This window comes from Cystobacter fuscus DSM 2262 (assembly GCF_000335475.2).
Lineage (GTDB): Bacteria > Myxococcota > Myxococcia > Myxococcales > Myxococcaceae > Cystobacter > Cystobacter fuscus.
Genome location: NZ_ANAH02000010.1, coordinates 285,829 through 495,452, shown reverse-complemented (window position 1 = coordinate 495,452; position 209,624 = coordinate 285,829). Strand labels below are relative to the sequence as shown.

General features: G+C 68.8%; 170 protein-coding genes, 1 pseudogene and 1 riboswitch (1 of these 172 running past the window's edge). Of the genes and pseudogenes, 85 read left to right on the top strand and 86 right to left on the bottom strand.

The features are described 5' to 3' along the window. Nucleotides 1–609 precede the first annotated feature (609 nt). Together D187_RS20395 and D187_RS20390 are read right to left on the bottom strand one after the other, a co-directional pair. The gene (locus D187_RS20395) at nt 610–1,569 is read right to left on the bottom strand and encodes a hypothetical protein (protein WP_155893459.1); all 960 of its coding nucleotides are present in this window, start codon (nt 1,567–1,569) and stop codon (nt 610–612) included. An 82-nt stretch (nt 1,570–1,651) separates the two neighbouring features. Next, complete coding sequence (locus tag D187_RS20390; protein WP_155893458.1) at nt 1,652–2,455, bottom strand: hypothetical protein; 804 nt, start codon at nt 2,453–2,455, stop codon at nt 1,652–1,654. Between the two features lie 182 nt (nt 2,456–2,637). Between D187_RS20390 and D187_RS50130 the strand changes: the two genes are divergently transcribed. Next, the gene (locus tag D187_RS50130; protein ID WP_002622426.1) at nt 2,638–4,515 is read left to right on the top strand and encodes a hypothetical protein; all 1,878 of its coding nucleotides are present in this window, start codon (nt 2,638–2,640) and stop codon (nt 4,513–4,515) included. Between the two features lie 31 nt (nt 4,516–4,546). On the opposite strand, the gene D187_RS20380 is transcribed toward D187_RS50130, so the two are convergent. Continuing rightward, complete coding sequence (locus D187_RS20380) at nt 4,547–6,184, bottom strand: hypothetical protein (protein WP_051256435.1); 1,638 nt, start codon at nt 6,182–6,184, stop codon at nt 4,547–4,549. 96 nt (nt 6,185–6,280) lie between these two features. Continuing rightward, complete coding sequence (locus D187_RS20375; RefSeq protein WP_002622428.1) at nt 6,281–7,708, bottom strand: MFS transporter; 1,428 nt, start codon at nt 7,706–7,708, stop codon at nt 6,281–6,283. A gap of 431 nt (nt 7,709–8,139) precedes the next feature. Here D187_RS20375 and D187_RS20370 point away from each other — a divergent pair, with 431 nt between their 5' ends. From D187_RS20370 to D187_RS20360, 3 genes are all read left to right on the top strand, one after another. Continuing rightward, entirely contained in the window at nt 8,140–10,551 is a 2,412-nt protein-coding gene (locus D187_RS20370; protein ID WP_002622429.1) for a glycoside hydrolase family 6 protein, read from the top strand. A gap of 259 nt (nt 10,552–10,810) precedes the next feature. Continuing rightward, entirely contained in the window at nt 10,811–12,235 is a 1,425-nt protein-coding gene (locus D187_RS20365; RefSeq protein WP_002622431.1) for a pectate lyase family protein, read from the top strand. 142 nt (nt 12,236–12,377) lie between these two features. Then, entirely contained in the window at nt 12,378–13,604 is a 1,227-nt protein-coding gene (locus tag D187_RS20360; RefSeq protein ID WP_002622432.1) for a cytochrome P450, read from the top strand. A 79-nt stretch (nt 13,605–13,683) separates the two neighbouring features. On the opposite strand, the gene D187_RS20355 is transcribed toward D187_RS20360, so the two are convergent. Continuing rightward, on the bottom strand, nt 13,684–14,400 hold the full coding sequence (locus D187_RS20355; RefSeq protein ID WP_051256434.1) for a hypothetical protein: 717 nt from the start codon (nt 14,398–14,400) through the stop codon (nt 13,684–13,686). Between the two features lie 499 nt (nt 14,401–14,899). On the opposite strand from D187_RS20355, the gene D187_RS20350 reads away from it, so the two are divergent. Next, complete coding sequence (locus D187_RS20350) at nt 14,900–16,132, top strand: family 8 glycosyl hydrolase (RefSeq protein WP_245591769.1); 1,233 nt, start codon at nt 14,900–14,902, stop codon at nt 16,130–16,132. A gap of 13 nt (nt 16,133–16,145) precedes the next feature. On the opposite strand, the gene D187_RS20345 is transcribed toward D187_RS20350, so the two are convergent. The 3 genes from D187_RS20345 to D187_RS20335 are packed head-to-tail and all read right to left on the bottom strand — an operon-like array spanning nt 16,146 to nt 20,114. Next, a complete protein-coding gene (locus D187_RS20345; protein WP_002622435.1) occupies nt 16,146–17,747 on the bottom strand; it encodes a serine/threonine protein kinase in 1,602 nt (533 codons plus the stop codon). Nucleotides 17,748–17,760: 13 nt separating this feature from the next. Beyond that, nucleotides 17,761–19,239 (bottom strand): spherulation-specific family 4 protein, encoded by a 1,479-nt coding sequence (locus tag D187_RS50125; RefSeq protein ID WP_002622436.1) that lies wholly within the window; start codon nt 19,237–19,239, stop codon nt 17,761–17,763. Between the two features lie 23 nt (nt 19,240–19,262). After that, on the bottom strand, nt 19,263–20,114 hold the full coding sequence (locus D187_RS20335; protein WP_002622437.1) for a tetratricopeptide repeat protein: 852 nt from the start codon (nt 20,112–20,114) through the stop codon (nt 19,263–19,265). Nucleotides 20,115–20,378: 264 nt separating this feature from the next. Between D187_RS20335 and D187_RS20330 the strand changes: the two genes are divergently transcribed. The 5 genes from D187_RS20330 to D187_RS20310 all read left to right on the top strand — a co-directional run bounded on the left by D187_RS20330 (nt 20,379) and on the right by D187_RS20310 (nt 25,799). Beyond that, nucleotides 20,379–20,645 (top strand): hypothetical protein, encoded by a 267-nt coding sequence (locus tag D187_RS20330; protein ID WP_043430653.1) that lies wholly within the window; start codon nt 20,379–20,381, stop codon nt 20,643–20,645. 419 nt (nt 20,646–21,064) lie between these two features. After that, on the top strand, nt 21,065–21,943 hold the full coding sequence (locus tag D187_RS20325; protein ID WP_002622439.1) for a class I fructose-bisphosphate aldolase: 879 nt from the start codon (nt 21,065–21,067) through the stop codon (nt 21,941–21,943). A 97-nt stretch (nt 21,944–22,040) separates the two neighbouring features. After that, nucleotides 22,041–23,291, top strand: a complete 1,251-nt coding sequence (locus tag D187_RS20320) for a 3-dehydroquinate synthase II domain-containing protein (protein ID WP_002622440.1) — start codon at nt 22,041–22,043, stop codon at nt 23,289–23,291. A gap of 10 nt (nt 23,292–23,301) precedes the next feature. Further along, complete coding sequence (locus D187_RS20315; protein WP_002622441.1) at nt 23,302–24,594, top strand: aspartate kinase; 1,293 nt, start codon at nt 23,302–23,304, stop codon at nt 24,592–24,594. Further along, nucleotides 24,588–25,799, top strand: coding sequence for an FAD-dependent monooxygenase (locus tag D187_RS20310; RefSeq protein ID WP_002622442.1), 1,212 nt, complete (start codon nt 24,588–24,590; stop codon nt 25,797–25,799). Before D187_RS20315 ends, D187_RS20310 begins: the two co-directional genes overlap by 7 nt. 6 nt (nt 25,800–25,805) lie before the next feature. Here D187_RS20310 and D187_RS20305 read toward each other — a convergent pair whose 3' ends face one another. After that, nucleotides 25,806–27,482 (bottom strand): multicopper oxidase family protein, encoded by a 1,677-nt coding sequence (locus D187_RS20305; protein ID WP_002622443.1) that lies wholly within the window; start codon nt 27,480–27,482, stop codon nt 25,806–25,808. Nucleotides 27,483–27,766: 284 nt separating this feature from the next. Here D187_RS20305 and D187_RS20300 point away from each other — a divergent pair, with 284 nt between their 5' ends. From D187_RS20300 to D187_RS20290, 3 genes are read left to right on the top strand one after another with little or no spacing between them, the layout of a single operon-like run. Beyond that, nucleotides 27,767–28,522 carry an amidohydrolase family protein gene (locus D187_RS20300; protein ID WP_002622444.1) on the top strand — a complete coding sequence of 252 codons (756 nt, stop codon included), beginning with the start codon at nt 27,767–27,769 and terminating at the stop codon, nt 28,520–28,522. Nucleotides 28,523–28,545: 23 nt separating this feature from the next. Then, entirely contained in the window at nt 28,546–29,823 is a 1,278-nt protein-coding gene (locus D187_RS20295; protein WP_002622445.1) for a phenylacetate--CoA ligase family protein, read from the top strand. A 44-nt stretch (nt 29,824–29,867) separates the two neighbouring features. Then, the gene (locus D187_RS20290; RefSeq protein ID WP_002622446.1) at nt 29,868–30,722 is read left to right on the top strand and encodes a fatty acid desaturase family protein; all 855 of its coding nucleotides are present in this window, start codon (nt 29,868–29,870) and stop codon (nt 30,720–30,722) included. A 91-nt stretch (nt 30,723–30,813) separates the two neighbouring features. On the opposite strand, the gene D187_RS20285 is transcribed toward D187_RS20290, so the two are convergent. After that, a complete protein-coding gene (locus D187_RS20285) occupies nt 30,814–31,599 on the bottom strand; it encodes an AraC family transcriptional regulator (RefSeq protein WP_002622447.1) in 786 nt (261 codons plus the stop codon). A 70-nt stretch (nt 31,600–31,669) separates the two neighbouring features. On the opposite strand from D187_RS20285, the gene D187_RS20280 reads away from it, so the two are divergent. The 10 genes from D187_RS20280 to D187_RS56390 all read left to right on the top strand — a co-directional run bounded on the left by D187_RS20280 (nt 31,670) and on the right by D187_RS56390 (nt 42,508). Continuing rightward, nucleotides 31,670–32,617, top strand: a complete 948-nt coding sequence (locus D187_RS20280; RefSeq protein ID WP_051256431.1) for a DMT family transporter — start codon at nt 31,670–31,672, stop codon at nt 32,615–32,617. Nucleotides 32,618–33,059: 442 nt separating this feature from the next. Continuing rightward, nucleotides 33,060–34,562 carry a methyltransferase gene (locus D187_RS20275; RefSeq protein WP_002622449.1) on the top strand — a complete coding sequence of 501 codons (1,503 nt, stop codon included), beginning with the start codon at nt 33,060–33,062 and terminating at the stop codon, nt 34,560–34,562. A gap of 95 nt (nt 34,563–34,657) precedes the next feature. Next, nucleotides 34,658–34,972 carry a hypothetical protein gene (locus D187_RS20270; RefSeq protein WP_002622450.1) on the top strand — a complete coding sequence of 105 codons (315 nt, stop codon included), beginning with the start codon at nt 34,658–34,660 and terminating at the stop codon, nt 34,970–34,972. A 31-nt stretch (nt 34,973–35,003) separates the two neighbouring features. Beyond that, the gene (locus D187_RS20265; protein ID WP_002622451.1) at nt 35,004–37,073 is read left to right on the top strand and encodes a B12-binding domain-containing radical SAM protein; all 2,070 of its coding nucleotides are present in this window, start codon (nt 35,004–35,006) and stop codon (nt 37,071–37,073) included. Beyond that, a complete protein-coding gene (locus D187_RS20260; RefSeq protein WP_002622452.1) occupies nt 37,070–38,830 on the top strand; it encodes a B12-binding domain-containing radical SAM protein in 1,761 nt (586 codons plus the stop codon). The genes D187_RS20265 and D187_RS20260 overlap by 4 nt, the downstream gene beginning before the upstream one ends. Before the next feature lie 10 nt (nt 38,831–38,840). Further along, nucleotides 38,841–39,701, top strand: a complete 861-nt coding sequence (locus tag D187_RS20255; RefSeq protein ID WP_002622453.1) for an arginase family protein — start codon at nt 38,841–38,843, stop codon at nt 39,699–39,701. After that, complete coding sequence (locus D187_RS20250; RefSeq protein ID WP_002622454.1) at nt 39,698–40,243, top strand: GNAT family N-acetyltransferase; 546 nt, start codon at nt 39,698–39,700, stop codon at nt 40,241–40,243. The genes D187_RS20255 and D187_RS20250 overlap by 4 nt, the downstream gene beginning before the upstream one ends. Further along, entirely contained in the window at nt 40,240–41,046 is an 807-nt protein-coding gene (locus D187_RS20245; protein WP_002622455.1) for a multinuclear nonheme iron-dependent oxidase, read from the top strand. The genes D187_RS20250 and D187_RS20245 overlap by 4 nt, the downstream gene beginning before the upstream one ends. Beyond that, nucleotides 41,043–41,687: a hypothetical protein gene (locus D187_RS56395; protein ID WP_002622456.1), complete on the top strand. Its 645-nt coding sequence runs from the start codon at nt 41,043–41,045 to the stop codon at nt 41,685–41,687. Before D187_RS20245 ends, D187_RS56395 begins: the two co-directional genes overlap by 4 nt. Continuing rightward, a complete protein-coding gene (locus tag D187_RS56390) occupies nt 41,684–42,508 on the top strand; it encodes a multinuclear nonheme iron-dependent oxidase (protein WP_020918149.1) in 825 nt (274 codons plus the stop codon). Before D187_RS56395 ends, D187_RS56390 begins: the two co-directional genes overlap by 4 nt. Before the next feature lie 5 nt (nt 42,509–42,513). Here the strand turns inward: D187_RS56390 and D187_RS20230 are convergent, their stop codons facing one another. The 3 genes from D187_RS20230 to D187_RS57945 form a co-directional block, all read right to left on the bottom strand. Then, a complete protein-coding gene (locus tag D187_RS20230; protein ID WP_155893455.1) occupies nt 42,514–45,090 on the bottom strand; it encodes a DUF5916 domain-containing protein in 2,577 nt (858 codons plus the stop codon). A 367-nt stretch (nt 45,091–45,457) separates the two neighbouring features. Continuing rightward, the gene (locus D187_RS20225; RefSeq protein WP_043430650.1) at nt 45,458–45,916 is read right to left on the bottom strand and encodes an Imm26 family immunity protein; all 459 of its coding nucleotides are present in this window, start codon (nt 45,914–45,916) and stop codon (nt 45,458–45,460) included. A 347-nt stretch (nt 45,917–46,263) separates the two neighbouring features. Next, nucleotides 46,264–46,590 (bottom strand): hypothetical protein, encoded by a 327-nt coding sequence (locus D187_RS57945; RefSeq protein WP_076606190.1) that lies wholly within the window; start codon nt 46,588–46,590, stop codon nt 46,264–46,266. A gap of 167 nt (nt 46,591–46,757) precedes the next feature. Between D187_RS57945 and D187_RS20220 the strand changes: the two genes are divergently transcribed. The 6 genes from D187_RS20220 to D187_RS20195 all read left to right on the top strand — a co-directional run bounded on the left by D187_RS20220 (nt 46,758) and on the right by D187_RS20195 (nt 52,942). Continuing rightward, the gene (locus tag D187_RS20220; RefSeq protein WP_002622460.1) at nt 46,758–48,344 is read left to right on the top strand and encodes a xylulokinase; all 1,587 of its coding nucleotides are present in this window, start codon (nt 46,758–46,760) and stop codon (nt 48,342–48,344) included. Nucleotides 48,345–48,360: 16 nt separating this feature from the next. Next, a complete protein-coding gene (locus D187_RS20215) occupies nt 48,361–49,887 on the top strand; it encodes a pyridoxal phosphate-dependent decarboxylase family protein (protein WP_002622461.1) in 1,527 nt (508 codons plus the stop codon). Nucleotides 49,888–50,050: 163 nt separating this feature from the next. Continuing rightward, nucleotides 50,051–50,677, top strand: a complete 627-nt coding sequence (locus D187_RS20210) for a DUF47 domain-containing protein (RefSeq protein WP_002622462.1) — start codon at nt 50,051–50,053, stop codon at nt 50,675–50,677. A gap of 1 nt (nt 50,678) precedes the next feature. Continuing rightward, nucleotides 50,679–51,704, top strand: a complete 1,026-nt coding sequence (locus D187_RS20205; protein ID WP_002622463.1) for an inorganic phosphate transporter — start codon at nt 50,679–50,681, stop codon at nt 51,702–51,704. Between the two features lie 138 nt (nt 51,705–51,842). After that, the gene (locus D187_RS20200) at nt 51,843–52,439 is read left to right on the top strand and encodes an MXAN_6521/LA_1396 family lipoprotein (protein ID WP_043430647.1); all 597 of its coding nucleotides are present in this window, start codon (nt 51,843–51,845) and stop codon (nt 52,437–52,439) included. 2 nt (nt 52,440–52,441) lie between these two features. Then, nucleotides 52,442–52,942 (top strand): MgtC/SapB family protein, encoded by a 501-nt coding sequence (locus D187_RS20195; protein WP_002622465.1) that lies wholly within the window; start codon nt 52,442–52,444, stop codon nt 52,940–52,942. Between the two features lie 12 nt (nt 52,943–52,954). On the opposite strand, the gene D187_RS20190 is transcribed toward D187_RS20195, so the two are convergent. The 9 genes from D187_RS20190 to hprK form a co-directional block, all read right to left on the bottom strand. Next, a complete protein-coding gene (locus D187_RS20190) occupies nt 52,955–53,635 on the bottom strand; it encodes a hypothetical protein (protein WP_002622466.1) in 681 nt (226 codons plus the stop codon). 6 nt (nt 53,636–53,641) lie between these two features. Next, entirely contained in the window at nt 53,642–55,405 is a 1,764-nt protein-coding gene (ptsP, locus tag D187_RS20185) for a phosphoenolpyruvate--protein phosphotransferase (protein ID WP_043430816.1), read from the bottom strand. 45 nt (nt 55,406–55,450) lie between these two features. Next, a complete protein-coding gene (locus D187_RS20180) occupies nt 55,451–55,729 on the bottom strand; it encodes an HPr family phosphocarrier protein (RefSeq protein ID WP_002622468.1) in 279 nt (92 codons plus the stop codon). A gap of 37 nt (nt 55,730–55,766) precedes the next feature. Beyond that, entirely contained in the window at nt 55,767–56,534 is a 768-nt protein-coding gene (locus tag D187_RS20175; RefSeq protein WP_002622469.1) for a PTS system mannose/fructose/sorbose family transporter subunit IID, read from the bottom strand. Continuing rightward, on the bottom strand, nt 56,531–57,247 hold the full coding sequence (locus D187_RS20170; RefSeq protein ID WP_002622470.1) for a PTS sugar transporter subunit IIC: 717 nt from the start codon (nt 57,245–57,247) through the stop codon (nt 56,531–56,533). The genes D187_RS20175 and D187_RS20170 overlap by 4 nt, the downstream gene beginning before the upstream one ends. 4 nt (nt 57,248–57,251) lie before the next feature. Continuing rightward, on the bottom strand, nt 57,252–57,737 hold the full coding sequence (locus tag D187_RS20165; RefSeq protein ID WP_002622471.1) for a PTS sugar transporter subunit IIB: 486 nt from the start codon (nt 57,735–57,737) through the stop codon (nt 57,252–57,254). Between the two features lie 33 nt (nt 57,738–57,770). Next, nucleotides 57,771–58,217 carry a PTS sugar transporter subunit IIA gene (locus D187_RS20160; protein WP_002622472.1) on the bottom strand — a complete coding sequence of 149 codons (447 nt, stop codon included), beginning with the start codon at nt 58,215–58,217 and terminating at the stop codon, nt 57,771–57,773. 258 nt (nt 58,218–58,475) lie between these two features. After that, on the bottom strand, nt 58,476–59,339 hold the full coding sequence (gene rapZ / locus D187_RS20155; RefSeq protein WP_002622473.1) for an RNase adapter RapZ: 864 nt from the start codon (nt 59,337–59,339) through the stop codon (nt 58,476–58,478). Continuing rightward, the gene (gene hprK, locus D187_RS20150; protein WP_043430645.1) at nt 59,336–60,301 is read right to left on the bottom strand and encodes an HPr(Ser) kinase/phosphatase; all 966 of its coding nucleotides are present in this window, start codon (nt 60,299–60,301) and stop codon (nt 59,336–59,338) included. The genes rapZ and hprK overlap by 4 nt, the downstream gene beginning before the upstream one ends. Before the next feature lie 51 nt (nt 60,302–60,352). Between hprK and D187_RS20145 the strand changes: the two genes are divergently transcribed. Beyond that, complete coding sequence (locus D187_RS20145; RefSeq protein WP_002622475.1) at nt 60,353–61,819, top strand: glycosyltransferase family protein; 1,467 nt, start codon at nt 60,353–60,355, stop codon at nt 61,817–61,819. Between the two features lie 19 nt (nt 61,820–61,838). Beyond that, complete coding sequence (locus tag D187_RS20140; RefSeq protein ID WP_002622476.1) at nt 61,839–62,183, top strand: histidine triad nucleotide-binding protein; 345 nt, start codon at nt 61,839–61,841, stop codon at nt 62,181–62,183. 6 nt (nt 62,184–62,189) lie between these two features. Here D187_RS20140 and D187_RS20135 read toward each other — a convergent pair whose 3' ends face one another. Continuing rightward, on the bottom strand, nt 62,190–64,241 hold the full coding sequence (locus D187_RS20135; protein WP_002622477.1) for a chloride channel protein: 2,052 nt from the start codon (nt 64,239–64,241) through the stop codon (nt 62,190–62,192). Between the two features lie 228 nt (nt 64,242–64,469). Here D187_RS20135 and D187_RS20130 point away from each other — a divergent pair, with 228 nt between their 5' ends. Next, nucleotides 64,470–64,841, top strand: a complete 372-nt coding sequence (locus tag D187_RS20130) for a hypothetical protein (protein ID WP_002622479.1) — start codon at nt 64,470–64,472, stop codon at nt 64,839–64,841. A gap of 63 nt (nt 64,842–64,904) precedes the next feature. Here D187_RS20130 and D187_RS20125 read toward each other — a convergent pair whose 3' ends face one another. The 12 genes from D187_RS20125 to D187_RS20070 all read right to left on the bottom strand — a co-directional run bounded on the left by D187_RS20125 (nt 64,905) and on the right by D187_RS20070 (nt 80,696). Further along, nucleotides 64,905–67,442 (bottom strand): serine/threonine protein kinase, encoded by a 2,538-nt coding sequence (locus D187_RS20125; protein WP_438356959.1) that lies wholly within the window; start codon nt 67,440–67,442, stop codon nt 64,905–64,907. A gap of 194 nt (nt 67,443–67,636) precedes the next feature. After that, nucleotides 67,637–69,346 (bottom strand): adenylate/guanylate cyclase domain-containing protein, encoded by a 1,710-nt coding sequence (locus D187_RS20120; RefSeq protein ID WP_002622481.1) that lies wholly within the window; start codon nt 69,344–69,346, stop codon nt 67,637–67,639. 21 nt (nt 69,347–69,367) lie between these two features. Continuing rightward, entirely contained in the window at nt 69,368–69,859 is a 492-nt protein-coding gene (locus D187_RS20115) for a QcrA and Rieske domain-containing protein (RefSeq protein ID WP_043430640.1), read from the bottom strand. Further along, entirely contained in the window at nt 69,856–70,554 is a 699-nt protein-coding gene (locus D187_RS20110) for a hypothetical protein (protein WP_002622483.1), read from the bottom strand. The genes D187_RS20115 and D187_RS20110 overlap by 4 nt, the downstream gene beginning before the upstream one ends. Then, nucleotides 70,551–71,855, bottom strand: a complete 1,305-nt coding sequence (locus D187_RS20105; protein WP_043430638.1) for a hypothetical protein — start codon at nt 71,853–71,855, stop codon at nt 70,551–70,553. Before D187_RS20105 ends, D187_RS20110 begins: the two co-directional genes overlap by 4 nt. A gap of 144 nt (nt 71,856–71,999) precedes the next feature. Beyond that, nucleotides 72,000–72,221: riboswitch (cobalamin riboswitch) on the bottom strand. Nucleotides 72,222–72,305: 84 nt separating this feature from the next. Further along, entirely contained in the window at nt 72,306–73,874 is a 1,569-nt protein-coding gene (locus D187_RS20100) for an MXAN_6577-like cysteine-rich protein (RefSeq protein WP_002622485.1), read from the bottom strand. Then, the gene (locus D187_RS20095) at nt 73,871–75,820 is read right to left on the bottom strand and encodes a TonB-dependent receptor plug domain-containing protein (protein WP_002622486.1); all 1,950 of its coding nucleotides are present in this window, start codon (nt 75,818–75,820) and stop codon (nt 73,871–73,873) included. The genes D187_RS20100 and D187_RS20095 overlap by 4 nt, the downstream gene beginning before the upstream one ends. Before the next feature lie 53 nt (nt 75,821–75,873). Further along, nucleotides 75,874–76,440 (bottom strand): FHA domain-containing protein, encoded by a 567-nt coding sequence (locus D187_RS20090; RefSeq protein ID WP_002622487.1) that lies wholly within the window; start codon nt 76,438–76,440, stop codon nt 75,874–75,876. A gap of 577 nt (nt 76,441–77,017) precedes the next feature. Then, on the bottom strand, nt 77,018–77,419 hold the full coding sequence (locus tag D187_RS20085) for an arsenate-mycothiol transferase ArsC (protein ID WP_002622488.1): 402 nt from the start codon (nt 77,417–77,419) through the stop codon (nt 77,018–77,020). A 24-nt stretch (nt 77,420–77,443) separates the two neighbouring features. Beyond that, complete coding sequence (gene arsB / locus D187_RS20080; protein ID WP_002622489.1) at nt 77,444–78,538, bottom strand: ACR3 family arsenite efflux transporter; 1,095 nt, start codon at nt 78,536–78,538, stop codon at nt 77,444–77,446. 50 nt (nt 78,539–78,588) lie between these two features. Beyond that, a complete protein-coding gene (locus D187_RS20075) occupies nt 78,589–78,951 on the bottom strand; it encodes an ArsR/SmtB family transcription factor (RefSeq protein ID WP_002622490.1) in 363 nt (120 codons plus the stop codon). A gap of 116 nt (nt 78,952–79,067) precedes the next feature. Then, a complete protein-coding gene (locus D187_RS20070; RefSeq protein ID WP_002622493.1) occupies nt 79,068–80,696 on the bottom strand; it encodes a serine/threonine-protein kinase in 1,629 nt (542 codons plus the stop codon). Between the two features lie 341 nt (nt 80,697–81,037). Between D187_RS20070 and D187_RS20065 the strand changes: the two genes are divergently transcribed. The 4 genes from D187_RS20065 to D187_RS20050 are packed head-to-tail and all read left to right on the top strand — an operon-like array spanning nt 81,038 to nt 84,855. Continuing rightward, nucleotides 81,038–82,084, top strand: coding sequence for a sulfate ABC transporter substrate-binding protein (locus D187_RS20065; protein ID WP_002622495.1), 1,047 nt, complete (start codon nt 81,038–81,040; stop codon nt 82,082–82,084). 8 nt (nt 82,085–82,092) lie between these two features. Next, nucleotides 82,093–82,932 (top strand): sulfate ABC transporter permease subunit CysT, encoded by an 840-nt coding sequence (gene cysT / locus D187_RS20060; RefSeq protein WP_002622497.1) that lies wholly within the window; start codon nt 82,093–82,095, stop codon nt 82,930–82,932. A 16-nt stretch (nt 82,933–82,948) separates the two neighbouring features. Beyond that, nucleotides 82,949–83,797: a sulfate ABC transporter permease subunit CysW gene (gene cysW, locus D187_RS20055; RefSeq protein WP_002622499.1), complete on the top strand. Its 849-nt coding sequence runs from the start codon at nt 82,949–82,951 to the stop codon at nt 83,795–83,797. Further along, a complete protein-coding gene (locus D187_RS20050; protein WP_002622500.1) occupies nt 83,794–84,855 on the top strand; it encodes a sulfate/molybdate ABC transporter ATP-binding protein in 1,062 nt (353 codons plus the stop codon). The genes cysW and D187_RS20050 overlap by 4 nt, the downstream gene beginning before the upstream one ends. Before the next feature lie 22 nt (nt 84,856–84,877). Here D187_RS20050 and D187_RS20045 read toward each other — a convergent pair whose 3' ends face one another. Together D187_RS20045 and D187_RS20040 are read right to left on the bottom strand one after the other, a co-directional pair. Next, entirely contained in the window at nt 84,878–85,075 is a 198-nt protein-coding gene (locus D187_RS20045; protein ID WP_002622501.1) for a type VI immunity family protein, read from the bottom strand. A 168-nt stretch (nt 85,076–85,243) separates the two neighbouring features. Then, a complete protein-coding gene (locus D187_RS20040; RefSeq protein WP_002622502.1) occupies nt 85,244–85,981 on the bottom strand; it encodes a class I SAM-dependent methyltransferase in 738 nt (245 codons plus the stop codon). A 258-nt stretch (nt 85,982–86,239) separates the two neighbouring features. Here D187_RS20040 and D187_RS20035 point away from each other — a divergent pair, with 258 nt between their 5' ends. The 8 genes from D187_RS20035 (at nt 86,240) to D187_RS56385 (ending at nt 97,375) form a co-directional block, all read left to right on the top strand. Continuing rightward, entirely contained in the window at nt 86,240–86,812 is a 573-nt protein-coding gene (locus D187_RS20035) for a MarR family winged helix-turn-helix transcriptional regulator (RefSeq protein ID WP_051256429.1), read from the top strand. A gap of 151 nt (nt 86,813–86,963) precedes the next feature. Further along, entirely contained in the window at nt 86,964–90,122 is a 3,159-nt protein-coding gene (locus D187_RS20030) for a DUF4175 family protein (RefSeq protein ID WP_002622504.1), read from the top strand. Continuing rightward, complete coding sequence (locus D187_RS20025; RefSeq protein ID WP_002622505.1) at nt 90,122–91,855, top strand: peptidase MA family metallohydrolase; 1,734 nt, start codon at nt 90,122–90,124, stop codon at nt 91,853–91,855. The genes D187_RS20030 and D187_RS20025 overlap by 1 nt, the downstream gene beginning before the upstream one ends. Nucleotides 91,856–92,038: 183 nt before the next feature. Further along, nucleotides 92,039–93,085 carry an NAD(P)-dependent alcohol dehydrogenase gene (locus D187_RS20020; RefSeq protein WP_002622506.1) on the top strand — a complete coding sequence of 349 codons (1,047 nt, stop codon included), beginning with the start codon at nt 92,039–92,041 and terminating at the stop codon, nt 93,083–93,085. A gap of 60 nt (nt 93,086–93,145) precedes the next feature. After that, nucleotides 93,146–94,168 carry a zinc ribbon domain-containing protein gene (locus D187_RS20015; protein WP_002622507.1) on the top strand — a complete coding sequence of 341 codons (1,023 nt, stop codon included), beginning with the start codon at nt 93,146–93,148 and terminating at the stop codon, nt 94,166–94,168. Nucleotides 94,169–94,205: 37 nt separating this feature from the next. Then, the gene (locus tag D187_RS20010; protein WP_002622508.1) at nt 94,206–95,177 is read left to right on the top strand and encodes a hypothetical protein; all 972 of its coding nucleotides are present in this window, start codon (nt 94,206–94,208) and stop codon (nt 95,175–95,177) included. Next, the gene (locus D187_RS20005) at nt 95,174–96,541 is read left to right on the top strand and encodes an adenylosuccinate synthetase (RefSeq protein ID WP_002622509.1); all 1,368 of its coding nucleotides are present in this window, start codon (nt 95,174–95,176) and stop codon (nt 96,539–96,541) included. Before D187_RS20010 ends, D187_RS20005 begins: the two co-directional genes overlap by 4 nt. A gap of 363 nt (nt 96,542–96,904) precedes the next feature. After that, nucleotides 96,905–97,375 (top strand): DUF4328 domain-containing protein, encoded by a 471-nt coding sequence (locus tag D187_RS56385; protein ID WP_162159658.1) that lies wholly within the window; start codon nt 96,905–96,907, stop codon nt 97,373–97,375. Between the two features lie 22 nt (nt 97,376–97,397). Here the strand turns inward: D187_RS56385 and D187_RS19995 are convergent, their stop codons facing one another. The 10 genes from D187_RS19995 to D187_RS19950 all read right to left on the bottom strand — a co-directional run bounded on the left by D187_RS19995 (nt 97,398) and on the right by D187_RS19950 (nt 108,608). Then, entirely contained in the window at nt 97,398–98,702 is a 1,305-nt protein-coding gene (locus D187_RS19995) for a UDP-glucose dehydrogenase family protein (RefSeq protein ID WP_043430795.1), read from the bottom strand. 21 nt (nt 98,703–98,723) lie between these two features. Next, nucleotides 98,724–99,797 carry a CgeB family protein gene (locus D187_RS19990; protein WP_002622512.1) on the bottom strand — a complete coding sequence of 358 codons (1,074 nt, stop codon included), beginning with the start codon at nt 99,795–99,797 and terminating at the stop codon, nt 98,724–98,726. Nucleotides 99,798–99,815: 18 nt separating this feature from the next. Then, the gene (locus D187_RS19985) at nt 99,816–100,922 is read right to left on the bottom strand and encodes a CgeB family protein (protein WP_002622513.1); all 1,107 of its coding nucleotides are present in this window, start codon (nt 100,920–100,922) and stop codon (nt 99,816–99,818) included. Beyond that, the gene (locus tag D187_RS19980; protein WP_002622514.1) at nt 100,919–102,058 is read right to left on the bottom strand and encodes a CgeB family protein; all 1,140 of its coding nucleotides are present in this window, start codon (nt 102,056–102,058) and stop codon (nt 100,919–100,921) included. The genes D187_RS19985 and D187_RS19980 overlap by 4 nt, the downstream gene beginning before the upstream one ends. Nucleotides 102,059–102,077: 19 nt before the next feature. Then, nucleotides 102,078–103,199: a glycosyltransferase family 4 protein gene (locus D187_RS19975; protein ID WP_002622515.1), complete on the bottom strand. Its 1,122-nt coding sequence runs from the start codon at nt 103,197–103,199 to the stop codon at nt 102,078–102,080. A 16-nt stretch (nt 103,200–103,215) separates the two neighbouring features. Further along, nucleotides 103,216–104,301 carry an NAD-dependent epimerase/dehydratase family protein gene (locus D187_RS19970; RefSeq protein WP_002622516.1) on the bottom strand — a complete coding sequence of 362 codons (1,086 nt, stop codon included), beginning with the start codon at nt 104,299–104,301 and terminating at the stop codon, nt 103,216–103,218. Continuing rightward, a complete protein-coding gene (locus D187_RS19965; RefSeq protein ID WP_002622517.1) occupies nt 104,298–105,419 on the bottom strand; it encodes an NAD-dependent epimerase/dehydratase family protein in 1,122 nt (373 codons plus the stop codon). The genes D187_RS19970 and D187_RS19965 overlap by 4 nt, the downstream gene beginning before the upstream one ends. Before the next feature lie 230 nt (nt 105,420–105,649). After that, the gene (locus tag D187_RS19960) at nt 105,650–106,729 is read right to left on the bottom strand and encodes a Gfo/Idh/MocA family protein (protein WP_051256427.1); all 1,080 of its coding nucleotides are present in this window, start codon (nt 106,727–106,729) and stop codon (nt 105,650–105,652) included. Continuing rightward, entirely contained in the window at nt 106,726–107,694 is a 969-nt protein-coding gene (locus D187_RS19955) for an MDR/zinc-dependent alcohol dehydrogenase-like family protein (RefSeq protein WP_155893453.1), read from the bottom strand. The genes D187_RS19960 and D187_RS19955 overlap by 4 nt, the downstream gene beginning before the upstream one ends. Before the next feature lie 26 nt (nt 107,695–107,720). Then, on the bottom strand, nt 107,721–108,608 hold the full coding sequence (locus D187_RS19950; RefSeq protein ID WP_043430629.1) for a glycoside hydrolase 5 family protein: 888 nt from the start codon (nt 108,606–108,608) through the stop codon (nt 107,721–107,723). A 178-nt stretch (nt 108,609–108,786) separates the two neighbouring features. Here D187_RS19950 and D187_RS19945 point away from each other — a divergent pair, with 178 nt between their 5' ends. Then, the gene (locus D187_RS19945) at nt 108,787–110,088 is read left to right on the top strand and encodes an inositol-3-phosphate synthase (RefSeq protein WP_043430627.1); all 1,302 of its coding nucleotides are present in this window, start codon (nt 108,787–108,789) and stop codon (nt 110,086–110,088) included. 15 nt (nt 110,089–110,103) lie between these two features. Here D187_RS19945 and D187_RS19940 read toward each other — a convergent pair whose 3' ends face one another. Further along, nucleotides 110,104–111,171, bottom strand: a complete 1,068-nt coding sequence (locus D187_RS19940) for a glycosyltransferase family 4 protein (protein WP_002622522.1) — start codon at nt 111,169–111,171, stop codon at nt 110,104–110,106. 322 nt (nt 111,172–111,493) lie between these two features. Beyond that, entirely contained in the window at nt 111,494–112,435 is a 942-nt protein-coding gene (locus D187_RS19935; RefSeq protein WP_043430625.1) for a glutathione S-transferase family protein, read from the bottom strand. Nucleotides 112,436–112,538: 103 nt separating this feature from the next. Here D187_RS19935 and D187_RS19930 point away from each other — a divergent pair, with 103 nt between their 5' ends. After that, a complete protein-coding gene (locus tag D187_RS19930; protein WP_002622524.1) occupies nt 112,539–113,975 on the top strand; it encodes an MFS transporter in 1,437 nt (478 codons plus the stop codon). An 18-nt stretch (nt 113,976–113,993) separates the two neighbouring features. Here D187_RS19930 and D187_RS19925 read toward each other — a convergent pair whose 3' ends face one another. Beyond that, nucleotides 113,994–116,798, bottom strand: coding sequence for a TIGR02266 family protein (locus D187_RS19925; RefSeq protein WP_020918146.1), 2,805 nt, complete (start codon nt 116,796–116,798; stop codon nt 113,994–113,996). Between the two features lie 121 nt (nt 116,799–116,919). After that, entirely contained in the window at nt 116,920–118,281 is a 1,362-nt protein-coding gene (locus tag D187_RS53985) for a hypothetical protein (RefSeq protein ID WP_002622526.1), read from the bottom strand. Between the two features lie 277 nt (nt 118,282–118,558). Here D187_RS53985 and D187_RS19915 point away from each other — a divergent pair, with 277 nt between their 5' ends. From D187_RS19915 to D187_RS19895, 5 genes are all read left to right on the top strand, one after another. Continuing rightward, nucleotides 118,559–119,590 carry an AAA family ATPase gene (locus D187_RS19915; protein WP_002622528.1) on the top strand — a complete coding sequence of 344 codons (1,032 nt, stop codon included), beginning with the start codon at nt 118,559–118,561 and terminating at the stop codon, nt 119,588–119,590. A 9-nt stretch (nt 119,591–119,599) separates the two neighbouring features. Beyond that, nucleotides 119,600–120,478: a DUF58 domain-containing protein gene (locus D187_RS19910; protein WP_002622529.1), complete on the top strand. Its 879-nt coding sequence runs from the start codon at nt 119,600–119,602 to the stop codon at nt 120,476–120,478. Continuing rightward, complete coding sequence (locus D187_RS19905; RefSeq protein ID WP_002622530.1) at nt 120,475–122,571, top strand: BatA domain-containing protein; 2,097 nt, start codon at nt 120,475–120,477, stop codon at nt 122,569–122,571. The genes D187_RS19910 and D187_RS19905 overlap by 4 nt, the downstream gene beginning before the upstream one ends. Before the next feature lie 143 nt (nt 122,572–122,714). After that, nucleotides 122,715–124,100, top strand: a complete 1,386-nt coding sequence (locus tag D187_RS50120; RefSeq protein WP_002622531.1) for a chitosanase — start codon at nt 122,715–122,717, stop codon at nt 124,098–124,100. Nucleotides 124,101–124,382: 282 nt separating this feature from the next. After that, complete coding sequence (locus D187_RS19895) at nt 124,383–125,453, top strand: glycoside hydrolase family 5 protein (RefSeq protein ID WP_002622532.1); 1,071 nt, start codon at nt 124,383–124,385, stop codon at nt 125,451–125,453. A gap of 141 nt (nt 125,454–125,594) precedes the next feature. Here the strand turns inward: D187_RS19895 and D187_RS19890 are convergent, their stop codons facing one another. From D187_RS19890 to D187_RS19880, 3 genes are all read right to left on the bottom strand, one after another. Then, complete coding sequence (locus D187_RS19890) at nt 125,595–126,488, bottom strand: DUF4751 family protein (RefSeq protein ID WP_043430619.1); 894 nt, start codon at nt 126,486–126,488, stop codon at nt 125,595–125,597. A 294-nt stretch (nt 126,489–126,782) separates the two neighbouring features. Then, on the bottom strand, nt 126,783–126,989 hold the full coding sequence (locus D187_RS19885; protein ID WP_155893452.1) for a hypothetical protein: 207 nt from the start codon (nt 126,987–126,989) through the stop codon (nt 126,783–126,785). Nucleotides 126,990–127,159: 170 nt separating this feature from the next. Further along, complete coding sequence (locus tag D187_RS19880) at nt 127,160–128,278, bottom strand: acetyltransferase domain-containing protein (RefSeq protein WP_043430784.1); 1,119 nt, start codon at nt 128,276–128,278, stop codon at nt 127,160–127,162. 76 nt (nt 128,279–128,354) lie between these two features. On the opposite strand from D187_RS19880, the gene D187_RS19875 reads away from it, so the two are divergent. From D187_RS19875 to D187_RS19865, 3 genes are all read left to right on the top strand, one after another. Beyond that, complete coding sequence (locus D187_RS19875) at nt 128,355–129,338, top strand: hypothetical protein (protein WP_155893451.1); 984 nt, start codon at nt 128,355–128,357, stop codon at nt 129,336–129,338. A 72-nt stretch (nt 129,339–129,410) separates the two neighbouring features. Further along, nucleotides 129,411–130,256, top strand: coding sequence for a DNA/RNA non-specific endonuclease (locus tag D187_RS19870; protein ID WP_002622537.1), 846 nt, complete (start codon nt 129,411–129,413; stop codon nt 130,254–130,256). A gap of 170 nt (nt 130,257–130,426) precedes the next feature. After that, complete coding sequence (locus tag D187_RS19865) at nt 130,427–130,834, top strand: hypothetical protein (RefSeq protein ID WP_020918142.1); 408 nt, start codon at nt 130,427–130,429, stop codon at nt 130,832–130,834. Between the two features lie 29 nt (nt 130,835–130,863). On the opposite strand, the gene D187_RS19860 is transcribed toward D187_RS19865, so the two are convergent. From D187_RS19860 to D187_RS19855, 4 genes and pseudogenes are all read right to left on the bottom strand, one after another. After that, a complete protein-coding gene (locus tag D187_RS19860) occupies nt 130,864–133,062 on the bottom strand; it encodes a PAS domain-containing sensor histidine kinase (RefSeq protein ID WP_051256425.1) in 2,199 nt (732 codons plus the stop codon). Nucleotides 133,063–133,344: 282 nt separating this feature from the next. Further along, entirely contained in the window at nt 133,345–133,485 is a 141-nt protein-coding gene (locus tag D187_RS57940; protein WP_245591767.1) for a hypothetical protein, read from the bottom strand. 59 nt (nt 133,486–133,544) lie between these two features. Then, nucleotides 133,545–133,739, bottom strand: a pseudogene (locus D187_RS59250) (PAS domain-containing protein); the annotation flags it as partial. Between the two features lie 82 nt (nt 133,740–133,821). After that, complete coding sequence (locus D187_RS19855; RefSeq protein ID WP_043430780.1) at nt 133,822–134,217, bottom strand: YkgJ family cysteine cluster protein; 396 nt, start codon at nt 134,215–134,217, stop codon at nt 133,822–133,824. Nucleotides 134,218–134,431: 214 nt separating this feature from the next. Between D187_RS19855 and D187_RS57935 the strand changes: the two genes are divergently transcribed. After that, entirely contained in the window at nt 134,432–135,298 is an 867-nt protein-coding gene (locus D187_RS57935) for a septal ring lytic transglycosylase RlpA family protein (RefSeq protein WP_002622542.1), read from the top strand. Between the two features lie 209 nt (nt 135,299–135,507). Here the strand turns inward: D187_RS57935 and D187_RS19840 are convergent, their stop codons facing one another. Beyond that, nucleotides 135,508–136,287: an alpha/beta fold hydrolase gene (locus tag D187_RS19840; RefSeq protein ID WP_002622543.1), complete on the bottom strand. Its 780-nt coding sequence runs from the start codon at nt 136,285–136,287 to the stop codon at nt 135,508–135,510. Between the two features lie 160 nt (nt 136,288–136,447). On the opposite strand from D187_RS19840, the gene D187_RS19835 reads away from it, so the two are divergent. Next, entirely contained in the window at nt 136,448–136,915 is a 468-nt protein-coding gene (locus D187_RS19835; protein WP_002622544.1) for a MarR family winged helix-turn-helix transcriptional regulator, read from the top strand. Here D187_RS19835 and D187_RS19830 read toward each other — a convergent pair whose 3' ends face one another. Next, on the bottom strand, nt 136,916–138,043 hold the full coding sequence (locus D187_RS19830) for a Kelch repeat-containing protein (RefSeq protein WP_051256423.1): 1,128 nt from the start codon (nt 138,041–138,043) through the stop codon (nt 136,916–136,918). A 371-nt stretch (nt 138,044–138,414) separates the two neighbouring features. Between D187_RS19830 and D187_RS58780 the strand changes: the two genes are divergently transcribed. Both D187_RS58780 and D187_RS19820 read left to right on the top strand, forming a co-directional pair. Next, the gene (locus D187_RS58780) at nt 138,415–139,503 is read left to right on the top strand and encodes an Rpn family recombination-promoting nuclease/putative transposase (RefSeq protein ID WP_002622546.1); all 1,089 of its coding nucleotides are present in this window, start codon (nt 138,415–138,417) and stop codon (nt 139,501–139,503) included. A 182-nt stretch (nt 139,504–139,685) separates the two neighbouring features. Beyond that, nucleotides 139,686–140,351 (top strand): DUF4386 domain-containing protein, encoded by a 666-nt coding sequence (locus tag D187_RS19820; protein WP_002622547.1) that lies wholly within the window; start codon nt 139,686–139,688, stop codon nt 140,349–140,351. Here D187_RS19820 and D187_RS19815 read toward each other — a convergent pair. Next, a complete protein-coding gene (locus tag D187_RS19815) occupies nt 140,329–140,934 on the bottom strand; it encodes a Crp/Fnr family transcriptional regulator (protein ID WP_002622548.1) in 606 nt (201 codons plus the stop codon). The two genes, D187_RS19820 and D187_RS19815, sit on opposite strands and share 23 nt — an antisense overlap. A gap of 235 nt (nt 140,935–141,169) precedes the next feature. On the opposite strand from D187_RS19815, the gene nagZ reads away from it, so the two are divergent. Further along, a complete protein-coding gene (gene nagZ / locus D187_RS19810; protein ID WP_002622549.1) occupies nt 141,170–142,279 on the top strand; it encodes a beta-N-acetylhexosaminidase in 1,110 nt (369 codons plus the stop codon). Nucleotides 142,280–142,320: 41 nt separating this feature from the next. Here the strand turns inward: nagZ and D187_RS19805 are convergent, their stop codons facing one another. From D187_RS19805 to D187_RS19795, 3 genes are all read right to left on the bottom strand, one after another. Then, nucleotides 142,321–142,776: a hypothetical protein gene (locus D187_RS19805; protein ID WP_002622550.1), complete on the bottom strand. Its 456-nt coding sequence runs from the start codon at nt 142,774–142,776 to the stop codon at nt 142,321–142,323. 188 nt (nt 142,777–142,964) lie between these two features. After that, complete coding sequence (locus tag D187_RS19800) at nt 142,965–143,513, bottom strand: hypothetical protein (RefSeq protein ID WP_020918141.1); 549 nt, start codon at nt 143,511–143,513, stop codon at nt 142,965–142,967. A 119-nt stretch (nt 143,514–143,632) separates the two neighbouring features. Beyond that, nucleotides 143,633–147,619: a serine/threonine-protein kinase gene (locus tag D187_RS19795; protein WP_002622552.1), complete on the bottom strand. Its 3,987-nt coding sequence runs from the start codon at nt 147,617–147,619 to the stop codon at nt 143,633–143,635. A gap of 185 nt (nt 147,620–147,804) precedes the next feature. Here D187_RS19795 and D187_RS19790 point away from each other — a divergent pair, with 185 nt between their 5' ends. Continuing rightward, on the top strand, nt 147,805–148,521 hold the full coding sequence (locus D187_RS19790; protein ID WP_002622554.1) for a hypothetical protein: 717 nt from the start codon (nt 147,805–147,807) through the stop codon (nt 148,519–148,521). A gap of 47 nt (nt 148,522–148,568) precedes the next feature. Then, on the top strand, nt 148,569–152,213 hold the full coding sequence (locus D187_RS19785; protein ID WP_002622555.1) for a serine/threonine-protein kinase: 3,645 nt from the start codon (nt 148,569–148,571) through the stop codon (nt 152,211–152,213). A 26-nt stretch (nt 152,214–152,239) separates the two neighbouring features. Here D187_RS19785 and D187_RS19780 read toward each other — a convergent pair whose 3' ends face one another. The 3 genes from D187_RS19780 to bcp form a co-directional block, all read right to left on the bottom strand. Continuing rightward, nucleotides 152,240–152,665 carry a hypothetical protein gene (locus tag D187_RS19780; protein WP_002622556.1) on the bottom strand — a complete coding sequence of 142 codons (426 nt, stop codon included), beginning with the start codon at nt 152,663–152,665 and terminating at the stop codon, nt 152,240–152,242. Nucleotides 152,666–152,862: 197 nt separating this feature from the next. Next, nucleotides 152,863–154,482, bottom strand: a complete 1,620-nt coding sequence (locus D187_RS19775; RefSeq protein WP_002622557.1) for a sigma 54-interacting transcriptional regulator — start codon at nt 154,480–154,482, stop codon at nt 152,863–152,865. Between the two features lie 76 nt (nt 154,483–154,558). Beyond that, entirely contained in the window at nt 154,559–155,098 is a 540-nt protein-coding gene (gene bcp, locus D187_RS19770; protein ID WP_002622558.1) for a thioredoxin-dependent thiol peroxidase, read from the bottom strand. Nucleotides 155,099–155,170: 72 nt separating this feature from the next. Here bcp and D187_RS19765 point away from each other — a divergent pair, with 72 nt between their 5' ends. Next, nucleotides 155,171–155,812, top strand: coding sequence for a hypothetical protein (locus D187_RS19765; protein WP_002622559.1), 642 nt, complete (start codon nt 155,171–155,173; stop codon nt 155,810–155,812). Between the two features lie 88 nt (nt 155,813–155,900). On the opposite strand, the gene D187_RS19760 is transcribed toward D187_RS19765, so the two are convergent. Then, nucleotides 155,901–158,402 carry a pectate lyase-like domain-containing protein gene (locus D187_RS19760; RefSeq protein WP_155893449.1) on the bottom strand — a complete coding sequence of 834 codons (2,502 nt, stop codon included), beginning with the start codon at nt 158,400–158,402 and terminating at the stop codon, nt 155,901–155,903. Between the two features lie 494 nt (nt 158,403–158,896). Between D187_RS19760 and D187_RS19755 the strand changes: the two genes are divergently transcribed. Then, nucleotides 158,897–160,264, top strand: a complete 1,368-nt coding sequence (locus D187_RS19755) for an MFS transporter (RefSeq protein ID WP_002622561.1) — start codon at nt 158,897–158,899, stop codon at nt 160,262–160,264. Nucleotides 160,265–160,267: 3 nt separating this feature from the next. Here D187_RS19755 and D187_RS19750 read toward each other — a convergent pair whose 3' ends face one another. Continuing rightward, entirely contained in the window at nt 160,268–161,737 is a 1,470-nt protein-coding gene (locus tag D187_RS19750) for a hypothetical protein (RefSeq protein ID WP_043430616.1), read from the bottom strand. Between the two features lie 126 nt (nt 161,738–161,863). On the opposite strand from D187_RS19750, the gene D187_RS19745 reads away from it, so the two are divergent. From D187_RS19745 to D187_RS19730, 4 genes are all read left to right on the top strand, one after another. Further along, a complete protein-coding gene (locus D187_RS19745; protein WP_002622563.1) occupies nt 161,864–162,241 on the top strand; it encodes a zf-TFIIB domain-containing protein in 378 nt (125 codons plus the stop codon). 113 nt (nt 162,242–162,354) lie between these two features. Continuing rightward, complete coding sequence (locus D187_RS19740; protein WP_002622564.1) at nt 162,355–163,338, top strand: D-alanine--D-alanine ligase family protein; 984 nt, start codon at nt 162,355–162,357, stop codon at nt 163,336–163,338. A gap of 542 nt (nt 163,339–163,880) precedes the next feature. Next, nucleotides 163,881–165,560: a SitA5 family polymorphic toxin gene (gene sitA5 / locus D187_RS19735; protein ID WP_155893448.1), complete on the top strand. Its 1,680-nt coding sequence runs from the start codon at nt 163,881–163,883 to the stop codon at nt 165,558–165,560. A 10-nt stretch (nt 165,561–165,570) separates the two neighbouring features. Then, nucleotides 165,571–166,203, top strand: a complete 633-nt coding sequence (locus tag D187_RS19730) for a hypothetical protein (protein WP_002622567.1) — start codon at nt 165,571–165,573, stop codon at nt 166,201–166,203. 38 nt (nt 166,204–166,241) lie between these two features. Here D187_RS19730 and D187_RS19725 read toward each other — a convergent pair whose 3' ends face one another. Beyond that, on the bottom strand, nt 166,242–167,591 hold the full coding sequence (locus tag D187_RS19725; protein ID WP_002622568.1) for a response regulator: 1,350 nt from the start codon (nt 167,589–167,591) through the stop codon (nt 166,242–166,244). A gap of 211 nt (nt 167,592–167,802) precedes the next feature. Here D187_RS19725 and D187_RS19720 point away from each other — a divergent pair, with 211 nt between their 5' ends. The 9 genes from D187_RS19720 to D187_RS19680 all read left to right on the top strand — a co-directional run bounded on the left by D187_RS19720 (nt 167,803) and on the right by D187_RS19680 (nt 178,809). Then, entirely contained in the window at nt 167,803–168,843 is a 1,041-nt protein-coding gene (locus D187_RS19720; RefSeq protein WP_002622569.1) for a class I SAM-dependent methyltransferase, read from the top strand. Between the two features lie 115 nt (nt 168,844–168,958). After that, nucleotides 168,959–170,299, top strand: coding sequence for a UbiA family prenyltransferase (locus D187_RS19715; RefSeq protein WP_002622570.1), 1,341 nt, complete (start codon nt 168,959–168,961; stop codon nt 170,297–170,299). A gap of 10 nt (nt 170,300–170,309) precedes the next feature. Further along, nucleotides 170,310–171,626 carry an FAD-binding oxidoreductase gene (locus tag D187_RS19710; RefSeq protein ID WP_002622571.1) on the top strand — a complete coding sequence of 439 codons (1,317 nt, stop codon included), beginning with the start codon at nt 170,310–170,312 and terminating at the stop codon, nt 171,624–171,626. A gap of 14 nt (nt 171,627–171,640) precedes the next feature. Then, on the top strand, nt 171,641–172,378 hold the full coding sequence (locus D187_RS19705) for an SDR family oxidoreductase (protein ID WP_043430766.1): 738 nt from the start codon (nt 171,641–171,643) through the stop codon (nt 172,376–172,378). A gap of 195 nt (nt 172,379–172,573) precedes the next feature. Then, on the top strand, nt 172,574–174,373 hold the full coding sequence (locus tag D187_RS19700; protein WP_002622573.1) for a methyl-accepting chemotaxis protein: 1,800 nt from the start codon (nt 172,574–172,576) through the stop codon (nt 174,371–174,373). Between the two features lie 144 nt (nt 174,374–174,517). Further along, nucleotides 174,518–174,856 (top strand): acyl carrier protein, encoded by a 339-nt coding sequence (locus D187_RS19695; RefSeq protein WP_002622574.1) that lies wholly within the window; start codon nt 174,518–174,520, stop codon nt 174,854–174,856. After that, nucleotides 174,853–175,914, top strand: coding sequence for a type III polyketide synthase (locus D187_RS19690; protein WP_002622575.1), 1,062 nt, complete (start codon nt 174,853–174,855; stop codon nt 175,912–175,914). Before D187_RS19695 ends, D187_RS19690 begins: the two co-directional genes overlap by 4 nt. A gap of 50 nt (nt 175,915–175,964) precedes the next feature. After that, nucleotides 175,965–177,809 (top strand): fatty acyl-AMP ligase, encoded by a 1,845-nt coding sequence (locus D187_RS19685; RefSeq protein ID WP_002622576.1) that lies wholly within the window; start codon nt 175,965–175,967, stop codon nt 177,807–177,809. A gap of 118 nt (nt 177,810–177,927) precedes the next feature. Further along, nucleotides 177,928–178,809: a zinc metalloprotease gene (locus tag D187_RS19680; RefSeq protein WP_002622577.1), complete on the top strand. Its 882-nt coding sequence runs from the start codon at nt 177,928–177,930 to the stop codon at nt 178,807–178,809. A gap of 93 nt (nt 178,810–178,902) precedes the next feature. Here D187_RS19680 and D187_RS19675 read toward each other — a convergent pair whose 3' ends face one another. The 4 genes from D187_RS19675 to D187_RS19660 all read right to left on the bottom strand — a co-directional run bounded on the left by D187_RS19675 (nt 178,903) and on the right by D187_RS19660 (nt 183,152). Then, on the bottom strand, nt 178,903–180,657 hold the full coding sequence (locus D187_RS19675; RefSeq protein WP_002622578.1) for a fatty acyl-AMP ligase: 1,755 nt from the start codon (nt 180,655–180,657) through the stop codon (nt 178,903–178,905). Further along, nucleotides 180,654–180,935 (bottom strand): acyl carrier protein, encoded by a 282-nt coding sequence (locus D187_RS19670; protein WP_002622579.1) that lies wholly within the window; start codon nt 180,933–180,935, stop codon nt 180,654–180,656. The genes D187_RS19675 and D187_RS19670 overlap by 4 nt, the downstream gene beginning before the upstream one ends. A 70-nt stretch (nt 180,936–181,005) precedes the next feature. After that, nucleotides 181,006–182,091, bottom strand: a complete 1,086-nt coding sequence (locus D187_RS19665; RefSeq protein ID WP_020918140.1) for a type III polyketide synthase — start codon at nt 182,089–182,091, stop codon at nt 181,006–181,008. A gap of 227 nt (nt 182,092–182,318) precedes the next feature. Continuing rightward, a complete protein-coding gene (locus tag D187_RS19660; protein WP_245591765.1) occupies nt 182,319–183,152 on the bottom strand; it encodes an endonuclease/exonuclease/phosphatase family protein in 834 nt (277 codons plus the stop codon). 304 nt (nt 183,153–183,456) lie between these two features. On the opposite strand from D187_RS19660, the gene D187_RS19655 reads away from it, so the two are divergent. From D187_RS19655 to D187_RS19630, 6 genes are all read left to right on the top strand, one after another. Continuing rightward, entirely contained in the window at nt 183,457–184,728 is a 1,272-nt protein-coding gene (locus D187_RS19655) for a saccharopine dehydrogenase family protein (protein ID WP_043430615.1), read from the top strand. A gap of 74 nt (nt 184,729–184,802) precedes the next feature. Further along, nucleotides 184,803–186,161 carry a family 16 glycosylhydrolase gene (locus tag D187_RS50115; protein WP_002622583.1) on the top strand — a complete coding sequence of 453 codons (1,359 nt, stop codon included), beginning with the start codon at nt 184,803–184,805 and terminating at the stop codon, nt 186,159–186,161. A gap of 92 nt (nt 186,162–186,253) precedes the next feature. Next, nucleotides 186,254–187,687, top strand: a complete 1,434-nt coding sequence (proS, locus tag D187_RS19645; protein WP_002622584.1) for a proline--tRNA ligase — start codon at nt 186,254–186,256, stop codon at nt 187,685–187,687. 92 nt (nt 187,688–187,779) lie between these two features. Further along, nucleotides 187,780–189,507 (top strand): bifunctional metallophosphatase/5'-nucleotidase, encoded by a 1,728-nt coding sequence (locus tag D187_RS19640; RefSeq protein WP_002622585.1) that lies wholly within the window; start codon nt 187,780–187,782, stop codon nt 189,505–189,507. 68 nt (nt 189,508–189,575) lie between these two features. Then, entirely contained in the window at nt 189,576–190,133 is a 558-nt protein-coding gene (gene thpR / locus D187_RS19635; protein ID WP_043430613.1) for an RNA 2',3'-cyclic phosphodiesterase, read from the top strand. Nucleotides 190,134–190,234: 101 nt separating this feature from the next. Further along, nucleotides 190,235–192,538 (top strand): putative metal-binding motif-containing protein, encoded by a 2,304-nt coding sequence (locus tag D187_RS19630; protein WP_020918139.1) that lies wholly within the window; start codon nt 190,235–190,237, stop codon nt 192,536–192,538. 48 nt (nt 192,539–192,586) lie between these two features. Here D187_RS19630 and D187_RS19625 read toward each other — a convergent pair whose 3' ends face one another. Together D187_RS19625 and D187_RS55285 are read right to left on the bottom strand one after the other, a co-directional pair. Then, nucleotides 192,587–193,345, bottom strand: coding sequence for a hypothetical protein (locus tag D187_RS19625; RefSeq protein ID WP_043430611.1), 759 nt, complete (start codon nt 193,343–193,345; stop codon nt 192,587–192,589). A 122-nt stretch (nt 193,346–193,467) separates the two neighbouring features. Then, nucleotides 193,468–195,690: a PQQ-binding-like beta-propeller repeat protein gene (locus tag D187_RS55285; protein WP_002632177.1), complete on the bottom strand. Its 2,223-nt coding sequence runs from the start codon at nt 195,688–195,690 to the stop codon at nt 193,468–193,470. Here D187_RS55285 and D187_RS19615 point away from each other — a divergent pair, their 5' ends adjacent. Beyond that, the gene (locus D187_RS19615) at nt 195,691–196,743 is read left to right on the top strand and encodes a hypothetical protein (protein ID WP_002632176.1); all 1,053 of its coding nucleotides are present in this window, start codon (nt 195,691–195,693) and stop codon (nt 196,741–196,743) included. A gap of 22 nt (nt 196,744–196,765) precedes the next feature. On the opposite strand, the gene D187_RS19610 is transcribed toward D187_RS19615, so the two are convergent. From D187_RS19610 to D187_RS19590, 5 genes are read right to left on the bottom strand one after another with little or no spacing between them, the layout of a single operon-like run. After that, the gene (locus D187_RS19610) at nt 196,766–197,521 is read right to left on the bottom strand and encodes an ABC transporter ATP-binding protein (protein WP_002632175.1); all 756 of its coding nucleotides are present in this window, start codon (nt 197,519–197,521) and stop codon (nt 196,766–196,768) included. Further along, nucleotides 197,518–198,384, bottom strand: a complete 867-nt coding sequence (locus tag D187_RS19605) for an ABC transporter ATP-binding protein (RefSeq protein ID WP_002632174.1) — start codon at nt 198,382–198,384, stop codon at nt 197,518–197,520. The genes D187_RS19610 and D187_RS19605 overlap by 4 nt, the downstream gene beginning before the upstream one ends. Further along, nucleotides 198,384–199,439 carry a branched-chain amino acid ABC transporter permease gene (locus tag D187_RS19600; protein WP_043430606.1) on the bottom strand — a complete coding sequence of 352 codons (1,056 nt, stop codon included), beginning with the start codon at nt 199,437–199,439 and terminating at the stop codon, nt 198,384–198,386. The genes D187_RS19605 and D187_RS19600 overlap by 1 nt, the downstream gene beginning before the upstream one ends. A gap of 8 nt (nt 199,440–199,447) precedes the next feature. Beyond that, nucleotides 199,448–200,377 carry a branched-chain amino acid ABC transporter permease gene (locus tag D187_RS19595; RefSeq protein WP_002632172.1) on the bottom strand — a complete coding sequence of 310 codons (930 nt, stop codon included), beginning with the start codon at nt 200,375–200,377 and terminating at the stop codon, nt 199,448–199,450. Further along, the gene (locus D187_RS19590) at nt 200,377–201,579 is read right to left on the bottom strand and encodes an ABC transporter substrate-binding protein (RefSeq protein WP_002632171.1); all 1,203 of its coding nucleotides are present in this window, start codon (nt 201,577–201,579) and stop codon (nt 200,377–200,379) included. Before D187_RS19590 ends, D187_RS19595 begins: the two co-directional genes overlap by 1 nt. A 250-nt stretch (nt 201,580–201,829) precedes the next feature. On the opposite strand from D187_RS19590, the gene D187_RS50110 reads away from it, so the two are divergent. Further along, nucleotides 201,830–202,534 carry a hypothetical protein gene (locus tag D187_RS50110; protein WP_002632170.1) on the top strand — a complete coding sequence of 235 codons (705 nt, stop codon included), beginning with the start codon at nt 201,830–201,832 and terminating at the stop codon, nt 202,532–202,534. A gap of 3 nt (nt 202,535–202,537) precedes the next feature. On the opposite strand, the gene D187_RS19580 is transcribed toward D187_RS50110, so the two are convergent. The 4 genes from D187_RS19580 to D187_RS19565 form a co-directional block, all read right to left on the bottom strand. Then, nucleotides 202,538–204,034: a serine/threonine-protein kinase gene (locus D187_RS19580; protein ID WP_002632169.1), complete on the bottom strand. Its 1,497-nt coding sequence runs from the start codon at nt 204,032–204,034 to the stop codon at nt 202,538–202,540. A gap of 52 nt (nt 204,035–204,086) precedes the next feature. Further along, nucleotides 204,087–205,919 (bottom strand): molecular chaperone DnaK, encoded by a 1,833-nt coding sequence (gene dnaK / locus D187_RS19575; protein ID WP_002632168.1) that lies wholly within the window; start codon nt 205,917–205,919, stop codon nt 204,087–204,089. 6 nt (nt 205,920–205,925) lie between these two features. After that, nucleotides 205,926–206,801 carry a nucleotide exchange factor GrpE gene (gene grpE, locus D187_RS19570; protein WP_002632167.1) on the bottom strand — a complete coding sequence of 292 codons (876 nt, stop codon included), beginning with the start codon at nt 206,799–206,801 and terminating at the stop codon, nt 205,926–205,928. Between the two features lie 78 nt (nt 206,802–206,879). Next, nucleotides 206,880–207,407 (bottom strand): hypothetical protein, encoded by a 528-nt coding sequence (locus tag D187_RS19565; RefSeq protein ID WP_002632166.1) that lies wholly within the window; start codon nt 207,405–207,407, stop codon nt 206,880–206,882. 127 nt (nt 207,408–207,534) lie between these two features. On the opposite strand from D187_RS19565, the gene D187_RS19560 reads away from it, so the two are divergent. Further along, on the top strand, nt 207,535–208,380 hold the full coding sequence (locus D187_RS19560; RefSeq protein ID WP_002632165.1) for a DMT family transporter: 846 nt from the start codon (nt 207,535–207,537) through the stop codon (nt 208,378–208,380). Between the two features lies 1 nt (nt 208,381). Here D187_RS19560 and D187_RS19555 read toward each other — a convergent pair whose 3' ends face one another. Further along, a protein-coding gene (locus D187_RS19555; protein WP_002632164.1) for an FAD-dependent monooxygenase crosses the window boundary here: on the bottom strand, nt 208,382–209,624 show its 3' portion. The gene runs 407 nt beyond the window's last position; 1,243 of the gene's 1,650 nt are visible here — the last part of the coding sequence; its start codon lies beyond the right edge, outside the window; it ends in the stop codon at nt 208,382–208,384.

Below are 209,624 nucleotides of genomic sequence, written 5' to 3'. Positions count from 1 at the left end.
TTCCCTCCCTCGGTTCCATGTTCCGGTGCCCCCTTCCCTCCACAGGGTCCGCCCGGGTGCGTTCCCCTGCTTCAGCGGTACTACGAGGCACTCCGACTTCCTGACGACCTTCACGCCCGGCTTCGTTTCCTTCGCCAGCGCGCTACCACCGCCACCCGTCCTTCGCTCCCGCGGGAGTCGGGCGCCCATCTCCCTCGGGCCTGGGCTTTCTTCCGGTTGCCCTCCGGCCACTTCGACGTGGAGTCGTCAGCACCTCCCAGGTTCCTGGAGGACCCTCTTGTCTGCGTGCCCCGCTCTCAGACCCCGGCGAGACCCCAGGACCTGGCCTGTTTCGGCCCTGGGCTGCGGCCTTCCGCTACTCGTACGGCGTCGGCTCTCGCGACGATTCAGATCTTTCGAGGCTCAATCACGCGGCCCACATACTCGCTGTCTACGCTTCGCAGCCCGGGTTGCCCCGGCACCACGCAAGACTCGCTTCCGGCTGGTGGCCTCCTTTGCCGGGCGGGGTTTGAACCCGCAGGGTCCCTTCGTGAAGTTTCCGCTCCTACATCGCTTCCTCCTCACCCAAGCTTTGCCTGGCGCACACGAATCGTCTGACACCTTCAGCGCCTACGCCGCTGGCCGCTCCCCGGGACTGTCCAACCGGGACAGGCTGCGCAGCAGTCGGAAGGCGAGGAGGGGCAGCAGCCCGATCCACGCCGCGGCGAGCAGCGCGGCCCCCAGCACCTCGCGTCCGTCTGGGCACAGGGCCCATTCGTTGCTGAGTTGGAGTCCCTTGACGCCGCACACGTGCAGCGACACCACATCCTTCAATGGGTCGAACAAGTGGGGGGCGAACGCCGAGAACATCATCACGCCGCCGAACGCGAAGAAGAACCAGATCTGCTCCTCCGGCTCGAGACCCGCGACGGGCACCACGGGCATGGACGGCGCGGCGGCCGGGGGAGTCGACGCCGCGCGGCCCTGCTGCCCGCGGCGCAGCGCCTGGGCGAAGGCGAGCAGCGGCACCGCATCCGCGGGGGTCCGCGGCGCGAAGGCCACCTCGAGCAGGTCGTCATTCCACCGCAGCCAGCGCATCCGGTGGGCCTGAAGGAAGGCAAGGTCCTCGGGCGAGAGAAAGGGGGCGCCGCTCGGCCAGCGCGGCGGCTCTCCGCCCTGGGCGAAGGACGAGAACGCCGCGTCGAACCGGGCCTCGCCCGTGCGCACGCGCGGCACGGGCGGCAGCGGGCCCAAGAGCGGCTCGACGAGATCCGGAGGAATCATCAACAGCCCCCCTCCGGGCAACGGCACCTTCAACCGGGAACTGCTCGCCCCGCTCACCCTTTCGGAGTCCGCCCCAGGCGGAAGCAGGCCCTCGACGAAGCCCTCCAGCTCGACCTCCGACGCCTCGACGGGCTTCGCGACCCACCGGAACTTGTCGTGGTCCGCGAGCGTGACGCCATGCTGGGCGAACACGTCCTCCATGTCGCGCAGCCACGCTTCCCACCGCCTGCGCCGGATCACCGCCACGACCATGAGCGCGGCGATGAGGATGAGGCACGCGGCCCGTGCGAGTTCGACCGTAGTCATGTCCAGTTCCATGTCCGGGTCCGCATCCTAGCGGCGAAGGAGTCAGACGACTCGTGGCGCGCGAGCCCGGTGGTCTCCCCCCTCAGTCGGGGAGGGGCGGCGCCAGGCCCAGGACCCGCGCCGTGGCCAGCACGTCGCCCCGGCACTGCTTGAAGGCTCGGAGGAAGGTGTTCACGGTGCTCCGAGGACTGTCGAGGGGAGTGCGGCGGCGCTTCCGGGACTCGCCCTCGGGGCCCCAGATGGCGGCGAGGAACGGCAGCACGTCATGCGCGCCCAGGAGCAAACGGGCTGGGGGAAGGGCGGCGTCCAGCCGGCTCGGGATGCGGCACCTGGGGACGCACGTGCAATGCCAGCCCTTCAACTCCTGACGGGAGTGGAGGAGATGACGTGCCTTGAGCCATTGGTTGAAGACGCGGTGTCCGCCCGGAGCATGCAACAGGGCATGAAGCAGTGTGGCCTGTTCTCCCCGATCGAGCAGGAAGGAGCGTTGATGGCTCGAACGCCGCGCCCTCCTCCGCTCGACTTCTTCCGGGGATTGGAACTCCTCGCGCTCCCGGATGTGCGCCAACGCATGGTCTCCAATGAGACCCCGAGGCACGAGGGCGCGGATGTGACTCAGCCGGCTCTCCCGGGGAATGGACCGGGCGCGGGCGGTGGCCCAGCGGATGAAAGGGGCGACCTTGTCCCCCGAGCGCCGGTGCCCCATCAATTGACGGATGTCCACGACGGGTTGCGCGTCGAAACCAGCGCGCTCATCGAACGACTCGGGATCGCGCACGAGCCGATTCATCTCCACGCGGAACTGACGGCGATGGGCGCGGTGGATGGCGACCCTCCCAGCACGTGCAGCTTCCCGATTGACCGACGGCAGCAGGGAGCGAGCCATCTCCCGCGCCTTTTCCTCTCCATGCACCATGACACCCTCCGGGCGGGCAGGGACGGTGCGGCGCTCGGGTCGCTGACAACACGACCCGGTCCCGTGGGCCTTGCGTACGCGGATGAATTCTCGCCGGCCCGACAGAGAGCGGGAATGCTCTGGCACTCACGGTCACCTTCCCGGAGAAGCCCATGCGCGTCGATTCGAGAATGTGGAGAGTCGGACTCGTCCTGGCCGGTCTGCTCGCCGCCTGTACCCCGCGTCCCTCCCCGGCGGACGCCGGGACGGGAGTCGTTCCCCTCCCGGATGTCTATGAGGACAACGACACCGTGCCCTCCACGCTGTCCCTGGTGCCCGAGGGGGAGGGGCTGTCCGTCCACGTGGAGGCGAACCTGACCACGGACCAGGACACGGACCGCTTCGTGTTCCAGGTGCCCGCATCCGCCAACGGCGGACCGAAGATCCTCTCCGTGCGCCTGACCCTGGACAATCAGCCCCCACTGCCCGGGCTCGTCCAGCCGTCGCTCACCGTACTGACGGGAGAGGAGGGCCAGGAGGCGTCCGCGGCCGTGGTCGTCGCACCGAACCCGACGCGGACGGACCCGGTGGACCTCGGCCGGGTGCTCCAGGTCTCGCCGGGCCGCGTTCAGCTCGTGGTGCGAGCCCACCCTCCCCTCACGCCCCCCGAGTCCCAACCCGTCACCCTGAATGCCCCCTACACGCTCGAGGTGCGCCTCTACGAGCAGTTGGACGAGAACGAGCCGAACGACACCACCACCGAGCGGGGCCTGGTGCGCATCGACAGCCCCTCGGGCACGCCGTACCTCATCAAGGGACGGCTCGAGCACTCCACGGACCAGGACTACCTGCCGCTGCGCCTGGCCTCCTTCTCCAGTGGCCAGGGGAGGGAACCCCCCACGCGGCTGCACTACAAGGTTTCCTGGAGCCAGACACCGGGACGCTTCCCGCCCCTGCCCGGGCGCTCGGCTCGCAGGGTCCAGGTGCTGAGCGAGGTGGAGGGCTCAACCCCTGTCTCCGAGCGAGCCGTGCAGTGCAGGACGAAGCCCACCACCTGCCCCAAGGACGGAGAAGGGGAGCCGGACATCCTCGAGCGCGTCAACGCGCTGTGCGAGTCGGCGCTGTGCCTGCGCTCCGAGCGCAACGAGTCCGCGTCCCACCCGAACCTGGAGAACTTCGAGGGCGTCATCCCCATCCCCTCGCACTCGACGGAACTCGAGCTGTACGTCCACGTGAGCAACGAGGGGACGGACCAGGCGGATGACCGCGAGTACACCGTCGAGCTGCGCTGGAGCCGGGACCCGGACGAGGAGTCGCGCGAGGAGCCCAGGACCGTCCCCATGGCGATGGACCTTCCGACGAGCAGTGGCTTTCCCGTGCCTCCCGCGAACGCCACGGTGCTCAGCGGGACGCTGGGCCATGGTCACGGCCGGCTCAACGCGCTCCAGAGTCCGAGCGCGGGAGGCATCCGAGGCGCACACGACTACGACGCGGTGCCCGGCGACGTGGACACCTATGTCATCGACATACCGCCACAGGATCCCTCCGCCGGGCCCCTGGACAGGACGTGGGAGTTGCAGTGGCAGGTCGGCCTGCTACCCGATGGAGCGTCGGTGCATGGCCTGGCGCTGGACGTCCTCTTCTGTGACGGCAACCAGCCAGGGAAGAATGAGGCGTGCACGCAGGTGGGCACGAGCGCGGGGAAGCCCTTCACGCTGATGTACGAGCCGGCCCCGCGTCCCGCGTGGCATGGCGCGGGCCCGCCCGAGTTGCTCTACACCCGCGCCGTGGAGGGCAACACCGAGACGGTGACCGCGCGGGCCCAAGGCTGCTTCTGCCTCGAGCCGCGCTTCATCCGGGGCGGCAAGCTCTACGTGAACGTCACCGCGGCGGACCGCCGGCGCTACGAGGACGTGAGCTACTCCGTGCGCATGGCCCTCACGAGCTACCCACAGTCCTATCTCGCGGCCGACGGGATCCTCAGGAGCTGCCCGGCTCCGGCCCCCGCGCCGGAGGGGGGATACCAGCCGGGCTGCCAGTTCGCGCGTTAGCCCTGGGCGGCGGGCACGGCGCGCGCCCAGATCAGGGCACGGTGTAGAGGCCAACCACGTTCGGATCGAGCGTGGAGCTGGTGAGTCGAATGCCGGTGGCGGAGCTGATGCTCGTGGGGTTGGTGACACCCAGATCCGCCAGCGAGAACGTGACCGCTCCCAGCTTCGACTGCACCGAGCCCGGGGGACTGCCGGTGACGCTCGCGACGCCGCCCGTGTAGTTGATCGTCGCCAGCGCGTTCGACGTGTTGCCCCCAGCCGAGGCGGTGAACTGACTCGCGACCAGGGAGAGCGAGAACGCGCCGACCCGATTGTTCGACGCATCGATCAGCGTGACGACGGTGTCATCACCCACCGTGCCGGAGGCGAGGGCGCTCTCGACGATGAAGAAGCGGGTCTTCGCGGTGAAGGCCGTGCCGAACTGGAAGTTGCCCGCGCCCAGGTTGTTCGCGCCGTCATTCACGGAGAGGCCCGAGGCGGCCGCGGGGGCGCTCGCGGGCGTCGAGCCCCGCGAGTTGGGCGTGTTGGTCCCCGTGATGCCACTGGCCGTCGCGCCGAGGAGATTCGTGAAGGTGCCCTCCGACGTGGTGAGGGAGCTCAACTGCGCATTGCCGGTGAGGTTGGCCGGGGTACCGGTCGTCACCGAGCCCGTGAAGCTCGCACGGGTGGCGGGCAGGGGCTGGGACACGGGAGCGCCGATTGGATCCGGCAACGTGGCGCTCTCGTAGGCGATGCGGTTGAGGTTGGAGGCATCGGTCGCGCCAATGCCCAGCTCGGCCGCCGCGCTGCCCGCGCCGACGGACAGGGTGCGCGGGTCGGCCCCGGTGATCTTCGCGTACAGCACCGCCGCCGCGAGGTAGCTGCCGTACTTGCTCGCATGGCGGTTGTCCGAGGTGCTCCACAGCTTGAAGGTCCCCGCGGAGGTTCCATTGGAGGGATCCGCCAGACCCTGCTCGACCGCGCGCAGGAACCCGTCGCCTACCCGGGCCACGCCCGTGAAGTCGAAATCGTCATACGCCTTGAAGTACGCGGTGCGCAGGTCGCTCTGCATCGCTTGCAGGCCCGCGATGCCACTCGTGTAGCCCTGGGCCGAGACCGACGCGGGTGACGCCCAGGTCTCGTACAGGAACAGGCGGGCCGCTGGGTTGGCCGTCAACACGAGATTGCGCAGATCATTGGAGGCGGTGAAGAAGGCCGTGGGATTGCCTCCCCGAGCCGTGGGCAGGGGACGCGTGCTGTTTTCCTGCAGGACGACGGTGTTCCAGGCGCGGCCGATGATCGCCGCCTTCGTGGAGTAGTGCCCGCTGAGGGTCTCTCCGCTGACCGTCTCGAGGGTGACGTCGTACGCCAGGCCGGCCTGGACGGTCAGCTTCTTGAAGATGCCCGGCACACCGCCCTGCCCCGAGTTGTTGGCATCGGTGATCGCGCCCTTGTTGTACGAGTAGACCGGCTCCTCGTGGCCGTGGGTGAAGCTGTTGCCGACGAAGAGGATGCTGCCCTGGGCTCCGGCTGCCGCCTCCTGGACACCCGTGCTCTCCTCTTGCTCCAGCTCCGGGGCGCCAGCGCAACCGACACTGGCCGCGAGGAGCGTCATGGCCGCGAGCCCCAGGACTCGTGTACGGCGGGGGTGAATCACCAGCAACGACTCATCCGGTCGGGTGCGGCGCATGACGTTCTCCTCCTCGAGGCCACGAGTTCGTGACCATCGCTTCCTGGACGAGAACATTCATTTTTTCAAGGAAAACGAGATAAACAGAAGTGCTCCTCATCCCTCACGGCGATGGCGGTCCTGGGCATTCTGGCCGGTCAACCGGAACGCTGCCCAGCCGCCGATCAGCGCCAGCGGGATGACGCTGGCGAACACCCAGATGGACGCCGCTTGCGCGGTGTGTACCGTCAGGCCCGACGAGAAGCCCACCACGTTCGCCGCCGCGCCCGAGATCGCCGCGCCGGCCGAGGCACCGGTCTGGCGGATGGCGATGGTGGCCGACGTGCCCATTGCGCGCTCCTCGTCCGACAGCGCCGCCATGATCCGGCGGGTCATGAAGCTCCAGGAGAAGCCGAAGGCCGCCCCCAGCAGCGCGCCCCCCACCAGCACCCAGGCGAGGGACCCGCCACCCATGAACCCGGTGAGGATCACCAGGCTGAGCACCAGACAGACCGCGCCCAGGCGCACCCAGAAGGCCTCCCAGCGCTCGCTCACGGACGCCACCGCGAAAGCGGCCAGGGTCCAGGCGATCGACTCCACGCCAATCACATAGCCCGCCCACAGCGGCGACATTCCTCGCAGCGTCTGCAGGATGGCCGGCCCATAGACGGCGAAGCCCATCGACGCCGCCGTCATCCAGAACATGGCCGAATAGCCCGCGCCCACGATGGTACGGAGGTCACCCGCCTGGCGCGGCAACAGCCGGACCCTCGCGCGGGCGTCAATGCGCAACACCAGGCCGAGGAGCGCGACGCCCGCCGCCACCAGGCCCAGCGCCGTCCAGGGATGCCGGATGACATCGGCCACGGCGATGGCGCCGACCCCGAGGGTGAGCACCGCGAGCTGCGTCCACGGAATGCCCGCGCCGCCAGCGGGCCGGGCCGAGCCGCGCAGCAGCCAGAGCGCCGCCGCGCTGAAGGCCAGGGCCTGCACGGCGAACAGCCAGAACACGCCGCGCCAGGCGCCCGCTTCCGCGAAGAGCCCGCCCACCAGCGGCCCCAGCACCGTGGCGACCCCCCACACCCCGGAAATGGACGCGAACACCCGGGCGAGGTGCCGCTCCGGAAACAGCAGGGCCACGGCCACCATGGAGAAGCCCGACACCCAACCACAGCTCATCCCTTGCACCACACGTCCCGCCAGGAAGAGCCCCACATCGGGCGCGACCGCACTCATGACGCAACCAGCCATACAGACCAGCCCCGCCAACGCGCTGGCCCGGCGCAGGCCAAACAACTCCGCGAGCCGCCCGGCGCTCGCGCCCGCCAGGATCGCGCCCACCAGGAACCCGGCCACCGACCAGCTGAAATAGGCATAGCCGCCCAGGTCCGCGCCCACGCTCGGCATGATGGTGGCGGTGACCAGCGCGTCGGCGGCGTTCAACCAGACGCCCAGGCAGATCAGCGCGAAACGGGGCAGCCGCCCCTCGGCCAGCAGATCTCCCCAACCCTTCGAACCCAGCCCCGCCTCGCGCATCGCGGCCATCTAGCCGACGCCGTCCGCCAGCGCGAGCCCGGTGTCGCTGACACGTTTCGGCACGCTCGGCTCGCAATCCTTGACGCCTTGCGTTGAAATGAAGATGACAACGTTACGACACGCTCGGCCATCCGGCGGCCAGGGAAGAGACCTCCGGCAATCCTTGACGCCTCGCGTTGAGAACGCAGGCGTTCTCAAGGCCTGTGAATACAAGAAAAAAGGCCTGTTGCCACGATTCAGCGGGATTCCCGAGATAGACGGATGAAAGCGCTCTGATTCGCTCCCGCCTCAAACACGAGCATCCGCTCTGTTCAGCCACGGACAGGTTGCAATCAAAACGTTTTCATCGTATGAGCTTTTCGGCTTTTAATTGTTTTCCACGACGGAATCGTATTCCTCGTTTTCTGACTTTACTGCAACATTTCATCAGGAGGGAACGCATGCAACAAAAGCATTCCAACATCCGCGGCCTGGCGCTGAAGTCCCTGGCATTCCTGCAAATGGCACTCTGTGGAGGAGTCGCCTCCGCGCAGACGCATGTGGACAATCCGTTCGAGAGCGCGAGCGCCTACATCAATCCCGACTACGCGGCGCAGGTCGACAGCTCGATCGCCAAGACGACCGACAGCACGCTGGCCGCGAAGATGCGCACGGTCAAAACGTATCCGACCTATGTCTGGCTGGACCGCATCGCGGCGATTCACGGCGGCACCGCGAACGGCGGCCGCAAGAGCCTGCGTGACCACCTCGACCTGGCGCTGGCCCAGAAGAAGGCCGGCCAGCCCATCACCGCGAGCTTCGTCATCTACGACATGCCAGGGCGCGACTGCCATGCGCTGGCGTCCAACGGCGAGCTGCCGCTGACGGCGGAGGGCCTGCAGCGCTACAAGACAGAGTATATCGACCCCATCACGGCCATCTTCGCCGATCCGAAGTACCAGGACATCCGGATCGTCACGGCGCTCGAGCCGGACGGCCTGCCCAACCTGGTGACCAACCTGCAGGACCCGGCGTGCGCCCAGGCCAACTCCAGCGGCATCTACGTGGCGGCCGCGCAGTACGCCATGAACAAGCTGCACGCCATCCCCAACGTCTACATCTACATGGACCTCGGCCACTCGGGCTGGCTGGGCTGGGATGACAACCGTCAGAAGACCATCGCGCTCTACACCTCCGTGGTGGGTGCGACGACGGCGGGGCTGTCCAGCGTGGATGGCTTCGTGACCAACACGGCCAACTACACGCCGCTCGCGGAGCCGAACCTGGTGAACCCGAACGTGACCGTGGGCGGGCAGCCGCTGCGGTCGGCGAAGTACTACGAGTGGAACCCCAACTTCGACGAGACCGACTTCGCGGCCTCCCTCTACACCGGCTTCACGTCCGCGGGCTGGCCGGCCAGCATCGGCTTCCTCATCGACACCTCGCGCAACGGCTGGGGTGGACCCAACCGGCCGACGGGCGCCTCCGGCACCACGGTCGACACGTACGCCGACTCCGGCCGCATCGACCGGCGCGCCCACCGCGGCCTCTGGTGCAACCAGGCCGGGACTGGCATGGGGCAGCCGCCCCAGCCGACTCCGGCTGGCTATAGCGCTTCTCACCTGGATGCCTTCGTCTGGGTCAAGCCGCCGGGCGATTCGGACGGCGCGAGCAAGTACATCCCGAACAACGAGGGCAAGGGCGCCGACCCGATGTGCGACCCGGAATTCACCACGCAGTACAACACGAAGACCGGCTCCCTGCCGAACGCGCCGCTGTCCGGCCACTGGTTCCACGAGCAGTTCACGATGCTGGTGCAGAACGCCTATCCCTCCATCCCGCAGACCGCCGGAGACAATGACCCGGCCCTTCCGCCCACGAGCCTGACGGCCACCCCGGGCAACAAGCAGGTGACGATCGGCTGGAGCGCTTCGTTCGGCGCGACGAGCTACACCGTCAAGCGGGGCACCGCCAGCACCGGACCGTTCGCGACGGTGGCCTCCGTCACGGGGACGAGCTACACCAACACCGGCCTGACCAATGGCACCACCTATTACTTCGTGGTCAGCGCGTCCAACGCCAAGGGTGAGAGCCCCAACAGCAGCGCGGTCTCCGCGACTCCGGCCGAGCAGGTCCTCTCCGCGCCCTCCAGCCTGACCGCGGCGGCGGCCGGCTCCAGCCTGATCTCCCTGGGCTGGACGGGCTCCGCCAACGCCACCGGCTACAACATCTATCACTCCACCTCGCCGAGCGTGGCCCTCACCGCGGCGAACCGGGTGGGCACCAGCTCCACCACCAGCTTCACCCACACGGGCCTGCTGCCTGGCACGACCCACTACTACAAGGTGACGGCCTCCAACGCCGCCCTCGAGTCCGCCGGGTCGAACGAGTCCTCCGCCACGACGCAGGCCGCCAGCGTGGGCGCCCTCTCCGTCCTCTACCGCGACGGGAACAACAACTCCCCGACCACCAACCAGTTCCGCCCCCACCTCCGGGTGAAGAACGGCGGCACCACGTCGGTCAGCCTGGCCGACATCAAGGTCCGCTACTACATCTCGCTGGACGGCGCGGCCGGCCTGCAGATCAACTGCGATTGGGCCCTCCCGGGCTGCTCGAGCCTGAGCTTCCAGTCCGGGCAGCTCTCCGCTCCGCGGCCTGGCGCCACCCACTACATCGAGATCAGCTTCCTCAGCGGCACCCTGGCGGCGGGCCAGGACACGGGTGACATCCAGCTGCGCGTGAACAACACGTCCTGGTCGAACTTCAACGAGGCGGATGACTACTCGTTCAAGGCCGGGCAGACGGCCTATGGCGACAACAGCAACATCACCGTCTACCGCAACGGCACGCTGGCGGGTGGTATCGAGCCGTAGCCAGTTGGTTGTTTGAACTCGAAGCCCTCGGCCGACATCCGGCCGGGGGCTTTTTCTTTTCTCGTGGCTCGAGGACCCTTCACAACTCGTCTCATCCGACTGACACGATTCGTCTTGTGGCATGACATCCCTCATTTCATGATTAATCAGGTTAATCTTGGGAAAACGTTTGACCTGGAGATTGAACTCTTGTTAGTAGAGAAGACACTCCAGGGAGCAAATCCAGGGATTGAGTCATCTCGGACTGGGAAGGGTTTCCATGAACATTCATGTCAAGGGGATGTGCAGCCTGTCGATGGCCTTGGGCCTGGCGTTCTCCGCCATTCCCGCCACGGATGCTCGGGCCGCCGGAATCACTGATTACAACCTCACGGGGTTCTCCGCTGGCAACACCGGTGGTGGAGTGATCAGCGAGTCGGACACCGCCCGCTACAAGAAGGTCTACACCGCGACGGAGCTCGCCCAGGCCTTGAAGAAGGGCTCGGGCGTCAAGGTCGTGGAGATCATGAATGATCTCAACCTGGGCTGGAACGAGCTCCCCTCCGCGGCCAAGGTCTCGCCCATCTCCTCCCACAACGCGGCGTTGACCCATCCCGTGCTCCTGCAGTCGGGGGTCAGCAAGATCAACGTGGACGGCTTCAACGGGCTGACCATCTTCTCGGCCAACGGCGCCCGGCTCAAGCACGTGGCCATCACGATCAAGCGCAGCTCGAACGTCATCATCCGCAACCTGGAGTTCGACGAGCTGTGGGAGTGGGACGAGAAGACCAAGGGCGACTATGACTCCAACGACTGGGATTACCTGACGCTGGAGGAGAGCAGCAAGGTCTGGATCGACCACTGCACCTTCAACAAGGCCTACGATGGCCTCGTCGACTCGAAGAAGGGCACCTCGGGCGTGACCATCTCCTGGTCCACGTTCAAGGGGGATGACGGCAGCGCGACCAGCTTCGTGGCCAGGCAGTTCGATGCGCTCGAGGCCAACAAGTCCGCCTACCCGATGTACAACCACCTGCGCGGCAGCGCGGTGGGCCTGAGCAAGCAGGACATCATCGCGATCGCGGGCGCGCAGAAGAAGGGCCACCTGGTCGGCTCGACGGAGTTTGCCTCGGACAACCCGAACCTCTCCATCACGCTGCACCACAACTACTACAAGGACATCCAGGACCGCATGCCCCGCCTGCGCGGCGGCAACGCGCACGCCTACAACATCGTCATGGACAGCGCGGGAGCCTGGGCCGCCAAGTCGAAGATCACCTCGGCCATGGCCACCGCCATCTCCTCCAAGGGCTACCACTTCACCGTGACGAGCAACGGCGCGATCTCCACCGAGAGCGGCGCCGTCCTGGTCGAGAAGTCGCACATCATCGACGTCCAGTACCCGGTGCGCAACAACCAGACGGATCCCGAGGATGCAAGCTATACGGGGAAGATCCGCGCCATCGACACGATCGACTCCCTCAATGGGGTGGCCTTCCGGGGAAGCAGCGACGCCTCCGGCAGCCCGCTCAGCCCGGTACCCGCTGACGTGAAGGACTTCTCCTGGAATGGCTTCTCCACCCTGCCCTACAGCTATACGCCGGAGGATCCGTCGACCCTCAAGAGCCGGCTGACGGCCGCCGATGGAGCGGGCGCTGGGAAGCTCACCTGGACGAAGAGCCAGTGGCTGAAGACCAGCTACTAGCGCGAAGCGCGCACTCGAGCGGGCAGCTCTGAAATACCCAGGGGGCGAGGAGGCCAGGAGAGCCCTCCTCGCCCCCTGTCGCGTTCCGGGCCTTCGAGGGCTAGCGTCCCAGGCTGTCTCGCCAGACAGTCCTGGAGGAAAGATGAGTACAGGCGCCGATATCGATTTGATGAGCGAGGGCTTCTTCGCCAACCCCTTCCCTACTTTCGAGCGGTTGCGCGCCCAGCGGCCCGTCTACTTCTTCGAACCCTTCCAGTGCTTCATCCTCACGCGTGGCGCCGACATCGAGGCGTTCACCAGGAGCCCGTGCTTCTCCTCGCGGCGCGCGGACGCGCTGTTCGGGAGCATGGGGATGCTGGGGGAGGATGAGGCGACGAAGAAGATGGTCTCGGTCTGGTCGCGGCTCGTCTTCTTCCAGGATCCCCCCCGCCACACGCTGCTGCGCCAGCTCGTCATGAAGGGCTTCACGCCCGCGGCGATCGAGCACTTCCGGCCCCAACTCGTGTCGCTCGTGGAGCGAGCCCTGGAGAAGGGGCGGCGACAGGGGGAAATGGACGTCGTCGCGGACTTCGCCGAGCCCATCGCCCTCAACACCATCGCCGAGCTGTTCGCGCTCCCCGAAGCGGATCGGCCGCGGTTCATGGACTGGTCGAGGGATCTGCTCAAGCCCGCGGGCGCGGGGGTCGGCTCGGACGAGGCGAGGAACGCCGTGCGGCGCACCACCAACGACATGGCGGACTACCTGGCGGACCTCGTCGAGAAGCGCCGGGCAGCGCCCGGAGAGGATCTCATCAGCCAGCTCATCGCGGGAGAGCAGGGCCATCCCCAGCTCGCGGGCGAGGCCGTCATCCAGTCCTTCCAGATGATTGGCGCCGGCTTCGTCACGTCGACGAACCAGCTCACCAACACGCTCCTCGCGCTGCTGCGTCACCCCGAGCAGTTGCATGTCTTGCGGCGGGACCCGGGCCTCATCCGGGGCGCCATCGAGGAAGGCTTGCGCCATGAACCAGCCGTCATGTCCATCAACCGGGTGTGCGTGGAGGACACGGAGATCAGCGGCACGAGGATTCCCAAGGGGCGGATCGTCTACGCGATGGTCGCCGCGGCCAACCGCGATCCCTCCATCTTCCCCGACCCGGAGCGCTTCGACATCACCCGCGCGCCCAACCGGCACATGACCTTCGGGGTCGGCGCCCACTACTGTCCGGGGGCCTCCCTCGTTCGGCTCGAGGTCGAGGAAGCCCTGCGCGCCCTGCTCACGCTGCCGCGCTGGGAGCTCACCGGCAGGCCCTACGACTACCAGGGCTCCAACTTCAATGATCGCGGGCCCAGCTCGCTGCACCTGCGCTTTCCGGCCACCACACGCTGAGTCTCGGTAGCCAGCCCACGACGGGGGGAGGTCCACTGGGCATGGACGCCCGATGGACCTCCCCTGGCTCAGCTCCCGCCTAGATGAAGTCCGCCTGGATGTTCGTGTAGTAGATCCGGGTCAGGCCCTCGAAGCCGGAATCCGTGCCGATGATCAGGTAGGCCGCCCCCTGGGCGGTGGTCGTCACGGTGAAGGAGTGCTCGAAGTGCTTGAGCTGGTAGCCCTCCTGGTCCGGGTTGGGCTTGCCGAGGTGGCCAATCGCTTGCAGGTCGGTGCCACCATTGGTCTGCTGGCCCTTGTCGACGTTGAGGATGTAGTACGGGGTCCCGCCGACGTCCTCCACCTGGAGGGCCGGCGCGTGGTTCACCGCCCCGGCCTTGACCGTGACGCCCTCGGCCGGCGCGCCGCCGATGCCAATCATCCCCTCGCTGACGTTGGTCCCGAGGTCGAAGCTCAGGTAGACGGTGTACTGCTTGTTGGGAAGAAGGCCCGCCGAGGCGTCGATCTTCTTCGTGATGTACATGAAGACGTCGTCGCTGCGGTTATGGCTCTGGATCATCAGGCCATTCACCCCGGACTGATCCGGAATGGCAGTCCAAGCGAAGTCGGTATCGTAGATGCCCAGGCTGACGTAGTCCGTCGGAAGATCGGCGAACCCATGCGTCCAGCCCTCCGCGCCCTGCGCGAAGGTGTAGCTCACGGACACCGGCGCGGTGGCCTGGGAACTCGCCTGCCCGCCCACCAGGGATGCCGCCACGGCAATGGCACACACGGCGCTGCTCATCAGCTTCTTCATGGAACTCATTCCCCTTGGTGATTGATGTGCTGCGTCATGAAACAACAACACCTTCTTGGTCATCGCACGCATGGCTCATGAGACACCCATACGGGTGGTCTCACTCATCACAGGGCTACTCGTGCATTCTCAGAGACTGCGAACGATGGCCGCGGAAGGCTCGCGCTGGCTGAAACCGCATCTTGAATATAGCGATGCCAACAAGATGAGCGAGAGACAAGAATGCATGGGAAGGATAAGTGTGTTTGCCCTGCTCGCACGGGCCGTATCACCTTGCTCGCGTGTGAAGATTTCGTGAAAGCTTTCTGTTTCCTGGAGCACTCCCCCGAGGCGTCATGAGGTGCGATGACGCGCCGCGACGCATGGCTCCCACGGACATCTTCTCATTTCTCGATATTCATTCATTCCCGCCTTTCCACCTTATTACCTTGCATTTGAAGCACTCGTGCGGCATCTGAGCCATCCATCCCCTCACTGACTGGAGAGCGCTTCCATGCCCATGCCTTCGTTGAAACACCTTCTGCCAGGACTGGCACTGACCGTGTTTGGCATCGCCGATGCCGCGCAGGCCCAGAACCATCCATTCGGCAGCCACCATCAGGCCTATAACGCGTCGACCTTGAGCGTTTCGGCCGGCACGGCCGCGGCTGACAGCGCGACGGCGGACTTCTATTGGAAGTGGAAGAGCCGCTACGTCGTCGCCGGGTGCCAGGCGGGGGACTACCGCATCAAGGCCAGCACGGGTGATGGCGCCTATGTCGTGTCCGAGGGCCAGGGCTACGGAATGTTGATCACCGTGATGATGGCCGGGCAGGATCCGCAGGCCCAGGCCATCTTCGACGGCTTGCACCGCTACAACCTCCGGCATCCCAGCCAGAACAATCCCGACCTGTTGGCCTGGGCGCAGGATGTCAACTGCAACGACATCCTCGATCACGACTCGGCCACCGATGGAGATCTCGACATCGCCTACTCGTTGCTGCTCGCGCACAAGCAGTGGGGCTCCACCGGCTCCATCAACTACGCGGCCGCGGCCACGCGCGTGCTCAACGCGATCGCCCAGAGCAACATCAACCCGACCACGCGACTGGTCAACCTCGGCGACTGGGCCAGCCTGCTGCAGCAGGATGCTCCGGACTATTACTACGCCACGCGCAGCTCCGACTGGATGCTCGGCCACTTCCGCGGCTTCATCGGCCACGCCAGCACCGACTGGTCGAAGGTGCTGAGCGCGCACCAGACGCTGCTCGAGAAGATGCAGACCACCTACGCCAGCTCGACCGGCCTGGTGCCCGACTTCATCATCAAGACGAACACCACGACGCCTCGCCCCGCCCCCGCCGAATTCCTCGAGGCGCCGTACGACGGCAGCTACTCCTGGAACGCGTGCCGCGTGCCGTGGCGCATCGGCATCGACGCGGCCATCAGCGGCGACACCCGCTCGCGCAACGCGGCCAGCCTGCTCAGCCGTTGGATTCGCGGCAAGACGGGAGGCAGGCCGAACAACATCCGTGCTGGCTACCAACTCAACGGCACCGCGATCGAGTCCTACAACGACATGGTCTTCATGGCGCCGTTCGCCGTCGCGGCCACCGTGGACTCCGGCGGCCAGGCGTGGCTGGACAGCTTGTGGAACCAGATCGTCTCCACCCCCCCCACCGAGGACTACTACGGCGACACGGTCAAGCTGCTGGCCATGCTGAGCGTCTCGCGCAACTGGATGACGCCGTAGCGCGGAGCAAGCCCTACTCCAAGAGGTCCGCCTTCAGCGTGACCTCGCCGTTGGCGGGGACGGAGACGCGGTAGTCGCGTGACACCCCGAGCTCCTTGTTCTTCAAGGTGAGGGTCCGTCTTCCCGCGGGGAGCCGGATGGCGGGCATGGGAGTGATGCCCAGTCTGCGGCCCTCGTAGAAGACCTCCGCCCAGGGATTGACCCGGACCTGCACCCGCCCCATGGAGGCCACCCGCGAGAGCTCCTGGGGCGACGGCGCCGGGGAGGGGGTGGGCTCGGGCGTGGGCGCTCGCGAGGGTGCCGCCTGCTCCGGTGCTGGCACCGCCGCCTCCGGTGGGGGCACCACCGCCGCCGGTAACACCGTGGCCTCCGGTGGCGCCGGGATGACAGGCTTCTGGGCCTGGACGCTCCCGGGGGCAGGAGCCGGCGCGAGGGAGGGAGCCACGGGAGCGGGAGGCGTCCCCCGCTCCCACGGTCGCAGGGCGACCACCCCCACGGCCGCGGTCATCAAGGCGCCTCCCAACACCCAGGCGATCGCGCGATGGCGCGGGCGGGCAGGCGCCACCGTCACCGTCCCCGGGTTCGCGAGCAGGGGGGCCGTCGCCTCGTCCTCCACGACCACGGGGGGTGAGGAGAGCCGCGTACCGCGTGGAGTGGGCTGCGCGAAGAAGCGCCGCGGCGAGCCTTCCTGCTCGAAGAGCTGCTTGAGGAACGCGCCGAGGTCCTCCGGGAAGAGCCTCCGCTGACAGGACTCCAGGGCCTCGAGGAGCGCCCGGGACATCTCCTGTGCGGTGGCGAAGCGCTCGCGGGGATCCTTCCGCAGCGCCTTCATGACGATGTCGCTGAGCACGGGAGGCACGTCCAGCTCGCGCCGATCCGGCGCTTCGGGCTCCGCCGTGGCGATCTGCTGGAGCAGCGCCGCGTTCGAGGGCGCGCGAAAGGGCAGCGTGTTGGTGAACAGCTGGTAGAGCACCACCCCGGTGGCGTAGATGTCCGAGTGCACCGAGGCGGGCCAGCCATTCACCTGCTCGGGCGAGATGTACGAGAGCTTGCCCTTCAGTGTGCCCGACTGGGTCTTGGACGCGGAATCCGCCGCCTTGGCGATGCCGAAGTCCACGACCTTCACCACGCCGTCCATCGTCACCAGGATGTTGTCGGGGCTGATGTCGCGGTGGACGACTCCCAGGGGTTTGCCAGCCTCATCCCGCAGCTCGTGCGCGTAGTGCAGTCCTTGGAGCGCCTGCGCGACGACGTACGCGGCGATGTCGACGGGAAAGGGGTGCCCCAGTTCCCGCAGGCGCTTGCGCACGCGGTGGAGCGAGGGCCCCTGGATGTACTCCATGGCGATGAAGTACTCGCCCCGGTCCTCTCCCAGCTCGAAGATCTGCACCACGTTGGGATGGGACAGCCGCGCCGCCAGGCGGGCCTCCTCGAGGAACATCTCGATGAAGTTCTCCGCGTCCGCCAGGTGCGGAAGGACGCGCTTGACCACCACGGTCTTCGAGAACCCCGCCGGCCCCTCCTGCTGGGCCTTGTACACCTCGCCCATCCCGCCCTTGGCGATGACTTCGAGCAACCGGTACTTCCCGAGCTGAGGCAGCTGAACCTGGGTCATGGCGCGCGGGGGCTCAACGCAACGAGTCGAGCAGGCTGTTCAGGTACGGAGGCAAGGAGGTCCAGGGGTTCTTCGGATCATGCGTGAGGTAGAGGTAGCGCACGTCGCGGCGGACCTGATGGACGTAGGCCGGGTTGGCGGTGGGCAGGCCGTAGCGGAGCACGCCCAGCGAGCCCCGGTCGAAGCCAGCCGCCGCCTCCTGGATGATGCCGACATCCGTCAGTCCAGGCCCCTCGGAAATGGTGAGCACATCCACCGTTCCGCGGAAGCTCACGGGCGTGCGGGCGCCTGGATTGCCGACGGTGAGTTCGAAGCCCGCGTCTCGCGCATGGTCGCTGAGCGCGCGGTAGTAGCCCTCCTGCCCCTCCGCGTTCGCCATCTCGTCGATGAAGATGCCCCGCGTCTCCGGGTAGAAGGCGCGATAGCGGTTGATCTCCTCGCGCACCAGGCCCGCGTCGCGCCGGCTGTACAAGGCATGCACGTAGCCGACCACCGTGATGCCGGCGTCCGCCAGCGCGCTGATGGAGGTGGCGTACTCCGGTTTGATGGCCTCTCCCGGACCGGTGTCTGGATTGACGATGGCCAGCACCGGCACCGTCGGGTGCGTGCGCTTGCCCTCGATGAGCGGCGCCCATGCGCCGGGGGAGGGATAGATGTAGAGCGGAACGATGGCGCCCGCCTCGGGCCGCCGCAGCAGCGCGAGCTCATCCACCACCACGGACCCGTGGGCGCCAGACGAGTACCCGGGGGAGATGCTCAGGCCCTTGACCGCGTCGAGCGCCGGTGGGCCGCTGCCCGCATCCGGAACGGGCTGGAAGGCCGAGCGGGTGAAGGCGCTGAACGGGGCATACACGTGCTTCCAGCCCGTCCAGTCCACCGGGACGATGAACTCGAAGCGCACCCAATGGGTGTCATAGAACTCCAACCGGAAGGGATGACCGGTGGAGGCGCCATACACCCAGATGCCAAGGCCGGTGGCCTGCCGCCAGTCCTGACCCTCGCCCAAGAGCCGCTCGATTCCACCGAAGCCGCCCGCCGGGTTGATGTCGTAGTCCAGCCGCAGCGCCTGCCCGCTCAGGGCCGGGCTGGAGACGTCCGTCATCTGGAAGGTGGTCGGCGCATCCTTGAAGATGACCCAGCCCGTGCTCCCCGGGTCGAAGCCGTCCAACAGGCTTCCCTCGACGCACCCGTTCTCGGGCTGGCAGACGGCGCCACAAGCGTTGGAGGTGCCACAGAGCCAGTCCACGCACGCGTCCAGGCAGCTCGCACCGCCGTCCGCGACACCACCATCCCCCTGCTCCGAGGGACCGCCATCCGCGGCGGGCGTGACGTGGGCCAGGCAGACGCCACCGACGCAGGAGCGTCCCGCGCTGCACGGGTGCTCCACATCGCAGGCGCGGCCCTCCTCATCGATGCTCTGCACCAGGCAGCCGGGCGCGAAGAGCAGGCCGAGCAGAAGAAACGAAAGAGCGACTCTCGTGTCGCGATTCATGGGGGATCCTTGGGGGCGACGAACTACTGGAGGAGCGCGCTCACCACGGTGGCCGCGGCGACGACTCCTGAACCGATGTAGAGGATGTTGGCCGTGCGGGCGCGCGAGGCGGCCTGCCGGTTGAAGGAAGCCATGTCCGAGTCGAAGTGCGCACCGCGCGCCTGAGCCTCGGAGGAGCGGGCCTGAACGCCAAAGACGACGCCCGTGGCGAGCACCGCGAGCGAGGCGCCGCCCAGCACGTAGGGCACGGCGCGGACCACCCCGCTCTTCGGCGGCTGGGCTTGAGGAAGGAAGGCCGGACGCTCGGTGACGGCAGGGGGGGCCGAGGGCTTCAGCTCGGGCGTGACCGTGGGAGGCTCCGCCGACGGTGCCGACGGCACATCCGGAGCGGGGGCGGCGGCCACGGCCGGTGCGTCCGGCGGGCGGCTCCGGCGCTTTCCACCCACCTCCTCGAAGAGCTCGACGAGGCGGGGGCTCGTTCCCAGGGGGAGTTGGAGCTCCGGATCCAGCTCCAACGCACGCTGGAAGGACTTCCGGGCCGCCTTGGACTGGCCCAGGCCGGCGCCGCACAATCCCTGGTAGAGCGCCACCTCGGCCCGCTCCGGCTCCGACAGCTTCAGCGTACCGGCACGCTTCAGCCGCTTGAGGCACCGTTCGTAGTCGAGCGCCTGGTAGAAGGCCTTCGCCTGGGACAACGCGAGCGTGGCCAGCTCGTCCGCCCTGGCACTTCCGGCCCACAAGAGCTGCACGATCGCAATCCAACCCAGCACGGCGCGCATGGTGTTTCTCCAACCGAAGCACAAGGGGGGCTCGGACGCCGCCGAGCCCACTTCCTGGGGGCGGCTCGTCGTGTCCTTGCCTACCGGAGGATACATCAGCGCTCGTCTGACGCCTAAGTGGAATACGCGGAAGAAGAGAGAGCCCCGTGCCGTGGAGGGTTGGTGCGCGCCGGCGGAGGAGAGCCGCGGAGCTGACGGGTGCTGACGGGGGCGGGCGGGCGGGCGGCCCGCCCCATCCATGCCTGCCCGGAAACGCGGCATCGCCCTCCGAGAGAAGGGCCAGAGGCACACTCCATTCTCTACTGCCATGACCCCCGCAAGAGCCCATTCTGAAGTAAGAGCGCTTCAGGAATGCAAATCATGACAGACACGTCTCGAGCCTTCTTACGCGCCTTGTACTCGATTGAGTCTTCCAAGGGTGGAGCCCTGTTGAGCCAGGACGAGGTCAACGAGTTGGGGGAGGCGCTGCGTATTCCCCGGACCGAGCTCCTCGGCGTGATCGACGAGATGCAGCTCGAGCGTCTGGTCTCCGTCACCTTCGGAGGTCTGTCGCTGACGCCCGAGGGGAAGGCGCTCGCCGAGAAGATGGATGAAACCGGGGCGCAGGGCTCCGTGGAAGTACAGTGACAGGTGGGGTTCGCGCTGGGGCCCGCCTGGCGGGCCGCGTGGGCAATCCCAGGTGATCCAGAATCGCGCGCATCCCGCTGGGTGCTGTCACGTACGCCAACACCCGCCGCCTGCATCCACGCCTCATGCAGGCGAACTCCGGCACCAGCGAGTGGAAGTGAGGCGTCACCTGCAAGGCCGAGCCGAAGAGAGTGCGACGAAGCGGCGGGGCTGAACGCGGAGCACCCTGAAAGGGTTCGCACGCGCTGAACAGCCAGGTGGCCAGGCCGGTTCGGCTGCTGCACGGGACGGCAAGAGCCTGCCCCTGGCGGCCTGGAGCCCGGCCCGCTCACATCCCGCCCTCACGCCCTCCATCTCCGATAGCCGGGGAACGTTGCCGATCCGTGCGGCTCCGGCCTCCATTTGAAAGGCAGCACTCCATGGATGGCGTTGCGAAGAAGATCCGCTGGTCACGTTTCCTGCACGAGCAGTCCAACCTGGGAGTGATCGTCCCCATCGACCATGGTCTCACCATGGGCCCCATCCAGGGATTGGAGCGGATGGAGCAGATCGGACGATGGATCCGTCATCCGGTCATCACCGGGGTCCTCGCCCACAAGGGACTGGTGGAGCGACTCGGCGGCCAGGGGCTGCTCCGAGGCCAGGGGGTGATGGTCCACCTCAATGGAATGACCTCGCTGTCCGCATCGCCGAACCGCAAGGAGATGCTGACCTCGGTGGAGAGAGCAATCCGCCTCGGCGCGGACGCGGTCTCCGTGCAGCTCAACTTCGACGGGACGAACGACGCCTCCAACCTGGTGATGCTGGGCCGGGTGGTGGACGAGGCCCATGACTACGGGCTGCCGGTGTTGACCATGGTCTACGACAAGGTCGAGTCCGCCCGGGAAGAGCCGCGCCTGCTGCGGATGCGGCACCTCATGCGCGCCTGCGTCGAATTGGGCTCGGATGCACTCAAGATCGCCGCGCCCGCCAGGCTCGCGCTGCTGCCGGTGCTGCTGGATGGCATCCAGGAGCACACCTCCGTCTTCTTCGCGGGTGGATCGAAGTGCTCGGACGAGGAGTTTCTCGCGCTCGCCCGGGAGGCGGTGGGCCACGGCGCCACCGGGCTGTGCGTCGGACGCAATGTCTTTCAACGCGAGTCCCCCGCCACCCTCCTCGACCAGTTGTGGGAACTCATGCGGGAGGACTCCGGAGAGGAGCTGGAAGCACCGGTTCCCTTTGCCCGGCGCGCGGGCGGTACAAGCAGCCAGGGGGCCGCCCACTTCCTGACCCAGGGTTTCGATGAGGCCGTGAAGTGAGGAGCGCGTCACGTTCGCGCTCTCCCCTCTCTTTCTGAAGAGCAGCCGCGCGACGAGCAGTCCGGACCGCGCGGCATCCTCACACACAGGAATCATCATGAGCAGCCCAGAGAGCATCATCAACATGAGCGAAGTCGTCACCATGCAGAAGCGCGAGCGCATCCGACTCGAGCGGCTCGAGGGCGACCGCAACCGCGCGGAAGAGACCAGCTCCCTCATCGTCTGGTTCGACTCGGCCGGACTGTCCACCCCCCAAGACAATGAAGGCCTGCTCGAGCGGGTGCTCAACCTGTCGTATACCGGCCTCATCCTCTACCCGGACAACCTCTCCGCGCTCGCGCCCGTCCTCCCGGCGCGCATCCGCAAGGTCTTCCACGCCGAGTGCGCCGAGGATCTGGAGCGACTCGCCTCCCTGCCCCAGGGCGGCCAGGACTTCGTGGTGACCAGCCCGGACGTGCAGGTGCTGGCCAGGGCGGCGGAGCTGGGACTGAAGACGTGCTACCGGGCGTACGTGGACGATGGAGAGAGTCTGCACCAGTCCATCCGGGAGGGCAGCCACCATGACTACCTGATGATCCGCTTCCGGGATCCCACCAACATCCCGCTGGAGCTGGTGATCGCCTCGCTGCAGGCCACGAACACCGTGCTCATCAAGGAGATCAGCGCCCCCACGGACGTGGACGACGCCATCGTCACGCTGGGGGTGATGGAGGTGGGGGCGGACGGGGTCATGTTCTCGCCGCGCTCGCACGGCGCGCTGAGCGAGTTCGTCTCGCGTCTGGGCCGGCTGGAGCGCACGTCGGTGAAGCTGGAAGTGGCCACCCTGGTGCGCACCGTCCCCATCGGGATGGGCTACCGCAGCTGCATCGACACCACCACGCTCTTCTCTCCGACGGAAGGCATCCTGGTGGGCTCCACCTCCCAGGGTGGGCTGCTGTGCTGCCCCGAGGTCTTCTTCCTGCCGTACATGGAGCTGCGGCCCTTCCGGGTGAACGCCGGGGCCGTGCACAGCTACGTCTACAACTTCGGCAACCGCACGGACTACATGAGCGAGCTGCGCGCGGGCTCACCGGTGATGATCGTCGACCGCACCGGGACCACGCGCCGCTCCAGCGTCGGCCGGATGAAGACGGAGATGCGTCCCTTGCGCCTCATCGAGGCCGAGTTCCAGAGCGGCGAGCGCATCAACGTCATCATGCAGGACGACTGGCACGTCCGGATCTTCTCGGACGAAGCCAGGCCCCTGAACATCACCGAGCTGCGGCCCGGGGACAAGCTGCTCGGCCAGATGGCCCTGCCTGGACGGCACGTGGGCATCAAGGTCGACGAGCACATCATCGAGACCTGAGAGACAGTCCATGAGTGCACCTGAGAAGAACCCCGGGAGCCGGCGTCCCCTGCTCGTGAAGAAGTTCGGTGGCACGTCCGTGGCGGACATCGAGCGCATCCGCGAGGTCGCGCGGCTGGCGCTCGCGAGTCAGCAGGCGGGCAACGACGTGGTGGTGGTGGTCAGTGCCATGAGCGGGGAAACGAACCGTCTGCTGGGTCTGGCCCACCAGGTGCTCCCGCTCCCGGATGCCCGGGAGCTGGATGTGATTGCCGCCACGGGGGAGCAGGTCTCCACCGCGCTGACCGCCCTGGCCATCCAAGCCGAGGGCGGGCAAGCCTGCTCCTTCCTGGGCCATCAACTCCCGCTGCGCACCAACAGCGCATTCACCCGGGCTCGCATCCTCCAGGTGGAGCAGGAGCGCATCCGCGAGGTCCTGGCGTGCGGCCAGATCGCCGTGATCGCCGGGTTCCAGGGCGTGGACTCCAACGACAACATCACCACCCTGGGGCGTGGAGGCTCGGACACCACGGCGGTGGCCCTGGCGGCCGCGCTGGGCGCGGACGTCTGTGAAATCTACACGGACGTGGAGGGCATCTACACGGCCGACCCCCGCGTCTGTCCTTCCAGCCGCAAGCTGAAGTCCATCTCTTACGAGAACATGCTCGAGCTGGCATCCCTGGGAGCCAAGGTCCTGCAGGTGCGCAGCGTGGAGATCGCCATGAAATACGAGGTTCCGGTTCACGTGCGCAGCTCGTTCACGGAGGAAGAAGGGACGTGGCTGGTTTCCCGGGAGAAGGCATTCGAGGCCCGGGTGCTGGCGGGGCTGGCCTGTGAGCGCAATCAGGCTCGGGTGGAGCTGTCGGGGCTGGAGCACCACCCCGAGCGGATGGCGGAGCTGCTGGAATTGCTGGCCGAGCTGAACACGAGCGTGGACCTGCTGCGCCACCGCCAGGAGGGAACCCGGGCGAGCATCTCCTTCACCCTCCCCGAGGGGGAGCTGCTCCGTGCGAAACCCTCGCTGGAACGGCTCGTGGACTACCTGGGTGCATCCGCCATCCAGGTCTCGACGGGTCTGAGCAAGGTGTCACTGGTGGGCATCGGCGTCCGCTCGGATCCATGGGTCGCCGCCCGCGTGTGCCGCAGCCTCGCCCGGCATGGCATCCCCATGGCGGACCTGGCCGTGAACGAGCTGCGCATCAGCGGGTTGGTGGAAGAGAGTCGGGCGGACGAGGCCCTGCGCATCCTGCATGAGGCCTTCGAGCTCGAACGCTCCGAAGCCCCGGAAACGCGCCCCACGAGCGCGGAGGGGGCCCCATGGTGAGCCGTCCACGCATCCTCATCGCCGGCGGCGGCATTGGCGGACTGGCGGCGGCTCTGGCACTGCAACGGGCCGGGTTCGAGCCACGAGTGTTCGAGCAGGCCCCCCACCTCCAGCCCGTCGGGGCCGGCATCCAGATGAGCCCGAATGCGACGCGGACCCTCGTCCAGCTCGGGTGCGGGGAGGAGCTGCGCGACGTCGCCGTGGCCCCGGGGTCGCTCCAGGTGAAAAGTTGGCGTACCGGCAGGAGCATCTTCTCCACACCTCTGGGTAAGCGCTGCCTCCAGGATTACGGGGCGCCCTACTACCACGTCCATCGGGCCGACCTGCACGCGGTGCTCATGAAGGCGCTCGGGCCGGAGCCGCTCCACCTGGGCGCCCGATGTACCGGCTTCGTCGAGGAGGAGGACGGCGTGCGCGTGGAACTCGAGGACGGCTCCCGCGTGTGGGGGGACGTGCTCATCGGAGCAGATGGCATCCACTCGAGCATCCGCACCGCCGCCTTCGGGCCGGAGCAACCTCGCTTCTCGGGTTATATGGCCTTCCGCGCCGTGCTCCCGGCCGAGCGCATCCAAGGCCTCCGGCTCCAGCGCGACATGACGTCCTGGTGGGGCCCGGGACGGCACTTCGTGCACTACTTCATTTCCGGAGGGCGCCAGCTCAACTATGTCGCGGTCGTTCCCACCCGGACGTGGCACCTGGAGTCATGGTCGGTCGAGGGGAGCCGGGAAGAACTCCTCTCGGAGTTCCAGGGCTGGCACCCGGTCCTCCAGGAGTTGATCCGCGCCACGGACCAGGTGTTCAAGTGGGCCCTGTATGACCGCGACCCGCTGCCCCGGTGGAGCCGCGGGCGCGTCACGCTCCTGGGGGATGCCGCCCACCCCATGCTCCCCTTCCAGGCGCAAGGGGGGGCCCAGGCCATCGAGGACGCGGTGGTGTTGGCGAGTTGCCTGACACGGCGTGCCGGAAGGCCCCAGGAGGCGCTGGAGGAATACGAGCGGCTGCGCAAGCCCCGGACCCACCAGGTCCAGATGACCTCCCGGGGCAGTGCGCAACTGTTCCACCTGGACCGACCGCTCCAGGTGCTCAAGCGCAACACCCGGCTCCGGCTCACCCAGCGGTTCCGGCCCGACGTGCTCGCACACCGGATGGACTGGTTGTACGAGCACGACGCGCTCGCCGAAGCGGAGCGCTTCAGAGGGCGCTAGAGGGCTCTAATGATGCGAGCCTGAACCACCACCGGGCGCCCCCCCCGCGTCCTGCCTGGGCGGGACGATCTCCAGCAACTGCATCATGCCCTCATCCTCGTGCGTCACGATGTGGCAGTGCAGCATGAACTGGCCAACGTAGCGCCGGTAACGGGTGCGCAACCGGACCTGCTGGCCGACGGGCACGAAGATCGTGTCCTTCCAGATGACTCTTCCCTGTGCATCCTCGAGCTGGAACGGATTGGTATGGATGTGGAAGGGGTGGCCCGGGAAGAACTCGGCGGCGCCCACGCTGGAGACGACCCACTCCTCCACCGCACCCAGCGTGAGCTGGCGCGGGGGATCATGGGGGCTGAACTCCTTGCCATTGAGCAGGAACCTGAACTCCGGAGCTGGAGGCGGTTTGACGATCTGGACCTCGAAACGAGCCTCCTGGGGCGTCGTGCTGGTGAGTTCCTCGTCCCGGATGGGTTCGAACGGAGCCAACGCGGCCAACGCCTCCGGCCTGGGCAGCCTCATCATCTTCGGCGGGCCCTCCACGACGACACGGGCCAGGACCCGGGCCCCGGGATTCTGCTCCACCTCGTCCACGAGCAGGTAGGTTCCCCGCGCCAGAGGCTTGCCATCCCTGCCCACCGCATGAACCAGCACGTCCTCGCGGTAGCCGGGATGCATCTCGGTCACATCCACCTGGTCGAGGCGACCCGTCGTGATGCCATCCATGGCGATCAGGTAGTAGGGAATGCTCTCGGTGGCCGGGTTGCCGCCCTCGCGGACCAGCCGGAGCCGGAACGGGAAGTGGACGCCCGCGTGGATGAACCGCCAGCGCTCCACTTCTCCGGGCCGCAGCCGGAAGGTCGGTAGGATCTCTCCATTGAGGGTGACACGCCGCCCCTGGGGGACCAGCTCGCGCTGCCAGGTGTTCTCGAAGAGCTGCGAGAACTCCTCCACCATGTTCGCCTGCCGGGTGTTGTCGTAGGGATCCGTGACCAGCCTGTAGGGAATCTGCTGGAGGACGATGATGCGCTCCCTGGCTTGGCGGATGCCCTCGACCTGGTCGATGTCGCCACGGACGATCAACGGGCCCGCCATGCCGCTGCCGAGCTGGATGCTCACCGCGCCATGCTTGTGGGCGTGGTACCAGTGGGTGCCGGCGGGGTGATCTTCCGGTATCTTGACCTCGTACTCGAGTTCCTGGTTGGGTCCGATCGCGAGCAGGACGTTGTCTGAATTTCCCGCGGGAGAGACGTGCATCCCGTGGAAGTGGAGGTTGGTGACGTTGGCACCATGCGGGCCGACGTGCGGATGATCGCCCACCAGCTCTTCCTTGAAGGGGAGTTGGTTCCTCAAGAGGATTCTCAACGTGTCCCCTGGACGCACCTCGAGGGTGGGTCCCACCAGCTTCCCATTGTAGGAACGCAACCGGACCTCATCCACCTGCTCGTGACCATCATCGAGCACACGGCGGATCTTGTGGGTGGCATAGGCGACCGTCAGCTCGTGGTACAGCTCCAACGAGGGTTGCTTTTCCCAGGCGCCCCCGTGCTCGTGTCCGTGCTCGTGTCCGTGCCCACGCTCCAACCCACGCAGGAGCATGTCCTTCAAGGAACGGAAGGAGCGCAGCCCTCTCCCTCCTCGCACGCCAACTCCCGCCTGCGGAACGCCCGTCTCGTTTTGTCTCATGTGTGATCTCCCCTGATTTACAAAACGCCAGCCTGCCCTCATGACAGCGCTGGCCGCGCGCACACATGCTGGATTCATGCCCGTGTGAGCGAGGCACGCGATCCCTGTACCTGAGTCGCCAGGAGGTCGATGTGATGGGACGGCCGCAGACGGGTAGGCAAGGGGTTGGCGTGGCTGCTGGAGCGAGTGGCTCGTGCCCGTCACATCCCTTCCGGCGCGCATCCAACCCGAATGACAGAAGGGATCAGCCACTCCCGGCCCTCCATCTTCTCTTGAGCACTTCCATGGTGATTGATGCACATGCCCACGTCTCTCCCACCCTCTTTGGAGAGACAAAGGAGTATCTAGAACAGCTCGAACAGAGCGACATCCAGCAGGGCGTCATCGGCCCAGGAGGCATGCTGGATATCAGACGGATGAGCGACTACCTGACTGGCAAGGCCGAGCCGTTCAACCAGCCTCCGCCCAACGACTATGTGGAGCAGTCCTTCCAGACCCATTCCCAGCTCCATGGGCTCGCCTGCGTGGATCCACTCGAGCCGCGGGCAGTGCAGAAGCTGGAGCAGTATCTGAAGAGCGGGTTTCGCGGCTTGAAGCTGGCGCCCCTGATTCACGCGCTGTCGTTCGACAGCGAAGCGGTCGCCGAGCTGGTGCTGCTCTGCGGCGAGCGCGGGGTACCTGTCTACTCGCATGTCGTGCCGCGCCCGGGGGTGGATACAGCCCGGTTCGCCGGGCTGGCCAGGCGATTCCCTCACACGAACTTCGTCCTGGAGCACATGGGACATGGACCGGCCGACCAGGAGGCGACGGCCGCCGCCTCCGAGCTGGACAACTTCTTCCTGGAGACCTCGCTCGGCACCTATCTGCACATCCACGAATCGGTGAAGAAGGCCGGAGCCCACAAGGTGCTCTTCGGGTCCGAGTACCCCCTGTCCCACCCAGCCGTGGAGCTCAAGAAGATCCTCCTGCTTCCCATCTCCGAACCGGAGCGCGAGAGGATCCTCGGCAAGAACATCCGCGAGTTGCTTCGCCTCGAATGAACATCCACACAGGAAGCGGGAACATGGCATCACTCTACCCACTGGAAGCCATCAATCTGGTCTTGCGGCATGCACGCAACTCGCCCTTCTACAGGAACCATCTGCCGAGCACGCGGCTCCAGTCCTGGAAAGACTTCAAACGGCTCCCCTTCTTGAGGAAGGAAGACCTGCGCCAGCAATCGCCGGAGGGACTGGTATGCGTTCCTCGCCAGAAAGTCCTGCAGTACCACGAGACCTCCGCGACGACGGGAGATCCGGTGTCCGTCTGGTACAGCGGCGAGAGCATGGCGCGGATCCACACGCAGCTGGCGGAATGGGGAGTCGGCTTCCATGAAGAGGATCGGGTGCTCATCAGGTTTCCGTATGCGCTCTCCTCCATCGCGCACTTCGTCCAGGCGGCGGTCCATCGCAAGCAGGCGTGTGTGATTGCCGCGGACACCGGGACCCCGATCACCCCCCTGCCGCGCGTGGTCCAGTTGATGCGCAAGCTGCAGGTGAGCGTCCTGGCCACCTTGTCGCTGCAGGCAGTGGTGATCGCCGAAGCGGCGGAGATGGCGGGCCTCGACACTCGCCGCGACTTCCCCCACCTGCGTGCCATCTGCTGTGGCGGAGAGCCCCTGACCCCCTACCGTCGTCAGCTCCTCCACGAAATCTGGGGAGTCCCCGTGTATGACAACTATGGAATGACCGAGACGGGACCTCAGGCCATGGACTGCGCGCAGCACGGGCTGCACCCATGGGGCGACTTCTGGATGGAGGTTCTGGATGATCGCCTGGAGCAGGAGGTGGCGCAGGGGGAGACGGGAAACCTGGTCGTCACGTCCCTGACCCCCGAGGCCACCCCCATGATCCGGTACGTGACCGGCGACAGGGTGAGGCTGCTGACGCGACCCTGTGCGTGTGGCCAGAACACCACGCTGCAGGTCCGCGGCCGGGCGGACGACATCCTGTGGGTCCAGGACAAGCCGTTCGACCTCTGGGAACTGCAAGCGATCGTGTCCAAGCTCCCGAGCCGCCGGTTCTGGAAGGCAGCCGCTGAACCGCGAAGGCTGCGCTTCATCGTGGAGAAGGAGCGGGACGGGGATCAAATCCAGCCAGGACTCCTGGAACAGCTACGGCAAGACCATGGCGTCCAGGTATGGGTAGACCTGGTCCCCAAGGGAACCCTCTATGACCGGAATGAGCCGGTCGCGTTCGGGAGACCCGGCAAGCCCAGCTACACCTGTACGCCCGCGGAACTGGCGGCACTCGTCGACGCCAGTCGGCCACCCCGCCTGGAACAGATGGAGGCGGCTCGCTGACGCTGTCCTGGAGCACCTATCCGTCTTCACGCAGAGGTCCGTTCGTGTCCAGCACACCACAGCAGTTCGTCCAGCGCAGCAACCTCCGTGGCTTCCTGGCCATTGGCCGGGACTGGGCCGCGATCGCCGCTGTCATCACGGTCTCCCTCTGGTTGGATCGGTGGTACCTCTACCCGGTGGCGGCCTGGTTGATCGGGGCCTTCCAATTCGCCCTCAGCGAGGCGCTGCTCCACGAGGCGTCGCACTACAACCTTTTCCGGAAGCGCAGTTGGAACGACCGGCTGGAGTTCCTCTACGGCCTCCCGTTCTTCTGTACCGTCGCGCAAATGCGCACCGAGCACCTGGTGCACCACCGCCGCCTCGGGATGCCGGAAGACCATCTGGTGGCGGACTACCGGGCGCTCGGCCTCGACAGGCCCGGCATCAACATGTTTTGGATCTGGTTCGTCCGTCCCGTGCTCGGCTTCGCTGGGGCGTACTACTGCCGCGTGCTGACCCCGCGGCCCTGGAAGGAGGGGCGCAAGATCGTCGCCTTCTGGGCCGTGGTCTCGCTGCTCTGCGCCGCGACCGGGGTTCTCCACCTGCTGGTGCTTTACTGGCTCATCCCCTTCTTCTGGTCATGTCAAAGCCATCTCTATTGGTCGGAGATCACCGACCACTACCGGACCCGCACCGGGATCCGTTCCAACCTCAGCCCAATCACCAACTTCCTGCACCACAATAACGGCTTCCACTATACCCACCACCACTACCCAACGATTCCCTGGTACCTGCTTCCGAAAGCGACCAAGGCCCTGTTCTCGGGACAGGGTGATATCTGTCACGGCTTCCTGGATACCTACCGCGCCCTCTCTCACTCATCCGGGTCCCTGCCCCTGTCCGCCGGAGAAGGCGACTGAGCCGTTCAGAGCCAGGCGGCGGCTTCGAATCCCGCCGCATCCAGGGGCTGACCCGGCCCGCTCCAGGCGACCCCGCGGCGCGGACGACGCGTCAGGAAGCCGCGAGGCCCTGGCCGCGCACCTTGTCCGGCGTGGTGCCCGTCATTCTCCGGAACATCGCGATGAAGGCGGAAGCGCTGCTGTAGCCCAGGTCCAGCGCGATGGCCTCCACCGAGCGGCCCGTCTCCAGCATCGCCAGCGCCTTGACGACTCGCAGCCGCTGGCGCCAGTCCGTGAAGGACAGGCCCAGGTGCTGCTGGCAGCGGCGCTCGAGCGTGCGCTCCGTGGTGTGCACCTGCCGCGCCCACTGCGCCAGCGAGCGCCCATCCGCCGGATTCTCCTCCAGGGCCGTCAGCACCTGGCGCAACAACGGATCGTCGGAGATGGGCAGGTAGCTGCCCTGGGTCGGGGCCAGGGCGAGCTGGTCGATGAGCACCTGCAGGAGCCGGCGATCACTGCTCGTGCGGGGATGGTCCACCCCGTGCTCGCGCAGGTGCTCGAGGAGCGACTTGATCAGCGGGCTGACCGCGAGCGCGCACGTCGTCTTCGGCAGGGCACGGCAGCGCTCCCGGGAGAGGTAGAGCGAGCAGTGGCTCGCCTCGTGGCGATTCATGCCGATGTGCTCCACGTCGGGGGGCAGCCAGATGCCGTACTGCGGCGGCGCCAGGTAGTGGCTGTCGGCGAGCTTGAGCTCCATCACCCCGCTGAAGGCGTAGACGAACTCCCCCCAGGGATGACGGTGCCGGGGGTACGAGGCTTCCTCCGTCAGGTTGGCCGTGCGGAAATAGACGGGGTACGGAAGCTTCGTGGTGAAAGGAACCTGGAGTTGCTTCGCCATGGCGGCTTCTCGGCATGGGTTGTCGGATTCTCGCTATATGAATCGGGCCCGCCACACGCAATATGGGGGCATGAGTTCCTCCCGGAAACCCGCCGATGGCTTCGCGCTCGCGACGATGCTCCTGCTGTGCTCCATCTGGGGCATGCAGCAGGTGGCCGTCAAACTGGCCGCGCCCCACGTTCCCCCCTTGATGCAGATGACCCTGCGCTCGGGCATCAGCGCGCTGCTCGTGGGCCTGCTGTGCTGGGTGCGTGGCGAGCGCTTGTCCTTCCGGGATGGAACCTTGCGTCCCGGCCTGCTGGCGGGCGCGTTCTTCGCCGCGGAGTTCCTCTTCGTGGGTGAGGGCCTGCGCCACACCCACGCCTCGCACATGGCCGTGTTCCTCTACACCTCGCCCGTGTTCGCCGCGCTGGGCCTGCACTGGCTCGTGCCCTCCGAGCGGCTGAGGCCCGCTCAGTGGGCCGGCATGGGGGTGGCGTTCGCCGGCATCCTGCTGGCCTTCGGCGGCGGATTTCTCCAGGGAGGGGTCAGCCTGGAAATGATTGGGGGCGACGCGCTGGGTCTGCTCGCGGGGCTCGCGTGGGGCGCGACCACCGTGGTGGTGCGCGTCTCGGCGCTTTCCGACGCGCGTCCCACCCAGACGCTGCTCTACCAATTGCTGGGCGGCTTCGTGTTCCTGCTGCCCGTGGCCCTCCTCACGGGTCAGGCGGGCCCGGTGTCACTCACCGGCGTGGCGTGGGCGAGTCTGCTCTTCCAGGGCATCGTGGTGTGCTTCGCCAGCTATCTCGTCTGGTTCTGGCTCCTGCGGCGCTACCTCGCCTCCACTCTGTCGGTGTTCTCGTTCATGACGCCCCTGTTCGGCGTCAGCGCGGGAGTGCTGGTGCTGCACGAGCGGGCGGACGCCTCCTTCGCCGTGGGCGCCGTGCTGGTCCTGGCGGGGATTCTCGTCGTCAGCGCGCCGGGCCTCCTGCGCCCGCGCCCGCCTCCTCCCGAGGTCCCCCAGTCGTCCCATGCGTGACCCGGACTCCCATTAAACTTCACTGACTTGGCGCGCGGGCTCGAAGGTGAATTGAACTGCGGAGCCTCAACCCACGCGTGAACAGGTACAGGACGCCTCCCACGGCCTTCCGTTCGAACAACCCGAGCGCCTGGGAGAGGTGGTCGCGTCGTTCTCGCGTGAGCTGGCTTAGCCGCTGCAACTCGCAAGAGACCTGGGCGGCCGAGCGTCTCGAGGAGAGAAGGCCGCTATACGCACGGTGTGTTGTTTTCATGATGGCATATGGCATCGTTCGAGGGACGCGTTGTGTGCCCCGGGGGGAACCCAGGTGACATTTCACATCCACGCTGCATCGTACGACCCATCGCATTGAATTCGAAATGTTGGACTCGGATGAGATGCTACCATCCAACGACGGGCTGACGAGTCCCCGCTCCACCGCAGTCGGAGGCAGCGCGCGCACATGACACTGGACCAACTGAGCGCAGGTCGTTTCGGACACCGCATCTTCGAGGCCTTCGCGTCCGAGACCTCCGGGCCCCTCGAGCGGCTCCAGGCGCTGCGGCGCGAGTTGGACCGCGCCGGCTACCGTGAGGACCAGGTCACCGCCCTGCTGGGGCTTCCCCACCTGCTGGCCCTGCAGCCCGAGCACTTCCACTACTACGACCGCTGGGTGCTCCCCACCACGCCACTGGCGGACCTCGTCCGTCTCTTCCTGCTCGATCTCCCGCTGGGGCGGTCCGCGCTGGAGGCGGCACTGTCTCCGGACTCCGTGAACCTGCTGCTGGAGCTCGGCGTCATCGTCCCCTCGGGGGAGCAGTGGCACTCGCAGGTGCATCTGTACTGCTTCGGGGAGCTGCTGCTCGCGACGGACACCGGCAGGTACTCACCCCTCTGGCCCGAGGGCGAAGACCTGCCGGATCGCGTCATGTACATCGGATACGACAGCGTCGGGCTGGGCTGCGCCGCGCCCCGTTCCCCGAGCCGACGGACGCTCGACCTCTGCTGCGGCAGCGGCATCCAGGGACTCGTCGCCGCACACTACAGTGAGGAAGTGATCGGGGTGGACATCAACCCCCGGGCCGTCCGCTTCTCGCGCTTCAACGCCGCGCTCAATGGCATCCGCAACGCCCGCTTCGTCCAGGGCGACCTCTTCGAGCCTGTCCGCGGCACCTGCTTCGATCGAATCCTCGCGAACCCTCCGTTCGTCCCCCAGCCTCCCTCCGTGGCGCGCCTGCTCTACCGCGATGGAGGACCCACGGGAGAGGACCTCCTCCGCCGGCTCTTCCAGGAGGGGCCGCGGCACCTCAACGAAGGGGGCGTCCTGTCCATCACCACGGACATCATCAACCTGGGTGGGCTGGAAGAGCGCATCCTCTCCTGGAGCGAGGGGACGCCGCCCCTCGACGTGCTCGTCCTCGTGGAGAAGGCCCTGCCCATCGCGGGCTACGTGGAGGGACACTCGAGACACCTGGGGACCGCGAGCGGGCGCCGGGCCCATGTCCGAGCACTCCTGGACCACTTCCAGACAGTGGGCATCACCACGCTTCACGGGGGATACCTCATCGCCAGGCACCTGCCGCAAGGCACCCCGGGCGCCTACCAGATCCTCGACTCCGCGGAGGCCATCACCCACCCCGTGGCGCACCACGTCGAGACGCACTTCCGCTCCCGCGAGGCCCTCCGCGGCGGAGCGTGCGCCCGCGCCCGGGTAGGGCTGGCCGAAGGCATCCGCTTCCAGCTCGAGGTCATCAGTGGCCCCGAGTCCGAGGTGCAGCGCGTCCAAATCGTCGTCCCCGGCGACGATTTCTTCCCGCCCCTGGAAATCAGCGAGGGCATACATCAGTTGCTGCGCTACGTCCGGAAAAACCGGCCCCCCTGGAGCGCCCTTGCCACCGAGAACAGCCGGCCCGTGCTGGAGGAGCTCCTGTTGCGAGGCGTGCTTGAGTTGCACCCGCCGGGCTGATGCCCTGGGGTTGAGAAACGAGAGGATGAAGAGTGTCTGTCAATGACCTCGAGAGCCGTGGCGGTACCCCACCCACCCCGAAGGTAGCGTTCAACATGAAGAAGGACAACGAGCAGAACGAGCAGGAGAAGCAGAACCAGGAGCCGGAGGCCCCGGCTCGTCAGGTCTCTCGTGCTTCCGCGGCGATCGCGGCGGTGGCCGTGGCCGGTCTGGCGATGCCCGCGGCGGCCAGCGAGCTGCCGCAGGCCGAGCCCGCCCCGGTCGAGCAGTCCCAGCCGGCCGAGCTGTCCGGTGATGCGCTGGACAACCTGCTCAAGAGCGCCGACCTCAAGGCCGGCAAGAGCGTCCGCGTCATCAAGACCCTCGAGATCCGCCCTGGCGCCGTGCTCGCCAGGCAGTACGACCGCTAACAAAAGGTAATGCCCTGTGAGTGTCCGCACGGTGAGAGAGATCCTCGAGGCATCGACGAGTCTTTGGTCCAACCGGTGGGGTGACGCCGCACGTCGCAAGGCCCCTGTCTATCTCACACTGTGCGGCACCACGGACATCACCCAGCCGTATCACAGTCATTCGTACCTGGCCGGAGCGCTCAACCGCTCCGGCCACTCCTACGCCGTCAGGGATCTCGCCATCGAGTTCTGGCATTACGTCATGTCGCCGGAGGTGATGGCCGAGCTGCGCCGCGAGTGTCTGCGGCAGATGGACACGGAGCGCGGTGAGCAGGTCCGGCTGCTGCGGCTGTTCGCCGACCTGCTCGAGAACAGCGAACGGTTCCGCTCCGCCTTCCAGGCCCTGCGCGACCCGCAGTCCTTCCACCACCTGCCCTCGTACCTGGCCGCCATCCGGGAGCTCAGCATGCTGCCGAGGCTGCTCACGCTCCTGTCGCGCAAGGCCATCTACCGCACCTTCAGCAGCGCCAGTCCACCGGGCAGCGAGGAGGACCGCATCAACCTCGTCACCCTGCGCTCCGAGGTCGAGGCGGGCTTTGGCGTCGAGGTGCTCGATTACTACTACGACTACCACGCGGACCAGATCGCCGCGCTGCAGCCCGGGTTCGTGGGGATGAGCATTCCGTTCATCTCCCAGCTCGAGCACAGCCTGATGCTGGGCCACCGGCTACGCAAGCGGGGCGTCAAGGTCGCCATCGGTGGACCCATCGCCGCCAAGTTCTACAAGTACATCGACGACGTCGAGAAGCTGGACATCCTCTCGTTCGGCGTCGACTCCCTCATCACGGGCGAGGGGGAGACCCTCGTGTGTCAGCTCGCGGACCAGGCGCAGAACGGGGCGAACATCGGGCGGCCCGACAACTTCGTCGACCTGCACGACCCCAAGCCGCTGGAGCGCTACTTCTTCGAGAACGTCGAGGAGCTGCCCTCGCCGGACTACAGCCTCTGGGACTACTCGCTCTATGGCTCGCCCGAGCCCGGGGGCCTCTACTCGCCCACGCGGGGTTGCTATTGGAACAAGTGCTCCTTCTGTGACTACGGCCTGGCGATGAACGCCCCAACCTCGCCCTGGCGCACGCGCTCGCCGGCCAAGGTGGTCGAGGATCTCACCGCGGCCGCTCCGTACGTGAAGTACTTCTTCTTCGCCGTGGACGTCCTGTCACCCAGCTACGCGCTCAAGGTGTCGCGCGAGCTCATCGAGCGCAACGTGAAGGTGAAGTGGATGGCGGACTTCCGCCTGGAGTCCACCTTCAAGCTGGAGAACGTGAAGGTGTTCGCCGAGGCCGGCTGCCTCGGGGCCGCGTTCGGCATGGAGAGCACGGACCAGGAGGTCATCGACCTCATCAACAAGGGCACCCGCGTCAACCGGCTGGAGTACCTCGTCAACTCCTTCGCGGACGCGGGCATCCCGGTGCAGCTCATGGGCTTCACCGGCCACCCGGGCGAGACCCGCCGCCAGGCGCAGACGACGTTCGACACGGCCCGGACGCTGTTGAAGTCGGCGGCCACGGTGGCCCTGGGCAAGTTCGGACTGACCCCCGGCGCGGACATCGCCAAACGACCCGAGCGCTACGGCATCGACGTGCACTATGATCCCTCGGGGGACACGGCCATTCCCTGGGAGATACGCTGGACGCACCGCCGTCCGGTGGACGTCTACCCGGAGGATGACTACCGCGAGTCGCTGCGGCTGGTGCGCGGCTTCCCGTATCCCTTCCTCGGCGCCACGTCGACACTGCACAGCCTGCTGTACTTCGAGCGCCGGCCGAAGGCCCCCTTCCCCATTCCCCAGTGGGGCTACGAGCTGTCCTGGGGCCGCTTCCATGTCATCCCCTTCTTCATCCAGAAGCCGGAGGGGGACGAGGTGACCGTGCAGAGCGGGCTCACCGGCCGCGTGCTCCTCCTGCCGCCCGCCGAGGCCCAGACCCTCGAGCGCCTCTTTCCGAAGATGGCCTGGCTGCGCATCGATGCCACGAAAGGCGTCTCGCAGGGGGTACGAGATCTGCTCGATTTCCTCGTCGAGCACTCCCTGGCGATGTTCATCCCCGAGGAGAGCGTATGAACACCACGCGGCTGTTGGTCATCGTGCCTCCCCATGCGGTGAGCATGATAAATGGCTCGCCCCTGGCGCCCCTGTTGCTGAAGAACGCGCTGGGCCCCTGCGGCGTCGATGTCCGGCTCTTCGATGCCAACGTGCGCTTCTTCCGCTGGCTGCTGCGGCCGGAGATCCGCCAGGAGATCACCGGCGAGCTCAAGCGCCTGGTGCAGGCGCAGTTCGCCAAGGAGGTCCTCTCCCAGGATGACCTGACGCAGGTGGGGCGCCTGCTGACGTTCCTCAGCAGCGACTATTGTCAGGGCAACGACGTCGCCCTGCTGCGCTCGGGCATGGACTGGGGGGGCGCCCACGAGGTGTTCATCAACCCGCCCGACACCGTCCCCGACCCGGCGTTCCGCGCACGCCTGATGGCCCGGGCCATGGACGTGCTGGCCGAGGAGATCGCCGCCCAGTCGCCCGAGCACCTCGCCTTCTCGGCCCTGTTCCACACCCAGTGCGAGACCATCGTCGAGCTGTGCAAGCGCCTGCGTGCGCGTGGCTTCCAGGGGAAGATCATCCTGGGCGGCGCGGCCATCAAGCTGAGCGACGACCCGTACCTGCGCTTCCTGTTGCAGGAGGCCAGCGCCAACCTCGCGTACAAGTTCAACCTGTACGAGCAGTTCCCCTCGCTGGCGGAGTACCTGGCGGGCCAGATCGGCGTGGAGGGCGTGGCCCATGGCACCTACCTGGATGCCGCGGGGAAGCTCCAGCACACGGTGACACGCACGAGCCGCGTGAAGAAGCTCGCCGGGCCCCTGTCCTACGACATCGTCGAGTCGGAGAGCTACCTCGGCGACCGCATCTACCCGGTATTGCTGTCCGAGGGGTGCTACTGGGGCAAGTGCGACTTCTGCGACTACCCCTTCCTGGCCTCGCAGAACCCCTTCACCATCTCGGCCACCTTCCGGGATCCGGAGCACGTGGTGCAGGACGTGCGCGACGTGGTGGAGCGGTTCGGGGTGAAGCGGATCGATCTCATCTCCGACGCGGTCCCCATGGGCTACTTCCCTCGGCTGGCGCGCGCCGGAGGCGAGACGCTGCGCGCGCTCGGTGTGAAGATGGAGTGCTCCGTACGGGCCGAGCCCCGGGCCCAGCCGCAGCACTTCGAGGCCATGGCCGCCTGCGGCATGGACCTGGTGACCATTGGCGTGGAGTCCGTCTGCGACGAGGTCCTGGAGGGGATGAAGAAGGGCAACACGTACGCGGACATCCTGCGGTGCATGCAGCTGGCCCGGCAGCACGGCATCAAGGTGAAGGCCAACCTCATCCACGACCATCCCCGGATGAAGCAGCACCACATCACCGAGACGCTCACGCGCCTCCAGGAGATCCTCCCCTACATCGAATCGCTCGGTGTGCACTCGTTCGGACTGACGCCGCACGCGCCCATCGCCTATGCGCCGCAGGAGGCCAACCTCGCCATCCTGCCCGACCGCAAGACGACCAATGACCATGGTCAACACCACCTGCAGTTCGTCCGCACCGATCTCACCCCGGAGCTCACCCGGGGCTTCGAGTCACTGAAGGCGGAGGTGGAGTCGCTCGCGTTCGAGCTGGAGATGCGCCGGGGCGGCATGAGCGCCGAGCAGCGGGTGATCCGGCTCCCGTACCGCTGGGCAGGCGACCATGCCCGGCGCGACAGCACGAGCCCGGACCTGATGGTGGAGATCCCCGGCAAGCGCACCCCGTTCTCCTTCTTCGTGGGCGAGTATGCGGAAGCATGAGCAGGGGCCGATGGACGAGCCCGACGGGACACTGATTGGCTTCGGCGGGGCGGTGGTCCGCTCCGTGGAGGAGCTGCCCGAACCCGCCGGGGAAGGCGCCGCGTGTTTCTTCGGAGTGGACAGCGAGCTGTGCCGGCGCTTCGGCTCCTCCAACGAGGGAGCCGCCGTCTTCATCCGCTCGGCGTCAGCGCGAATGCGCCCGTGGACACGGCGCGAGCGCCCCGGGGCCATCGACGTGGGCGTGCTGCGGGGCTCCGCCTCCGAGATGATGGAGGAGACGCTGCTCCTGGGCGCGGGCCTGGTGGCCCGGGGCTTCGTCCCCGTGGCGGTGGGCTGCGACCACACCGTCAGCTACGCTCACGCGCTCGGGGTGTGCCGGGAGCGCCGCGCCACCTACGTCTATCTCGACGCGCACCTCGACCTCGGCCTGCACGACGATCGGCAGCAGCCCGCCCTGCACAACGGCAACTTCATTGGCGCGCTGGTGCGCAGCGGACGTTTCGAGCAGGTGGTGAACGTGGGGGCACGCGCCTGGACCACCCATGACGAGGTGTACGAGGCCCAGACACACGTCACCATCCTCCGCTCGGCCAGCCTGGACGCATTGGCCTTCCTGCGGGGCCGTGACGTGTACGTGAGCCTCGACGTGGACGTGCTCGACCCCACCTTCGTTCCCAACCTGTGCTGCCGCGAGCCCTTCGGCTTCACGCCCCGGGAGCTGCTGAGCGTCATGGAGTGGCTGCGCCGCCACTGCCATGTGCTGGGCGCCGACGTGTCGGAGCTGGCTCCGGACGCGCAACACGGACATACCGCGGAGATCGCGATGCGCTGCATCCACGAGTTGATCGGCCCACGAGGAGGACCGTCATGACGATCCTGACATCGCAGCGCGTGGTGCTGCGGCCCCATACCCCCCAGAGCCTCGAGCGCCTCCACCGGTGGAAGAACGACCGGGAGATCCTGGAGCTCAGCGCCGACAGCATGGAGCCCTCGTCCGAGGACAAGACACGGCGCACGCTGGAGCGGTGGATGAAGCAGAGCGAGGACATCATCCACTTCGCCATCCACCGCAGGGACGACGAAGAGCTCATCGGGTTCTTGCACCTGGCGCTCATCGAGCGGGAGCACCAGCGCTGCAAGCTCGGGCTCGTCATCGGCGAGAAGCAGTACTGGGGCCAGGGGTACGGCACCGAGGCGGTGCGGTGCGCGGTGGACTACGGCTTCTCGGAGCTGGGGCTGAACCGCATCTCCGCCGAGGTGTATGCCACCAACCCGCGCTCGGTGCGGATGCTGGAGCGCGCGGGCTTCCGGCGCGAGGGGGTGCTGCACGAGAGCATCCTCAAGGACGGCGCCTTCGTCGACGAGTACCCCTACGCCCTGCTGCGCCGCGAGTGGGAGGCGGCCCGCCAATGATCTCCCTGGGCATCAGCGTCTCGGACTACGTGCCGGAGCGGGGACACATCGACCCGGAGGTGTACGCGCGCGTCGACTACATCGAGTACGGAGGCCACTTCCCCCCCATGAAGGACCCGGGGGTGGAGCGGATCCGGGCCCTGGGGCACGCCCCGAGGATGACGCGGCACCTCGTCTCGGTGGAGCTGCCGGCGGAGCTGGACGTCACCGCGGAGGTGGAGACCATCCGTCGCGACCTCACCGGGGCACGGCCCGAGTACCTCGTGACGGACTTCGGCTTCTGGCGCCTGGGCGGGCGCGAGGTGGAGAGCCTCTGGTTCCGGCCGTGTACGCTCTCCGCGGCCACCGCGAGCCACATCGCCCGGAACGCCGAGGCACTGGGGACGCGGCTCGGCATGCTCGTCCACCCGGAGAACCCGTTCTCCCTCAGCTTCGTGGGGGAGTTGAGCCTCTGCGGCTTCATGCGGGAGCTCGCCGGACGCGGGGCGAAGCTGTGCTTCGATGTCGGTCATTTCTATGCCGTGTGCCTCAACACCGGCACGCCGGTGCGCGAGGCCTTCGAGCAGCTGCCCTTCGAGGCCTTCCGGGTGGCGCACATCGCGGGTCTCTCCAGCGTCGAGTATGGGGGGAGGCGCTTCCTGCTGGACAACCACAACGTCCCGCCGCTCGCGGAGTGCGTGGACCTGCTGGCCGAAGCGACACGCAGGGCTCCGGACCTGCAGTGGGTGACCTATGAGGCGGAGCTGGCATCCACGGACGTGCAGCACGCGGGACTCGATGCGATTGAAAGGGTGCTGAGATGAGCACGAAGAACGGTGCCGAGGAGGTTCTGGAGGCGGACTGCTTCCGGCAACTCGTGCGGACCCCGCCTCCGGCGTCGGATGTGCCGGCGCACCTGGCATGGGTCCGCCTCATGGCCCAGGTGCTGGCGAGCCTGGAGTCGTGGGCTCCACACTTCACCACGGCGCTCCTGTCCCACTACCGCTCGCTGGAGGGACTGCGGCCCTTCTGCGAGACGGGAGAGTACGAGCGCGCGTACCTGGACCGCGTCCCCCACGCGCTCAACTTCCTGCGCTACTTCATGGGGAGCGCCGAGCCCCAGTGGCTCAAGGATCTGGCGCGCTGCGAGACGTGGTCCACCGCGCTGCGCGGCGGCGTGCCCCAGGAGCAGCGAGGGCAGCTCAAGGAGGTGCTCCGCATCGAGTCGCGAGGCGACAAGGAGTTCGCGCGCGTCTCCCACGACGTGCTGGAGACGCTGCAGCACCTGACGGGCTTCGCGGACACCACGATGAGCCGGGTGGGAAGGCTGCTCTGGCTGCTCGGCGTGCCCCCCCTCTACCCCGTCCAGCGCACGGTGGCGCGGCCGGGGCTCGTCGTCTTCCGGAGCTCGGAAGGAGACGTGGAGATGTCCTACCTGCCCGCCGAGGAGCCGTCCTCGCGATGAGTGCCGTGAGAATTGGCGTCGGAGTGGAAGCGGCGTGCGACCAGTACGCGGAGCGGGCCCTGAGCGAGGCGGGTCTCACCGACTTCGTCGAGTATGGCATCCACGTGGCCAGGGGGGTCCCCGAGTGGGTGAAGGCCGTCCGGGAGCGGCTCGGCGCGGGGTTCAACCTGCACCCGCTCGACCTCAACCTCGGCGGCGGTGACAGCAGCACCGACGGGTGGTGCGAGGCGCTGGCCGGACTGGCCCGCGAGCTGCGCGCGACGGCCCTCGTGAGCGACATGGGCTTCTGGTACCTGGGCCACCGTGGCTCGACATGGCCCCGGCCGCCGAGCATGCCCATGGCGGCGCTGGCCTGCCGGGACACCGCGGCACACATTGCCCGGGTGTGTGGCATTCCGTTCCGCGTGGAGAACCCCCCCCTGGAGTGGGTGCCCGGCCAACCCTCGCTGTGGCATTTCCTGGAGCGGGCTTCGGATGACGAGCACGTGGAGCTCTGCCTCGACCTGTCGCACCTGCTCCAGTTCGAGATGAACGTCCACGGACGGGAGCCCACCCTGCCGCGGTCGTTCCCCTGGCAGAAGGTCACGGAACTCCACCTCGCCGGGTTCATCCGGCTCGAGTACCAGGGGCGTCTGCACTACATCGATGAGCACCTCGCGGACATTCCCGACGAGGAGTACCGCCTGCTGTCCCAGGTGCTGGAGCTGCGCGGAAGCGGAACACCGCTGGAGATCTGCCTGGAGATGGAGCCGCGTGGTGCCGCGGCCTTCGAGGCCGAGGCCCGCCGACTCAAGGAGACGCTCGGCGGGAGCGCCCGATAGGGCCTTCACACGCCCCAGTACCAGGCCCACTTCACCATCAACGAGTCCTGGGCCGCTCCTGCCCACAGTCCCCGAGGCAGCAGGGTGTGGGGCGGCCGCGCGCTACCGGTCACCGGGAAGCGCTGCTGCCCGCGCGAGTACACCATGTACAGCGTGGAGCCCAGGCGGTATTCCCAGCGCAGCATCAGGTTCAGGTTCAGTCCCACGTCGTGGAAGTCATTCGTGTTCTCCCGCTCCACGGGGACCAGACTGGCGAAGTGGATGGCCCGCCGAGACGCGTCGGAGACACCGGCGTAATAGGGTCCGTAGGCACCATAGGCGGTGAAGAGCTGCGCGTAGGCCTGCAACGTCAGCTTCGGCGTCACCACCCATTGTTGCCGCAGTGTCAACGACAAGGACTCCGACAACAGCGGGCTGAGGATGAAGTGGTCGTCGTCCAGGTGCGCGATGAAGCGCGCGGCATAGGCGGTCCGGTCCAGGACCAGCTCCAGCCGTGTCTCCAGCGCCGGGTGGAGCCGCACTGTCCCATACACGTCCACCAACCCTTCCCACGCGGGTGCCACCGGGCCCGCCCGCAAGCGGCGTGACACCAGAACGACCCCTCCCACCGACACCTCGCGGTTCGCGTTGGACTCAAGGCTGAGCGCCAGAAAGCCCGAGCTGCTCTGCTCCAATGGCACCCCCGTGCCGCCCAGCTCGCGCACGTCCCAGCCGCCGATGTCCGCGCCCAGCTCCATCCCGATGAGATCGAAGCTCGGCAGTTGCACGGAGGTGTCGAGGTTGAACCAGTGCCCCCTGTTGATCCCCCGGCCATCCGTGGTCCACCCGGTGCCCGCGTTCAGATTGGCGAACAAGGCCTTCAGCGGCCCCATACCATTGGGGCGCTGGTAGCGCAGCGCGAGGCGCGGCGCATGCTCGTTCTGCGTGCGCTGGAAGCCGCTGGCGTTGAGGTCCAGCGTGGGTGAGGAGAAGTCGTCACCCAGCTCCCAGCGGAAGCCCTCGCCGCCGAAGCGGCCCAAGCGCACGTAGCCGCCCAGGCCCGTGCTTTCCCGGCGCAGCACGGTGCCATCGCGCAGCGTGCGCTCGGGCAGCCCTCCCACCTCTTGCGAGCCCGTGAGCTGCCCCAGCACCCCGTACTCCCCGTCCGCCGTCTTCAGGTCGAAGTCCACCGCCGCGGCGTTGCCGCCCCTCGCGAGGCAGGGCAGGGGACGCAGCGCCTCGTCAAGCGCCGCGTCCTCCGGACGGCAGGTCCCGGTGAGCGGCGTGGCCAGCGTCACCATGCCGCCCACCCGCGAGTTCGTCCCCACCTGCGCACGCACCACCGCCGCCAGGTAGTTCATGGGCACCGCTGGCTCGGTGGACAGTGCGTCGTTGGGGCCCAGGTGCAGGGGGCGTGTCAGGTACAGGCCCAGGCGCCGATCCGGGCGCTCCTCGTCCACCTCCCGCAGCCACGGCCCGGTGACGAGCGCGTCCAGCAGACCCACCTGCACGCCCGGCATCACCGTGCCCGTCAGCTTCGCCGCCCCGAGGATGGGTGTCCGCAGGCCGATACGCCGCGAGTAGAAGAGCGTCTGCGGCATGGTCTGTCCCCCCACCGGCTGGAACAGCTCCATGCCCTGCGTGAAGAAAGAGCGCTTTTCCGGGAAGAAGAGCTCGAACGTGGACAGGTTGAGGAGGAGCTGGTCGGCCTCCACCTGTCCAAAGTCCGGATTGAGCGTGCCCGTGAGCGCCAGGTCGCTGGTGAGGGCCGCCTTGAGGTCCAGCCCCACATCCAGCGAGGGATCCACCAGCCGCGGCCAGGGCCTCGCCGCGTCCGAGAACTGCGGCCGAGCCACCGTGCGCACCGCCAGGTAGGGCACCAGTTCCACGGCGCGCCGTGGCTTCAGGTCCTCCAACCCCGTGAGGTGTCCCAGACGAGACACCACCGCGTTACTGGTGCGTGGGTTGAGCACCGACTCCAGCTCTTCGTTCTTGCGGGCGATCTCGCGGCGCACCGAGAATCCCCACGTCTGCACCGGCGCCGCGGGGAAGCGCAGCATCGACAGGGGCAGGGAGAACTCGGCCACCCAGCCGCTCTCGATGCTGCCCGCCGCGGCGTCCCACACCCCGTCCCAATCCGCGCTGTACAGCCGATCATCGTAGTGGAGACCGTCCGCCTGCACCCCGCCCGCGCTCACCGAGAAGACATAGGCCGTGCGGTGATCGTGCGTCGTGTCCAGCAGCACCAGCACCCGGTCCGCGTACAGCTCACTGTCCCGCCGCCCCAGGCTGCGGTTGATGAGCGCCGGCTCCGAGTCGTGGCAGGTGACGGCGATGTAGACATTCCGGTCGTCATGGAGGATGCGCAGCTCGGTGCGCTCGCTGGGGGCCTTGCCCGCGTCCGGGAAGCGCTGCACGAAACCGTCGAAGACGGGGGCTCGCGCCCACGCGTCCTCGTCCAGCCTGCCGTCCACCACCACCGGGCCGCTCGATCGCACCGCGCGAATGAACTGATTGCGCCCGGGACCCTCCGCGGCCGCCCACGCGATCGCTCCCCAAAACAGTCCCGCCAGCAGCACCCACCTGTCGTTGGCACGCATCATGATCTCAGGGCGCTCACCCAGATCGCGCGGGGTGATGCTCCGCGCTCCCGTCTACCGAGGAGCACGGCTCGGGGGCAAGGACCCCATTGGGAGGGGATGTGCGCGGAGGGGGGGCCTGGGGGTAGGTGCCCTGCTGAGGGAGGCCCTCCCGCTCACTCACTCCTGGGGAGGCTGGGGGAGCGAGACGAACCGGTGGAGATGCGCCGCACGGTGTGGCCGGCCCGTCCTGAACTCCCAGTGCTTTGCGACTCCAGAAAAGCATGGACCTGCTGGTCGTTGAGACAGGGCTTCCGCGGCCCGCCCCCTCGTGGACGTGCTCTGGGCCACCGAACGTTGGACCATCAGCCCGACGAAGAGGAGAGCCCCCCTATTGCAGTCGTACCTTCAGGCGCTCCTCAGCGGCACTGGGCCGCTTCAGGAGGGCATCGAGCAAGCGCTCCTCAATACCCTCCTTTTCCCAGACCGCCGCCCGCTCGAGCCCCACACAGTCCTGGGGCTCCGCATCCCGCTCATTGCCAGCGGTGTCGAAGATGGTGCAGCGGCGGAAATCTCCCAGGTCCTGCATGAACTGAACGACAGGCCGGGTCAAATGCTCATCGAGCGACCTCTTCCCAATGAATTCCCACGCATCGAGAGCCAGATGGCGGATGGCAATCCTGAAGAGAATGGGTTTTGACGCAATCCTATCCAAATCAGAATCCGGGCCAGTGGTTCTATAATCGTAGAAGGCCGCATATGGCGACTCAAGTAGCCTGCCATAGCCGATGGAGCCATCGGAGAGGGTCATCCTGACGAATGCTCCTGGGATATGCTTCCGCTTACTCATCTCTCAATCTCCGGTATAGGGGTGGAGTTGACCCCATTGCTTCGCGGCTGCGTCGTGGAACAACCTGCCCAATGGATTATCTTTCGCCACGCCGCGCTGGAGGTTCTCGGTTCGATACGGTTCTCGAGTACCGGATTGGGCTCCTCCAAAAGAGTCCATCAACTGCTGCTCTCTTCCTCGGATCCGCGTATCTATCCGCGTAGTCAACCGCTGCCCCGACATCGAACTTGTCAAGCAGGGCTTCCTGGAACGCGGGACCGATGGGTTCATCGTTCTCATCAATGTGATGGTTCAAATCTCGCGCGTTGACAGCTGCCACGGCTTGAGGGCGAAGGGGTTTGCGCAGATCAATCACCATGCGGGTGCGCCCTGCTCATGGTGGAAGTCCAGGGCAAGCAGGATATGCGCTCCCGGTCCTGCGGCGGTCGATTCCCTCCACAAAGTCGTCGAGCAGGCACAGCTCCCCGTCCGGCTCGCCCATCGTATCCAGCAGGTAGAAGTTCATTGCCATCCGCGCCCAGCCGGGCCGCGTTCTCAGTCAGAGCGCGAGCAGACCGCCCTCCCCCACCCGAGCGTCCAGTTCGTTGCGGCCCCCCGCGCGGCGAGTGGTAGACGCGGGTGAAGCCCTGGCTCGACAGGAGCGCCGAGGCCCCGGGGGCGACCTCGAGGTCCACGTGGAGGTGGTCGCCGCTCCCCTCTCACCGGGAATGGATGGGGGTGGGTGCCATGTGCTCGGGCCGCATCACGGGCCCGTCCCAGCGGGCCATCGCTTTCCGATAAGCAACGCTCGCGTGAAGATCTCCCTGGCCTCGGACGGGTCCCCTCTCGTTACACTGCCCGTGTGAGCTCCTCCGGTAACGCCTCCATCCTGGCCATCGATCTCGGGACCTCGGCCGTGAAGCTGGCCGCCGTCACCCTGCGCGGGAAGATCCTCGGGGGTACCGAGGAATCCCTCGACCTCCAACTCCTCCCCGACGGCGGCGCCGAACAGGACCCGGAATCCTGGTGGGCCGCCATCGTCCGCGGCACGCGGCGCCTGCTGGAGTCGGGCGCCATCCCGGCCGCCGACATCGTCGCCGTCAACGTCAGCTCCCAGTGGTCCGGCACCGTCGCCGTCGACGCCCACGGCAAGCCCCTGCGGCCCGCCCTGCTCTGGATGGACTCGCGCGGACGCGAGCACGTGCGGCGCGCCGCCCATGGGTTGGTGTCCGTCGAGGGTTATAGCCTGCGCAAGGCCCTCACCTGGCTGCACATCTGTGGCGGCGCGCCCACCCTCTCCGGCAAGGATCCGGTCGGCCACATCCTGTACCTCCAGAACGAGCACCCCGAGATCTACCGCGACACCTACAAGTTCCTCGAGCCCAAGGACTGGCTCAACCAGCGCCTGAGCGGCCGCATGGTGTCCTCCCATGACTCCATCACCCTGCACTGGGTGACGGACAACCGCGACCTGGCGCACATCGACTACGACAACGGCCTGCTGCGCATGACGGGCCTGTCGCGCGAGAAGCTGCCCGACCTCGTCCCCGCCGCCACGGTGCTCGGGCCGCTCCAACCCGAGGCCGCCCGGGCCCTGGGACTGAGCGACTCGGTGCAGGTCATCTCCGGCGCCCCGGACATCCTCGCGGCCGCGGTGGGCTCGGGCGCCGTGCGCAACCACGAGGCCCACCTGTGCATCGGCACGTCCTCCTGGGTGAGCTGCCACGTGCCCACCAAGAAGACCGACATCTTCCACCAGTTGGGCAGCATCCCCTCGGCGCTCCCGGGCCGCTACCTGCTCACCAACGAGCAGGAGTCCGCCGGCATCTGCCTGTCCTACCTCAAGGATCACATCCTCTTCGGCCCCGAGAGCGCCCCCCAGGACTCCGCCGAGCGCTACGCGATGCTCGTCCGGGAGGCCGAGCGCATCCCCGCCGGGAGTGATCAGCTCATCTTCCTGCCCTGGCTCAACGGCGAGCGCAGCCCGGTGGATGACTCCACGCTGCGTGGCGGTTTCCTCAACCAGTCCCTCAAGACGACCCGGGGACACTTCGTGCGCGCCGTGATGGAAGGCGTGGCCTACAACTCGCGCTGGCTCTTCTCCTACGTGGAGAAGGCCGCCGGCCACACCCTGAATCCCGTGCGCATCATCGGAGGCGGCGCCCGCTCACCGCTGTGGTGTCAGATCCACGCGGACGTGCTCGGCCGGACCATTCAACAGGTGGACGAGCCCGTGCTCGCCAACACCCGGGGAGCGGCCTTCCAGGCGGCGGTGGCGCTCGGGCGGCTGAGCGTGGACGAAATCCCCTCGCTGGTGCCCATCGCGCATACCTTCGAGCCGGACCCGCGCAACCGGGCCCTCTACGACGAGCTGTTCGACGAATTCCTCAACATCTACAAGAACAACAAGGCCATCTTCGCGCGCCTCAACCGCAAGCGCAGCGCGTGACCCGAGGACTCCACCCATGGAAATTCCCGAGCTTGGAAACCGCATCCTGAAGCACGTCCCGCCCCGATGGATCTCCGTGGCGGAGCGCTACCTGCAACGCGTCCCCATGGTGCGCGAGCGGCTCGCGAAGGAGACCGACGCGATGCTGGCCGAGATGGAAGGGAGCCTGAAGCCCTACCGCGGGCAGGTGTCCACCCACACCCGGCTTCCCGAGCAGGGCCGCCCCCGCGAGGAGGTGCTGCGCGAGATGGAGCAGATGAACGCCCGGGAGCAGGACCGCTGGAAGGAGGGCTACGTGTCGGGGGCCGTCTACCACGGCGACTCCGAGCACATCGACTTCCTCAACCGCGTGTATGCCCTCAACTCGCAGAGCAACCCGCTGCACACGGACCTGTGGCCCAGCGCCACCAAGTTCGAGGCCGAGGTGGTGGCCATGACGGCCCACCTGCTCGGCGCCGCCGAGGCCAACGCGGGCCGGGCCCCGGACGAGCACATCTGCGGCTCGCTCTCCTCCGGTGGCACGGAGAGCATCATGCTCGCCACGAAGACGTACCGGGATTACGCGCGTGCCGAGCGGGGCATCGAGCACCCGGAGATGGTGGCGCCCGCGAGCGCGCACCCCGCCTTCGACAAGGCGGCGCACTACTTCGGCGTGCGGATGATCCGCGTGCCCGTGGCCGCGGACTACCGTGCCGACGTGCAGGCCACGCGCAAGGCGCTCTCCCGCAACACCGTCATGGTCATCGGCTCGGCGCCCTCGTTCCCGCACGGGGTCATCGATCCCATCGAGGAGCTGTCGGAGCTGGCGCGCGAGCGGGGCATCGGCTTCCACACCGACGCGTGCCTGGGTGGCTTCGTGCTGCCGTGGGCGCGCGAGCTGGGCTACCCCGTGCCCGCCTTCGACTTCCGCCTGCCGGGGGTGACGTCCATCTCCGCCGACACGCACAAGTTCGGCTACGCGGCCAAGGGCACGTCCGTGGTGCTCTACCGGGGCACCGCGCTGCGCTCGCACCAGTACTTCACCTCCACCGAGTGGTCCGGCGGCATCTACTTCTCGCCCACCTTCTCCGGCAGCCGTCCGGGAGCCCTCATCGCGGCGGCCTGGGCCTCGCTCGTGTCCACGGGCGACGCGGGCTACCGCGAGGCCACCCGGCGCATCCTGGAGACGGCGGACGTCATCAAGCGTGGCATCCGCGCCATCCCCGGCCTGCACGTGCTCGGCGAGCCGCTCTTCGTCATCGCCTTCGGCTCGGACAGCCTGAACATCTATCAAGTGATGGATCGGCTGAGCGAGAAGGGCTGGAACCTCAACGGCCTGCACAAGCCACCCGCGGTGCACCTGTGTGTGACCCAGCGCCACACCCAGCCCGGCGTGGCCGAGCGCTTCCTCGCGGACCTGCGCGCCGCCGTGGAGGAGGTCCGCGCGAATCCGAACGAGAAGGGAAACATGGCGCCCGTGTACGGCATGGCCGGCACCGTGCCCTTCCGGGGGCTCGTGAGCGACCTGCTCAAGAAATACATGGATCTCATCTACAAGGTCTGATCCCCCTCCTGGAAACAAGGAAACAAAGCGACACGAGCCGTACACGAGGGGTGCATACACCCCTCGCATCTTCGTGTTGGCGCTCGCCTCCAGGTGAGGTAGTGACGCCCCCGTGACGGACGGGGTCCCCCGGTTGGGACGAGGTCCGCCCAGGAGAAGCACGATGCTCGAGAAGCTGATGCCCAAGTCGGACGAGTTCTTCGACGACTTCGACGCGCAGTGCGCCGTCACCGTGGAGGGCGCGCGCATGCTGCACGCCCTGCTGAGCGACTACCGGGACGTGGATGCCCGGGTGAAGGCCCTCAAGGACGTGGAGCATCGGGGTGACGAGGTCACCCATGCCGCCTTCAACCGGCTGCACCAGCAGTTCATCACCCCGTTCGATCGCGGGCAGATCCACTCGCTGCTCTCGCGCATCGACGACGTGTTGGACCTGACGAACGCGGCGGCGGCCCGGCTGCAGTACTACGAGATCCAGTCGAGCCTGCCGGACGCCACCGAGTTGGCGCGGCTGCTCGTGCTGTGCACGGAGAAGGTGCGCGAGGTGGTGGCGGCGCTGCGGCTCATCAAGCAGCCGGATCAGATCCTCGCGGGCGTCAAGGACATCAAGAAGCTGGAGTCCCAGGCGGACGAGGCCCTGCGCGCGGGCCTGGGTCGGCTGTTCAAGAGCGGCGTGGATCCCCTCACGGTCATCAAGTGGAAGGAGATCTACGATCTCATCGAGATGGCCACGGACAAGTGCCAGGACGTGGGCAACGTCATCGAAGGCGTGGTCCTGGAGCACTCCTGAGATGTTGCTCACCGCCGTCGTCCTCATTGTCGCGGTCGCGCTCGTCTTCGACTTCATCAACGGCTTTCACGACGCGGCCAACTCCATCGCCACCGTGGTGAGCACGCGGGTGCTCTCGCCCAACCTGGCCGTGGCCTGGGCGGCCTTCTTCAACTTCATCGCCGCGTTCGGCGGAGGGGTGAAGGTGGCCAACACCATGGGCAAGGGCATCATCAATTTCGAGATGCTGCGCGACCAGGGCTCCGAGGCCGTGCTCATCGTCATCTTCTCCTCGCTCATGGGCGCCATCGCGTGGAACCTGCTGACGTGGTGGTGGGGACTGCCGTCGTCCTCGTCCCATGCGCTGGCGGGCGGGATGATTGGCGCCACGCTGCCGGTGCTCGGCTACCAGGGGCTGGTGGGCTCGGGCATCGCGAAGATCGCCGCCTTCATCGTGCTCTCCCCGCTCATCGGCATGATGCTCGGCACGGTGATGATGCTGGTGAGCACGTGGACGGTGCACAAGCAGACGCCGCTCAAGGTGGACACGTGGTTCCGGCGGCTGCAGCTCGTGTCGTCGGCCATCTTCTCCTTCAGCCACGGCACCAACGACGCGCAGAAGGTGATGGGCATCATCGCCGTGGTGCTCTTCGGCACCATCTGGAAGGACCGGCCCTTCCACATCGACTGGTGGATGATCATCTCGTGCCACGCGGCGATCGCCCTGGGCACGTTCTTCGGCGGCTGGCGCATCGTGAAGACGATGGGCCACAGCCTCACCAAGCTCGCGCCCATTGGAGGCTTCGCGGCGGAGACGGGCGGCGGCGTCACCATCATCGCCCTGGCCAAGCTGGGCATCCCGGTGTCCACCACCCACACCATCACCGGCGCCATCGTGGGCGTGGGCTCCACCCGGGGCTGGCGCGCGGTGAAGTGGGGCGTGGCCGGCCGCATCATCTGGGCGTGGGTGTTCACCATTCCCGCCTCGGCGCTCATGGCCGTCATCGTCTACGCGGTGTCCAAGGGCATCCTGCTCGTGGTGCGCTGAGGCGCCTTCTGTCTTCCACTCGGCCTCCGGGTGGAAACCCCTCCCATTCCCTCCGCCCCGTCAGGGGGCGTGAGGTAGAACCCGGGCGCTTTTGCGTTCCCACTGGCGGGAACGGAACCTGGGAGAGGGAAACCGACGATGAATCGACTCGTGCTGGTGCTGGGACTCGCGCTGCTCGCTGGCTGCGCCACCGTGAAGAGCAGCCGTGTCCGCCCGGACTACGAGACCACGGACAAGACGCGCGTGAAGCGGCTCGCCGTGGTCGTCCAGCCCATGCCGGACAACCGGCAGCAGCTCGGCGATTTGTGGAGCCTCATCGCCCGCCGCCACGTCAACCAGAACCGGCTCTTCCTCGTGAAGGCCAACTTCGCCCGCTCGGGTGCCCCCGAGGACACCACCTTCAAGGATCTGTGCGTCGAGGGCATCGAGGGCGTGCTCTGGCTCGTGCCCGAGAGCGTGAAGCTGGTGGGCAAGGGCGTGGAGGCCGGAGTGAAGGCCCAGTTGGTGCGCTGCTCGGATGGGGGTGAGATCTGGGCCGCCGAGGCCGCCGGGAGCTGGAACTCCGAGGACAAGCGCTACGCGGCCCTCACCGAGCAGTACACGGGCGAGCTGGGCGCCGAGGCCGGCCCCTATGTCGCGCCCTCCTTCCGCCTGCTCAGCGCCACGCTCGACACCCTGCCCAACCCCGTCCTGAACGACGAGGACACGAACGAGAAGATCGAACTCGGGGAGTAGGCGTGGGACTCGACGAGGCCACGATCGTCCTGCGGCTGCTGCTCGCCTTCGGACTGGGCGCCACGCTCGGTCTGGAGCGCGAGCTGCGCGGGCACCAGGCCGGGCTGCGCACCCACATCCTGGTGTGCCTGGGCGCGTGTCTGTTCACCCTGTGCAGCCTCTTCGTGGCCCTGCCGCTCGTGAGTGACACCTCCCACGAGGCGCGCGCCGACATCAGCCGCATCGCCAGTCAGATCGTCGTGGGCATCGGCTTCCTCGGTGGCGGGGCCATCATCCGCCACGAGACGCGGATCAAGGGCCTCACCACCGCGGCCAACCTGTGGCTGACCGCCTCCGTGGGGCTCGCTTGTGGGCTGGGCTTCACCCTGGCCGCCAGCACCACCGTGGCGCTCGCGCTCATCGCGCTCGTGGGCCTGCGCTTCGTCGAGGGCTACATCGTCCGCCTGCGCGCGAGGTACCGCATGCCATCCGAGGACGATCCCCCCAGCAACAACCCCCCCTGAACCTGGCGCCCGTCAGGGCCGGGCCGCGGGCGTGGGAAGGGCGCGGAAGGGCAACTGGTACGTGTCGACGAGGTGCCGCCGCATCCGCGTCCACGCCCCGGGAGCGCCGTCGAAGACGTCCTTCCACAACGCCCGCTCGCCCTCGGTGAACAACTCCGAGCCGAGGATCGCCTCCGGCCCTCCGTCGAGGCACTCGCGCACCTGGGCCGCGGAGAACAAGTCCAGGGCATCCTCCTTCATCGACAGGAAGACCTCGTCGAACTCCATTCCCAGCTCGGTCCACTGGGCGAGGCAGTAGGCGAAGTAGCGCTTCTGGAGCACGCGCGCGGCCTCGAGTTCCTCGGGCGGGGGCGCGGTGCCCTCCCGGTGGGCGATGAGCGCGAAGTGGTCGAGGAAGTCCGTCAGGCCCGTGGCCACCACCCCGAGCACGAACATGCGCACCGGCGGGGCGTACTGCGACGCGAGGACGAGCCCATCCCTCACGAAGGAGGGCCGGAAGGCGAGGCCGCGCAAGTCCGTGGCCGCGCGGGGCTCCTTCTCCAGCAGGCGCAGACGCGCCCCATAGGCCACCGCGTCCGGGTCCTCGGTGAAGGGGACCTCGAGCGCGTCGAGCTCCGCCTGGGTGGACGCGCGCGCCGCGAGGCGGAAGACCTCCGCGACGTCCAGGATGCCGCGCCGTCCCCCGCCATCCATACCGGCTCACCCCTCCGAGGCGAAACGTTTGTCCATCTCCATGCGGATGAAGCGCTCGATTTCCTCCGCGGTGGTCAGCTCCATGGCCTCGTCCAGCAGCTTCTGGGCCTCGGCGCGGTTGGACTGGCGCAGGATGCTCTTCACGGTGGGAATCTGCCCCGCCGTCATGGACAGCTCGTCGAAGCCCAGCGCCAGCAGCACCAGCGCGTAGACGGAGTCGCCCGCCATCTCTCCGCACATGGCCACCGGAATCCGCGCGTCCCGGGCGGCCGCCACGATGTTGCGCAGCGAGCGCAGCACCGACAGGTGCAGGGGCTTGTACAGGTAGGCCACGTCCCGGTTCTGCCGGTCGATGGCCATGGAGTACTGGATGAGATCGTTGGTGCCCACGGAGAAGAAGTCCGCCTCCTGGGCGAGCCGGTCGGCGATGAGCGCCGCGCTGGGCGTCTCCACCATGATGCCGATGGGGATGCGCTTGCCGAGCGGAACGCCCGCGCGCCCCAGCTCCGTGCGACACGCCTCCAGCTCGCTCCGGGCCTCGCGCAGCTCGCTCATGCCGCTGATGAGCGGGAACATGAGGCGCATGTGGCCGTGAACGCTCGCGCGCAACAGGGCGCGCAGCTGCACCCGGAACAGCTCCCGGTTGGCCAGGCAGTAGCGGATGGCGCGCAGCCCCATGGCCGGGTTGGGCTCCTTCTCGTGCTTGCCCTTGCCCGGCACCTTGTCCCCACCCAGGTCCAGCGTGCGGATGGTGACGGGCCGGCCCTCCATCGCCTCCAGCACCTGCCGGTACGCCCGGTACTGCTCCTCCTCGCTCGGGGCCTCCTTGCGATCGAGGAACATGAACTCGGTGCGGTACAGGCCAATGCCCTCCGCGCCGTGGGACAGGAGCGCGGGCAGCTCCTCGGGGAACTCGATGTTGCCCACCAGCCGGATGCGGAAGCCGTCCGTGCTCTGGGCCGGCAGATCCTTGGCCTCCAGGGCCCTCGCCTCACTCTCCTGGTAGCGGCGCATCGTCTCGTGGAATTGCGCGAGCTGGGCCTCGGAGGGATTGACCAGGAGGATGCCACGCTGACCGTCGAGTGCCACCAGGTCCCCCGGAGAGATCTGCTCGCTGGCGCGCCCCGCGCCGAGCACCGCCGGGATGGAGCGGGCGCGCGCGACGATGGCCGTGTGGCTCGTCTGTCCGCCCAGGTCCGTGACGAAGCCGGCCACCTGCCCCGAGCGCGCGAGCAGCGCCGCGTCCGCGGGCGACAGGTCATGCGCCACCACCACCGCGTTCTCCGGCACCGCGACTTCCTCGTCCACCACCTGGCCGAGCAGGTTGCGCACCACACGATCCGCCACGTACTCCACGTCCGAGCGCCGCTCGCGGAAGTACTCGTCCGGGATGTTGTCGAAGAGGTGCTTGAGCTTGCGCGCCACCCGCCGCACCGCCCACTCGGCGTTGATGCGGTCCTCCACGATGAGCCGGTTCACCTCGTCGATGAACATGGGATCGTGGAGCATGAGCCGGTGCGCCTCGAGGATGAGGGCGTGTTCGGGCCCTTCCGAGTGGGAGATCTGCTCCTTGAGGTCGGAGAGTTGCTGGTCGGACAGCTCCAGCGCCGTCTTCATCCGCATCCGCTCGGGGTCCACCTCGGCCTCGGCCAGGCGCAGCTTGGGGGTGCGCACGCGCTTGCGGTCGAGGATGTAGGCGTGGCCCACCGCCACGCCCGGCGAGGCGCCGATGCCCTTGAGACTCAACGTGGGAGAAGCCTGGCTGCTCACGGTTCCTTCTTCATCCGCGGCCACCGTCCGCGGCACGGGAGGCGTTCACTGCGACTCGCCAAACCGGTTGGCGATGAGTTTCTGGATGTCCTGGAGGCACGCCGGAGCGTCCTCACCCTTGCACGTCACCGTCACCTGCATGCCCTGCGCCGCCGCCAACATCAGCACGCCCATGATGGATTTGGCATTGGCCCGCTGCCCCTCGCACTCGAGCGTCACGTCGCTCTTGTAACGGTTGGCCACCTGGACCAGCTGCGCCGCGGCGCGCGCGTGCAACCCCAGGGCGTTGATGATCTCGAATGTCCCTTCGACCACGCTCGCCATTGCCGTCCCTGTTCGCTCGATGTCTTGCCCGACGTTTCTACAAGAAAGCACCCGCCACGCACGCCAGTCCCGCGGCGAGGTACAACACCACGTAGCCGGGGACCCGCCGGGCCACCAGGACGTAGGATACCGCCCCCAGGGCCAGACAGCCCATGGATAGCAACGGGGCGAAGCGCCCCCCGGCGTCGACACCGAAGTCCACCGCCAGCCAGGCCGCCAGGCCCCCGGCGCACGCCGCCCCCACCGACCGCAGCTTCGCCCCCCGGCCAGGCAGGTTTGCCCGGGCCACCGCCTCCACCAGCCGGTCCCCCATGGACAGGCCCAGCACGTACAGCCGGGCCCGGAGCCAGAAGTGCACCAGGTTGTAGAGCACCAGGAAGAGCACCGCCGCCCACGCCGCCAGCACCGGCACCAGCGCCGCGCACACCGCCCCGGTGGCGGGTTTGAGCGACAACCAGAAGAAGCCGTCCCCCAGGGCCGCCAGCGGGCCCATGAGCGCCGCCTTGAAGGCCACCACCTTGTCCGGCGTCTCCTCGCCCCGGGCGATGCGCTGCTCGTGGTGGAGCACCCCCCCCACGATGGCCGCCGCCACGTAGGGGTGGGTGTTGAAGAAGACGAGGTGCCGGCGCACCGCGGCCTCCAGGTCGCGCTGCTCCGGGTAGAGCCGCTGGAGCGCCGGGTAGACGGCGTAGGCCAGCCCCAGGTTCTGCATGCCCTGGGGATTCCAGGAGGCCTGCAGGAAGAGCGAGCGCACGAAGACGCGCAGCAACACCCACCACGGCAGGGAGGGGGCCGGCGTGCTCACAGCCACTCCCGGAGCGCCAGCAGGGACGCGGTCAGGATGACGACGCCCGCGCCCAGGCCCGCGTAGAAGGAGGCGCGCTTGGCATGGCTGCCCCGCGCGGCGATCGCCGCGGACACCGAGGCCATGGCGGGGTAGGCCCACGCGAGCCCCCGGAGCACACCCAGCGGCAGTTGCTCGAGCAATGGCCCGAGCAGGAAGCCCACCAGGGCGCACACGCTGGTCATCGCGCCGAAGAAGACGAAGTGCGGCCACATGCCCCAGAGGTTCTGCCGCATGGCCCGCGTGAGCTGGCCCGTCTCGGCCGAGGCGAGCGCCTTCTTGGCGAGCCGCGCCGAATAGCGCTCGAGGAAGCGATCCACCTCGCGGCCCAAGCGGCCCAGGCCGAGGAAGAGCAGCACGGAGAGCGACCAGATGGCCGGGGTGGAGCCGGCTCCCGTGGCGGCCGCCATGCACGCCGCCGACGCCGAGGCGCCCGTGGCCGACACGGTGTCATGGTCCGGCAGCGAGGCGCCGAGGTTGGCCGAGCCCAGGTGGAAGAGCTCCAGCACCAGGCCCACGAAGAGCCCCGAGGGCACGTCATCGAGCAGCACGCCCATGGCGGTGGCCGCCACGAGGGGCCGGGAGAACATGGCCTGGAGGAAGGCCTTGCGCTCCACCGCGACGAGGCCGCCCCAGACGCCGGCGAGCGCCACCTGGGTCCAGCCCACGTTCACGGACTCACCCCGCCTTTCCCCAGCGCTCCACCAGCTCCGGCAGCTCCACGGGCTTCTCCGTGGGCACCGCGCGCGCCTCCACCCGCACGCCGTCGTGGCCCAGCCGCTGCAGCGTCTGCAGCTCCGACTCGGACAGGAAGACGGAGGGGGACACCTGGCGCCGTCCCGTGCCGAAGTGCACGTTGCCCAGGTTGAGGTGCTCCAGCTTCAGCCCATGGGTCTGGACGAAGGGCACCGCCGCCACGTCACGCAAGAGCAGCAGCGTCTTGAGGCTGTCTCGGGAGGCCCCCGCGAAGTCCACCTGCTGCAGGGGGAGGATCTGCACCTCGATGGCGCTCTGCACCGCCAGGGCCATCGCCGCGCGCACCAGCGGACTGGCGGCGGCCTCGTCATCCGCGACGATGACGCGCGAGACCTTCAAGTGCGGCAGCCAGGCCTCGACGACCTGTCCATGGATGAGGCGGTTGTCGACACGGACCAGGGAGATCACGGCAGTCTCGAATCGCCTACCCGGCGGGGGCCGTCAAGTTCGCGGTACACTCTGCTGCTGACGTTGCTGCGCCTCACGCAACAAAGCCGACGCACAGGTGATGTTGCGCTGCCCATAGGATGCGAGCTGGGAGGCCATCTCCGCCAGCGGCATCTCCTCGGACCGGAGCGAGTTGGCCTTGAGGAGCATGGGCAGGTTCACCCCCGCCAGCACCTCCAGCCGCCCCTGACACCGCTCCGAGCACATCATGAGCGATTCCTTACAGGGCGTACCGCCGAACAGATCGGCCATGACGATGACGCCATCGCCCTGGTCCAGATCCGTCACGGCCTGCCGCATCTTCGCCCGGAGATCCTCCAAAGAGGTTCCCGGCTCGATGTTGCAGGTCGCCACCGCGGGCAGCTTGCCCACGATCTGCTCCGCGGTCGTCACCAGTTCGTCCGCCAGACGTCCGTGCGATGCCACTACGAGGCCGACCATGTTCACCTCCACCAGCCCCCCGGGGCTGCCTGACTACGCCTGAACGGAACGACGCGCAACCCCCACCGAAAGTTTCGTTGCCGCCCAATCCCGACTCCACACCTGCTACCACCTTGTCACCCTTCCTTCAAACTAAGGTCGAACGACACGGCCCGCCCGAAATTTCACTGTCGACGACACCTTGCGTTGTCGTCTGGCAGACGAGGGGGCGAGCACCCGTCACGGGTGCCCCGTCCCGGGGGAGCGAGGGCCTCCCGGCTACTCCTTCTCGATGTCACGGTGCCACACCTGCACGCGCGGGTGGTCCCCGGAGAGGCGCTGGCGCAGCTCCTCGGCGATGGCCACCGAGCGGTGCTTCCCGCCGGTGCAGCCGAGCGCCACGGTGAGGTACGCCTTGCCCTCCTTCTGGTAGCGCGGGAAGAGAAAGCGGCACAGGTCCACCACCTTGTCCACGAACTGCTGCGTTTCCTCACGGTCGAGCACATACGCGGACACGCGCGAGTCGCGACCGGTGAGCCCCTTGAGCTCGGGGACGAAGTAGGGGTTGGGCAGGAAGCGCACGTCGAGCACCAGGTCCGCCTGGGGCGGCACGCCGTGGCGGAAGCCGAAGCTCATCACCGACAGCGAGGGGCTGGCGGGCTCGGGGGAGAAGCGCCCCTGCACCATGCGCTTCAAGTCATGGACGTTGAGCACCGACGAGTCGATGACCTGATCGGCCAGCTCGCGCAGGTCCTTGAGCCGCTGGCGCTCGATGGCGATGCCCTCGGCCACGGTGCCCTGGGGCGCGAGCGGGTGGCGGCGGCGCGTCTCGCTGAAGCGGCGGATGAGGCTGTCGTCGCTGGCGTCCAGGAAGAGCACCTCCACGTGGTGCCCCACCCGGCGCACCTCGTCGAGCACCCGCGGGGCCTCGTGCAGGAAGATGCCCTCGCGCGCGTCCACCACGAGCGCCAGGTGCTCGAACTGTCCCGCGCCGGCGAGCTCGGTGAGCTTGGGCAGCAGCAGCACCGGCAGGTTGTCGATGCAGAAGAAGCCCACGTCCTCCAGGGCCCGGATGGCGGTGGACTTGCCCGAGCCGGACATGCCCGAGATGACGACGATGTGCTTGGCCAGCGCGTTACTCACTCGACTTCCTCCCGACGGGCGCGGCGCGTCGCACCCTCGGCGATGGCACGGTTGAGACGCTCGGCGAACTCGCGCGCCGAGTGATGGCCCCGCTGCTTGAGAAGCTGATTGCGCGCCGCCACCTCGATGATGGTGGTCATGTTGCGGCCCGGGCGCACGGGCACTACCGAGAGCGGCACGTCCACGCCCACGATGCTCATGAACCTGTCCTCCACGCCCAGCCGGTCATATTCCTGGTGGGGATCCCACTCCTGCAGCTCGATGACCAGCTCGATCATCTTGCGCTCGCGCACCGAGGCCACGCCGAACAGGTCCTTGATGTTGATGATGCCCAGACCGCGGATCTCCATGTGGTGGCGGATGACGGCGTTGCCCGTGCCATACACCACGCCCTGGCGCCGCCGCGTCACGTCCACGATGTCGTCGGCCACCAGCCGGTGGCCGCGCATCACCAGGTCCAGCGCGATCTCGCTCTTGCCGATGCCGCTCTTGCCCAGCAGCAGCACGCCCACGCCGAACACGTCGATGAGCACCCCGTGCAGGCTGCTCGACTCGGTGAGCGACTCCTCCAGGAAGGCCTGCACCTGCTGGATGAAGGCACTGGAGAGCAGGGGCGTGCGCATGAGCGCCAGGCCCGCCTTCTCACACGCCTCCGCCAGGGCCTGCGGCGGATCGATGCCCTTGGTCACCACCACGCACGCCAGCTCCTCCTGGAAGAGCGAGTCGAGCACCTCCCGCTGCCGCTCGAGGGGAAGTGTGCGCAGGTAGGAGACTTCCGTGTTGCCGAACACCTGGACCCGGTGGGGGTGCAGGTGCTCGGTGAAACCGGTGAGGGCCAGCCCCGGCTTCTGGATGCGCGAGGAGTTGATGCGGTGCTGCAGGCCCCGCTCCCCCGCCACCAGGGTCAGCTGGAGGTCGTACTCGCGGTCTTCCAGCAATTGGGATACGCGGATGGAGTTCATCGGACCCAGGTGGAATATCACCCGGCGGCCCTTTTCGCGTGGTCAACCCACATGTCGACCCCTCCCCCCCGCCCCGAAGCCTCGTCCGAACGGCTCCTCGCCCGGGCCGTCCTCCTGGTGGCCGTGGGGGTGGGAGCCGCACTCCGGGTGTGGCTGGCCCTCTCCGATGACGGGGTGTACTGGCCGGACGAAATCTACCAGAGCCTGGAGCCGGCCCACCGGCTCGTCTTCGGCTATGGGATGCGCGCCTGGGAGTTCATCGAGGGGGCGCGCAACTGGGCCCTGCCGGCGGCGGTGGCCGTCCTCTTCAAGCTGTCCACCTGGCTGGGGCTGGGCGAGCCCCGGGGGTACCTGGGCCTGACGCGCGGAGTCTTCGCGCTCATTGGGGCGGCCACCGCCTGGGGCAGCGCGCGGCTGGCGCGGGCGTATGGGGCGTCGGCGCTGGCGGCCGCGGCGGGGGCCTCGCTGTTCGCCCTCACCGCCGTGCCCCTCTACTTCGCCCCCCGCGCCCTGAGCGAGAACGCCTCCGCGCTGCCCGTGGTGCTGGGACTGGCGTTCGCGCTCGCCCCGGACGCCTCCCGGCGCCAGCGCCTGGTGGGGGCCTCGCTGCTGGGGCTCGCGGTGTTGCTGCGGCTGCAGACGGGCATCTTCTGCGTGGGCCTGCTCGCGGTGCTCGTGGCGCGGCGCCAGTGGCGCCAGGCGGGCGAGGCGCTGGCGGTGCTCGCCGGGTGGGCCCTGCTCTTCGGCCTCCTGGACTGGCTCACGTGGGGCCGGTGGTTCCACTCGGCGCGCGTGTACCTGGACTTCAACCTCCTGCAAGGCAAGGCCGCCACCTTCGGCACCGCCCCCTTCTCCTACTACGGCCACGTCCTCTGGCTGTCCATGGGCGCGCCCACCGCCGTGGCGCTCGGGCTGTCCCTGTTCGCCGCGCGGCGGGCCCCGGGCCTGCTCGCCGTGGCCGCCATCTTCGTCGCGCTCCACGCATGGCAGCCCCACAAGGAGCTGCGCTTCATCCTGCCCGTGCTGCCCCTGTTCGCCGCGCTCGCGGGCGTGGGCCTGGACACGCTGCTGCGCCACCTGCCTCCCTCGCCCGCGCGGCTCGCCCTGCCCCTGGTGGTGGTGGCGGTGGCGGGCGTCTCGGCCCTGCGCATGGGACGGCTCACCTTCCAGGACCTGGGGCAGTACGCCGGGGCCAAGGCCCTCTCGAGCGCCTGGGACGACTTCGGGCCCCTCAACCGCCTGCTCATCCACGCCGGCAAGCTCGAGGACCTGTGCGGCCTCAAGGTGGAGGCGGTGCACCTGGCCTGGTCCGGCGGCTACAGCTACCTGCACCGCGACGTCCCCCTCTTCTCGCACCTCGCGGCGGGGCGCAACTCGGGCTTCTACAACTACGTGCTCACCATGGCGGGCGCCGAGGGCGCGGGGCAGCGCGTGGCCGGGGAAGGCCCCTTCATCCTCGTGCGGCTGCCCCAGACGCACTGCGTGCCGGATCCGAACTGGACCTCGCGGCTGCCGTGAGGGTTAGACTGCGAGGCCCATGTCCGACTGCCTCTTCTGCAAGATTCGCGACGGCCAGATTCCCGCCAAGGTCGTCTACCGTGACGAGCAGTGCCTCGCCTTCGAGGACATCAATCCCCAGGCGCCCACGCATGTGCTCTTCATCCCCCACAAGCACATCGCCACGGTGAACGACATCACCCCGGAGGACCGCGAGGTGGTGGGCCAGCTCTTCGTCGCCGCCGCCAAGCTGGCGCGCGAGCGCGGCCACGCCGACAACGGCTACCGCGTGGTGATGAACACCCAGCGCGACGCCGGGCAGACGGTGTTCCACATCCACCTGCACCTGCTCGCCGGGCGCCCCCTGCACTGGCCTCCGGGGTAGGCGGTCCTACCTTGGTAGTTCCGTGGGGGAGAAGGGCGGCTCCTTCTGGCGGATGCGCCGCTCGCGCTGGAGAAAGCGCAACAGGCCCGCGCGCGTCACCACCCCCACCCGACCCTCGCCCCGCACCGGCAGCGCATCCACCTCGTGCGCGTCCATGGCGCGCAGGGCCTCGCCCACCGGCGTCTCCACGGACACGGCGGGCACCCGTCGCACCCACCCCTCCACCGTGCCCCGGTTGGCCCGAAGCTCCTGGGCCTCCAGCACGCTCGCGCTCACCACGCCCAGCAACGTGCCCGCTCCATCCCTCACGGGCAGCGCCCTCTCGTGCGACGCGAGCAGCCGCTCGCGCACCTCCGGCGCCCACGCCCCGGGCTCCACCGGCTCCACCCACGCCACCAGCTCGTCCACGGGGATGCGCCCGAGCGTGTTCGCGTCCACGCCCGCCCGCCGCTCCACCAGCGCGTGGCACAGCGCCGAGGCGATGGTGCACGTCACCATCAGCGGCAGGATGATGGCGTAGTTGCCGCTCAGCTCGTACACCATCATCAGCCCCGTCAGCGGCCCGCGCGTGAGCGCCGCCACCGCCCCGCCCATGCCCACCATCGCGTAGGCCCCGCTCGGCGCGGTGATGCCGGGCAGGGCCGCGTGTATCACCTCGCCGAAGGCCCCACCCGCCAGCGCCCCCATCACCGTCATGGGGAAGAACGTCCCGCCCGAGCCCCCCGAGCCCAGCGTGATCGCCGTCCCCACCAGCTTCAGCAAGCAGCCCGACGCCAGGAGCGACACGGACAGCGCCCGCACCGCCGCGTCGTTGATGGACTCGTGGCCCGTGCCCCACACCACCGGGTGCACCAGCGCCAGCCCTCCCACCACCAGGCCCCCCAGCCCCGCCTTCACGAACAGCGGCAGCCGCCCCACCCGCGCGCTCCACCGGCCCCTGCCCTCGCCATGGAAGAACGTCTCCACCCCATGCAGCGAGCGGATGAAGGCGTACGCCAACAGCCCCGTCACCAGCCCCAGCAGCGCGTAGAAGACAATCTCCCAGCCACTCACCATGCTGTACGCCACGCGCCGCACCATGGGCGCGCTGCCCATGACGCCCCGGCCCACCAGCGTGGCGGTGACGCTCGCGAGGATGATGGGCGAGAAGACGCGCAGTTGGAACTCGCGCAGGATGATCTCCATCGCGAACAGGGCGCCGGCGATGGGCGCGTTGAAGGACGCGGCGATGCCCGCGCCCGCTCCACTGGCCAGGAGGATCGCCAGCTCGCGCCGCGTGAAGCCCAGCGTGCGGCCCACCTCCGAGCCGAACGCCGCGCCGCCAAAGACGATGGGCCCCTCGCGCCCCGCCGAGCCCCCCGTGCCGATGGTGATCGCGCTCGCCACCAGCTTGAGCACCCCGTCGCGCCCGGGCAGCCGGCCCTCGCGCTCCACCGCCTTCACCACCTCGGGCACGCCGTGGCCATGCGTCTCGGGACGGTCGCGCAGCACGCGGCCCACCAGCACGCCCCCCAACATGGGCAGCAGCATCACCCACCAGGGCGGCAGGTGCCGCACCTCGCGCCCCACGTCATGCAGGTGCCCGAGCACCGAGTTGGTCGCCGCCAGCGCCACCAGCGGGTAGTAGAGCGACAGCGCCCCCAGCATCAGCAACCCCAGCACCTCCAGGCGGTGCTTCACCTGGCTTCTCGGGCCCCCTGGCTGGATGAGGCGCGAGAGCATCAACGCGCTCAGCCCGAGCGGAATCCCCACGAGGAGGAACTCGAACTCCCAGCGCGCCTCGGCGAACGCCTGGCGCAGGGCGGCGCGGGTGGGCGAGTCGGCATCGAGCGCGTCGAGCAGCTTGGGAAAGCCCAGGGCTATTCCGCTCACCAGCCCGATGAGGTTGGCGAAGAGCCCCGCGGCCAGACCGCTGTAGAGGCCCACCAACGCCCCCGCCACCGGCAACACCGAGGGCCCCGGCAGCCGCAGCCGGTTGGTGAGTGCCAGCAGCCGCAACACCCACCGCTCCACGCGCGCCCACGGCCCCGACCGCCCACCCTCCTCGATCGATTCCATGGGCTCTCGAGCACGCCGGGGTTGAGAGCCCACAACCTCGGCACCACGCCAGGGCGGGCACAGCCCCACCCCGGGACGACCTCCCACCGTCCGACACTCGCAATGCCTTCCACCAACGCCTCTCACCAAACGGCCAGGCAACCCCCCGCTCCTGGCCTGCTCGCCTCGGGAGGAGGGCCTACCTTGTGAGCCAGGAAGACAAGACGGATTTCCACCAGGAGGCAGACAATGTCGCGTTGGATGGGGTGGATGCTGGCGGTGGGCATGGGCGGCGCCCTCATGGCGGGCTGCAATGGGCCGGAGGCCTCGAAGCAGTCCGGCCGGTTCAACGAGCCCGTCCACCAGAAGTACCAGAGCCCGGCGGCCTCGGAGGCCGAGAGCGGACAGGGAGGCTCGGGCGGCGCGGGCTCGGGCGTGGCCCTGGACAAGGGCTGGAAGGATCACCCGGCGAACGCGGACAGCAACCAGGGGTACGAGCGGGGTCCCTACGTCATCGATCGGCCCCAGGCGGTTCCCCGGGAGCGCCAGCCCGGTCCCCTCGGCGTGGGCTCGGGCACGGACTCGGCCCGGCAGATGGCCCAGGAACAACTCAAGGAGTGAGTCCCGGGCGAGTGAGTCCCGGGCTCCATGCCCCCATCCATCCATGGGATGGGGGCGCGAGGCTCAAGAGCCGTTCCTTCTCTTGTTGAGGTCGCGCTGGAGCTGCCTCACCTTGCCGAGCAACTGCGGGTCCTCGGCGTCCCCGGCCTGCTCCACCTGATGCTCAAGGCTTTCATAGCGGCTGCACAGGAAGCTGAGGTTGTCACACGCGATGACCCGGGTGAGCCGTTCGTACGCGAGGCGCGTGCGGGCCCACTCCTTCTGCAGCTCCGTCGCCCCCCGTGTGGCGCGCGGCTTGCGCCCCGTCGGGGCCTTGCTGGGAGCCGCCTCGGGTTCCGGTGACGGGGCCGCGAGGGGAAAGAGCAAATCCGACTCCATGGCGGACTCGGACGACTCCGCGCCCGTGTCCAGTGCCGTACCCGCGTCCAGCGCCGTCCCCGCGTCCAAGGTGGACTCGGAGGGGACGACCCCGGGGGAGGACGGAGGCGCGGGCGGTGGAACCTCCTCGCCAAGAGGCGCGGAAGGCGGTGGAACGGCCACGGGAGGCGCCACCTTGGGCGTGGGGCGCGCCAGGGCACGCGCGGGCGGCGGGCGCGACGCGGGCTGCTGGGAGATGACGGCGGCCCAGAGACCCACGACCAGGACCATGCCCAACAGCACGATGACCAGGGGCATCCACCGCCGCCGGGGTCGCGCCGCACGCCCCCGTGCCACGGGCATGGAGGCAGTGGGCTCCCGCGCGACTGGCAGAGACGGGGTCTCCTCCGTCCGCTCCTCGTCCCCATCCTCCGGCTCGAGGTCGTCCGGAATCGCCCTGCGCACGGACGAGGGGCGGGAGACACCCGTCGTCACCACGCGCCGTCGGGGGATGCGCGTCCCGCCAGACTTCGGCCGGTGCGATGGCGGCACGTCGTCCTGCTCCGTGTCGCGCAACAGCGACTCGTCGAGCACCACGCGCGGCTGGGTGTCCTCGTGGTAGACGTCACGGAGCACCACGCGCGGCTGGGTGTCATCCGTCCGCGCGAGCGGCATCTGGATGCGCGGCTGCGTGTCCTCCACCCCCAACCGCCCCTCCTCCGAGTCCTCGTGCAGGTCGGTCCCGACGTAGGCCGGTTCCTCCTCCGGCTCCGCGTCGGGCGCGGACAGCTCGCGCTCCTCCGTCTCGAACAGCATCGGAGGAGACATCGGCTGCTCCCGCCACCGCTCGGGGCTCCGCGCCGCCTCGGGAGGAAGCGCCGCCTCGGGAGGAAGCGCCGCCTCGGGAGGAAGTGACTCGGACCAGCCCGGCGTGTCCTCGATGGGCGGCGGCACATCCTCCAGGGTGCGCGGCATCAGCCCCTCGAGGAGGGCTGGAGGCGGCTCTGGCACGGCCCGCATCTCGTCCAACGTCGGCACGTGGGAGCCCGAGGGCCGCTCGCTCCGGGACTCCTCGATGGCCTCCCGGGCAACGGCGGGCCGCGTGGGCCCCTCCAGCACGGCGTCGGGAGCCGTGGGCTCCTCCATCGCCACGGCCGGCCGCGTCTCGCCATCGTCACGCCCGGCGACCCCCTCGCGCGTGCGCGGCGTGGGCTTGAAGGACAGCGGCTCGACGGGCCCATCCAGGCGGATCGTCTTCGGCGGCAACATGGGCACGGGCCGCGGCGGCGCGCCCTCCGGCCCGCCCGCGGCCTCGGGCTCCGGCTCGGGCACCCGTCCCACCTCGCGCAACATCACCAGCATCCGCCGCTCGGTCAGGTACTCCGAGGCGAACAGCTCGTGCATGTACCGGCTGATGGACTCCGGACCCGAGGCGGCGTCCAGCTCCAGCAGGCACGCGTTGAGCCGGCCGCGCAGCTCCTCCGCCGCCTGGAAGCGCTGCACCGGCTCCACCGCCAGCGCCTTCATCACCAGCTGCGACACCGAGTCCGGCACCCCGGGCGCCACCTGGGACAACGGCGGGATGTTCGGGTGGGCCACCGCGGACATCAGCTCGCCGGGCGGCAGCGAGTCGAAGGGGTTCTTCCCGGACAGCAGCTCGTACAGACACAGGCCCACCGCGTACAGGTCGCTTCTCCGGTCCACCGGCAGGTGCCGGGCCTGCTCGGGCGACATGTAGAGGAACTTGCCGAGGATGATGCTCGGGTTCGTCTTGGCCGCGCTCAGCCGGCTCTTGGCCAGTCCGAAGTCGATGACCTTCACCTCCCCCTCGTAGGAGATGAGGATGTTCTGCGGCGAGATGTCCCGGTGCACCAGGTTCAGCTCGCTCTCGTCATCCCCCTTCTTGCGGTGCGCGTAGGCGAGCGCGTCCAGCACCCGCCCCATCACGAACAGCACGAAGGTGAGCGGCAGCGGCATCTGCCGGTCCCTCGCCCGCGCCGCCACCTTGCGCAAGTCCTTGCCGTCCACGTACTCGAGGGCCATGTACGCATCGCCCTCGTGCAACCCCATGTCCAGCACCTGCGCGATGGAGCCGTGCGTGAGCTTCACCAGCGTGCGCGCCTCGCCCACGAAGCGCTCGACGAACTCCGGATCCTCCGCCAGCTGCGGCAAGATCTTCTTGATGACGCACAGCTTCTCGAAGCCCTGCATCCCCTCCAGCCGCGCGAGGAAGATCTCCCCCATGCCGCCCGTGGCGAGCTGAGTCAGCAACGTGTAGCGGCCAAACGGCACCGGCCGGAACGGGCGCAGTCGCGCATTCGAGGACGACGGATTCATGCCGGGGGCGGGGCACTCATGCTCAACAAGGGGGCCCCATGCTCGCACTGATTCGGGGCGGAGCGCGAGTCTCCACCTCCATTTTTCCACCCATGCCTACCTCAGCGCACACCGGGGTTGGTGAGCTGACCGACGTCCTCGTCGAGGACCTCGAAGGCGGCCACCTTGTCGCGCGGGGGACGGAGCAGGCGCTCGCCCAGGGGGACGACGTCGAAGCGGGCGCCGGTGACGGCGAGCGTCTTGCCGGTGACGAGCAGCTGGCCGGGCTCGGCGGAGCCGGCGAGCCAGGTGGCCACGTTGACGCCCTCGCCCACGGCGCACAGCGAGGGGCGCGAGTCGGGGCCCACCATGCCCACCAGCACCTTGGCGGTGTTGACGCCGATGCGCAGCGCGCACCGCTCGTCCGCGGGGCGGCGCGCCATGTGGCGATCCCAATCCGAGCGCAGGGCGAGCGCGGCGCGCACCGCGTGCACGGCGTCATCCGGCCGGTTCTGCAGGGCCCCGAAGATGGCGCGCATCGATTCACCGAGCAGGCCCTCCAGGGCGCCCTCGAAGCTGAAGACGAGGCCCCCCAGCCGCGCGTGGAAGTCGTTGAGCAGCGCCGAGGCGCGCGCGGGCCCCAGCCGGGCGCTCAGCGCGCCGAAGCTCGCGAGCTCCACGTGGACGATGCTCACGGTGCGCTCCTCCAGGCCCTGGGGCCGGGAGCCCGAGCGCAGGGCCTCGGTGGCGCGCCGCTCGGCCACGTCGGGGGCGTGGAAGCGCTCCAGGTGGTAGCGCAACGGAGGGCCGGAGCTGGACGACGCGGGCGCGGAGAACTTCTGGATGCCGGTGGACACCAGGTGCGCCACGGCGGTGCAGGCGTCGAGCATCACCTCCAGCTCCGTGTCGCTGCGCGCCGAGGTGTTGATGTAGAGCACGCCCGCGAACGTGGGCTCACTGCCCAGGGGGATGCAGAGCACCCGATCCACGCCATAGAGGATGACGCTCTCGCGGCTGGCGAAGCGGCGGTCGTCGCGCACGTCCCCCACCAACAGGGCGCGGCCCTGACGCAGCGCCTCGTCGATGATGGCGTCCGAGACGGGCACCTCGCCCTGGGACAGCTTGCCCCGGTGGCGCACGGAGGCGGGCACCAGCACCCCCGTGGAGTGGCGCAGGAGCACCACGGCGGTGGTGGCGTCGATGCGCTGGAGCATCCGGTCCATCGTGGACTCGAGGAAGGACGTCAGGTTCGTGGCGGTGGCGAGCGTCTCCGCGGTGCGGAAGAGCAGGAAGAGCGTCTCGGCGAGTCCCCGCTGGGGCTGGGGCGCCGCGGTGGGCGGCGCCGGCGCGAGGGGCGCCGCGGCCATGGGAGGGGACGAGTCGCCCCAGGGCGTGGAGATGTTGTCGAGCGCCCGCAGCAAGTCCACGTCCTTGATGTTCTTGGCGAGCAGGACGGAGGGGCCCACGTCGTCGCCGTGGCCGAAGCGGCGCACGCCTCCGGCGCCCAGGTCCACCATCTCCGTGGCGACGTTCTCCGACTGCTGCGCCTGGCGCACCGACACGGAGTTCTCCCCCAGGGAGATGGTGTCGCCGGGGCGCAGGTCGGCGCTGCCCTGGAAGAGGGTGCCGTTGAGGCGGCTGCCGTTGCGGCTGCCCAGGTCCTCCACGCGCAGCTGGTCGCCCTCCAGCACGAGCCGGGCGTGCCGCCGCGACACGAGATCGCCGCCCAGGACGATGTCGTTCTCATCCGCTCGGCCGAGGTAGGTGACACCCTCGGGCAATTCGTAGGAGGTATCGAAGTAACCCGGGCCGTTGATGATGATCTGCCACATCGCGCCCGGCAGCCTACACGATCAGCGCGCCCGGGAGATCCACACCGACTCGCCCACCTGGGCCGTCGCGAAGGTCTTCAGGGGACGGGTGGCGGGGCCGCGCAGCACCCGGCCGTCCTCCCCGAAGCGCGAGCCATGGCACGGACACTCGAGGAGCGACTCGCCGGGCTTGTAGGCCACCAGACAGTCCCCATGGGAGCAGATGTGCCAGACGGTGAAGAAGCAGCCCGACGCGGTGTGAATCACCACCACGTCGAGCAGCGCCTCGGGCACCCGCACCACCGCCGAGCCCCCCGGCTCGCGCAATTCCGGGTGGTCGGTGAGCCGCACCTCCACCCAGCCCTCGGCGGCGGAGCCGGGCGTGACGCCACACGCCGCGGCATCGGAGTCCTCCCCCTCCTCCCGAGGGCCACATCCGGCGCACAGGGCCGCCAGGGCACAAGTGCCCTGGACAAGCGAGCCCAGCACGCGCCGGCGGGGAAGCGCCGGGGGAGGAGGGAGCGGTCGCGTCATGGCGTCTGGCAGAGGGCGTAGCCGTTCACCACGGCGACCGCGTCCAGGTCGAACCCCGAGGAGGGGGAGCCATTGGGGTTGTTCCCCGCGTCGCGCACACGGACGAAGCGGGCCCGGGGAACGCCCAGGGTGGCGAGGTCGAAGCCGTTCCCCCCCGCCACCGTGGGATCCGTGGCGCTCACCCCATTGGCCGGCGAGGAGTACACGGGCGTGGTGCCCGCGCAACCAGGATAGCCCCCCGCCGCGTCCGTGGAGGCGCAGGGGAACTCGTGCCAGGTCTGGCCATCCTCGCTCACCGAGACGATGCCCCGCTCCGTGTAGGGGCCGATGGGGCTGATGAAGACGTTCTCGAAGACGAGCAGGTCCACGCCCGGGCCGTCCACCACGCCGACGTCGGTGAACTCGAGGACGATGTCTCCCCCACGACCCAGCGAGAGGACATCCACCGAACCCGAGCCCGCTCCTGCTCCCTGGGGAGGTCCGAGCACGATGCCGGGGAAGTCTTGCTGGCCAAAGCCCGCGTTCAGGCCGGGCGAATAGGACGCCACGCGATCGGCGAACGGCTGGGGCTGCGCCGGGCATGCCGCGAGGGCCTGGGCCTCGTCCTGGAGAGAAGGCCCCCCACAGCCCGTGGCGAGCACGGGAAGGAGGAGCCAGGCGCCCCCGGACAGCCGGGCAACGAGCGAGCGCATCACGGCGTCTCCGCGTGGAGGCGCACGAGCCGGCGGCCGTTCTTGTCCTCCACGCCGACGAGCAGGTCCTCGGCCAGGGGGGCCATGGCCACCACGCTGGTGCAGGTGTTGTTGCTCTGGGTGAGCACCGCCTTGAGGTCCCCCGCGGTGACGCCCTTCCCGTCGCTGCCCGCCGGGCTCAGCGCGATGCGCGAGACGTCATGGGTGAGCTGCTCGTAGGACTCCGAATAGGAGCCACGATGCAGCGCCACCCCCGCTCCGAAGCCGGCGGCATAGAACAGGTCGGACCCCGCGTAGATCCGAGGCGTGTTGGTGTCCGCCAGGTCCAGGCTCGTCCCCGCCGCCAGGGCGGGCGCGTACGTCTCGGGAGACACCGCGTGCAGGACGTTGTTGCCGCCGTAATAGCCGAGGACGACGATCTTGTTGGTCGTCAGCGCGTTGAAACCGCTGGCGCTCTGGGCGACCGGGAACGTGGCCAGCCTCGACACCGAGAAGGGGGTGCTCTGCGTCTTGAGGGCATAGACGGCGCTGCCCGTCTCGCTCACGCCCTCCAGAGCGAGCCCGTTGAGGAGGAAGGCCCCGTCCAGTCCCACGGCGGAGAAGTTGCCCTTGGCGGAGAGGTACGTGGACGCGTTGGTCACCGTATCGTGGACGGCCACCTTGCCGGAGAGATCAGCCCGGGTGTAGCCCGCCACCAGGCGAACGCCATCACTGGCGAGGTAGTTGCTGACAAAGGCGTCCTGCGGCCCATTGGGCTCGACGACGGGGAACAGGGGCGTGGTGCTGGCCGCGACATTCGGCCAGGTGCCAAGCGCATAGACGCTCTTGTCCGAGTTCACGCCGTACACCGTGTACGAACCCGAGGCACCCGCCACCGAGGTGATGGCGCCGATGCTCGCGGGCAGGGGGGCGGACTCGACGACGGTGAAGCCCGGCTGGAGTTGCAGGGTGCCGAGCCGCGCGTCATGCGGCAGATCCGCGCACGCCGTGGGCTCCGTCCCCGCGTCCGGCTCGGGCTCCGTCCCCGCGTCCGTCCCCGCGTCCGGCTCGGGCTCCGTCCCCGCATCCGTCCCCGCGTCCGAACCGTTCCCGGGATTCGGGGAAGCGACGTCCTTCACCACGCAGGTATCGGCCTCACACACGTACTGCTTGCCCGCCGGCGGGGCTCCCTTGCTGTTCTGGCAGTCGAAGCGATCCACGCACTCCGGACCACTGCAACCCGTCACCATCCATCCGAACGCCACGGCCCCCACCGCCATCACGACCTGGCTCAGCGAGCGCGACTTCTTCATCTCCGTCATCATCCGCGTCCTGCTCCTTGCCCCCTCGGGCACAACGACTTCACGAAGGGAGTGGATGCGGAATGAGCGCTCGGGCGCGGCCCGTGAGAGGACGCACACGATGACCCATCCGCGCCCCCCCTCGGAAGCATCGGTATGATCCGTGCCCACTGGCACGGGTCCCTGGCAGGTCTTCGGACTCACGGGCATGGGCGGCTCTCGACAGAGTCCCCCCGTCCTACCGGCCGTCGCTTCCCAGCCCTCGCCGGAGGGCCAGTGCCTTCTGACAGCTTTCGTTCCCGTTCACCGCTGCGGGGCAGTCCCGGAGTCGCACCGGATTCCCTCAAGCCTCCACCACCCGGTGGAAGAACCAAGGACGGCAGTGGGGATAGGGTCGCGGAGGCACCTTTGTCAAATCGGTTATCCGTGACGCGTGGCGCCGCGAGTGCAACACAACACCCCCATCAGGACCGCTCACGGGAGAGCGATGACATCACTGACGAGCGAGGGGCCCGAGCTTCGAGGACAGATGGCCAATTCCTTGCGTTCCACGAGTGTGTCTCCCACGACCTCGATGATGAAGACGCGGCCCGCGTTGTTGTCGGCCACGTAGGCCCGCGGGCCTACCAGGGCGAAGCGTCCCGCCGAGGGCAGCGGACACGACGTCGCTTCCGGACAGCCCAGCGCGAGCGAGTCCAGCACGCGGCCATCCGCGCCGAGCAGCACCAGGCCCGTGCCCCGAACGTCCGTGAGGTTGAAGTCGACGTCATAGGTGGCGGCGCCGCCACAACTCACGAGCAGCCGCTCGCCCATGGGGAGCACCCAGAAGGGGTTGAGACACGCCTCGCCCAGCGCGAGCAGTTCCACCGCGCGGGTGCCCGGATCGATCCGGGCGAGGAACCCGGGACCTCCGGCGGAGTAGCTGCGCGCATCCAGGTTGCCCAGCGCGGCGTACACCCGGCCCTGGAGCGAGGTGATGCCCGCGGGCGCGGGGAGCGTGGTGCGGCCGGGGAAGGGGCGCAGGGCCTCGCCCGAGGGCAGCACGAAGGTGTCCGTGATGACGGGCGCGGTGGGCTCCGCCACCGAGACGCGCACCACCCGGCCTCCCGCGGACGCGTCCCCCTGGAGGTTGCCCAGGAGCGTGACATACGCGTCCGGCCCCTCCAGGGTGAAGGCATACGGGTTGGTGTTGGCGCCGAAGTTCACACTGCCCACGTTGGTGAGGGAAACGCCCGTGGGGAAGCGGGGGCCCGGACCCGGAGCGGACTCGCTGTCGCGCCGCAGCACCTGCAACGTGTTGCTCGTGGAGTTGAGGACGAAGACGAAGGGGTCGCGCACGAGCACCTGATTGGGAACCTGTCCGGTCTGGGTGCGCGCGGGCAGCTCGCCATAGTCGGAGAGCCGGGCCTGGAGCAGCCGCGAGGACACATCCACCACGAGCAGCACGTCCTGCATGGGCGCGAGGGACACGGGACTCGTGCCCACCCTCACCGCGGGCCCCCGCACGTCCGCTCCCGCCTGGATGCCCACCACCTGTCCGGTGTTGAAACACGCGGCGACGACGTCATCCGTGCACAGGCCCCCGTGACAACTCCGCGCGTCCGCGCACACGCTCCCGCAGGCGCCGCAATGGAAGGCATCCGTCCGCACGTCCACGCACGAGCGCCCGCAGAGCGCCGAGGACGCCAGGGTACACGCGGCCTTGCACTCACCCTGCTCGCACACCTGCTCGGGGCCACATGCCACGCCGCCCGCGCCCGCGCACCCGCCACAGTGCGCCGGGTCCGACGCCGTCACGACACACTCCCCGCCGCACAGCACCGCCCCCACCCGGCACTGACAGGCCCCCTCGACACACTGCTGCGTGGCGGAACAGGCCACCCCGCACGCGCCACACTGGGACGAGGAGCTGGAGAGATCCACGCACTCCGCTCCGCAAGCGCTCAGGCCCTCGGCGCACAGTGGCCCCTCGTCCGGACACCCCGCCAGCACGAGGCACAGGAGCACCGCGAAAACCACCCCTCCGCATCGCCTCGGCGTCATGGCGTCTTCCTTCCCGGCTCGAACGCGCCCGACACGGACACGTACACGGCGCGGCCCGGCAGGGGATAGCCCACGAAGTCCTCGACGCGCGCGTCGAACAGGTTGCGCACCTCGAGGGACACGGTGAGCTCCGGGCGCGAGCCGAAAGTGCTGGACACCCCCGTGTGGACGAAGGCCCGGCCGGGCAGGGTCAGCACGCCGTCCCGCGACAGCGCGTGGGCCGACTGGGCCAGCACCTCCACGCGTCCCGTGAGCCACCGGGGTCCTCCCAGCACCCGCGCGAACAGCTTGTGCCGGGGCCGGTAGGGCAGCTCGCGCAGGTAGAAGCGCCCGTCGCGTTGCAGGTCATTCGACACGGTGAGCGTGTAGCTCAACGCGCCCGAGAGGAACGGATGGGGCCGCCACTCGCCCTCGGCCTCGAGCCCCACCACGCGCGCCCGGACGAAGTTGTAGGGCCGGGCCGCTCCGGGCGGATAGGCCTCGTAGGAGATGAGATCCTCGTAGAGGCTCGCATAGCCCCCCACCGAGGCGGAGGACACCTCCGAGCGGTGCACCACCGCCGCGTCCGCGTACAGCGCGCTCTCGGGGCGCAACGCCGGGTTGGGCAGGAGCGTGCCCTGGCGCACGTACAACTCCAGGAAGGACGGCGCGCGGTGGGCCCGTCCCGCGTTGGCCCGCAGCTCGAAGCCCGCGGGCAGGAGCAGCGTGGCGCCCAGCTTCGGCGACCACAACGTATAGGGTCCCGCCCGCTCCACGCGCACCGAGGGCGCGATCGTCAGACGCTCGTCCCACGCCCGCACCTCGTCCATCGCCATGACACTCGCGCGCAACCACGCGGGCGCTCCTCCGGAGGCCGCGGCCGTCTCCGCGGCGGACACGGCCTCGCCCCCCACGCCCACCAGCGCGGACAGGGCGTGCCGCCCCCACCGCTTCCGCCCCTCCGCCTCCACGCTCCCCACCCGCTGCACCTGCGCCGGTGTCCCGCCCCACGCGCCTCCGTCGAGCGCCAGCCCGTCCCGCCGGTAGTACGCGCGCGCCTCCACGCTCCCGCCTCCCGGCAACGCGCCCGCGAGCCGCACCGTCGCCGAGCCCCGGCGCGCGGACTGCCGTGCGTCCACGCTCGGATTCTGCGCGGTGCCCGCGAGCCCACGCCCGTCGAGGGACAGCTCGCCCAGCGCGTCCACGGAGAAGCCCCCGCCCAGTTCGCGCCGCAGCCGCAGCAGTCCCCCGGCCCCGTGGGCATCGTTGTTCGCGCGCCGCGACTCCACGAGCGCGTCCCCGGGCAGCGTGGGGCTCGGATCGAAGAGGTAGCGGAAGTTCCCGCGCGACAGGCCGCCGTGGAGCAACAGCAGCACCTCGTTGCCCGCGATCGGCCCCGTGGCCGACAGCCAGCCCACCGCCGTGTCCCAGATCCCATACGACAGCTCACCCGCCACGCGGGCGGTCTCACCCGGACGGCGGGTGATGATGTTGATGACGCCGCCGAGTCCTCCCGAGCCGTAGCGCGCCCCGGCGCCGCCGCGCAGCACCTCGATGCGCTCGGCCAGCGCCACGGGCACGCGTGACACGTCCGCGATGCCTCCGGCCCCGTTGAGGGGAATGCCATCGAGCAGCACCAGCGTCCCATTCGAGGACGCCCCGCGCACCACCACGGCCTTGCTCTGTCCGTAGCCGCCCGAGTCCTGCACCACGACGCCGGGCGCGGTGGACAGCAGCGCCGCGGTGTCGCGCGCCGCGCCCGCGCCCTCCTCCCCGTCGATCACCGTCAGGGCACCGCTGGGATCACGCCGCGAGGCGGACTGCGCGGGCTCGGAGACGGGACGTGCCTCCTCCACCTCCACGGTGGGAACGCGGAAGGGCTCGCCTCCTGGAGCCTCGGGAGGCTGGGCGAGGACGGACGCGCTCGTGCCGAGTGCCAGGCACCCGGCGAGGGAAGACCACCGCATGGGCCCGCCTTCCCGCTCGAGGGCCCGGCATGGGCCCCAGGGGCGTGCCTTTCCTAGGGGGCTTCCCCGTGGCGAGTCAAGAAGCTCTCGGACACAGGCGTGGGCGTGGCGCGCGAGTGACGCGCCAACCAGTCGAGAATGAACTGATTGAAGGCGGAGAACTGGAGGAAGGTGGCCATCACGTCCCCGAAGCGCAGCGAGGCCCGCTCGAAGAGGGGCGACGGCCGGCCGGGGATGAGCAGGGTGCCATTCTGCCAGGTGCCGTTGTGGCTGCCGCTGTCGGAGACGTACCACATGCCCGTCTGCGCCTCCTCGTTGAAGGAGGCGTGCACGCGCGACACGGTGGGGTCCTCCACCATGATGTCGCTGTCGAGCGTGCGGCCCAGGACGATGCCCGTGGCGGGCGTCATCGCGTGCGAGCGCTTGCGCACCTCGAGTACCAGCGGCTCGGCGACCGTGGGGCGGCGCAGCGACAGTCCCGTCATGGTCCTGCGGGAAAAGGCAGGACCCACGCCCACGGGAGTGGCCTCCCACACCAGCACCGGCCAGCACACCGCGCGCCGCACGGACTGGGGATCATCCAGGAACTGTGACGCGAGGGTGGAGAACTTCAGATGCACGGTTCCTGCCTCCAGCTCATGTGGCGAGGGCACCAAGGTGTGCACGGTTTTCAACCGCGCTAGTCCCCATGACGCGGTGGGACGCGGGAGCACAACGGCGCTCCGGGTGGTGGGAGCGCGCCCCGGCTCCGTCCTCGCGCCGGGATGGAAGAAGCCGGCGTGTACGCCCCGCGCGGGTGTCCTCCGAGGTGGGCCGCGTTGGCATGACCGCTGCTGTGGGGCGAGGGACCGTGCCACTCCAGGCGCGGGCAGGACAAAGGATCAAACGATGCTGACGGCGGGAAAGCGGTTGGCGGTGTTCTCCATCCGCGAGGGCAAGGGCGGGAGCATCTGGGTGCGCGCGGGCAGCGCGTTCGTGAACAAGGACGGCTCGCTCAATGTATTGCTGGACGTGCTGCCGCTGGACGGCAAGCTGCACGTGCGCGAGGCGGCGGACAAGAAGGACGCGGCGGGAGCGGGCGGAGGCGGACGCTACGGCGTGGAGGGTGGACTGGACGCGCTGCCGAGCGTGGGCGCCAAGGCCGCCCAGCGCATCATCGCCTTCCGGGAGAAGCGGCCCTTCAAGCGCGTGGAGGAGCTACCGGGCCCAACCCTGCCGGGCCAGCAGCTCCGACACGCGGGAGCGGACTTCGTCGCGAATCCGCCGGACCTGCTCCACGGGCTTGCCCTTGGGGTCCTCCAGCGGCCAGTCATCACGCTGGAGGCCCGGCACATGGGGGCACGCCTCACCGCACCCCATGGTGATGAGCCAGTGGGCGCCCCGGGCCAGCTCGTCCGTGAGGCGCTGGGGCTTCGCACCCGACAGGTCGATGCCCACCTCGGCCATGGCGGTCTGCACCTCCGGGTGGACACGCTCCCCCGGCTGCGTGCCGGCGGACACACCGCGGGCCTTCGTCGGATCCGCCAGTGCGTTGAAGAAGGCGGCGGCCATTTGCGAGCGGCCCGCGTTGTGGACGCAGGCGAAGATGACGGTCTTCATGGAAGCTCCAGGGAGTGGGGTGGGCTACTCCGGACGCGCGCCCTCGAGGCGGCGGGGCAGGACGACGGACTCCGACTCCGGGAAGAGCCTGCGCCTCAGCCACAAGGAGAGGTAGACGAGGGCGATGAGGGCGGGCACCTCGATGAGCGGGCCCACCACGCCCGCCAGCGCCTCACCCGAGGCCATGCCGAACACGCCCACCGCCACCGCGATGGCCAGCTCGAAGTTGTTGCCCGCCGCCGTGAAGGACAGCGAAGCCGTCTCCTCGTAGCTGAAGCCCAGCTTGCGCGAGAGGAAGAAGGCGGAGGCGAACATGATGACGAAGTAGAGCATCAGCGGAATGGAGATTCGCACCACGTCCAATGGCAGGCGGGTGATCTTCTCCCCCTGCATCGCGAACATCAGGACGATGGTGTAGAGCAGCCCGAGCAGCGCGGTGGGCCCCAGGCGCGGCAGGAACGTCTTCTCGTACCACTCCTCGCCCTTGAGCCGGGTCAGCCCGATGCGGGTGAGCGCCCCCGCCACCAGCGGTACGCCGAGGAAGATGAGCACGCTCCTGGCGATGCTCCACATGGACACGTCGAACGCGGCGCCTTCCGCGCCGAGCCAGCCGGGGACGACGGTGATGAAGAACCAGCCAAGCACCGAGTAGAAGAGGATTTGGAAGACGGAGTTGAGCGCCACCAGCACCGCGGCCAGCTCGTTGCTGCCACAGGCGAGCATGTTCCACACCAGCACCATGGCGATGCAGCGGGCGAGGCCAATGAGGATGAGGCCCGTGCGGTAGTGGGGCAGGTCCGGCAGCAGCACCCACGCCAGGACGAACATCAACACCGGCCCCACCACCCAGTTGAGCAGGAGCGAGACGCCGAAGAGCTTGCCGCGCGAGCGCAGCCGGCCCAGCTCTCCGTAACGCACCTTCGCCAGCACCGGGTACATCATCCACAGCAGGCCGAGGGCGATGGGCAGGGAGACGGTGTCGAGCTTCACCGTGTCCAGCCGTGCCCCGATGTCGGGGAAGGCCCGCCCCAGGCCGATGCCGAGGGCCATGGCGGCGAAGATCCAGACCGGCAGGAAGCGGTCGATGAAGGAGAGTCGTCTGACGAGGGCATCGGGCACGGGGTGTGTCCTCATGGGAGAAGAAGGGGGAGAGGCGCGAGGGCCAAGGCTCACCGGCAGGAGTCGGGCCCGCGAACCTTGAGGAGTTGCTCCACGTCCTGGCGGAGCGTCTCGCGCTTGCCGAAGGTGCCCACGAGCGCCTCGAGCTGTTGCTTGCACACCTCGTCGAGCTGAGGGGCGAGCCGGTAGTAGACCCAGCTGCCTTCGCGGCGGGGCTCCACCACACCGGCCGCGCGCAGCACGCCGAGCTGGCGGGAGGTGTTGGATTGCGTCAGCCCGAGGGCGGACTCCAGGTGGCAGACGCACAGCTCCCCGTGGGACAGCAGCGCCACGATGCGCAGGCGCGTTTCATCCCCCAGCGCCTTGAAGAGCCGACAGGCTCGTTGGACTTCCAGGTGGGCGGCGGACGACATGAGGACATTCCAATATACGAATATCCGCATGTCCGCAATCCATGAGTGAAGGGACGCGGCGGAAGCGAGCGGCGGCGGGCGTTACGCCCAGGAGGACGGCATGGACCGGGCGCGCCTCAGCGCCGGCCCGCGTGGGGAGCGGGCAGCGCCTCGGCCGCCTCGGTCAGGGCCATGTCGGGAGTGAGTTGCAGGGGCTGCACGGGCGTGGCGGGCTGAGTGGTGGCCTCGCGCAGGGCCTCGAGCAACTGCCGCTGACCATGGACATACGGGGCCTCGGCGCCCGGGAGCGCCAGGAATTGCCGCCCCAGCACCTCCGCCGAGCGCGTGCGCTGCTCCAGGTCCCTGCGCAGCAAGCCGGCGATGATGGCGTCCAGGGCGGGTGAGAGGCCCGGCACGAGGTGCGAGGGCGGGGGCACGTCCTGCTGGGTGGAGGCGATCATCAGCTCGGCGTCGGTCTCTCCGTGGAGGGCGGGCTGGCCGGTGAGGGCCTCGTACAGGGTGAGGCCCAGGGAGAAGAGGTCCGCGCGGCCATCCAGTTCCAGGCCGTGGGCCTGCTCGGGCGCCATGTAGCCCGCCTTGCCGCGCACCGTCTGGGCACGGGTGAGGGCGAGCTGCTTGGCCGCGCGTGCGACGCCGAAGTCCGACAGCTTCACCTCGCCGATGCGCGACAGGAGGATGTTGGGGGGGTTGAGGTCGCGATGCACGAGGCCGAGCGGCTCGCCACGGCGGCCCGTGCGCCCGTGCATGTACGCGAGCGCCAGGGCCATCTCCGCGCCGATGTAGGCCACCGCCGCCGGCGGCAGCCGCCGCACGCGCTGCAGGAGCGTGCTCAACGGCAGGCCATCCACATACTCCAGGGCGAGGAAGACCGTGCCCTGGTGCCGGCCCAGGTCGAGCACCTGGACGATGTTGGGGTGGTTGAGCAGCGAGCCCAGCTCCGCCTCGCGCCGGAACAGGGCGAGGAACTCCTCGTTGTCCGCGTACGCGGGCAGCACGCGCTTGATGGCCACCTGCTTCTCGAAGCCGCCCTCGGGGCTGTAGGTGGCGCGGAACACCTCGGCCATGCCGCCCACGCCCAGCCGCTCGTGGAGGAAGTACTTGCCCATCACGTCCTTCTCCCGGATGGCGCGCAGCGCGTCCCCGGCCTTGTTCATGATGAGCGTGCCGAGCGTCGCCGTGAGCGGGCCATAGGAGAAGAGGAACATGCAGCGCAGGAACACCATGGGCAGCTCCAGGGTGTCCGGGGAGCCGGGGGGCAGCCGGGGCAGGGCCACCAGCAGGTAGAGCAGCAGGTACTCCAGCGCCGCGAGCCCCGCGGCGAAGTAGGCCAGATAGCGGTTGGTGCGCAGCGCGCACACGACGATGAGCGTGCCCCAGGCATACGCGGGCGGCGTGGTGAGCGCGTACACGGCGCCGTTGAAGTACACGTCGGCGAGGAACACCACGGCCGGAATGGACACCGTGAGGGCGCTGTCCACCCACTGCATCGCCGGGTGGAAGCCGCCCTCCCGCAGGGCGCGCAGCATGAGCGTGTAATAGATGCTCAACGCGCCCGTGAGCGCCGCGAGGCACAACGACAGCTTCCAGCCGATCGGCCCGACGAGCAGCAGCGCCGCCACGCAGCTGAACGACACCATGCCGCGCATGAACCGGGCGATGGACACCTCCCGGGGGACGACGTCCTGGGCCAGGTACTCCTGCAGCAACTGGGATGAGCGCGCGGCGCGCGGTACGGCGGCTTGCATGGTGCCCACTCTAGCCGACCCGCCCGGAAGGCCTCGGAGCCGTCCGGCCGCGCCGCCTGCCCTCCGACGAGGCCCCCTTCCGCTATAACGGAGAGTCGTCTTGACAAACGGACATGTGGCGGGCACGTTAGGCCCATCAATGTCCACTCCGAGCCGCCAGGAAGTCTGCTGTTGCTGTCGGTCCCGGCGGTGGGCGCTCGTCCGCCGTCAGCGTGGAGGCTGACGGAGGCGAGCAAGGAAGAGCCCACGCCCGCGAGGGACGGTGGGCCTTCGACTTTCATGGCTCTTGTCGGGCCTCGAATGCACCCGGGAACTCGCGGTCACCCGACCAAGGCCACCACATGAAGACCCATCACCCGCCCCTCACCGCGTCCCTGCTGACCGTGCTCCTGGCCGCCCTGTCCGTCTGGACGGGCTGCTCGAAGCCCGGCGCCGCGTCCACCGACGCCCCCACCCTGCTCAACGTCTCGTACGATCCCACGCGCGAGCTCTACACGGACATCAACGCCGCCTTCGCCAAACAGTGGGAGGCGAAGACGGGGACGAAGCCCACCATCAAGCAGTCCCATGGCGGCTCGGGCAAGCAGGCGCGCGCCGTCATCGACGGGCTGGACGCGGACGTCGTGACGCTGGCGCTCGCGTACGACATCGACATGTTGCACGACAAGGCGCAGCTGTTGCCGGCCGACTGGCAGTCGCGCCTGCCCGAGCACAGCGCGCCGTACACGTCCACCATCGTCTTCGTGGTGCGCAAGGGCAACCCCCAGGGCATCCATGACTGGGAGGACCTGGTGCGCCCGGGCGTGTCCGTCATCACCCCCAATCCCAAGACGTCCGGGGGCGCGCGCTGGAACTACCTCGCCGCCTGGGGCCATGCGCTGCGCAAGTCCGGTGGGGACGAGGCCCAGGCGCGTCAGTACATCACCGCCCTGTTCAAGAACGTGCCCGTGTTGGACTCGGGCGCGCGCGGCGCCACCACCACCTTCGCCGAGCGCGGACTCGGGGACGTGCTGATCGCCTGGGAGAACGAGGCCTACCTGCTCACCCAGGAGGTGGGCCCCGAGCGCTTCGAGATCATCACCCCCACGGACAGCATCCTCGCCGAGCCGCCCGTGGCCCTCGTGGACAAGAACGTGGACCGCAAGGGCACGCGCGTCCTGGCCGAGGCCTACCTGCGCTTCCTCTACACCGAGGAGGGACAGGAGCTCGCCGCGAAGCACCACTACCGGCCGCGCTCGGCCCAGGCCGCCCAGAAGGCCGGCAAGAGCCTCGCCCCGGTGAAGCTCTTCACGCTCGAGGAAGTGGCGGGCGGCTGGAAGCAGGCGCAGAAGCAACACTTCGAGGACGGCGGCACGTTCGATCAACTCTACGTGCTCCAGGCGAAGTGAGCGCGCCCATGCAAGCCTCCGCGCGCCGCCGCGTCCTGCCGGGCTTCGGGCTGACGTTGGGCCTGAGCTGGTTCTACCTGGGCCTCATCGTCCTCATTCCGCTGTCGGCCCTCTTCCTCAAGACGTTCAGCCTGACGTGGGAGCAGTTCTGGGCCACCGTGGCCTCGCCCCGCGTGCTCGCCGCCTACCGGCTGAGCTTCGGCGCGGCCTTCTTCGCCGCGCTCGTCAACACCGTCTTCGGACTGCTCGTGGCGTGGGTGCTCGTGCGCTACCGCTTCCCGGGCCGCGCGCTCGTGGACGCGCTGGTGGACCTGCCCTTCGCCCTGCCCACCGCCGTGGCCGGGCTCACGCTCACCACGCTCTACTCGCACAACGGCTGGTACGGGCGCTACCTGGAGGCCTGGGGCATCAAGGTGGCCTTCACCCCGCTGGGCGTGGGCGTGGCGCTCACCTTCATCGGCCTGCCCTTCGTGGTGCGCACCGTACAGCCCGTGCTCGAGGAGCTCGACGCGGACGTGGAGGAGGCCGCCGCCACGCTCGGCGCCTCGCCGTGGAGGACGTTCACGCACGTACTGCTGCCGGCCATCTTCCCCGCGCTGCTCAGCGGCTTCACGCTCGCCTTCGCCCGGGCCATCGGAGAGTACGGCTCGGTCGTCTTCATCTCCGGCAACATGCCCTTGAAGACGGAGATCGCGCCGCTGCTCATCATCACCCGGCTGGAGCAGTACGACTACGCGGGCGCCACGGCCATCGCCGGGGTCATGCTCCTCGTGTCGTTCGCGCTGCTGCTGGTCGTCAACCTGCTCCAGCGCTGGAGCCACCGCCGGCTCGAGGCCCGGACCGAGTAGGAGGAGAGCCGCGCCCATGCACCCGGCCACCGTCATCCCACAGCGCGCCCGGCGCACCATCGCGGCGCCCGCGCTGACGCGCTGGCTGCTCATCGGCGGGGCGCTCGCCTTCCTGGGCGTCTTCCTCGTCGTGCCCCTGGTGGCCGTGTTCACCTACGCCCTGCAGAAGGGCGTGGGCGCGTACCTGGCGGCCCTGAGCGATCCCGAGACGGTGTCCGCCATCCGCCTCACGCTCGTGGCCGCCGCCATCTCCGTGCCGCTCAACCTGGTGTTCGGGCTGGCCGCCGCGTGGCTCATCGCCCACTTCCGCTTCCGGGGACGGGACGTGCTGCTCACGCTCATCGACCTGCCCTTCAGCGTGTCGCCCGTCATCGCGGGGCTCATCTTCGTGCTGCTCTTCGGCCGGCAGGGCTGGTTCGGCCCGTGGCTGGCCGAGCGGGGCCTCCAGGTCATCTTCGCGGTGCCCGGCATCGTGCTGGCCACTGTGTTCGTCACCTTCCCCTTCGTGGTGCGCGAGGTGCTGCCCGTCATGCAGGCGCAGGGGCAGGACGAGGAGGAGGCGGCGCTGTCCTTGGGGGCCAGTGGCTGGCGCACCTTCTGGCACGTCACGCTGCCCAAGGTGAAGTGGGGCGTGCTCTACGGCGTACTGCTGTGCAACGCGCGCGCGATGGGCGAGTTCGGCGCGGTGTCGGTCGTCTCCGGACACGTGCGCGGGGTGACCAACACCCTGCCGCTGCACGCGGAGATCCTCTACAACGAATACAACCTCGCGGGAGCGTTCTCCGTGGCCTCTCTGCTCACGCTGCTCGCGCTGATCACCCTGGCCATCAAGAAGTACGTCGAGTGGAGGGCCGAGTCCCCATGAGTGTCATCGTCGAGCACCTGACCCGGCAGTTCACGCAAGGAGGGACGCCCGCCGTGTCGGACGTGTCCTTCCAAGCGCCCTCGGGGGCCATCACCACGCTGCTGGGCCCCTCGGGCGCGGGCAAGAGCACGCTGCTGCGGATCATCGCGGGGCTGGAGCTGCCGGACGCGGGGCGCGTGCTCATCGAGGGCGTGGATTGCACGAACATGCCCGTGCAGCAGCGCGGCATCGGGGTCGTCTTCCAGAGCTACGCGCTCTTCAAGCACATGACGGTGCGCGAGAACCTGGCCTTCGGGCTGGAGACGCGCCGGCTGCCGCGCGCCGAGGTGGAGGCGCGCGTGGACGAGATGCTCAAGCTCGTGCAGTTGGAGGAGCTGGGCGCGCGCTATCCCGGGCAGCTCTCGGGAGGACAGCGCCAGCGCGTGGCGTTCGCGCGGGCGCTCGCCATCCGGCCCAAGCTGCTGCTCTTGGACGAGCCCTTCGGCGCGCTGGACAGCCGCGTGCGCGTGGAGCTGCGCGAGTGGCTCCAGTCCCTGCACGAGCGCACGGGTGTCACCACGCTGCTCGTCACGCACGACCAGGAGGAGGCGCTGGAGATCTCCCAGCACGTGGTGGTGCTGAGCGAGGGGCGGGTGGCGCAGGAGGGGCCACCTGAGGAAATCTATGATCGGCCGGCCACGCCCTTCGTGGCGTCCTTCGTGGGAGGCACGAGCGTGCTGCGCGGCCAGGTGCGGTCGGGCCGGGCGCGGGTGGGCTCGCTGGAGGTGGAGGCGCCCCAGAGCGCGCGCGAGGGAGAGACGGTGCAGGCCTTCGTCCGTCCGCATGACATCACGCTCGTCAAACCGGCGCAGGGCGTGGGAGAGCCCGCGACGAGCCTGGTGAAGCGGCTCAAGCCCGTGGGCGGTTACGTGAAAGTGCTGCTCAAGCTGCCCACCGGGGAGAGCATGGCCGTCGAGGTGCCGCGCGCCGAGTTCGACAAGCTGGGCGTCGTCGAGGGAGACCTCGTGCACGCCGACGTGCGCATGGCCAAGGTGTTCGTCGGCGACTACGTCATCTGACGTGAGCCTGCCCCGGTTTAGTTCAGGTTTCGCCAACAATCCGGGACAGATGGCGAACCCAATGGCGCATGATGTCCCTGTCCACGGAGAACCTGTTGGTGTGCTGCTCGTAGAGGAACGGCTCCAGCAGGTGCGCCAGCGCCAGGTATTGGGGCAGGTGGTGCTCCTTCGAGGTATCGATGGCATCAGGCCACTCGCCGAGGGTGAGCAGCAGGCCCAAGGGCGTTCGAGTATTTGCTCGCGGATGACTTCCCAGCCCTTGTCAGGGAGGGATGGCGCGACAGAGGATGACGCCGTCGCGGGCAACCACAGAGCTGCCGCCCTTCGTCCGCAAGCGGATGACGGGAATGTTCTCCCTCATTGAATCACCCCATCCCCAGCGCCACGCTCACCCGGGCCGGTACTCGTGAATCCACACGAACTCGAAGCCCCAGGTGAAGAGCATCCGGTGACGTGAGCGGAGCACGAAGTCCTCGGCCTCGATGGGATGCGCCACCGTGATGAAGCGCGTGCCCGGCGCGCAGGTGCGGAAGCGCTCGACGAGCTTCGCCTTCGTCTCCGGAGTGAGCGCCAGCCAGTTGGTGAAGACGTGCGTGGCGCCGCTCAGCTCCGCCCGGGCCGCGTCTCCCTGCTCGAGCGTGATGCCCGCGGGCACGAGCCACTTCGCCACGCTCTCCACGTGGCTGGCGAGGAGCTCCACGCCCACCGCCTCCGCCCCCAGCCAGCGCGCCGCGATGAGCACCCGCCCCCGCCCCGCCCCCAGGTCCACCAGCCGGCTGTCCGCACCCAGCCCCGCCCGCCGGAACGCCCACAGCGCCGTCATCAGCGGCGTCTCGCCGTAGATGAGCTCCCGGAAACGCTGACCCGTGCTCCGCAGCGCCCTCACCACCTCGAACGTGCGCCGGGCCCGGTAGGGGGAGCGCAGGCGCTCGGCGAGCCAGATGCCCAGGTAGGGCCGCAGCAGCCGGGGACGCCCGAGCACCAGCACCAGGTCCGTGAGCCGCGCGAGGATGCTGACGAGCAGGGCCCAGAGCAGGACGACGAGCTTCTGGAAGAAGGGCAGCTCGAACCCCTCCAGGTCCTCCTGGTCGCGCTTCCGGGCTTCCGAGTCGAGCGATGGCGTCATACCTGAGGAGCCCTTCTCCCACATGGGCGACCCCGAGGAGGGGTGCCGGGTGACGGGCAGAATCCTCCAAAAGTGAAGTCGTGGGGAACTCAACGAACTCTCGTTCCGTCACTCGGAGGGCACCCCGCCCACGGACGGCCCCGGAAGATCCTGGGAACGCCAAGGTATTGATTTTTCAAAACAGGTAGGACTTGGATGCGTGACTCCGTGCAGCGCCGGAACAGGCGATCACCGGTAGAATTCAGGGACACTGTAGAAATGAAGCCACTCGACGAAATGCCTGAGTCGCCCACTGCGGGCAGGGACAACAAGGCCCCTCTAGGCGAGGTCCTGGAGTTCATGCGGCTGCTGTGGGCGGTCGACCACGGGTTGCAGTCCACCTCCAAGCGCATGGAGTCCACGCTGGGCCTGACGGGTCCGCAGCGGCTGGTGCTCCGGCTGGTGGGGCGCTTTCCCGGCATCACCGCGGGTCGGCTCGCGCAGATCATGCACGTGCACCCCAGCACGCTCACCGGCGTGCTCAAGCGCATGGAGAAGCGGGGCCTGCTCGAGCGCAAGTCGGATCCGCTCGACGGACGCAAGGCCCTCTTCGCCCTCACCGAGGCGGGCCGTACCTTGGATGTGCCCGCCACGGGGACCGTGGAGGCCGCCGTGGAGCGCGTCCTCTCGCGCCTGTCGCGCGCCCGGCTTCAGAGTGCCCAGGAAGCCCTGATGGCGCTCGCCGAGGAGCTGGGAGGAGCGGAGGCACCGGGCGAGTATGCCCAGGGCACCTCCCTGTCCAGGGAAGAAGCAGCCGCGGCGCCGGCCGCCGACGAACCGGCCAACCGCTGAACGGCCGCCCCAAGCTTCCAACGCCGGACACGGGCGGCGAAAGCCCGCCCGCCCGGGGTGCATGACAGCGCGCTACTCGCTCGAGCCTGCTACAGATCGGAAATAGGCGACCCTGTCGGGGGTTGCCACACGACCGAGCGGACGAGACAGCGTGAACATCGAACCCCCGCAGCCCCCAGGTCCCGAACTTCCTCCCCCACCGCCTCCGCCCCCGGCGCCGCCCGCGGTGCGCTCGCTCGGGCCGCGCCCCTCGGGCGTCGTGGAGCTGCTGGCAGCGGTGCGCGCGCGCCAACGCCGTCAGCTCTGGCTCCAGGGCGCGCTGCTCGGAGTCGCGCTGTGCCTCGGACTGTGGGTGGCCGGAGGCTTCCTCGCCCTGCTCACGCCCACGGGAGGCCGTTGGGTGATGATGCTCGCGCCCGTGGCGGGTGCGCTGCTCGCCGTGGGCTTCGGCGTCGGGCTCGCCCTGCGCACCGTGGGCGATGACTTCCGGACCGCGCGCCTCATCGGCGAGCGCCAGCCGGCCCTGTCACTGGACGTGCTCGCCGCGGTGGAGCTGGCCCGGGAGCAGGACCACCAGCCGGGCCACTCCCCCATCCTCGCCGATGCCTTCCTGCGCCAGATGGACGCGCGCGTGCGGCAGGTGGACGTGGGCCAGGTGGTGGATGGCACGCGCGTGAAGCAGGCCGGGCTCGCGCTCGGCGGGACGGTGCTCGTGCTCGCGTGCGTGCTCCTGCTCGCCGGTACGCACTGGCGGCTGGGGTGGAACAAGGCGCTCGAGTCGCTCAACCCCATCGCCCAGGCCGAAACGCGCGAGCCCATCACCGGCGACATCGAGATCACCTACCGCTACCCGGCGTACACGGGGCTCACCCCACGCACCGTGCCGGGCACCAACGGCGAGGTGAGCGCTCCGGCGGGCACCGAGGTGCAGCTCAAGACGCGCTCGGACCGGGAGGTGCAGCGCGCGGAGCTGGTCGTCAACGGCGAGACGCTCCCGCTCACCGTCACGGACAAGCGCGAGCTGGTGGGCTCCTTCGTGGCGAAGAAGGCGGGCAGCTACCGCTTCGTCTTCTACGACACCGGCCGCTCTCCCCTGGCCACCGGGCCGGACATCCCGCTCAACGTGGAGGCGGACGCCCCGCCCCAGGTGCAGCTGCTCACGCCCGCGGCGGAGCTCGAGATCGATCCCGGCCAGCAGGTGGTGCTCAAGTACGAGGCCAGCGACGACTATGGCCTCAACGGCCTCGCGCTCGTCTTCCGCGTGCCGGGCTCCAAGGAGGAGTCGCGCATCCCCCTGCCCCGCCAGGATGGCCGCCGCGACAAGGGCACCTACAACTGGAACCTCGGCACGCTGAAGGTGCAACCGGGAGACCGCATCTCCTACTTCATCGAGGCGAAGGACAACGACGCGGTGGAGGGCCCCAAGCGGGGCGTGAGCCGCACCCAGGTGCTGCGCGTCTACAGCGCCGCCGAGCACCTGCGCGCCGCGCTGCAGAAGGTCGAGGCGCTCTGGGACCGGATGGTGGACCACCTGGCCGACCGGCTCGAGGGCCCCGAGCGGGAGAAGCCGCGGGACGTGAAGAAGGTGCTCGCCGCGCAGGCGGTGGACACCAGCGGCCAGACGCTGGTGGCGGACCTGGGCACGCTCGCCCAGGAGCTGCGCCGCGAGCGCGACACCCCGGCCGAGCTCGTCACCGCGCTCACCAACATCGCCAGCACGCTGGGCCAGCGCGTGCGCGCCACCTCGGACTTCCGCCGCGTCTACCAACGCACCCAGCAGCGCCAGGCTGGAGGTGGAGGAGACTTCGGCATCGGCGAGCGCCTGGGCGCGCTCGTCAACGAGGAGATCGTCGAGCTGGAAAAGGACGTGCTCTACCTGGAGTCGCTCCTGGACCGGCAGAAGCTCGAGGCGCTGCAGGAGCTGGCCAAGCAGCTCGCCAACGAGCGCCGGGAGCTGGCCAACCTCATCGAGGAGTACAAGTCCAAGCCCGACGAGCAGACGCGCGAGCAGGTGATGCAGCAGATCCAGCAGATGCGCGCGCGCATCGAGGAGCTGATGCAGCGCATGGCCGAGCTGCGCCGGGGCATCCGCGACGAGCACCTCAACGCCGAGGCCCTTCAGGACATGATGGAGGACCAGGACATGCAGAGCGCGCTGGATGACGTGGAGCGCCTCATGCGCGAGGGCAAGACGGACGAGGCGCTCGCCAAGCTCCAGGAGCTGTCCATGCAGATGGACGAGATGCTCAACGGCCTCAACGACGCGCAGGAGGAGTTCGGCGGCGAGCAGTTCCCCGAGCTCACGCAGAAGTTCGGCCAGTTCATGAGCGACCTGGAGAAGACGGCCAAGGAGCAGCAGCGCGTGGCCGACGCCACCCAGGCCATCCGCGACCAGGCCAAGAAGCAGAACCAGGACCGGCTCGCCGAGCGCGGCAAGGCGATGAAGGAAGAGATGCAGCGGCAGCTCGAGCAGGTGCAGAAGGACTACCAGGAGCTGCGGCCGGATCAGCTCAGCAGCCGCGCCTCCTTCCCGCTGGAGCAGGCCCAGTCGGAGCTGGAGAACGCGAAGAACGCGCTCAAGGTGGACGACTACGACCTGGCGGCGGAATCCGTCCAGCGCGCCTCCGAGGCCGCCCAGCAGCTCGCCCACTACGGCGAGCAGCAGCGCTCGCTGGACGAGATGTACGGCAACCCGCCCGCGGTGCGCCGCCAGTCGGAGGAACTCGCCGAGAAGCTGGAGGACGACGCGCGCACCATGGAGGAGATCAATCGCAAGCTCCAGTCGCTCTTCCCACCTCCCGGCTCGCAGCTCAGCCCCCAGGAGAAGCAGCAGTTGCAGCAGCTCGCCCAGGAGCAGCAGTCGCTGGAGCAGCAGTCCAAGGGCCTGCGCCAGCAGATGGAGGAGATGGAGCAGATGGCGCCCCTGTTCGGTCAGGAGGCCGGCGAGCAGATGGAGGAGATTGGCCGGCGCATGGGCGAGGCCGCGCAGCGCATGCAGGGCAAGGACGCCAACCGGGGCCACGGCGAGCAGCAGGCGGCGCTCGAGGGGCTGCGCCAGTTCCAGAAGCAGATGAAGGAGAGCCAGCAGCGCAAGGGCAAGGGACGCGGGCTGCCGCTGCCCATGGGCATGGGCTCGGGCCGCGGACAGGGCAACGGCCAGGATCCGCGCGACAAGGTGGAGATCCCCGACGAGGAGGCCTACCAGGCGCCGCGCGAGTTCCGCAAGGATCTGCTCGACGCCATGAAGGAAGGCACGCCGGAGAAGTACCGGGATCAAGTGAAGCGCTACTACGAGGAGCTGGTGAAGTGATGACGCGTGCCGCGAGCACATCCCTGTTGCTGCTGGCGCTGGTGCTGAGCACTCCCCTGGGCGCGCGCGCCCAGGAGTCGTCGAAGAACGAGGCCAAGGAGCGGCTGGGCCGGGTGGAGTCGGCGCTGGACAACTGGGACGTGCCCACCGCGCGCCGCGAGCTGACGGCGCTCGAGGGCCTCGTCCCGGACGACATCGAGCCGCTCAAATACTTCCAGGGCCGCGTTGCCTTCGAGGAAGGCAACTACCCGGAGGCCGTGGAGCTCCTGCAGAAGGCCCGCATCGAGGACAAGCCGGGCAGCTACCTGCGGCTGGCCAAGGACACGCGCGACATCATCAAGAGCCACCGCTCCGTGGAAAGCGAGCACTTCGTCTTCTACTACCCTCCGGGCAAGGACGAGGTGCTGGCGCCCTACGCGCTGGAGACGCTGGAGTCCATCCACCGCGCGCTCGCCGAGGACCTGGGCCACCGGCCTCCGGGCAAGGTGCGCGTGGAGGTGGTGAACAACGCGCGCGAGCTGTCCAAGGTGAGCACCCTCACCTACCAGCAGATTCAAACGACGGGCACCATCGCCATCTGCAAGTTCAACAAGCTCATGGTGACGAGCCCCAAGGCCGTGGCGCGCGGCTACGACTGGCAGGACACGCTCGCGCACGAGTACATCCACCTGGTCGTCAGCCAGATGAGCCACAACACCGTGCCCATCTGGCTGCACGAGGGCCTGGCCAAGTTCCTCGAGTCGCGCTGGCGCGGCAAGCCGGGACTCGCCATGACGCCCTCCACGCTGGCGCTGCTCGGGCGGCGGGTGAAGGAGGACAAGCTCATCCCCTTCGAGAAGATGCACCCGTCCATCGCCATGCTGCCCACCGCCGAGGACGCCGCCACCGCCTTCGCCGAGGTCTATTTCGCCATGGACTACGTCTACAAGACCCAGGGCAACCGGGGCCTGCGCGACATCATCCTCGGCCTGCGCGATGGCAAGCAGGACCGCAAGGCGGTGGAGGGCGCCACGGCCATGTCCTTCGCCCAGTTCGAGAAGAACTGGCTCGCGCACATCAAGCAGCAGCCCTTCCCCCAGGAGCTGCTGCCGCCCGAGGAAGTCGTCCTCAAGGAGAACGCCAAGGAGCCGGACGACAAGAAGAAGGGACGGGAGATCTCCTTCGGCGACTTCGCGGAGGTGACGGAGATACCGGCGCGCAAGTTCGCGCACCTGGGCGAGCTCATGCGCGAGCGCAACCGCATCAAAGCCGCCGCCGAGGAGTACTCGCGCGCGCACAAGCTCGTGGGCGACAAGTACGAGTCCGTGTCCAACAAGTACGCGCTCGCGCTCCTGGAGCTGCGCCGGCTGGACGAGGCGGAGCAGGTGCTGCGCGGCTCGCTGCGCGTGCACCCGGGCTCCCCCTCCACCAACGTGCACCTGGGCCGCATCTTCCTGCACCGCGAGGACTACCAGAAGGCCCGCCAGTCCTACCTGGATGCCCTCTCCGCGGACCCGTTCGATCCGGAGATCCACATCGCGCTCACCCGCATCCACGGAGCGCTCGGCGAGACGGCGCTCACCAGCCGCGCCCGCACCGCGAGCGCGCTCCTCACCGGGATGACCCCGGACGAGGTCAGCGCCAGCGCCCGGGTCTTCCTGCGCGACGACTCGGAGCTCGTGAACGCCGGGAACGTCGGCGTGGAAGAACCGGAGGGCAAGGCACCCGCCGCTGCCCCGGACGCTGGCCGCTGACATTCCGGTGTCAGCCGTACCCCCGGTGCTGAGCGCTCGCACGTATAAGCACGCGAGCACTCACGCCCCCACATTCTTTCAGGGCAGCGTCCAGGAGCGCCCATTACTCTCCCGCTTCGCCCTCGGGTTCGAGTCGACCCGGCGCGCGTCGCGTTGTCCTTCACCTTTCGGAGAGTCTTCCTCATGCCGACCGTTCAAGCCTACGCCGCCCCCAGCGCCAAGGCCCCCCTGGCACCCTTCTCGTTCGAGCGCCGCGAGCCCGGCCCTCACGACGTGCTCATCGACATCCTCTTCTGTGGCGTGTGCCACTCGGACATCCACACGGTGCGCGACGAGTGGGGCAAGGCGAAGTACCCGCTCGTGCCCGGCCATGAAATCGTCGGCAAGGTCGCCCAGGTGGGCAAGTCCGTCACCCGCTACAAGGTCGGCGACTCCGTGGGCGTGGGCTGTTTCGTGGACTCCTGCCGCGAGTGCGACAACTGCAAGGCGGGCGAGGAGCAGTACTGCGACCGGGGCATGGTGGGCACGTACAACGCCAAGGATCGCCACGGCGCCGCCACCCAGGGGGGCTACTCCACCCGCATCACGGTGGACGAGCAGTACGTGCTGCGCATCCCCGACTCCATCCCGCTGGACCGCGCCGCGCCGCTGTTGTGCGCGGGCATCACCACCTACTCGCCCCTGCGCCACTTCGGCGTGAAGGCCGGGGACAAGGTGGCCGTGGTGGGCCTCGGCGGGCTCGGCCACATGGGCGTGAAGCTCGCCAAGGAGATGGGCGCCGAGGTCACCGTGCTGAGCACCTCGGAGAAGAAGCGCGAGGACGCGCTCGCCCTGGGTGCCAGGCACTTCGCCGCCACGTCGGACAAGGACACGTTCAAGAAGCTCGCGGGCTCCTTCAACTTCATCCTCGACACCGTCTCCGCCCCGCACGACTACAACGCCTACCTCGGCCTGCTGAAGGTGGATGGCACCATGGTGCTCGTGGGCCTGCCCGAGGCCCCCGTGCCCCTGGCCGCCGGCCCCCTCGTCTTCCGCCGGCGCCGGCTCGCCGGCTCGCTCATCGGCGGCATCCGCGAGACCCAGGAGATGCTCGACTTCTGCGGCAAGCACAACGTGGCCGCGGACATCGAGGTCATCCCCGTGCAGAAGATCAACGAGGCCTACGAGCGCATGATCAAGAGCGACGTGCGCTACCGCTTCGTGATCGACATCGCCAGCCTGGGCAAGTGAGCCGGCTCGCGCGTTGAGCGACTATCCTCGCGGGCAGCAGCCCCCAGGAGAGAACGCCCCATGGCCGAGCGCGTCGTGAAGTGCCCCCAGTGCAACGCCCCCCTCGCTCCGGGGCGCTTCGCCCGCTCGACCGTCTGTGGCTACTGCGGCACCACCGTCCAGATCGACCCGAGCGCCGTCTCCGTCGCGCGCTACCGGCAGGCCCTCCAGGAGTGGGAAGACCCCGCCCGCCACGGCTACTCGCACTGGTGGACCGTCGGCACGGGCCACTGGGCTCCCGGCCCCCTCCTCGCACGGGGGGAGATCTCGGACGTCTACGCCGCCGAGCGGGCCCGACGGCCCACCGAGCGCGTCCTGATGAAGGTGCTGCGTGACCCCGAGCACGCGCCGCTCCTGGAGCACGAGTGGAGGATGCTCGTGGAACTCCAAGCGGCCATCGGGAACGAGGCCCCGGCCTTCCTCACCCGCCTGCCCCAGCCCGTGGCCCACGGCCCCCTGCGCGGGGGACCGTACGAGGGCCGCCAGGCCCTGCTCGTGCGCCAGACTCCCGGCTACCTCCACACCTTCGAGGCCGTGCGCCGGGTGCATGCCTCGGGCGTCGATCCACGCGTGTCCGTGTGGATGTGGCGGCGCATCCTGGAGACGCTCGCGGTGCTGCACCGCGCGGGCTACGTGCACGGCGCGGTGCTCCCCCCGCACCTGCTCGTGCAGCACGGCGAGCATGGCGTGCGGCTCGTGGGCTTCAGTTGCGCGGACCGCGTGAAGGGAGCCCGCCTGCGTGCCGTCTGCACGCGCTACGAGGACTTCTATCCCACGAGCCTCCTGGACTCCCAGCGGCCCACGCCCGTGGACGACGTGCGGATGAGCGCCCGGTGCATCATCTCGGTGCTCGGCGGAGATCCCATCCGGGGCACCCTCCCCCGCTCCGTCCCTGGTGCCCTGGCGGACCTCCTCGAGCGCGCCGCGGTGGGAGAGGAGGGCGAGGGAGAGCGGGACCTGGCCTGGACACTTCGCGAGCGCGTTGGTGAAGTGAGCGCCGCGGTCCACGGACACCCGGGCTTCCATCCACTCGTGATGCCTTGAGCCCGTCCACGGCCGCCCAGACGCGAGGAGCACGCACATGGGGTACGGCAACTACAGCAACCAGGCCCACGAAGCCCTCCTGAAGGACCGCGCCCAGGTACCGGTGCAGGAGGTCTTCCAGCAGCGCAAGTGCCACCCGCTGATGAACCCCAAGGGCATCCGCGTGCGCGAGGCCCGCGACAGCGCCGAGCACCCCAACTCCCTGGGCATCGTCTTCGCGCTGGACGTCACGGGCTCCATGGGGACCATTCCCAAGCTCATGGCCACGGAGTTGCTGCCCAAGTTCATGAAGGTCCTCACCGACTGCAAGGTCGCGGACCCCCAGTTGCTCTTCATGGCCGTGGGCGATGCCTACAGCGACGAGGCGCCGCTGCAGGTGGGCCAGTTCGAGTCCACCGCGGAGTTGATGGATCAATGGCTCACCTGGAGCTACCTCGAGGGGCGTGGCGGCGGCACCGGACAGGAGAGCTACGAGCTGGGCCTGTACCTGCTCGCCGAGCACACGGCGATGGACTGCGTCGAGAAGCGCGAGAAGAAGGGCTACCTCTTCATGACGGGCGACGAGCTGCCCTACCCCCTCCTCTCCAAGCACATCGTCGAGGGCATCATCGGAGACCGGCTCGACGAGGACCTGAAGATCGAGGAGATCGTCGCCGAGTTGCAGAAGACCTTCGTGCCCTTCTTCGTCATCCCCGACGTGAACCGCCGCGCGAAGTGCGAGTCACGCTGGCGTGAGCTGCTCGGCGACCATGTGCTGTGCATGGAGTCCGCCGAGGACATCTGCTTCGTGTCCGCGGGGGCCATCTGCCTCTACGAGGGGCTCGTCCCGGACATCGACGGCCTGGGCCGCGTCCTCCAGGAGGCGAACGTGCCCCGTCCGTCCGTGCACGCGACGCTGCGCGCCCTGACGCCGCTGGCCGAGGCGCTCGGCCGCTCGGGAGGGCCCGCGCTGGTGGGGGCGCCGGCGTCAGAGGGGGTCCTGCAGCGGCTCGTCCGCATCCTCAAGTGAAGGCTCCGAGCGGCCCGCGGCGCGCCTCCATCGTCATCGACCTGGGGTTCGGCGACGCGGGCAAGGGGCTGATGACGGACTACCTCGTGCGGCGCGACCGGGCGTCGCTCGTGGTGCGCTACAACGGCGGCGCGCAGGCGGGCCACAACGTCGTCACCTCGGAGGGCCGGCACCACACCTTCGCGCAGTTCGGCGCGGGGACGTTCGTCCCCGGGGTGCGCACCTTCCTCGCCCACCCCTTCCTCCTCCACCCCACCGCGCTGCTGCTCGAGGGAGAGGCGCTGCGCGCCCAGGGCGTGGGAGACGTGTTCTCGCGCCTGCGGATCAGCGAACGCGCGCGGGTCATCACGCCCTTCCACCAGGCCGCCAACCGGCTGCGGGAGCTGGCCCGTGGCGGCTCCCGGCACGGCAGCTGCGGCGTTGGCGTGGGCGAGACCGTGCGGGACGCGCTCGCCTGGCCGGAGGACACCGTGCTCGCGGGAGACCTGCGCGACGTGCCCCGGCTGCGGCGAAAGCTCCAGCGTGTCCGGGAGCGCGAGCACGAGGAGCTGCGAGCCCTCGGAGACTCCCTTCCCGACAGTCCCCAGGTCCGGCGCGAGCGCTCCATCTTCGCGGCCGAGGGCATCATCGACGCGTGGATGGAGCGGGCAACGCGGCTGGAGACACTCGGACTCGTGGCCGCGGACACCCTGCTCGCGCGCTGGATGGCTGAGGCCCCCGCCACGGTGTTCGAGGGAGCGCAGGGCGTGCTACTCGACGAGTGGCGGGGTTTTCACCCGTACACCACCTGGTCCCGCTGCACCGCGGACAACGCGATCGGCCTCATCACCGAGAGTGGCGTGGACCTGGATGTCCAGCGGGTGGGGGTGCTGCGCGGCCACATGGTGCGGCACGGCGCGGGACCGCTGCCCACGGAGACGGAGGAATTGCGGCCGCTGCTCTCCGAGCACAACACGCTCAATGACTGGCAGGGCCATGTCCGCTATGGCTGGTTCGACGCGGTGCTCGCCCGGTACGCGCTCGATGTCCTGGGCGGAGTGGACGTGTTGGCGATCACCCACCTGGATCTGCTCCGTCGGCTGCGCACCTGGAAGGCCGCGACGCATTATCAGGACGGCCCCGTCACCCGGTTGGCCGTGGAACCGAATCCATCGCTCGAGGGGCAGGCCGCACTCACGCGATGGCTCCTCCACGTGACGCCCTCGCTCGAGGAGCGCGAGCCCCGGGAGAACCTCGTCCTGGAGCACCTCGAGCAGTTGCTTGGCCGGCGAGTGGACCTCGTCTCAAGGGGGCCTCGGGCGGAGGATGTCACCCCCTCGCCCCTCAGTTACCGATCCAAGGAGCGAGTGGCGGTGGAGGTGTAGCTCGCGAACCCGGGCACGACGCCCGGGCCGGTTGACCCAACTCTCGGACTGCTCTACTCAACCGTCATGGTAAGTATTTCCGATGCTTCATCCTCGCTTCGGCCCTTGTGTCCTGTTCACTCAGAGTTGGAGGCAGTAAACGCGTGCGAGCGCTGTGGGCGATACGTCTGTTCTCATTGCATGAACAGTGGCGATCGCTGCCAAGAGTGTCTCCGCCGGTACGTGGCGGCGAGCCCTTCGTCGGAGGCTCGCGCCCGGCGGGCCACGCTCTCCCTGCGCATGGTGGCAGTTCTGGCGGTAGGCCAGATGCTCCTCAACCTCTGGGCTGTTCTAGTGCCCGGTGCGCGTGAGTCCTTCAGGAGCATGGAAACGCTCGCTACCATTGCGATGTTTTTGACTGGCGTGGGTTTGGTTCTCTTTCCTCTAACGACTGTCGTCTACTTGATGTGGATGCAACGGGCCGTCCGGCAGATGAATGCGTGGGGCACCCATGTTGGAGCATCGCCAGCATGGGCAGTGGGTTGTTGGTTCGTACCATTCGTGAATCTCGTCAAGCCGCTCCGCATCATGCGGAGTATTGTTGAGGGACTGGGGGGCAAAGAGCTGGCTGCCTCACTGCATCTGGGCGTGCTGTGGAGTGCATTCCTTCTATCCCGAATTCTGACCGGGATCGCCCGGCGCCTGTCGATGCCCCTCTTGCCCCCGTCACTCGCGCTCAGGGTGTACCTGATCGAAATCGGCTCGTGGGTGTGCACCCTCGTCGCGGCAATCCTCTGCATCCGGATGATCCGTGCGGTACAGGTGCGGCTCGAATCTCGCCGGAGTTGGGCCTGATCCGTCAGGAGCACCCCGCCGCTCAGGAGGAGGGCCGGCCAATGCCGAAGTAGGTGAAGCCCTCCTCGCGCGCGAGCTGGGGATCGATGACGTTGCGGCCATCGAAGATCGTGGGGCTCTTCATCGTCGCCTTGAGCCGCTTCAGGTCTGGGTGGCGGAACTCGTTCCACTCCGTCACCAGGAAGAGCGCATCGGCGCCTTCCGCCGCCGCGTAGTTGGTGGGCGCGTACAGCACCCGGTCGCCGAAGTAGCGGCGTGCGCTCTCGACCGCCACCGGATCATGGCATTGCACCCGCGCCCCCTTGCCGAGCAGGCCCTCGATGAGTTCCACCGACGGCGCCTCCCTCATGTCATCCGTCTTCGGCTTGAACGCCAGGCCCCACACCGCGAAGGTGCGGCCGGACAGGTCGCCAAAGTGTTTCAACGCCTTGGTCAGCAGGCACCGCTTCTGCCGCGCATTGGTGTTCTCCACCGCGCGCAGCAGATCGAACTCCAGCCCCATGTCGCGCGCCGTGGCCGTCAGCGCCTTCACGTCCTTGGGAAAACAACTCCCGCCATAGCCAATGCCCGGGTGCAGGAAGGAATAGCCGATGCGCTTGTCCGCGCCCATTCCCTTGCGCACCTGCTCCACGTCCGCGCCCACCTTCTCGCAGAGCGCGGCCATGTCGTTCATGAAGGAGATGCGCGTGGCGAGCATGGCGTTGGCCGCGTACTTGGTCAGCTCCGCCGAGCACGGATCCATGAAGAGGATGGGGTTCTCCGTGCGCACGAAGGGCGCGTACAGCTCGGCCATGAGCTTGCGCGCCCGCTCCGAGCGCGTGCCAATCACCACCCGGTCCGGCTTGAGGAAGTCCTCCAGCGCCGCGCCTTCCTTGAGGAACTCGGGGTTGGACACCACGTCGAACTCACACCGGGTGTGACGGGCGACGACCTCGTGCACCTTGTCCGCCGTGCCCACCGGCACCGTGCTCTTGTCCACGATGACCGTGTACTGCTTCAGCGCCCGGCCCACCTGCTCGGCGGCGGCGAGCACGTATTGAAGATCCGCGCGCCCGGACTCCCCCTCGGGCGTCCCCACGGCGATGAACACCACCTGCGCGGGCCCCACGGAGCCCGCCAGTTCCTCGGTGAAGTGCAACCGCCCCGCGGCCATGTTGCGGCGAACCAGTTCCTCCAGGCCCGGCTCGTAGATGGGCACCTCGCCCCGCTTCAGCGCCTGGATCTTCCTCGGGTTGACGTCGATGCAGGTGACTTCGTGCCCCGACTCCGCGAAGCAGGTCCCCGCCACCAGACCCACGTACCCCGTACCAATGACCGCGATCTTCATCATATGTCCCGCCTCTCTTGCCTAAGGCTTGCGTCCTGAATTCACCGACCGGGTGTAGTCATCCAACGTCTCCGCGCGATGCGCCGCCGTATGCGCGGCCAGCACCCGGGCCCGCGCCTTCCGGCCCATCTCCTGACGCTCCGCCTCCGGCACCTCCTGGAGGTAGCGCCGCGTCTCCTCCCCGGAGCGCGAGATGAGGATCTCCTCGCCCGGCCGGAAGAAGGTGTCGAGCCCCTCCCACGCATCACTGATGATGGGCACCGCGCACGCGGCGGCCTCGAACAGCCGCACACTCGGGGAGTAGCCCGCACGCACCATGTCCGCCCGGGTGACGTTCAGCGTGAAGCGCTGGGAGTTGTAGAACGCGGGGTGCTCGGGCGGAGCCAGGTGCTCCACTCGCGCCACGTTCGCGGGCCACGTGATGCCGGCGGGATACCGCGGTCCGGCGACCACGAAGCGGCGCGAGGGCAGCGCCCGCGCCGCGTCGAGCATCAAGCGCTCCAGCACCGGCTGCCGGTCATCACTGTACGTGCCCAGATAGCCCAGGTCCCAGAGCGGCTCGCGCGCCTGGGGCGCATACAGCTCGGGATCGCAGCTACAGTAGAGCGGCCGGGCCGCGGGCGAACCCAGCTCGCGCTCGATGCGCTGGAGCAGCGGCCCTCCCGAGAAGGACAGATAGAGCGCATAGCCAGGAATCAGCTCGGGCGAGAGGTATTCGAAGTCCCTCCGCGCGAGCTTCGCCAGCGTCACCGGCGTGTCGATGTCATAGAAGGCCGAGACCCCCCGGGCCGTGCGCTGCACCCAGGCGCCCACCTCCACGCCCTGGGGAACGTAGGAGCCCACCACGACCAGGTCCGCCCCGCGCACCGCGTCCGTGAAGCGGTCCTTCAGGTCCGCGAGGTCCGCGTACAGCTCGGTGCGCCCATGGGGCGGCCGGGGCATGTCGCGATGGGAGGCGTACCAGGGCACGTCTCGCTCGAGGAACAGCACGTCGTGCCCGCGCCGCACCAGCTCGCGCACCAACCCCCGGTAGGTCGTGGCGTGTCCGTTGCCCCAGCTCGAGGTGATGGACAGGCCGAGAATGACAATCAGCATCCGCTGCGTCTCCATGGCTCAGGCCACCCGCTCGTGAACACCGGTGGAGGGAAGGCCCAGCACCTCCTCCACCTTCGAGGCGCGATGGGCATACGTGTGCTCGGACAGCACGCGCTGGAGCGCCGCCTGACCGATGCGCCGCGCCTCGGGCCCGCTCAGCGCGCGCACGTGCTCGGCGACCTCCTCACCCGAGTGCGCCACGAGGATCTCCTTGCCGGGCTCCAGGAACAGCTCCACGCCCTGGAAGGCATCCGTGATGATGCAGGCCCCCGCGCCCGCGGCCTCGAACACCCGCGTGGCCGGCGAGAAGCCGAAGCGGGCCATGCTGTCCCGGTTGATGTTGAGCACCGCGCGCGCCGAGCAGTTCAGCGCGTTGTGGTCCTGCGTGTAGACGTGGCCCAGGTACTTCACGTTCTCCGGCAGGGCGCGGTCTCCCCAGCCGCTGCCTCCCAACAGGAAGCGCGAGCCGGGCAAGAGGCCCGCGGCCTTCAGGAAGAAGGCCTCCACGCGCGCCTCGCGGTCCGGCAGCCGGTTGCCCAGGAAGGCCAGGTCTCCCTCCAAGCGCGCCTCCGCCGCCACCGGGTGGTGGGTGCGTGGATCCAACGCGTTGTAGATGGGCACGCACTCGCGCGCCCCGAGCGCCCGGTAGGCCGACACCACCGGCTCGCCCCCCCCGTAGGTGAGGATGTGATCGTAGCGCGGCACCAACGCCCGGAAGGGCTCTCCCGGATCCTTCTCCATGCGCTCGAGCGTGGCCGGCGCGTCGACGTCCCAGAACACCACCTGGTTGCCCGGACGCCGCAGCTCCAGCACGCGCGCCTCGAGCAGGGCGTCGAACACGCCCACGCCGCTCGCCTTCACCACCACGTCCGCGTCCCGGGCCTCCTCCAGGCAGCGCTCGAGCGCCTCGGTGCCTCGCGCGGAATAGACAACCACGCGCGCCCAGTGCGGATCCGCCATGTCGCGGTGCTGCTGGCGCTCGTAAGCATCCGGCTCGTAGAAGGTGACGTGGTGCCCGCGCTCGTGCAGCGCGCGGATGATGCCACGGTAATAGGTGGCCGCTCCGTTCCAGTAGGCCGAGACGAGGCTCGAGCCGAAGAAGGCGATCCGCGAACCCTTGCTCATGGGCTGAGCCTTTCCCGTGCCAGCGGATGACACTGAGAGGCGCTCATGCCCAACGACTGGCAGATGCGCAGAAGCTCCTCCACGCGGTGCCCACAGGTGTGGCGCGCGAGCACCGTGCGCCGGCCGTGCTCCGCCAGTTCGCGGCGCAGCCCCTCGTCGGCGAGCAGCGCGCGCAGGTGGCGCCGCATCTCCTCTCCATTGGCGGCGACGAGGAAGTCCCGGCCCGGGGTGAACAGGCCCTCCGCGTCGGACCAGGGAGCCGACACCAGGGGAATGCCGCAGGCGAGCGCCTCGAAGGGGCGGATGGTGGGAATGCCGGGCAACGCCTGGGTATAAGGCCGGCGCGGCACGTGGACCGTCACGCGTGCCTGGGCGAAGGCCTGGGGGACACGGTGATTGGGCAACCATCCCGCGTACTCGATGCCCGAGGCGGCGAGCGCCTCACGCGCGGCGTCCGGGTAGCGCACGCCATGCACCCGCGCCTTCAGGCCGAGCGCCTCCACCGGCTCCAGCAGGAACTCGTGCAGCTCCGCGGTGCGCTCGTCGTCGCCCCAGTTGCCCACCCAGACGAGATCCCTCTCCACCTCCGTGTGCGGCAGCGGGTGGAACACGCGCGTGTCCGCGGCCTCGTGCCACGTCCAGGCCCGCGCGGCCTGGCCCTGCTCCAGGTAGATGCGCCGGATGACGTCCCCGAAGGCGAGCACGCCGTCGTAGTGGGTCAGCTCGTAGCGCGCCATCTCCTCCCGGGCGCTCACGCCGCGGTGGTGGGTGTCATGGAAGAGCAGGCGGAAGGAGCCGCCCGCCCGGCGCCGCTCGCCCAAACGCCGCACCAGTTCCGGCGGGCTCCACTCATGGACGATGACGAGGTGGGCCCCGTCGAGCACGCGATCCAGGTCCAGCGCGTCGGGCGCGTAGCGCTCGGGACGCACGGCCGGGTAGACGCCCCGTACCTCCTCCAGTACCGCCGCCCCGCCAGGCTCGGCGAGGAGGTTGCGCAGGCTCCAGGCGTCCTCGGGCTCGAGGACCCGCACCTCGTGGCCGCGCAGGGTGAGCTCCGTCACCACGCCGCGAAGGAAGTGCGCGTTGCCATGGTTCCAGTCGGACAACAGGGAATGACAGAAGAGAACGATGCGCATGAGGAATCGAGGGGGGCCGTCAGGAGACATGAGACGTGGGACCGACCCACGCCGCGGAAGGCCGCGCGCGCAGCGCGGCGTAGAGTTCGAGATACGCCTCCACCATGCGGCGGGGCGTGAAGGTGAGCGCCCGGGCTCGGGCCTCGCCAGCCAGACGCTCGCGCTCGGCGGGATGGGCCATCAACTCCCGGAGAGCGCGCGCGAGCCCCTCCTCGTCGTCCGGGTGGACGAAGCGCGCGGCCTCGCCCCACACCTCGCGCAGGCTGGGGATGTCGCCGAGCACCAGTGCACACCCGGCGAGCGCGGCCTCCAGGATGGACAGCCCGAAGGGCTCATAGCGCGCGGGCAGCGCGTAGATGGCCGCCCTCGCCATCCACCCGGCGAGTTCCCCGGGCGGCAGTGCGCCGAGCGATTGCACATGCGGAGCCCGGGCCCTGCCGCCGCCTCCCGGGTGCTGAGCCCCGCCCGCCACGCGCACGGGAAAGGGCAGCCCCGGCGCGACCGCGTCCAACGCCGCCAGGTTCTTGGCCTCGTCCCACAGCCGTCCCGCCGCGAGCACGAACTCTTCCTTCGGGCCGGGGGGGTAGGCCTCCGCCCGCCGCGCGTTGGGAATGACACGCGTGAAGCGCAAGGAGCCATGGAGCCGCTCGGTGGCGGCGAGCATGGCGGCGCTGGGAGCCACCACGCACGCCGCCGCGCGCAGCCCCCGCGACACCTCGCGCCCGTAACGCGCGTATTGCTCGGGGACGGGCTCCCCCTTCACCGCCTCCCACCAGGAGAGGACGCACGAGTGCGCCACCACCAGCGCCGGCGTCCGCCAGGGAAGCGAGCCATGACAGAAGCCATTGAGGTGGACGATGTCGGGAGCCAGCGCCGCCTCCAGCTCGAGCAGCCACTGCCCGGAGGCGCGCACGTCCTCCCAGGGCTCGTCCATCCACTCCAGGCGGTAATGACTCTCATGGAGGGTGAGGTTCGGCAGTTGCCGCGCCTCGCGCCACTGCGCGGCGGACACCGGTGCCCCCAGCGTCGCCAGGTCCACCTGGATGCCCTCGTGCCCGAGCGCGCGGCACAACTCCAGGGCATACGCCCACACGCCGCCCACCGTGTCGGCGGTCATCAACACCCGTCGGACCGACGGCATCAGGAAACCTCCCGGCTCATCCCGCGTGGACCGCGACCGCGGCGCTCGTCGTCGCCAGCCCTTCCAACCACTGGAGGAGCCGGGCCACCCCTTGCTCGACTCCCACCCGCGGTGCCCAGCCCGTGGCGGCCTGGAACCCGCGGGTGTCGGAGACGTAGTAGCGCTGATCCCCGGTGCGCCAGTCCTCGAAGCGGATCTCCGGAGGCCGTCCGGTGTGCTGGGAGATCAGCTCGAGCAACTCCAGCAGGCTCACGGTGCGCTCCGGGCCACCGCCGATGTTGAAGGCCCGTCCCCGGAGCCGCTCGATGTTCGTCTGCGCCAGACGCATGGCGCGCACCAGGTCCTCCACGAAGAGGATGTCGCGCACCTGCATGCCGTCCCCGTAGAGGGTGATGGGCTGGCCCGCCAGCGCCCGGAGGAGGAAGTGCGCCACCCAGCCCTGGTCCTCGGTGCCGAACTGCCGCGGGCCGTAGATGCAGCTCATCCGAAACACCACGGTCCGCAGGCCGAAGGAGCGCCCGTAGTCGAGCACGTACTGGTCCGCCGTGCCCTTGGAGCAGCCATAGGGGCTCTCGAAGTCGAGCGGACAGCGCTCGCTCAGGCCCCGCGCGCGGAGGTCCTCGTCCCGGGGCACGTAGCGGCGACCTTCCTGGACGAACTCCATCCCCGGCAGCCCGCCGTAGACCTTGTTCGTCGAGGTGAAGAGCAGCGAGGCCGGCTCCCGCATGCTCCGCAGGGCCTCCAGGACGTTGAGCGTCCCGCGCGCGTTCACCTCGAAGTCGTGCACCGGGTCCTCGAGGCTGGTGGTCACCGCCACCTGCGCCGCGAAGTGGAACACCTCCGCCGCGCCCTGCACCGCCCGCCGCACCGCCTGCTCGTCGCGGATGTCGCCCACCGTCACGTCGAGCAGCGCACCATGGCGATCCGTGAGCCAGCGCAGGTTGCGCTCCACGCCGGCACGCGAGACGTTGTCGAAGATGTGCACCTGACGGCCCTCTCCCAGGTACTGGTCCGCCACGTTGGAGCCAATGAACCCGGCGCCTCCGAAGATGACCACCTTCCCGCCATGACCACTCTGTTGTCCCACCCGCGCCTTGCTCATACGGTCAATCCCCGCGCCTCGAGTTCCGCCTTCGCCTCGGCCACGCGATCCGTGGCCACCTGCCCCTCGAGCCATCGCGCCAGCTCGGCCAGACCCGTCTGGAATTCCACCTGGGGCTCGTAGCCCAGCACCTGGCGGGCCCGGGTGATGTCGGCGAAGCAGTGGCGGATGTCGCCCATGCGGTACTGGCCCGTCACCGCGGGCCGCAGGTGCGGCAGGCCCATCACCTCGCCGAGCGCCCAGGCCACCTCGCGCACGGTGACGCAGCGCCCGCTGCCGATGTTGATGACGTTGCCGGGAGCCTCCCCGGACTCCATGGCCAGACGGCAGGCGCGCGCCACGTCGTGCACGTTCACGAAGTCGCGCTGCTGCATCCCATCCTCGAAGATGAGCGGTGCGTTTCCATTGAGCATCCGCGCCGCGAAGATGGCGAGCACCCCGGTGTAGGGATTGGACAGCGCCTGGCGCGGGCCGTACACGTTGAAGAAGCGCAGCGCCACCGTGGGGATGTCGTAGGCGCGGCCGGTGATGAGGCACAGCCGCTCCTGGTCATACTTGGACAGGGCATACACGGACGAGAGCCCCGGGGCCTTCGTCTCGGGCGTGGGCAGCGGGGAGAGCAGCTCCCCACTGGCACCACGCAACTCCCAATCGCCCGACTGGAGTTGATCCAAGGTTCGCTCCGTGCCGGGCACGAGACGCCCATCCGGCGTGCGGAAGAGCCCTTCGCCATAGATACTCATGCTGGAGGCGACCACCAGCCGTTCCACGGGACGAGCGATGAGTGCTTCCATCAACACCGCGGTGCCCAGATTGTTCACCGAGGTGTAGTGCGCCACCTCGTACATGCTCTGGCCCACGCCCACGGCCGCGGCGAAGTGATAGACCACGTCCACGTCCTCGAGCGCGCTCCGCACCACATCGCGGTCCCGCACGTCTCCGATGACCAGTTCCACGTCTGGGTTCAGATAGGACGGACGCTCCCGTCTCTCTCCGTGGACCTGGGGGAACAGCGCATCCAACGCCCGGACGTGATAGCCGTGCGCCAGGAGCTCATCCGCCAGATGAGATCCAATGAAACCCGCGCCCCCCGTGATGAGTATTTGCTTGCGCCTCATGCTCCCTCCCAGACAGACAGATGCCGCGTGAGCCATTGCGGCTCAATGACTCACGTCAGTCCTGGCGTGATGGTTTTGTCCTAGGACAAAGACGATCTACATCGGACTCGCTGACCCTGGGACAAGGGATTGAGGACACCTCGCGACATCCGTCGGAGAAGCGACAGTTCACTACGTCCAAAGTCGTTCAGCCGACCCTACTTCAAATGTCGTACCCGGGGACCAGGCCTTCAGTCCACCGCGGAGACGGAGGGCGGGGAGTCCGAGAACGAAGACACCTCGGGCGGCAGCCCGCGCGTCTCTCCGTAGATGCGCTCGAGCGCGCCCGCCACCTGGACGAACTCCTCGGACTCCGGCTCGAAGCGGGCGCCCTGGGCCAGACGGGCCACCCAATCCGCCGCGGCCCGGCCACCCCACTCCTCCGGCGGCTCGGTGAGACGCTCGCGCGAGGTCCCTCGGAACAGGTCCGCCGTGAAGTCATAGAAGGAGCCATTCACGTTGCGGAACGACGCGCCCCCTTGGGTGCCATAAAAGGAGGCCTCGATGACCGCGTCGCACCCGGCGGACAGCTTCCAGGAGCACGCGAGCTGGACGGCGGTGCCCGGCGCGAGTTCCAACTGCGCGGCGGCGAAGTCCTCGACGGCCTCCGTGCGTCCGGAGATGGGGCGGCCCTGGGCGAAGAGCTGGCTCGTCACGCGCCGCACCTCGGGAAAACCCAACACCCAGAGCGCCAGGTCCACCAGGTGGATGCCCAGATCCATCACGCACCCGCCGCCCGAGAGCCTCGGATCGTAGAACCACGCCTTGTCCGGACCATGGGCGTTGTGGAAGACGAGGTTCACCGCGTGGATGTCACCCAGCGCGCCCGACTGGATGCGCTCGCGCAGCCGCCGCATCCCGGTGGTGAAGCGATAGCTGAGGTCCACGCCCAGCAGCCGGTCCGCCGCGCGCGCGGCGTCCACCACGCGCCGGACCTCCTCCTGGGTGCGGCCGAGCGGCTTCTGGCAGAACACGGCCACGCCCCGCTCCAGGGCTCGCACGGACTGCTCGGCGTGGAACGCGCTGGGCGTGGCGATGACCACCCCATCGAGCCCCAGGTCCAGCAGCGCCTCGAGCGAGTCCACCCGCACGCTGCCCGGCGCGAGACGCGAGGCCTCCCGGGCGGCGGCCTCACTGGGCTCCGCCACGCCCACCACCTCGGCCCGCTCGCCGCGGAGGATGGCCTCCATGCGGTGGCGTCCAATCCAACCCACGCCGAGAAAGCCCAGCCTCGGACGGGGCACGGTTCGCTGGAGGGGATGTCCATTCATACGGTGATGAGCGCCTTCAGGAAGCCCTCGGGACGGGTACGCATCGTCTCGAAGGCGAGGTTGAGTTCATCCAGCCCGAAGCGGTGGGTGAAGAGCGGAAAGGGATCCATCCGGCCCGAGGCGACCTCGTCCACGGCGAGCCGGATGCCCTCCACGTAGACCTTGGGATCGCGCTCGTGCGCGTTGACGACGTCCAGGCCCCGCCAATTCCATAGCTGCATGTTCACCTGGCGCGGCCCATCCTGGTGGTAGCCCGCGATGACGAGCTTGCCGCGCTCGCGCGTGAGCTCGCCGGCGAGGTCCAGCGGCCACTGCTCGCCCACCACCTCGATGACCCGGTCGCAGAAGGTGCCCTGGGTGAGCGACTTCACTCGCTCGATGATCTTGCAGTGGTCATCCATGGGAATGCACTCGGCGGCGCCGTACAGGCGCGCCAGCTCGAGCGCGTAGGGCCGCCGGGTGATGGCGAGCACGCGCGCCCCGGCGTTCGTCGCCAGCCGTGTCACCAGCGCTCCGAGAAAGCCAATGCCGATGATGGCCACCGTCTGTCCGGCCTGGAGGTCCGCGCGGCGGAAGATGTTCATGGCACAGCCCAGCGGCTCGCCCGGGAAGGGCTTGCCCGCGAGCGCCGGAGGCAGCAGCACCGCCGCGTCCGTGCCCACCACGTCGTATTCGGCATACGCGGCCGAGGACAGGGCCGCCACGCGCTGGCCCACCCGGAAGCCCGTCACGCCACGGCCCACCGCGTCCACCACGCCCCAGCCCTCATGACCCGGGGCGCCCGGCCGCATGGGATAGCGGAACCACTCGCGCCCTTCCCAGACGGGGAGGTTGGAACCACACACCCCACAGCCCTCGAGCTTCACCCGCAGGGTGCCCGGCCCCGGCTCGGGCCGCGCCACGCGCTGAACCCGGGCGCCCCTGGGCCCCGCGAGCACCGCCGCCTCCATTGTCGCGCTCGACATTCCCACCTCCATACCGTCGTGGTCTCCTACTTCGCGTAACGGCGCGTCATGCGCGCGCAGAACTCGGCGAACTCCTCGATCTGTTGGGGTGGACTCGTGTGGTGATCGTTGATGCCGCGCGAGCCCGGGGTGAAGCAATACGTCAGCGTCACGTCGAAGTCGTCGAGCACGCTCATCTGCCGGTCGAACCAGGCCTCCGCGTTGGGCCGGTGGCTGTCCGCCCAGCTCAGGCCCGTGCGCAGCTTCTTGACGCCCAGCTTCTTGAGCCACGCCACCGCGTCCTCCAACCGGGGGTCCTCGAAGTGGAACCACTGGCAGATGCCCAGTTGGGGCGTGTAGTCCGCCAGGTGGCGCAGCGCGCGCTTGGGTGTGCCGTCCTCCGTGAGGAGCCCCATGTAGAAGTGCCGGTAGTACGACGAGCCCTCGGCCTCGCGGTGGCGCGTGGTCGCCGGCCAGGCCTTCGGCAAGTCATAGAGGCTGTACCAGAACACCCGGTCCACCTGGCCAAGCAGCAGCTCCGCGGTGCGCCGCAGACCGAACTCCTGCACCTCCTCGGCGCCAAAGGTGGAGACGCCCACCTCGGTCACCCAGACGGGGTGGCGCGAGGCGGCGCGCACCTCGGCGATGCGCTCGGGCCACTCGTGGATCTGCCAGTGATTCCAATCGAGTGGAAAGCCATGCACCGCCACGACATCCACCTCGTCCAGCGCGCCCAGGTCGGACATCCGGCGGAGGAAGGCCACGTCGATGGGAGACATGCCCCCGAGGACCCGGGTGAGCAATGGATTCTCCGCCCGCACCGCCACTCCGGCGAGGCGCACCATGCGCGAGAAGATGCTCCAATCCTTGTCGATGCCGAAGTCCCAGTGGGACATGTTGTTGGGCTCGTTCCACAGCTTGATGGCTTCGATCATTGGAAGCGCCAGGATTCGCATGAAGCACGAGAAGTGACGCGAAACATTCCGCGAACAGACCACTATAGGACACCTCGGAAGTCACCCGGTCGACATGACCTCGCAGGACACCCTCTCCATGCCATGGTGGTGTGGACATGGGTCCGCCAGCCGCCGCGGACCACACCTCGAGGAACAGATGAAACGATCGACCTCCCTGCCTCCCCCTGGAGGAAAACTCGCCGTCCTGCTGCCAGGAATGGGCGCCGTGGCCAGCACGTTCATCGCGGGCGTCCTGCTGGCCCGCCGGGGCCTGGGCCTACCGGTGGGCTCGCTCACGCAGATGGGAGGCCTGCGCGTGGGCGGAGAACGGGTCCGCCTGAGCCAATATCTGCCATTGGCCCGCATGGATCAGCTCGTCTTCGGCGGCTGGGACATCTTCCCCGAGAATGTCCATGAAGCGGCCCTCCATTCCAAGGTGCTGGAGCCCGCTCAGCTCGAGCCCATCCGCGAAGAGCTGGAAGCCATCCGGCCCATGAAGGGTGTCTTCCATCCGCAATACGTGAAGCGGCTGCACGGCACGCACGTGAAGACGGGCGCGACCAAGGCGGATCTGGTGGAGCAGGTGCGCCAGGACATCCGCGCCTTCCTGCGTGACAAGGATTGCACCCGCGCGGTGGCCGTCTGGTGCGGCTCCACCGAGACCTACGTCGCGGCCGATCAGGTGCACGCCTCCCGCCGCGCCTTCGAGGCCGGGCTGCTCGAGAACGCTCCCTCCATCACCAATTCGCAGCTCTACGCCTGGGCCTGCATCCAGGAAGGGGTGGCCTTCGCCAATGGCTCACCCAACCTCGCGGTGGACTTCCCCGCCGCCGCCGAGCTCGCGCGCCACCACGAGGTGGTGCTCGCCGGCAAGGACTTCAAGACGGGTCAGACGCTGATGAAGACCGTCATCGCCCCCGCCCTCAAGGCGCGCATGCTCGGGGTGCGCGGGTGGTTCTCCACCAACATCCTCGGCAACCGCGACGGCGAGGTGCTCGACGATCCCGAGTCCTTCCGCTCCAAGGAAATCACCAAGCGCGGCGTGCTCGAGGAGATCCTCCAGACGGGGGACCACCCGGAGCTCTACGGGGACCTCTTCCACAAGGTGCGCATCGAGTACTACCCGCCGCGGGGCGACGCCAAGGAGGGCTGGGACAACATCGATCTCTTCGGCTGGCTGGGCTACCCCATGCAGATGAAGATCGACTTCCTGTGCCGCGACTCCATCCTCGCGGCGCCCATCGTGCTCGATCTGGCGCTGCTGATGGACCTGGCGCAACGCGCGGGCCGCATCGGCACACAGGACTGGCTCGGCTTCTACTTCAAGAGCCCCATGACCGATGCGGGCCACTCGGCCGAGCATGACCTGTTCCCGCAGGAGCGGCGGCTCAAGAACACCCTGCGCGCGATGATGGGGGATGAGGCCCGGGGCCCCTCCAGCACCGAGCGCGACGACTGAAGCCCGCCCCTCGCGTCAGCCCGCGCGCAACAGCCGCGCCCAGGGGTCCACGGGCCGCATGCGCAGCGCCGCGTAGAGTTCCAGGTACGCCTCCGCCATGCGGCGGGGCGAGAAGGTGAGCGCCCGGGTGCGGGCCCGGTGCGCCTGGCACTCGCGCTCGGTGGGGTGGGTCATCAACCAGCGCAGGGCCTGCGCGAGCCCCTCCACGTCATCCGGATGGACGAAGAGCGCGGCGTCTCCCCACACCTCGCGCAGGCTCGGAAGGTCTCCGAGCACCAGCGCGCACCCGGCGAGCGCGGCCTCCAGCACGGACAGCCCGAAGGGCTCGTGGCGCGCGGGCAGCGCGAACACGGCCGCCCGGGACATCCACCCGGCGAGCTCCTCCTCCGACAGCAGCCCCAGCGACTCCGCCTGCACGGTGCGAGGCGCCTGCCCCGCGATGCGCACCGGCACGGAGAGCCTCGGAGCGATGGCCTCCAGCGCCGCCAGGTTCTTGGTGTCGTCCCACACCCGGCACGACGAGAACACGAAGGGCTCCTTCGCATCCGGAAGGAAGGCCTCCGCGCGCCGCGCGGGAGGAATGACGCGCGTGGAGAGGAAGGGGCCATGGTGCCGCTCGACCGAGGCGAGCATGGCCGAGGTGGGCGCCACCACGCACCCCGCCGCGCGCAGGCCCCGCGTCGTCTCCCACCAGGGGTGCGCATAGCGCTCGGGCGAGTGCCCTCCCGGGAGGGTCTCGCCCCACGACAGGGGACACGCGCGCGCCACCACCAACGTCGGTGCCTTCCAGGCCAGTTCCCCATGGCTGGCGACATGCAGGTGGACGATGTCGGGGGCCAGTTGCTCCTCCCGCTCCAGCAGCCACGCCTCCCACGCCTCCGCCTGACAGGGGCTCTCGTGGAGGACGAGGCCGGGTACGCCCCGCGCCTCCATCTCCCGGGCGGTGGACAGGGGTCCTCCCAACAGCGCCAGGTCCACCCGCACGTCCCGGGCCGCCAGCGCCCGGCACAGCTCCAGCGAGTCCGTCCACACACCGCTCACCGCGTCCGTGGTCATCAACACCCGCTGGACCGGCGAGTTCATGGAGCCCCGCGACTGCCCCCTCATGGGACTCGAGGGTCCGCCAGGTTCCGGGATCCGACGCGGCATGGTGCCTCCCATCGGACACGCGCCTCCCACCCCCCCGCGCGGCCCGGGTTCAAGCTTCAGGAGCCGATCACGGGGTGAGGGCTCCAGTACCTCGAGAAAACTGTAACCACAGCGATTCCCGATGTGGCGCGGAATCGGCACCTTTCCTTCGTTCCGAGGAGCATCTGGCGATGGGAGTCACTGCCATCGCCCTCGGGGGCAGGAAGAGCCGGCGATGTCGGCGGGAGGACAGACGGGCGCCTCTCGCGATGGGTGGCTACTGCGCCGCGCGCACCTGGAAGCCGAGGCGCGGGAAGTGGACGACCAGCTCGCCGGCGCGCGCGTCGGTGCGCCGGATGGCGAGCTCGTTCGGACGGGACAGCACGAACTCGCCCTCCACCGGATCCTTGCCGTAGTCCGTGGCCGACACCTTCACGCGCGAGCCCTTGGCCAGCCCCTGCTGCGCATCCAGGAAGGGCTCGTCGGCGAGGGGCTCGGGCTGGCCGCGCGCGGCGATCGCGATGGCCTCCGTGCTCGACAGTTGCTCGGGCGCGCCCTCGCTGAACGTCTGGCAGCGGTCGAGGAAGCGCTTCACGTGCGGGGCCTCGTCGAGGATGCCCGAGACCGCCTTCACCTGCTGGACGAACCAGAGGCAGTGGTAGACGGAGAAGTCGGCGAGGCTCGGGGCCTGGCCGAACAACCACGGTCGGCCATCCGCCAGCCGCGCGTCGAACTGCTGGAGGTACAGGCGCAGCGCCCCCGTGGCCTCCTGGGGATTCATGCCCGGCGAGCTGGCGCCAGCGCTCAGGGCGGCGCGATCGGCCAGGAAGGCCTTGATGTGCTCCGGAGGCAGATTGCCGAAGAGGCTCTGCACGCCCGCGGGCTGGAAGATGTGGCCCACGGCGGCCCCGAACAGCGAGGAGTCCGCCCACTGCGCCACGATGCGCGCCAGCCCCGCGGACTCGGGCGGGTGGAGCGTGGGCGTGGGCGCGAGCCGCTCCAGCACGTCCGCGATCAGCGCCGAGTCACAGTAGATGTCCGAGCCGATCTGCAGGAAGGGCGTCTTGCGGTAGCCGCCCGTGAGCGCCACCACGTTGGGCTTGGGCATGATGACGGGGATGACGACCGAGGACCAGCGCAGCCCCTTGAAGCCGAGGATGGCGCGGATCTTCTCGGAGAAGGGCGAGCTCGGGTAGTGGTGGAGGAGGAGCTGGGGCACGTGGACTCCTGGTGAAGAGGGAGCGGCCATCTGAGCGAGCGCCTCCAGGCCCGTCAACACGGTGGGCGTGACAGGTCTGGGGGCAGGGAGCATAAGGACAATCGTGACTTCGCCCCCGCCGTCCCCCGAGGCTCCGCCCCGCCCATCCACGACTGGCTCCCGGCTCGCCTCCATCGCGGTGGCCAGCGCGCTGTTCATGGAGTTCATCGACTCCACGGCGTTGTCCACCGCGCTGCCCGCCCTGTCCACGGCGTTCGGAAGCGATCCGGTGCACCTGAAGCTGGCCCTGACGTCCTACATCCTCGCGCTGGCGGTGGTGGCGCCGGCGAGCGGGTGGATCGCCGACCGGTACGGGCCCCGGCGCGTGTTCATGACGGCCATGGGGGTGTTCCTCGTGGGCTCGGTGCTCTGTGGATTCTCGCGCTCGCTGGCCGAGCTCGTCGTCTTCCGCATGCTCCAGGGTGTCGGGGGCGCGCTGATGGTGCCGGTGGGCCGGCTCATCGTCGTGAGCTCGGCGCCGCGCGAGCGGCTCGTGTCGGCGATGAGCTGGTTCACCATGCCCGCGTTGGTGGGTCCGCTCGTGGGGCCGCCCCTGGCCGGCTTCCTCCTGAAGATCGCGGACTGGCCGTGGATCTTCTTCATCAACGTGCCGGTGGGAATCCTCGGCATGCTCGCGGTGCTGCGCTTCGTGCCGCCCCTGCACCAGCCGTATCCGGGCCGGTTCGACATGAAGGGCTTCCTGCTGGCGGCCACCGCCATCACCTCGCTGGTGGGCGCGTCCGAGGTGGTGGGCATGGGGCTGGTGCCGGCGGCCGTGCAGCTCGGCATGTGGGGGCTCGCGCTCGGGTTCATCGCGGCCTACATCCGCCATGCCCTGCGGGTGGAGCGGCCGGTGCTCAACGTGCGGCTGGTGCGCTACGACACCTTCCGGGCGAGCCTCATCGGCGGCACCGTGGTGCGGGTGGGCCTGGGCGCCACGCCCTTCCTGCTGCCGCTGCTGTTCCAGGTGGGGCTCGGGTGGGGGCCGCTGGAGACGGGACTGGTGACGGTGGGCACGGCGGTGGGGGCCATGGCGTGCAAGCCCGTGGCGCCCGGCATCATCCGCCGGTTCGGCTTCCGCTCCACGCTGATCTTCTCCAACCTCGTCACCGCCACGATCACGGCCCTGCCCGCCTTCTTCCGGGGGTGGACGCCGGTGCCGCTCATGGTGCTGGTGCTGGTGGTGGGCGGATTCATGCGCTCCATGCAGTTCACCGCCCTCAACACCGTGGCCTACGCGGACATCCCCCACAACACGGTGAGCAACGCCTCCACACTGTCGGTGGTGACGCAGCAGATGGGGCTCAGCCTGGGCATCAGCTTCGGCGGGTTGATGCTGCACCTGGCGCGCGGAGACTCCGAGGGGGTCATCACCCCGGGGCAGTTCATCCTCCCCTTCGTCGCCGTGGGCGTGGTGACGGCGCTCGCCGGGCCGCTCTTCCGGCGCATGTCCCCCGAGGCGGGCGCCAGCATCCAGGGACGCAGCCGCATGGCCGCGTGAGGGCCGCGCGGTGCCCTCTCAGCTCTTGCCCACCACCTTCTTGAGGAAGCCCCAGAAGCGACCCGAGCGCTCCTTGAGTTCCTGGCCCCGCCGCTCCTCGGCCGCCCGCGCCGCGTCCTTGGCCACGCCCAGCCGCTGCCGCAACTCCTCGGGCGTGTAGCGCGTGGCCAGCGTGGCCTTCATCTCCTTGCGCGTCGAGTACTCCTGCGCGTTGACGTGCAGCACGCATTCGGAGTCCAGGCGCAGCGTCACCGCCACGCGCACCGAGCCCTTGGGCCCCTTGGGCAGGCCCTCCAGCCGCGCCGTGCCCAGGTACTCGTTGGCGGAGATGTGCGCGTCCTCGCCCTGGAAGATGGACAGCTCCATGACTTCCTCGTCATCGCGCGTGGTGGAGATGGCGAAGGAGCGCTGCGCGGGCAGGGGCGTGTTGCGCTCGATGACGCGCGTGAAGACGCCGCCGGGCATCGCCACGCCAATCGTCATGGGCAGCACGTCGATGAGCACCACGCTGCTCACCCGGTCCACCGCGCCGGAGTAGAGCGCCGCGCCCAGGGCCACCGCCTCGTCCGTGTTGACGCCCGCGTGCGGCGCCCGGCCGAGCACCTCCTTGAGCTTCTCGCGCACCAGCGGCATGCGGCTCTGCCCGCCCACCAGGAGGATGTCGTCGATGTCCGAGGGGCGCAGCTTCGCGTCCAGCAGCACGTCCCCCACCACGTCCAGCGTGCGCATCACCAGCGGCATGCACACCTTCTCCATCTCCGCGCGCGTGAGCGTGATGTGCATGTCCCGGGGCCGCCCGGCGTCGTCCACCATGAGCATGGGGATGTGGACGTCGTAGGCGTTGGACTCGGAGAGCGCTACCTTGGCGCGCTCGGCCGCGTCCGCCACCCGCGACAGCGCCACCCGGTCTCCCTGGAAGGTCACCCGCTCCTGCTGCTGGAAGCGCTCGAGCAAGAGGTCCACCAGCACGTTGTCGAAGTCCATGCCACCCAGGAAGATGTTGCCGCCGGTGGCCAGCACCTCGAACACGTTCTTGTCGATGCGCAGCACCGTGGCGTCGAAGGTGCCGCCGCCCAGGTCATACACGAGCACCCGCTTGGCCATGTCCCGGTTGAGCCCGTACGCCAGCGCCGCCGCGGTGGGCTCGTTGAGGATGCGCTCCACCTTGATGCCCGCGAGCCACCCCGAGCGGCGCACCGCCTCGCGCTGCGGCTCCGAGTAGTACGCGGGCACCGTCACCACCGCGCGCTCCACCTTCGTGCCCAGGTGCTGCTCGGCCAACTCCTTGCACTCGCGCAGGATGATGCCCTGCACCTCCTCGAGCGACAGCACGTGCTCGCCCATGCGCACCGCCGCCCGGCCGCGCGCGTCGGGGAGGATCTCGTAATGGAAGCGCTCGCGCACCTGGTTCACCACGGCGCTGTCGTAGGGACGCCCCACCATGCGCTTGGCGCCGTAGATGGTGTGCTCCGGACGCAGCAGCACCTGGCTCTTGGCGCGGTGGCTCACCAGCAGCTTGCTCTGCGTGGACAGCGACACCACCGAGGGGATGGTGTTGTAGCCCTCGCGCGAGCGCAGCACCGTGGGCTTGTTGTTCTGCATCACCGCCACGCACGTGTTGGTGGTGCCCAGGTCGATGCCGATGACGGGACCCTTGCCCTCGATGCTCGTGGGCGGCGTGAGGAAGACGGTGAGCACCTGCCCCGGCGTGGTCTTCGGCTCGAGCGGCAGGGCCTGGGGCTTGAAGGGCGAGGGCGCGGGCCCGACCACCGGCACCACCGTGGAGGGGCGCACGGGTGTAGGAGCCGCGGCGGGAGGCGGCGCGGGCGCTCTCGCGGGAGCAGGCGCGGGCGCTCGCGTGGGAGGCGGCGGCGCTGGAGCACGCGCGGGAGGAGGCGGCGCGGGCGCTCTCGCCGCGGGCCGCTGGGATGATTGCCCCGCCACCGGCCGCGCCAGCTCGAGCGGCTCGTCTTCGTCGGAGGACTCCAGCTCCAGTTCCACCGCGCTGCCCCGCTGGGCGGGCGCGGGAGTGGCCGGAGCCGTCGCCGGAGGAGCACCGCGAGGCTTGAGCGGAGGCCCGGAGCTGGCCGCCGCCGAGAGATCCTCCAGGTCGAATTCCCGCGGGCCCCTGGACCCGAGTCCTCCGGCGCTCGACTCGGGCTCGTCCGACTGGGAACTCGGGGGCGTGAAGGCGAGGAGCTCGTCGAGCGACATGTCGACGGCGTTGACGGGGGCCGTGACGGGCGGAGGCGGCGGGGGAGTCGCGGGCGGCGGCGCGACGGGCGCGGGCGTCCGGGTGGGAGCCACCGCGGGACGCGTCCCCGAGGGAGTCTTCGCGGACGCCACGGCGGGAATGCCCTGCCGGGAGGGCATCCGGGGCACGGGAGCCACCACCGGGATGAGCGGGGCCACGGAAGGGGCCGCGACGGGAGGCGGCGTGAGGCTGGGAGCAGCCTTCCCCGGCGCGGGCGCGCCCGCCTGCGCCGAGGCGTTCTTCATCTGCAACATCCGGTCGACGAGGGCCTGGGAGGCCTCATCCAGCTCCGTGAACTGGATGCCCATGCCGGCCGGCCCCGTCACGTCCTCGACGGGCCGCGACCAGCGCACCACCGCCGAGCCCTTGAGCATCCGCTGCCCATCCGCGATGCGCACCTCGAAGCGCACCGGAGTGCCCACGGGCTGCGGCTCGCGCGAGCGGATGAACATGCCCCCGGGGCTGATGTTGACGGCGTACTCCTGCACGAAGCTGACGACGCTCGTGTGCTTGAGTTTCACCAGCAGGCCCACGGCCTTGCGTTCCGAGGTGCGCCGACCCTGATCCATCCCATGGACTGTCGCGGGTCCGACTGCCTCGCTCAAGTGTTTCCGTCGCCCTCGCCTGCTCGAATGCCAGCCACCTCCCAAAGGGGACGCGCGGGGTGTACCCCCTGCTCCCACGCCCTTCTCACGGAGCGAGAAGCCGAAGGAAGGCCTCCTGGTCCCCGTTCACCGCGTCGCCATGGCGCTGCAGGCCCGTGAGGGCGAGGCCCTGGCCGGGGACGAAGTCCAGCGCGGTGGCCACCACCGGGCAGTTTCCCTCGGAGCACTCACCGGGCGTCAGCACCTGCTCGTTCCGCTGCTCGCCCTCGGGCGAGTACTGGCTCAGGGTGTCGCCACACACGGCCGCCACCGAGCCCTCCCCGTCGAGCGTCACCGCCGGAGCCGCCGGCGCCTGGCCACAGGGAAGCGCGCGGGCCCAGCGCTCCACGCCCTCGGCCCCCGAGGAGAGGACGAAGGCGCCGGGACCGGACAGCCGGGAGTCTCCCCACGTCAGGTCGCCGGAGAACTCGCCCACGAGCACCCCACCCCCCGCCGGATCCACCTCCAGCCCGGAGACGTGCGCGTCCACCCCCTGCCATGCCTTGCCCCAGGCGAGGCGCCCCTCCCCGCCGAAGGCGAGCAGGAGCAGGGACGACGCCCCCGGAGCGCCGAAGCGTTGTCCGTCCACCGTGAGGACGCCCTCCAGGCGGCCAGCCAGCAGCCACTGCCCCGAGGGCATCCGCGCCGCCGCGCGCAGCTCGGTCCCCCGCTCGACCACGTCGAGCTGCCGCGTCCAGACGAAGGCGCCCTGGGCGTCATGGTGGGCGAGCACCGGGAGGAGGCCGTCCGGCGTCCACTCCTCGGCCGCGACGAAGACGCCTCCCGAGGCATCCGCCACCGTCGCGTACACCTTCTGCCCCACGCGCCGCTGCCAGAGGGGCTCGCCCTCCGGGGAGAACTTCACCAGGAAGCCGTCCGAGGCCGCGCCCAGGCCGAAGTCGATGTCGTACAGGAAGGCGTTGCCCGACAGGAAGAGCTCCCCACCCGGCGAGGCCACCACCCGGGGAGCGTCCACGCGGTTGCGGGGAAACTCGCGCGTCCAGAGCCGCTGTCCTTCCGGATCATGGCGGGCCAGGGAGAGGGCGAGCTGCTCTCCCTCGACGGGGGCCCGGTCCGCGTCCTGGCGCGGGGTGGACAACCACACCAGGGAGACATGACCGGAGCCATCCACGGCGAGCCCCGTGCCGAGGTCGTCCTGGGGCCCGCCCACCCGGTGGAACCAGGGCCGGGCCTGGGGAGCGGGGGCGGCCTCGGCGGGAGGAAGCGCGCCGGGAGCGGACGGGGTGATGGGACCCGCCTCCTGGGGAACCCGCTCCTGCGTCGAGGGGGCCTCGGACGCCTCCGCTCCAGCCTCCAGGCCACCACACCCGGCGGCGAAGGCGAGCCACGCGGCGGGCAGCAGCCGGTACCACGCACGGTGGGTGATTCCCTCGGACAGACGATGCATGAGCTTGTCTCCACCCGTTTCCCGGTCCGCGAGGACCCCAGGAGAAACGAACCGGTGGAAGGTAATGGGGTCATTCCCTTTGGCATCCCCCCCATCCCGGCGCCGTCCCAACCCCCCCGGAGGGCAGGGAGACAACCTGGGGGGGAGGGGGTCCCGAACGCGCCGGTGGGAAAGGAATAGACCGCCCCCGGAAAGGTTGGCAGCCCACGTTCGAGCCGCGGCCCCACGCGAAACCCTTGGTCCGCGTGCCTTCCCGCGATTAAGACGATCCTCCTCTATGGAAAGCGCCTCCCCGACCACCCCCGCCACCGCCCCGGCACCCACCAGCGAGGATCTCCAGGCCGTCGAGGAGCTCGCCCGGGCCAAGGCCCAGATCCAGGCCCAGATCGAGAAGCGCGTCGTGGGGCAGCGCGACGTGGTGGATCACCTGCTCATCGCGCTCTTCGCCCGCGGCCACTGCCTCTTCGTGGGCGTGCCGGGCCTGGCCAAGACGCTGCTCATCTCCACGCTGGCCGACGTGCTCAACCTGTCCTTCAACCGCATCCAGTTCACCCCGGACCTGATGCCGTCGGACATCACCGGCACGGACATCCTCGAGGAGGACAAGGCCACGGGGCACCGCGCCTTCCGCTTCCTCCAGGGGCCGCTGTTCGCCAACATCATCCTCGCGGACGAGGTGAACCGCACCCCGCCCAAGACGCAGGCCGCCCTGCTGCAGGCCATGCAGGAGTACCGCATCACCGCCGGCGGCCGCACCTACCCGCTGGAGCTGCCCTTCCTCGTCTTCGCCACGCAGAACCCCATCGAGCAGGAGGGCACCTACCCGCTGCCCGAGGCCCAGCTCGACCGCTTCATGTTCCTGGTGGACGTGGGCTACCCCACGGCCGAGGAAGAGGTGGAGATCGTCAAGTCCACCACGGGCGGCACGCCCCCGCCGCTGGAGAAGATCCTCTCGCCCGAGCGCATCCTCGCGCTGCAGGCCCTGGTGCGGCGGGTGCCGGTGCCCGACCACGTGGTGCGCTACGCGGTGGAGTTGGTGCGCCACACCCGCCCCAAGGAGCCGGGCGTGCCGGACTTCATCCAGAAGAACGTGTCCTGGGGCGCGGGCCCTCGCGCCAGCCAGTACCTGGTGCTCGCGGCCAAGGCGCGCGCCATCCTCGGCGGGCGCTTCGTCGCCTCGGTGGAGGACGTGAAGGCGGTAGCCCGGCCGGTGCTGCGCCACCGCGTGCTGCCCAACTTCACCGCCGAGAGCGAGGGCATGACGTCGGTGAAGCTGGTGGATCAGCTCGTCTCGCTGGTGAAGGGATAGCGGCCCCAAATGCTGCTGGACGCCCAGACACTCTCGCGGCTGCAGGGCGTGAAGCTGCGCGCCCGCGCGGTGATGGAGGGGGTGCTGTCCGGCCTCCACAAGAGCCCGCACCAGGGTCAGAGCGTGGAGTTCGCCGAGCACAAGGAGTACGCCCCCGGCGATGAGCTGCGCCACCTGGACTGGAAGGCCTACGGCAAGTTCGACAAGTACTACGTCAAGCGCTTCGAGCACGAGACGAACCTGCGCTCGGTGATGGTGGTGGATGCCTCCGCCTCCATGGGCTACCAGAGCACCGCCCTGTCCAAGCTGGAGGTGGCCAAGACGCTCGCGGGCGCGCTGTGCTACCTGCTCGTGCGCCAACAGGACGCCGCGGGCCTGGCCGTCATGACCGAGGGGCGCTTCCGCGACGTGCCCCCGCGCGCCTCCGCCGGCCACCTCAACGTGCTCCTGGATGCCCTGGAGGAGGCCACCGCCAAGGGCGGCACCCAGCTCGTATCCGCCGCGGACCACCTGGCCGAGGTGCTCCCGCGCCGCTCCTCCGTCGTCATCCTCTCGGACTTCCTCGACGAGGACCCCACGGCGCTCAAGCGGATACTGGCGCTGCGCCAGCGCAAGAACGACGTGGCGGTGTTCCACCTGGTGGACCCCGCCGAGCTGACGTTCCCCTTCGATGACCCCACGCTCTTCCTCGACATGGAGGGCGAGGGCCGCGTCGAGGTGAACCCCCGCGAAATCAAGGAGAGCTACCTGGAGGAGTTCGGCGCGTTCCTCGACGGGGTGAAGGTGGCCTGCGCGGAGGCGGACGTGGACTACGAGCTGGTGCGCACCGACGAGCGGCTGGACGAAGTGTTGCTGCGCTTCCTGGGCAAGCGCGGGAGGCGGCGTTGACCTTCGCTCACCCCTGGATGCTGCTCGGCGCGCTGGCGGCGCTCATCCCGCTGCTCGTGCACCTCTTCGATCGGCGCCGGCCCCGGCCCCACCCCTTCGGGCCCATGGCCTTCGTGCTGCGCAGCCAGAAGCGCACCGCGAGCCGGCTCAAGCTCAAGCGGCTGCTGCTCTACACCCTGCGCACCCTCATCCTGCTCGCCCTGCCCATCGCGCTCGCCATGCCGGAGTTCCGGCGGGACGCGGACGCGGCCGTGACGGTGAAGGGCCCGGCGGCCACGGCCATCGTGCTGGACGCGTCGCTCTCCATGCGCTGGTCGGATGGCACCTCGCTCTTCGAGCGCGCCCGGGACGAGGCGCGCGACGCGCTGGCGGACCTGCGCCCCGAGGAGCCCGCGACGGTGCTGGTGTGCACGCACGCGCCCGAGGCGCCCGGGGCCCCGGCCTTCGATAGAGGCCGGCTGCGGCAGCTCATCGACGAGGCCCGGCCCACGTACGCCGCGGCGGACCTGTCGCGCTGCCTGGACCTGGCGGCGCGCTCGCTGGAGGAGAGCCCGCTGGCGGGCAAGCGCCTCGTAGTGGTGTCGGACCTGACGGCGGGCTCGCTGCGGCTCGAGTCCCCGGCGCCCACGGTGAAGGGGCCCACGGGTGAGTCGGTACGGCCCGAGGTCGTGCTGCGCGACGCGGGCCGGGACGCCCTGCCCAACCACGCGCTGGTGGACCTGAAGGTGGAGCCCGCGCTGCAGGCCGGCCCCCGCGCCTTCCAGTTCACCTTCACGGTGAAGAACCACGGGGACGCGCCCCTCAAGGACCTGGAGGCGGCGGTGCGCGTGGGGGACACCACGCTGGGCAAGGGCTTCGTGGACGTGCCCGCCCATGGCACGGCGCAGAAGTCGCTCACGGTGCGCTTCACCCAGGGCGGCACACTCTCCGGCGAGGGCACGCTCACGCCCGACGCGCTGGCCGAGGATGACCGGCGGGCCTTCGTGCTCGCGGTGCCCCGGCCCTTGAAGGCCCTGGTGGTGAACGGGGCACCCAACGCCACGCGCTACCGGGACGAGGCCTTCTTCGTGGAAGCGGCGCTGTCGGCGCCGGGCTCGCCCGTGCAGGCGGTGGTGCGCGACGCCGAGGCCGGCTGGCGCGAGGACCTCACCCCGTATGACCTGGTGCTGCTGTTGAACGTGACGGCGCCGGACCAGGCGGAGGCGGCGAAGCTGCGCACCTTCGTGGAGAACGGCGGCGGGCTGTTCGTGAGCATGGGCGACCACGTGGACCCGGAGGCGTACAACACGCGCCTGGGCGCGCTCCTGCCCCGCCCGCTGCGGCTGGTGCGCACGAGCGTGGAGCGCGACGACCCCTCCGCCGAGGACAAGGCGGAGAAGCTCGCGCAGGTGACCACCGAGCACCCGCTCTTCGCGCCCTTCACCGGCCGCGCGGAGGAAGGACTCACCGGGGCGCACTTCTACCGGTACATGCTGCTGGAGGCCGAGGGCAGCGGGGCGACGGACGGCACCAACCAGGTGCTGGCGGCGTACCAGGATGGAGCCCCCTCGGTGGCGGTGGCGCGGCGGGGCAAGGGCCGCGTGGCGCTCTTCACCAGCACCGTGGACCGGGACTGGACCGACTTCCCCATCCGCACGAGCTTCCTGCCCCTCATGCAGCGCTTCGCCGCGTACCTCACCGGCTCGCTGGAGGAGCGCGAGGAGCAGCGCGTGCGCGTGGGCGAGACGCTCGCCCTGCGTCCCGAGGGCACCCAGACGGTGTCCGCGGTGAAGGCGCCCGAGGGCCAGGACGTGCCCTTCAAGCCGCAGCCCGATGGCACCGTGGTGGTGGGCCCCATCGAGCAACCCGGAACCTTCTCCGTGCTGGGCGCGGACGGCAAGCCCGTGCCCGCGCTCGCCTTCGCCTCCACGCTCGACCCCGCCGAGAGCGACCTGTCCCGGCTGCCCCAGGACACGCTCGCCGCCCACTTCGGCGAGGAGACCGTGAAGGCCTCGAGCTCGGACGCCGAGCGTCCTCCCGTGCCCCTGTGGACATGGCTCATCGTCGCCGCCGCGATCGCCTTCTTCCTCGAGGGCACCCTGCTGCGGAAGTAGCTCCGGACTTCACGCCAGGTAGAACTCTCTTCGCTCAAACCAAGTAAACCATGTTTACATGGCGTTCCCCGCGTCCGGGCTCCCCGCCCGGAACGTGCCTTCCACCCCAAGGAGGCCACCGCGGCAGGAAAGGAACGCCAAGCATGAACGCTCATCGACATGGAACACCGCGTACGGGAGGCCGTCACCTGGCCCTCATGGGACTGGCCGCCTCGCTCGCCGCCTGCGGCGGGACGGGCGAGGACTTCGCGGAGGCGGCAGGAGAACTGGGCCAGGAGCTCGCGGCCTGTTCGTACTCCATCACCACGAACACCTACGACGGCCCGGACTACTGGGGGACGATCATCTTCAAGAACACGGGCACGAGCGCCATGACGAGCCCGCGGATCGCCTTCACGGTCCCCAGCGGCGTGACGTGTGACCACGACGAGGCCGGCTGGACGCACACCCAGAGCGGCACGACGTGCACCTACTCCCGCACGTCGGGGCTGACGGTGGGGGTGAACGCGTCCTACACGTTCTACTACTCCACCACCTCCTCCACCTCGTTCACCGCGGGCAACGTGCAGATCAGCGACCCGAGCTGCGGTGGCACCGGCACCGACGGCGGCACGGGCACCGACGGCGGCACCGGCAGCGATGGCGGCACGGGGACGGATGGTGGCACCGGCAGCGACGGCGGCACGGGAGTGACGGCCAACCAGAAGAAGGTGGCCGAGGCCATCACCAGCATCTGGGAGAACGACACCCCGGCGCTCGACTACGCGTACTCCGAGAACATCGGCGACGGCCGGGGCTACACGAGCGGGCGCGCGGGCTTCTGCACGGGCACGGGCGACGCGATCCAGGTCGTCCAGTGCTACCAGGCCCTGCGCAGCGCGAGCAATGGCAACCTCCTGGCCAAGTACATGCCGGGGCTGACCACCATCAACAATCGCTTCCTGTCGACCGGCGAGAGTCAGGCATCGACGTCCGAGCTGGATGTCATCGGCAACTGGCGGAGTGATTGGGGCGCGAGCTACAACAACACCACCACCCGGGCGGACTTCAAGAGCTGCCAGGATCAGGTGAGCGAGCGGCTGTACTTCACGCCCGCGATGAACGAGGCCAAGAAGTGGGGCCTCACCACGGCGCTGTCCAAGGCCGCCTTCTACGACGCGTACATCAACCACGGCACGCTCGGGGAGTTCATCCGGGCGGCCAACAACGCCCTGGGCAATACCAGCCAGACCGCGCCCGCGATTGGCCGCAATGGCATCACCGAGAGCGCCTTCCTTCAGAAGTTCCTCGAGAAGCGCCGGGACGTGCTCTACAACGACTCCACGTGGCGCGAGGCCGTGGACCGCGTCGCCCTCTACGAGAAGCTGCGCCGCCAGGGCAATTGGGATCTGTCCAGCGCCGTCCGCAACGACGTACGCGCCCGGGACTGCTGGGGCACGACCTACCCGGCCAGCGGCTACACCGTGCGGCAGATCAACCCGGATGGAACCTGGAGCACGCCAGGTAGCTATACGTACTCCTGCAACTAGTCTTCAAGACAGACGAACACGGTGAGCACTCCCCGGGCGCATTCACGAGGTGCCCGGGGAGAAGCCCGCCTGCTCGACGGGATCGGTCACTTCGCCGCTCGGGAAACCCCAGGACAGGTCGCGGACGCGGTGCTCGCGCATCTCGGGGGCCCAGGACGGCTCCCCCCTCCTCAGGCATCCAAGCAGCCATGAGCCGTTTAGTACTGATTTACCTAATTTGCTTGACCTCATTTGAGATTGAGCACACATTGCCCATCCCACAAGTTGGAGGCAAAACCACATATGAAGAACACCCGAATGCTGGGCTGGCTCACCCTGGGGGCGTTTCTCTGGGGTTGTGGTGGACCGCTCGAGGAGCAGTCCGTGACCCAGGAGCCGGAGGCCCGCGCGAATGAGGCCACGCTGGCCGGACCCCTGCCCTACCGCGGGATCAACCTCGCGGGTGCCGAGTTCGGCTCGGCGATTCCGGGCACGCACGGCAAGGACTATGTCTACCCGGATCCCTCCTACGCGAACTACACCACAGCGGATTACTACCTCACCAAGGGCATGACGACGTTCCGCCTGCCTTTCATGTGGGAGCGACTGCAGCGGACGCGGAATGCCGCGTTCGACGCCACGGAGTTGAGCCGGCTGAAGACGACGGTGAACCGGCTCACCGGCAAGGGCGCGACCGTCATCCTGGATCCGCACAACTACGCTCGCTACAACGGTGCCCTCATCGGCTCGGCTGTCCCCAACGCGGATTTCGCCGACTTCTGGACGCGCCTGGCCAACGAGTTCAAGGGCAACACGAAGGTCATCTTCGGCCTCATGAACGAGCCCCACAGCATGCCCACGGAGCAGTGGCTGGGGGCGGCCAACGCCGCCATCCAGGCCATCCGCAACACCGGGGCCACCCAGCTCATCCTCGTGCCGGGCAACGCGTGGACCGGTGCTCATTCGTGGGCGAGCAACTGGTACGGCACGCCCAACGCCACGGTGATGCTGCAGGTCAAGGATCCCCGCAACAACTACGCCTTCGAGGTCCACCAGTACCTGGACAGCGACTCCTCGGGCACCCAGGCCTCCTGTGTGAGCGCGACCATCGGCGCGCAGCGGATGCAGACCTTCACGAACTGGCTGCGCGCGAATGGCAAGAAGGGCTTCCTGGGAGAAGTGGCCAGTGGAACGGACTCGGTCTGCCTGAGCGCCCTCGACAACATCATGGACCACCTCGAGGCGAACTCGGATGTCTACCTCGGGTGGACGTACTGGGCCGGTGGACCCTGGTGGGGCAGCTACTTCTTCTCGCTCGAGCCGACGAGCGGTGTGGACAAGCCCCAGATGAGCGCGCTGAGCAGCCACCTCTGACGGAGTCTCCCCCGCCGGACATCGTCCTGGCCTCTTCGTGAGCTGGAAGGTTCCGAGGAGGCCAGGGCGGTACGTCACACCGTTGATGCTGGGCCAGGACGCACGCCAGCGCTCCTCTGGACTGCGCAGCGGGACGCAGCGTCACCAGACCAGGCGAGCGGTCCAGTTCGAGCCACCCCAGGCCTTGTAGGTGATGATGTCGCTCGAATGGGCACGCGCGAAGTCTCCCTGGGGCGCGTGAAGGAAATTACGCTGCTCCAGCCGCACAGTCCATTTGCCGCCGTCCACGCTGACGTAATTCATGATGGTGTCGGCCTTCGACTTTGACCAGTCGCCGTTCGGCGCATGAACGAAACGAGTGCCGTCGAACCTGGCGGTCCAGTTCGAGCCATCCCAGGTGGTGTAGTTGATGATCGTGTCCGGGTGCGCCTTCGAGAAGTCGCCATTCGGCGCGTGCAGGAAGCTCGGCGATCCTGGAGCAGCGGCAAGACTTGCCAACAAACCCGCATTCCCGAGTTCTCTTACCTTCTCCATCCCAGCGTTGGATATTTTCTGCCCATTGTCGAACAGCACGACATAGGCATGCTTATGGAGATAAGGTGTCAGTGTGCCTGGCTGGATGGAAAAGCGCCTCGATTCCGCGACTTTTTCGAACAAATGCACGTTCCTGAAAAGGACATCGGACGCATCTTCCAGCAGTTCGAACCAGTTCGAAAAGTCTTGCAGCGTAATCGTGTCCTTACTCAAGATACTCTGCAGCCAATTCACTTGTTTCGAATTCTGTTGGGTCGGCAGGTAGAAGTAGATATCCCGAAAGATGAATTTTTTCGAATCCTTCTCCAGATTCTCAGGGATCCAGTACCACTCGGAGTATTCGGGAGAGAGCCCACCCCTCGTGTCTGTCCCCTGGAAGGTCAGTACGGAATCTTTGTATATCTTTTTATACAGTGGGCTGCCGTTTTTGCTGTGCTCCACGATGAAACCCACCGCCTTGACAACCGCCTCGAGACCACTGATCAAACTCGTCGGTTCCATGACATCATCTCCACGGTCATTTGAAGCATTGATGCTCTGGGCTGTCCTGCATGTAAGCCTGCCCGGCCTGAGAGCACGTATCTCGGAGCATGCACGCGCCATGCCTGAGGTGCTGGCCGCTGCCGCGTTCTGGGGAGAGGCGAGGCCCTCTGCCATCCATGCTCGGTTGTCATATCAATGACGTGTCAGTGACATGTTAGCATGCCGCGCACCACGAGGCCGGGCCTCCGGCCTTGCGAAACACCCCTGAGAGGTGTCAGCCCCCTCCCCTCCTCGAGTTCGACAATTCCAGCATCAGAAGGGGCGATCCGGCATGCCGCGCTCCAGCCAGGACTCATATTCCACCAGGATGTCGAGTTGATCGAGCAGCACGACACCCAGGAACGAGAGCAGGCCCAACACCAGCAGGGCCCATCCCGCGCGTCGCAGTTGGGTTGACAGCCACAGCCCTCCCGCGAGCACGGCCACCAGCGGCAGGGGAAGGACCCACAAAACACTCACCCCGGGTGGAGGGACTACCTCCCCGACGCGGGTGCAGGGCATCACCGACACGCAACCCACTGCATTCACTGTCACCCCGTAACACCCCGGGCCCGGCGCTCCTCCCTGGAGAGCCGGGCCCTCGTTGTCAGCTCACCGTGCCCAGCCTCCTGACATCTTTTGCCGGCGCCTCACACGTACCGTGTCCACCCCTGGGGATGGGCCGCCTTGTAGCGCCGGTATCCCGCGCAGGCCACGGACAACACCCCCAGGGCCGCCATTGCCGCCCCGTAGGTCGCGCCCAGTCCGAGTTGCTTCTTGACCCCCAGCAAAATCGCCGCGCCGTACAACAGATGGACATGGAGCAGGTAGAAGAACAACGCCGTCTGCCCCAGCAGCCGCAGTGGCGCGAGCACCTTCACCTCGCCCCAGCGCTCCTGCACCCACCAGAATCCCGCCAACAGCAGCGCCATCAAACCCAGTTCCAGCGCGGCGTAGGCCAGGCTCGGGGGGTATTTGCTCACGTGCAGCCACTGCAACAAGGCATCCCCCTCGCGGTAGAGCCTTTCATTGCCATAACCATTCAGCCCTCGCACCAGCAGGAACAGCCCGAGCGATGCCACGCCGGACGCCCCCAACAGTCTCGCGACTCCCGCGCGAGAGGCGAGCAGACGGCGCCCGAAGGCATACCCCAGGCACATCATGCCCAGCCAGGGCACCAGGGGATAGCCGATGATGAAATGGTTCTGCTCGAAGTACCCCACGTTGAACAACAGGGCCACCGGCACCGAGGGCGAGCCCCCGTGGGTCAGCACTCCCGAAATCCATTCGTTGCCCGCGATCAGGAGCAGACCCAGCCCCACCAGGGTCCGCGCGCTCAGTCGGCGCAACGCGACCATGCACATCGTCCCCACGCCCAACACGTACATCACCTGGAGAAGCCATCGCCCCCACGCCAGGAGGATCCAGGACATCCACAGCGGATCCAACAAGGCGATGAACAGGCCTCGCCGGAGGTGAAAGCCGTCCAGGCCACGAGGAGACTCCCCTTCCGCCAGACGCCGGTGGAGGGACAGCGCCAGCGCGGTCCCCGCCAGGAAGACGAAGGTGGGCGCGCACAGGTGCGTCACCCAGCGCGTCAGGAACTGCTCGGCCGGGAGCGCCGAACCCACCTTCCAGCGTGACACGCCATCCGCGGCGACCCGCCCCGCGTTGAAGGCACCCGAGGCGTGGTCGAGCGTCATCAACACCATCACCAGTCCCCTCATCCAATCGAGCGAGGCCAACCGACGTGAGGAAGGAGGACTCATCTCGAAGCTCGAGGGAGGGAGGTTCCGCACCTTCTATCCCGGACACATGTCCAGCTCCAGGGCATACACTCCCGCCATGATTTCGTTCCCGGCTGACCCTGCTTCATGGCAGTCCACCCTGGTGTTGCTGCTGCCCCTGGCGCTCGCCGCCCGGTCCAAGTCGCGCACTGGAGGCAGGAAGCCGCCCCCTCCAGCCCCGGAGCAGCGCTCCTCCTGGTGGCTCTGGCTGCTCCTGGTAGGCGGAACCGTGGTGCTGATCGGGCTCGGCGTGTGGGCCTCCCGACCTCCCTCGCGCCAACCCTTCCAGCAGCCCTCCGATGACGCCCAGGGCCAGGCCCCCTTGGAGACCCCAGGCGTGTCGAAGGAGCAGTTCCGGGCCCAGTTGGAGCAGCTCTGCCCGCGCTTCGCCGCCATCAGCTGGGGCCAGGCCGAGCGGCCCTCCCAGCTGGCCGCGCAACTCATCAGCATGGAGTGCATGAGCCGGATGTGCGAGCCCCCGGCCGGCGTCGACGCGGGCGAAGCCTCCTCGCTCGTCAAGTCCTCGCCGCTGTGCCAGGAGGTCCTGCCGCTCATCAGGGGCGAGCCCGGAATGGCGACGGTCACCCGCTCCTACCGGCTGGCCTGTCCCGAGGTCGCCGTGCCCTGGTCCGAGCGCCCCTGGAGTCCCAGCACCGAGCTGGGCTTCTACACCGCCGTCCGGCCCTGTCTGGAGCGCATCTGCGAGCAGATGCTGTCGCCCCAGGGCATCCCCCCCAAGTACTGCACCCTCGCCGCGGACATCGCCGAGGGGCTCGGGGACGTGGGGGCCGTAGCCCGGCTCCGGCAGCGGGCCAAGGCGCTCCAGGCGCTCAACGCGGCTCAATGGCAGGAACTCTCACCCGAGCAGCGTGAGGTCGCGGAGACGGACCAGGACATGAGGGTCCTCGCCCGGCGCTGGGGCGAAGCCTGTGCCCAGGGGATGAGCAAGTACTGTGAGACCCTGGCCAAGTACTGCCGCCTCGAGGGCTCTCCAAAGGACGTGTGCCCTACCGGGGCCGACGCAGGCGAGGCCCTCCCATGAGAGACACGGCGGAGATGCGGCTCGACGTGCTGCCAACGTAGACTCGTGGCCCCCTCATCAGGAGCACATGCGATGGCGAGTCAGAGATACACGGATCTGAAGAAGCTGTTCGAGGACGCCATGCCCGAGAGTGGCCTGCTGAAAGACCGCTACACACGGCTCGGAAAGGCCATGGTCGACGAGCTCAGCATCCCCACCCACTGGGGGAACTACGCGGCGTGCGATGAGCTGGTGGGCGGGACGAAACGCACGGCGCTGGGGATTCCTCCGGTGATCATCCTGCTTGAGAGCAAGGAGATCGACAGCGCGAACCGGCTGGACATGGGAAAGCGGCAGCTCAAGCGGCTCCATCAGGGCGAAGAGCAGACCATGGTGCGCCCCGTACGAGTGGTGGGTGTGTCGGTTCCGATGACGACAGGGGACCGGGGACGTGCGCCCAAGCCGGTGTCCACGCTGGATCTGCTGAACAAGCCATTGGATCGTGGGCACGTCATGGCGCTGGAAATTGGTGGACCGGACGACGCGGAGAACATCGTCCCCCAGTGGAGCCAGTGGCAGCAGAGCGGCCTCTGGCGGTACCACGAAACGCAGGTGCGCGAGTTCGGGGAGATCATCCTGAGCGCGGAGAGTGGGCTGCCCGCGATGAAGAAGGTGGCGTCGTCCGTCAGCACACCACTGGTAGTGGTGAATCTCTCGCTCGAGTACACGGGGTCCATCTCCAACACGCGGTGGACCACGCCGAGCGCAGTGGACTGGGAGACCTATGTCTTCCGTCCCGTGACGGGCAGCGGCAAATTCGAGGCGATCCAGATCCACACCTTGAGCCTGAGGCTGGACGCGGAGTTCGGCGATGCCCTGGCCCAGAAGGCCTACAAGGAGTACTGCGCCGAGATCGATACGGGAATGAAGACCGAGTAGTACCGAAGAGGTACCTCAGCGGGGCATTCTCCGGACAGGAAAGGCCGGCTCACGGCACCGGCGGAGCGTTTCACGGAAGGGTCGAGAGGCACGCACGTGCCCCGCTGTACCGTCCCGCGCACCACGAGGCCGGGCCCCTGGCCTTGCGAAACACCCACCCGGAGAACCTGATGAGCAAGACATTCTTCAGTGCGGTTCTGGCCTTGACCCTGTCGGCGACCACCGCGAGCGCCGACCCCTACTGGTACACCATTGCGCCCTCGGAGGACTGCAAGTGCGACGGGTTTCGCACCCACACCGGCTGGCTGACCGGTGTCCCCGAGGGCCAGTCCTCGACGGAGGCCTGCTACAACACTCCGGCGATCATCAACGGCCACTTCTTCAGCGGCGCGGACCGCTGCAGCAAGTTCGTCATCACGTTTGGCTACTTCGACGTCGGTGATGCGTCCTGTTCCTCTACCGGAACCGACCCGTCGCTCTGGAGCTGTTACCAGGATCCGGCGAGCACCGACCCGGCCTGTCAGATCTGCCACCGCAAGCTGAACTGCGACACCGGTCAGATCAAGCACACCTGCTGAGCAGCGCCTCAACCTTCTGAGCGGCGGAGTCAGGGTTCGAGCGGCAGTTCCGCCGTGAACGTCGTCCGGACCCCGGGCGTGCTCTCCACCCGGATGCGGCCTCCGTGGGCCCGGACGATCTGCTGGCTGATGAAGAGCCCGAGCCCCAGCCCTCCGTAGTGCCGCTCCGATACGGCACGCTCGAAGCGCTCGAAGATGCGGGACTGGTGTTCGGGCGGAATGCCCATCCCCTCGTCCGTCACGTGCAGTACGGCCTTGTCCTCGAGGCGGTCGACGCGGATGCACACGGGCCTGCCAGGGCCGTACTTGAGCGCGTTGTCCACCAGGTTCACCACCACCTGCTCCAACCTCAGCCGATCCCACCAGCCCACCACCGGCCCCGGCGCGTGTAGCAGCAACTGGCAGCCCGCCGTCGTGGCCTGGAGCTCGAACCGGGACACCACCTCCTGGGCGAGCGCCACCAGGTCCATCTCCTCGCGCCTCGGTTGGAGCCGGCCCTCGGAGATCCGGGACACGTCCAGCAGATCGCCCACCAGCCGAACCAGCCGTTGGATCTGCCGGCGTCCGGCCTCGGCGCCGCGGGTGACGAGCTGGGTGAAGGGCGTGTCCGGCTGGGTACTGGCCGCGCGCAGGAACCCCTGGAGCAGGAGGCTGAGCGGAGTGAGGGGAGTGCGCAGCTCGTGGCTGGCCACGGACAGGAACTCATCCCTCATCTGGATGGACTGTCGGAGCTGGAGCTCGCCCTGCTTGCGCTGGTGGATGTCGGTGATGGCACCGAACCACTCCCGGGGGGCACCATCGGGCTGACGGAGGAGGACGGCGCGCGACTGGACATGGCGGTAGTCGCCGCCGGCGCGGTGCAGCCGGAACTCGATGTTGTATTCGGACCCATGGGTGAAGGCGTCGCTCCAGGCCCTGAACGCCCTGTCGCGATCCTCGGGGTGGACGACCTCCAGCCACCCCCACGGACTCAGCCATTGCTCGAGCGTCTGGCCCGTGTAGGCCCGCCACGAGGCGGAGTCCTCCACGCACCTTCCCCCCGCATCGGTCGACCAGAGGATGACGGAGCTGGCCTCCACCAGGGTGCGGAGCCGTTCCTCACCGTGGTGCAGCTGCTCGGCCAGCACCTCCAGCCTCTGAAGGGCCAGCACCTGCTCCGTCACCTTGAAGATGAACACCGCGGTGCCATCGATCTGGCCGGAAGCGTCGCGCGTCGGTTGAACGATGATGTCGAGATACTCCGGCTTCATGGTGCCGTCCGGCTGTCGGAAGTGCCCCAATCCCCCCTTGTTGATGAAGGTCTCGCCCGTCGAATAGACGCGATCCAGGACGGCGATGAAGCCCTGCTCCTCGGCCTCGAGCAGGACCTCCCGGACGGACTTGCCCAGCACCTGCTCGTCGTGGATCAGCTCGGTGTTGATCGGATTGGACAGGGCGTAGATGTGATCGGGACCCCGGAGCAGGGCGATGCCGGCGGGAGCATCGTTGAAGAGCTGGTACAAGCGACGACGCTCGGACTCCGTCTCGGCCCGCGCGGCTTCCACCTCCCTGGCGAGTTGCCGCCGCCGGGCCTCGTCGCGCTTGCGCTCCGTGATGTCTTCCTGAACACAGATGTAATGGCTCCGGCCCCTGAGCTCCATGGCCGTCATCCGGGCGTAGGTCGTGAGGGGGGCGCCATCCTTCCGGACGTACTGGAGCTCTCCCGCCCATCTGCCCTGGTCCCTCAAGTGGCCGAGGAGTGCCTGGGAGAGGCGCGTCTCCGTGAGTTCGCCGCGCTCGTACCCGAGCATCCGCTCCCATGCCGGGTTGGTGTAGAGGAAGACTCCCGCGTCATCCACGAGGCCGACCCCCTCGGCCATGCTCTCGAGGATGCGAGTGTTCAGCTCGAGTGTCTCGTGCGCCTTGCACTTGTCGGTGATATCGACCGCGATGACGTAGATGACGTCGCCACTCGCGTAGATGCGGTGGGAGAACCAGTGGCTTCCGTCGGCGTCGTCATACCCGGCGTCGAACTGCTGGCGCTGGCCCGTCAGCGCCACCTGGTGGAAGGCGCGTTGGAGGGGGGTATCCACCGACTTCGGGAACAGCTCCCAGAAGATCTGTCCGAGCACTTCGTCTCGCGGCCTGCCGATCATCCGCTCCGCCGCCGGGTTGAGGTACAGCACCCTGGCCTCCCGGCTGTAGATGCCGAGGGCCTCCTCCATCTGCTCGTACAAGCAGACGTCCAACCCGGCGAGTCGTCGCTCACTTTCAGTGGAGATCACCCTCTAAGAGTGGACCCCGGCTGCATCGATTGGCGCCCCCCTCCAGTCGGAGGCCAGCCTTCCCCTCAGCAACCCCACCGGATGACTGAACGAGCACGGGAGGACCGGGCTGTTCAGCCCCACGTCGTCCACTTGATCCACCATCCAGAGCACAAGGGCAAGCGCAAGGCTTCGCCTACCTTCATCCTGGAAGCGGGGCCCGTCTACAAACAGACGTGTACTTCACCGCGGACCAGGCCCGCTGCACTACCGCTCCTTCCAGAGCACGCCGCCCAGCTTCAGCCCGGCGAGGAAGCCCAAGGCGGCGTAGCAGCACCAGTTGAAGAGCAGCAGGGCCACGTTCCAACCGTAGCTGAGGGGTTCCCTGGCGCCGGAGGCAATAGGCACTCCCAGGCTTTCGCGCAGGAAGACCAGGCTCCATGGCCGTCATCCGGGCGTAGGTCGGTGAGGGGGTGGCCATCCTTCCGGACGTACTGGAGCTCTCCGGCCCATCTGCCCTGGTCCCTCAAGTGGCCGAGGAGTGCCTGGGAGAGGCGCGTCTCCGTGAGTTCGCCGCGCTCGTACCCGAACATCCGCTCCCATGCCGGGTTGGTGTAGAGGAAGACTCCCGCGTCATCCACGAGGCCGACCCCCTCGGCCATGCTCTCGAGGATGAAGGCCTCGGTGCCGCCCGGAATGGGGTGGATGCGGGCACCGACGTAGCGTTACGAGCGTCGGCGGCGATCAATCGAGGCCCTTGCGTCCGCGGAAGCGCTGTCGAAGGAAGCGTCGGGCGTGGCCGTCGGCGATCAGCCGCTGCGCTTTGCGCACCACCGCCTGAGCATCCTCCAGTGAGACCCGGTCCTCGACGAGGGACTCCGCGAGCAAGCACTGGTACGCGGCGCAGCCCGACGGTCGATCTTTGTAGATCTGGCAGTCACGACCCTTGAGCGCTGGGCACCGCTGCGCAAGCACCTCCCTCCCACTCCGCCGCTGCTGCGTGGGAATACCGAGGGCGCGCAGACGCGCCAGCTCGTCCGCCTCAAGCCCCACGTGGCTGAAGAGGCTGCCATCGCAGCACAGACCGCAGCCGCGGCAGAGGAGCGAGAGCGGAGATTCGGGTGTGCCAGGAGTCGTCACGGAACTCATATATCCACGACCCCCCACCCGTGCGCGCGAGGAAGCAGGCAAAGGCCAGGCCGCCGAGAAGGTCTCGTCCCGCATTTCAAGTGCGTTGACACCGACTCGGGGGATTCAGGGCGCACCCTGTCGATTCGAGTGACCCGAATATCGCTGCAAGAGCCTCTAGAGCCGGGTGGCAAGACGCCACCTTATTTCAATCAAGGCAGGCTCCATGCTCCATCGCAAAAACTCAAGGCTTCTCCTTCATGCCGCGAGCGCAATCCTGCTCTTCATGAGCGCGTGCGACCCGGCGAGCGGTTCGTCTGAGGGCCAAGACGACGCAACAGAGACCTCCTCGAGTGCGTTGCTCACCTCCGGCGTGAGTTTCAAAACGGTGCTCGGCGGCCAATATATTGGAGCTCAAGACAATGGCGGCGGCGCGGTCATCGCGACGGCGACGGCCGCGTTGGAGTGGGAGAAGTTCACGATCGAGGACATCAACGGCGGGGCGCTCGAGAGTGGGGACACGATCTTCATTCGCGCGGGAAACGGCCAGTATTTCCAAGCCGTGAACGGGGGCGGCTCCACGCTGAACGCCGCCACCTGGAATCGCCTCACCTGGGAGACGTTCCGCATCGTCAAGCAGAACGGGAGCGGCGTGATCTCCAACGGCGACATCGTCGGCCTGCAGACGGAGACCGGCCATTGGGTGCTCGCGGAGAACGGCGGCGGCGGCACGGTGGCCGCGTATGGCCCCGCGCAGGGCCCGTGGGAGCAGTTGACGATCTCTGGCCTGCCGCAGGGCGGCCCCATCGCCACTTGCAATGCGACCTGGTACGGGGCGGAGGGCGAGATTCCCGAGGGATGGCCGACCGCCAGTGGTGAGCCCTTCCACCGCATGGCGCTCAAGGCCGCCCACAACTCCCTGCCATTTGGTACCCAGGTGAAGGTGACCTACCAGGGCAAGTCGGTCACGGTGACCATCAATGACCGCGGGGGCTTTCGCTCCCCGGTTTGTCTGGACCTCACCTACGGCGCCTTCTCGACGATTGCCAATACCGATCTCGGCAACATTGTCGTGCAGTACCAGATCCTCTGACTCGGCTTTCGCCATGGCTGGCCAGCCGAGAGCCGTGGTTCATGCGGCTCTCGGCCGAAGCCGAGAAGTGAGCCTGCCCCGGTTCCGCGGGCCAGGCTCACCCCTCGCCCCTTGCACGAGAAGGCAACGAGAAGCTCGTCCTTGCAACTCTCACAACGCACCCGCGCGAAGCCCGAGAAGGAGAGACACCGCGGAGATCCCGCGAGTGCTCAGCGTGTCTCGGACGACGCCCCGCGCGCCGCGGAGTCGATCACGTTGGCGACTGCCTTGGGCTGGGTCAGGAACACCACGTGACTGCCCTTCACCTCGGTCGTCCGGGCTCCGATCCGCCTGGCGGTCCGCCGCAGCAGCTCCGGCGCGATGGCTCCGTCCTCGGTCGCCACGATGAACCAGCTGGGTTTGGTCTTCCACGCCGCGGTCGTGACCTTGGCCTTGAGTGCGGCCATGGCGATCGGAACCTGGGCGTCACGCAGGAAGGCGGCGTCCTTCTTGCTCACGTCGCCCGCGAAGCCGGCCCGGAACGTCTCGCCCTTCAGGAAGGCGAAGCCGTCGGGTTGCTCCTCGGGCACGAAGTTCGGCGGCGGGGGGACCTCGGCGTATTGATCCAGCGCGGACTGGCCGACCTCGGGCGCGAAGGCGGCGACATAGACGAGGCCCGCGACCTTGGGGTTTTCACCCACCTGGGTGATGACACTGCCTCCGTAGGAGTGTCCCACCAGGATGGTGGGCCCGTCCTGACGGTTCAGGACCCGCTGGGTGGCGGCCACGTCGTCCTCGAACGACGTCAGCGGGTTCTGGACGATGCTGACCCGGTAGCCCCGAGCGGTGAGCTCATCGTACACGCCACGCCAGCCGGAGCCGTCCGCGAAGGCGCCGTGGACGAGGACCACGTTCTTGATGGGGGCCGGGTTGCCGGCTGGGGCGGCCGCGGCGAGGCCGGACACGAGCAAGGCGGCGGCCGAGACGAGGGTACGAAGCGTGCGGTTCATGGTTCTGTCTCCTGTTCGCGAGGGGCAAATTCGTTATCGCGATAAGCAAATAGGTACAGCCACCGAGAGCCGCCGTCCACCAGAAAGTTATCGCGATATTATTTCGTGCGAGAACGGAACAATGGAGTGATGATGTAGGGGTGGAAGGGAAGGAGCCGAGATGGACGAAGTCGAGAGCCCGGCGAGCCTGGACGAGCAGGTCTGCTACGCGATCTATTCCGCGAGCCTGGCGATTCAGCGCGCCTACAAACCGGTGCTGGACGCGTTGGAGATCACCTACCCGCAGTACCTGGTGCTGAACGTGCTCTGGAGCGCGGACGAGCAGAGCGTCGGCCGCATCGCGGAACACCTCGCCTTGGAGTCCAGCACGCTCACGCCCCTGCTCAAGCGTCTGGAGACGGCGGGCCTGGTGCGCCGGATACGCAATCCCGAGGACGAACGGCAGGTGCTGATCGCCCTCACCGAGAAGAGCCGTGCCTTGCGGTCGCGAGCCGGCTGCCTGGGGGAAAGACTGCTCTCGGCCTCCGGCATGTCGATGGACCGGCTGGCCCGGCTGAATGCCGAGGTGCGCGAGCTGCGCGACGGCATCTACCGCAGCATCGGCGGCTGGAGCCCGGGCGGAGACTGATCAGGCCGAGAAGGTGTCCCGAGAAGGTGTCAGACACTTCGTGCCGAACCCACGCCCTCGACCAATCCCTCCAAGGGAGTAGGGAAAGCCCGGACAAACGCCGAGAGCGTTCCCCACGGAAGAAGGACGTGGCGCGACCAACAGGCCCAGGCTCCTGCCGCGCATCTCATGGGAGGGAGGCCTGGGCAGGCGTGTCCCTCGCTCCCTCCTATACTCAGACTCCGCGAGATAGGGGGTGGCTGAGTTCTCGCCTCCCACCACGAGCACCCGGCCATCCAGCAACCGCGTCATCGTGTGACTCCGGCGGGCCTCCACGAGCGGGTTCGTGAGGGCCCACGTTCCAGAGGGCGGGTCGTACATCTCGGTGGTGGCGAGAAACGCGCTCGCGTTCCTCCCTCCCACGAGGAGGACCCGTCCATCTGGCAGCAACTCCGCCGTGTGCTGGTGACGAACCTGAGAGAGCGCGCCAGTGGTGGACCAGGTGCCCGTGGCCGGGTCATAGACCTGGGCAGTGGCGAGGACACCGCTCGTGCCAGTCCCGCCCGCCACGAGCACGCGGCCATCCGGCAACAACGTCGCCGTGTGCAGGTAGCGCGCCTGCGAGAGCGAGCCGGTGGCCGCCCAGGTGCCCGTGGCCGGGTCATGGAGCTGTGCCGTGGCGAGCGGTGCCGTGCTGTAGCCTCCCACCACCAGCACCTTGCCATTGGGGAGCAGCGTCGCCGTGTGGGAGTAGCGGGCCTGCGCGAGCGACGCGGTGGCGACCCAGGTGCCCGTGGCCGGGTTGTACAGCTGCGCGCCAGCGAGCGGAGCCGTGCCATAGCCGCCCACCACGAGCACCCTGCCATCCTGGAGCACCGTGGCCGTGTGCAACGCTCGAGCCTGCGCGAGTGAGCCTGTCAGGCTCCAGGTGCGCGTGGAAGGCTCATAGAGTTCGGCGCTGTCGAGGAGCCCCCCGGTGTGCTGGCCGCCCACGGTGAGCACCCTGCCATCGAACAACAACGCCGACGCATGGCTCGTCCTGCCCGTGGACAGGTGCGCCGTCAGGCCCGACGCCCGGACGCCCACGGTGGCGTCGAGGTCCGCGGGGGCAGAACCACAGGCCACGACCACGAGGGCGAGGACCGCCATCAGCGGTACGCGGCGTCTCCAACTGTTTCGGGATGACGGCGATCCAGGGCGGAAGTGAAACATGACACGCACGCTCGCTCGCGATTGAGAATGAAACATCACGAGCCAAGCACCCAGAACGTCCGTCTGTCGAGTCACGGGCCGTGACAGCGGACCCTGCTTACGGCCTGAAAAGGTGTCCCTGAAAAGGTGTCAGACGATTTGTAAAGACGATTCGTCTGACTCAGGCGGACCGGCGGACCAACTGGAGGCCCCTCCCTGGAGAATGGCGTCTCGCCGACGGGACGAAGGGGGGCGAACGCGGACGTCCATGGCCTGTTGACTCCCCGCGGGGTGCGACTGGCCCGCTCCATGCTGGGGCACCGTGCGCCATGCCCGGACCTCATGACCTCTTCGCCCGCTATACCTTTGGCCGCCCCGAGCGGGCCGAGGCCGAGCTACGTGCCGTCCTGCCCGCCCAGGTCGTCTCCGCGGTGGACTGGTCCAGTCTGCGCCTGGAGCCCAGCAGCGTGGTGGACCCGGAACTGCGCGAGACGGAGAGCGACCTGCTCTTCACCGCCCGCCTGCGCACGGGCCGCTCGCTGCTGCTGTACGTGCTGCTGGAGCACCAGTCCTCGGTGAACCGGTGGATGGCGCTGAGGATGCTGCGCTACGTGGTGCGCCAGGTGGAGCGCTGGCGTCAGGAGCACCCGGAGTGCCCACAGTTGCCGGTCATCCTCCCGCTGGTGATGTACCACGGGCCGGAAGGGGCCTGGACCGCGCCGCGGCGGGTGGAGGACCTGTTCGAGCTGCCGGGGGAGAGAGAGGAGGAGCGGGCACACTGGCGAACGTGGGTGCCACGCTTCGAGTACCTGCTCGATGACCTGACCGCCGAACGGGAAGAGGCGTTGAAAGCACGACCCGGGCCTCCGCTGGCCCGGCTGGCGTGGTTGGTGCTGCGCTACGGACGTACTGGGGAACTGGCACGCAAGCTGCCGGAGTGGGTGGGCCTCTTCGCCCAGGTGCAGGCGGCTCCAGAGGGCGCCGAACACTTGCTGGTGGTCATCCGTTACCTGCTGTGGACCGGGGACAAGGCCGTCCACGACGCCACGGGGCAGGTGCTACATTCAGTGCTGGATGAGCAACGCGCGGAGGAGTTGATGCGGAGCTATGGCGAGGAACTCATCGAGCAGGGACGTCAGCAGGGCCTGGCTCAGGGGTTGGAGAAGGGGCTGGAGAAGGGGCTGGTGCGAGGCAGGGAAGAGGGTCTGGCACGGGGGCTGAGCCGAGGGCGTGCTGAGTCCATCCTGCGGATTCTCGCCCTCCGGGGGATTCACGTGGAGGAAGCAGCCCGGCAGCGCATCCTCGACTGCACGGACGTGGACACGCTCGACAGCTGGTTCGACCGGGCCCTCCAAGCCACGACCCTGTCCGAGGTGCTGGACGGCGGGGCACACGCCTCCCGGCGGAAGGACTCGTGACACGGCCTCCGCTCGCCTGCCTCTGACGTGGAGGCGGAGGCCTCTCTTCCGCCCATGCGCCGAGCGCGCTGGCGGCGCAGGTGGGGAAAAGAACCGGTTTCTTAACCCTCATCAATGCGGGCGAGGGCGCCCCCCCCTACTCTCGAGGCCACAACGTCGCTGAACGTTCTGGAGCCCTCGCGATGAACACCACCCGCCTGCACTCCCGCTCCCTGGGAATTCTCTTTCTCCTTCCGTTCTTCGCCTACGGCCTCGGCACCGCGCTCGTCACCTCCGTCCTGCAGGAGCCGGAGCACCTGGCCTTGGTGGCCGATCAGAGGACGCCGTTCGTCGGGGGCGCGCTGCTGCTCCTGTTGAACTCCATCACCGTCGTCGGGATTGGCGTGCTGTTCTTTCCGATACTCCGCGCGCGCAGCCCGAGCATCGCCGTCGCGTACGTCTGCACGCGAGTCATGGAGGCGCTGATCCTCATCGTCGGAGTGGTGTTCCTTCTGTGCATCCTCCAGCTCGGAGAATCCGCGCGAGGGCAGACGACGCCGGAGCTGGTGACCCTGTTCAAACTTCTCTCGAAGGGGAACTTCTGGGCGTACCAGCTCGCGATGATCATCCTGGGGACCGGCAGCGTGGCGTTCTGCCTGTCGCTGTACCGCGCCCGGCTTCTTCCCTCGTTGCTCCCGCTGGTGGGCGCGGTGGGCTACGGGCTTCTGGCGCTGGGGGCCGTGCTCGAGCTCTTCGGGCTGCCGTGGGGCGTCCTCTTCTCCGGGCCCGGGGGCCTGTTCGAGCTGTTGCTCGGCGGCTGGCTCATCGCCAAGGGGTTCCGGACAATCACACCTTCCGTCGCGGCGTAGCCGGCTTGCCGCGCGTGGCGATACGCTTTCGGATCCGGCTCAGCGACTCGGGCTTCACGCCGATGTAGCTGGCCAGCTGGTACTGGGGAATCCGCTGGAGGATGTCCGGCCGCGTCTTCGAGAGCTTGAGGTAGCGCTGCTCCGGGGTATCGGTGAGATAGGATGCGAACCGCTCCTGCTGGTCCGCCAGGACCCTCTGCATCACCATCCGGGAGATGCTCTCGAAGCGAGGGAAGCGTCGATACAGGTCCCCCTCGCGTTGCCCGGTGCCCGCCACCATCGTGGTGTCTTCCGCGCAGACCAGGAAGTGATCCGCCGGGGTCTGGTTCATCATGCTGTGAATCGAGAGGACCCATTCGTCCTCGGTGAAGAACCCGTTGCTCCGCTCCTCACCGTCGACGACGTAGTACTGGCGGACGCAGCCCTGGAGGACGAAGTAGGCCTCGGTGCAGACCTGGCCCGCCATGAGCAGGTGCGTGCCTTTCGGACAGGTCTTCACCACCATGCTGTCCAGGATGGCCTGGGCTTCCTCGTCCGACAGAGGAGAGATGCGGCGGAAGTAGTCGACGAGCTTGTGTTTCATGAGAGCACGGCGCGACCGGCGGGAGCCCCATCATCCCACCGAGTCGGCGGACGTGGCCCGAAAAGAAAAAGCCCAGCAACCCCTTGAGATTGCTGGGCTTCCCAGGTTGTCCCCGACGGGAATCGAACCCGTCCCCGCTCCCCTGTCCGCCCTCCCACGGGCCATGACGAGCGGAGGACAGGTGGCGGGTTCTCCCCTGCCCAGGGCCCTGGGGGCATGAGACAGTGCCGCCCCTATGAGCAACGCCCTCTACCGCGACTGCGCCCGGCTCTTCATGGTGGGCTTTCCCGGCCCCCGCATCGATGACGACTTCGCCAGGCTGATGGACGACGGCCTCTTCGGCGCCATCCTCTTCAAGCGCAACGTGGGCACGGCCCAGGAGACGGCCGCCCTGTGCCGGGAGATCAAATCCCGCGCGGGCCGCCCCTTCATCCTCTCCGTGGACCAGGAGGGCGGCCGGGTGGCGCGGCTCCGGGGTGAGCCCTTCACCACCCTGCCCTCCATGCGCGAGCTGGGCCAGCGACAGGACCTCGCCCTCATCGAGCGCGTGGGACGGCTGCTCGCGCACGAGCTGCGCGCGGTGGGCTTCGACTGGGACTTCGCCCCCGTGCTGGACGTGGACACCAACCCCACCAACCCCGTCATCGGCGACCGCAGCTTCAGCCGGGACCCGGACGAGGTGGCGCGCCTGGGCGTGGCCCTGGCGCGGGGACTCGAGGCCGGCGGCGTGGCCTCGTGCGGCAAGCACTTCCCGGGACACGGCGACACCACCACGGACAGCCACCTCACCCTGCCCCGGCTGCCGCATGACCTGGAGCGCCTGCGCCGCGTGGAGCTGGTGCCCTTCCGCGCCTTCGCCCAGGCAGGGCTCGCGTCCCTGATGACGGCCCACGTGCTCTTCGACGCGCTCGATCCGAAGGTGCCCGCCACCATGAGCCCCCGCGCGCTCAACGGCCTGCTGCGCGAGGAGCTGGGCTTCGACGGGGTGCTGGTGAGCGATGACCTGGAGATGAAGGCCATCGCGGACCACTACTCGGTGGAGGAGGCCGCGGTGCAGGGCACGCTGGCCGGAGTGGATCTGTTCCTCGTGTGCCACCAGGCGGACGTGCAGCGCCGCGCCATCGAGGCGCTGGTGCGCGCGGTGGAGTCCGGCCGCGTCCCCCGCGAGCGCATCGCCGAGGCCCACCGCCGCCTGGCCCGGCTCGAGTCGCGCTTCGCCCATGGCCCCGAGGATCGGCTCGCCACGCTCGGCGACGAGCAGCACCGCGCGCTCGCCCACGGGCTCGCCAGCTCCTTCAGCGGGAAGGATCCCACCGAGGTGATGCTGGCGTCCCGCCGGACCTGAAGCCCGCTGGCTACTTCACGGGCACGCCACCGGAGTTGGATTCACTTCTTGAGCTGGACGCTCGGATAGATGGGCGTGGGCTGGTCGCTGCCCGATGGGAGGCTTTGCGCCGCGGGCATCTGGTTGGTCGGGGCGATCACGCTGCCCGTGGCGCCCAGGTTCAGGTAGGGCGTCGTGCCCGGGAGCGGAGAGGGGCCACTGCCGCCCATTCCAATCTCCTCGTTCTTGGACTGACGCTGTCCGCGCAGGGCGCGCTCTCCCTCATCCATCAGCAGGGTGCGATTGGGCGTCCCCTGCTTGTCCGGAGTCCGGGGATCGATGCTGGTGGGAATCTGCTGGATGGTGCCGTTGTAGAGGGACACCTTGGGGTCTCGCGTGAAACCCGGCTGGTAGGAATCGTTTCCCGCCTGTTGCGGCAGCTTGGCGCACCCCACGACTCCCGCCGCCGCCGAGGCCAGCACTCCCCACACCATCCACTTGAAGCCATTGTTGCGCATGTCGTCTCCAGGAATCGTTCGTGGTTGATTCATCCCGTGCGCGTGCTCCGCCACGGCCTCGTGCCCCTTCGTCCAGAGTGAGCACCGGATTCATTCCAGGCCACCGGACGGGCGGCCGGCGGACGCCCGCGCGTCTGCCTGGCCTTCCCGAGGTCCCATGTCGGACTCCGCCCGAGCACGGCGGCCCCTCAGTGGGGACGGGGCGAGCTGTTGGGCGTCGAGAAGTTGCCCGGCGTCTGTGGCTGCGGCTGGTAGCCCGCGCTCTCGGGAGCCACGGCCTGGGTGACCCCCGAGGCCACCTCCACCGCGTAGATGCCCTGCACCCAGACGCCCTGGGCGTTGGCCTTGAGCGGCTTGCCCGTGCCCAGTTCCTGGGCCACCCGGGCCTCGAAGGGCGGAGGCGGATAGGCAACCCGCAGGTCCTGCTTCAACCACTCGTCGTTCTGCTTGCCCTGGGGCTCGGCCGGAGCCGTCGCCCGGGTGATGCCCGCGCCTCCCGACGCCGAGCCTTCCGGCACGTCCGCGTCGCGCGATTCCGGAGAGGCCTCGGGCAGGTGCCGGGGCAGACCGGTGGTGGAGCCTCGGTTGCGAGGATCATTCGCCTGGTGGCCCGGGACAGACATGTAGTCGTCCGGGGCCACCATCGCCCAGGAGCGTCCGTTGTCATCGCATCCCGCGAGCATCGCCGCCCCGGCGAGCGCACCGAGCAGCAGCCGCGTCATTCCTGTCTTCCGCATGAAGCCTCTCCTGTCATCCCCTGTCGTGAAGAGAGGGATGCTCATGCGAGCGGAGGAGCGGTAGCGGCCGGCGGACGGGCACGGCGGGGGCTCGCCCGCCCGGAAGCCCACCCAGGCGATCAAACCCGTCCAGTTCCCGCCACCTCCTCCTCCCAGGCGGCCCGCTCCGCCCGGAGCCCGTCCTCGCCCCAGCACTCGCGGGCCAGCGCCAGCGTGCGAGCATTCTCGGAGATCTGGAGCAGGAAGCGCTCACGGAGGTCCGCGTCGGGAATGTCCCGGGCGCGAACCCAGACGCAGCGCAGGGCCGCGCGCAGGGCGGCCTCCGCCCGCGCGCCCTCGCCCAATCCGAAGCACGCCTCCGCCAATGCCAGACGGATGGACACCGCGTACACGCCCTGGCCGCGAGACTCCTCCAACTCCCGGATCCCGAGCGCCGCCACCTCCCGCGCCTCCAGGGCGTTGCCCCGAGCGAGCAGGAGGGCGCTGAGGATGCCGCGCGCGTAGATGACGTCGGCCCGGTACGTCGTCAGCAGCGCACACGCCTGCCGGGCGTGGACCTCGGCCTCGGACAGATGGCCCTCGCGCGCCCTCACCTGGGCCAGCACCGCGTGCGCCATCCCCCGCCGGAAGGCGTAGGCGTCCTCGATGTCCACCCACCCTCGCGCCAGGGCCTCGGCCTCCCGCAGGTGCTCGGGGTCCGGGCTGCGCACCAGCACCAGCGTCATGTACTGCTGGGCCCCGCCCACCGCGAGATGGGCCTCCAGCGCGCGGCCCGCCCCCAGCACCTCGCGCATCCGCGCCACGGCGCCGCTCACATCCCCCAACGCACCCAGCGTCAGCCCCGACAAGGTCTGCTGGATGAGCGCGTCGCGCTCCAGGCCCAGTTCGCGAAACTCCCGCGTGCCCTGTTCGGCCAGGAGCAGGGCACGCCAGGGCGCGGCCTCGAAGAGGTGGTGGAAGAAGCCATCCATGTAGTGCGTCCACCCTCGCGCGATTCCATCCCCGGCCTCCCGCCGCATCCGGCCAAGCCAGTCCTCCAGTTCCCCACGCGCGCCGGAGAAGACGAGCGAGAGCCCGCGACAGGCGATGGCCCAGGTGTAGGCGCCGCCCGCCTTGGAGTCCGGACGGGTGCGCCAGAGCTGCTCGTTCAGGCGCGCCGCCCGCACCGGATTCAGGCCCAGGTAGGTGGCACCGAAGATCTGTCCGCCCACCAGCCAGCACCACAGCCGGCCGCCGGCCTCCAGCGCGTCCACCCCCTCCGCGCCGAGCGCCAGGGACCTGGAGAGATCATCCGACCAGAAGGCCACCATGGATTGCAGCGCACGCAGTTGGACGAACTCGCCGCCCTCGGCGCCACACGCCAGCGCCGCCTCCACGCAGCGCATCGTCCCCGGCAGGTCGTACAGATCGAAGAGCCGCTCGGCGGCCTGTGTGTAGAAGAAGAGCGCCCGCTCGGGCTGCTGGCCCAGGTGGTGGTGCGTGGCGAGGACCAGCGCATCCCCCTCGCCCATCTGTTCCAGCCAGGTGCCCGCCAGCCGGTGACCCTCGGGGAGATAGCCCTCGGGCACCAACCCATGGGCCGCGTCCCGCACGAGCGCGTGGCGGAAGCGGTACTCGTCCTCGGAGGGCAGGCGGCTGTCGGAGCGCGGCTCGATGAGCTCCTGCGCCACGAACTCGCGCAGGTGGAGCGCCAGCGTCTCCCGCTCCATCGCGGGGCCCAGCAGCGCGGCCACCCCGCCCGACCAGAAGGACCGGCCGAAGATGCTGGCCGCCATCAGCACCTGACGCGCTCCGGGCGCCATGCGCGTCAGGCGCGACTGGAGCACCGCGAGCACCGTCTCCGGCGCCTCCGTTCCGCGTCCCTCGTCCGCCATGCGGATGAGTTCCTCCAGGAAGAGCGCGTTGCCATCGGACAGCTCCACCAGGCGCCGCACCAGGGCGTCCGGCACCCCGGCGCCGAGCACCTCGCGCACCAGCCGCTCGCCGGCCTTGCGGCTCAAGCCGTGTAGCGGCACCTCCTGCAGACGCCGGGCCCACAGTTGGGGAAACAACTCCCGCACCTCGGGCCGCGCCAACGCCAGCACCAGGAAGGGCCGCTCGGCCAGCTCCCGCAGCGCCTCGTCCACGTAGCGCACCGTCAACGCGTCGCTCCAGTGCAGGTCCTCCAACACCAGCACCACCGGCTGGTGGGCGCACTCGGCCTCCAGGAAGGACTGCAGCGCACGGCCCATCTGGCTGCTCATCAACCGGGGATCGCTGCGCGCCGGGCGCAGGTGGGGATGGGCCTGCTCGTCGAAGGGGATGGCGCACAGCTCCCCCAGGAACTCCACCGTCCCCAGCTCCCGCGCGCGTGGCAGGTGCCGGGCGATGCGCTGGGACAAGCGCGCGCGCTGCTCCTCCGGAGGCTGCGCGTCCACGACGCCGCACAGCCCCCGCAACGCCATGCCCAGCAGGCCATACGACGTGCCCCGGCTCATCGGATCGCCCCGCCCCACCAGCACCAGGGGTGGAGACTCCCGCTGCTCGAGGCGGCGCAGGAATTCGTGGCGCAACCGGGACTTGCCCACGCCCGCGGGCGCCGTCACCAGCACCGCGCGCGCGGTGGGCTCCTCCACGCACTCGTTGAAGGTGAGCTCCAGCAGGGCCAGCTCCCGCTCCCGGCCCACGCATGGCGTGGGCCTGCCCAGCAGGGGCCGAGACGCATCCGCGCCCGACTGCTCCCCTCGCAGCACGAAGGTGCCGGAGTCCATGCGCTCCAGTTGGAAGCCCGCGCCCAGCAGCCCCGCTGTCACCTCGTCCATCGCCACCCGGGACGAGTCCGCCCGGCTCATCCTCCGCAGCAACCGGCCCGCCCGCTCCATCGCGGCGCCCACCGGCCGCCGCTCCTGGAGCACCCCCAGCCCCGTGACCAGCACCACCACGGCCTCGGGCCAGCGCTCCTTGAAGCGCAGCGCGCACCGCGCCGCCAGCGCCGCCTGGTCCGTGGCCGTGCCCCGCTCCAGCGCCAGCGTGACCACCAGCGAGCCATCCGCCAGCAGCTCCACCTGTGCGCCATGAGGCACGAGCATGGCGCGCAGCGAGTCGCGCGCCACCACGTCATGGGTGAGCTCCACTCCGTGCGCCGGGCGGGGAAAAGACACCAGCAGCACGCTCACGACTTCCTGGGCGGCTTGGGTCAGGCTGGCGCGCTCGGGGCCCTCCTCCGCCTGGGGCCGCGACAACGACGGGACGGACTCCAACGTCGTCAGGGCGTCGAGCAGGGCGGATGCGTCCGGCAGCCGCCGCTTGGGATCCTTGGCCAGCATGCGATCCACCAGCACCTGCAGGCCCATGGGCAGTCCGGGACGCAGCGCGTGCAGGGGGGCGGGGTCGGCGAAGAGGATCTTCGCCAGGGCGGCGGCGAAGTGGGGCGCGGCGAAGGGCGGCTGGCCCGTGAGGCACTCGTACAGCACGCACCCCAGCGAGAAGACATCCGCGGCGGGAGGAATCTCCGGCTGGCTGGAGGCCTGCTCCGGCGCCATGTACCCCGGAGTACCCACGACGGTGCTCGAGCCCGTCACGCCCATGATCGTGGGCACCGCGTAGCGCGCGAGGCCGAAGTCCAGCACCACCACGTCCTCGGGGCGGCCCGCGCGCAGGAAGAGGTTGGAGGGCTTGATATCGCGGTGGACGATGCCCTGCTGGTGCGCATGGGCCAGGGCCTCGGCGGCCCGGCGCAGCAGGGCGAGCGTGTCCGGAAGGCTCAGCGGCTCACGCGCCAGGCGCCGCGCGAGCTCCTCGCCCTCGAGCCACTCCATCGCCAGGAAGGGCTGGCCGCGCTCGGTGGCGCCATGGGCCACGTGGGCGACGAGCCCCGGGTGATGCAGCCCCTCCATCAGCAGGGCCTCGCGGTTGAAGCGGAAGGCGGACTCCGGAGAGCCGAGCGCCTGCAACAACTTGAGGGCCACCGGCCGGCCCGAGACTCCATCCTGGGCCCGGTAGACAACGCCCATGCCGCCACGTCCCGCCAGGTGCTCGATCGCGAAGCGCTCGGCGATGACCGTGCCCCGGGAGAGCCTCTCGAGGTCCAACCCGGGCGCGGAGGGAGCCGTTTTGTCGTTGTCCATGATGTGCGCTCGATGAAGCGAAGCCCCCCGAGCGACCTGGAAAAATACCATGCCCGTCGAGGGTCACGGGCCCGGAAGCGCTCACGCTCCGTGAAATCGGAAGTCACGAGGAGCAGCCGAGCATGGCGGCCCTGCCTTGCTGGAAGCCCCCCTGGGACCCATGTTCGGCGCGAGGGGAGGACGGAATGCCGCAACCGCTGATGGTGCTGCTGACGATGGCCAGCCTGGGGGCGACCGGGCCGGAGGAGACCCTGGAGTTGCTGCGCAACACGGACGCGCTGGTGGTGCAGAACGCGAGTCCCCTGGAGGAGCGTCAGGTGCTGGGCGAGGTGTCGGTGGCCAACCGGACGAAGGAAGGCGAGGCGGGCTTCGTCCTCCATCCCCAGCTCCGGGTGGGTACGCCGTGGAAGGTGGAGCTGGGAGCAGGGGCGGAGGTGCACAACCCCGCCGGCGCACGGGAAGGCACCACGGGGACGTTGGGCGTCCATGCCGTGGGCCAGCTCGTCGAGGAGCAGCGGGTGCTGCCCCAACTGGCGCTGCGCGGCGAGGTGCTCGGCCCCCAGGGTGAGGAGGGAATCAGCGCGGAGGCCTCGGTGCTGGCGACGAAGCAGTTCGGCCAGACACGGCTGCACGGCAACGTGGCCTATCGGGCGACCCGGGACGCACCGGACGACTACCTCGTGGGACTCGCCGCGGACCATCCGCTCGGGTACCGACTGCTGTTGCAAGGCGACGCCTACTACCTGAAGCCCCTCGGCGAGGAGCCGGGCGCATTGCACGCGAACGTGGGCGCGGGAGTGGGCGTGGGCTCCGCCTTCGTGGTGACGGGAACCGTGGGAGTCACCACGACGGCGCTGGACGTGTCACCCCGGGTGCTGCTCGGTCTCGTCGGCCGCCTCTGAGACGCCCCCCATTTCGCCGGGCTCGGCCCACCCTCTATGCTCGGCGGGTGAGCCCACGAAGCCAGGACTCGGCCCGATACGAGGAAGAACTCCACTGCGCGCTGGTCGAGGGCATCGTCACCCGCGACCAGGTGGAGTCCCTGCGCGAGGAGGCGCTGCGCCTGGAGCGCAGCCCCCTGGAGTTGCTGCTCGAGCGCGGCCTGCTCTCCCCGGAGACCCTGTCCTCGATGCGCGAGCGCACGGAGGAGCCGCCCGACACGGGTGAGCGGGACACCCCCGTCGAGGCGCCTCCCACCCAGCGGCCGGGCTCCTCCTCGCCTGACTCGCCCTCGCCCTCCGAGCCCGTGTTCCCCCTGCCCAACTGGGACCGCTACCAGGCGGTGCGCTTCCTCGGCCAGGGCGGCATGGGCCAGGTCTTCCTCGCCTATGATCCCCGGCTGCGCCGCAACGTGGCCCTCAAGTTCGTGCGCGATGGCGCGCCCGACCTCGCCCAGCGCTTCCTGTCCGAGGCACGTGCCCAGGCGCGCGTCCACCACGAGCGCGTGTGCGAGATGTACGAGGTGGGAGAGATTCAGGGCCGGGCGTTCATCGCCATGCAGTTCGTGAACGGGCGCCACCTGGGCCAGCTCGCCCGCGAGCTCACCCTGGAGCAGAAGCTGCTCGTCCTGCGCGACGTGGCCGAGGGCGTCCATGCCGCCCACCGCGCCGGCCTCATCCACCGCGACATCAAGCCCTCCAACATCCTCGTCGAGCGCGCCGAGGACGGGGGCCTCAAGCCCTATGTCATGGACTTCGGCCTCGCGCGCGACTGGCACGCGGAGCACACGGCCACGGGTGACGTGCTCGGCACGCCGCACTACATGGCGCCCGAGCAGGCCCGGGGCGAGGTGGGCAAGCTGGACCGGCGGGTGGACGTCTACAGCCTGGGCGCCACGCTCTACCAGGTGCTCACGGGCGTGCCCCCCTTCTCCGCGGGCAATGCCCTGGAGCTGCTCAGCCGCATCCAGACCGAGGAGCCCCGCCCGCCGCGGCAGCACGAGGCCGACATCCCCCTGGACGTGGAGGCCATCGTCCTCAAGTGCCTGGAGAAGGAGCGCTCGGCGCGCTACGACTCGGCACGCGCCCTCGCCGAGGACCTGGAGCGCTTCCTCTCCGGAGAGCCCGTGCACGCGCGGCGCGCGGGGCCCGGCTACCGGTTGGGCAAGAAGCTGCGCAAGCACCGGCTCGTGGTGGGCCTGGGCTCCCTGGCGCTCACGGGCGTGCTCCTGGCGCTGGGCCAGGCGGCGCTCACCCGCCGCGAGGTGGCCCTGCGCGAGCGCCTCGCCCAGCGCTTCACCGAGCGCGTGGAGCGCATCGAGGCCCAGGCACGCTACTCGGCGCTCTCGCCCCTTCACGACACGCGCCCCGACCGGCGCGCCCTGCGCGAGGGGATGAAGGCGTTGGAGGAGGACATCCGCCTGGGAGGCGCGGCGGCCGAGGCACCGGGCCACTACGCCGTGGGACGCACCCTGCTCGCGCTGGGAGACACCGAGGGCGCCCTCGCGCGGCTCGAGTCCGCCTGGAAGGGTGGCTACCACGAGGCGCGCGTGGCCTATGCGCTCGCGCTCGCGCTGGGCCAGCTCTACCAGGAACAACTGAAGGAAGTGGAGTGGATGAAGGACGCCGCCCAGCGCGAGGCCCGCCGGCGGGAACTCGAGCAGCGCTACCGCGACCCCGCCCTCGCCTATCTCAAGCAGAGCGACGGGACCGAGGCCCCCTCCCCTCACTACGTGGCGGCGCTCCTGGCCTTCCACGAGGGACGGCACGAGCAGGCGCTGAAGGAACTGGAGACCATGGGCACCACGCACCCGTGGTTTCACGAGGCGCCCCTGCTGCGCGGCGACATCCTCCAGGCCCGAGCCTTCCAGCGGCGCAACCAAGGCGACCGCGCCGGAACACGGACCGACCTCGAGGCCGCCCTCGCGGCGTACACCACCGCCGCCACCATTGGCGAGAGCGATCCCTCCGTGCACCGGGCCCTGGCGTCACTGCACCTGGGCTCGCTGATCCTGCAACTCTACGGCCCGGGAGAGATCCAACCGCACGAGGAGCGGGGCATGGAGGCGCTCTCCCACGCGCTCACCGCCGACCCGGAGGACATCAAGTCCCAGGTACAGCGTGCGCTCTTCCTGTTCCGGATGGCCGAGTTCCGCATGCAGAAAGGCGGCGAGGTGTTGCCCCTGTTGGAAGAAGGGCTCGCCGCCGCGCGCACGGCCCTCTCGCTCTCGCCCGGGGACAACCAGGCCCAGGAGACACTCGGCCACCTGCTGCGCCTGTGGGCCCGCTACCGGCAGGAGCATGGGGAGGACCCCCGCGAGCAACTGCGCCAGGCCGTGGGCGCATTCGAGCGGGTGACGCCCAAGGGACGTGACTACACGTTCCAGGTCGAACTCGGCCAGGTCTTCAAGGTCTGGGCCGACTACGAGGAACAGAGCGGAGGCGAGTCCCTGGGCCCCCGGGACCGGGCGATCCAGGCATTCCTCGCGGCCACCACGCTCGACGCCAAACGCCCGGAGGGTTGGGTCAATCTGGGGACGGCGTACTTCAAGCGGGCCACCCATGCCCGGGCCCTGGACGCGGATGGCGACCTGGAGCGGGCGAGCGAGGCGCTCGAGCGAGCGCGAAGCATCGATGCGGGCAATCCCGTCCCCTACTACTACGGGGCCCAGGTGCACGAATGGCGGGCGCGGCGGATGTACAACCGCGACGGCGACACCGAGCCAGATCAGCAACTGGAACGAGCCATCGCGCTCTACCGCCAGGGTCTGGCCATCAACACCAGGCTCGCCCAGTTGCACAACGCCCTGGGCGGCGCGCTGCTGTTACGAGCGGAGCGGACCTGGGAGAAGGGAGGCAACGCCTTTCCCCTGCTCGACGAGGCCCAGGCGGCCTTCGAGCAGGCGCGGACCATGGCCCCCCAGCAGGGCTTCGCCTACAACAACCTGGGCGAGGTGTACGCGCAACGGGCGCTCTACCTGCTCCGGCGGGACGAGGACCCCTCCGCCAGCGTCAAGGCGGCCCTGGAGCACTACGCCCATGCCCTCGAGCGCATTCCCAAGCAGGCCCAGTTCCGGGCCAATCTGGCCAAGGTCCACCACACCCAGGCTGTCTGGGCGCTGGAGCAGGGAAAGGATCCGGGTCCCTCCATCGACCGGGCGTCAGAGGCATTGAAGCAAGCGCTCGAACTCAATCCCCGGATGGGCTACGCGCTGCACTACCAGGGCGAGCTCCAGGCGGTGCGCGCCCGTTGGCTCGCACGGAGGGAACAGGCGCGAGGCACGGACTTCGAGCAGGCCGTGCGCTTCTTCCAACAGGCCATCGAAGAGAACCCCGAGTGGCAGGAGAGCTCCCTGCTGGCCACGGGGCTGTTGAGCCAGGACTGGGCGGCATGGCTGGCGCGCACGGGAGCAGACCCCCTCCCGGTGCTGCGCGAGGGACTGCGGCGGTTGGATCAGCTGCTGGCCGCCCATCCCCACCATGCCCAGGCCCATGCGGTACGGGCTCATCTGATGCTGACGTTCGCCAAGAGGCTCGACTCCCCCCAGGAGCGCGAGGCGCGGGGGAGCGAGGCCCGGAAGGAGTTGGACCTGGCGCTCGCCCTCAACCCCAATCTCTCCCCGGAATGGGCCCCCCGCGCGGTGCGCGCTGAGTAGCCCGGGAATGGCCCACGTCACGACGCTCAGCGGGTGTCCGGCTCGCGCGGCGGCTGCGGTGGGGTGACATCCAGGTCTCCGGAGACCGTTCCCGGCTGTACGGGGCTCTCGCCGCCGATGCTCGGCCTGTTCTCGGGCACGGGCACCGCGGTGAACTGGTATTTTCCAGAGGCGTCGGACTTGACGGTCAGCGTCCTGCTGGCGGTGTTCTCACTGGAGCCATCGAGGGAGAAGACGTTCACCTTCGCATCGGAGGCCTTCTCCTCGAAGGGCCAGCTCGGGGTGAGCGTCACCGTGACGGTGTCTGTTCTCTGCTTCAGGTCCAGGGCGAATACCACGGTTTCGCCCGGCGTGAGCTCGGGCATGGCGACGGCCGTGGGATTGGCGGGGGGGGGAGCCGGGGGCTCGTACGTCGGCTGAGTAGCACCAATGGAGATGTTCTGCACGGTCATGAGTATCGGTCTCTGTTCCTTCCAGCCCTCGAGGGGATACACGCTGGAATGCAGACACCGTACCAGGAGAACTCGAGTGCGTCCCAGGCACAGTCCAGGGAGGCCCGCTCGAACGGACATGTCACTGACACAGCCTGACATGTCACTGGCATGTCAGCGGAAATGAATCACAGACACCCCACGAGAACGGGCTGAACTCAGTCGCCGTCCAGGCCCAGCTCCCGGATGCGACGCTGGAGCCCCCGCTTGGACACCTCGAGGCGCCGCACCATCGCGTCCAGGTCGCCCCCGCACTCGCGGAAGCAGGTGGAGATCTCCTCCACGCTCAGGTCCCCCGCGGTGCGCAGGCTGGGGCTCTTGTCGATGAGCATGTAGAGCGAGGGGCGGGTGATGCCCAGCCGCTCGGCGGCGCCCTTGATGTCCCAGGCGCTGGCGCGCAGGGCCTCCACCAGTTCCACGTCCGTCACGTCGGAGGGCTTGCGCCGGGAACCCACGGGCTCGCGCGGCGTGGACTCCGCGGCGGGCCGCGTCCCCTCGGACCCGCCCGGAGGCGCGGGCCGGGACGAGGCGGAGGAGTCCAGCTCCTGCTCCAGGCGCGGGCTCGCCCTCAACCCGCCCTGCCCCCGGCCGCCGATGACGAGCTGGCGCGTGAGGTTGCGCAACTGCCGCACGTTGCCGGGCCAGGAGAAGCGCACGAGCCGGACGGCCAGCGCGGACGGGAGCCAGGGCTCGGTCTGGGCGGCGGCGGACTCCAGCAGATGGGCCTCCCCCAGCGACTCCATCTCCTGCCGGGCGAAGTGGTACACGAGCACGCCGATGTCCTCGCGGCGCTCGCGCAGGGAAGGCACCTGGACCTCGAATCCCGCCAGCCGGTGCAGCAGCGGCGCCTTGAAGGAGCCCTGGCGGATGCGCGCCTCCAGGTCCGCGTCCGTGGCGGTGATCAGCCGCACGTTGACGGCCACGGGCGCGTGCCCGCCCACCGGGTACACCTCGCCCGTCTCCAGGGCGCGCAGCAACATCACCTGGACCTCGGGCTGCGCCTCGCCCACCTCGTCCAGGAAGAGCGTGCCCCCATGGGCGGCCCGGAAGAAGCCCTCGCGATCCTGGGTCGCCCCCGTGTAGGCGCCGCGCCTCGCGCCAAACAACTCGGCGGCGGCCAGCTCCTTGGGAATGGCCCCCAGGTTGACGCTGACGAAGGGCTTGGCCCGGCGCGCGCTGTGCTGGTGGATGGCCCGGGCGACCAGCTCCTTGCCCGAGCCCGTCTCCCCGCGGATGAGCACGGGCACGTTCAGGTCGGCCACGCGGGAGATCTCCTCGCGCACCCGGCGCATGCCCGGCCCGTGCCCCACCATGCCCAGCGAGTCCTGGGCCACCGGCTCCGAGGAGAGCGTCTGGTGCAGCAGCAGCACGACACGCTCGGCGAGCACGAGCGGCACCCCCACGGCGAGCTCCTCGGGACCGAACTCACGCGCCCCGGCGAGCGGCTCGTCCTCCACCCATACCTGGGTGCCACCCTCCTGCACACGCAGCCGGACGCGGCCCGGACCCGCGGACTCGAACACCAGGGGCTTGCGGCTCAGGAACGTGTCGGCCAGCGGCATGCCCAGCGTGGCGCCCGGCAGGGCGAAGTCCGGACCCACGCGCGACACCAACACCGAGCCTCCGGTGGCCACCTCCTCGAGCAACAGCCGCTCCCCCGCGCGGTGGGGCGTGGGATGGGCGATGAGGGTGAGGGCCGGCACGGGCCGCGCGGCCACCTCACGCTCGCGGCGGGGGGTGGCGGCCGTGGAGATGTCGATGAACGGCTTGTCCTTCATGAAGGTACGCTCGGAAGGGCCCTGGGAATCCGGGAAGAGTCTAACGCCCTCGTGCCTCCGCCCTGGATGAAAGCGGCTAACGGCGGCTCGCCGGAGACTTCTTCGCCGCCGCCTTCTTGCGCGCGGGTGCCGGAGCGGCCTCGGGCTCGGGCCCTCCCTCGAGCGCCTGGAGGACCTCCTGGACATGGCCCGCGACCTTCACCTTCGGCCAGACACGGGCCACCCGCCCCTCTGGATCGATGAGGAAGGTGGCGCGCGTGACGCCCTGGAACTTGCGGCCATACAGCGACTTCTCGCCCCACACCCCATAGGCGTCACAGACCTGGTGATCCGTGTCCACGAGCAGGGGGAAGGGCAGGGAGAACTTCGCGGCGAACTTCTGATGACTCGCGGTGCTATCCGGCGACACCCCCAGCACCACGGCCCCCGCGGCCGTCAGCGCCGAGTGCTCGTCCCGGAAGTCGCACGCCTCCTGTGTACAGCCCGGAGTGTTGTCCTTGGGATAGAAGTAGAGCACCACGTGCCGACCCCGCAGCCGCGAGAGCGACACGTCATGACCGTCCTGGTCCTGGAGGTGGAAGTCGGGAGCGGGGGCGCCGGTCTGGGGAATGGGCATGAGTGGACGCCTGAATAGCATGGCCGCGCATCCCCTTGGCCTGGGACCACCCGGGCGGATAGGGTGGGTCCCGTGCCACCCCTTCTCTTCGCCTTCGTCTACGGTCTCGGCCAGGGTCTGCTCCACGCGGTGGGGCCGGATCACTGCGCCGCCATGGCCACCCTCGGCACGCTCGGTCCAGCGCGCCGCCGCGCCACCCTGCTCGTCGCGCTGCGCTTCGCCATCGGCCATGCCGCGGTGCTCGGCTCGGTGGCCACCTTCTGCCTGTTGGCGGGGGTGGGCCTGTCGGAGACCTTCGAGCGCTGGGCGGAGATCTTCGGTGGCGCGGTGCTGGTGGCGCTCGCCGTCGCCGCGTTCCTCTTCCCCAACGTGCTGCGCCACGGCCACCCCCACCTGCCGGGCCACACGCACGAGCCGCACTCGCACATCCACGACCAGGTGAGCACCACCGCGGGCGCCCTCATGGCCTTCAGCGGCGTGCGCGCGCTCCTGCTCGCCCTGCCCCCCTTGCTGGTGGGCGGCAGCATGCGCACGGCCGGGTGGACCTTCCTGCCGGGCTTCGCGTTCGGCATCCTGCTGGGCATGGGCGCGGTGGGCATGGTCTTCGCCGAGGGACTCGCCCGTCTGGACTCGGCCCTGGCCGAGCGCATCCAGCGCGTCGTGGCCGTCGGCTCCGCCGCGCTCGGCCTGTTCTGGATCGTCGACCGCTTCTGAGCGCGGCCTCCGCGCCTCGACGAACAACGGCCTTGCTCCTGGGACTGAGGAGCAAGGCCGTTTCACTTCGAGGGGCTTGGGGCGCCGCCTAGTTGTACACGTTGAACTCGCGCATGGACCACCAGCTCGAGTTCGTGCCGGTCTGCACCACCCGGATGTAGCGGGCGGTGCGCGCCGTGAAGGTGACGGTGATGACCGGCCCGGTGCCCGTGCCGGTGGCGATCGCGCTGCCCCAGTTCGCGCCATCGCTCGACACGAAGACCTGATAGCCGCGGGCGTAGTCCGAGTCGCTGCCGGTGGAGTCCATGACGATCTTGGTGAAGGTCTTCGCCGACTGCATGTCCACCGTCAGCGACTGGCCGTTGGCCATGGGCGCTCCCGTGGTCCAGCGCGTGGACATGCTGCCATCCAGCAGGGCCGACGCGGGCTCGCCGCTCGTCGGCGACGAGGTGGCCGTCCAGCCGGTCCGCGGCAGCGCCGTGCCCGTGGAGCCGCCCGGCGGCGTGGTGACGCTCACGGTGTTGCTCGCCGCCGAGGCATTGCCGGCCGCGTCGCGCGCCTTCACCGTGTAGCTGTAGGCCGTCGAGGCCGCCAGACCCGAGTCGGTGTACGAGGTCGTGGTCGAGGAGCCGACGAGGCTGCCGGAGCGGTAGATGTCATAGGCGGCGACGCCCACGTTGTCCGTCGAGGCCGTCCAGCTCAGGGAAACCTGGGTGCTCGTCGACGAGGCCACCTTCAGGCTGCCCGGAACGGTGGGCGCCTGGGTATCACCCGTCGGAGGATTCGTGCCCGTGCCCGAGTACTCGTTGAGGGTCTGCCGCATGGCCTCGGCGGGAGAGTTCGCGTAGACGCGGCCACCGAGCCCGTTGATGACGTGGGTGATTTCACTTCCGGCGACGCCATTGAGCCAGATGGTCGTCATGTTGTGGAACTTGACGCCCTGGACGTTGGGCGCCTCGATGGCGTTCTCCGACTTCACGGCCGCGTCGCGGAAGTAGGAGTACACGCCCAGGCCCCACGCCTCGTGGGTGGTGACGGTGTCGGCGACCTTGTACGAGGCGAAGCCGTTCACCGTGCCATTCTTGCTCATCCACGAGCCCTGGTTGGGGACGTCGTAGGGAATCTCGGACTGGTAGAAGTACACCCGGCCGCCATTGCCATTCCACACCGTCTGGTACTCGTTGTGGTGCTCGTTGAAGAGGCCGTAGATGGTGACGTTGTTGCCATTGACGACGAGGCCGTTCTTGGTCGGATTGGTGGACCACGCGGCGCCCGCGCCGTGATCCGCGCGCCACAGCCAGAGCTGATCGCCCACGACGTGGTGGCTGTTGATCTTGATGCCCACGTCATTCCTGCCAGCGAACGCGCCACCGGTGCGAACGGTGAGATCATAGAGGAAGGTGGGGTTGGCCGAGTGGTCCTTCGAGCTGCCCGCCGGCCCGACCTCCAGGATGGAGGGCGAGTTGACCGTACCGGCCTCGAGCAACAGGCCGGCGATCTTCACGCCGTCCACGTCGGCGACCGAGATGGTCGGCTGTCCGCTGGTTTGAATCAGCGTGGGAAGGCCGATGCCCAGCACCACGGTGTTGGCATTGTTGACGCGCAGCGTGTCATTGAGCTGATAGACGCCCGGGGTGAACAGGAGGTGCTTGCCCTGGCTGAGCGCGCTGTTGATGCTCGCGGCGCTGGCCGTCTCCGGACGCGCGATGTAGAACTGATCAATGGAGAGGGCCTGACCCGGCGTGGGGCCGTTCGCCCAGCTCACGCCCTGGGTATTCGTCTGCAGGGCCGGGACGAACACGGCGTACTGCCCGGCGCTGTTGACGTAGAGGTAGGGCTTCTCCCGGATGATGGGCGTCCGGTCGATGACCGTGTAGGGCGGATTCGGGAACTGTCCCGTCGGCGCGTTGTTGACGCCCACGAAGACCATGTTCCACACGCCGTTGTTCCAGCTCGCCCACTTGCTGTTGCGCGAGAGCCACTGCTGCTGCGACGCGGGAACGACCTGACCGTCCACGACGGAGTCGGCGAGGAAGCCGCCGCTGGCCCAGCCGGCGTTCCAGTTGGAATCGAAGTCGAACAGATGCAGGTCGCCCTTGATGTGCAAGCGGCGCAGGGGAGCGGCCTGCGACACGGCGATCTGCGTCTGACCGTTGGCCGGAACCACCGAGTAGTTCTCGAGGGCCCGCCAGAAGTTGCGCGTCGCGTTGCCGTTGTCCCAGTCCGCGTTGACGTTCACCCCTCCGTTGATGGTCACGTCATCGGGGCTTTGTCCCAGACCGGCCACGTGGGTGTAATAACCCACGTTGAAGTTGACGCTGTACGACCCCGGCTTGAAGAGCAGCGCGTACCGCTCCGTGCTGAACTCCGCGGACTCCAGCTTGGTGAAAACGGAGTTGGCGACCCCCGTGATGTCGGCGGCCGGCATGGTCGGATCGAACACATAGACCCGGGGACCAAAGATGGTTGTGTTTGCCTGGGAGACCGGCACCGCCAGCGCGACCCCAGGAATGACCGAGCACAACCCCGCGACGGCGGCCGATACGGAAATCGTTGATGCGAGTCTTCTGATCACTTCATCTACTCCCATGAAGGGGGTTGGGACTGACGGACGACAGGGCTACGCGTTGATGCAAGGGAAGGCAGCAGCGGACCGCGGACACGTGACAGCAGGAGCGCGCACCGTGCCGGTTTTCATGCCCTCGAAACCTTCCCTTGTCCCAGTTCTTCTCTGACTTCGAGAAGAAAAAGTAAAACGCGTAAATAAAGTTTTATACTAATTCATAGACCCGGGAAACGGGAAAAATCTTGACGCAATGCGACAGGACCTGGGGTCGGCCGAGGCCCCGGCGGAGCAGACTGGCGAGGCCCCACCCGGCATGACTGCCCCGGCAGGAACCGAGCCGAGGTCCCCGAGACTCATGATTTCCAAGGGCTGACACGATTCGGCGGACATGCCACGTCATGGAGGAGGTCGCAGGAAGCGCCGCCCGCGGAGGACACATGGCCGTGAATCCGAGCGGAGGTCATTCACACACGGAGTGCTGGGTCCTCCACTGCACAAATCCATGAGACCCTGGGGTCATGGACCCCAACATCCCCTCGGCTTCCCCCGAGCCCGTCGTCACCCCCATCTGGAAGGTGGCCGCCGCGAGTTTCATCGGTACCGCGGTGGAGTGGTACGACTTCTTCCTCTACGGCACCGCGGCGGCGCTCATCTTCAACCGCCTGTTCTTCCCCTCGTTCGATCCGTTGATGGGCACGCTCGCGGCGTTCGCCACCTTCGCGGTGGGCTTCATCGCGCGGCCCCTGGGCGGCATCATCTTCGGCCACTTCGGCGACAAGCTCGGACGCAAGTCCATGCTGAGCGCCACGCTGATGATCATGGGCGTGGCGACGTTCGCCATCGGCCTGTTGCCGACGTATGAGCGCGTGGGCGTCCTGGCCCCCATCCTCCTGGTGGTGCTGCGCATCATCCAGGGCTTCGGCCTGGGTGGGGAGTGGGGAGGCGCGGTGCTCATGGCGGTGGAGAGCGCGCCCGCCCACCGCCGGGGCTTCTATGGAAGCTGGCCGCAGATGGGAGCGCCCGCGGGCCTGCTGGTGGCCAACGCCGTGTTCTCCCTCTTCTCGCGGCTGCCCGAGGAGCAGTTCGTCTCCTGGGGCTGGCGCGTCCCGTTCCTCTTCAGCGCGGTGCTCATCGGCATCGGCGTCTTCATCCGCCTGGGAGTCGCCGAGTCGCCCGCGTTCCGCGCGATCCAGCACTCGCGCCCCGCCAGCAAGGGCCCGCCCGCGCTCGAGGCCCTGCGCACCTATCCCAAGCAGATCCTCCTCGCCATGGGAGCGCGCTTCGCGGAGAACGGCTTCTTCTACATCGTCACCACGTTCGTGCTCACCTACGGCACCAACATCGGCATGGCGCGCGCGGACATGCTCACCGCGGTGCTCGTGGCCACGTGCGTACACCTGGTGGCCATCCCCTGCTTCGGCGCCCTGTCGGACACGCTCGGCCGCCGCCCCGTGTACATCGGCGGGGCCCTGGGGTGCGCGCTGCTCGCCTTCCCCTTCTTCCGGCTCATCGACACCCAGCAGACGGGCCTGGTGTGGCTCGCCATCACCCTGGGCATCATCGCCCACGCGGCGATGTACGGGCCCCAGGCCAGCTTCTTCTCCGAGCTGTTCGGCACGCGCGTGCGCTACAGCGGCGCGTCCCTCGGCTACCAGCTCGCGTCCGTCTTCGCCGGAGGCCTGTCGCCCCTCATCGCCACCGCGCTGCTGTCGGGCAGCAACGGGCAGGCCTGGCCCGTGTCGCTGTACATGGTGGGGCTCGCCCTCGTCACGCTCGTGTCCGTGTACCTGTCCGCGGAGACGTTCCGCGAGCAGCTCGCCGAGCCGTCCCCCGCGGCTCCTCCCGGAGAAGCCTCGGCGGACGGCTCCCGGCGCGACGTGGCCTGAGCGCTACGGGCCGCGCAGGACCGTCACGCCCCGCTCGGTGACGACGAGCAGCATGCTCGGCGTCACCGTGGGCTCGTAGACGAGTTGCAGGACGCGCTGGCCCGGCACCTGCCCCACCTGGGCCAGCGTCTTCCCGTCGGACTCCAGCCGCCACAGGCCCGCGCCCTCCGTGCCGATGTAGAGCGCGCCATCGTCCGTGGCCTTGAGCGAGAGGATGCGCTCCGTGGGCAGCCCGGCGAGCTTCGACCAGTTCCCCGTGGAGCGGGACTTGGGCGTCATCGTCCAGACGCCGAACTCCGCGCTCCCCAGGTAGTAGCGGCCCGAGGTGCTCTGCTCGAAGGCGCGCCAGTAATCATCCGTGGCCTGTCCGTTGAGCACTTCGTTGAAGCCCTTGAACGACCAGGGCGTGGGGCCTTCCCAGGTGTACTCCCGGTCCCACTCCTCGAGCTTGTCACTCGGCACGAGCACGCCGAGCATCTGCTCGTTCGCCACGAGCACGTCCCCATTGCGCGCGAGGCCGAGCCCGTACATCGGCGGGCACTGGAGCGACTCGTCCCGCGAGCCGTCCGGATTCTGGGTGACGAGGTACCAGCCGGGATGACGGTGGCTGTTGTACGTGAGCCCCTGGATGCGCGTCACCCCGTGGTTCGTCGTGACGTAGAGATCGCCGCGATGCTTGCCGCGCGTCACCCGGGCGCAGTTGAGGATGCTGCGATCCTCCTCGTAGTGGAAGTCATTGGTGTTGTGGATGCCAATCTGCTTGCCCGCGTTCGACGAGCCGGTGGTGCGCCAGATGTGCTCCTCGAGCGCCACCGTGCCATCGGGTTGGAGGCGGACCGCGTCGAGATCTCCCTTCTGGTACTCGGCGTAGCGCTCGGGCGTGTAGAACAGATCGTTCGGTCCGGGGATGTACGTGCGCTGGGAAATCCCTTCCGCCCGCCGCATCTCCGCGGCGCGATACCCCACGTACGCGCGCCCGGCCTCACCGCCGCAGATGACCGTCGAGCCGATCGCGAGTGAATCCCGGCCGAAGGGCTGACGCGCCTGACCCACGCCCGTGGTCCACGTCGGAGCCGTATCGCCCGGACGCAGCACGCCGATGCGATTTCCATCGAGGAACCAGAGGTTCAACCCTTCATCGACGCCAACGCTCTGCGGGGTGCCAACACCAAACGCCTGGGTGTAATCGAGCACCGCGTCCACGGGCCACGGACCGGCGGACTGGGGCTCGCCGGCATCGGGGGGCGTTCCCGCGCCACCCCCGCCTGGATCGGACGCGGGCGGAGGGGTCGAGGGCGTGCCGTCATCCTCGGAGGGAACGGGCGGCGTGTCCGAGGGAACTTCGTTTCCCACCGATGGACCCGGCTCCAACTGCCCCCGCGGGTCGTCTGTCCTGGAGTGGTCACCGCAACTCACCTCGAGCACTGCGATGACCGCGAGTCCCACCCCTACCGCACTTGCACGAATGCCCATCCGTCCCTCCGTTGACGGGGGACTGCTCGCAAGTCTCGGGCCGACGGCGCTCACCGACAGAAAGCGGGGGGCGGGGAGGCGTCGTCTTCCGCCTTCGAGGCTTGATACCGTACGGTAGGAGACACCATGCACTGCCCCCGCTGCGACAAGGAGATGGCCCCCACGCGCCTGGATGAGGTGGAGGCGGCCCAGTGCCCTCACTGCGAGGGACACTGGCTCGAGGGTGAGGACCTGAAGCTGTTGGAGTCGACCGTGAACGTGCGGCTCTTCGAGTGGCGCACGCTGCCGTCCGAGGAGGTCCAGGCACGCGAGCTGGCGTGCCCCCGGTGCCCTCCCCGCCAGGTCATGAAGAAGGTGCGCAGTGAGCGCGATCGGCACGTGCTGCTCGACGCCTGCGAGCGCTGCCATGGGGTGTGGCTCGATGGGGGCGAGTTGCGAGCCATTCAGGAGATGGGCATCGCGGCGGCGCTCGTCGACGCGGTGCGCTTCATCATGAACGACTGAGGCGCGAGTCAGGGCGCCGCTTCGGCGCCAGCGGGCGGAGTCCGGGACGGCTCCTTGGAAGTAGGGCAGACTCGGAGCAGTGTCACGGCAGTCGGAACGTACGGAACCAGCCCATGCGACTCTGTACCCTGTACTCCTCCTACGAGGGCTCCCAGTCCCCCTACAAGGACATCGATCCCGCCGTCGATCCCTCCTGGTGGTTGCCTGACCACACCTGGTCGCGCCAGCCCCTGACACGTGCCAACGCGCGGGAGGTGCTCGAGCAGCTCGCGAAGGAGGACTTCGATGCGTTCATCAACCTCTGTGATGGAGCACCGGACGAGGACATCGCGGGAGTCGAAGTCATCCAACACCTGGAACGGTTGGGATTGCCCTTCACGGGGGCGGACTCACACTTCTACGCGGCCTCACGCGAAGAGCACAAACACGCCTGGTTGAACCAGGGCATCAGCACGCCGGGTTATCGCTTCGCCTCGGAGCTGGCCACGGTCGAGCAAGCCGCCGGCGAGCTGCGCTTCCCCCTCCTGGTCAAGCCGCACTCCGGCTACGCCAGTATCGGAATCGAGCAGGACTCGCGGGTCGACAACCGGGAGGCCTTGCTCGAGCGGGCCGGGCGGACCCTCTCCCGCTTCGGCGGAGTGCTCCTCGAGGAGTTCATCGAGGGGCGCGAGTTCACCGTGCTCGTCTCCGAGCCCCGGCCGGGAGAGCACGCGCCCTGGGTGCACCCCCCGGTGGAGATCCACTTTCCGGAAGGGGAGACGTTCAAGCACTTCGATCTCAAGTGGATGAACTACGAGGCCATGAACACCCGTCCCGTGACCGATGAGGGACTCGTGAAGCGGTTGGGTGACATCGCCCAGCGGACCTTCTCGGCCGTGAATGCCCGCGGCTATTGCCGCTGTGACATCCGCATGGACGACGCGGGCCAGTTGTTCATGCTCGACTGCAACGCGAACCCGGGCGTGTTCTACCCTCCGGACCAGCCGGGAAGCGCCGACTTCATCCTGTCACTCCAACCACACGGGCACCGGGACTTCCTCCTGCACATCATCGACTGTGCCCGGCGTGCGCGGAGGGTGAACACGTCCAATACTTGAGGTCGTGGCCGTTGCCGCTCCGGGCCTCGGGCATCGAGCACCTGGGTCAGTTGAGACGCGTGTACGTGGAGACCACAAATCCAAGCCCGGGCTCTCCGTGCTTCCCCCCACGCCCGAGACCGAGCCGAGCCTGCATGCCGTCATCCCTGACCTGCAACTACTGCGACGACCGTCGAGCACGACGAGCCGCCCCGACAGGCTTGTGACCGCTGCGGCTCGCGTCAATGGAGGGCGGCGGTGCTCGAGTACTCCGAGGCGCCCCAGAGTGAAGACGACACCTGGAATGACAGAGGCCCCGACAGGAACGAGAGCGGGGCCGCCGCGAGTGGCGCGGGAGGAGCCGCCACCGCGGCCGAGCAATGACTCAGCGGGCCGCTGGCCCGGGCACGCCGACCGAGCAGCGGTTGCGCCCCCTCGCGCGACGACACGAGAAGCCATGACGAGGTGTTTGAACACCTTCATCGCGCTTGACGAGCACGCCCACACGTCCATGTGATGGCGGAGCGATGGCTGACAAACCACGTCACCGCCGGAGGTGAGCCGTGTCCCTGAACCCTGTTGGCTCACTCCCAGTGGGCAGCCGCCTGCGCCCCCTGGTGGGCGTCTGGTTCATCCTCACCCTCCTGCTGCACAGTGCGTGTGCCACGGGTGTGCCTCGCGACAGTCTCTCGACGGGCCGAACCACGCCGTCCGAGCCTCCCCCGACCCTCCGGCAGGGAGTCGCTCTCGCCGCCGAGCCGGGCTTCGAGTCAGCCCGCATCTACACCGTGGACTTCCTGGAGCCGAGCGCCTCCGCCTCCCGCCCCGTGCCCCTGCTCCCGGCCGACTTCCGGCGCGCCTTCCAGCGGCTCTCCCGAGACATGCGAGTGACGGGCAGCCCTCGCGAAACCGCGCGCGAGTTGATCTCGCTCTCGCACCAGCTCCCGCCAGAGGCCGAGCACATGGAGATGGCGGGCCAGTGGTTGATGGAGCGCTACGGTGAGCGGACGTACACCTTCGTGCCCCTGGACCAGTTCGGCCCCGAGCCCCTGACACCCGAGGCCGATGCCGCCCTGCGCGACAGCTATCTCTCATGGTGCGTGCCCCGAGGTGGCGGGGACTGCCTGTGCCTGCTGGAGGACGGTCCGTTCCTGCGCACGGATGACCGGCGCGTCCTGGCGCTGGCGCTGGCCCTGGGCCCGGTACTCGACGAGACACGCGCGGCCCTGGCGCGCGAGCTGCTGGACCCGAGAGCAGTGGTGTCCCTGGTCGCCTGGACGGTGACGCTCTACTGCCTGCTCTGGGTGGCACCCGAGCCGACCACCAAGGCCCTGGCCGCTACCTTGACAGTCATTCTGGTGGGCTGGCTGGGGCTGGAGACCGTGTGGGGGCTGATGGACGGGTACAGCCGAATGGCCATGGCGGCGCACGAGGCGAGTACCTTCGCGGAGTTGCGCGCGGCGGGCGCGGACTTCGGCCGGGTGCTGGGCGAGGACGCGGCGCGAGCGATGATTCTGGCGGTGGCCACACTCAGCGGGCGCACCTTGGGAGAGGTGGCGACGCGGGTGAAGTCATTGCCGGGCCATGGCCTGGCCTCGGCGCGTTGGGAGGCCCAGGGCGGAGCCGGCGTGCTGCGACGGGCGGGCGTGGAGGAGTGGGCACAGGGCGAGGCGCTGGCCCACGCGGTGGTGGCGGTGGACACGGTGGCCCTGTCTCCGCAGGGCCCGCTGGCGGTGGTGCTGCTCAAGCAGAAAACGGGCCCAGGGGCGGCAAGGGCCCCAGGTGGCCGCTCCGCCACCACCGTGTTGCAACACCGAGGCGGCAACCGACAGATGGAGCTGAGCGACGGCCAGCGCTGGCACGTGCCGCGCGGCAAGTCTCTCGCGGACATTCCGCCCCATGACAAGGTGGGCGACCAGCTCCAGGAAGCCGTCACCCGTGCCGCCAAGCAGTGGGGGCCAGACAAGCTCAGCCGGAACGAGCAGCGGGCCATTGAACGGGCCCTGAAGAAGGGCGAGTACTGGCAGGCGCGCCTCTTGGAGCGCGAGGCCCGGGGCCGCTACGTGCAACAGCAGGTGAAAACGCAGTTCGAGCACCTCTACGACTTCAGCCTGAGCAAGGGCGTCGACGTGGTTGACCCGGCGAACGGTCGCAAGTACGAGATTCTTTCAGGGACGGCGTCGAACCTCGCACGACATGGCAGGCGCATGGCGGGTGAGTTCTTCCGGATGCTCACCTTCTGAAGGGGCGGCGATGGATTGGCTCGGTAATATCGTCTTCAACGACCGGGAAATCGAAAACGAGCGGCTGGAGCTGACGGACCCGAAGGCGAACTACATCCTCGGCCCCAACCTGATTCTGAGGAACTGTACCCTCGTGCTGAAGGTGTCCGCCCGGCGCCTGAGCCTCAAGCAACCCCGCTTCATCGACTGTACCTTCGAGGTGAAGCAGGAGTTGAAGAACTACCAGACCTGGGTGGCCGCGTCCCTCAAGGGCTGCCGCGTCAAGGGGCGCCTGTCAGGGTGCGACTTTGGGTACTGGCCTGAGTACACGAGCCTGCCGTGGTATCAGCACGGGTCCATCGAGGACTGTGATTTCTCCGAAGCGCGGCTGGACGGCTGTCGCTTCATGGGCTGTGACCCCTCGACCTTACGTTTTCCCAAGTGGCCCTGCTTCACCATCCTGGACCCCATCCGCAAAGCCCCCGAACTCCGCCGCGCCACGTGGCCAGGACTGGTGGGTGACGTCGTCATGGAGAAGCTCCACAAACAACCCCCCCGCACCATGGCCTTGACCGAACACGCCCCGACCCTGGCCAGGCAACTCGAAACCACACCCGAGGAACTCAAGGCCGTCATCGAGAAGTTCGACTGCATCCTCTTCTGACGAAAGACAGACACCGTCACGTGTCCGGCCTCTTCGGCTCAGCCCTGCCGCTCCAGCATTCCCAGGGACATGAGCGCCACGAGGAAGCCCTGGACGACGGGCTCCGGACGGTTGGCGAGCGCGAGCAGCTCCGCCACGGTGCGGTGGCCATCGACCCTGGGCAGCAGCTCCGTCTCCCAGCGCTCCAGGTCCACGTCCTCGAGCTGATAGGCCGGGGCCACTGAGGGGATCAGCCTGTCCTCGGGCTGGATCATTCCGCGCAGGCGCTCGGGCTTGTAGAGCTTCTTCACGCCCCGGACGATGAGGTTGGCCGGGTGCGCGTCCAGCTTGATGGACTCGGCGGCGGCCTTCTCCTTGAAGCTCATCACCCAGGTGCCGTCCTCCCACGCGAAGAGCGAGTAGATGATGGCCTTCACCTGCTGGCCCACGTAGTACATGCGCTCGGTGTCCTTGAGCAGCCCCCGCTCCACCAGCACGTCGCCCGTGCGCCGCTGGCTCGCCGCCGCCACGGCCGCCGCGTCCTCGAGCTGCTCGGGTTTGATCTTCCCCACGCGCACGAGGAACGAGCCGAAGCGGTCCGCCAGCAGGTTGGACAGGGCGAACACGGGCATGCCCCGCTCGAAGTACACCACCTTCTTCACCTTGCCGCGCTGCAGGCCCAACTCACCCGTCTCGCGCGACAGGTAGAAGGCGGTGATGAGCGCGGGCAGGTTGTCCCGGAGCTCTCCACGGCGGCTGCTCGGAGGAGCCACCGGCGCGGGCCGAGGCTGTGCCGGGCGGCCTCCCGGTGGAGGCGGAGGACGCACCAGCGCGGCGGGCCCCGAGGGCACCAGCGGAGCCGCGGTGAGATTCGCGCCACGGATTTCCGCGGTGAGGTTGCCGCCCGTCACCTTGACGCGGCCGGTGAGCTCCAACGTGTCTTGGGTCCCCTCCTCCTCCACGTCGATGTCGAGGTCCACGTCCTCGAAGGCATCACCCCCCGCGGGAGCGGCCTCCGGCGCTGGCGCCGGCGCGGGTTTGGTGTACGGCACCGCCCGGCGCACCGCCTCCAACAGCCGGGCGGCATCGAAGGGCTTCTCGAAGTAGTCGGCGGGGGCGTACTTCTGCCGGGCGTCCACCGCGTGCTTGCCGCCCTTGAAGACGCCGGTGATGAAGATGAGCGGGAGCTGGGGCTGCTGCTTGCGCAGCGCGTCCGCCACCTGGAAGCCCATCATGTCGGGCAGCAGGAGATCGAGCACGGCCGCGGCGGGTGGCTGGCCGCGCGCCTTCTCCACCGCCTGCGCGCCCCTGCCCACCCCGGACACCTCATATCCCTCGTCCTCGAGAAGCTGAACGAGGAGAGAAAGCAGCTCCGGGTTGTCATCGACGACGAGAATTCGGGGGGCCATCTCATACCCACCCTACCAAAAGCCATCTGTCCCGGGAGGCCCTCTCTTGCCGCTGATGCATCCCAGCGTCCGGGCGGGTAAGGTCGGGGGTCCCCGACTCGATGGGATGCCCCCATGAAGGACTGCCCTTGAAGCGAAGCACCTGGTCATCCCCCTCCGCCCGTCCGCTCGCCGCCCCCCCGGCACCCCTCCGGAACAGACGGGAGGAGGCATGAGGCTCGGACTCAAGGCGGACAACCTGATCGAGCGCTTCGCCGACTGGTTCAACCTGGCGCCCCAGCCCCTGGCGCACGCCTTCTTCGGGATGATGGCGGCGCGCACGCTGATGGCCGGTGAGCGTCTGGGCATCTTCGGCGCGCTCGCGGACGGACAGGCCACGGTGGAGGAGCTGGCGGCGCGGTTGAAGCTGGCCCCGGAGGGCACGCGCGCGCTGCTCGAGGCGCTGGAGGCGTGCGAGGCCGTGGAGCGCAAGAAGGGCCGCTACCGGCTGGCGGACCGGGCCCGGCGCTGGTTGGATCCGCGCTCGTCCCAGTACGTGGGCGGCTTCCTGGACTTCAACTACACCCAATGGGAGTGGTGGGGCCACATGGAGGACGCGGTGCGCACGGGCCAGGCGGTGGACATCCACCAGTTCGCGCCGGAGGACCCGCGCTGGCGCTCCTACATCCTCGCCATGTACCAGATGGCGCGGCTGTCCGCGCCCGAGGTGGCCCGTGCCATTCCGCTGCCCCGGGGAGCCCGGCGGGTGTTGGATCTGGGAGGGGCACATGGGTGGTTCGCCGCGGAGCTGTGCCGGCGCAACCGGGGGCTGACGGCCACGGTGCTGGACCTGGAGGGCAGCGTCCGGGTGGGCCGGGAGGTCATCGCCCAGGCCCAGCTGTCGCACCTGGTGACGCACCAGGAGGGCGATGTGCTCACCGCCGAGTTGGGGGGGCCGTATGACGGGGTGCTGCTCTTCCAGGTGGTGCACCACCTGTCCCCCGCGCAGAACGTGGCGCTCCTGCGCCGGGTGCGCGCCGCGCTCGCGCCCAAGGGGACGCTGGCGGTGCTCGAGTACCTGCGCGAGGACGTGGAGAAGCCGCCGAGCGCCGCACCGCTCATCGGCCTGCACTACTTCCTCACCTCGAAGGCGGCGGCGTACACGCCCGCGGAACTGGAGGGCTTCCTGGGCGACGCGGGCTTCCGCATCGAGAGCGCCCGGCCGATGCGCCACGTGCCGCTGCAGACGCTCGTCATCGCCCGCGCGGAGTGAGCCGGGGCACGGAGCGAGGGGGGGATGTCCGCCCCCTGCCCTGACGACCAGGGCGGCCGGACAGAGAAATGAGGCACGGGCTCGGCCTGGCGCGCTACCCTCCGGCCCGATTCCCATGCCGACCCCCATGCCCTCCGCGACCCCCGCCCCCGATGCCCCGGCGCTCGTCACCGAGCTGGACGGAGTGCTCATCCGCACGGACTCGCTGCATGAGGGGCTCGTGCGGCTGATCAAGCGTCAGCCGCACCTGATTCCCGCCGCGCTGGGGTGGCGCCTCCGGGGCCGGGCCTTCTGCCGGGCGGAGGTGGCGCGGCACGTGGAGTTGGATCCCGCGCGGCTGCCCTATGACGAGGCGCTGCTGTCGCGGCTCACCGAGGAGAAGGCGAGCGGACGCCGGTTGGTGCTGGCCACGGTGGCGGACCAGCGCGTGGCGGACGCGGTGGCCGCGCACCTGGGCCTCTTCGAGACGGTGCTCGCGAGCGATGGCACCCGGGAGCTGTCCGGCGCCCTGCGCGAGGCCCGGCTGCGCGAGACGCTCGGCGCCCCGCACGAGGAAGCGCGTCACGCGCCCCCGTTCATGCCCCGCGTGCGCGCGCTGTTCAAGGCGCTGCGCGTGCACCAGTGGGCCAAGAACGTGCTCGTGTTCGTGCCGCTGTTCGCCGCGCACAAGGCGCTGAGCGCGCCCCTGTTCCTGCGCGCGCTGCTGGGGGTGATCGCCTTCAGCCTGTGCGCCTCCAGCGTGTACGTGCTCAACGACTTGCTCGACCTGGACGCGGACCGCCAGCACCCGAGCAAGCGCCGCCGGCCCTTCGCGTCGGGAGCGCTGCCGCTGGGCGCGGGGCCGTGGCTGGGGCTGGGGCTATTGGGCGCGGGCGCGGCGGTGGCCCTGCTGCTGCCGCGCGAGTTCCTCGCCCTGCTGGGCACGTACTACCTCATCACGATCGCTTACTCGTTCTATCTCAAGCAGGTGATGATGCTGGACGTGCTGGTGCTCGCCGGGCTGTACACGGTGCGCATCCTGGGAGGCTCGCTCGCGGTGGGCATCCCCACGTCGAGCTGGCTGTTCAGCTTCTCCATGTTCCTCTTCTTGTCGCTCGCGCTGGTCAAGCGGCTGAGCGAGGTGCGGCGGCTGCGGCTGGCCAACGAGTCGGTGGCGCACGGACGGGGCTACGTGTCCGGGGATTACGAGCAGCTCGCCGCGCTCGGCGTCTCCAGTGGCTACCTGTCCGTGCTGGTGCTCGCGCTCTACATCACCAGCAAGGAAGTGACGGCGCTCTATGCGCACCCGGGACGGCTCTGGCTCCTGTGTCCGGTGATGTTGTACTGGGTGGGCCGGGTGTGGCTGCTGGCGCACCGGGGACAGGTGAACGAGGACCCGCTCGTGTTCGCGCTCAAGGACAAGGTGAGCTACGCGGTGGGAGTCATCGCCGCGGGCGTGCTGCTGGCCGCGGCGTGAGGAGATGAAGATGACGATGGAACCGAAATCCTGGGGGCGCTACCCCCGTGTCTCCGGACAGAAGGCGCACCCCGTCACGTGGACGAGCGAGCCGCTGCCCGTGCCCCCGGAAGGCGGCTCGCTGCTGCCCCATGGCCTGGGCCGCAGCTATGGCGACTCGTGCCTCAACGCGGGCGGCTCGCTGCTGACGACGGAGCGGTTGGATCACTTCCTGGGTTTCGACCCGGCCACGGGCGTGCTGCGCTGCGAGTCGGGCGTCACCCTGGACGGCATCCTCCGGCTGGTGACGAACCAGGGGTGGTTCCTGCCGGCGACCCCGGGCACGAAGTTCGTGACGGTGGGCGGCGCCATCGCCAATGACGTGCATGGCAAGAACCACGTGCGCGTGGGCACCTTCGGGCGGCACCTGCGCCGCTTCGAGCTGGTGCGCTCGGACGGCTCGCGCCGGGTGTGCTCGCCCGAGGAGAACCGGGACTGGTTCGAGGCCACCATCGGCGGGCTCGGACTCACCGGGCTCATCACCTGGGCGGAGATCCAACTGCGGCGCGTGAGCAACCCCTTCATGCACCAGGAGACGGTCGCCTTCTCCAACCTGGAGGGCTTCCTCAAGCTCGCGAGCGAGTCGAACCGGGACTTCGAGTACACCGTGGCGTGGGTGGACAGCCTCGCCCGGGGCCGCCATCTGGGCCGGGGCCTGTTCCACCGCGCCAACCACGCGCCCCCGCAGTTCACGGCCCGGCAGCCCTCGCCCCCGCGCCTGTCGGGGCTCGCCGTGCCCTTCGACTTCCCGGGCCTGGCGCTCAACCGCGTCTCGGTGACGGCCTTCAACGCGCTCCACTACCGGATGCGCAACCAGGGGCTCATGCACTACGAGCCGTACTTCTTCCCCCTGGACAGCGTGCACCACTGGAACCGCATCTACGGCAGCCAGGGCTTCGTGCAGTTCCAGTGCGTCGTGCCCCCGAACGACGCGGGGGTGGCGGCGCTCAAGGGAATCCTCGATCGCAGCGCGCACAGCGGCATGCCCTCCTTCCTCACGGTGCTCAAGACGTACGGGGACGTGCCGTCGCCCGGGTGGATGAGCTTTCCCAAGGCGGGCTACTCGCTGGCGCTAGACTTCGCCAACCGGGGCGAGCGCACGTACCAGCTCGTGGATGCGCTGGACCGGCTCACGCGCGAGGCGGGCGGACGGGTGTATCCGGCCAAGGACTCGCGCATGAGCCCGGAGAGCTTCGCGGCGTACTACCCGGAGCGCGAGCGCTTCGCCCAATACGTGGACCCGGCGTTCTCCTCGTCGTTCTGGCGTCGGGTGCGCGGCGCGGGATAGACAGTCGCTCCATGATGAAAAAGGTCCTCGTCCTCGGCGCCACGAGCGCCATTGCCCAGGCCACCGTGCGGCTTCTGGCCGCGCGGGGCGCGTCGCTGTACCTCGTTGCCCGTCACGCCGAGCGGTTGGAGGCGGTGGCCCAGGATGCCCGCACCCGGGGCGCGGCCCGGGTGGAGGCCGAGACGTTGGACCTGGACGACTTCGCCCAGCACGAGCCCCTGGTGGAGCGCGCCACGGCGGCGCTCGGTGGACTGGATGGCGCCCTGCTCGCTCACGGGGTGCTCGGGGATCAGGAGCGGGCCCAGCGCTCCTATGGGGAGACGGAGAAGGTGCTGCGCACCAACTTCCTCAGCGCGGTGTCGCTGCTCACGCCCCTGGCCAACCGCTTCGAGGCCCAGCGCGCGGGCACGCTCGTGGTCATCTCCTCGGTGGCCGGAGACCGGGGGCGGCAGAGCAACTACGTGTATGGCGCCTCCAAGGGCGCCTTGAGCGTGTTCCTCCAGGGCCTGCGCAACCGCCTGGCGCCCGCGGGCGTGGCCGTGGTGACGGTGAAGCCGGGCTTCGTGGACACGCCGATGACGGCCGCCGTGAAGAAGAACGCGCTCTTCGCCTCGCCCGAGGCGGTAGCCCGGGGCCTCTTGCGCGCCGTGGACACGCACCAGGACGAGGTGTACCTGCCCGACTTCTGGCGCCCCATCATGTTCCTCATCCGCTCCATCCCCGAGCGTGTGTTCAAGCGCCTGAAGCTCTGACCCGCGCCGTCCCGCTCCCCGTGAGGGGCAGGCGGGCGGACGCGTCACTTCCCGCGAGGGGCCGAGGACTCCACTCCCGGTGACATCACCGGACCCCCTCCCACGTCGGGGAATGAAAGGTGATAGCCTCCGGTCTGACGGACGCGCCCCTGTCCCCGGCGGCCACGCCCTCACCGCTCCCCTCCAGGCACTCCCATGGCGTTCTTCAATCCGTTGAGCAGCAGCAACCGCTCCCTGCCCGGACGCATTGATGCGCTCATGCGCGCGTGCGCGATGCCACTGGCGCCCTTCCTGGCCTACCTGGTGGGAATGATGTTGGGGCTCCAGGGCGAGCAGATCACCCAGTCCGTCCTCTGGCTGCTGCCCCCCACCATCCTGATCTTCGGCGTGCTCTACCCGCCGCTGACCATCCACTACCTGCACCGCGACGCCGTGCGCACCGAGCCGGGCGAGCCCCGGGGCCTGCGTCTGGGCCGCCTGCTGCAGATGCCCTGGCGCATCGCCATCTACGTGATGGCCGGCTCGTACACGTTCGGCGCGGGCTTCTTCTGCACCGGCGTGTGCCTGCTCTTCGACAAGAGCCTGTGGCTGGTGCTCTGGGGCAGCCTCATCGGGCTGTCCGTGGGCCTCCTGCTGGCGTTCCCGGCCGGCATCACCATCGAGCGCTGGACCCAGCCCCTGGCGCTCGAGGAGCAGTCGAGCCATCCCCACCTGCGCGTGGTGGGCGGCGGCTTCTTCTGGCTGCGCCAGTCCTGGTTCCTCCCCTACGCCTTCGCCGTCTGCGTGCTGTCGCTCATCGTCCTCGGGGGCCTCACCGTGGCGGTGCAGACGAGCAACGTGCAGAACCGCTACATCGAGGACCTCCAGGCGGCGGGACAGCACCAGGCGGCCTACATGCTGGAGGGGCTCGGCGCCGCGCTCCTGTCCGAGCTGAGCATCCCCGTGGCCGTGCTCGTCATCATGCTGCTCACCCTCGCCACGCTCTCCGCGTGGATGCTGGCGCGCCGGCAGGAGCAGGGCTCGCTCGCGGTGCTCCAGGCCATCGAGGGCCTGTCGGTGGGCAAGGTGCGCCCGGCCCAGTGGGTGTCCACCGACGAGATTGGCGACCTGGCCTTCGGGCTCAACGCCGTGGTGTTGCAGCTGAGCGCCCTGCCCCGCGCGCTCCAGCAGTCCGCCACCCAGCTCGTCGAGGCGGGCGCCACCCTGCGCCACGCCAACGATGCCCAGCGCATGGCGCTCACCACCCAGGCCACCACCATCCAGGAAACCAACATCACCGCGCAGGAAATCAAGCAGACCTCGGACCTCTCCGCCCAGCGCGCCGAGGAGGTGCTCAACGTGGTGCGCCACGCCGAGGAGCTCAGCCGCTCGGGCACCCTCGCCATCGAGCAGACCATCGCCGGCTTCAGCGCCATCCGCGATTCCGTGTTCGCCATCCGCGGCAAGATGGAGCGCCTGCAGGCCAGCGCCGTGCAGATCGGTGAAATCACCCAGACGGTGAAGGACCTGGCCGACCAGTCCAACCTGCTGGCCCTCAACGCCGCCATCGAGGCGGTGCGCTCGGGCGAGCACGGCAAGGGCTTTGGCGTGGTGGCGCGGGAGATCCGCCTCCTGGCGGATCAATCCATCCGCTCCACCAGCCGCATCACCACCATCCTCGACGAGGTGGGCAATGCCATCGGCGACGCCGTCGCCATGACGGACGTGAGCACCGCCCAGGTCGAGGGCGGCCTCGGCAAGGTGAAGACGTCCGGCGACAGCCTGCGCCAGCTGTCGCTCATGGTGAACAACAGCTCCGAGGCCGTTACACAGATCACCGCCGCCGTGAGTCAGCAGAACGCCGGCTTCGCTCAAATCTTCAATGCCATCGCCGACCTGTCACGCAGCATGGACCAGTCCCTGGAGCGGCTGGAATCCACCCAGGAAGCCGCCGACATGCTCCAGAAGGTCTCCCACCAGGTCAGCCAGGTGGCCCGCCAGTATCACGTCGAGTGAACGATCCTTCACGGTTATATCAGAGGATTACGACTTTGCTCGAATTTTCCACATTGACCGCATATGTTACAGAGCTGTAATCTGAAAGAGTGGCCGAACGGGGAAGACGCCAGTCGCGGCCCCGCCCCCCGGCAGGAGGTCCGTATGCACCGGCAGGAGATTCTGGATCACGTTCGCAACATCATCCTGGCCACCCATACGGGCCTGTATCCGGACGACGTGAACGAGTTCTCCTCGATGACGTACGACCTGGGCATGGACTCCTTCCACCTGGAGTCGATGATCTCCCGGCTCAAGGACGAGGTGGCCAACATCGAGTTCACCCCCTGGTACATCAAGGCGTCACGCCGGGGACACGACACGGTGGGCAGCCTGGTGGACTTCATCGACGAGCGCCAGCCGCAGGTCCAGGCCATGGGCACGGCGAGCGACGAGGCCACCCTCGGTGACGGGCTCGAGCCACTGGACTCGGAGGCGGCATGACGCCAGCAGCACCCGCGCGTCGCCCCACCCTGCTGTCGATCGCCTCGGCCGTCCCCCCGCTGTCGCTCACCCAGGAAGAAATCTACGAGGGGCTGTTCAAGGACTGGTTCAAGCAGATCCCCAACGCCCAGCGCATCATCCAGAACACCGGGGTGCGCCGCCGCTTCTTCGCGTGGGACCCTCGTGTGGAGCTCAAGAAAGGCCGGATGGGCGTGGGGGACCGGGTGCGCGTGTACGAGCGCGTCGGGCTCCAGGTCACCGGGGAGTCGGTACAGAAGGCGCTGGGCGAGCTGGAGCGCTCGCGCGTGGGCGCCTTCACCATGACGACCAACTCGGGCTACTCGGGGCCGGGGTTGGACCTGTACATCGCCAAGAAGCTCGGGCTGCCCTCCAGCATCCGCCGCACCTTCGTGGGGCACATGGGCTGCTTCGCGGCCTTCCCCGTGCTGCGCACCGCCATGGACAGCGTCGCCGCGCGTCCGGACGAGTACGTCATCGCCAACGCCTCCGAGTACAGCTCGCTGCACTACCACGACACGCCGGACCCCGAGCAGGTGGTGATCCATGGCCTGTTCGGCGACGCGGCGTGCACGGTGGTGATGGGCAGCGCCCCGGACGGCGAGGGCGTGCAGTTCCTGCGCTCGCACACCGAGCAGCTCTACGAGACGCACGAGCTGATGGGCTGGAACATGCACAACGACGGGTTCCGCATGAACCTGTCGCCCTACGTGCCCTTCGTGCTCGCCGAGCACGTGGATGACTTCCTGGAGAAGCTGCTCGGCCCCGAGGGGCTCAAGGCCGGTGACATCAAGCACTGGCTCATCCACCCGGGCGGGCCGAAGATCCTCGAGGGACTGGCCAAGCAGCTCAAGCTGGACAAGTCGCGCATGCGCGCCAGCTGGCACGTGCTCAGCGAGTACGGCAACTGCGGCGCCACCACCGTGCTGCTGGTGCTCGAGGAGGTGCTGCGCTCGGACAATCCCCAGCGCGGCGAGTACGGCGTGATGATGGGATTCGGACCCGGGCTGACCGTCGAGGGCATCCTGGTCCGCTTCTGAGCCCGGTTCCACCGGGCTGTTCCTCCACCGCATCACCGAGGTCACATCAAATGAGTCAGGAGCCGCTGCGGCGTCAGACGGGTCCCATCGCGCTCGGCCCCGGAGCGGGGCGCCACCCGAGCCGGCAGCTCGCCCCGCGCGCGCCCACCCGTGCCTGGCCCGCCCCCGTGAACACGCTGGCCGAGGCCGTGGTGCACTGGGGACGCACCCGCCCCTCCCAGCCCCTGCTCTACTTCGTGGACCTGGAGGAGCGCCTCACCGTGCTCACCGCGGGGGACGTGCTGCACAACACCCTGCGCCTGGGCGCCAACCTGTACGCGCGCGGCGTGCGGCACGGGGACCGGGTGGTGCTCTCGTTCGACACCAGCCCCGAGTTCCTCGAGTGCTTCCTGGCCTGCGGGCTGGTGGGCGCCACGCCCTGCCTCATCGAGCTGCCCTCCTCCAAGGTGTCCGTGCAGGCCTGGGGCGAGCGGCTGCGCGCCAAGCTGCGGCTGCTCGGCGCCCGCGCCATGCTCATTGATCCGGACTTCGTGGACATGGCGCACGAGGCCCTCACCGAATACACCCCCGAGCCCGGCCAGGCGGCCCCCTTCGTGGCCGTCCCCACGGACCTGGTGGCCGACGCCGAGCCCCTCACCCCGCCCACCCTGGACGCGGACGAGACGGCCTTCATCCAGTTCACCTCGGGCACCACGGACGCGCCCAAGGGCGTGCAGATCTCCCACCGGGCCCTGCTGGCCAACTGCGCGGCCATCGGCGAGGGCGGCGGGTGGGACTCGGATGACCTGATGGTCTGCTGGCTGCCGCTCTTCCACGACATGGGCCTGGTGGCCAGCGTGCTCGCCTCGCTCGTGCACGGCCTGCCCACGGCGCTGATGCCGCCCTTCGGCTTCCTGCTCAAGCCCTCGCGCTGGCTGTGGGCGATGCACGCCTTTCGCGCCACCTCGTGCTTCGCGCCCAACTTCGCCTACCAGCTGTGCGTCAAGCGCATCAAGGACGCGGAGCTGGACGGGCTGGAACTGAGCGCCTGGAAGCGCGCCTACAACGCCGCGGAGTTCATCCACGCCGACACGGTGCACCAGTTCACCGAGCGCTTCGGCCCCCATGGCTTCGAGCCGGAGGCGTGGCGGCCCTCCTACGGCATGGCGGAGATGGTGGTGGGGGTGACGTGCCGCGTGCGCGGCGAGCCCCTGCGCGTCGAGACGCTCTCGCGCACGGCCCTGGCCACGCGGCGCGAGGCCGTGCCCGTGGCGCCCGGCACCCGCACCGACGCGCTCGTGGTGCACGGCGTGGGCCGGCCCCTCAAGGGCATCGAGTTGAGAATCGTGGACGAGGAGGGCCACCCGGTGCCCGAGCGCCACGAGGGGGAAATCCTCCTGCGCGGCACGTCCCTCTTCAGCGGCTACTACCAGAACCCCGAGGCCACCGACGCGGTGCTGCGCGACGGCTGGCTGTACACCGGAGACCTGGGCTACCTCGTCGGCAGCGAGCTCTTCATCTGCGGGCGCAGCAAGGATCTCATCATCAAGGCGGGGGAGAACCACCACCCGTACACCATGGAGAACGCCGCCGGACGCGTGGCGGGCGTGCGCGTGGGCTGCGTGGCGGCGGTGGGCGTCAACAACGCCCAGACGGGCACCGAGGACATCGTCATCGTGTGCGAGACCACCGAGAGCAAACCCGACGCGCTGCGCCAGTTGTGCAAGCACGTGGAGGAGACCGTCTTCCAGGGCGCCGGCGTGCGTCCCAACCGCGTCGTCCCCGTGCCGCCCCAGTCCCTGCCCAAGACGACCAGCGGCAAGCTCAAGCGCGCCTACATCCGCCAGAACATCGAGGAGTTCGAGGCCCTCTCCCTCCTGGTGAAGCCGCCGCCCCCTCTGGCGGTGGTGCACTGATACGCCCAGTCCACCCGTTTTCATCGATTCTCATACTTCGAAGAAAAAGCGCTCGGCACCTTGCTTGCCCTGATTCACTAAAGTAGAAGATTTCCAACTTTCCTCCCGAGGAGTTGGAATGTCCCGCAGCGTCGTGTCGAAGAGTGGCAAGTTCGCGGTGGTCCTGGGTGCGGTCCTGGCGCTCGGTGGTTGCACGGACGTGGAGCAGCTGCCCGTCGAGGAGCCGACGACCCAGGAGCAGGACTTCGCGCGCGGCTGCGTGACGAAGGACCTGAGCGAGGCCGAGCGCAACGCGGTGGAGCAGGCCATCGCGGGAAGCGTCAAGGGACAGGCGCGCACCCCGGGCTCGGTGACCATCAAGGTCTACTGGCACACCATCACCAACACCTCGGGCGCTGGCGCCCTGAGCGCCACGGCGATCGCCAACCAGATCTCCGTGCTCAACGCCGCCTACTCGAAGACGCCCTTCAAGTTCTCGCTCGTGAGCACGGACACGACCGCCAACAACTCCTGGTACACCACCACGGGTGGCACGTACGAGACGCAGATGAAGAACGCGCTGCGCAAGGGCGGCGCGGGCGACCTCAACGTCTACTCCAACAACATGGGCGGCGGCCTGCTGGGCTGGGCGACCTTCCCCTCCAGCTACTCCTCGCAGCCGAAGATGGACGGCGTGGTCATCCTCTACAGCTCGCTGCCCGGCGGCAGCGCGGCCCCCTTCAACCAGGGTGACACGGCGACCCACGAGGTCGGCCACTGGCTGGGCCTGTACCACACCTTCCAGGGCGGCTGCACCACCACGAACGACAGCGTGAGCGACACCCCGGCCGAGTCCACCCCGGCGTCGGGCTGCCCCACGGGCCGCGACACCTGCTCCTCCACCGGCCTGGATCCCATCACCAACTTCATGGACTACAGCGACGACGCCTGCATGAACACCTTCTCCGCGGGCCAGATCGAGCGCATGGACACCCTGACCAAGCAGTACCGCGGGATCTGATCCCCGCCTGAAGTCCCGCCGTCCCGACGCCGGAGCACGCCTCGACCGCGTGCCCGGCGTCTTCGTTTTCCGAGGGCCTGTCGCAACCGCGCCTTACTCCTCGCGTCCCGTCCGGGCGAAGGCCAGCGCGCTCCGGGCCATCTCCACCATGAGCCCCACCGTCTTCACCTTCTTGGGAGCGCTCAGCTCGTTGGCGAGGAAGCGCCGCAAGGCCTCGCCGCGGCGCAGCTTGCCACTGGAGGTGCGCGGCAGCGTGCCCGGCTCCAACACGCGCACCGTGTGGGGCCGCACGCCCGTGCTCGCCAGCACCGCCTCCCGCACCCGCTCCTCCAGGCCCTCCACCCGCGCCCCCGGCGCATGCTCGGCGAGCACCAGCAGGGCCTCGTCCTGGCTGTCCTCGGGGGTGAAGCCCAGCGCCACCGCGCACCCCGCGCGCAGGCCCTCCACGCCCTCCAGCGCCTCCTCGAACTCCTGGGGCGCGTGGTTGGCGCCGCGGATGATGACCAGGTCCTTCGCGCGGCCGGTGAGGAACAGCTCACCGTCCGCCTCGAAGCCCAGGTCCCCCGTGTCCAGCCAGCCCGCCTCGTCCAGCGCGCGCACCGTGGCCTCGGGCAGGCCGAAGTAGCCCTCCATCACCGAGGGGCCCCGGGCGAACACCCGCCCCACCTGCCGCTCCGGCAGCACGTGGCCCAGCGAGTCGCGCACCTGCACCTCGAAGCCCGCCACCGGACGTCCCACGGACACCACCGGGCGCTCGCCCTCCACCACGCGCCGCTCCATGGCCAGCACCCGTGCGTCCACCCCGAGCGCGTACGGCCCCCGGCCCGCCACCGGGAAGGTGACGGCGAGCGACGCCTCGCTCAGTCCATACACGGGCCGCATCGCCCCCAGCTGGAAGCCCCAGCGCGAGAAGCGCTCGCCGAAGCGCCGCAGCGTCTCCAGCGACACGGGCTCCGCGCCATTGAGCGCGTGCCTCCAGGCCGACAGCTCCACGCCCTCCATCTCCGCGTCCTTCACCCGTTTGAGACACAGCCCATAGGCGAAGTTGGGCGCGGGCGACACGAAGCCGCGGTGGCGCGACAGGGCGCGCAGCCACAGCGCCGGCCGCGCGAGGAACACCTCGGGCGGGATGAGCACCATGCGCCCCGGGTAGTACAGCGCCGAGAGCAGACAGCCGATGAGGCCCATGTCGTGGTAGAGCGGCAGCCACGACACGCCCACGGGATCGCCCTCGAGCGGCGGCGGAATCTCCGCCGCCAGCGCCGCGAGCTGCGCCATCAGGTTGTCTTGGCGCAACGCCACCGGCTTGGGGTCCACCGTGGAGCCCGACGAGAACTGGATGAGGCCCAGGGACTGGGGCGTGACGGACAGCGCCAGGTCCCCGCCCTCGCGCGACACGTCCTCCACCGTCAGGCACCCGAGCCGGGGACGCGCCGCCGCCACGGGCGTGCCCAGCAGCAGCCGCACCTTCGAGTCCGTGAGCACCACGGACGCGCCGGACACCTCCAACATGCGCGCCGTCGAGCGGTGGTACTCCTCCAGCCGGCCCAGGCGCACCGGGGGATAGAGCGGCACCGGCACCGCGCCCGCCAGCAGCGTGCCGAAGAAGGCGTCCATGAAGCCCGGCGAGGTGGGCAGCAGCAGCGCCACCCGGTCTCCGGGCCGCACCCCCAGGCGGTGCAGCCCCGAGGCCGTGCGGCGGGCCCGCTCGTACACCTGGGCCCAGGGCAGGTGCGTCTCGCGCTCGGCCGCGTCCACGAAGACGAGCCCGAGCGGCCCACGGGCCGCGCCCTCCAGGGCCTCGTTGAGCGTGGGGTACTTCACGCGCGGCAGCGGGGGCCCCTTCATGGCGCGCCCTCCACGAAGGCGTCCCGGGCGCCGCCCGACACCCGCGAGGCCACCAGGTGCATGAGATCTCCCACCGTCACCACGCCCACCGAGTCCTCCATGGACAGGCGGATGCGGAAGCGGTTCTCCAGCTCCACCGCCAGCACCGTGAGGCCCAGGCTGTCGAGCTGCAGGTCACGCATCAGGTGATGCACGGGCTCCACCGGGCCACTCCACTCCAGCTCCTGGGAAACGATGCGGCGGATTTCATCGAGGACGACCAGCTCATGCTCAACCACGGAGTACCTCCGGCAAGGAAGCGAGACCCCCCTGGCAGGAGCCTCGAAAGGGGCGAGCCGTCCCGCCGGCTCACCAGCGCAGCAGCACGAGTTCGGCGCAGAAGCCCGGACCCATGGCCATCATCACGCCCCAGTCCCCGGGCTGGGCCACGCCCGACTCCAGCGTGTCCCCCAGCACGAAGAGCACCGAGGCCGAGGAGAGGTTGCCCACCTCGTGCAGGGACTTCCACGAGCGCTCCAGCGAGCCGGCCACCAGCTCCAGGGAGTCCTCGAAGGCCTGCAACACCTTGGGGCCACCGGTGTGCGCCACCCAGTGCTTGATGTCCTCGCGCGTGAGCCCATGCTCACCGAGGAAGCCGTCCACGTCCCGACGGATGTGCTCGCGCACCAGCTGCGGCACCTTGGCCGACAGCACCACCTTGAAGCCCGAGTCCACCACGTCCCAGCCCATGATGCGCTCGGTGTCCGGGAAGAGCACCGAGCGAGTGGCCACGATGCGCGGCCCCGCGGCCGTCGGCGCCTTGTCCGCGCCCTGCAGCACCACGCACGCCGCCCCGTCCCCGAAGAGCCCCGAGGCGATGATGTTGGGGATGGACAGGTCCTCGCGCTGGAGCGTCAGCGAACACAGCTCCACGGTGATGAGCAGCGCCGTCTGGCCCTTCCACGCGCGCAGGTAGTCCGAGGCGCGCGACACGCCCGCCGCCCCCGCCACGCACCCCAGCCCGAAGATGGGCGTGCGCTTCACGTCCGAGCGCATGCGCATGCGGTTCATCAACCGCGCGTCGACGCTCGGCGTGGAGATCCCCGTCACCGTGACGAAGAAGAGGTGGTCCACGTCCCGCGGCGTGAGCCCCGTGCGCTCCAACGCCTTGCCCACCACCTGCTCGCCCAGATCGCTGGCCACCTTGATCCATGCGTCATTGCGCTGCTGGAAGGTGGTGAGCGTGCGGTACTGCTCGATGGGCAGGGCGAGGAAGCGGCCGTCCACCTGCACCGAGCGATGCAACTCCTCCAGGCGCTCGACGTTGTAGTGCCTCGTGGCCCAGAGATCCCGCAGCGCCCCGATGATCTGCTCCTGCGGGGAGTAGTGCGGCGGGAGCAGTCGCTCCACCGCGCGGATGACGGGAGCGGAGCCCTGGGTAATTGCGGAGTTCATCGTCGCCATCCCTCAGCAAGAGTGGGGGATCGACGGTTAATCACCCCGCCTGGAGGGTGCGACCTGGACGCGGAAGATTGAATGTCCCTGAGTACCCTCCCCTGCAGGACCTGCTGGCTGGCTGACACCTTGCCCATCCAACACGTGACCCTGGGGTCACGACTGTCAGGTAGTGAACAGTCAATGAGACCGAGGTGTGACGACTCCCCGTGCGAGAGGGAGGAGGGCTACTGGCTGCTAGCGGAAGAGGCCATGCTCGGCTCGCCCGACACGAGCTGGGGGCTGGGCGCTCGCACGGGGCCGAGCAGGGTGAGCTCGGCCACCACCGGGTAATGATCCGAGGCCTTCACGCGCAGGACCTTGCTGCGCCGGGGCATGAAGCGCTCGCTCGCCAGGACGTAGTCGAGGCGCAGGCTGGGGATGATGGGCAGGGGGTAGGTGATGTCGGAGCCCTCGCCGCGCTGGGCGAACACGTCCATGAGCTCGCGCTTGAAGAGCCGCAGCGAGTTGGACTCGGGCGTGTCGTTCATGTCGCCCATGAGCAGCTTGGGCCGGGGGTCCTGGCCCACCAGCGCCATGATGGCCGCGCTCTGGCGCACGCGGATGGCGTTGTTGAAGGGCCGCCGGGTGAGGTGGGTGACGTAGACGCTCACCTCCTGCCCGTTCACCTTCACCAGGGCATGGGCCAGGGTGCGCGGCTCGGTGCCCTCCGCCACGGGCAGCGGGTGCTGCCGCACGGACTCCAGCGGGAAGCGCGACAGGAGCGCCACGCCATAGTCCCCGCCGAACAGCGAGGTGGTGCGGAAGTGGGCGTAGTACGGCAGCCCCGTGCGCTCGGCGAGCACCGCGGGCTGATCCAATCCGCTGGCCCTCAGGGAGCGGACATCCACTTCCTGCAGGGCGACGATGTCGGGACCCGCGGAGCGGATGACGTCCGCCACCTTGTCGAGTCCCTGGATGCCGGACTGGATGTTGAAGGTCATCACCCTCAAGTCCACCTCTTCCTGACCGGGCGCCACGACGGAGACCGTCTGGGCCGGGGCGGCGACCGACTGAGTCATCGGAAGGGAAGAGGGCTCGGACAGCGCCTCGTGACGCGAGGCGGAGGAGGACGAAGCACACGCGAGGGGGGTCGCGAGAAACAGGCCGGCGAGGAGTCGGTCGATTCGCATGAAGTGGCGAGCAAGATGCCAGCCCCCTCCATGCCGCGTCTTCCCTACCTCCCAGGACAGGCCGGGGAGCGGCCGGCCAGGTCCCGCGCCCCCACGTCTCGCGAACGTTGGGAATAATCGCGGCGCGCGTGAACAAGCCGCGCGGAAACATTGACTCCCAGGAGGGCCTCCAGGCAAACCGCACCGTTTGCCCATGCCCAAGTCCGCCAAACCCGAATTCGATGTCATCGTCTGGGGAGCCACCGGCTTCACCGGCCGCCTCGTCGCGGAGTACCTCGCCCGTACCCAGGACACCCACCGGGCACGCTGGGCACTCGCGGGCCGGGACCGCTCCAAGCTCGAGCAGGTGCGCGCGAAGATCGCCAGCGCCAACGCCGCGTGCGCCGAGCTGCCCCTGGTGCTCGCGAACGCCCAGGACGCGGCCTCGCTGGACACGCTGGTGGGCCGCACCCGCGTCATCATCAGCACCGTGGGCCCCTACGCGCGCTACGGCAACGAGCTGGTGGCGGCCTGTGCCCGCGGCGGCACCGACTACTGCGACCTGACGGGCGAGGTGCAGTGGATGCGCCGGATGATCGACGCCCACGACGCCCAGGCCCGTGAGAGCGGCGCGCGCATCGTGCACACCTGCGGCTTCGACTCCATCCCCTCGGACCTGGGCGTGCTCATGCTCCAGGAGTACATGCGCGCGCAGCACGGGGGCCACTGCGACCGGGTGCGCTACTACACGACGAAGCTCAAGGGCGGCGTGAGCGGCGGCACCGTGGCGAGCATGCTGCAGATGATGGACGAACTGGAGAAGGACCCGTCCCTGCGCCGGGTGCTCGGCAATACCCACGCGCTCGACCCCGAGCCGCGGCGCGGCCGCCCCGAGGAGCGCGACCAGATGGGCGTGCGCTACGACGCGGAGCTGGGCAGTTGGACGGCCCCCTTCTTCATGGCCGCGGTGAACACGCGCGTGGTGCGCCGCTCCAATGCCCTGCTCGGCTACCCCTGGGGCAAGGACTTCCTCTACTCCGAGGCGAGCAGCTTCGGGCCCGGCGCGAAGGGACTGCTCACCGCCACGAGCTTCACCGCGGGAATGGGTGCCTTCCTCGGGCTGTCGAGCGTGTCGCGCGTGCGCAAGGAGCTCGAGAAGCGCGTGCTGCCCGCCCCCGGCACCGGCCCCTCGGAGGAGCAGCGCGAGAAGGGGTCCTTCTCCATCAAGCTGCTCGGCGAGGGTCAGTCGACCAAGACGGGAGGACGGGTGAAGCTGGAGGGCAAGGTGGCCGCCAAGGGAGATCCCGGCTACGCGGCGACGTCGCGGATGCTCGCCGAGTCGGCGCTGTGCCTCGCCTTCGATGACATCCCCTCCGCGGGCGGCATCCTCACCCCCGCCTCGGGCATGGGCACCCGCCTCATCGACCGGCTGCGCAAGGCCGACATGACGTTCGAGGTGCGCGAGGCCACGTCGAACACCTACTGAGCTGCCCCTCGCGCGCAAGACGCGAGCCCTGGGCTACACTGCCTCCCCCACTCATCCTGGAAGAGGAGTACCCCATGGCTCGCGACGCGATGTGGAAGCGGATGGCCCTCGCTCTGCTCCTGACGGCCTGCGGCTCGAACGGAGCCCCGGATGGAGACGGCCCGGGAGGTGGCGGAAACACCCCCGGTGGGCAGAATCCCAGTGGCCCTCCGCCGCCCATCCAGTTCGGCGAGCCTCCCTCCCTGGAGTGGCGCGACGACTACTCCGCCTTCGACGAGCCCTTCGACACGTTGGACCTCGCGCGCTGGCGCCCCTCGGACGGCTGGGCGAACAGCGGGGACTTCAACGCGGGCTGGCGCGCGGACCACGCGGTCGTCACCGACGGCCGGTTGGATCTGATCCTCGACACCGCGACCTGCTCGACGGGAGGCTGCTCCGGACGGCCCTACGCCTCGGGCGAGGTCGCCACCCAGCGCTATTACGGCCATGGGCGCTACGAGGTGCGGATGAAGCCCGTGCGCACCCCGGGCACGATGACCGCCTTCGCCATCACCACGGGTCCCGCCGAGTCGACGCGCTCGGACGCCATCGACCTGGCCATCCTCGGACAGAACACCAAGGCCCTGCGCCTCAACTACATCACCAACGGGCAGCGGCATGACCTGGGGGTGAACCTGCCCTTCGACGCCGCGGACGACTTCCACACCTACGGCATCGAGTGGACGCGCGACGTCATCCACTGGTACGTCGACGATCAGCGCATCCACTCCGAGACGGGCTACAAGGGAGAGCTGCCGTCGGTGCCGGGACGGGTCCTCGTGAACTTCTGGCCTGGGAACGTGGGCACCACCTCGTCCTGGATGGGCCGCTTCACCTACCCGGGAAGCCCCCTCGTCGTGGGCGTCGAGCAGGTCCGCTACGGCCCGGCCGCGCCCGTCGAGCTGCTGGAGAGCTTCGACCTCCCCGAGCAGGCCGCCCTGTGGGTGCGCACGGTGGGCACGGGCGCGAGCCTCACCGCCCGGCAGTCCAACCAGGGGCACCAGGGCAAGTCGCTGTACCTGGACTACAACACGAGCGCCACGGCGTACGCGTACACCGCGCGCACCTTCTCCGAGCCCCAGGACTGGACGGGGGTGCGCTACCTGAACTTCTGGTTCAGGGGCTATCAGACGGGCAACCCGTTCCGGGTGGAGCTGCGCGACAACGGCCCGAGCGCCGACGCGGCGGAGCGCTTCGAGTACCGCTTCCAGGACGACTTCAAGGGCTGGAAATGGGTGAGCGTGCCCCTGACGTCCTTCACCCGGCGCACGGACGGGCAGCCCGCGGGCGCGCCCGAGGACGGACTGACGCTGTCGGGCGTGTGGGGCCTGGCCTTCCAGCCCCTGTCGGGCAACAACGAGGCCTTCATCGACGACCTCGAGCTGGAGCGCTGAATCCTGGCCACGAGGCCTTCGGGAGGCATTGCATTTGGGCAGGGCCCGGCGTAGGCAACGGGCCTCACTCATTTCCGAAGGATTTCAAGCAGATGGCCGAGAAGCTGGCGCCGCGCGAGAAGGGCTTTTCCGAGTGGTACGTGGACCTGGTCCAGAAGGCGAAGCTCGCCGACTACTCGGACGTGAAGGGCTGCATGGTCATCCGTCCCAATGGCTACGCCATCTGGGAGAACATGCAGCGCGTCCTGGACAAGATGTTCAAGGACCTAGGCCACAAGAACGCCTACTTCCCCCTGCTCATCCCCGAGAGCTACCTGAAGAAGGAGGCCGAGCACGTCGAGGGCTTCAACCCGCAGCTCGCCGTGGTGACGCACGCGGGCGGCGCCAAGCTCGAGGAGCCCTACGTCATCCGGCCCACGAGCGAGACCATCATCAACCGCTCCTTCGCCAAGTGGGTGCAGAGCTACCGGGACCTGCCGCTGCTCATCAACCAGTGGGCCAACGTGATGCGCTGGGAGATGCGCACGCGCCTGTTCCTGCGCACCACCGAGTTCCTCTGGCAGGAGGGCCACACCTGCCACGAGACGGAGGCCGACGCGGAGAAGGAGACCCTGCAGATGCTGGAGGTCTACCGGACGTTCGCCGAGGACTACATGGCGATGCCGGTGATGACGGGGCGCAAGTCGGAGTCGGAGCGGTTCGCCGGCGCGCTGCGCACCTACAGCATCGAGGCGATGATGCAGGACAAGAAGGCGCTGCAGGCGGGCACCAGCCACAACCTGGGGCAGAACTTCGCCAAGGCCTTCGACACCATGTTCCAGGGCCGCGACGGCAAGCAGCACCACGTGTGGCAGACGTCCTGGGGCGTGTCCACGCGCCTCATCGGCGGCCTCATCATGACGCACTCGGATGACGCGGGCCTCATCGTGCCGCCCAAGCTCGCCCCCGTGCACGTGGTCATCATCCCCATCGCCGGCAAGGCCAGCGACGCGGAGAAGACGCAGGTGCTCGAGAAGACGCACGCGCTCGCCGCGGACCTGAAGAAGGCGGGCCTGAGCGTGGTGGTGGACGACGACGACAACAAGACCCCGGGCTTCAAGTACAACGAGCACGAGCTGACGGGCACGTGTGTGCGCGTGGAGCTCGGCCCCAAGGACCTGGCCAAGGGCACCTGCGTCATGGTGCGCCGCGACGTGCGCCAGAAGGAGTTCATCCCCCTGGAGCAGGCCGTGGCCAAGGCCCAGGAGATGCTCGACGCGATGCAGAAGAGCCTGTTCGACAAGGCCAAGGCCTTCCGCGAGGCCAACACCTTCGAGGTCAACAGCTACGAGGAGATGAAGGAGAAGGCGGACGCGGGCTTCCTGCTCGCGCACTGGAACCTGGACCCCAAGGTCGAGGCGCGCATCAAGGAGGAGACGGGCCTGACGACGCGCAACCGGCCGTTCGCGCTCGCCCAGGAGCCCGGCAAGTGCGTGGTCACCGGGGAGCCATCTCCCGGACGCATCGTCTTCTCCAAGGCCTACTGAGCGTGGCGGGGAGCGCCCCCGGCGCGCCCCTCCCCCCCTTGTGACCGGCCCGGGGATGATGGCGGGCCGGATTTCGGATATGGACTGCCCCCATGTCCGTTCCCCCGCTCTCCCCTTCCTCACTGGCGCGCCCCCGCGTCCTGCTGCTCGGAGCGCTCGTCTCGGGCGCCTTGTTCTCGCTGCACGCCGGTTGCGGCGGGGACTCCACACCCCCCGAGTCCAAGCAGATCCACGTCCAGCTGCTGGCCTTCAACGACTTCCACGGCAACCTGGAGCCGCCCACGGGCAGCAATGGGACCCTCGCCACGGTCGGCGCGGACGGGGGCACCACCACCGTGAGCGCGGGCGGCGCGGCCTTCTTCGCCTCCCACATCGAGCAGCTCCGGGCCCAGAACCCCAACACCGTGGTCGTGGCGGCGGGAGACCTCATCGGCGCCTCGCCGCTCATCTCGGGCATCTTCCATGACGAGCCCACCGTGGCGGTGCTGAACCAGATCGGCCTGGACATCACCTCCGTGGGCAACCACGAGTTCGACGATGGCCGCGACGAGCTGCTGCGCATGCAGAACGGGGGCTGCCACCCCGTGGATGGGTGCCAGAGCGGCACGACCTTCCCCGGCGCGAAGTTCAAGTACCTCTCGGCCAACGTGTTCACGAACACGGCCACCCGGGAGACGCTGCTTCCCGCCTACGAGATTCGCGAGTTCGAGGGCGTGAAGGTGGCCTTCATCGGCATGACGCTCGAGGGCACGCCGGGAATCGTCAACCCGACCACCATCACCGGGCTCTCCTTCCAGGACGAGGCCGACACGGTCAACGCGCTCGTGCCCGGGCTGAAGGCCCAGGGAGTCGAGGCCATCGTGGTGCTCATCCACGAGGGAGGCTATCCCGCCAACAAGAGCCTGTATGACGGCTGCCAGGGCGTCTCCGGCCCCATCCTGGACATCGTCTCGCGGCTGGATCCCGAGGTGGATTTCATCCATTCCGGCCACACGCACGAGGCCTACAACTGCGTCATCGACGGCCGGCGCGTGACGAGCGCGTCCAGCTTCGGGCGCGCCATCTCCCAGGTGGACCTGGTGTTGGACACCGGCACCAAGGACGTGGTGTCGGTGGAAGCGAGCAACCACATCGTCACGCGGGACGAGGCGAACCCCACCGTGGACACGATGGTGAAGGACTACGCCACTCGCTCCGCCCCGTTGGCCAATCGCGTCATCGGCAGGACTCCCGTCGATCTCAAGATGCCCCCGCGCACCACGATCCCCGCCGGACAGTCGGGCGAGTCGCTCCTGGGCAACGCCATCGCGGACGCGTTTCTCGAGGCGACGCGCGAGCCGGACAAGGGGGGCGCGGTCATCGCCGTCACCAACCCGGGCGGCGTGCGCACGGACATCCCCGCCGGGGAGATCACCTACGGGCAGACCTTCAACGTGCAGCCCTTCTCCAACAGCGTGACCACGCTGACGCTCACCGGCGCGCAGATCCATCAAATGCTGGAGCAGCAGTTCCAGGGCGCCAACACGCGCATCCTCCAGGTGTCGGCCGGCTTCACCTACTCCTGGTCGGTGTCGGCACCGCAGGGGAAAAAGGTGGACCCGGCGTCCATCCAGCTCAACGGCGTGACCCTGGACCCGGCGGCCACCTACCGCGTCACGCAGACGAACTACCTGGCCGCGGGAGGAGATGGGTTCAGCGTCTTCACCCAGGGACAGGATCTGCGCACGGGCCCCATCGATCTCGACGCCTTCGCGGCCTACCTCGAGGCCCACAACCCGCTGACCCCGCCGACGGACAAGCGCATCACCGTGATTCCGTGAGCCCAGCGGCGCCACCCCCTGGGTTGTCCAGATGAAGTGCGGTGGGAGCTTCCTCGGAGGAGATGAGCATGCGACTCTTCGTCGCCGTGACGTTGGGCAGCAGCGTGGAGGAGGCGGCCACCGCGGCCCTGGAGCAGTTGCGCGGCCTGGCGCCACGCGCGCGCTGGGTTCCTCCGGCCAACCTGCACCTGACCCTGAACTTCCTGGGAGAGGTGGACGACGAGCGGGCCGCCCGGGTGAAGCAGGTGCTCGAGCAGGTGGGGCCGCGGCATGAGCCCCTGGTGCTGAGCATCCAGGGCGGAGGGAGCTTCGGGGCGCAGTCACACCCGCGGGTGCTGTGGGCGGGAGTCGAGGGGAACACGGCCGCGCTGGGCGCGCTCCAGGCGGACGTGGCGGAGGGATTGCGGCCCCTGGGCTTCGAGCCCGAGCACCGCTCGTACGTGGCGCACCTCACGCTGGCGCGGGCGAAACAGCCCCGGGGAGACCGGGAGCTGGCCGGGTGCGTGCGAGCCCTCCAGGACGCGCGCTGGGGCGAGGCGCGGGTGGATGGCCTCGTGCTCTTCGAGAGCCTCGGTGGCCACTACCATCCCCGCGCCCGGATTCCCCTGGGCGCTCGGGCCCCCTGAACGTCCCCAGACTCGCGCGACAGGCGGCCACGGGCAGCCCGCGATTACACGAGGGGTGCGTTCCGTTCGATGAGTCCGGAAATAGGGCATGATACCGGATCATGTCCTCACGTCTCGTACTCCTCGTGGGCCTGGTGGCCTGCTTGAGCATTGGCTGTCGTGATCAGGGAGCGGTGAAGCTCACCATCTCCTTTCCGAACTTCAAACCCGGCTGCATCCGCGTGAGCGTGAAGGACGCTCAAGGCGCGGGCGAGGAGCGCTCGATGGAGCTCCAGGAGCAGCTCGCGGGGAAGAAGCGCGGCGAGAAGGTGACGGTGGCGGCGTTTCGCGAGGAGGGCTGGGGCTCGATACTCACCGTCACCGCGACGGCGTTCGAGCAGCAGTGCTCGGACAAGCCCGTGTTCACCGCGTCGGACTCCGTCGACGTGGGCCGGGGCGTCTCCTCCGCGGCGCTGACGCTCGTGGCGGATGACACGGACGAGGATGGCTACGTCTCCAAGGCGAGTGGCGGCACGGACTGCAATGACGGCGAGGCCACGGTGCACCCCGGGCAGGCGGAGCTGTGCAACACCCGGGATGACAACTGCGACGGCAAACCAGACGAGGGCTTCGAGAAGGTCGGCCAGCAGTGCGGCACGGGGAGCACGTGCCAGACCTGGGCCTGTGATGCCGTGGGAGCCATGAGCTGCCAGGACGTCATTCCCCAGTGGTACCGCGACCAGGATGGGGACGGCGAAGGCGACCCCCAGCAGGGCCTGAGCCAGTGCGCCCAGCCGGTGGGCTACGTGAACAACGACCGCGACTGCGACGACAAACGCAAGGAGCGCTACAGCACCGCGACCGAGCTGTGCAACGGGGTGAACGACAACTGTGATGACGTGGTCGACGAGGGGTTCAACACCGGCGCCACCTGCACGGGCGAACTCAACTGTGGGGGCACGATCGAATGTGTCACAACCACTCAGTCCGCGTGCAAAGTCGTGACGAGCACCTGGTACCCGGATGGGGACAAGGACGGCCATGGCGCAACGGGCGCGGGAACGAAAGTCTGCGGAGACACTGCGCCCAGTAGCTACTACGTCGCCAGCTCGGATGACTGCGATGACACGAAGAACAACGTGTACACCGGCGCCCCGGAATTCTGCGACGCGCTGGACAACGACTGCGACAACCAGAAGGACGAGGACTTCGACGTAGGCGTGGCGTGCGACGCGGGCAATCAGTGTACGGGCGCGAAGGAGTGCGCACCGGGTGGAAAAAGTACCCAGTGCAAATCCACGACGCCTCCCACTCAATACTACGTGGACAACGACTTCGACCAATACGGCCAGAACACCCCGGGTCCCCTGACGTGCAGTGCTCCAGGTGCCGGATACGCGACCCAAAGTGGGGACTGCGATGATGGCAACCGGTTCACCCACCCCAATGCGGCCGAGGTGTGCGATCTGGCGGACAACGATTGCGACACCGAGAAGGATGAAGGGGACGTGTGTCCCACGACTCCAGCTTGGACGAACTACCCATCGCCTTCGCCTGATTCGGAGACTTGGTATTCCGTGGCGCTCTATGGAAATGGAGGCGTGTGGGTCGCTGGCGGTGACAATTTCCACCAGCGCAAACCCACAGAGACGAGCTTCCAGGACCTCAGCACCTGCACGGCAGGGGCAAGCGTGTACAGCGTTGCCACGACTCCGGGCTCAGGGGACGCCCTGCTCGGAGGGAACGACGGGTTCATGGCGCGGTACGACCCGACCAGCGAGCAGTGTGTAAGCCCGGGGAAGAAGTCCGTGGATACGCACATCAAGGGTGCCACCGCCTTCCCCCTTGGAAACGACATCGAAGCCCACTTCGTGGGATTCAACACGAATGGCCCGGACAAAGGACGTGCGTTCCGGGTGATCACGCCCCAAGGCACCAGCTACGACACCCAGTCCGTGTCCGAGGAGCTGACGGACGTGCATGGCCTCTCACAAGACACGCTGTTCGCCGTCGGTGGGGCAAACACGTCCAGTATCTACCGGTTCGACAAAACCTCGGGGAACTGGAGTCCAGAGACCATTCCCAACGGAGGAGGCACCCTCCTGGGTGTCTGGGTCGTGAATCCCAAGCTGGCCTATGCCGTGGGCAACAATGGAACCATGTACGGTTGGAATGGTTCTGCCTGGAGCAAGTTCTTGCCCACGCCGCCGGGTGACCACCTCAGCTCGGTGGTGGCCTTTGGGAGCCGTTCCATCTACATCTCCACGCTGACTGGGAGGGTCTACCATTACAACGGCAGTGCGTGGACGAAGGCGTTCGATCTCGGCTCGGTAACACCCGGTCAGTTCCGAGACATCGCGGCGAACAATCCAGGAGACATCTGGGTCGTGGGCAACAAAGGCAATCGCTACCACTGGCCCCAGTGAAGCACGGGGACCCGCGGGCACAAGCCACGCGGGTCCCGAGGACAACGACTACCGGCGGGTACCCGCGTCACCGGCCGGAGTGCCGGCATCGGTCGCGGGAGTGCCGGCGTCACCGGGGGTGGTGCCCGCGTCACCCGCGGGGGTGCCGGCATCGCCCGCCGGAGTCCCACCGTCGCCCGCCGCCGAGCCCTTGGGCGCCGGCGAGATGGAGGGCGGAGGGTTGATCAGCTCGAGCGAGGAGAAGAACTGGTCGGCCTGGGGAGCACCGATGCTCGGGTTGTAGAGAACGAGCAGGGTGTAGAGGCGCGGCCCGACGAGGAAGTTCTGCGCGCGCACCTCTCCGGAGTCGGAGGAGATGGTGAGGGACTTGCCGGGGTAGCCCTGGAGGGTGATGTCCTCCTCGGACTTGACGGTGCCATTGAGCTTGCCGACGAGACCAGCCTTGCCCTCGTTGAAGAAGGCAGCGGCCGGGTGGGCCGAGACGACCTTCTCGGGATAATCAAGCGTGCTGATGGAGTAGAGCACGCCGGTGATGTCATTGATGGCCCAGGAGGCGGTCTGCACCTCGCCACCGGGGATGGAGACCTTCCCGCGCTGGGCCTCGGGCTGACCGGGGAGCTGCACGGAGAAACCCTCGGGGGCGGTGATCTTCTGGAACTGGATCTGGGGCCGCTCGGTGGGGGTGTTCTCGTTGGGAACCTCCTCAACCGTGGACCCACCCGACGTGGAGGAGCCCGTGGTGGCGCAAGCAAGGCCAATCAGCGACAGGGTAACGACGGCGGCGAACAAGCGGGACAAAGATGACATAGGTGCGAGTCCAGGATGTTTGAGGTGGAATGGAAGCGGGCGAACCCTAGACGAGTCCGCCCGGTGTCTCTACATCGAGTGTCGGGAGTGACGACACGAGGACAAGCCGCCTCGTGCTTCTCCTAGGGGCAAGAGGTGAGAGGAGTGTCGGGATTGCCGGTATTGCGTGAATCGTGCTGGTACTTGGGCCAGGGGGCGGTGGAATCCAACCCCGGGCTGTCCACGACGATGGCGAAGACCCTGCCGTCCTGACTCGCCGCGTACAACACCCCGGGCATGCCGGACAGCACGCCACCATCCGCCGCCCGGCTACAGTCGAGGTTCATCGAGGCTTCAATGGGGGATTCAGCGTCGAATTGCCACTCGATGTGCTCCAACGGCCGACGCGCCTGGATGACACCACTCGTCGAGCTGGCGGTGTAAACGTAACCACCCGCGCCCCAGACGGGAGCCCCCTTGATGACCTCGGAGGGAGTCTGGATGCTCTGCGTCCCACCATCCGCCGCATCCAACGAGAGCAGGTTGTTGCTCTGGAGGCCCACGACCACTCGGGTCTCGGGCGAGCCACCAATGCTGGCATTCCAGGTCGGAGAGCCGGTGGGGGTGTTCGTCGGGTCCTGCCCACCATCCAGCGGCGCGGTGAACAGCCTGCTGTTGGTTCCATCGTTGCTGCCGCCGAAGATCTTCCCATCCGCCACGGCCATCGCCGTGGGGTTTACCACTCCGAGCGGACGATCCCATTGCGCCGAGCTGTTCCAGAAACCATTGGCCCCCAGCGCGAAGGATTTCAACCTGCCCGTGGAAGTGCCCAGAACGACAGAGGACCCTGAAGCAAGCATCGACCCCGGAGCAACAACATCGCCAGTGTTAGGAGTCGTCGGACATTGAACCAGAGAATCGCTCTCATCTGGACGCACAGCGAAGAGAGTTCCTCCAAGTCGCCCCGTGTAGACGCCATAAACTGTTTCCGAGGCGTTACCTACAGAGACTTGACCGATTGCCAGCGCCGATTGAACGAGCACTCCCGCCGAAGAGGAGTCAGTGCACGGGGTAATGAAAGTACTGCTACCTTTATAGAAACCAACGCGACTATTGCTGCCCTTTCTGTGAGCAGCGTAGACACGTTCCGTTCCATCAGGCAACGCATTCCCCACCGCAGGACTGGCCACGACAGCTCCAGTACTCGCCTCCCATAGCAAACGACCATCCTCGGAGAGCGCCAGAAGTCGCCCATCGTTGTTACCGCCATTGGTTGTCCCGACATAAAGGACACCTTTGTTCCCCACGGCGGGCGCGGCGGTAATCGTGGCTGAAACAATATCTTGTCGCCACTTCCAGCGCGTCACGGGGATGCTCCCTCGACCGGAAGTCTGGTTGCCCACCCGATCCTTCGCACTCACTTCAACGGCGAACTCGCCGCGGAACGCAGGCAGGCCCGGCTTCCACAGGGGCACATCGACCGTCGCGCAATACGCTTTCCCCTCGCACGGAGTCGCCGAAGCCAGGCTCAGCCCCTCCAGCGCAACCCCTCCGTCGAATCCACGCACGAGCACGCTCACGCTTTGCGGATCCAGGTCCGTCGAACTGGATTCGACCCGCACCGTCGCCGTCTGATCCCTACGCCACGCACTCGGTGCCGAGGGGTCCTTGTAGAGGAAGCCACCATCCGGCTCCCGGCTCGGCGAGGCCGTCGGCACCACCGACAGCAACGGGCCCGTCGTGTCCACCGTCAGCCCCACCGTGCTGCTCGGCCCACCCTGCTCGGGATACGCCGCCGTCAGCCGGTAGGCGCCCTCCCCCGAGGGATTCCACTGCGTGCTGTAGACCCCATCACCTTCCGTCGTCGTCGGCAGCGAGGCGACCGTCCCTCCGTCCACTCGCGTCACACCGATGTTCAACGTCGCGGGGAAGTTCGCCGCGAACCCGGGCGTCACCTGTAGCTCCGCCCGCACGGACAGCGTTCCTCCATCGATCACCGTCGCGTCGCTCGGACTCACCACCAGCCCCGTGAACCGCGGCTGGCATTTCAACGTCAACGCGGAACAGGCCTCGTAGGTGGCGCAGGGTCGGTCACACGCCTGGCTGTCGATCTCTCCGTCGTAGACACAGACGTTCTGCAGGCACAGTGCACCAGAGCGACAGTCGGTCGCGGTCTCGCACCGATTGATCGGCTGCGTGCACGCGCAGAGCGCGCCCAACAGCAACAGTCCGAGGACCTTGCGCCACATCACGACGATCACCTCTTCACACTCTTGGACGGTCCAGTCTTCGTGGATAGCATGGGGTTCCCGCTCGCGGAAGGTTGCGTCCTGGGAACTCCCCTGCGATGACCTGATTCCGCACACGTGTTCCCCTCCTCCGAGGAGTCCGCCCTGATCCCCCGCGCCTCCCCTTCCGTCCTCCTCACGCTCGCCCTGCTGCTCGCACCCACCGTGCACTCACGCGACGCCGCCGCGCAGGACGACATCACTCTCGTCGCCGTCCATCCGTGCGTCGTCATCGGCGAGAAGGACAAGAAGAAGGCGCAGGGCTACGAGGCCGCCTGCTCGGCCGCGATCGCTCGCACCGGCGTGAAGCACGTTCCCGACGAGCAGGTCAGCGCATTCCTCGAGAAGCAGCCCAAGAAGTCGTGCGTCATCGCCAACAAGGAGTCCCTCGAGTGTCTCGGCCGACTCGCCGCCGAAACCCAGTCGGGCCACTCGCTCCTCGTCACCGTCAAGCCCGGCGTCCCCACGTTCGTCTCCGGCCACGTGGTGGACACCCAGGGTCAGGAGCTCCGGAAGATGACCCTCCGGCTGAGCGACCCGGAGCAGCTCCTGAAAGAGGACGAGGGCACCGAGGACCTCAGGAACAGGCCCTTCGCCCTCCGGCTGCTGCGGCAATTGCGCATCCTTCCCAGGAGATCGCCCCCGCGCGCCGAGCCGCCGCCCGCCCCTCCCGCCGCCGAGGCACCTGCGCCCACGGCGCCTCCCGTCGTGGCTCAGCCCGCTCCCGTCACGGTCGAGGAAATGGTCGTCGCGCCCTCGGTCCGCGACTCCCCCTGGCGGAGCTGGAAGAGGCCCGCCGCCTATACCGCCGCGGGCGTGGGCGTCGCCGCCCTGGGACTCGCCGGCTTCCTCGTCCTCGACGGCGACAAGGCCATGCGCGACTCCAATGCCTACTACGCCGATGGCCGCTACCCCACGTCCAACGACGTGTCCCGGATCGTCGCCCTGCGCGAGAAGGCCGCCTCCCGCCGCGTCCTCTCGGGTGTGAGCGCCGCCGTGGGCGCCGCGCTCGCCGGAGCGGGCGTCTACCTCTGGCTCCAGGACCGTCCGGCCGCGGCGTCGCCCACCCCGGGAGTCGCCTCCCTCTCGGTCGGCCCCGGCGGCGTGAGCATCCTCGGCGTCCTGCCGTGACGCCGCCCCGGGGCGAGCCCTGTTACTCGCCCAGGTAGGCCTTGCGGATCTCCGGGCTGTCCAAGAGCGCCTTGCCCGCTCCCGCCATCACCACCTCGCCCGTCTCCAGCACGTAGCCGTAGTGGGCGAAGTTCAACGCCAGGTGGGCGTTCTGCTCCACCAGCAGGATGCTCACCCCCGCGGCGTTCACGTCCCGGAGGTTGCGGAAGATGCTCTCCGTCACCTGTGGCGCCAGCCCCAACGAGGGCTCGTCCAACAGCAGCAGCGTGGGCCGGCTGAGCAGCGCGCGGGCAATGGCCAGCATCTGCTGCTCGCCTCCCGACAGCGTCCCCGCCAGTTGATTGCGCCGATCCTTGAGCCGCGGAAAGAGCGTGTAGCTCTTCTCCAGGTCCGCCTGGATGCCGTCCGCGTCCTTGCGCAGATAGGCCCCCAGCTCCAGGTTCTCCAGCACCGTGAGGTTCGGGAAGATGCCCCGGCCCTCGGGTGCGTGCGCCATGCCCTTGGGCACCAGCTGGTGCGCCTTCTTCCCGGTGATGTCCTCACCCAGGAAGGAGATGCGCCCGCCCACCGGCTTGAGCATCCCGCTCACCGCGCGCAGCGTGCTCGTCTTGCCCGCGCCATTGGCGCCGATGAGCGCCACCACCTCGCCCTTGCCCACCGTCAGCGTCACGCCCCGCAGCGCCTGGATGGCCCCATAGGAGACCTTCAACCCCTCCACCGCCAGCAGCGGTGGAAACTCGGGGCGCGTGCCCAACAGTTTCACCTGCGCCTCGCTCACGCCGGGCCTCCGTGCGACTGTCCTTGCGACTCCAGATAGCTGTCTCCCAGGTACGCCTCGATGACCTTGCGGTCACTGCGCACCTCGGCCGGCGCTCCCCAGGCGATCTTCTCGCCGTGGTCGAGCACCGTGATCTTCTCGCAGATGCCCATCACCAGCTTCATGTCGTGCTCGATGACGAGGATGCCCAACTGGAAGTCATCCCGGAGCTTGCGGATGAGCACCATCAGGTCCGCCTTCTCGCGCGTGTTCATGCCCGCCGCCGGCTCGTCCAGCAGCAACACCCGCGGCCGCGTGCCCAACGCCCGGGCGATCTCCAGGCGCCGCTGCTCGCCGTAGGGCAGGTTGCGCGCCTCCTCGTTCCGGCGATGCGCGAGCCCCATCACCTCCAGCAGGTGCTCGGCCTGCCGGGTCAGCTCGCGCTCCTCGGCCTGGAAGGCCGGTGTCAGCAGCATCGCCCGCCACCAGTCGCGGTAGTTGCCGAGGGCCTCGCGCAGCTTCGCCCCCATCCCCACCTGGCCGTTCTGGTGCAGCGCGCCCTGGGCCCGGCACGCCACCTTCACGTTGTCCAGCGCCGTGAGCGCCCGGAACAGGCGGATGTTCTGGAAGGTGCGCGCGAGCCCCGCCTGGTTGATCTGATGCGGCAGCCGCCCGTTCACCCGCACCCCGTTCACGCGCACCTCGCCCTGGGTGGGCCGGTACACGCCGGTGAGCACGTTGAACGCGGTCGTCTTGCCCGCGCCATTCGGACCGATGAGCCCCTGCAGGTCTCCCGGATGAATGGCGAGGTTGAAGTCCGAGAGCGCCTTGAGGCCTCCGAACTGGATGCTCACTCCCACGGCTTCGAGCAGTGGTCCGCTCATCACATCCCCTTGCGGCGCCGAGGCAGCCAGCGTGGCACGACGTCCCACAGTTCCTTCGTTCCGAACAACCCCTGGGGCCGCGCCAGCATCAGCGCCACCAGCAACAGGCCGTAGACGGGCATGCGGATCTGATCCACCTGCTGCGCCAGGGTGCTCTCCGAGCCCACCAGGGAGAACACCGAGCGCATGACCTCGGGCAGCAGGGTGAGGAACACCGCCGCCACGATGGCGCCCGTGGTGGAGCCCAGGCCCCCGAGCACCACCATCACCACCACCTCCATCGACTTCACGAAGGTGAAGGAGCCCGGGTTGATGATGGGCACGAAGTGGGCGAACAGCCCGCCCGCCACGCCCGCGAAGAACGAGGACACCACGAAGGCGCGCACCTTGTAGCCCGTGGTGTTCACACCCATCGCCTCGGCCGCCACCTCGTCCTCGCGGATGGCCAGCAGGCTGCGACCGTGGCTGGAGCCGGCGATGCGGCGCGCCACCAGCACGCTCAGGAACACCCACAGGCCCACCATGGCCACCGAGGACGTCTGGGGAATGCCGCTCAACCCCAGCGCGCGGCCGAACGCCTCGGTGTTGGTCACCACGACACGAATGATTTCCCCGAAGCCCAACGTCACGATGGCCAGGTAGTCCCCGCGCAGGCGCAGCGAGGGCAGGCCCACCAGGAAGCCCGCCAGCGCCGCGGCGCCACCCGCCACCAGCAGCGACACCAGCAGGAACACCTGGTCGCTCACCGCCACCGGCAGGAAGGAGATGGCCACGTCCTCCAACGCGAGCGACGTGATGCCCGAGATGTAGGCGCCCACCGCCATGAACCCCGCGTGGCCGATGGAGAACTGACCCGTCATCCCGTTCACGATGTTGAGACTCACCGCGAGCAGGACGTTCACCCCCATGACGGACAGGAGGTAGGAGGCGAAGGGGGAGTCGCGCAGCAACAGCTCCAGCACCAGCAGCACCGGGAGCGCGATGAGCAACGGGAGGATGCCGCGCAGCGAGGGCGGCACCCGGGAGGAAGAAGACACGTCGAGGTCCGGTTCCATGCTCGGCGTCAGACCTTCTCCGCCGCGACCCGGCCGAACAGGCCTCCGGGACGGACGAGCAGCACGAGGATCAAGAAGCCAAAGGCCACCGCGTCACGCCAGGTGCTCGCCGCATAGCCCACCACGAACTCCTCCACGAGCCCCAGCAGCAGGCCGCCCACCATGGCGCCCGGCACGTTGCCGATGCCCCCGATGACCGCCGCCACGAAGGCCTTGAGGCCCACGTACAGCCCCATCAGCGGACTCACCGAGGTGTCCTTGATGGCGTAGAGCAGACCCGCTCCCGCCGCCAGCGCGCTGCCGATCATGAAGGTCACCGAGATGATGCGATCGGTGGGGATGCCCATCAGCGCCGCCACGCGGTGATCGAAGGACACCGCGCGCATCGCCCGCCCGAAGCGGGTGCGGTAGACGAGGAACTGCAGGCCCGCCATCAGCGCCACCGCCACCATGAGCGAGATGACCTGCCAGTTCCACAGCACCACATCCGGGAACTCGGGGTCGCCGAGCGTGAACCACTGCGCCGGCTTGATGATCTGCGGGAAGGCGCGCGGCGCCGAGCCCGGCAGGAACCCGATGTCCAACTGGAAGCCGTACGAGAGCGTGAACGAGATGCCGATGGCGGTGATGAGCGCGGTGAGCCGAGGCTTCTCGCGCAGCGGCCGGTAGGCGAAGCGCTCGATGAGGAAACCCAGGAGCGCGCAGCCCACCATGGCCACGAGGAAGATGAGCAGCACGCCGCCCACCGAGCCCCGCGCCTGCCGTCCGAGCATCAAGGCCGTCGCGTAGCCCATGTACACGCCAACCATCATCACGTCGCCGTGGGCGAAGTTGATGAGCTTGAGCACGCCGTACACCATCGTGTAGCCGAGCGCGACCAGTGCGTAGATCGTGCCCGCGGCGATGCCGTTGATGAGATGCTGGATGAGCTGGGACATTACGGTTTGACAGTGGTGACGAAGTTGGCCTTGCCTTCGCCAACCTTGAGGATCACCGCCGACTTCACGGGGTTGCGCTTCTCGTCCAGCGTGATGGTGCCAGCCACGCCCGGGAAGTCCTTCGTCTGGGCGATGGCGTCGCGGATGGAGGCGCCCGTCAGGTCCTTGCTCTTCTCGATGCCGGCGATCGCCACGCGAGCCGAGTCATACGCCAGCGCCGCGATCGCGTCCGGCGTGCCACCGTAGGCCGCCGTGTAGTCCGCGATGAACTTCTTCACGCGCTCATCCGGGTTCTGCGGCGAGTAGTGATTGGAGAAGTAGGCGCCATCCAGCGCGTCGCCGGCCAGCTCGAACAGCTTCTCCGAGTCCCAACCGTCCCCGCCCAGCAGCGGCACCGACAGACCCAGCTCGCGCGCCTGGCGGGCGACGAGGCCCACGTCGTTGTAGTAGCCCGGAACGTAGATGGCCTGCGGCTTCGTCTTCTTGATGGCGGTGAGCTGCGCGCGGAAGTCGGTGTCGCCCTGCGAGTAGCTCTCCGTGGTCAGCACCTTGCCGCCCATCTCCGAGAACTTCTGGGTGAACACCTCCTTGAGGCCGATGGAGTAGGCGCTCTTGTTGTCCTGGAGGACGGCGACCTGGTCCAGCTTCAGGTTCTCGCGCGCGAACTTCGCCATCACGAAGCCCTGGAACGGGTCGATGAAGCAGACGCGGAAGATGTAGTCACCCTTCTCCGTCACGGACGGGTTGGTCGAGGCGGGGGTGATCATCGGCACCCCGGCCGCCTGCGCCTTCTCGGCCATGGCCAGGGAGTTGGACGAAGCCACGTCGCCGAGGATGACCAGCACCTTGTCCTGGGTGACGAGGCGGGTGGTGGCCTGGGCCGCCTCCTCGGGCTTGCTCTGGTTGTCGTAGACGCGCACCGCGAGCTTCTTGCCCTTCACCCCGCCCGCGGCATTGGCCTCCTTGACGGCCAGTTCCACACCGCGCTGCGTGGACACACCGAAGGTGGCCTGGGAGCCGGTGAGGCTGCTCACCTCGCCCAGCAACAGGGTATCGGCGGCGGGCGGCGTGCCCCCCGTGGGAGCAGGCTGGGCGGCCTGGCCCTGAGAGTCCGTACCAGCGGGAGTAGGCTGCGACTTCTTTTCGCAGGCAGCCGAAAAGAGCGCGAACACTGCGAGGAATAGCGGAGTGAAACGGCGCATGGGGGCGTCCTCACGAGGCCAGGGTGTGCGGCAAAGCCGAGGTTTTGTATGGGGAGCCGCCAGAGGGGTCAAGCACGCAACCACTCCCCCGGGCCTCCCAGTACCTTTTCTCACCCCCAAACACAGCCTTCCCGTCCCCCGCGGAGCCGCCAGCCCACCGAGCCCTCCCCCGTGACGGCCTGCGTAAAGCTGCCCTTCCCCAGGAGGGATCTCCATCTTCCCCTTGGAGCCAACCGCGAGGAGGCGGATCATGTATCAACGCGAGGGAATCAAGGAAGGCATGACCGTTCGCAGCGTCGACGGGCACCGGTTGGGCAGGGTGTACGCCGTGGGCGAGAGCGAATTCCACATCGAGAAGGGACTCTTCTTCCCCAAGGACTATTCCGTGCGTTACTCGGAAGTCGGGGACATCGTGGATGGGGAGATCATCCTGGCCCATGGCAAGGACAGTCTGCGTCCGTTCTCCACCAGTGAAATCCACGACATCGATCCCCTGGACTCGGGCCGGGTCGGAAGCGCCCCCGCCAGCAGCGCGGCGGTGGAGCGGGACATGGCCCGGAGCGACCCGGACGCCTACGCGGCCCTGCCCATGAGCCGCCGCATCGAGGGCCTGCGGACCGAGGACCTGGGCAACCAGGGCATCGGAGCACGCAACACGGAAGGCGCCCAGGCCAGCCCCTTCCTGACGGAAGAGGATCGGGCCCGGGACCGCGCCGTCGAGCGGCCCGCGCCGAAGGTCCTCCCCCAGGAGCCGGGAATCGGCCTGCCCCTGCGCCACGAGGGCACCCGGCCCGAGATGCGCGCCTCGACCCCGGAGCAGGAGCCCACCGTCATCGTCGAGGACGAGCTCTACGAGGAGACGCGCCGGCTGAACATGCGGGGAGACGCCGACCCGAACTCCGGGCGCCGGTTGAACCTCAGCGGCGAGCAGGATCCGAAGAAGCGCGGATACTGAGCCTCAGCGCTTCGCGTCCCCCCGCACGGTGGGGGACGGCGCCCCCGTCGGCGGACCGGACAGCTTGCCCGGGCCGAGGTGGACGCGCTCCAGGCGCTCGAAGCCGTGCAGGCGCTCGGGGAAGTGCGTGGCCATGAGCTGCCCCACGTCGCTCTCCCGCGCCGGGGGGCACACCCGCAGCAGGGCCTCGGCCATCTGGAGCGCATGCGAGAAGCGCTGCTCCGGCTTCTTGGCCAGGGCCTTGTCCATCACCTCCCACAGCCCGAGCGACATGCCCTCGGGCCGGGTCAACCGGTCCAGGCAGATGGCGTGCATGGACTCCAGCTCATCGCCCCGGTCGAAGGCGCGCGTGCCGGTGAGGGCCTCGTAGAGGATGAGGCCCATGGCGAAGAGATCGCTGCGCGCATCCAGGGCCTGTCCCCGGGCCTGTTCCGGAGACATGTAGAGCGGCTTGCCCTTGACGATGCCTGGCAGCGTGACCGTGCGCTGGGCGCGCGCCTTGGCCACGCCGAAGTCCAGCACCTTCACCCGCCCGTCGAAGCCCACCATCAGGTTGTGCGGGGACAGGTCCCGGTGCACCAGTTGCATCGGGTGCCCATCCTCGCCGCGCGCACGGTGGGCCGCGTGCAGGCCGTGGAGGGCCTGCACCACGATGGACACCACCACCGCCGGAGAGGGCCGGGTGACCGCCAGCAGCCGATCGAAATCCACCCCGCGCACCAGCTCCATCACCAGGAAGTAGGCCCCCTGCGACTCACCGAAGTCGTGGAAGGTGATGAGGTTGGGGTGGGACAGCCGCAGGCCGATCCGCGCCTCGTCCAGGAACTGCTTCACCATGTCCGGATCCGACGCCAGGTGGGGGAGAATGCGCTTGAGCGCCACCAGCCGGCCGAGCCCCTCCGGCCCCCGCGTGCGCGCCACCAGCACCTGCGCCATGCCGCCCGAGCCCAGCGGCGTCACCAGCTCATAGCGGCCAATCCGTCCGCGCGTTCCCGACAGGGGATCCTCGGGAGCCAGCTCGTCCAGGCGCTCCAGCACGTTGCGCCCCTCGGCCAGCGCGATGAAGGCCAGGAGCGCGTTGTCGAGCTGATCCGCGATGGCGTCCACCAGCTTCATCACCAGCGCGCCGCCATCGTCGAAGCGGCCGTCCACCACCAGCCCCATCGAGCCCAGCTCCAGGCGGCCGAGCGCCAGCGGAGCACAGAAGAGCACGCGCTCCGGGGACAGGCGGCGGCAGCCCTTCCAGCCCGCGGCCTCGAAGACGTCCACCCCCAGCCGGCCCGAGACGCGGGTGAGCACCGGCCCCGTGGTGCCCCGGAGGCTGATGAAACCCGCCGAGGCGTGCACCAGCCGGGCGCACTGCGTGAGGAAGACATCCACCGCCGCGTCGAGGCTCAACCCCCGCTCCAGGCAGTCCTCGAGGATGTCGTCCGCCATCCGCACCACGGCGGTCAGGCCGCGCAGGAAGGCGACCTCGGCTTCAAGCGAAGGGAATTCCACGAGCCGTATTGAACACCGGAGACGAGGGCCCCGGGAAGAGGCCCCCGTCACCTCATGAGCTCGCCTTGGACTGGTCGGCGTAGAGGGCATCCGCGATGCGGTAGGCGCTCGTCTCCAGCTTCTGGTAGGCCTCGCGCACCGCCGCCGCGTCCGACCCCTTGAGCGTCTCCTTGAGGTGGTCCACGTCGGCCTTGATTTCCGTGCGGTCCTTCTCCTGGAGGACGTTGCCGTACTCCTCGAGGCTCTTCTCCGTGGTGTAGATGAGCGAGTCGGCGTTGTTGCGCAGCTCGGCCAGTTCCTTCTTCAGCTTGTCGTTGGACTGGTTGGCCTGGGCGTCGGAGATCATCGACTGGATCTCCGACTCGCTCAGGCCCGAGTTGCCCACCACGCGCACCTGCTGCACCTTGCCGGTGCCCAGGTCCTTGGCGCTCACGTGCACGATGCCGTTGACGTCGATGTCGAAGGAGACCTCGATCTGCGGCACGCCGCGGGGCGCCGGGGGAATGCCCACCAGCTCGAAGCGCGCCAGCGTCTTGTTGTCCACCGCCATCTCGCGCTCGCCCTGCAGCACGTGCACGCTCACCAGCGGCTGGTTGTCCACCGCGGTGGAGAACACCTGGCCCTTCTTGCAGGGGATGGTGGTGTTCTTGTCGATGATCTTCGTGAACACGCCGCCCGCCGTCTCCACGCCCAAGGACAGCGGCGTCACGTCCAGGAGGAGGACGTCCTTCACCTCGCCCTTGAGCACGCCGCCCTGGATGGCCGCGCCCACGGCGACGACCTCGTCCGGGTTGATGCCCTTGTGCGGCTCCTTGCCGAAGAACTCCTTCACCTTCTGCTGCACCGCCGGCATGCGCGTCATGCCGCCCACCAGCAACACCTGGTGGATCTGCTGCGCGGGAATGCCCGCGTCCTTGAGCGCGATGCGGCACGGCTCGATGGAGCGCTCCACCAGGTCCGACACCAGGGACTCGAAGGTGGTGCGCTCGATCGTCTCGGTGAGGTGCTTGGGGCCGGTGGCGTCCGCGGTGATGAAGGGGAGGTTGACCTCGGTCTCCGTCGCGCTGGACAGCTCGTGCTTGGCGCGCTCGGAGGCCTCCTTCAGGCGCTGCAGCGCCATGCGGTCCCTGCGCAGATCCAACCCGTTGTTCTGCTCGGCGAAGCGCTTGGCCAGGAAGTCGATGAGGCGCTGATCGAAGTCCTCACCGCCCAGGAACGTGTCGCCGTTGGTGCTCTTGACCTCGAAGACGCCCGAGTTGAGCTCCAGGATGGAGATATCGAACGTGCCGCCGCCCAGGTCGTACACCGCGATGCGCTCGGCGTTCGACTCGCGCACCTTGTCCAGACCATAGGCGAGCGCCGCGGCCGTGGGCTCGTTGATGATGCGCAGCACGTTGAGGCCGGCGATGCGGCCCGCGTCCTTGGTGGCCTGGCGCTGGCTGTCGTTGAAGTAGGCGGGCACGGTGATGACCGCCTCGGTCACGGGCTCGCCGAGGTAGTCCTCCGCCGTCTGCTTCATCTTCATCAGCACGATGGCGCTGATCTCCGGCGGGCTGTAGCCCTTGCCGCGGCTCTCCACCCACGCGTCCCCATTGGGGCTGGGCACCACGCGGAAGGGACTCACGCTGATGGCCTTCTTGGCCTCGGGCGAGTCGAACTTGCGGCCGATGAGCCGCTTGACGGCGAAGACGGTGTTCTCGGGATTGGTGATGGCCTGCCGCTTGGCGATCTGCCCCACCAGGCGCTCACCCGACTCGGTGAAGCCCACCATCGAGGGGGTGGTGCGGCTGCCCTCGCTGTTGGGAATGACCACCGGCTCGCCGCCTTCCATCACGGCCACGCACGAGTTCGTCGTCCCCAGATCGATTCCAATGACCTTGCCCATGGCGTTCTATCGGCCCTCACTGGGTGTTTTGCCGGGCTGCGCGGAAGTGGCCCCCCCCGTGGGCGCACTCCCCGGCGTTGTGCTGGACGTCGGCTCGGGCTTCGCTCCCTCGGGAGCACGCGCCACCACCACCAGCGCGGGCCGCATGAGCCGATCATTGAGCAGGTAGCCGCGCACGGCCTCGTAGACGACGTGCCCCGGAGGCACGGTGGCGCTCTCCACCTGCTGCATGGCCTCGTGCAGGCGGGGATCGAAGGGCTGGCCCACGGCGGAGAAGCCCTTGACGCCCTGCTTGCCGAAGGCGTTGTCGAGCAGCTTGCGCGTCATCTCCACGCCGGTGCGGAAGGCCTCGAAGTCGGTGGACTTCTGGGACGCCTCCAGCGCGCGATCCAGGTTGTCGAGCACCGGGAGGAAGTCCTTGAGCAGGCGCTCGAGGCCGAACTTCTGGAGTTCCTCCTTCTCCTTCTGCGCGCGCTTCTTGTAGTTCTCCAGGTCGGCCGTGGCACGCAGGGCGCGCTCGTGGCTCTCCTTGAGGCGCTCCATCGTCTCGCGGCTCTTGGTCTGGCTGAACTCGAGCTGGGCGCGGGCCTCGTCCAGCTCTCGCTGGACGGTCTCCAGACGCTGGCGCGTATCGGACAGGGCGGCCATGGACGGGCCCGAGCCGGACCCGCCCTCGCCGAGGACGGACGGGGGAATGTCCACCTCCAGGGTCATTCCCTCGGGGATATCCACGTCCAGCGTTCTGCCCCCCTCGGGAACATCCCCATCCTCACTCGCGGGAGGATGGGCACGCCGCTCGACGCTCTTGAGCGCCTCGTCGATGACGTCCTGAGAGATATCCGCCTGGATGCTGCCCTTCTCATCACGGTTCGAGCCGGCCACGCGCGCACTATGGCATGGGGCGCGGGTTGATCCAACGCCCAGGGCCCCACGCCCCGCTCCGACGGCTGCTCGTGGACCTCAGGAGGCCGGACGGGCGGGCTTCTTGCGGCCGATCGACTTGGGGGAGCTCGCCTTCTTGGCCGCCGGCTTCTTCGCGGCGGTCTTGGCGGGAGCGGTCTTGGCCGAGGGCTTCTTGCGGCCGATCGACTTGGAGGCGCCCGCCTTGGCCGCCGCCTTGGCCGCGGGAGGCACCGGAGGCGTGGGGGGCACCGGAGGAGGCGGGGGGGACGCCGACGGGGTCCGTGACGCGGGAGGCACCGGAGGCGGGGGGGAGGCGGAAGACGAATGCTTGTCGAAGGCCCCCTCGACGGTCTCCTCCACGCGGCGCACGGCGGACTCCAGGTGCTCCGCGGCCTGCTTGCCCGTCGCCATCGCCCAGACGCGCAGGTTCTGCAGGCCCTCCTTCACCTTGGCCTGGTTGTTCGGGTCCTGCACCTCCACGAGCAGCCGCTGCGCCTCGGTCTTGAGGTCGTCGCCCGTACGCTTGAGCTCCTCGCCCGTGCGCTTGAGGAAGTCCATCAACTGCTTGTCCCACTTCTCGGCCATGTCGTTGCCTCCCCAGGACAGCCAGTGCGTCCATCTGACTGCACCCTTACGCAATGCGCAAAGTAATCTTGCGAGCTCGTCCACGAACCGGACAGTCGCGACATGCTAAGGGGCCCGAGTCCCGCCCATGCACCCCTCCCGCCTCTACCTGCTCGCCGCCGCCGCGCTCTGGTCCACCGCGGGCGTCCTCGTGAAGCTGTCCACCCTGACCGCCTGGCAGCTCGCCTCCGGCCGCTCGCTCATCGCCGCCGTGGCGCTCGCGCTCGCCCTGCCCGCGGGGCGCAAGCGGCCTTCGGCGCGTGGGCTCCTGGCCACGTTGGCCTACGCGGCCACCGTGGTGACGTTCATCGTGGCCAACAAGCTCACCACCTCGGCCAACGCCATCTTCCTGCAGGACACCGCGCCGCTCTACGTGCTGCTGCTCTCACCCCTCGTGCTCGGCGAGCGCCCCTCGCGCGGCGAGTGGATGGCCGTGCCCGTGTTCCTGCTCGGCCTGAGCCTCTTCTTCCTCGACCAGCTCAACCCCGGCCAGTTCTGGGGCAACATGGTGGCCCTGGCCTCGGGCGTCACCTTCGCCTCGTGCATCCTCGGGCTGCGCGCGACCCGCGGCGAGGGCACCTCCGTGCTCGTGTGGGGCAACGTCCTCGCGGGCCTCGCCACGCTCGTGCCCGCCCTGGAGGGCCCCCGCCCCACGGCGATGGATCTCGGCATGCTCGTCTTCCTCGGCGTGTTCCAGCTCGGGTGCGCCTATGCGCTCTTCGAGCGCGGTCTGCGCGAGACGCCCGCGCTGGAGGCCTCGCTGCTCATCCTGCTCGAGCCGGTGCTCAACCCCGTGTGGACCTTCCTCTTCGTGGGGGAGCGGCCCGGACCCTGGGCGCTCGTGGGCGGCACCATCATCCTCCTGGCCACCGCCTGGCGCACGCTGAGCGCCGCGCCCTCGGGCAGCAGTCCCCCCGCGCGGGAAGAGACCTGAGCTACCGGCCCAGCCGGCGCGCGAGCTCCGCTTCCAGCCGCGTCGTCTCGAGCGGCCACTCGCGGTGGCCCACATACCCGTCGGGCCGCACCAGGTAGAACCCCTCCGCCCCGGCGCCGAAGCGGCGATGCACCGCGCCGTCCTCGTCGGCCAGCACCCGGGCGGCGGGCGAGCCCTCTCCGGCCACCACCACGCGCGCCTTCAACCAGGGCTCGTAGCGCTGCTCCAGCCGGCCCGCGAGCGCGACCAGCTCCCCACGCCGCGAGGCCTCGAACTTCAGGCCCGTGAACAGCAGCAGCGTGTGCTCGGGTCCGCGCAGCACCTGGTGCAGGCGCTCCACACCCTCCCCCCGGATGGGCATCTCCGGGACACGCTCCCCGGGCGCGGGGCCTCGCCGCCGGCTCACGCCTCCCACGTCCTCGCCCCACAGGGACTCGGTGGACAGGGGGCTCTCGCGATAGCGGATGGTGAGCTGGGAGACGAAGCGCGACACGCGGCGCTGCGCGGCGGCACTGCCGAACAGGCGGGTGGCGACCCGGGGCACCACGTGGGCACGGAACAGCCGCGCGCCGAGCCCCCCTCGCGCCATGAGGGAGAAGGCCCGGTCCGTGCCCCGCAGCAGATGGCGTCCCACGGGATGCCGCTCCAGCTCGTACGTGTCGAGCAGGGACTCCGGCGCACGGCCCCGGGTAACGAGCGCCAGCTTCCAGGCGAGGTTGTAGGCATCCTGGATGCCCGTGTTCATCCCCTGGCCGCCCACGGGGCTGTGGATGTGCGCGGCGTCGCCGGCGAGGAACACCCGGCCCTGGCGGTAGCGCTCCACGCCCCGGCTGTGCAGCCGGTAGCGCGACATCCACCGCGGCTCGCTCACGCGCGCGGGCACGGGCACCATCTCATCCACCAGCGCCTGGATCTCCTCCAGCGTGAGGGACGCCATGTCGTCGGCGGCGTCGGCGGCGTCCTCGTGCGGCCGGATGAAGAACAGCCGGTAGCGCTGCTCGCCCGGCATGGGGAAGGCCCCCACCACGCCGTGCGCGGACGGAATGATGCACAGCTCGCCCTCTCCCAGGGACCACTCGACGCGCACGTCCGCCAGCACGCACGAGTCCTCGTACGTCGAGCCCTCGAAGGGCAGGCCCAATCCCTTGCGTACCCGGCTGCGCGCGCCGTCACAGCCCAGCAGCCACCGCGCGGACACCCGCTCCGTCCGGCCATCCTCGTGCTTCAAGGTGGCCACGACCCCG

Coding starts and splice junctions, on each gene's coding strand:
- D187_RS19710 (WP_002622571.1), top strand. CDS start 170,310: ATGACGATGGAACCGAAATCCTGGGGGCGCTACCCCCGTGTCTCCGGA.
- D187_RS19595 (WP_002632172.1), bottom strand. CDS start 200,377: ATGTCCCAGCTCATCCAGCATCTCATCAACGGCATCGCCGCGGGCACG.
- D187_RS19895 (WP_002622532.1), top strand. CDS start 124,383: ATGAAGAACACCCGAATGCTGGGCTGGCTCACCCTGGGGGCGTTTCTC.
- D187_RS20325 (WP_002622439.1), top strand. CDS start 21,065: ATGGATGGCGTTGCGAAGAAGATCCGCTGGTCACGTTTCCTGCACGAG.
- thpR (WP_043430613.1), top strand. CDS start 189,576: ATGCGACTCTTCGTCGCCGTGACGTTGGGCAGCAGCGTGGAGGAGGCG.
- D187_RS19990 (WP_002622512.1), bottom strand. CDS start 99,797: ATGCTGATTGTCATTCTCGGCCTGTCCATCACCTCGAGCTGGGGCAAC.
- D187_RS20130 (WP_002622479.1), top strand. CDS start 64,470: ATGTCGCGTTGGATGGGGTGGATGCTGGCGGTGGGCATGGGCGGCGCC.
- D187_RS19925 (WP_020918146.1), bottom strand. CDS start 116,798: ATGGATCAGGGTCGGCGCACCTCGGAACGCAAGGCCGTGGGCCTGCTG.
- D187_RS19915 (WP_002622528.1), top strand. CDS start 118,559: ATGGAAAGCGCCTCCCCGACCACCCCCGCCACCGCCCCGGCACCCACC.
- D187_RS20135 (WP_002622477.1), bottom strand. CDS start 64,241: ATGGAATCGATCGAGGAGGGTGGGCGGTCGGGGCCGTGGGCGCGCGTG.
- D187_RS19695 (WP_002622574.1), top strand. CDS start 174,518: ATGCACCGGCAGGAGATTCTGGATCACGTTCGCAACATCATCCTGGCC.
- D187_RS20115 (WP_043430640.1), bottom strand. CDS start 69,859: ATGACGCGACCGCTCCCTCCTCCCCCGGCGCTTCCCCGCCGGCGCGTG.
- D187_RS20075 (WP_002622490.1), bottom strand. CDS start 78,951: ATGTCGTCCGCCGCCCACCTGGAAGTCCAACGAGCCTGTCGGCTCTTC.
- dnaK (WP_002632168.1), bottom strand. CDS start 205,919: ATGGGCAAGGTCATTGGAATCGATCTGGGGACGACGAACTCGTGCGTG.
- D187_RS20275 (WP_002622449.1), top strand. CDS start 33,060: ATGACACTGGACCAACTGAGCGCAGGTCGTTTCGGACACCGCATCTTC.
- D187_RS20370 (WP_002622429.1), top strand. CDS start 8,140: ATGCAACAAAAGCATTCCAACATCCGCGGCCTGGCGCTGAAGTCCCTG.
- D187_RS19985 (WP_002622513.1), bottom strand. CDS start 100,922: ATGAGCAAGGGTTCGCGGATCGCCTTCTTCGGCTCGAGCCTCGTCTCG.
- hprK (WP_043430645.1), bottom strand. CDS start 60,301: ATGAACTCCATCCGCGTATCCCAATTGCTGGAAGACCGCGAGTACGAC.
- bcp (WP_002622558.1), bottom strand. CDS start 155,098: ATGCCCATTCCCCAGACCGGCGCCCCCGCTCCCGACTTCCACCTCCAG.
- D187_RS20300 (WP_002622444.1), top strand. CDS start 27,767: ATGGTGATTGATGCACATGCCCACGTCTCTCCCACCCTCTTTGGAGAG.
- D187_RS19865 (WP_020918142.1), top strand. CDS start 130,427: ATGAGCAAGACATTCTTCAGTGCGGTTCTGGCCTTGACCCTGTCGGCG.
- D187_RS19655 (WP_043430615.1), top strand. CDS start 183,457: ATGCCCAAGTCCGCCAAACCCGAATTCGATGTCATCGTCTGGGGAGCC.
- D187_RS20310 (WP_002622442.1), top strand. CDS start 24,588: ATGGTGAGCCGTCCACGCATCCTCATCGCCGGCGGCGGCATTGGCGGA.
- D187_RS20365 (WP_002622431.1), top strand. CDS start 10,811: ATGAACATTCATGTCAAGGGGATGTGCAGCCTGTCGATGGCCTTGGGC.
- D187_RS20335 (WP_002622437.1), bottom strand. CDS start 20,114: ATGTATCCTCCGGTAGGCAAGGACACGACGAGCCGCCCCCAGGAAGTG.
- D187_RS19815 (WP_002622548.1), bottom strand. CDS start 140,934: ATGAAACACAAGCTCGTCGACTACTTCCGCCGCATCTCTCCTCTGTCG.
- D187_RS20190 (WP_002622466.1), bottom strand. CDS start 53,635: ATGGATGGCGGGGGACGGCGCGGCATCCTGGACGTCGCGGAGGTCTTC.
- D187_RS20320 (WP_002622440.1), top strand. CDS start 22,041: ATGAGCAGCCCAGAGAGCATCATCAACATGAGCGAAGTCGTCACCATG.
- cysT (WP_002622497.1), top strand. CDS start 82,093: ATGCAAGCCTCCGCGCGCCGCCGCGTCCTGCCGGGCTTCGGGCTGACG.
- D187_RS20270 (WP_002622450.1), top strand. CDS start 34,658: ATGAAGAAGGACAACGAGCAGAACGAGCAGGAGAAGCAGAACCAGGAG.
- D187_RS20345 (WP_002622435.1), bottom strand. CDS start 17,747: ATGACCCAGGTTCAGCTGCCTCAGCTCGGGAAGTACCGGTTGCTCGAA.
- D187_RS19995 (WP_043430795.1), bottom strand. CDS start 98,702: ATGAAGATCGCGGTCATTGGTACGGGGTACGTGGGTCTGGTGGCGGGG.
- D187_RS19675 (WP_002622578.1), bottom strand. CDS start 180,657: ATGAAGGGGCCCCCGCTGCCGCGCGTGAAGTACCCCACGCTCAACGAG.
- D187_RS57935 (WP_002622542.1), top strand. CDS start 134,432: ATGCTCCATCGCAAAAACTCAAGGCTTCTCCTTCATGCCGCGAGCGCA.
- D187_RS19890 (WP_043430619.1), bottom strand. CDS start 126,488: ATGGAACCGACGAGTTTGATCAGTGGTCTCGAGGCGGTTGTCAAGGCG.
- D187_RS20100 (WP_002622485.1), bottom strand. CDS start 73,874: ATGACGCCGAGGCGATGCGGAGGGGTGGTTTTCGCGGTGCTCCTGTGC.
- D187_RS20245 (WP_002622455.1), top strand. CDS start 40,240: ATGATCTCCCTGGGCATCAGCGTCTCGGACTACGTGCCGGAGCGGGGA.
- D187_RS20390 (WP_155893458.1), bottom strand. CDS start 2,455: ATGGCTCGCTCCCTGCTGCCGTCGGTCAATCGGGAAGCTGCACGTGCT.
- D187_RS50125 (WP_002622436.1), bottom strand. CDS start 19,239: ATGAATCGCGACACGAGAGTCGCTCTTTCGTTTCTTCTGCTCGGCCTG.
- D187_RS19795 (WP_002622552.1), bottom strand. CDS start 147,619: ATGGACAACGACAAAACGGCTCCCTCCGCGCCCGGGTTGGACCTCGAG.
- D187_RS19740 (WP_002622564.1), top strand. CDS start 162,355: ATGCGACTCTGTACCCTGTACTCCTCCTACGAGGGCTCCCAGTCCCCC.
- D187_RS56395 (WP_002622456.1), top strand. CDS start 41,043: ATGAGCACGAAGAACGGTGCCGAGGAGGTTCTGGAGGCGGACTGCTTC.
- D187_RS20375 (WP_002622428.1), bottom strand. CDS start 7,708: ATGGCCGCGATGCGCGAGGCGGGGCTGGGTTCGAAGGGTTGGGGAGAT.
- D187_RS20145 (WP_002622475.1), top strand. CDS start 60,353: ATGTCGACCCCTCCCCCCCGCCCCGAAGCCTCGTCCGAACGGCTCCTC.
- D187_RS20105 (WP_043430638.1), bottom strand. CDS start 71,855: ATGATGACGGAGATGAAGAAGTCGCGCTCGCTGAGCCAGGTCGTGATG.
- D187_RS19565 (WP_002632166.1), bottom strand. CDS start 207,407: ATGGCCGAGAAGTGGGACAAGCAGTTGATGGACTTCCTCAAGCGCACG.
- D187_RS19910 (WP_002622529.1), top strand. CDS start 119,600: ATGCTGCTGGACGCCCAGACACTCTCGCGGCTGCAGGGCGTGAAGCTG.
- D187_RS56390 (WP_020918149.1), top strand. CDS start 41,684: ATGAGTGCCGTGAGAATTGGCGTCGGAGTGGAAGCGGCGTGCGACCAG.
- D187_RS20295 (WP_002622445.1), top strand. CDS start 28,546: ATGGCATCACTCTACCCACTGGAAGCCATCAATCTGGTCTTGCGGCAT.
- D187_RS19625 (WP_043430611.1), bottom strand. CDS start 193,345: ATGTCATCTTTGTCCCGCTTGTTCGCCGCCGTCGTTACCCTGTCGCTG.
- D187_RS20070 (WP_002622493.1), bottom strand. CDS start 80,696: ATGCAAGCCGCCGTACCGCGCGCCGCGCGCTCATCCCAGTTGCTGCAG.
- D187_RS20160 (WP_002622472.1), bottom strand. CDS start 58,217: ATGGTCGGCCTCGTAGTGGCATCGCACGGACGTCTGGCGGACGAACTG.
- D187_RS20330 (WP_043430653.1), top strand. CDS start 20,379: ATGACAGACACGTCTCGAGCCTTCTTACGCGCCTTGTACTCGATTGAG.
- D187_RS20285 (WP_002622447.1), bottom strand. CDS start 31,599: ATGGCGAAGCAACTCCAGGTTCCTTTCACCACGAAGCTTCCGTACCCC.
- D187_RS20355 (WP_051256434.1), bottom strand. CDS start 14,400: ATGAAGAAGCTGATGAGCAGCGCCGTGTGTGCCATTGCCGTGGCGGCA.
- D187_RS19755 (WP_002622561.1), top strand. CDS start 158,897: ATGGACCCCAACATCCCCTCGGCTTCCCCCGAGCCCGTCGTCACCCCC.
- D187_RS19730 (WP_002622567.1), top strand. CDS start 165,571: ATGGATTGGCTCGGTAATATCGTCTTCAACGACCGGGAAATCGAAAAC.
- D187_RS19975 (WP_002622515.1), bottom strand. CDS start 103,199: ATGCCGTCGGTCCGACGGGTGTTGATGACCGCCGACACGGTGGGCGGC.
- D187_RS20380 (WP_051256435.1), bottom strand. CDS start 6,184: ATGCGCCGCACCCGACCGGATGAGTCGTTGCTGGTGATTCACCCCCGC.
- D187_RS19950 (WP_043430629.1), bottom strand. CDS start 108,608: ATGATCGAAGCCATCAAGCTGTGGAACGAGCCCAACAACATGTCCCAC.
- D187_RS20360 (WP_002622432.1), top strand. CDS start 12,378: ATGAGTACAGGCGCCGATATCGATTTGATGAGCGAGGGCTTCTTCGCC.
- D187_RS56385 (WP_162159658.1), top strand. CDS start 96,905: ATGGAAACGCTCGCTACCATTGCGATGTTTTTGACTGGCGTGGGTTTG.
- D187_RS19870 (WP_002622537.1), top strand. CDS start 129,411: ATGGCGAGTCAGAGATACACGGATCTGAAGAAGCTGTTCGAGGACGCC.
- D187_RS19705 (WP_043430766.1), top strand. CDS start 171,641: ATGAAAAAGGTCCTCGTCCTCGGCGCCACGAGCGCCATTGCCCAGGCC.
- D187_RS20120 (WP_002622481.1), bottom strand. CDS start 69,346: ATGTGGCAGATCATCATCAACGGCCCGGGTTACTTCGATACCTCCTAC.
- D187_RS19960 (WP_051256427.1), bottom strand. CDS start 106,729: ATGAATGGACATCCCCTCCAGCGAACCGTGCCCCGTCCGAGGCTGGGC.
- D187_RS20250 (WP_002622454.1), top strand. CDS start 39,698: ATGACGATCCTGACATCGCAGCGCGTGGTGCTGCGGCCCCATACCCCC.
- D187_RS19790 (WP_002622554.1), top strand. CDS start 147,805: ATGCCGCAACCGCTGATGGTGCTGCTGACGATGGCCAGCCTGGGGGCG.
- D187_RS20085 (WP_002622488.1), bottom strand. CDS start 77,419: ATGAAGACCGTCATCTTCGCCTGCGTCCACAACGCGGGCCGCTCGCAA.
- D187_RS20050 (WP_002622500.1), top strand. CDS start 83,794: ATGAGTGTCATCGTCGAGCACCTGACCCGGCAGTTCACGCAAGGAGGG.
- D187_RS20315 (WP_002622441.1), top strand. CDS start 23,302: ATGAGTGCACCTGAGAAGAACCCCGGGAGCCGGCGTCCCCTGCTCGTG.
- D187_RS19835 (WP_002622544.1), top strand. CDS start 136,448: ATGGACGAAGTCGAGAGCCCGGCGAGCCTGGACGAGCAGGTCTGCTAC.
- D187_RS19750 (WP_043430616.1), bottom strand. CDS start 161,737: ATGGGCATTCGTGCAAGTGCGGTAGGGGTGGGACTCGCGGTCATCGCA.
- D187_RS58780 (WP_002622546.1), top strand. CDS start 138,415: ATGCCCGGACCTCATGACCTCTTCGCCCGCTATACCTTTGGCCGCCCC.
- D187_RS20140 (WP_002622476.1), top strand. CDS start 61,839: ATGTCCGACTGCCTCTTCTGCAAGATTCGCGACGGCCAGATTCCCGCC.
- D187_RS19800 (WP_020918141.1), bottom strand. CDS start 143,513: ATGCGGAAGACAGGAATGACGCGGCTGCTGCTCGGTGCGCTCGCCGGG.
- proS (WP_002622584.1), top strand. CDS start 186,254: ATGGCCGAGAAGCTGGCGCCGCGCGAGAAGGGCTTTTCCGAGTGGTAC.
- D187_RS19970 (WP_002622516.1), bottom strand. CDS start 104,301: ATGAGCAAGGCGCGGGTGGGACAACAGAGTGGTCATGGCGGGAAGGTG.
- D187_RS20395 (WP_155893459.1), bottom strand. CDS start 1,569: ATGACTACGGTCGAACTCGCACGGGCCGCGTGCCTCATCCTCATCGCC.
- D187_RS19560 (WP_002632165.1), top strand. CDS start 207,535: ATGCACCCCTCCCGCCTCTACCTGCTCGCCGCCGCCGCGCTCTGGTCC.
- D187_RS19725 (WP_002622568.1), bottom strand. CDS start 167,591: ATGGCCCCCCGAATTCTCGTCGTCGATGACAACCCGGAGCTGCTTTCT.
- D187_RS20280 (WP_051256431.1), top strand. CDS start 31,670: ATGAGTTCCTCCCGGAAACCCGCCGATGGCTTCGCGCTCGCGACGATG.
- D187_RS50110 (WP_002632170.1), top strand. CDS start 201,830: ATGTATCAACGCGAGGGAATCAAGGAAGGCATGACCGTTCGCAGCGTC.
- D187_RS19840 (WP_002622543.1), bottom strand. CDS start 136,287: ATGAACCGCACGCTTCGTACCCTCGTCTCGGCCGCCGCCTTGCTCGTG.
- D187_RS19880 (WP_043430784.1), bottom strand. CDS start 128,278: ATGAGTCCTCCTTCCTCACGTCGGTTGGCCTCGCTCGATTGGATGAGG.
- D187_RS19820 (WP_002622547.1), top strand. CDS start 139,686: ATGAACACCACCCGCCTGCACTCCCGCTCCCTGGGAATTCTCTTTCTC.
- cysW (WP_002622499.1), top strand. CDS start 82,949: ATGCACCCGGCCACCGTCATCCCACAGCGCGCCCGGCGCACCATCGCG.
- D187_RS53985 (WP_002622526.1), bottom strand. CDS start 118,281: ATGCATCGTCTGTCCGAGGGAATCACCCACCGTGCGTGGTACCGGCTG.
- D187_RS19980 (WP_002622514.1), bottom strand. CDS start 102,058: ATGCGCATCGTTCTCTTCTGTCATTCCCTGTTGTCCGACTGGAACCAT.
- D187_RS20020 (WP_002622506.1), top strand. CDS start 92,039: ATGCCGACCGTTCAAGCCTACGCCGCCCCCAGCGCCAAGGCCCCCCTG.
- D187_RS20225 (WP_043430650.1), bottom strand. CDS start 45,916: ATGAGTAAGCGGAAGCATATCCCAGGAGCATTCGTCAGGATGACCCTC.
- D187_RS20305 (WP_002622443.1), bottom strand. CDS start 27,482: ATGAGACAAAACGAGACGGGCGTTCCGCAGGCGGGAGTTGGCGTGCGA.
- D187_RS20035 (WP_051256429.1), top strand. CDS start 86,240: ATGAAGCCACTCGACGAAATGCCTGAGTCGCCCACTGCGGGCAGGGAC.
- D187_RS20125 (WP_438356959.1), bottom strand. CDS start 67,442: ATGGGGGAGATCTTCCTCGCGCGGCTGGAGGGGATGCAGGGCTTCGAG.
- D187_RS20255 (WP_002622453.1), top strand. CDS start 38,841: ATGGACGAGCCCGACGGGACACTGATTGGCTTCGGCGGGGCGGTGGTC.
- D187_RS20025 (WP_002622505.1), top strand. CDS start 90,122: ATGACGCGTGCCGCGAGCACATCCCTGTTGCTGCTGGCGCTGGTGCTG.
- D187_RS19600 (WP_043430606.1), bottom strand. CDS start 199,439: ATGGAACCGGACCTCGACGTGTCTTCTTCCTCCCGGGTGCCGCCCTCG.
- D187_RS19745 (WP_002622563.1), top strand. CDS start 161,864: ATGCACTGCCCCCGCTGCGACAAGGAGATGGCCCCCACGCGCCTGGAT.
- D187_RS20180 (WP_002622468.1), bottom strand. CDS start 55,729: ATGGCGAGCGTGGTCGAAGGGACATTCGAGATCATCAACGCCCTGGGG.
- D187_RS20065 (WP_002622495.1), top strand. CDS start 81,038: ATGAAGACCCATCACCCGCCCCTCACCGCGTCCCTGCTGACCGTGCTC.
- D187_RS19830 (WP_051256423.1), bottom strand. CDS start 138,043: ATGGCGGTCCTCGCCCTCGTGGTCGTGGCCTGTGGTTCTGCCCCCGCG.
- D187_RS19590 (WP_002632171.1), bottom strand. CDS start 201,579: ATGCGCCGTTTCACTCCGCTATTCCTCGCAGTGTTCGCGCTCTTTTCG.
- D187_RS19955 (WP_155893453.1), bottom strand. CDS start 107,694: ATGTCGAGCGCGACAATGGAGGCGGCGGTGCTCGCGGGGCCCAGGGGC.
- D187_RS20040 (WP_002622502.1), bottom strand. CDS start 85,981: ATGACGCCATCGCTCGACTCGGAAGCCCGGAAGCGCGACCAGGAGGAC.
- D187_RS19965 (WP_002622517.1), bottom strand. CDS start 105,419: ATGAGGCGCAAGCAAATACTCATCACGGGGGGCGCGGGTTTCATTGGA.
- D187_RS20215 (WP_002622461.1), top strand. CDS start 48,361: ATGGAAATTCCCGAGCTTGGAAACCGCATCCTGAAGCACGTCCCGCCC.
- D187_RS50130 (WP_002622426.1), top strand. CDS start 2,638: ATGCGCGTCGATTCGAGAATGTGGAGAGTCGGACTCGTCCTGGCCGGT.
- D187_RS19640 (WP_002622585.1), top strand. CDS start 187,780: ATGTCCGTTCCCCCGCTCTCCCCTTCCTCACTGGCGCGCCCCCGCGTC.
- D187_RS20015 (WP_002622507.1), top strand. CDS start 93,146: ATGGCCGAGCGCGTCGTGAAGTGCCCCCAGTGCAACGCCCCCCTCGCT.
- D187_RS20350 (WP_245591769.1), top strand. CDS start 14,900: ATGCCTTCGTTGAAACACCTTCTGCCAGGACTGGCACTGACCGTGTTT.
- D187_RS19940 (WP_002622522.1), bottom strand. CDS start 111,171: ATGAACTCGCCGGTCCAGCGGGTGTTGATGACCACGGACGCGGTGAGC.
- D187_RS20260 (WP_002622452.1), top strand. CDS start 37,070: ATGAACACCACGCGGCTGTTGGTCATCGTGCCTCCCCATGCGGTGAGC.
- D187_RS19720 (WP_002622569.1), top strand. CDS start 167,803: ATGAGGCTCGGACTCAAGGCGGACAACCTGATCGAGCGCTTCGCCGAC.
- D187_RS20095 (WP_002622486.1), bottom strand. CDS start 75,820: ATGCGGTGGTCTTCCCTCGCCGGGTGCCTGGCACTCGGCACGAGCGCG.
- D187_RS19630 (WP_020918139.1), top strand. CDS start 190,235: ATGTCCTCACGTCTCGTACTCCTCGTGGGCCTGGTGGCCTGCTTGAGC.
- D187_RS19945 (WP_043430627.1), top strand. CDS start 108,787: ATGAAACGATCGACCTCCCTGCCTCCCCCTGGAGGAAAACTCGCCGTC.
- D187_RS19875 (WP_155893451.1), top strand. CDS start 128,355: ATGATTTCGTTCCCGGCTGACCCTGCTTCATGGCAGTCCACCCTGGTG.
- D187_RS19665 (WP_020918140.1), bottom strand. CDS start 182,091: ATGAACTCCGCAATTACCCAGGGCTCCGCTCCCGTCATCCGCGCGGTG.
- D187_RS20210 (WP_002622462.1), top strand. CDS start 50,051: ATGCTCGAGAAGCTGATGCCCAAGTCGGACGAGTTCTTCGACGACTTC.
- D187_RS19760 (WP_155893449.1), bottom strand. CDS start 158,402: ATGGGAGTAGATGAAGTGATCAGAAGACTCGCATCAACGATTTCCGTA.
- D187_RS20230 (WP_155893455.1), bottom strand. CDS start 45,090: ATGATGCGTGCCAACGACAGGTGGGTGCTGCTGGCGGGACTGTTTTGG.
- D187_RS50120 (WP_002622531.1), top strand. CDS start 122,715: ATGAACGCTCATCGACATGGAACACCGCGTACGGGAGGCCGTCACCTG.
- D187_RS19690 (WP_002622575.1), top strand. CDS start 174,853: ATGACGCCAGCAGCACCCGCGCGTCGCCCCACCCTGCTGTCGATCGCC.
- D187_RS19680 (WP_002622577.1), top strand. CDS start 177,928: ATGTCCCGCAGCGTCGTGTCGAAGAGTGGCAAGTTCGCGGTGGTCCTG.
- D187_RS20205 (WP_002622463.1), top strand. CDS start 50,679: ATGTTGCTCACCGCCGTCGTCCTCATTGTCGCGGTCGCGCTCGTCTTC.
- D187_RS19685 (WP_002622576.1), top strand. CDS start 175,965: ATGAGTCAGGAGCCGCTGCGGCGTCAGACGGGTCCCATCGCGCTCGGC.
- D187_RS19715 (WP_002622570.1), top strand. CDS start 168,959: ATGCCGACCCCCATGCCCTCCGCGACCCCCGCCCCCGATGCCCCGGCG.
- D187_RS50115 (WP_002622583.1), top strand. CDS start 184,803: ATGGCTCGCGACGCGATGTGGAAGCGGATGGCCCTCGCTCTGCTCCTG.
- D187_RS19805 (WP_002622550.1), bottom strand. CDS start 142,776: ATGCGCAACAATGGCTTCAAGTGGATGGTGTGGGGAGTGCTGGCCTCG.
- D187_RS19775 (WP_002622557.1), bottom strand. CDS start 154,482: ATGAAGGACAAGCCGTTCATCGACATCTCCACGGCCGCCACCCCCCGC.
- D187_RS20010 (WP_002622508.1), top strand. CDS start 94,206: ATGGGGTACGGCAACTACAGCAACCAGGCCCACGAAGCCCTCCTGAAG.
- D187_RS19700 (WP_002622573.1), top strand. CDS start 172,574: ATGGCGTTCTTCAATCCGTTGAGCAGCAGCAACCGCTCCCTGCCCGGA.
- nagZ (WP_002622549.1), top strand. CDS start 141,170: ATGAGCAACGCCCTCTACCGCGACTGCGCCCGGCTCTTCATGGTGGGC.
- D187_RS19605 (WP_002632174.1), bottom strand. CDS start 198,384: ATGAGCGGACCACTGCTCGAAGCCGTGGGAGTGAGCATCCAGTTCGGA.
- D187_RS19660 (WP_245591765.1), bottom strand. CDS start 183,152: ATGACTCAGTCGGTCGCCGCCCCGGCCCAGACGGTCTCCGTCGTGGCG.
- D187_RS20200 (WP_043430647.1), top strand. CDS start 51,843: ATGAATCGACTCGTGCTGGTGCTGGGACTCGCGCTGCTCGCTGGCTGC.
- D187_RS19780 (WP_002622556.1), bottom strand. CDS start 152,665: ATGACCGTGCAGAACATCTCCATTGGTGCTACTCAGCCGACGTACGAG.